The following is a 229,561-nucleotide window of genomic DNA, read 5'->3' on the forward strand; positions in this document are numbered from 1 at the left end:
GCACACCGCCGTGAAGCACCGGACCGAGTTCCCGTCGCGGGTGAGCACGAGCTTGTCGTCGCTCAGCACGACGCCACCGCCGTCGGGGATGTCGTCGACGGCGGCCAGGAAGTGCGAGTCCTCGCCGTCGCCGTCGGGTCCCTTCCCGGAGGAGTCGTCGTCCTGCTCCGGTGCGGGCCCGAGCGCCACGAAGCCGACGTAGCCGAGCGTCCCTGCCGCGAGCGCGACGCCCGCACCCTCGAGCACCGAGCGGCGGTCGACCCCGGGATCGCCCATGTCAGTAGGCCACCTCTCCGGACTGGCTGAAGAACCACAGCGCCGAGCTGAACCACAGGACCACGATGACTGCGGCGAGCAGGCCGCCGAGGAGGGGCACGGTGGCGGACGGCAGCCCGCGCAGCCGCAGGGCCAGCATCTTCGCCGCGAACACGCCGTAGAGCACGCACCCGGCGACGGAGTGCACGAGCACGCGGGTGGACTCGTCCTCGAAGCCGAGCGACCAGACGCAGTGGAAGGCGACCGGCAGGGTGAGCAGGAAGGCGACGGTCCCGGACCATCGGTGCAGGCCCGACACCCAGGCAGGTGCGTCCGTCACCCCGGGCAGCCGGCCCCACATCGCCAGTGCCGACAGCACCTGCACGACGACGAGGGCTGCGGCCGCCGTGGTCAGCCACGCCTTCATCTCGAGCATGCCGGCGAACCCGAGGGTGGTGAGGGTGGCACCGTCTCCGGGGTGGATCTCCGCGTACGCCGCGAGCGCAGCCGCGACGGCGAGGGCGACCACGCCGAGCACGGCCAGCCCCCACTGCGACGGCGCCTGGGGCGCACGTGCCTCGGTGCTCACAGGACGATGGTGGCGCGCCCACGCCCCGTGGGGAACCCCGCGGGTGAGGTGCTGCACGGATGTGCAGGGGCACTGGACGGGTGTCCGTGACGGTTCTAGCGTCGAGGGGCCGGCCTGCCGACGGACGGTTGGCCCGCACGGGAGGCATCATGCTCGCCGACCACGCCGCCATCCCCGTCCTCGCCGTCACCGACCTGGACCGGGCGCGGGAGTTCTACGAGGGGACGCTCGGGTTCACGAGCGGGCCCGACGTGCCCGACGGCGTCATCTACGGCACGTCGAACGGCGGCTTCCTGGTGTACCCGTCCGCCTACGCCGGCACGAACAAAGCGACGGGGATCTCCTTCCAGCTCTCCGCGGAGGCCTTCGACACGGAGATCGCCGCCCTGCGGGCCGCCGGGATCCAGTTCCAGACGTTCGACCTGCCGGGCGACGCCACGTGGACCGACGGCGTCCTGACCGACGGCACCATGAGCGCCGCCTGGTTCACCGACCCCGACGGGAACGTCCTCAACGTCGAGACGGACCCGCGCAGCGGAGTCGGCTGACCGGTCGGCACGGACCCGGACGGTGGCCGACGTGACCACCGCCGGGTCCGCGCGTCAGTCGGTGATCTCGGAGCCGTCGGGTGCGACGACCCACCAGACGTCGTTGACGCCCTGCCCGTTCACGTCACCGGGCGCGGTGTCCTGGGCGAACGTGTAGATCGGCCGGCCGTCGATGGTGATCTGTGTCGAGCCGTCGGTGCCGGTGATCGTACCGACCTCACCGGTCACGCCCTCCACGGTCGGCGTGTCGGACTCCGTCGTGATGGGTGGCCACGCCGTCAGGCAGTCGCCCGAGCAGGTGCTGGTCCCGGAGTCCTTGACGTCGTTGGAGAAGTAGTACGCGGTCATGCCGTCGCCGTCGACGACGATGGTGCCCAACGACGACTCGGCCGTGGCGAGGTCGGTCGACATCTCCTCCGCCGGGGACTCCTCTGCCGGGGACTCCTCGGCGCTGGTCGTCTCGCCTGTGGACTCCGGCGTCTCGTCGTCGGATCCGCCTCCGCAGGCGGTCAGGGTGGCCGCAGCCACGAGCGCGGTGATCGAGTACAAGATGGTCCGTCGCACGATGTCCTCCTCTGATGGGTGCCGGTCCCGCCCCCCGGGACCCGCTACGTGGACTACGAGGCCGTCGACCCTCCGGTTCACCGCCGGTTGAACCTGTCGCTGTGCTGCATCGTTGAGGGAGTAGGACCGAGGGACGACGGACAGGAGGCGGCGTTGGCCGAGGAACCAGACGCGCTCCTGCGGGCTCTCCACCAGGCCTACGCGCGTCCCCTGCAGAGCTACGTCGTGCGCCTCACCGGAGACCGCGCCTTCGCGGAGGACGTGGTGCAGGAGGCGATGGTGCGGGCGTGGAGGCATCCGGAGGTCCTCGCGCGCGAGGAAGGGGCGACGCGGGCCTGGCTCTACACGGTCGTCCGCAACCTCGTGATCGACGACCGGCGCAGCGCACGCCACGCACGCGAGCGGACGACCGACGCGGCACCCGACACACCGCAGCCCGACGCCACACAGGCGGTCCTCGACAGCTGGCTGGTGGCCGACGCGCTCGAGCAGCTCACACCGGAGCACCGGGCCGTGGTGGTCGGCGCCTACTACGGCGGCAGGTCCGTCGCGGAGCTGGCCCGGGAGCACGACATCCCGGAGGGGACCGTGAAGTCCAGGATGCACTACGCCCTGCGCGCGCTGCGGCTCGCGCTCCAGGAGAGGGGAGTCTCGTCATGACCGGCCGCGACACCGACGACCAGCGGACGACGGGCGAGGACCCGTTCCGCGAGTGGGACGCGGCCTACGTCCTCGGGTCCCTCGACCCCGCCGACCGGCGCACGTTCGAGGACCACCTGCGGACCTGCGCCTCCTGCCGCGCAGCCGTCGCCGAGCTGGCGGGGATGCCGGGGCTGCTGCGGATGGTGCCGCCCGACGAGGCGGCCGCACTCGGGGGGGCACCGGTCGCCGAGGTCGTCGAGCTCGCCTCCGTCGCACGAGCCGTGCACCGGGACCGGAGGCGGCGGACCGCCGTCCTGGCGGGCGCCGCTGCGGCCCTGCTCGTGCTCGGCGGGGTCGCCGGGGTCCTCCTCGGTCGACCCACAGGGGTGCCGCAGGCCACGGAACCGTCGTCGTCCGCGCAGGTCACCGCACTGCAGCTGGAGCCCGTCGGCGCAGCGGCGGTCAGCGCGGACCTCACGCTGCAGGAGAAGCGCTGGGGGACGCGGATCGACTGGGAGTGCCGCTATCCGTCCGGCGACGGTCCGTACGCGACGACGGCCCCGACCTACGAGCTCGTGCTCGTGGACGACGACGGCACGAGCACCGTCGTCGCGACGTGGACCGGTGGCAGCGCCGGCGCGCGAGGGCTCGGTGCGTCGTCGAGCATCGTCACCGACACGATCCGGCGCGTGGAGATCCGGGTGCAGGGTTCGAACTCGGCCCTGGCCGCCGCGCAGACCTGACCGGGCCCTCTCAGAGGGGCGCCCGACCGGACACCGCGACCGTGATCGCCGCAGAGCGGCCCAGCAGCTCGCGCGCGGCCACCGGGAGCTGGATCCGCGCGAGCCAGCTCCCCGTGGCGGTGTCGACGTCCTGGAGCTGCTCGTCGGAGGCCGTGTCCGGCACCCAGTCACGGATCGCCGACCCCAGGGCCGAGCTCCACACCGCCCACGACCGCGGCGGGGTGCCGTCCTGCGGGAACTCGATGTCGACCACCAGCACGTCGGACCAGTCCGCGGTCTGCTCGAGGTGGTCCAGGAACGACAGCAGCCCGCCTTGCTTGCGCAACGACAGCAGCCGCAGCTGCAGGACGTGCCGCATGGTCGTGACCTCGCGGGCGCCGCCCTGCACGGTCGGCCGGGTCGCCCGGGTCGACAGGAAGGTGCGCACCAGCGGGACCGGTGTGGCCGCGGCGTCCGCCGTCTTGGGGCGCTCGATCTGGATCGGGCACAGGTGGGCGGTGCTCTGCTCGTGCAGCACGACGGGCAACCCACGGATCGACAGCGCCGCCTCGAGCTGCCAGACGGTGTCGTCGTGCTCGGTCCCGGGCAGGTGGACGTCGGTCAGCTGCGCCTGGACCTCGACGTCCCCGAAGAGGAACCGCTGCAGGTTCTGGTAGCCCTCCTCGGAGTTGACGATGCCGAACCGTCCCGAGTGGGTGCGGTGCACGAGCGCACGGGGCGCGCCCTGCACGTAGGCGTTCTCCAGCTGCACGAGCCCGTCGCTGCGGGCTCCGACGGCGCGGCTGGACAGGCCGAGCGCGACGGAGTAGTCGCTGGAGTTCGTCCCGACCAGGCAGAAGATGCGGTCCGTCGGGAAGCCGTCGTCCGGCATCCGCGTCGCGTCCCAGCCCGTCGGGACCTTCGCCTGGGTCGACACCTCCGGCGTGAGGTACCGGTACATGCGCTCCGGCCCGAACATGTCCGCCCCCGCGACCCCCGTCAGGTCGCGCAGCTTCTCGATCGCGCCGAAGCCCATCGAGAACTCGATCCCGCCGTGCGGGGTCGCGTAGGTGAAGACCCGGTCGACGAAGTCCGTCGCGGCGGCCGGACCGGCGCCCGTCACGTCGGGGATGGTCTTCTGGATCATGGCGCGCACCACGAGCCCGCCCATCGAGTGCGCGACCAGGAAGACGCGCGGCGCGCCCGTCTTGCGACGGACGAGCCTGACCAGGTCGAACAGGCTCTGCGCGGCGCGCTCGATGCTGAACGGGTTCGGGTCCTTGGTGAGGTTCGGCGCGAACTCGTCGTAGAAGCGGTGCACCCAGATCGTCGCCGGGTCGATAGTGCCGTCGTCCCGCTGGTCCAGGTACCCGCGCTGGTTGCCCTGCACCAGGAGCTGGTACCCGTGGTCGATCATGAGGCGCAGCAACGGGCTCTCGAACTGGTGGAACGCCGGGCGGTCGGTGTCGTCCACCCGCACCTGGACGGAGCCCTCGTTGAACCCGTAGAACGGGTCGTCGACCGCGGCGCTGATCCCCGAGGGTCCGCCGGCGAACCCACGCACGTAGATCACCGGGAGCCTGCTGCCGGCCGTGTCACCCATGAGAGCTCCTTCGTCGGTGCGAGGGTCTCGACCTCGCGACGCCTGGAAGGAGACGGCCGGGCGGTGCCCGATACGTCACACCAGGTCACACCTCCGAGGAGACGAACGGCGTGCCCGCGACCTCCAGCGTCTGCGCGGCGGGCGTCCCCGCCGGTGCGATGACCTGCAGGCGGTCGATCGTCTGCAGGAGGGACTCCAGGACCCGGACCCCGGCGCTGCCGAGGTGGACCACGTCGCGCAGGTCGATCGTCACCGGGACGAGCCCGTTCCGGGACAGCCGCAGGATCTCGGCCTGCACCTGCGCAGCCGCCGCGCGGTGGTCGACCGCGCCGCCGACCCGGACGACGCGTGCACCGGCCGGGTCCGTCGTGACGGCGAGCGGCGCCTTCTCCCGCGCCGCCCCGCCGACGACGACGTCCGCCTGGTCGACGGGCGCCGGGCGACGGGCGGGGCACTCGAGCGTCACGGTGGTGCCGTCGGCCGCCGTCTCGACGCCGACCTGCAGCCCCGCCGACGCCATCATGCTGAACCCCCGGCCGCGATCGCCCGGGTCCACGTCGGGCTCGCGCCAGCGCCCGTGGTCGCGGACGACGACTTCGACGATGGCGTCGTCGCGGATGGTCGCCGCGACCTTGACGGGTCCGACGTCGCCGTCGCGGTACGCGTGCTCGATGGCGTTGGCCACGACCTCGCTGACGCCGAGGACGAGCGCAGCGCGGTCGCGCGTGCCCAGGCCGACGCCGCGCCCCCAGACGTCGATCTCACCGCGCACCTCGGCGAGCCGTCCCGGCTCCGCGGGCACCGTCAGGTGCAGGGCTTCCGGGGGCGTGCGGCGGTGCGCCGCGAGGACGGTCACGTCGTCGGTGAAGCCCCCGTCGGTGAGCACCGCGGGGACGTGCTGGCAGATCCGGCTGGCGACCGACTCGATGCCGCGCAACGCCGGCGACGACCCGTGGTAGGCGTCGATGGCCGTCCTCTCCAGCACCGCGATGCCGTCGCGCAGCGGGCGGTGCAGGTTCTCGACCAGGCCGTCCGTGAACAGCACGATCGCGTCACCGTCCCGCAGCCGGGCGGTCGAGACGCGGCCCTCGGTCCGCGATCCGAGCGGCCCGTCACCTGTCGTCGGCAGGATCTGGGCGCCGTCCGGGCCGACGACGAGAGGCGCCGGGTGCCCGCGCGTGGCGTACTCGAGGTCGCCGGAGTGCGGGTCGAGCAGCGCGACGCAGACGGTGGCCGCGAACGCGCCGGAGACCCGCCCGGCGAACGCCTCCACGGCGTCGAGGGCGTCGAGGATGCCGGCCCCCTCGAGGAGTCGCGCCGCGAGCACGGCGCGGAGCTGGCTCATGATCGCGGACGCCTCGACGCCGTGGCCGACGACGTCACCCACGGTGAGGGACACGCGACCGTCGGGCAGGGTCGCCGAGTCGAACCAGTCGCCGCCCGCCGCCTGCTCGAGCCCGGCGACGAGGTAGGACGCCGCGACGTCGACGCGCGGGAGCAGCGGGACGGTCGACGGGAGCAGCGCCCCCTGCAGGCGGAGGACGACCTCGCGGGCACGGGCGAGGCGCTCGTCGGCGGTCGCCGCCCCGGACCTCTCGAGGTTCGCGGCGCGTACGCGTGCGGTGACGTCGATGCCGGCGGCGATCGCACCCGCCAGCGCCCCGGACTCGTCGAGCCACGGCGTTACCTCGAGGTCGAGCCACACGCCGGACGTGGGGTCGGACCAGTCGGGCACCACCGGGACGGTGTCCTCGTGGAAGCGCACACCGGTCCGGACCACCTCGGACAGGGCAGTCACTATGGTCTGGATCCCGGGCTCGCGCAGGTCCTGCAGCCGGACGTCGACCAGGCTGTCCCGCAGGAGGAGGTCGCGGGCCCGGCGGTTCGCTGCGACGACCCGCAGGTCGGAGGCCCGCACGACCACCTGGATCCCCGGGGAGCCGTCGAACGCCTGCAGGACGGCGGACTGGTCGACGATGCCGTCGGTCGCCATCCGGGGCGCCTCCTCAGCTGGTGGGGGAAGCCTGGTCCAGCGGGACGCTGACGACGTCCAGGCCGTGCGCTCCGGCCAGACCCAGGCTGGTGCCGGGGGAGAGCACGATACGCATCTTCACACCTGCAGCCGCACTCCGCCGGTGGGCGGCGCTCAGGGCCGAGACACCGACGGACCCCAGGTGCGTCACCTGCCGCAGGTCGACGACCATCGCACCCACCTCGCGGGCCTTGATCATGAGCTGCGTGACTGCCGCGGTGAGCTCGTGCGCGGTCGCGAGGTCGACGGGACCCTCCACGCGGACCACCGGCACGTCCCCGGACGTGTCGAACGTCGTCTCGAGGCCGGGGGTCGTGCGCGAGGCAGGCGGCTCCGGGACGCCGTCGGTGAGGCTCGCGAAGTAGAAGTCGTCGAGCCGCTGCCGCGTGTCCGAGCCGAGCCCGCCGCCCGACTCGACGGAGGCGACGAGCCGCTCCGCGAGCGTCAGGAGCCGGACGTTGCGCTGCTGGGAACCCCACCGGAGCAGCTCGAACGCGGCATCGCCGTCGATGCCGTAGCCGAGCATGAACGCGCCCTTCGCCTGGTCGATGACCGCGTGCGACCGCAGCGCCTGCGTCAGCTCCTCGTTGACCTGGTGCGCGACGGCGTCCCGCTGTGCCGCGGTGGTGTCGACGAGGAAGCCGGACACGGTCCGGAGCGTGTCGCCGTCCGCGGAGCCGGACCCCGTCAGCGTCACGAACCTCTCCGCGCCGGTGAGGTCGAGCAGCCGGTACTGGCAGCCGAACGGCTCGCCGTCCACCCCGCACTGGCCGAGGGTGTCCAGGACACGGCCGCGGTCGTCGGGATGGATGTGCCGCGACATGATCGCGAGCGTCGGCACCACGTCACCCGGGGACATGCCGTGGATCTGGAACATGCCGTCGGACCACCACCAGCGGCCGGTGGACGCCGTGTACTGGAAGCGACCGACCTGGGCGGGCCTGGGGTGGGGCGTGGGCACGACATCCTCCGCGACGCCCCCAGGCGTGGGGGCGGGAGCTCTCCGTGGGCTCGTGGCTGAACCCGGTTGTGGTGGGGCGCAGGCCCGCGTTGGTGCGACCCGCAGCGTATGTCAGGAACCGCCCGCAGGCCCGTCGAGCATCGTCAGTGCAGGCGTCGGCGCCAGTCGTCGGGGACACGGTCGGCGGGGCCCGGCACCGACTGCTCGAGCGGCCGGTGCTCGGGGGCGGCGAGCGCGGGACCCTGGGCGTAGTCGTCGGCGGTGTAGTCCCAGAACCAGTCCTCGCCGGGCTCGAACGTCCGCATCACGGGGTGCCCGGTCTCACGGAAGTGCGCGGTCGCGTGCTGCGACGGCGAGGTGTCGCAGCACCCCACGTGGCCGCAGGTGGCACAGCGGCGCAGGTGGAACCACCAGCCGTCGGTGGCGTCGCACTCGAGGCACCCGGTCCCGCTCGGGGGCACGGCGGGGTCGATGGGGGTCGAGGTCACGGGGTGGGTCCTTCCGTCGGGGAGTAGGGCAACCGGACGAGGAAGCGCGTGTCGCCGGGGGCGGAGGTGACGGTCAGGTCGCCGTGGTGCTTGCCGACGACGATCCGCCACGAGATGTCGAGCCCGAGCCCTGTCCCGGAGCCCACGGGCTTGGTGGTGAAGAACGGCTCGAAGATGCGGTCGACGACGCCGTCCGGGATGCCGGGCCCCGTGTCGGCGACCTCCACCTCCAGCCAGTCGTCCACGCGGCGCGTCGTCAGCGTGAGCGTGCCGCGTCCCTCCATCGCCTGCGCCGCGTTGTCGATGAGGTTCGTCCACACCTGGTTGAGCTCCGCGCCGAACACGTGGATGGGCGGCAGGGTCCGGTCGTAGTCCTTGACCACGGCGATGCCGTCGCCCAGCTGCCGTTCGAGCATCGTGACCGTGCTGTCTAGGAGCTCGTGGATGTCGACGGTCTGGTCCGGCGCGCGGCCGATCTGCGAGTACTGCTTGGCAGCGCCGACCAGGGCGGAGATCCGTCCCGTCGCGTCCTCGACCTCGTTCATGAGGGACTCGGTCTCGAGGGTGTACGCGAGCCACCGGACGGCGCCCTCCAGCACCTCCGGACCCACGCACGACGCGACCATGTCGAGCCACCGCGTGTCGAGCCCGGCGGCGACGAAGCTCGGGGCGAGCTCCCAGCCGCCCGCGATGTCGTGGTCGTCCATCCACTCGCCGAGGGCGTCCTCGAGGTCGGAGACCTCCAGCGCCGTCGGGACGACGTCGGAGGCGCGGGTGCGTGCCAGGCCGGCGACCGCCTTCTCCTGCAGGTGGATGATCTGCGCGAGCTGCTCGCGGTCGTACGGTCCGGACGCGATGATCGCGAGCTTGTGGCGCATCCCCGCGACGCGCTCACGCAGGGTCGCGGTCGCCCGCGTGGCCGCGGCTGCGGGGTTGTTGAGCTCGTGCGTCAGCCCGGCGGACAGGGACCCGAGCGCCAGGAGACGCTCGCGCTGGCCCGTCGCCGCCTGCGAGCTCTGCTGGCCGAAGAACAGTCCCTCCAGCAGGTGGACGGCCATCGGGAACCAGTCGGTCATGAACGACGCGAAGTCGGTCGCCGCGAGCACGTAGTACCGGGACGGCTCCAGGACGCGCAGCGTCTGGGCGTAGGTCTGCGGCACCCGGTCGCCCAGGTAGGCACCCCACGCACCCGCGTACACACCGATCTGGCCCGTACGGGCGATCTCGACGTCGTCGGCGCCGACGCGTCGGTACATGGCCAGCGAGCCCGCGAGCATGACGTAGAAGTCGGTCGCCGGGTCTCCCTCGCGGTACAGCACCCCGGGCTCGACGTGCTCGACGTGCCCGTGCGAGCACAGCCACAGCAGCTGCTCGTCGCTCAGGTGCTCGAACAGGAACAGGCTGCGCAGCTCGTCGATGTCGCACGCGAGGTGCCTGCGGGTCGTGGTGGCGAGCGGTTCTTCGGTGGTGGTCACAGCTGCTCCAGGTAACGGTGGACGAGCATCACGGCCATGGCGCCCTCGCCCACGGCGGACGCCACACGCTTGGCGGACTCGGCGCGCACGTCGCCGGCCGCGAAGACCCCGGGGACGCTCGTCTCCAGGTGGTACGGAGGTCGGTCGAGCGGCCACGAGTCGGGCACCTTGCCCTCGACCAGGAGGTCGTGGCCGGCACACACGAACCCGTGGTCGTCGCGGGTCACGGTGCCGTCCAGCCACGTGGTCAGGGGTGCGGCCCCGATGAACACGAACAACCAGCCGGTGTCCACGGATTCCTGCTCGCCCGTGACGGTGTCCCGCAGCACGATCCGTTCGAGGTGGTCGTCCCCGACGGCCTCGACCACCTCGCTGCGGGTGCGGACCCGGATGCGGTCGTTCTGCTCGACCTGCTGGATCAGGTAGCGCGACATCGACTGGTCCAGCGACCCGGCGCGCACCACCAGGGTCACGCTCTTCGCGTGCCGGGACAGGTACATCGCGGCCTGCCCCGCCGAGTTGGCGCCGCCGACGACGTAGATGTCCTGGTCCTCGCACGCGGTCGCCTCGGTGAGCGCCGAGCCGTAGTAGACGCCGCGCCCGGTCAGCGCGCCGACCCCGGGCCCGGCCAGCTCGCGGTAGGCGACACCGCTGGCCACGATCACGGTGTGCGCGTCGACCGTGCTGCCGTCGTCGAACCGCACCGACCGCGCTGCGCCGCGCACCTCCAGCGCCACGGCGTCGCGGGTCATGACGATCTCCGCACCGAACTTCAGCGCCTGGCGACGAGCACGCTCGGTGAGCTGCGCGCCGGAGACACCGTCGGGGAAGCCGAGGTAGTTCTCGATGCGCGAGCTCTGCCCGGCCTGCCCGCCCGTGGCGGTCCGCTCGACCAGCGCGGTCCGCAGACCTTCCGACGCGCCGTAGAGCGCCGCACTCAGCCCGGCCGGCCCGCCACCGATGACGACGAGGTCGTAGAAGCGTTCCGACGGGCTCACCGACAGACCGACCTGCTCCGCCAGCTCGCCGTCGGTGGGCGCGACGAGCACGTCGCCCTGCGTGGTCACGACGACCGGCAGGGTGGAGTCGTCGGCGCCCGCGACGTCGAGCAGGACGCGGCCCTCCGGGCTGTCGCTCGCGTACCAGCGGTACGGCACCTGGTTGCGCGCGAGGAACTCCCGCACCTCCGACGACCGCGCCGACCACCGGTGGCCGACCACCTTCGTCTCGTGGACGGTCCTCGGCGGGTGCGCGGTCCAGGCCTCCAGCTGCGCGTCGAGCACCGGGTAGAACTTCTCCTCCGGCGGGTCCCACGGCTTGAGCAGGTAGTGGTCGAGGTCGACGACGTTGACCGCGTCGATCGCGACGTCGGTGTCGGCGTACGCCGTGAGCAGGACACGTCGCGCCTGCGGGTAGATGTCCATCGCCTGCTCGAGGAACTCGATGCCGGTCATGCCCGGCATCCGGTGGTCGGCCAGCAGCACGGCCACCTGGTCGCCGCGCAACCGGAGCTCGCGCAGCGCGTCGAGCGCGAGCGGACCCGAGTCGGCGCGGACCACGCGGTACGCGTCGCCGTAGCGTCGTCGCAGGTCACGGGCCACCGACCGGGAGACCGCGGGGTCGTCGTCGACCGTCAGCAGCACCGGCTTGCGGGTGGAGGCGTCGTCCACGTCGTCCCCCCTCAGTCGCCGACGACCAGGGCGGACCCGCCCGTGATCCGGACGAGCTCGTCGAAGGTGGTCGGGAAGATCGTGTGCGGGGTGCCTCCCGCCGCCCAGACCTGCGGGTAGTCCGCGAGCGCCACGTCGACGACGGTCTCGACCCGCTCCGGGTGCCCCAGCGGTGCGACGCCCCCGATCGCCTGCCCGGTCGCGGCCCGGACCTGCTCGGGCGTCGCCCGTCCGACGTGCTCCCGGCCCAGCTGGCGTGCCAGGGCCACGGTGTCGACGCGGTGGCGCCCGCTGGTCAGGACGAGCAGCGGACGGTCGTCGGCCCAGAAGACCAGGCTGTTCGCGATCGCGCCCACCTCCGTCCCGAGCGCCGCCGCGGCCTCCGCCGCGGTCCGCGCCGAGTCCGGCAGCTCGACCACCTGGCCGAGCACCCCGGCGTCGGTGAGGGCGGCGGCGACGAGGCGGGAGCGCACCGGCAGGTGGGAGAGGTCGGTCACGAGGGATCCTTCGGGGTGCGGCGGCGGGGCTGGAGGCGGATGTTCGGCAGGTCCGGTGCGGGGATGCGGGCGCCGTCGTGACCGGCGACCACCCCGAACCGGTCCGCGCGGGCGTCGGACTCCCAGTCGGCCCGCGCCCGGGCGATGTCGGTGTGCGTGCGGCCCACGAAGTTCCACCACATGACCAGGTCGTGCGCGAACGGCGCCCCGCCGAGCAGCAGGAGGCGCGCACCGTCGAGCGAGCGGACGCGCACGTGGTCGCGCCCGTCGCCGAGGTACAGCAGCCCGCTGGTCGTGTGCGGCGTCCCGGCGACCTCGGCGGTCCCGCCGAGGAGCAGCACCGCGTGCTCGAAGCCGCGCACCAGCGGGATCTCGACGTCGGCGTGCGCGTCCAGCACGACCTCCGCGCCGAGCAGGGGGGTGTGCACGTGCGCCCGCGACCAGGTCCCGTCGAGGTCCCCGATGAACACCGTGGCGCGTGCCCGTGGCGCCTCCCAGACCGGCAGGTCGCTCACCTGCTCGAAGCCGGCGGCACCCTCGGCCACCCCGTCGGGCAGCGCCACCCACAGCTGGACCGCGTGCAGCAGCGGCTGCGTGCCGAGCGAGAACTCCGAGTGCGACACCCCGTGCCCGGCGGTCATGAGGTTGAGCTGGCCGGGACGCACGACCGCCTCGGAGCCGACGCTGTCCCGGTGCAGGATCTCGCCGGCCACGGGCCAGGTCACGGTCTGCAGACCGGTGTGCGGATGGGGCAGCACCCGCATGTCCACGTGCTGCGGCCCGAACTCGTCGAGGAAGCACCACGCGCCGACCATCGGCAGCGCACGCTGGGGGAGCGTCCTGCGCACCCGCATCGCCCGCACCCCACCCAGCGGGACGTCCCGGGCCTCGTGCAGCTCCACGACGGGCCCGAGGGACGGGACGAGGTCGCACAGCTCCGGCACCGGCCGCACCTCGAGGTTCGTCATCGGGCCACTGTAGGAGCCGGACCTCACACCCGGCAGGCCCGGCGCGTCTGCACACTGTGACGGTGATGGAACCCTTCGAGCGCGTGGTCGCCCAGCACGGCGCCACCGTCCTGCGTGTGTGCCGTGCGGTGGTCGGTCCGGTCGACGCCGACGACGCCTGGTCGGAGACGTTCCTCGCGGCTCTGCGCGCCTACCCGGACCTGCCGTCGGACGCGAACGTCGAGGCGTGGCTGGTGACCATCGCGCACCGCAAGGCGATCGACGTCGTGCGCCGGGCAGCCCGGCACGCCGTCCCCGTCGCGGACGTCCCGGACCGGGTGCTCCCGCCGCAGGGCCGAGACCTGGACCTCTGGGCCGCCATCGCCGCGCTGCCCACCAAGCAGCGGCAGGTGGTCGCGTACCACCACCTCGGCGGGCTGCCCTACGACGACGTCGCCGCGCTCGTCGGCGGCACCGCTGCCGCCGCTCGGCGCGCCGCCTCGGACGGTGTCGCCACCCTGCGCCGCACCTACCCCACGATCGACCAGGAGGAGTCATGACCTTCGCACCAGCGATCAACGACGAGGACCTTGCGCACCTGCACCGCGACCTGGTCGCCGGCGCGTCCGCCCAGAACCTGCTCGACGTCGCCTACCGGACCGTGGACAGCCCGGTCGGGTCGCTGCTCCTGGCACGAACGCCGGCGGGTCTGGTCCGGGTGGCGTTCGACGTCCAGGACCACGACGCCGTGCTGACCGCGCTCTCCCAGCAGATCAGCCCACGGGTGCTCGAGGCGCCCGGGCCCCTCGACGACGTCGCCCGGGAGCTCGACGAGTACTTCCGGGGCCGGCGGACCACCTTCGACCTGCCGCTGGACCTGCAGCTCCTGCGGGGCTTCCGCCGCGACGTCGTCCTGCACCTGCCCGACATCGCGTACGGGCACACCGCCAGCTACGCGCAGGTGGCGGACCTCGCGGGCAGCCCGCGGGCGGTCCGGGCGGTCGGCACGGCGTGCGCGCTGAACCCGCTGCCGGTGGTGCTGCCGTGCCACCGGGTGGTGCGTTCGGACGGCACGCCGGGGCAGTACGCGGGCGGCGCGGCGGCGAAGCTCACGCTGCTCGACCTCGAGACGCGCGTCGGGGTGGCGGCGTAACGTCGGGGAGCATGTGCCGGAACATCACCACGCTCCGAGGGCTCGAGCCACCCGCCACCTCGGAGGAGATCGAGGCCGCCGCGCGGCAGTACGTGCGCAAGGTGACGGGGGTCCAGTCGCTCAGCGACGCCACGCGCGAGCCGTTCGAGGACGCCGTGCGGCAGATCGCGGCGATCACCGCCCGGTTGCTGGACGACCTGCCCGCCCGTCGGCAGCCGCCGACGACCGTCCCGCCGTTGCGGAGGGCCGATGTCCAGGCCCGGATCGCGGCGCGTGAGGCGCACGAACGGGCGCACGAGCTCGGTCTGCCGCACGTGCACGAGGACGAGGACGACCTGGAGCACGCCTCGGCCTAGAGCGGCCAGCGCACCAGCCGGGGGATGCCCTCGGGCGCGACCGCGGCGAGCGCGAGGAACCGTGCCTCGGCCCTGTGCAGGCGGATGTGCTCGTCGAGCGACCACGTCGGTCCGTTGGTGAGGTCCATGCCGCACGCGCACGCGATGGAGACGCGGCCGTCGTCGGTCGTCGTGACCTGGCCGACCGTCGTGTGCTCGGTGGCCGCGCGGACCTTCGCGTGGCGCATCTCGGCGCTGACGGCTTCGACGGGCTGGTTCATGCCCCCATGATCGCGCACGTCACCAGGTGGGCTCAGCGCGCTCCGTGGTCGCTCCCCACGTGCTCGTCGTCCGCCAGGTGCTCGAGCTCGAACGACTCGTCCCACTCGGCGCCGCCCAGGCTCGGCATCATCGCCCGCAGGCGGGGCTGCCAGCCCGCGATGCGGTCGGGGAAGCAGCGTTCCAGCAGGTCGAGCATCGTCGCGACGGCCGTCGACGCTCCCGGCGAGGCGCCCAGCAGACCGGCGATGGTGCCGTCCGCCGCGGTCACCAGCTCGGTGCCGAACTCCAGCACGCCGCCCTGGGCCTTGTCCTTCTTGATCACCTGGACGCGCTGCCCGGCGGTGACGAGCTCCCAGTCGCGCGGGTGCGCGGTCGGCATGAAGGCGCGCAGCGTGCGCAGGCGATCCGTGTCCGTTGCGGTGACCTCACCGACCAGGTACTTGACCAGGTCGAGGTTCCGCACGCCGACGGCGAGCATCGGGATCAGGTTGCCGGGGCGGATGGACCGGATGAGGTCCGTCCACGAGCCGTGCTTGAGGAACTTCATGCTCCAGCCCGCGTACGGGCCGAACAGCAGCGCCGTCCCACCGTCGACGACGCGGGTGTCGAGGTGCGGCACGGACATCGGGGGAGCGCCGATGTCGGCCTTCCCGTAGACCTTCGCCTGGTGCTGGGCGACGATCTGCGGGTTGGTCGTCTTGAGGAACTGGCCGCTGATCGGGAACCCGCCGAAGCCCTTGGCCTCGGGGATGCCGGAGCTCTGCAGCAGGGGGAGTGCGCCACCACCGGCGCCGACGAACACGAACCGCGCGCGGACCGAGCGGCTGCGCAGGTGCCCGTTCCAGCGGCGGTCGGCCACACGCAGTGACCAGGTACCGTCCCTCTTCTGGCGCAGCCTCGTGATCTCGCTCTCGAGGTGCAGCCGCGCTCCGCGGTCGACGGCGTCGCCGATCATGGCGCGCGTCAGCCGGCCGAAGTCCACGTCCGTGCCGGCGGCGGCGCGCGTGGCAGCGACCACCTCGTCGGGGTCGCGGTCGTCGACGAGCAGGGGCGCCCACTGCGCGATCTGCGCCGGGTCGGTGCTGAACTCCAGGTCGGAGAACAGGGGGTGCTTGCGCAGCGTCTCGTACCGACGGCGCAGGTAGTCGGCGTTGTCCGCGCCGCGGACGAACGTCATGTGCGGGGTGGTCGACAGGAAGCCGTCGCCACCGGGGAGACGGTCGTGCGTGGCGAGGTGGTGCCAGAGCTCGCGCGACAGCTCGAACTGCTCGTTGATCGTCACGGCCTTGGCGATGTCGATCGAGCCGTCCGCCCGCTCGGGCGTGTAGTTGAGCTCGCAGAGGGCGGCGTGACCCGTGCCTGCGTTGTTCCAGGCGTTCGAGCTCTCCTGCGCCAGCTCGGCGCGGCGCTCGTGGATCTCGACGCTCCAGGTGGGCTCGAGGGTGGTGATCAGCGCGGCAAGCGTCGCGCTCATGATCCCGCCCCCGACGAGGACGACGTCGACAGTCTCTTCGCGTTCTGGCACGAGATCGATCGTATGTTGACGTCGAGATACCTCCAGTCCTGGGATGTGTGACGTTGCTTACGCCGGGGCTCCCAGGACGACGGGAAGGCCCGACCTGCCGCGGGGTCGGTGCGGCAGGTCGGGCCGGTGCGGGGCGGGCGGCGGGTCCGTGTCACACGCCGATCACCCCGCGGCTCAGGAGAGGGAACAGGTCCTGCCGTCGAGCATGAACACCCCCGGCTTCGGGTTCGTCCCGGTGTGGGACCCGTTGAACCCGAGCTCGACGCTGCCCCCGGGCTGGATCGTCCCGTTCCACGGGGCGTTGGTCACGACGACTGACGAGCCCGTCTGGGTATGGGCGCCCGACCAGAGGTTGGTGACCTTCTGACCGGCGGTGAAGCCGAAGCTGAGCGACCAGCCGTTCCTCACCACCGAGGTCCCGTTGGTGATCTTCACCGACGCGGTGAAGCCGGTGTTCCAGTCGTTCGTCGTGTATCGCACCGAGCAGTACCCCGGCTCGCTCGTCGGCGTCGACGTGGGTGTCGGCGTCGTCGTTGCTGTCGGTGTCGGTGTCGGTGTGGGTGTCGGTGTGGGCGTGGGTGACACGGTGGGCGTCGGCGTGGGCGTCGGCGTGGGGGTCGCGGTCGGTGTCGGCGACGACGTCGGGTCCGTGCCCGTCAGGTTGCCGACGATCACGCCTCGTCCGTTGGTGCCGACGTAGACGCGGCCGTAGACGTCGGGGTCCCCGATGACGACCGAACCTGTCCAGCCCCACTGGTGCCTGTCGTCGTTCAACCGGACCCAGCTGGCCCCGACGTCGATCGACCGGAAGATCCCACGGACCCCGTTGATCTTCGACGACGTGTAGATCGCGGGGTACGAGGCACCGGGTGCCGCCTTGCCGAAGCCGATCGCGTCGCCCTCGTCCACCGCGGAGATCTTGGTGAACGTGGCGCCCGAGTCGGTGGAGTGCCACATGCCGTAGGTGGCGTTCGTGGTCCCGCCCGTGAGCCAGATGTCGCCCTCACGGCCGGGCACCGCGGCGAACCGCACGTTCCCGGTCGCGGGCAGGCCCGTCGCCGACGACGCCGTGAACGTGGCGCCACCGTCGGTCGAGGTGGAGAACGTGCCGGCGGAGAACGCGTAGAACTTCGACGCGTTGACCCGGTCCGCCTCGACGCGTGCACCGGTGGCGACACCGGTCGACTTCGTCCAGCTCGAGCCGAGCGTCGACGACGTGTGCACGCCGGCGCCGTCCGCGCTCCAGACGATCCGGCTGCCGTCGGCGCTCATCGCGACGGTGCCGCCGCCGGTCACACCGGACGGCTCCTGGCCCGCCCACCAGGAGCTGCCGCTCGAGGTGGAGACACTGATGTGCGAGCTGCCGGCGTCGCCCGAGCCGACGCGGACCATGGTGGCCGGCGTCTTCTCCGCGAAGTCCGTGCCGTTGACCGAGCCCATGAACGGGGCCGTGGCCGAGTACGCCGACGGCGCCTTGGTGATGTCGGTGTGCACGAAGCCACCGATGTCACCGAGGCCGGAGACCAGCGAGACGGATCCCGGGGGAGCGGCCAGGTCGAGCACCGCGGTCTCCTCGAGTCCCTGCGCCTTGACGCTGATCGCGACCTTCCCGCCGGTGTCCCAGTCGGTGAGGTTGGAGCCGCCGTAGATCGTGGCCCCTGTGCCGTACAGGAACGAGCTGGAGTCGAACGGGTCGATCTCGAAGGACTCCGTCATCCAGCCGAGCTTCGGGCTCGGCTCGGGCGGCGCGGCCTGCTTCCCGAACGTGAGCCACCCGGAGCCGGAGATGTCGAGCGTGTAGCGCAGCGTGCGGTCGGGATAGCCGGTCCAGTCCCAGATCCGGGACCACGTGGCACCGCGGTCGGTGGACCGGAAGACCTGGATGTCCGGCCACCAGGAGATCTGCGAGACCGCCATGATCGTGTCCGGGTCCTTGCGGTCGATCGTCAGGCCGCTGTACCCGAAGTAGTTGTCGGTGCTGGACGACGGGACGGGGCTGATCTGGGTCCAGACGCCCGTCGCCGCGTCGAGCCGCCAGAGGTCACCGTGACCGCCGTCGTACGGGCCGCCTGTGTCGCTCGTGGCGATGTAGAGCTGCTTGCCGACGGCGTCGAACACACCCTTGTGGGCGATGTACCCGGTCGGCTGCCCGGCGATCCGCGACCAGGTGGCACCCGCGTCGGTGGACTTGTAGACGGTGTTCTCCTTGTCGGCCACGCCGACGTAGATCGTCTTGGTGGGAGACCCCTTGGTCCCGCTGGTCGGGTCGAACGTCACCCACACGACGCCCTGGTTGGTGGTGAGGTACCCGTTGGGGTCGGTGGGGTCCTGCGCGTAGTTGCCCACGTTGGTGAAGCTGGAGACCTTCCCCCAGGTGACACCGGAGTCGGTGCTCCGCCACAGGCCGTTGCCGCCCTCGGTGCCGAAGTACAGGACGCGGTTGTCGTTGGGGTCGATCTGCAGGCGCTCGCCCATGCCGCGGCCGGGCATGTTGCCGCCGACCTTGAACGGGAGGTTCGTCGTGGACCAGGTGGTGCCGCGGTCCGACGACCGCAGGATCGCGCCGTTGTTCGGGTCCCAGCTGTTCGTGTACGTGCCGACGGCTGCGTACACCTTGTCGGGGTTCACCGAGTCGGTGGCCAGCGACAGGACGCCGCTGTGGCCCCAGTCGTCCCAGCCGACGTGGTCGAGCAGGGGGATCCAGCGCTGGGTGGACTTGTCGAGCCGGTACGCGCCACCGATGTCGGTGCGGGCGTAGACGAGGCCCTTCTCGGACTGGTTGTAGATGATGCCGGGGACGAACCCGCCGCCGACGATCTCGACGTTCCCCCACGAGTAGGGGGCGTCGGCGGCGTGGGCGGGCTCCTGGCCGGCGAGGGCGACGAGTGCACCGGCGACCAGGGCTCCGGCGGCGGCGAAGGCCGCGAGCCGTGCTGGTGCGCGGGGAACGAGCGAGGGGGCGGACATCCGCGGCACTCCTTCGTGAAGGCGGGTGAGGGCACTCGGCGGCGTTGCCGGATTCCCCGGGGCCGACGCTGAGCGACGACCGCCGCGACCGTATCGAAGCGCTTCGAAGATGCAGGAGGGCGCGAATCGTTTAGCCCATGCCGGGGCGCAGGACGGGACGGCGGCGACCAGGGGATGGTCCGCACGTGCACGGGACGGCGACGCGCGGTAGAACCGGACCATGAGCCGCAACCGCGACCTGACGTCCGACCCGTCCGCCGAGCACCTCGCCGACCCCGAGCGTGCGCAGGCCGAGCTCGACGCCGCCGACGCGCGGTCCGGGGGAAACCCGGACCACGCGCCGCGCTCGCTGCACGCGGTCGAGCTGGAGGCCGACGACGAGGCCATCGCCAGCAGCGACGACTGGGACGACCCCGAGCGTCTCTAGGAGAGGTCGACACCCTCCGCGCGGACGTCGCGCAGCAGCTCCTGACCGTCGGCTCCCTGCAGCACCGGGATCCCGTCGGGCCGTCGTGCCGCCTGCTCCTCGGCACGGACCGAGTCGGTGGTCGGCACGGGCACGCCGTGCGCGAGCACGTGCTCACCGAAGGTCAGCTGCCGGATGAGGATCGCCCGGACGTGGTCGCCGAACCGCTGCGCGGCGCCGGCGTAGATCTGCGGGTCGCGCTGGCCGTCGTCGCCGACCAGCACCCACTGGACGTCGGGCAGCTCCGCGAAGAGCCGGCGCAGCTGCGCCACCTTGTGGGCGGGCCCGCTGCGGAACCAGCCGCTGTTGGTCGGGCCCCAGTCCGTGAGCAGCAGCGGCCCCGCCGGGTACCGGTGCCGGCGCAGGAACCGGGCGATCGTCGGCGCGGCGTTCCAGGCGCCCGTCGACAGGTAGACGACGGGCACGTCGCGGTCGCCCGCGCGCAGCTCCGCGTAGAGCCGCGCCATGCCGGGGACGGCCTCGCGCGCGTTCTCGTGCCGCATGAAGACGTTCCAGGCGGCGACGAACGGGCGGGGCAGACGGGTGACCATGACGGTGTCGTCGATGTCGCTGACGATCCCGTACCGCACGTCCGGTCCGATCACGTGCACGGGCGCGGTCGCGCTGGCGCCGTCGGTCGTCGTGAGACGGACCTCGTGCCAGCCCGGTGCGAGGTCGGACTCGAGGATCGTGTCCACGTACCCGCCGCGGTCGGTGACCACCGTGTGGGTCCGGTCACCGACCTGGACCTGGAGCTCGGCACCGGACACCTGGGCCGTCGCGAAGCTGCGCCACCCACGCAGGGCGGCGGCCGACCGGGCGCCCGCCTGCGCGCTGCCGCCGGCGCCGGGAAGCTCGTCGTCCCGCACCTGGGGTGCGGCGAGCAGCGTGCGTGCGAGCACGCGGACCCAGCCGGTGGCGCCGTAGCCCGCGTACGGCTCGATCCGCACGGTCCAGCCACGCCGCCGCAGCTGGTGGGCCACCGCGCGGTCGAAGCCGTTCTCGAGGTGCGCTGCGAGGTGCGTCCTCGGTACGGAGGACGCGGGGTTGGTCGACGCGGGCGACGGGCCACCGGGTCGTGCCGTACGAAGCACCGGTCCGCCGCCGGACGAGCCGACGACGGGCCGGGCGCTGGGGGTTGCGGTCACGCGTTGTCCTTGGCCGACGCCTTCCGGGCGGCGGTCTTCTCGCTCTGCGCGTTGCCGGTGGTGAGCACGCCGCCGGCCGACTCCAGGTGCGCGCGCACGAACCAGTGGAACAGCTCGAGCTCGTGCAGGTGGCCGACCAGCAGGTCGTTGGTGACGTCATCGATCTCCTCGACGTCCTTCGCAGCCTTGCGGTGGTCCTCGATGACGCCGATGTAGACCACGTCGAGCGCGCCGAGGTGCGCGATCGCGCTGTCCCGCCCGATCGAGTAGTCCTCCCACGTGCGGTTCTTGACGAGCTCGCCCGGCGTCCCGACCGGTGCCACACCGAGGGTGGCGATGCGCTCCGCGATCGCGTCGACCATCAGCCGCACGGCGTCGACCTGCGGGTCGAGCATCTCGTGCACGGCGATGAAATGCGGTCCCACGACGTTCCAGTGGATGTGCTTGAGGGTCAGCGCCAGGTCGTTCAGGGCGTCCAGCCGCTGCTGCAGGACGGCGGCGACGTCGGCACCCTGCTGGAGGGTGAGGGACGGAACGGTGTACTTCGGCAGCGCCATGGGTTCTCCTCGTGAGTGTCGTTCGGGGCTTGCCACCACGCTGCCCCACGAGCGCCCGCGCCGCCATCGGAACGCGTCAGGCGAACGGGTCGCCCCGGTCGGCCAGCCGTGCCGCGACCTCGTCGGGGGTCAGCTGCTGCAGGCCCGGCCCGACCTCGTCCCACCACCGTGGCGCAGCGACGTGCGGGGTGTCGCGACCGCGCAGCGAGTACGGCGTGATGGTCGTCTTGGCGGGGTGGTTCTGCGACCAGTCGATGAGCACCTTCCCGCCGCGCAGGTCCTTCTTCATGATCGCGACCACCTGACCGGGGTGCGCCGCCGCGATCTCGTAGGCGATGTCGCGCGCGTACTGGCGGATCTCCATGACGGTCTGGTTGCCCGGCAGGGGTGCGTAGAGCTGCATGCCCTTGCTGCCGGAGGTGACGGGCACGGTGGTGTCGAGCCCGTCCTCGCGCAGCCGGTCCGCGACGAGGTGCGCCACCGCCGCACACTCCTTCAGCCCGGCCGGCGCACCCGGGTCCAGGTCGACCACCAGCCGGTCGGGCTTGTGGATCTTCCCGCGCGGACCGACGCGCCACTGCGGGGTGTGCAGCTCGAGCGCCCCCTGGTTCGCGGCCCACACGAGCCCGGCGAGGTCGTCGAGGAAGGGCAGCTCCAGCTCGGCACCCTCGTCCTCCGCGCCCGGCGCCGCCCGGAGCCTCTGCCGCCGGACCCAGTCCGGGGCGCCGCGCGGCGTGTTCTTCTCGAAGAACTTCTCGCCCGCGACGCCGTCGGGCCACCGGATCCGGGTCACGGGCCGGTCGCGCAGCTGGGGGAGCAGCGCCGGGGCCACCTGGACGAGGTAGTTCATCACCTCGGCCTTCGTCATCCCCGTCGACGGGAACATGACCTTCTCGAGGTGGCTGACCCTGACCTGGCGACCCTCGACGTCGACCATCTGGCGTTCTGGCGTCACGGCTGCTCCCACGGGTCGGCGTCGGTGTCGGTGCGGACGGCCCGTACGACCGGCTGGCGCAGCCGACCGGTCGGGTTGCGGGCGAGGTACAGGGTGTCGACGACGACGGTCGGCTCGCACCAGCGGGTGCCGCGGGCGTCGACGGCCGGGACCTCGTCGTCGAACGGGGAGTCGCTGCGCGGCACCAGCAGCTTCAGCAGGTCGGTGGCACGTCGGCCGGTGAGCCCGCTGCCCGCCCGGCCGAGGTACCGCAGGGCGCCGTCGGCGTCACGCGCGCCGAACAGGACAGCACCCATCCGGCCCGAGCCGTTCGTCTCCTCGCGCCAGCCGCCGACGAGAGCCGCGCGCGTCCGGCGGTGCGGAGCCTTGACCCAGTCGGGTGAACGTCGACCCGGAACGTACGGGGACGATCGGCGTTTCGCGACGACGCCCTCGAGCCCGAGCTGCTTGGTGATACCCCAGAGCTCCTGCCCGTCGGGGTACACGGGGGAGAGCTCGACCCGGTCGGGGAGGTCGAGCCGGGACAGCGTCTCGCGCCGCTCGTCGTAGGAGCTCCGGATGACGTCCACGCCGTACAGCCGGAGCACGTCGAACACGAGGAACGTCACGGGGTGCCGGGCGGCGAGCGCCTCCGCGCGGCGTGGGTCCCGCACGTGCATGCGTTCCGCGAGGGCGGTGAACGACGGGATCCCGTCGGCCATCAGGACGATCTCCCCGTCGAGCACGGCGCCCTGGACCGCCTCCAGCCCGCGCAGCTCCGGGTACGCCGCGGTGATCTCGCGCTCGTTGCGGCTCCACAGCCGGAGCCGTCCTGAGGTGGTGTCCGCGAGCGCCCGCACCCCGTCCCACTTCACCTCGTAGGCCCACTCCGGCCCGCGCGGGAGCTCCGCCGGACCGGTCGCAGGGGTGGCGAGCATGGGCTCCACGGGTCCATCCTGCCCATAGGACGCCGCGCGGGGCGCGGCTTCATGCCAACACGCCCAGCAGCCACGACGGAGGACACGGCCATGCGAGCGATCTGGAAGGGCGCGGTCGCCTTCGGGCTGGTCAACGTCCCGGTGCGGCTCTACTCGGCGACGGGGGAGCACGAGGTCACGTTGCACCAGGTGCACAAGGAGGACGGCGGCCGCATCCGGTACCGCAAGTTCTGCAGTATCGACGGGGAGCCCGTCGAGATGTCGGACATCGCCAAGGGCTACGAGACGGACGACGGCGAGCTCGTGGTGCTCACCGACGAGGACTTCAAGTCCCTGCCGCTGTCCACCGAGCGCGAGATCGAGGTGCTCGAGTTCGTCCCCGTGGACCAGGTGGACCCGATCCTGCTGCAGAAGACGTACTACCTGGAGCCGGAGAAGACGGCCGCCAAGCCGTACGCGCTGCTGCGGGGTGCGCTCGAGCAGGCGGACCGGGTGGCCGTGGTCAAGGTGGCCCTGCGGCAGCGCGAGTCGATGGCGATCCTGCGCGTTCGGGACAACGTCATCGTCATGCAGACGCTGCTGTGGCCCGACGAGGTCCGTGCGGCGGACTTCCCGGTGCTTGACGAGGACGTGTCCGTGCGTCCGCAGGAGCTCGCGATGGCCGCGTCGCTGGTGGACTCGCTCGCGGCGGACTTCGACCCGTCGCAGTACGAGGACCGGTACGCCGGGGCGCTGGAGCAGCTGATCGAGGCGAAGGTGTCGTCGGGCAGCACCCGCGCGGTCCCGGTGCCGGTCGGCGAGGAGGGTGCGGCCGACGGCGGGGGAGACGTCGTTGACCTGCTGGCGGCCCTGCAGCGCAGCGTCGAGAAGGCGCGCGGTGCGCGGGGTGAGGAGCCCGAGCCCGAGGAGAAGCCGAAGCCCAAGGCGAAGGCGAAGAAGAAGGCCGACGAGGACGAGCCGACCCCGCGCAAGACGCGTCGCAAGGCGTCGTGAGCTCGGCCGCCGACCGGCAGGCCGACGCCGTCGCGGCGCTGCGCCGCGTCGCCTTCCTGCTGGAGCGCGCCCAGGCGAGCCCGTACCGCAGCGAGGCGTTCCGGGGCGCGGCGCGCAGCATCGAGCGGCAGCCGCCCGACCGCCTGGCCGCGCTGGCCGCCTCGGGGTCGCTGGCGGACCTGCCGGCGGTCGGGGCGCGCACGGCCGACGTCGTCGCGCACGTGCTGCGGGGCAAGCCGGTCGAGTACCTCGACGAGCTCGAGCGTGAGCACGCGAGCACGCTCGACCCGGCTGCCGCCGCGCTGCGGGAGCGGCTCCGCGGCGACCTGCACTCGCACACCGAGGCCTCCGACGGGAAGACGCCGATCCAGGAGATGGTCCTCGCCGCCCTCGAGCTGGGGCACGAGTACCTCGCGATCACGGACCACTCGCCCCGGCTCACCGTGGCCAACGGGTTGTCGGCGTCGCGGCTGCGCGCCCAGCTGGAGCAGGTCAGGGCGCTGAACGGCGCCGTCGGGCCGTTCCGGGTGCTCACCGGGATCGAGGTCGACATCCTCGACGACGGAGGGCTCGACCAGGACCCGGACCTGCTCGACCAGCTCGACGTCGTGGTGGCGTCGGTGCACTCGAAGCTCCGGATGGAGTCCGGGCCGATGACCCGCCGGATGATCGCCGCGGTGCGCAACCCCCGGACCGACGTCCTCGGGCACTGCACGGGCCGGCAGATCAAGGGCAAGTCCCGCCCGCAGAGCGAGTTCGACGCGCGTGCGGTGTTCGACGCCTGTGCGGAGCACGGCGTCGCCGTGGAGATCAACTGCCGCCCCGACCGCCTGGACCCGCCGCACGAGCTGCTCTCGATCGCGATCGAGGCCGGGTGCGATTTCTCCATCGACACCGACGCCCACGCACCCGGCCAGCTGGACTGGCTCGGAGCCGGCTGCGCGCGGGCCGCGGAGCACGACCTGGACCCCGCGCGGGTCATCACGACGTGGCCGGTCGAGGACCTCCTGGCGCGAACGCACAGGTGACGCGACACGCCCGATGCACGGATTCCTGCGGGAGTCGGGTTAGTGTCAGCGGATCGTCCCCGTTGCTCGTGGCTACTGCTGCGCGCCCCGGGGAACGGCCCGGAAGTGGGCCTGCATGTCCGAGTGAACACAGAGGAGCACATCCAGTGAGCGTGAACCGCACCGAGCTCGTCCAGGCCGTCGCGGCCAAGACCGGCCTCACCAACACCGACGCGGACAAGGCACTCAAGGCCTTCCAGGAGGTTCTCGTCGAGAACCTCGCCGCCGGCGAGGCCGTCACGATCCCCGGTTTCCTGGCCGTGGCCCGCGCCGAGCGTGGTGCTCGCACCGGCATCAACCCCCAGACGGGCGAGAAGCTGGAGATCCCCGCGGGCTACCGCGTGAAGCTCACCGCCGGCAGCGCCCTCAAGCGCGCCGTCCAGGGCTGACCTCAGCACCTCGACCGGGCCCTCGATCCTCCGGGATCGGGGGCCCGGTCGCGTTATAGTGGGAACCAGTCTCAGGAAGGAGGTCGATGATGGTCGTCGTCCCACGTCAGACACGACAGCGCGCCGAGATCCTCGACCTGCTCGAGGACATCGACGAGTTCCGCAGCGCCCAGCAGCTCCACGAGATGCTGCGGGCCCGGGGGTCCAGCGTCGGTCTGGCCACGGTGTACCGGGCCGTCCAGAGCCTGTCGGAGCACGGGGACGTCGACGTCCTGCGGACCGAGGACGGTGAGTCGGTCTACCGCCGCTGCGAGCAGCGCAGCCACCACCACCACCTGGTGTGCCGCAGCTGCGGCCGCACCGTCGAGATCGAGGCGGGTCAGGCCGAGGCCTGGGCCGCCCAGGTCGGTGCCGCGCACGGGTTCGACGACGTCGACCACACCATCGAGCTGGTGGGCACCTGCGCCACCTGTCGCGCCGCAGCTGCGTCCTGACTCAGGCGGCCGCTCGTCGGGCCAGGAGCCTCGGGACGAGCCCCCACGAGACGATCAGCAGCACCAGCGACGCGATCCCGACGGTCCAGCCCGCCTCGCGCGAGAGGACCACGTCGAAGATCAGCATCGCGCTGCCGGCCATGACGAGGGCCAGCACCACGAGCCCGGCGCGTGCGAACCTGCCCCCGGCGGTGACGAGCTCGGGTTTGAGCCGCCTGCCGAAGAGGATGCGGTGCAGGCTCACCGGCGCGACGAACAGCGCGGTCGCCAGCACGGCGAGGACCACGAGCACCAGGTAGAGGTCCTTCTGGTAGGCGTCGAGGTCCTCGAACCGTTGCTGGAACGGGATCGTCAGGAGGAAGCCGGTCAGGATCTGCGTCCCCGTCTGGGTGACGCGCAGCTCCTGCAGAAGCTCGTTCCAGTTGCGGTCGGCGCGCTCGTTGTGGGTCTCGTCCCGGCCGTCGTCCGGGTTGGCGTCGTGCTTGTGCACGGTGGTCCTCCTCGTGGTCTGCACGGATCATGCCGCACCCGCCCGTCGTGCGCAGGCGGACACGTGTCGTCGTAGAGACTGGTCCCCGTGACCCGACTGCACGATGCCGACCGCCGCGACTTCGCCTCCGACAACTACGCGGGGGTGCACCCCGAGGTGCTCGCCGCGATCGCCGAGGCCAACGGCGGTCACCAGACCGCGTACGGCGAGGACGTGTACACCTCCCGGCTGCACGAGGTGGTGGCCCAGCACTTCGGCGACCAGGCCACGGTCTTCCCGGTGTTCAACGGCACCGGAGCCAACGTCCTGTCGCTCCAGTCGGTGCTGCCACGGTGGGGCGCGGTCGTGTGTGCCGAGACCGCGCACATCCACACCGACGAGAACGGCGCGCCCGAGCGCATGGGCGGCATCAAGCTGCTCACCGTGCCGACGCCGGACGGCAAGCTGACCCCCGAGCTCGTCGCGACGCAGGCCTGGGGGTTCGGCGACGAGCACCGTGCGCAGCCGGGCGTCGTGTCGATCACGCAGTCGACCGAGCTGGGCACGCTGTACACACCGGACGAGGTCCGCGCGCTGGCCGACCAGGCGCACCAGCACGGGCTGCGCCTGCACCTCGACGGCGCCCGGATCTCGAACGCGGCGGCCAGCCTCGGGGTGCCGCTGCGTGAGTTCACCACCGACGTGGGCGTGGACCTCCTGTCGCTCGGCGGCACGAAGAACGGCCTGCTGTACGGGGAGGCCGTCGTCGTGCTCGACCCCACCGCGGACGGAGGGCTGACCTACCTGCGCAAGATGGACATGCAGCTCGCCTCGAAGATGCGCTTCGTCTCCGCACAGCTGGTCGCCCTGTACGAGGGCGATCTGTGGCTGCGGTCCGCGCAGCACGCGAACGCGATGGCCGCACGGCTGCGGGCCGGCATCGAGCACCTGCCGGGTGTCCAGGTGACCCGCCCGACGCAGGCCAACGGCATCTTCGTGATCTTCCCGCCCGGCGTCGCGGACGTCCTGCGCCGCCGGTGGCGCTTCTACGACTGGATCGTCGAGACGGGGGAGGTCCGCCTGATGTGCTCGTTCGACACCACGGACGCCGACATCGACGAGCTCGTCGCCGCGGTCACCGACGCCGTGAGCTGACGCGCGGGGGCCCTGCAGCGGACCCCCGCGCGTCGCGCCTCACTTCACCGTGCAGGACGCGCCGTTCACCGTGAACGCCGTCGGTGCGGTGTTGGTTCCGCTGTGCGTGCCGTTGAACCCGATCTCGGTGCTCGCACCGGGTGCGAGCGTCGAGTTCCAGGCGACGCCCGTCGCGGTGACGGTGGAGCCCGTCTGCGACCACGTCGCGCTCCAGCCCTGCGTCACCTGCTGGCCGTTCGCGTACGTGAACGCCAGCGACCACCCGGCCAGCGGGCTGGTGCCCGTGTTCGTGATCCGGACGGCACCGGTGAACCCGGTGCTCCAGCTGTTCGCCGTGTACGTGACCGCGCACGAGCCCGTGGACACGTCCGGAGCGGTGTACGCCGTCAGCGCCGACGACGCAGCCGACCGGTTGCCGGCGATGTCCTTCGCCACGACCGTGAACACGTACGACGTCCCCGCGGACAGCCCTGTGGCCGTGAAGCTCGGTGTCGTGGTGCTCCCCACCAGCGTGCCGGCGCGGTACACGTCGTAGCCCGCCACCCCTGACCCGCCGGAGTTGTCGGTCGACGCGGTCCACCGCAGCGGGATCGACGTCGTCGACCCGGTCCCGGCCTCGAGCCCGGTCGGGACGCTGGGGGCGACCGTGTCCGTGCCGGTGCCGGCGGCGGTGCGCGCGGTGACGGCCGTCGAGGCTGCCGACACGTTGCCTGCGACATCCTTGGCGCGCACCGAGAACTGGTACGCCGTGTCCGCCACGAGACCGGTCACCGTCAGGCTCGTCGACGTCGTGCTCCCGACGAGCGTGGAGCCCAGGTACACCTGGTAGCCCGCGACTCCCGAGCCTGCGTCCGTGGATGCCGACCAGGTCAGCGGGATGCTCGTCGTCGTCGCCGTGCCCGCAGCCAGGTTCGCCGGGACCGACGGCGCGGTCGTGTCACCGGTCTGCCCACCGACGTCCGACACAGACTTGCCCGTGGTGCTGCCGACCCCACCCAGCGGCACGGCGTGGTCGAGACCGACGAACTTGCCGCCGTCCTGCCACAGCGACGGCTTGAGCAGGGCGTACTTGGGCTCGTCCCAGGTGGTCCAGTCGTAGTTGAGCAGGCCGCCGGTGTCCCCGGAGTTCGGGTTGAGCACCCAGAACGTGTGGCTCAGGCGGCGGTCGACGATGAGGTCGCGGATCGCGACCATCCACTTCTCGTTGCGGCCGCCGTCCATGAAGCCGCCCCACTCGCCGATGAGGAGCGGTGCGGTGTTCTCCTTGTGCAGGTAGAGCCAGTTCGGGTCCCACACGTCGCGCTCGAGCGTCGTCCGGTCCCACTCGCCCTGGAACCACTTCTGCTCGAACACGAGCGGTCCGTAGTCGTGCGGGGAGTAGACGAGCTGGTCCTGGTTCGCCCCCAGGTCGATCGGGAAGTCACGGACGCCGCGCAGGTTCCCGCCCCACCAGGTGCCGTAGTAGTCCGTCAGCCCCGTCGACGTCCATGGGACGCCCGGCTTCGGGTAGACCTCGATGCCCTCGACGAAGATCAGCCAGTTCGGGTTGATCGCCAGGATCTTGCGGGCCGCGGTCTCCGCGAAGTGCTTGAAGTTGTCCTTGTCGGTGGAGCCGTCCCACTTGGCCCGCTCGGTGGAGCCCTGCGTCCCGTGGGGCTCGTTCTTCAGGTCGGCGCCGACCATCGTGTCGTTGTTCTTGTAGCGCTCGGCCACCCACTCCCAGCCGGCGTAGACGTCCTCGGTGGTGACGGAGCCCTTCCACCACACGGGGTACACGTGACCGGCGTTGTCGGCCTCCGCGCTGTGCACGTCGAGGAAGACCTTGATGCCGTACTTCTCACAGAGGGTCAGCCAGTAGTCGAAGATCTGGAGGCTGTTCTTGCCCTCGAGCTCCGGGTTCGCGTAGGTGTTGACGTTCGGCTTGAGGAACGTCCCCGCCTTCCACTCCAGCAGCAGCTGGGTGGAGATCGGCACGCGCACCGTGTTGATGCCGCGGTCGGCCATGCTCTTCGTGATCGTGTTGATGTTCGCGGACCAGAGGCCGTGGAAGACGCGCTCGCTCGCGTTGAACCCGAACCAGTTGGTCCCGGTCAGCCAGACCTCCTTGCCCGACTGGTCGACGATCTTGTTGCCGGAGACGTGCAGCCAGTCGTCGCCCGAGGCGGCGTAGGCGGGCACGGCCCCGAAGGCGAGTGGCGCGGCCAGGGCGGCCGTCGCGGCGACGCTCGTCGCGATCACGCGCAGTCGATGAGTAGGTGACACGGTCTCTCCTCAGGGTCTGAAAGGGACGTCCCGTCATGCCGAGCGGGGGCCCTCCGTCGGAGGACCCCCGCTCGTCATGCCGCTAGATCACGCGGTGGTGCAGGCAGCACCGTTGACCGTGAAGGCCGTGGGCGCGTTGTTCGTGCCCGAGTGCGAGCCGTTGAAGCCGATGTCAACGGACTGACCGGCCCCGAGGGTGCCGTTCCACGCGGCGTTCTTCGCCGTCACGGTCGTGCCGGACTGCGACCAGTCGGCGCTCCAGCCCTGCGTGACGCTCTGGCCGTTGGCGAACGAGAAGCCGAGCGACCAGCCGGACAGGGCGGTGGTCCCCGTGTTGGTGACCTTCACCGATGCCGTGAAGCCGGTGTTCCAGCTGCTCGCCGTGTACTTGACCGAGCACGCACCCGTCGAGGACCCCGACTGGGTGGTGGCCGAGACGGCGCTGGAGGCGGACGACACGTTGCCGGCAGCGTCCTTGGCGCGGACCGTGAACGAGTACGCGGTGGCGGCCGACAGGCCGGTCACGGTGTAGCTCGTCGTGGTGGAGGTGCCCACCAGGGTGGTGCCGCGGTAGACGTCGTAGCCGGTGACGGCCACGTTGTCGGTGGACGCGGTCCAGGACAGCGGGACCGACGTCGCGTGTCCGTGACCGTGCCGGTCTGGGTGGTGGCCGAGACCGAGGTGGACGCGGCGGAGACGTTGCCCGCCAGGTCCTTGGCCCTGACCGAGAACGAGTACGCGGTCGCGGCCGACAGGCCGGTCACGGTGTAGCTCGTCGAGGTCGTCGTGCCCACCAGGGTCGAGCCGCGGTAGACCTCGTAGCCGGCCAGGCCGGAGCCACCGGTGTTGTCCGTCGACGCGGTCCAGGACAGCGGGACSGACGTCKKSGTGGTGGTGCCSGCCGTCAGRCCCGTCGGMRCCGAGGGCGCCGTCGTGTCCGTGACCGTGCCGGTCTGGGTGGTGGCCGAGACCGACGAGGAGGCGGACGACACGTTGCCGGCAGCGTCCTTGGCGCGGACCGTGAACGAGTACGCCGTGGCGGGGGTGAGACCGGTCACGGTGTAGCTCGTCGAGGTGGAGGTGCCCACCAGGGTGGTGCCGCGGTAGACGTCGTAGCCGGTGACGGCCACGTTGTCGGTGGACGCGGTCCAGGACAGCGGGACCGACGTCGGCCGAGGGCGCCGTCGTGTCGGTCGGGTTGGTGCCGCTGCCCTGGATCACCGGGTAGGCGTTGGCGACGAGCGTCTTGAACTGCGACTCGAACCACTGGCCGGCCAGCGGGGCGTCCGGCGTGGCGCCGGTGAGCTGGTTGGACAGCTTGGGCGACACGAAGGTCGGGTCGCACATGCGGTCGAACCGCTTGCCCTGGTCGTTCTCGATCTCCTTCGACGCGCCGTCGGACTCACCCGGGGGCTTGATCCAGACGAAGGCGTCGAGGTGCGAGGCGGTGTAGCCCGAGGGCGACGCCTGCGGGAGCTCACCGATGCCCGCACCGAGCGGGTTGCACCACGCGCCACGGTGGACGCGCTTGTCCACCTTGGACTCGTTGACGTAGGTGTTGTGGTTCGTGCTGGTCGACACGGCGGTCGGACGGGCGGGGCCGCCCCAGCCGTTGCGCGAGGTGTCGATGAGCATGCCGAGTGTCGTCGGGAAGCCGGCCGCGACGAGCAGACGGTGCATGTGCGCCGTGAAGTCGACCTCGTCGAAGTCGAAGTTCCACTCGTAGAACGAGCTGGACCGGATGGGCGTGCCACCGACCGAGATCGAGGAGTCCGGCAGGAACGGCTCGTTGAGCGGCGTCGTGTTGGCGACGTCGCTGACGAAGCCGTCGACCGAGGCGAACCCGGCGGTCGTGGACTTGGCGACGTCGGCGAAGAGCGTCGCGGCGGGACCGGCGTTGCTGTCCCAGCCGAGCCAGCCCGAGTGGCCGATGTCGATGTAGTTGTAGACGTTCGGGATGGCGTGCAGCTTGTCGAGCGCGTACTTCACGCCGGCCTTGTAGTACGGCGCAGCCTGCTGGCAGGCGGCTTCCGAGATGTTCGTCACCAGGTTCGGCAGCGAGTCGGGCTCGATCGTCGCCACGATCCGGATGTCCTGGTACTTGGGGTCGGCCAGGAGCGCGGCGATGACGTCGATGTACTCGGTCTTGTACCGCGCCAGACCGGCGTCGGTGGCGGGGAGCTCACCGTTGGACGCCAGTGCGTAGCAGTCGCGGCCGGGCAGGTCGTAGATGACGAGGTTGAACACGAGCGGGCCGGAGCCCTTCTGGGCCACCGCGTTGTCGAGGTGGAACTTCAGGCCGTTGCCGTCGGCGTTGCCGGCGATGGCGCTGATGCGGTCCATCCAGACGGCCGTCGGCTGCTTGGCCACGGTCCGCATCTTCGCGGCCAGGGTGGCGTCGCCGGCACGTGTGGCAGCGCTCTCAACAGCTGCCGCGTAGGTGGGGTTCACGTACTGCGTGGCCCCCGCGTAGGGATTGTCGACGTGCGCTTCAGCCGCGCTCGCGCTCGTCGTGATGCACAGGGGGGCTGCGAGCAGCGCCATCGCTGCTGCTGCGGTGGTGGCTGCGCGCAGGCGCTGCCTCACCGCTCTCTTGCCGTGTGTGGACACGTAGTCCTCCGGGTGTCGTTCGGCGTGCCCGGTCGGCCGTCCCGTCCGGGCGCATGTCGGCCGGGAAAGTCCACGGCGACTGGACGTAGATCACCATGCGGACTTTCCGGGCGGCACGGGGCAAAACGTTTAGGTTCCGCCCGTTACCAAAATGTGACACGAATGAGAACGTTCTCATCTGGACCGCGGACCCGTGCTCCCACGCACGGCGAGGCCCCCGATCTGAAGCTCCCGGCGCGCCCGGAGGTCGCCGTCGAGCACCGCGAGGACCGCCTCGCCGGTGGCCGTGCCGAGCTCGCGCTGGGCCGAGGGGAGCGTCGTGATCGACGGCGTGGCGAGCCGGCAGAGCGCTGAGTCGGAGCCCGCGATCACGGACAGGTCCCACGGCACCGCGAGGCCGGTCCGGCGCGCGACGTCGAGCGCCGCGACAGCCATCTGGTCCGAGTCGTACACGATCGCGGTCGGCGCACGGCCTCCGGTCAGCAGCCGCCGGGTGGCCACCGCGGCCTCCTCGGCGGTCCCTCCCGTGGCCTCGTGGACGAGGACCCCGCTGGCCGCGTCGAGCACCCCCGTGAGCGCCGTGAAGCGCTCCCGGGTGCGCACGAGCTCCTTCGGGCCGCTCACCAGAGCGACGTGCCGGTGCCCCAGCTCGAGCAGGTACCGACCGACGCGGACGAAGGCCTCGGCGTCGTCGAGCGTCACCGCAGCGAGGTCCACATCGCTCTGACCTGCACTGACGATCACCGCAGGCGCGCGCAGACGGCGGAGGGCGTCGATGCGCGGGTCCTCCGCGAGCACGTCCGTGACGACCATGACGTCGAACCGGCGCTCCGCCCACCACTCGCCGTACAGGGTGACGGCGGCGTCCGGTCCGTCGACGAGCTGGAGCACCAGAGCGAGGTTGCGCGTCGCCAGGACCTCCTGCAGCGAGATGACGAACTCGAGCACGCCGGTGGCCTGCGCGACCGGACCGGCCGCGCCACGGTCGAACACGAGACCGATCGCGCGAGGTCCCGTGCGCATCGACCTGGCCGCTGCGCTGGGGCGCCAGCCGAACTCGTCCGCGACGCGCAGGACGCGTTCGCGGGTTGCTGCGGAGACGCCCGGTCGACCGTTGAGCGCGTAGGACACGACGGCGATCGAGACCCCCGCGGCGCGGGCCACGTCGGTGATCGTCGGACGTCGCGCCGGCGCCGGTGCCGGGGCATGGGAAGGGGCAGGGGAGGACGGCCCGGACGACGGCGTCGAAGGCGACGCGGAAGAGCCGGGTACTCCGGAGTCATATGCAGGTGTGACCACGATCACCTAGTGTGTCGCCCGATGCGGGTGAAATGCATCATCTCGGCTCCGACGACGTGGGCGAGGGATGTGGGGTCATGGGAACAGTGCGACGTGGACCGGTCTCACCAACGGCGAGACGGACGATCGGTGTGCTCTCGCCGGTGGTCGGCGGGTTCTACTTTGGGGCCCTGATCGCTGGGGTGGCACGAGCGGCACGGGCGGCAGGTCATCGCGTGGTCGCGGTGCAGACGTACCCGGCAGGGCTCGACAGGGAGCGGTACCCGGACGAGTCGATCCTCGACGCGCCCGTGGCGCTCGGTGCCGTCGACGGCCTCGTGGTGGTCGGCAAGGCGCTGCGCAGCGACCGGCTCGCCTCCGTGCAGCAGTGGGGCCTGCCCCTCGTGCTCGTGAGCGAGGAGCCGCAGTCCGGCGACGACGCGGTCGTCCTGCCCGACAACCTCGGTGGCGTGCGCGCAGCCGTCGAGCACCTCCTCGGCCACGGGCACACGACGATCGGCTTCGTCGGCTGCCTGACGCAGCGGGACATGCGCGAGCGGTTCGCCGCCTACCGCGCGACGCTCGCGGACCACGGCATCGAGCCCCCGGACACCTGGATCTACGAGTCGTCGGACAACCACGAGCAGGGTGGCGCGGACGCCGCTGCCCGGATGCTCGCCGCCGGTTCCCCGACCACGGCAGTGATCGCCGCGACCGACCGGAACGCGATCGGGTTCCAGCGCGCGCTGCGGGCCGCCGGCCTGGTGCTCCCGCGCGACCAGGCCGTCATCGGGTTCGACCACGCCGACTCCGGTGCGCGCGTGACGCCCCGGCTGTCCACCGTCGACGCGCACTACGACCGCGTCGGAGAGACCGCGGTGTCCCTGCTGCTGTCCCGGATGCGCGGCGAGGACGTCCCCGGCGGCGAGTACCGCGCACCGTCCACCCTCGTCCTGCGCGAGTCCTGCGGGTGCACCGAGTCCGCCCGGTCGGCCCCCGCCGCGGGTGCGGGTGCGGGCAGCCGCAGCGGCTACCAGGTCCTTCGGGCCCTCGCGGGCACGGCCTTCGTGGGTCCGTCAGGCGTCGGTGGAGCTCGTCGCACGGGGGTGGCGCCCCGCGAGACGTGGTGGCACGCCGTCGTGGAGCCGATCGAGACGGCAGCGGAGCGCGGGACCGTCCCTGGGACCGCCACCCTCGCCAGGCTCGCCGACGTCACGTCCGCGATGCAGCCGCACCCCGAGGCGCTGGAACAGCTGGTCATCTGCCTGCGCGGTGTGGAGGCAGACGTGGTGGAAGCGCTCTCGCGTCCCGAGCACGAGACGGCCGTCCGGCGCGCCGTCACCGAGGTGCTCCTCGCCCTCACCAAGGGGTGCACCCGCGCCATGCTGGCCCGCAGCGGTCAGCTGGAGCGCACGATCGTCGACCAGTACGAGGTCGACATGGACCTCCTGCGCGGCGACGGTGCGAGCCCGCGAGCTCTGGGCTGGCTCCCGCGGGGCGTCCGGGGCCACGCCTGCCTCGGCCTGTGGCTCGGGGCGGACCGCGGCCCCGGGGACCGTGAGATGGAGATCGTCGGCGTGCACGACACGTCCGGCACGCTGTCGCGCCTGGTTGGCGTGCGGACGACGGCCAGCCAGTTCCCGCCCGCGGCCCTCACGCGTGCGGGCACCGTCGGGTCCAACGAGCTCACCTTCGTGGTCCCGGTGACCTTCGGGGGCAGCGACTGGGGCCTGCTGGCCATCGACGGCACCGTGGAGACACGGGCGACCAGCGCGCGGGACCGGTTCAACCACTGGGCTGCCCTGCTCGCGGTCGCGCTCGACCAGGAGCGACTGCTGGCCAACCTGCGCGAGCAGCGCCGCGCGCTGGAGCAGGCAGCCGCCCGTGAGCGTTCGTTGGCGGACACGGTGCGGGCCAGCGAGGAGCGGTACGCCCTCGCGTCCATGGCTGCGCACGACGGCACGTGGGACTGGGACGTCTCCGCCGGCACCGTGTACTACTCGCCGCGCTGGAAGCAGACGCTCGGGTACGACGACGACGTCATCGGCGACTCGCCGGGGGAGTGGCTCGAGCGCGTGCACCCCGCCGACCGCGACGAGCTGTCGGCGTCGATCGCCTCCCAGCTGGCCGGTGCCGGCTCGCCGCTCGAGCTCGAGCACCGGGTCCGGACGTCCTCCGGCGACTACCGGTGGATGCTGTGCCGCGCCGTCACCGTGCTGGACGACGCGGGCTGCCCGGCTCGCCTCGTCGGTGCGCTCGTCGACGTGACCGAGCGCAAGGAACAGGAGATCGCACTGCAGCGTGACGCGCTGCGGGACCCGGAGACCGGCCTGGTCAACCGGCTGCTGTTCCTCGACCGCCTCGGGGCCGCTGTGCTCCGGACGCGACGTTCCCCCGGCTACGACTGCGCGCTCGCGCTCGTCCGGGTCGTCGACGGCGGGGCGATCCCCACGCAGGGACGGCTCGACTCGGACGGGGACGCGCGCCTCGACCTGCATCGGGAGCTCGTCCGCCGGCTGCGCCGCCCGCTGCGCGAGGGCGACACCCCGGCGCGGATCGCGGAGGACGACTTCGTGGTGCTGCTGGACGACGTCGGCCCCGGAGGCGTGCCCGCCCGGCTCTCGCTGCTGCTCGACCAGCTGCGCCAGGAGCTCGGCTCCCGGCTCGCCATCGGCGTCCTCGGCAGCATCCGCGGGTTCCGGGACGTGGGTGAGGTGCTCCGCGAGGCGGACATCACGTTGCTGCGCGGGGCGTCGCGACAGGGCCGGTCAGGGTCGGTCCTGAGATAGCGGGACGCACGACGCCCCTGCCCCCCGGGTGACGGGAGGCAGGGGCGTCGTCGTGTCCGGTCAGCTGCGGCCGCGGGCCGGGCCGTGCGTCGGGCGCGAGGCGCCGTGGCCCGGACGCGGGCCCGCGTCGAGACGGATGCGCAGCGGTCGGCCGGCGACCCGCGTACGGGCGAGACGGTCGATCACGTCGGCGGAGAGTCCGGCGGGGATGTCGACGAGCGCGAAGCTGCCGAAGATGTCGATCTTGCCGACGTCCTTGCCGGTCAGGCCGCCCTCACCCGTGAGCGCGCCCACGAGGGCGCCCGGCTGGAGGCCGTCACGGTGCCCGACGGCGACGCGCCACCGCGGCGAGCCCCCGGCGACGTGCGTGTCGGAACGACGGCGCTCGCCACGCTCCGGACGGTCGCCACGGTCGTTGCTGCCGCCGGTGAGGTGCGCGCGCGACAGTGCGTCGTCGAGGTCGTCGCCGTGCTGGACGGCCACAGGTCCCTCGTCGCCGACGGCGAGCGCGGTCACGACCGCGAGCAGCTCGAACGGGTCGACGTCCGGGTTCTGCGCGAGGTGCACCGCGATCGCCTCGCGGTACAGGTCGAGGCGGTCCAGCTCGGCACGTGCCCCCGTGCGGGCCAGCAGGGTCTGCACCCGGTGCGCGGAGACCTCGGCGGGCGACGGGATGTCGACCTGCAGGAGCGACTGCCGTGTCGTGCGCTCGATCTGGCGCAGGCGGGACTGCTCGGACGGCGTGACGAACGACAGTGCCTCACCCTCGCGCCCGGCACGGCCCGTGCGGCCGATCCGGTGCACGTACGTCTCCGGCTCGCGCGGCACGTCGAAGTTGACGACGAGGCCGATGCGGTCGACATCGAGACCGCGTGCAGCCACGTCCGTCGCGACGAGGACGTCGAGCGCTCCCGTGCGCAGACGGTCGACGATCTTCTCGCGCTCCGTCTGCGCGACGTCACCGGAGATGTACGCCGCGGAGATGCCGCGCTCGATCAGCGCGCTGCCGACCTCCTCGGCCGCACCGCGGGTGCGCACGAACACGATCGCCGCGTCGGCGGGCGACACGGCCAGCACGCGGGCCAGCGCACCGGTCTTGTGCCGGTGCGGGACCACGGCGTACGTCTGCCGGACGCTCGTGACCGTGGACGCCTGGCGCGAGACCGTGATCTCGACCGGGCGGTTCAGGTGCTGCTCGGCGACGCGGCGGATCTGCGGCGGCATCGTGGCGGAGAACAGCGCGACCTGGCGCTCGCGAGGAGCCGCGGAGAGCACCTTGTCGACGTCCTCGGCGAAGCCCATGCGCAGCATCTCGTCGGCCTCGTCCAGCACGAGGAAGCGGACGTTGTCCATCTTCAGCGTGCGGCGGTCGAGGTGGTCGAGGACGCGGCCGGGGGTGCCGACGACGACCTGCGCACCGCGGGACAGCGCGCGCTGCTGCGGGAGGAACGGGGATCCGCCGTACACCGCGAGGACGTTCAGGCCGGGCAGGTGCGTCGCGAACGACTGGATGGCGTCGGCGACCTGCATGGCCAGCTCGCGCGTCGGGGTCAGCACGACGGCCTGGACGGCCGGGAGGTCGTAGTCGATCGCGGCGAGGAGCGGCAGACCGAACGCCGCCGTCTTGCCGGTGCCGGTCTGGGCGACGCCGACGATGTCGCGGCCGCTGAGCAGCGCCGGGACGGCCTGGGACTGGATCGCCGACGGGATGGTGAAGCCGAGGTCGGAGATCGCGGCCTCGAGGGCCGGCGGCAGACCGAGGTCGGCGAAGGTGGCGTCGGCGGGGATCTGGGAAGCGTCAGAAGGCACAGCGGACAGGGCAGAGCTCATGAAATGGGGAACCGATCATCGCGGGGCGGAGCCCTGAACCGTGCACCAGGTCGGCGAACAGCGGGTCGCAGCCCCGGACCACCCAGCGGCAACCGCTCACGCGATGCCTAGACCACACGACGCGAGGCGGGCCCCGACCGGCTCAGCGGTGGTGGCGACGCCTCGAAGGGGGACGCGACGAACTCCAGATTCGTGAAGGAGTCTACCGGTCGGACGTCCATCTAGGCAGGGTGCATTCTGTGACGTCGCGCACGACGTCACAGGTTGCGCCGTGGACCCTCGATCGCGGGGCACGCGTCCATCACCACGTCGAGCCCGGCCGCACGGGCTCGCTCGGCCGCAGCCTCGTCGACCACCCCGAGCTGGAGCCACACCGCCCCGGCGCCGATGGCGATGGCCTGGTCGACGACCTCGCCGCACAGCGAGCTGTTGACGAAGACGTCCACCACGTCGACCGGCCCGGCCACGTCCGCCAGGGACCGCACGCCGGCCGCACCGTGCACGGTCGGCGCCTGCGGATGCACGGGAACGATCTCGTGCCCGAGCGACTGGACGTACGCGGCGACGCCGTACGCGGCACGGGAGGTGTTGGTCGACAGGCCGACCACCGCCCACCGTCCGGGGACCGTGAGCAGGCGGGTGATGACCTCGGGATCGTTGCGATGGACCATCTCCGAACTGTGGCACCACCGGCGCGGTGCCGCAGCCACGAGCGCGCCGTCGTCGGACCCGCGTCCGCGGCCGCATAGGATCGACGCCGCCAGGACGAGACGGTGACGGGGGAGGCAGTGGCGAGCAACGACGTCGTCTCCACGCGCGTGCTGACCGTCCCCAACGTCATCAGCCTCGTGCGTCTGCTGCTCGTCCCGGTGTTCGCGCTGCTCATCGTGCGCGGCCACGACGGCTGGGCCGTCGCCGTGCTCGCAGTCTCCGGCGCCAGCGACTGGTTGGACGGTGTCCTCGCGCGCCGGCTCGGTCAGGTCTCCCGGCTCGGCCAGCTGCTCGACCCGGCCGCCGACCGCCTCTTCATCATCGTGACCCTCGTCGCCCTCGCCTGGAGCGGCGTCGTGCCCTGGTGGCTGCTCGGCGTCCTCGTCCTGCGGGACGTGGTCCTCGCGGTGATGCTCGTCGTGCTCGCCCGGGCAGGGTTCGCGCCGCTCCAGGTGCACCTCGCGGGCAAGGCAGGCACGTTCGCGCTGCTCTACGCGTTCCCGCTGCTCCTGCTCGCACAGTGGAGCTCGTGGGTCGGCGTCGTCGCCGGTGTCGTCGGATGGGCCTGCGCCCTGTGGGGCGTGGCGCTGTACTGGTTCTCTGCCGTCGTGTACCTGACCCAGGCGCGGCACCTCCTGCGCGAGTCCACGGACACCGCATGACGCCACGGCACGGCCCCCCGGACACCCCGCGCATCCCGGACGCGTCGATGACGCTCCTCACCGAGGTCTACCGACGGCCGCTCGACCCCGGCTACGCCGACGCCGCAGCCCGTCGCGCCGCAGGCTCGGAACCGCGACGGACACGACGGTCGACCGTCGGCCTCGTGGCGCTGGCGATCGGGCTGGGACTCGGCGCGACAGCGGCCACGCTCGCGCTGCGGCAGCCCACCAGCTCCGCACAGGAGGCGCGGCAGCTGCTGGAGTCCCAGATCGAGCAGCGCAGCGCTGACGCCGACGCGCTCCAGTCCGACATCACTACGATGTCGGACGAGATCGCCACGATGCAGGAGGAGCTCCTGGGCGACGAGGGCCAGTCCGTGCGTGACCAGATCGCCGCCGACGCGGTCGAGGCCGGGGTGTTGCCCGTGACCGGGCGCGGTCTGCGTCTCGTGCTCACCGACGCACCCTCCGACGACCCGGACGACGTGGTCATGTTGCTGCGGGTCCTGGACGTCGACCTGCAGGTCGTCGTGAACGGACTCTGGGCAGCCGGTGCCGAAGCCATCGCCGTGAACGGGCAGCGGCTCACGGCGACGACCGCGATCCGGAGCGCAGGAGACGCCGTGCTGGTCGACCTCGTCGCACTGAGCAGCCCGTACACGATCGAGGCGGTCGGCGACGCGGTCGAGATGCAGACCGAGCTGGCTCGTGCCAGCGCTGGACAGCAGCTGGCGACACTGCGCACGACCTACGGCATCGGTGTCCAGCTGTCGTCGCAGAGCGAGCTCGAGCTGCCTGGCACCGGACTCGTCACCATGTACTCCGCGACGGTGCCCACCTCGACCCCGAGTCCCGAGCCCGGAGCGATCGAGGGTGCGCCCGACGAGGCCGGTGTGGCAGGGTCTGCTGGTCCGACACGGAGGGACGGCACGTGATCGCAGTCATCGGCCTGGTCATCGGGGTCGTCGGAGGTCTGCTCCTGCAGCCCACCGTGCCCCTGGAGCTCCAGCCCTACCTGCCCATCGCCGTCGTCGCGGCCCTCGACGCCCTGTTCGGCGGGCTGCGCGCCATGCTCGACGGGATCTTCGACGACCGGGTCTTCCTCATCTCGTTCCTGTCCAACGTCGTGGTCGCCGCACTGATCGTGTTCCTCGGTGACCAGCTCGGCGTCGGCACCCAGCTGTCGACCGCCGTCGTCGTCGTCCTCGGTATCCGGATCTTCTCCAACGCCGCGTCGATCCGTCGCCACCTGTTCAAGGCGTGACGATGCAGCCACAGGACGGTCGCGACGCGCAGGACGCGACACTGCCCGGGGACGAGCCGAGCTCCGTGCCGCCCGTCGTGCCGGAGGGTCCGGCGGACGCCGAGCCGAACTCCCTGCCGCCGGTCGTGCCGGACGAGCCGGAGGACGCCGAGCCGAACTCGCTGCCGCCGGTGGTGCCGGACGAGCCGGAGGACGCCGAGCCGAACTCACTGCCGCCGGTGGTGCCGGACGAGCCGGAAGAGGCCGAGCCGAACTCCTTGCCGCCGGTCGTGCCGGACGAGACCTTGGACGACGTTCCCGGGTCACCATCGCCGGACGAGCCCGACGAACGTGACCTCCCGACGAGGACGGCCCCGGACGGCCTCGACCACCGACCGCAGGACGTCCGGGTGTTCGTCGCACCGGAGGACGAGCCGGAGGTCGCGGACGCGACCGAGGCCGGCGCCCCGGACGTCGATCCCGTCCCGGTCGAGCCACCGAGCGGGTGGGCCGTCCTCGGCCGAGCGCTGGCACCGCGGGCGACCAGGGCGCAGATCGTGGCGGCCGTCCTGTGCGCGGGCCTCGGGTTCGCCCTGGTGGCGCAGGTGCGTCAGTCGGGCGAGACCGATCTCGCCGGGATGCGACAGGGCGACCTCGTCCGCATCCTCGACGAGACGACGAACCGGGGGGACGCGCTCGCGCGTGAGGCCGCCGACCTGGCACGGGAGCGCGACGACCTGCTCTCCGGGTCGGACCGCCGCCAGGCGGCACTGGACGCCCTGCGCCGCAGTGCCGAGACGCAGGGGATCCTCGCCGGTCGGCTGCCGGCCGAGGGCCCGGGGGTGATCGTCACCCTCACGGAGTCCGACCGGCCCATCAAGCCGTTCACGATGCTCAACATGCTCGAGGAGATGCGCAACGCCGGGGCTGAGGCGATCCAGCTGAACGACCAGCGCATCACGGCGAGCAGCGCGTTCACCGGGACCGGCGGCGCGGTGGTGCTCGACGGAGTCGAGCTGAGCGCCCCGTACCGGTGGATCGCGATCGGCGACCCGGACAACATCGCGCCGGCGCTGCAGATCCCCGGCGGCGCGATGGCGCAGGTGCGCAACAACGGCGGCAAGGGGACCGTGGACCAGCTGGACCACGTCGAGGTCGACGCGGTGCGTTCCGTGCCGGATCCCGTGTACGCGACCCCGGTCCCTCCGCAGGGGGATTAGTCCCGATCTGCGCGGCCACCAGCGCGATCGTGCCCGGCGAGAGCGTGGGACGTGCTGCGCCGACCCGCTCGGTCCGCATAGGGTGTGCCTGACCCCGAGGCACACCGGTGGTCGACGTGAAGAACGGGCCCGGGAGGTGGCATGAGCGGCGAAGACCCGCAGGTCGGGCGTCCAGCCCACGGACCCGACACGACGATGAGCTTCGGAGCGATCGAGCCGGTCGAGATCGAGGCGTCGGCGCCTGTCGGACTGACGCCGGACGAGGTCGCTGCCGTGCACGCGCTCCCGCCGACGTCGGCCCTCCTGGTCATGCAGCGGGGCCCCAGCGCCGGGGCGCGGTTCCTCCTCGACGCGGAGCGGACCGTCGCGGGCCGGTCGACGGCAGCCGACATCTTCCTCGACGACGTGACGGTGTCGCGCAAGCACGCGGAGTTCGTCCGCGAGGGGACGACGTTCGCCGTCCGGGACATCGGCTCGCTGAACGGCACCTACGTCAACCGGTCCCGGATCGACCAGTCCGTGCTGCGCTCCGGCGACGAGGTGCAGATCGGCAAGTACCGCATGACGTTCCACCCCAGCCCGCACCGCGACGCGGCCGGCGCGTGACCGGCCGTTTCCGGACGCTCGGCCTGAGAGGGTTCGCCTCGTGACGAACGCCCGCGCGCAGCGCGTCCAGGCTCCGACTGCGGACGTGACCACCCGCGACGGTGAGCACGAGCCGTGGCCCCGTGGCATCTCGCGTCGCGCCTCGATGCGGATCTCCGACGTGCTCGCGTCGTTGCAGATCGAGTTCCCCGCGGTCACGACCTCCAAGCTGCGCTTCCTCGAGGAGCAGGGGCTCGTCGAGCCGGTGCGGACCGCAGCCGGGTACCGGCAGTACTCGCCCGCCGACATCGAGCGGCTGCGGTTCGTGCTCCGCCAGCAGCGCGACAGGTACATGCCGTTGAAGGTCATCGGCGACCGACTCGCGGCTCTCGACGCCGGCGAGGAGGACGAGCCCGCCCCGCGCGCACGGCTCGCGACGCGTGACGGGGTCCGCGAGGTCGCAGGGACGCGATGGACGATCGACGTGCTCGCGCGCGAGTCCGGGGTCGAGGTGGGCTTCGTCGAGGAGCTCGTCACCGCGGGCGTGCTGCGGGTGCACCGCTCCGGGTCGTTCGACCTGTGGGCGAGGGAGATCGTGGTCGCCGCCGCGGCCCTGGCCGAGCACGGCATCGACGCGCGTCATCTCCGGCAGTTCCGCACGTCGGCGGACCGCCAGGCGGATCTGGTCGAGCAGGTCGTCACGCCGTGGCGTGGCCAGCGCAGCGCGTCGTCGCGTGCGCGCGCGAGCACGTTGGCGGCCGAGGTGGGCGAGCTGTGCACGCAGATGCACACCGCGCTCGTGCGCGCGGCCGTGGCCGACCTGACCCCGTGACGGGCACCTGACTCACTTCGCGAGCCCGTGGGGGGCGCCGGATCGCCGTCCGCGTCGTAGCGTGGGCTGCATGGGAGAGGACGCCGAGCTGGTTCCGGTCGAGATCGTCGGCGTGCGCCAGCATCTCGCCGACGAGGAGATCGTCGTGCTGCTCCTCGACCCGGACTCCGAGCTCCTCGTCCCGATCCTCATCGGGCCGGCCGAGGCGAGTGCCATCGCCTCCGCCCAGGCAGGGATCGTGCCCCCGCGGCCGATGACGCACGACCTCCTGCGTGACGTGCTGATCGCGACGGGCTCCGGCCTGAGCCGCGTCGAGATCACCCGGCTCGAGGACGGCGTGTTCCATGCCGAGCTCGTCCTGCGCACGGGGCCGCGCGTGGACTCGCGCGCCTCGGACGCGATCGCGATGGCGTTGCGGTTCGGGTGTCCCGTCCTGTGCTCCGCCGAGGTCGTGGCCGTGGCGGGTGTGGAGGTGCGGACCACCACGTCGGAACAGGATCTCGAGCGGTTCCGACGGTTCCTGGACGTCGTCACGCCGGAGGACTTCACCACGGGGGTGGAACCGGACGACCAGGGTGGCGGAGAGGCTCGGTGAGCCGGCGCCGACGGTTGCTCGTGGGTACTGAGGACCAAACCTTCGCGTTCAGGTCGAAGGTAAGACTCGCCCGTCGCGACACGCCCGTGGGCGTCATGGCGTCTGCACCCCCACGGGCCTAGTCTGACAAGCAGCCGGGGGAGATGTCCGCCGACCGGCGTGCGACGAGTGGAGGATTCGTGACCAGCAACGAGAGCGCCGAGAGCGTCAGCGGGGCAGTGCCGCAGCGCGCTCAGGGCATGCTGTTCGACGACGACCTCCCTGACCTCGACACCGCGACCGGCTACCGCGGACCCACCGCGTGCCGGGCCGCCGGCATCACCTACCGCCAGCTCGACTACTGGGCGCGTACCGGGCTCGTCGAGCCGTCGATCCGTCCGGCGACCGGTTCGGGCACGCAGCGGCTGTACAGCTTCCGGGACATCCTCGTCCTCAAGGTGGTCAAGCGTCTGCTCGACACCGGCGTCTCCTTGCAGCAGATCCGCACGGCGGTGAGCCACCTGCGCGAGCGCGGGGTCGACGACCTCGCCCAGATCACGCTGATGTCCGACGGCGCGAGCGTCTACGAGTGCACGTCCGCCGACGAGGTGATCGACCTCGTCCAGGGTGGCCAGGGTGTCTTCGGCATCGCGGTCGGTCGGGTCTGGCGGGAGGTCGAGGGCACCCTCGCCGCGCTGCCGACCGAACGGGCGGACGAGGAGGACGAGGTCGTCATCCAGCCGTCGGCGCACGACGAGCTCGCACTGCGTCGTCAGGCGCGCACCGCAGGCTGAGCCACGCACCTCGAGAGCGGCTGCCCGTCCGGGTGGCCGCTCTTCGTGCGTCAGTGCCGGGGTGCGCGCAGGGCCCGGTCGAGCAACGCGTCGAACGTGCGCGCCAGCTCGGCGGCTGCGGCACCGGGCCACGCGTGCACCGGCTGCGCGGCGCCCTGAGCCTGCTGGAGTGCTGCGCGTTCTGGCACCGGGGGAGTGAGGACCAGCGGTCCGTAGAGCGTCTGCAGCTCCTCGAGGCGGAACGCCTGCTCGATCGAGCGGGACCGGACCCGGTTGACGACGATGCCGAGAGGCTGGAGCGCGGGTGCCGGACCGCGACGGAGCTCGTCGATGGTGCGCATCGCCCGCCCGACCGCCATGACCGCGAACAGTCCGGGCTCGGTGACGACGAGCGCGCGGTCGCAGGCTGCCAGTCCGGTCCGTGTGAGCCCACCGAGGGACGGCGGGCAGTCGATGACCACGAGGTCGTACCCGTGGACCCACGAGAGCGCATAGCGCAGTCGGTCGACGTCGGTGCCGTCGAGCCGGTCGTGCACGGCGGACCGTTCCGAGCCGGCGAGGACGTCGAGACCGTCGTCGGCCCAGGAGGACAGCACGGTCGCCGCGGCCATGGTCGACTCGCCGGGCTCGTCGAGGACCGACGCGACGTCGCCTGCCTGCGGCCGTGCCCCGAGCGCCATGGTGCTGTCGCCCTGGGGGTCCAGGTCGATCACCAACGTGCGCAGCCCGCGTTCGAGGGCCGCCGACGCCAGACCGAGGGTGATCGACGTCTTGCCCACGCCACCCTTGAGACTGCACACCCCGAGCACCAGCACGTGCGCAACCGTATCCGGGCGACGCGTCGGGAGCGAAACGCCGCGCGCGTTCGTGCTGGTCAGGCGAGACTGCTCGGATGAGCATCCGCCTGACGCGCTGGGGACATGCCTGCATCCGACTCGACCGCGGGGCCGACCGCCTGGTCATCGACCCGGGGGTCTTCTCCGACCTCCCCGGTGCGCTCGACGGGGTGGAGGCGGTCCTCGTCACGCACGAGCACCCCGACCACGTCGCCACGGAGCCCGTCGTGGAGGCGGTCCAAGGTGGCGTGCACGTGTGGGCTCCGCAGTCGGTGGTCGACGTGCTGGTCGAGGCCGGTGCACCCGAGGATCGCGTCCACCCGGTCCGCGCGGGTGAGACGTTCTCCGCCGGCGGTTTCGACGTGGTGACACTGGGGGAGTGGCACGCCCTGGTCCACCAGGACGTGCCGCGCATCCACAACGTGGGCTACCTCGTCGAGGGCGTGCTCCACCCGGGTGACGCCTACGTCGACGCCGCGGGTGCCTCGGTCGACGTGCTCTGCACACCGCTCGGCGCGCCGTGGCTCAAGCTGGGCGAGGTCGTCGACTACGTCCGCACCATCGGGCCGGGCCGGGTGGTGGTGGTCCACGACGCCCTGCTCAGTGCGATCGGCCAGGGGATGGCGATCGGTCTGCTCGGTCGGCTCGGCGGCGCGGGGGACCCGATCTCGCTCGACCCGGGCGACGGCATCGACCTCTGAGCCCGCTCCGCTGTCGCTGCACCTGCCCCGCCCGTACGGTGGTCGCGACGGAAGGAGACCCCTGTGACGGAGTCCGTGGAGCACGAGGTGCCCGAGCTCGAGTACGACGAGACCGTGCCGCCCCGGCCGGAGGAGGAGATCGCGGACGCTGCGCGCGCCGTCCCTGATCCTGCCGGGCACGGTGGCGCACCCGCAGGCGAGCCGACGGCACGCGACGAGCCCTGAGCGCCCATTCCTCCGACCTGAGGCATCCTGTGACTGTGCTTGTCCAACAGGTGGTGGAGAACGACTGGCGACTTGTCCAGGATGTCCGGTTGCGCGCCCTGCGTGAGGACCCGAACGTGTTCGGAGCGTCGCTGACCAGGGAGGAACGGTTCACCGAGTCCCACTGGCGGATGCGTGTGCGGACGACGACGACCTGGGTCGCCGTGGACGACGACGGCGTGGGCCGCGGGATCGTCACGATGATGCAGGAGCCCGGATCGCCGGTGGACGACCGGCACGTCGTCGCCCTCTGGGTGGCACCGGAGTCGCGTCGGCACGGCGTCGGCTGGTCCTTGCTCGACGCCGTGCGACAGGCGGCCGTCGCACAGGACGCCCGGACCGTGTCGCTCTGGCTGCTCGACGGCAACCATGCCGCGGGCGACCTGTTCGTGCGGGCCGGCTTCACGCGTACCGGCGAGCGGCAGGTGGTCCCGCGGGACCAGACGCAGACCGAGGAACGGTACGTCCTGACCCTGCGGGACGCCGCGCCCGCGTGATGACGCCGTCCGTCCGCTCAGAAGTGGCCGTTGACGTTCGCCGTGCTGGCGCTCCACCCGTTCGAGGCGCTGACCTTGGCGAAGATCTCGTCGCGTCCTTCCGGGTCCTCGTTGAGGGTGCCGTGCCAGACGAGCACCTCCATGGAGAACTCTCCGGTCGGGGTGTTGGTGGTGCGCGAGACCTGCAGGTCGTCGTTGAACACCGGGTCATCGCCGATGAGGCGCATGCCGACCCTGACCCCGGCTCCGTTGTGCACGTGGCCTGAGACGACGACGACGTAGTAGCCCGGGTGGTCCCACGACGGGCTGATGAAGAGCTCGGCGTAGGAGCTCACAGCCGCGGCGGGTCCCGCCGAGGCGATGGTTCCCGAGCCGGCCAGGACGACCGCCGTCGCAGCGACGGCAAGCTTGTGGCGCAGATGCATGATGACCTCCTCGTCGGGTGGCCGCGTCGTCGCGGCCCGTGCGAAGGAGGAGGCCGTCGCGAGCCAGGCAGATACCGGGGGGTGGCCGACGTTATGTCATAACGTGCAGTCGGTGTCGATGGCTCGACGGTCGGGCGTCCGAGGACGTCACGGGCGCGGCACCTGGTCTGCAGGCCCGCAGGCGTCCCGGACGGGTGCTCGTGGGCGCCGTCGAACGGAGCGGACGCGATCGCCGGGCGCCACGGAGCCTGGCATTCGGCACGGCTCGTGGTGGCGACCAGGAACGACCCCTTCCCAGCGTGGAATCATGGCGTTACGCACATAGGCGGCACTATGCGAGAAACATAGAGAACGCTCGCCCGCACCCCCACACGGTGGGACGGTCGACGGACCTCAGGCGACGTCGAGGTACAGCGCCGTGAGACCCGCCAGCAGCGGCCCCAGGATGACGATCCCGGCAGTGAGCTCCTTGAGGAGCGTCGCGTTCAGGCCGAGCTGTTCTTCGATCGTCGTGCGGTTGGCGAGCTCGGCGGCGACCTCCGCGTCGGCCACGGTTGCCAAGGGCGACAGGACCGACAGCAGCGTGTAGCCCTCCGTCTGCAGTGCCTGGCGCGCGAACCCGTACACCACCGCGACGAAGACGGTCCCCGTCAGGCCGAAGATGACGACCGTGGCCACCGGTGCGGGTTCCCGTCCTACGGGCAGGCTCATCTGACCCGCTGCACCGAGTGCGAGGGTCGCCAGAGCCACGAGGCCACCCAGCGGTGGCAGCATGCTCCGCGCGATGTCCCGAAGCGTCAGGTACTCCTGCACGCGGGCGCCGAGGTGGATTCCCGGCGGCACGGAACGGACTGCGCTGCGGACGTCGACGAGCGCCGCAGCGATGGGGCTCGACCCCAGGATGGCGACAATGACGAGGACACCGCCCCGCACGGACCCGGCCGAGGGATCGCGAGCCAGCGTCGCCGTCACCACTGCCGTGAGGAGCAGGACGAGCGCGAAGCTCAGGTGGTGGGTCGTCTGTCGTGGGACGGCGCGGATCGAGTGGATCAGCCGGTCTCGGCGTCGGCCGAGATCGAGGCAGCAGCCCGACGCGACGGTCAGGGCCGTGGCGAGGATGCCCCACGCGACGAACGGGTCGTCCCTCCACGGACGGTCGCGGCCCGTCGACGCCCAGACGACCACCGACACGCCGAGGACCAGTCCGCCCGCGATCGAGATCGCGAGCCGGAGCCAGGCATGCCAGCGCTGACGCGCTCGGTCCCGACGCTCGCCCGTCGCCCCCACACCTCGAGCGTTCCGCAGCGCGTCGGCGGAGTCCAGAGCGCTCGGCGCCCTCGTGATCGCGAGACCGGCGTGAGGCTCCACAGCGCTCCCCCACGGCTCACGTCACGCGGGCGCTCCGGGACACTATGCGCGCAACTGCGGCGCGGCGCCGCCCTCGGCGCGTGGAGCCGACCTACGGTGCGACGCATGGGTGTGCCGCTGAGCGAGGTCGTCGACCAGTTCCTCATCGACCGTGCGACGCTCACGCGCCGTGGCCTCACGGAGAGCTCACGGGAGAACTACCGCCGGGACATCGTCGTGTGGGCCACCGTGATCGCCCGCCAGACCGGACGGCTCGGCGACAAGCCCACAGCCGAGGACCCCGCTCCGCTGACCGTCGTCCTCGTCGACGACCTGACCGAGACGCAGATCAAGAACGCGTACCGCGTCATCCGTCTCCAGGAAGCCGTGAGCACGACGCAGCGCCGGGTCGGCACGCTGCGGCTGCTGTGCCACTGGCTCCAGCTGGAGGGGCATCTCGGCGTCGACCCGACGCTGCGCATCGAGGCGCCCGAGCGCCCGGTCCGTCTGCCTGCCGGCTGGAACGACGACGAGCTCGAGCGGCTCGCCGACGCGGTGTGGGAGGAGCGCAAGGCTCACGCCCGCCGCTGGCCCGCCCTGGAGCGCGCCACGTTCGCGCTGCTGTCCACCACGGGCGTCCGTGCCGCCGAGCTGTGCGCAGTCTCCGAGCAGTCGCTCCGGCGCGACTCCGGCGGCGAGGTCGTCATGTCGGTGATCGGGAAGGGCAACCGGCAGCGGATCGTCCCGGTGCCCCCGGAGGCGATCACGTTCGTCGAGGAGTACCTCCAGGAGCGCACCGCACGGTTCGGCACGCTGCCGGCCGCCTCTCCCCTGCTGCGTCGGGCCGACGGCGTCCCGCTCACGCGTGGCGCCCTCCGCCACCTCGTCGACGGGTGGATCGCCCGCTCCGGGGTGCCCAAGCAGGAGGGCGAGTCGGCGCACGGTTTCCGGCACACCTACGCCAAGGGACTGATCCGCTCCGGGGTGCCCGCGCCCGCGGTGCAGGCGCTCCTCGGCCACGAGGACCTGAAGACCACCGGCATCTACGTGAAGGCCACGGCGGCCGACGTCCGCGACGCCGCCCTCCTCTCCCCCGCCCGACAGGTGCTGCGCGCGCGCACCCGGTAGGAGATTCAGGCGACGGCCTTCTTCACCAGCTCCGCGATGTGCTTCTCGTCGGCTGCCGTGAGCGAGACGAGTGCGAACGCCGTCGGCCACATCGAGCCGTCGTCCAGCTTCGCGTCCTCGTTGAAGCCGAGGGTCGCGTACCGCGTCTTGAACTTCGAGGCCGCCTGGAAGAAGACGATGACCTTGCCTTCCTTGGTGGCGTAGGCGGGTTGCCCGTACCAGGTCTTGGGCAGGAGGTCGGGTGCGGTCTCGGTGACGATGGCGTGGATGCGCTCCGCCATCACGCGGTCGCCGGAGTCCATCTCGGCGATCTTGGCGAGCAGGTCCTTCTCGCCGTTGGCCGCCTTCGAGCCGCGGCGGGTCTCCTTGGCGCGTTCCTTCATCGCGTCGCGCTCTTCCTCGGTGAACGCTCCGGCCTTCTTGCTCTCAGGCATGGTCCGATCCCTTCTCGTGGTTCGTGGTGGTCAGGCGCCGACGTAGGCGGCGAGGTGCTCCCCGGTCAGGGTGGAGCGGGTGGCGACGAGGTCGGCGGGCGTGCCCTCGAAGACGACCAGGCCGCCGTCGTGGCCGGCGCCGGGTCCGAGGTCGATGATCCAGTCGGCGTGCGCCATGACCGCCTGGTGGTGCTCGATCACGATGACCGACTTCCCCGCGTCGACCAGCCGGTCGAGCAGGCCCAGCAGGTTCTCGACGTCGGCGAGGTGCAGGCCCGTCGTCGGCTCGTCGAGCACGTAGACCGTGCCCTTCTCCCCCATGTGCGTCGCCAGCTTGAGTCGCTGCCGCTCCCCGCCGGACAGCGTCGGCAGCGGCTGGCCGAGGCTGATGTACCCGAGCCCGACGTCGACGAGCCGTGCCAGGACGGCGTGGGCCGCAGGGGTCCGGGCCTCCCCCGCACCGAAGAACTGCTCGGCCTCGGTGACGGACATGGCGAGCACCTCGCTGATGTCCCGGCCTCCCAGGCGGTACTCGAGGACCGAGGCTTGGAAGCGCTTTCCCTCGCACACCTCGCAGACGGTGGCGACGCCGCTCATCATGGCGAGGTCCGTGTAGATGACGCCGGCGCCGTTGCACGCGGGGCACGCGCCCTCGGAGTTGGCGCTGAAGAGTGCCGGCTTCACGCCGTTGGCCTTGGCGAACGCCTTGCGGACCGGCTCCAGCAGCCCGGTGTAGGTCGCCGGGTTGCTGCGCCGGGACCCGCGGATCGCGCCCTGGTCGATCGACACGACGCCGTCGCCGGCGGGGATCGAGCCGTGCACGAGCGAGCTCTTGCCGGAGCCCGCGACTCCGGTGATGACGACCAGGACGCCGAGCGGGACGTCGACGCCGACGTCGCGCAGGTTGTTGGCCGCCGCACCGCGGATCTGGAGCGCGCCGGATGGCGAGCGGACCTCGGGCTTCACCGAGGCGCGGTCGTCGAGGTGCTTGCCGGTCAGGGTCCCGCTGGCCCGCAGCTCCTCGACGGTGCCCTCGAAGCAGACGGTGCCGCCCGCCGTCCCGGCGCCGGGGCCGAGGTCGACGACGCGGTCGGCGATCGTGATCATCTCCGGCTTGTGCTCCACGACGAGCACCGTGTTGCCCTTGTCCCGCAGCTGCAGCAGCAGTTGGTTCATCCGCTGGATGTCGTGCGGGTGCAGACCGATCGACGGCTCGTCGAAGACGTAGGTGACGTCGGTCAGCGACGACCCGAGGTGCCGGATCATCTTGGTGCGCTGGGCCTCTCCCCCGGACAGCGTCCCCGACGACCGGTCCAGTGAGAGGTAGCCGAGACCGATGTCCGTGAACGAGTCGAGCAGGAGCTGCAGCCCGGTCAGCAGGGGCGCGACCGACGGCTCGTCGAGCCCTCGGACCCAGTCGGCGACGTCGCTGATCTGCATCGCGCACACGTCGGCGATGCTCTTGCCCTGGATGGTCGACGAGCGGGCTTCCTTGCTCAGCCGGGTGCCGTCGCAGTCGGGGCACGTCGAGAACGTCACCGCGCGCTCGACGAAGGCGCGGATGTGGGGCTGCAACGCCTCGACGTCCTTGGCCAGGTACGACTTCTGGAGGCGCGGGATCAATCCCTCGTAGGTGAGGTTGATGCCGTCGACCTGGATCTTGGTCGGCTCCTTGTAGAGGAGCGCGTCCAGCTCCCGCTTGGTGTACCTCGCGATCGGCTTGTCGGGGTCGAAGAAGCCGCAGCCCCGGAAGATCCGGCCGTACCAGCCGTCCATGCTGTAGCCGGGGATCGTCAGCGCGTTCTCGTTCAGGGACTTGCTGGCGTCGTAGAGCTGTGTCAGGTCGATGTCGTTGACGGACCCGCGGCCCTCGCAGCGCGGGCACATGCCCCCGAGGATGCTGAAGCTGCGCTTCTCCTTGGTCTCGCGACCCCCGCGCTCGATGGTCACCGCGCCGGCGCCGCTGATCGAGGCGACGTTGAACGAGTAGGCCTGGGGTGGTCCGATGTGGGGGGTCCCGAGCCGGCTGAACAGGATGCGGAGCATCGCGTTGGCGTCCGTGGCGGTGCCGACCGTGGAGCGCGGGTTGGCGCCCATCCGCTCCTGATCGACGATGATCGCCGTCGTCAGACCGTCGAGGACGTCGACGTCGGGGCGTGCCAGCGTCGGCATGAAGCCCTGGACGAAGGCGCTGTACGTCTCGTTGATCATCCGCTGCGAGTCGGCGGCGATCGTGTCGAACACGAGCGAGCTCTTGCCCGAGCCCGAGACGCCGGTGAACACCGTCAGGCGGCGCTTCGGGATCTCGACGCTGATGTCCTTGAGGTTGTTCTCGCGTGCCCCGTGCACGCGGATCAGGTCGTGGCTGTCTGCGGGATGCGGCGTCGTGCTCATCGTGGCTCCCTCGGTGTCGTGGGGGTGCCGGGCGGTCTCGAACTCACCAGCGTCGCTCAGCCGAGCTCGTTGATCCGCAGGAGGTTGCCCGACGGGTCCCGGAACGCGCAGTCGCGCACGCCGTACGGCTGGTCCGTCGGCTCCTGGACGACCTCGGCGCCGCCGGCCTCGAGCCGTGCGAACACGCTGTCGAGGTCGTGGGTCGCCAGGGTGATGGCGGCGTAGCTGCCCTTCGCCATCATCTCGACGATCGTGCGGCGCTCGTCGTCCGTGAGGCCGGGCTCGGCTGCGGGCGGGTGCAGGACGATCGCCGGTGCCGACGGGTCGGCGGGGCCGACCGTGATCCAGCGCAGGCCGTTGTAGCCGACGTCGTTGCGGACCTCGAAGCCGAGGATGTCGCGATAGAACGCCAGGGCGGCGTCCGCGTCGTCGTGCGGGAGGAAGGCGTAGTGGAGGGTGAGGTCCATGACGGTCACGCTAGGTGGGGTTCCGGGGTCCGCGCTTCTCGATTCCTGACCGGTCTGGTCACCTGCTTGGCGACGCACGAGGGCATCCCCTCGGTCACGCCCGCGTGCTCGCGGCGGTAGACGCTCGGGGGCACGCCGACCAGCTCGGTGAAGCGTGTGCTGAACGTCCCGAGGGACGAGCAGCCGACCGCGAAGCAGACCTCGGTGACACTCAGGTCCCCGCGGCGGAGCAGGGACATCGCACGTTCGATGCGGCGGGTCATGAGGTAGGCGTACGGGGACTCGCCGTAGGCGCGTCGGAACTCACGACTGAGGTGCCCGGCCGACATGTGCGCGCCCCGCGCGAGCGCCTCGACGTCCAGGGGCTGGGCGTACTCGCGGTCGATCCGGTCCCGCACGCGTCGCAGACGCACGAGGTCGCTCAGGTGCTGGGCCGTGGCCGGCGTGCTGCTCACCCGCACGATCGTGCCACGCGGCAGCACCGTCCGGCATATAGTTGAAGCATCAACCACAAGGAGCCGCTCCATGCCTGACTACGGACACGAGCTCGTGCTCGGCACCTTCCTGACCCCCGCTGCCGAGAACCCCCAGCAGGTCGTCGCGCTCGCGCAGGCGAGCGAGCGCGCCGGGCTCGACCTCGTGACGTTCCAGGACCACCCGTACCAGCCGGCGTTCCTCGACACATGGACCCTGCTCTCCTGGGTCGCCGCATCGACGGAGCGCATCCACGTCGCGGGCAACGTGCTCAACCTCCCGCTGCGCCCCCCTGCGGTCCTCGCACGCGCCGCGGCGAGCCTCGACCTGCTGTCGGGCGGCCGGTTCGCGCTGGGCCTCGGCTCCGGGGCGTTCTGGGACGCGATCGTCGCGATGGGGTCCCCGCGGCTCACCCCCGGACAGGGCGTGGACGCACTGGACGAGGCCATCGACATCGTCCGCGGCATCTGGGACACGAACGAGCGGACCCCGCTGCGTGTCCACGGGACCCACCACCGCGTCGACGGGGCCAAGCGCGGCCCGGCGCCAGCCCACGACATCCCCATCTGGGTCGGCGCGTACAAGCCGCGGATGCTCGGTCTCGTGGGCCGCAAGGCGGACGGCTGGCTGCCGAGCCTCGGCTACCTGAAGGACGGAGACCTGGCCGCGGGCAACGCCCGGATCGACGAGGCGGCAGAGGCGGCCGGCCGCGACCCGCGGGAGATCCGCCGCCTGCTCAACCTCGGTGGCGGGTCCTTCTCCGGCGCCGGCTTCCTCCAGGGGCCGCCCGATCGCTGGGTCGAGGACCTGCTCCCGCTCGTCCTGGACGACGGCATCTCGACGTTCATCCTCGGCAGCGACGACCCTGCGGCGATCGCGCGGTTCGGCGAGGAGGTCGCGCCCGTCCTCCGCGACGCCGTGGCCGCGGCGCGCACGGCAGCCGGGACCCGGACGGGCTCGGTCCGCCCCGCCGCACTCCTGGCCAGGCGGCGGGCCGGGATCGACTACGACGGCCTGCCCGACTCGCTCGTCGCGACCGCCGTGGAACCCGGTGACCGCGAGTACGCCCGCGTCCGCTCGTCGTACGTCTACGCGGGCTCCCCCGGGCTCGTCCTGCGACCCCAGGACGCCGAGGCGGTCCGGGACGCGCTCGCCTTCGCGAGAGCGCAGGAGGTGCCCTTCGCGGTGCGCAGCGGGGGGCACGGGATCAGCGGCCGGTCCACCAACGACGGCGGCATCGTGATCGACGTCGGCGCGCTCGACACCGTCGAGGTGCTCGACCGTGAGCAGCGGCTCGTCCGCCTCGGAGCGGGCGCCCGCTGGGGCGACGTGGCGGCCGCGCTGTCGCCGCACGGCCTCGCCATCAGCTCGGGCGACTACGGCGACGTCGGGGTCGGCGGACTCGTCACCGCCGGCGGGCAGGGCTTCCTCGGACGGTCGTACGGGCTCACTCTCGACCATGTGGTCGCCGCCGAGGTCGTCCTCGCGGACGGGCGCCTGGTGCGGACCGACGCCGACCACGAGCCCGACCTGTTCTGGGCAGTGCGCGGCGCGGGCGCGAACGTCGGCATCCTCACCGCCGTGGAGATCGAGGCGGCCGAGGTCGGCGACGTCGTCCACGCGACGATTATCTTCGACGCGACCGACACCGCCCCGTTCGTGCAGGCCTGGGCGGAGCTCGTGGAGTCCGCGCCGCGCGAGCTCACCAGCTTCCTCAGCCTGGTGCCCGCCCGGGGCCAGGACCCCGCCGTCGGGTACACGATCGTCGTCTGGGCGAACGACGACACGGAGGCCGCCGTCGTCGCCCTGGAACGGTTCCTGGACCTGGCACCGGTGCTCCAGCAGCAGGCCCGGCTGGTGCCCTACGCCGCGACGGTCGCCGCCCACCACGGCGAGCACACCGGTGGCTCCGCGCCCGCCACCCGTGGAGGGCTGGTCGAGCACGTGACCCCCGAGCTCGCCGCACTGCTCGCCGGGCTCCTGGCCGGCGGCGACGCCGACATGGTGCAGCTGAGGGCGGTCGGGGCCGCGGTCAACGACGTCGACCCGGCGGCCACCGCCTACGCCCACCGGTCGCAGAACTTCTCGCTCCTCGCCTCCGCCCGGGGCAGCCGCCGCGCCGGGATCGACGCATGGTGGGAGCGGCTCGGACCGCACCTCGACGGGGTCTACCTCAGCTTCGAGACGAACCAGTCCCCCGACCGGCTCGCCCAGGCGTTCCCTCCCGCCACGCTCGCGCGTCTCGGGCGGCTCAAGGCCGTGTACGACCCCGACCACGTGTTCGACGGCAACTTCGGGGTCGCACCGACGCCCGACGAGCCGCGTGCCACGATGGCGACATGAGCACCGACGACATCGCCGACGTCATCGCGCGCGTCGAGCAGCAGGAGCACGACCTCGTCTTCGCGACCTTCACCCACGACGACGCCTGGCGCCTCGGCTGCCTGCTCGTCGAGATCGCCCAGGAGCGCGACCTGCCGGTCACCGTGGACATCCGCCGCGGGACCCAGCAGCTCTTCCACGCGGCACGCCCGGGGACGACGCCCGACAACGACAGCTGGGTCGAGCGCAAGGTCCGCGTCGTGGAGAGGTTCGGGGCGTCGTCGTACCTCGTCGGCCTGCGTGCGACGGTCAAGGGCACGACGTTCGCGGCGCAGCACGACCTGCCGCTGCAGCAGTTCGCCGCGCACGGCGGGGCGTTCCCCGTGCGCGTCCGCGACGTCGGCATCGTGGGCGTGGTGACGGTCTCGGGTCTCCCCCAGGCCGACGACCACGCGCTCGTCGTCGAGGCGCTCGTCGCGCACCTCGCCTGAGCCGCCCACAGCCCCCTCGGGCGCGGTGACCACCCACCGATCACCGTGGCCGGGCACCGACTCCCTCGGGTGCGCCCGATCCTGGCGGCATGACGGAGCACGGGTGGTTCGACGAGGACTGGGACGACGGCGACGAGGACGGCCTGTGGGAGACGGTCCCGGGGGCGATGCCTGCCCCACCCGGCGCAGAGCTGCGGTCGGGCAGCGACGCCCTCGCCGTCATGCTCGACCTGGTCGGACCCGAGCGCACCGGAGCGCCCGCGTTCTGGTGCGTCCTGCTCGATGCCGCGGACCGCACCCTTCCTGTCGTGCTGCCCGTCGTCGACGTGCCCATGCGCGCCGACCCCGCCATCGCCCGCAGGCTCGTCGGGGTGCTCGAGGCGGTGCTCCGGGCCGGCGCGCCCGGCGGGTCGGTGGTCGTCGGGCTCGTGCGCGGCGCGGGCGGAGACCTCGGCGCGTTCGAGGCGCAGTGGGTGCCCGCCCTGCGGGACGCCGCGGACGACGCAGGGGTGCGCCTCTGGGCGGTCGTCGCGATCGGCGAACGCCGGGCGCGCGTGCTCGAGTGGTGAGGGCCGGTACGGAGGACTGGCGTCAGGCCGAGGGGGCCGCCTCGTCGATCGCGGCGAGCTGCTCCAGGCTCGGCTCCCAGGCGAGCGACGCGACGTTCGCGCGCAGCTGGTCGGGGGTGCGCGCGCCCGCGATGACGGTCGCGACCGCAGGCTGGGCAGCGAGGCCACCGAGCGCCAGGGTCGGGAGGTCGATGCCCCACGCGCCGGCCAGCGACTCCAGGGCCTCGATCCGGTCGAAGTCGGCGCGCGCGAGACGGTCGGGCATCCGGGTGAGCCGGGTCCCGTCGGGTGCCGCCTCGCCACGCCGGTACTTGCCGGTGAGCAGGCCCGACGCGAGCGGTACGAACGGGATGATCCCGACACCGACCTGCTCCGCTGCCGGGACCAGCTCGGCCTCAGCGCTGCGGTCCAGCAGGTTGTACCGGTTCTGCGCGGACACGAACGGCGTCGCACCGGCCGTGCGGGCGCTCCAGTCGGCGTCCACCACCTGCCAGGCCGCGAAGTTCGAGGACCCGATGTACCGGACCTTGCCCTCGACCACGAGCTCGTGCAGGGCCGCGAGCGTCTCCTCGATGGGTGTCACCGGATCCGGTGCGTGCATCTGCAACAGGTCCACGTGATCGGTGCGCAGCCGGAGCAGGGAGCTCTCGACCGCGCGTCGCACGTAGCGACGCGACCCGCGGACTCCCCAGTCGGGACCGTTCAGCCCACGGGTGTCCATGCCGAACTTGGTCGCGATCACGACGTCGTCGCGGTGGCCGGCCAGGGCGGCGCCCAGCAGCTCCTCGCTCTGACCGGGAACGCCTCCGTAGACGTCCGCGGTGTCGAAGAACGTGATGCCCGCGTCGAGCGCTGCCGCGACCAGCGCCGGGACGTCCTGCGGCGGCAGCGTGGCACCGAACGTGTTGCACCCGAGACCGGCCACGGACACGACGAGGCCGCTGTCCCCGAGCTGTCGAAAAGACATCTCGGCGTCAGTGCGAGAGGCTGGTGGGACGGGCGGGGTCGCATTGCTCACCTGGGCAACCCTAAGCCTCTCCCCCGCACACCAGGTGCATTCACGAGACCTTCACGTCCTCCTGGAACACTGGAGGGGCGACCACCGTTGACACCGGTGGAAGTTCTCACTCTCGACGGCCGTACAACGGCACGGAGGTTCCCCAGATGGCAAACCGGTCCCTGCGCGGCATGCGCATCGGGTCCCACAGCATGGAGACGGAAGATGGCGTCGAGTTCGCCCCCCGCCTCCAGGCTCACTACGACTGCCCCAACGGGCACACCATCATCCTGCCGTTCTCGGTCGAGGCCGACGTGCCGGTGGTGTGGGAGTGCCGTTGTGGCGAGGAGGCGTTGCTCCGTGACGCGTCCAAGCCCGAGGTGAAGGCCGGCAAGCCGCCGCGCACCCACTGGGACATGCTGCTCGAGCGCCGGACCGTCGGAGAGCTCCAGGAGCTTCTCGACGAGCGCCTGGACCTGCTCCGGTCGGGCAAGCTGCGCCGCAGCGCCTGACGGGCGATCAGCCCCGAGATCGACGGAACGCTCCCGCCACACGGCGGGAGCGTTCTGCTATCCCCCACCGGGTCACGCTGAACAGAGCCTCGACGACGATGGCGCGGCTCATCTTGCTCTGACCCAGCTCGCGCTCCACGAACGTGATCGGGACCTCGACCACCCGCGCGCCCGTCCGGACGGCACGCCAGGCCATGTCGACCTGGAAGCAGTAGCCCTGGGAGGCGACGTCGTCCAGGCCGAGCTGCCCGAGCAGCCCCGCGCGGTAGGCGCGGAAGCCGCCCGTCGCGTCGCGCAGCGGGATGCCGAGCACGATCCGCGTGTACGTGTTCGCTCCGCGGGAGAGCACGTGGCGACTGACCGGCCAGTTGAGCACGCTCCCACCGGGCACCCAGCGCGAACCCAGCACGAGGTCGGCGTCGGGGAGCGCGGCCAGGAGCCGCGGGAGGTCCTCGGCCCGGTGCGACCCGTCCGCGTCCATCTCGACGACCACGTCGTACCCGCGCTCCAGCGCCCAGCCGAAGCCGGCCACGTACGCCGTGCCCAGGCCGAGCTTGCCGGCACGGTGCAGCACGTGGACGCGCTGCCGTCCCTCGGCCACCTCGGCGTCCGCAATCTTCTCGGCCAGCTCGCCCGTGCCGTCGGGCGACCCGTCGTCGACGACGAGCACGTCCGCGTCGGGGACGTGCGTGCGCAGGCGGTCCAGTGCGCCGGGCAGGTTCTCGCGCTCGTCGTACGTCGGGACGACGACGAGCACACGCCCCAGGGCCTCGGTCATACGGCTGTCTCGATCCGGTCGGCGCGGCGCACCCGGTGCGCCCCGGCTGCACCGGCGAGCACCACGCACACCGCGAGGGCGTCGATGATCCATGCGGGCCACGAGCCCAGCCTCGTTGCGGGCGTCAGCGTGTCGCGCAGGGGAAGGGTAGCCACCATCTGCTCTGCGGTGAAGAGGCCCGTCTGCTGGCTGACCACCCCGTTGGGGTCGATGACGGCGCTGACGCCGACCGTCGAGATCTGCACGGTCGCCCGGCCGTGCTCGATCGCACGGATCCGGGACATCGCCAGCTGCTGGGTCGACTCGTCCGAGACCCCGAACGACGCGTTGTTCGTCTGGACGACGAGCACCTCTCCGCCGGCCCGGACCGCCTCGCGCACGATGCCGTCGTAGGCGACCTCGAAGCAGATGACGTCGCCGATGCCGACGGTGCGCCCGAGCCGCTCCGAGTCGAGCGGGACGTACCCCGGCTCGGTGCCGGGGAGCATGTCCCGGGTGACCAGGTCCACCGCAGAGGAGAACTGCCGGACGAACGAGCGGATGGGGATGTACTCCGCGAACGGTGCCGGGTGCTGCTTGGTGTACGTCGCGGTGACGCCCACCCCCGGTTCCCACAGGATCGCCGTGTTGTAGCGGCCGCCGGTCGGCGGGTACTCCACGGTCCCGACGAGCATGGGTGCGTCGACGGCCTGCGCTGCGCCGTCGATGAGGTCCGCAGCCGTCTGGTCGACCTGCGGGTCGATGTCGGTCCCGTTCTCCGGCCACAGGACGAGGTCGAGCTCGCCGGGCTCCACCTGGTCGAGCAGCGCGTAGGTGCCCTCGACGTGGTTGTCCAGGACGGCCTGGCGCTGCCCGAACGCGTCGAGGCCGGTGCCGGGCACGTTGCCCTGGACGGCACCGATCCGCAGTCCTCCGCTCTGCGCCTGCGTGTCGAGCGGGATGAGGAGGCCGACGACGAGAACGGCCGCGACGGCCGCCGTCGCGACGACGACCTGACGGATCTCCAGCCGTCGGGCGGCCAGGATGATGCGGGCGAGCAGCACGCCGACGGCCACCACGGCACCGCTCAGCAGCGGGGTGCCCGCCAGGGAGGCGAGCGCCGCGAGGGGCGAGTCGGCCTGGGAGAACGCCAGGCGTCCCCACGGGAAGCCCCCGAACGGCCAGGCCGCGGCCAGCTCCTCGGTCGCGACGAACAGGATCGTGAAGACGACGACCTGCAGCCCGACGCTGCGCCAGACCGCGTTACCCCGCCGTGCCCAGCTCCAGGCGGCACCGAACAGGGCGAAGTACGCCGCTTCGAGCGTGCTCAGCGCGAGCCACGGGACCAGCCCGACGGCCTCGTCGGCCCAGGTGATCAGGGGCAGGAAGAAGGCGAGGCCCCACAGGAGTCCCACGAGTGCGTTCCAGCGCGCGCTGTCGCGTCGCAGGGCGAGGTACAGGAGGGCGACGCCGACGAATGCCGTGCCCCACCAGCCGGGCTCCGGGAATGCGAGACGGGTGAGCAGGCCTCCCGCGACGGCCAGGACGAGAGTCCACCAGCGGGCGGGTTCACGGGCGGGCACCCCTGGAGGGTACGTCAGCGGACTGAGGGCCCGACGACGGGGCCGTGCCACGGTCCGACCGACCGGCCCGCGTGTCCTTCGTACCGGTCGGCGTGCAAGCGCACGGACCGTTGTCTACTGAACACGCGGGCCCGGTCGGAGCCCTCCCCCAACCCTTGCGCTCACAGGCCCTCGACGACGTCGTCGTAGGCATGTCGGCAACGGTGGATCTCCTGAGGAACCTACCGAGATCCTCAGGAGTGTCAAGGCCGCGTCGGTGCAGGTGGGAGCCGTACTCGCAGGTCATCCGCGCACCATCGGTCCCGTCTGACCGGTTCGGCTCGGCGTGTCGCCGCGCGTGTCGTCAGATCCGGTCGAAGCGGGCGGATCCGGTCGGTGGCGACCGGGCGAGAATTCACCCGCTCGAGACGCTCGCCCGTCAGAACGTGTCGTGCAGGACCACGCCGCCGCGGACCGTCCGCAGGCAGACCGGCGCGGCCGAGCCGGGTCCGAGGTCGGGCAGCAGCGGGATGCCTGCGCGGGCGTCCGTGCTCCAGGAAGAGAACTGCCCCTCGGCGGCCTGCACGGTGAGGTCTTCCGCGCGCCACACGGCGAGGTGGGCCGGCGCACCGACGCGCAGCTCACCGGCGCCCGTGTGGTCGAGCCCTGCGACGCGCCAGCCGCCGCGGGTGGAGGCCCGGAACGCCGCTCTCGCGGAGATCCGCTGGTCGACGGCACGGTGCTGGACGGCCGCCCGGACGCCTGCCCACGGGTCGACGGGGGTCACCGGCGAGTCGGACCCGAAGGCGAGCGGCACGCCGGCGGCGGCCAGGTCGGCCAGGGGGTTGAGCGCGGCCGCACGCCCGGCGCCGAGCCGGGTCGCGTACATGCCGTCGGGACCGCCCCAGGCGGCGTCGAACGCGGGCTGCATGCTGAGCTTCACCCCCAGCAGGACGAGCGCGGCGAGCGTCGGGGCGTCGACCATCTCGGCGTGCTCGAGCCGGTGACCCATCCGTGCGATCGCGTCGGGACCCTCCACGTCGACAGCCGCACGCAGCCCGAGCAGGAGCTCGTCCATCGCCCGGTCGCCGATGACGTGGAAGCCGCCCTGCACGCCGGCGCGCGTCACCGCCGTGAGGTGGTTGCAGATCTGCTCGGCGGTCAGGTACAGCACGCCCGAGCTGTCCGGCGCGTCCGTGTACGGCGAGCGGACGGCGGCGGTGTGCGAGCCCAGCGAGCCGTCGATGTTGAGGTCGCCGCCGATGCCCGTCAGGCCCGGGATCGCCGCGAGGATCTCGCGTGCGTCGTCGACCGTGACGCACTGCTCCCCCCGGTACGCGACGAGGTGCGGCAGCCCGCCGGTGGCGTCGGCGGTCAGGTACAGCAGCTCGACCAGCCCGGCGCGGGTGTCGATGGACGGTGCGGAGTGCTCGTGCACGGACACCACGCCGCGGGCGGCGGCGTGCTCGAGCGCCCGCCGGTACAGGGCGGTCCGTCGCTCGGGGCTCACCTGGCGGGCCGCGTCACGCGCGGCGTGGTGGGCGTCCCGCTCGACGCGGCCGTCGTAGCTCCAGCCGGGCAGCCGGTCGAGACCTGCGGCGTCGGACAGCGAGCTCGACACCACCGCGGAGTGCACGTCGACGCGCGCGAGGTAGACGGGCGCGCCACCGGCGGCCGCGTCGAGCTCCTCGCGCGTGGGCGGGCGACCCTCGGGCCACCGCAGCTCGTCCCAGCCGAACCCGAGCACCGGTGCGTCGGACGTCCTGTCCCGCGCGGCCCGGTGCACGGCGTCGAGGGCGTCCGCCAGCGAGTGCACGCCGCCCTCGGGCGACAGGTCGATGGACTCCAGCGCGAGGCCGGTCTCGAGGACGTGCACGTGCGCGTCGACGAAGCCGGGTGCGACGAGCGCCCCGTCGAGGTCGATGACCTCGTCGGCGCGCGACACCATGCCGTCGGCGGTGTCGTCCGCCCCGAGCCAGACGACCGTTCCGTCGTCCACCAGGAGCGCCTCGGCGAAGGGGTCGGCGGCGGAGTGCACCACGCCGTGCCGGTACAGGGTCGAGCTCACAGGGGCACACGATAGGGCAGGGCGGCCCGACAAAGCGTGCCGAACCGGACGAGCGCCCGGGTGAAGGGCGTCACGCTAGACCGAGGAGTACGCGACGACCCCACGCCGCAGCGCGTCGACCGCCTGCCGCGCGGTGTCCCGCAGGCGTTGGTGCGGTGCCGCCTGGGAGACCTGGTCGAGCACGTCGATGACCTGTTTGCACCAGCGCACGAAGTCCCCCGCCGAGAGCTCACCGCCCTTGAGGACGGCGTCGAGGCTGCGTCCGGCGGCCCACCGGTGCACCGCCTCGACCAGGCCCGCGTCGAGCGGCTGGATGGTCTCCACCTTGTGCGCGGTCTCGAGGTCGTCCAGCTCCGACCAGGCGCGGACGCACCCGTCGAGCGCGACGCCGAGCCGGCTGTTCGGGCCACCAGGGATACGTGGCTCGCCCTGGTCGTCGCGGCGCGAGCGGTACACGAGCGTCGAGACGACGGCGGCCAACCCGGGAGCGTCGAGCTCGTCGAAGACGCCGCGGCGCAGGCACTCCGCGAGCAGCAGGTCGTTCTCCGCGTACAGCCGGCGCAGCCACCGCCCGTCGTCGGTGACCTGGAGTGCGGTGCGGCCGGCGTCGTCGGTCGTCGTGGCCAGGTAGCCGAGCCGGAGCAGGATGTCGCAGATGCGGTCGAAGACTGCGGCGATCGAGCCCGTCCGTCCGGCGATGCGTGCGACCAGGGCATCGTGCTCCCCCGCCAGGCGCGCCCAGCGCTCCGCCCAGCGGGCGTGCTCCTCGCGGTCCGGACAGCTGTGGCACGGGTGTGCGCGCAGTCTCCGGCGCAGGGCCGCGATCTCGGCGTCGTCCTGTGCCGCCCGCCGGCCACCCTTCGGCCGGTCCTTGCGCGTGGGCCCCGTGCTGGTGCCGACCGAGGACCGCAGGGCGGCGGCGAGGTCGCGACGGGAGGCGGGCACCCGCGCGGTGAAGCCCTTCGGCACGCGCAGGAAGCCCACGGTGCTCACGCCGGTCCCGACGTCCGCGACGGTGAGCTTGCGCACCTGGCGGTCGACGGTGAGGACCGTGGGCTTCGGCCCGTCGAAACCTGCTGCGCCGCCCGGGTCGATGACGACCGCGTGCCCGGACCGTCGTCCGACCGGGATCTCCAGCACGTCACCGACCCGCAGGCCCTCCAGCGTGCGGGCGACCTCGGCTCGGCGGGCGGATGCCTCGGCCTTGGTCAGGTCCTTCTCGCGCGCGGTGATCTGACGCCGCAGGTCCGCGTACTCCGCGAAGTCGCCCAGGTGGCACACCATCGCGCGGGCGTACCCCTCCAGGGCCTCTGCGTGCCCCTGTGCCTGCCGCGCGAGGCCGACCACGCCCCGGTCGGCCTGGAACTGCGCGAAGGACGTCTCCAGCACGTCCCGAGCGCGGTCCCGACCCACCTGCGCGACGAGGTTGACGGCCATGTTGTACGTCGGCCGGAAGCTCGACCGCAGTGGGTACAGCCGCTTGGACGCCAGCCCGGCGAGCTGCACCGGGTCGAGGCCGGGGTGCGCGACGACGACCGCGTGGCCCTCCGTGTCGATCCCTCGCCGTCCCGCCCGTCCGGTCAGCTGCGTGTACTCCCCCGGCGTGACGTCGACGTGGTTCGACCCGTCCCACTTGACCAGCTTCTCCATGACCACGGACCGCGCCGGCATGTTGATGCCGAGCGCGAGCGTCTCGGTGGCGAACACGACCTTGACCAGCCCGCGGGAGAACAGGTCCTCCACCGTCTCCTTGAACAGCGGCAGCATCCCGGCGTGGTGCGCGGCGACACCGCGCTGCAGCGCATCGCTGAACTCCCAGTACCCGAGCACGTCCAGGTCCTCGGGCGGGACGGCGGCGCAGCGTTCCTCCACGATCCGTCGGATCTCGGAGACCTCGGCCGGGGTGGTCAGCCGCACACCGGCGGCGAGGCACTGCTGCACGGCGCCCTGGCACCCGGCCCGCGAGAAGATGAAGACGATCGCCGGGAGCAGGCCGTCGCGGTCCAGCGCGTCCACGACCGCGAACCTCGGCGTCGGACGGCCTCCGCCAGGACGCGCGCCGGGACGCTGTCGTCCGCCTCGGTCGCGCGGACCGCGCCGTGGCTGGCCGACCTCCTCGCGGTTGCTGCGCCGGAGCAGGTGGGTCAGGTCGGGGTTGATCGGTGGGTCGACCCCGGGAGCGGTCGGGTCCACGTGGCCCGCGTACAGGTCCAGCAGCTCGCCGTGCACGAGGACGTGCTGGCCCAACGGGACCGGCCGGTGCTCGCTGACCACGACGGTCGTGTCGCCGCGCACGGTGGCCAGCCAGTCGCCGAACTCCTCCGCGTTGGACACGGTGGCGGACAGCGAGACCAGCTGGACGTCGTCGGTGAGGTGGATGATCACCTCTTCCCAGACCGGGCCCCGGAACCGGTCGGCGAGATAGTGCACCTCGTCCATGACGACGAACCCGAGGCCCTGGAGCGTCGTCGAGCCCGCGTAGAGCATGTTGCGCAGGACCTCGGTCGTCATGACGACCACCGGGGCGTCGCCGTTGATCGTGGTGTCCCCCGTGAGCAGACCCACCTGGTCCGCGCCGTACCGGCGCACCAGGTCGGAGTACTTCTGGTTGGACAGGGCCTTGATCGGCGTGGTGTAGAAGGCCTTGCGGCCCGACGCGAGCGCGAGGTGCACCGCGAACTCCCCGACCACGGTCTTGCCCGCGCCGGTCGGGGCGGCGACCAGCACGCCGCTCCCCCGCTCCAGCGCCTGGCACGCGTCGACCTGGAACTCGTCCAGCGGGAAGCCCAGCAGCTCGCGGAACTGGCCGAGCTCGCTGCGGTCGATCTCGGCCCGGCGCCTGGCCGCGGCGTAGCGCTCGGCCGGTGAGGGTTCAGCGGGCGGCGTGCTCACGCTCGGCGACGAGGACGGCGGGACGGATCTCCGGGAGCGGGATACCACCTGCACACCCTAGGCACACCACTGCGTGCCGCACGCTCGCGGCGCGCTCAGCAGAGGACGGACAGCGCGCCCGGGTCGACGGTGACCCGCAGCGGCAGCGGGCCGATGCGCTCGCCGTCCGCGAACGCCACGGGCGGCACCGGTCCGAGGTCCGTGATCGGCTCGATCAGGACCGAGCGGCTGCGACGCACGTCGACCGAGGGGTGGCCGATGTGCTTGCCCTGGTAGAGGCCCGGGAAGATCTTCACGACCCCCGGCTTGGAGAACGGACCCGCGACGACGACGTCGAGCAGCCCGTCGTCGATCACCGCGTCGGGCGCGATCTTCACGCCGCCGCCGATCCACGGGACGTTGGCGACCGCGACGAGCGTGCCGGCCGACTCCCACACCGAGTCGTCGAGCGTCACGCGGTACCCGTAGGGCCGGAACCGGCCGAGCTCCGCCGCCAGGGCGCGCACGTAGCGACCGGACCCCTTGGGCCAGGTCATCTCGTTCGCGCGCGCGTTGATCGCGGCGTCGAAACCGCAGGACAGGACCCCGAGGTACCACTCGTGCGCCGCGTGCACCGGCGAGCCGACCCGGACGGCGTCCACGCGGCGCGGTCCGTCGAGCAGCCCGTGCTCGATGGCCGCCACCGAGGCCTGCACGTCGCCGCGCGGGAGGGCGAGGGTGCGGGCGATGTCGTTGCCGGTCCCCGCGGCGACGATGCCGAGCGGCAGGCCGGTGCCCGCGACGACGTTCACGCCCAAGTGCACCATCCCGTCGCCGCCGACCACGACGAGCGCGTCGAGGCCCTGGACCGCCGCCGCGCGCGCCCGGTCCGTCGCCTGCGCGAGCGTGGAGGCCGACAGGTCCTCGACCTTGTGATCGCGTGCCCGCAGGAGCTCGTGCGCCTGACGACCCGCTTGCGTGCCGCGACCCTTGCCCGCGGTCGGGTTGACGACCAGGCCGAGGTGGATCACGCGGTGCCTGGCTCGTCGACCATCGTGCCGTCCAGCCGCGGCAGCCCGGCCGCGACCCGTTTCCGGTCGACGCGCCGGTCGTGCAGGACGCAGACGCCGAGGGCCAGGAAGTACAGCGCGCTCATCGGGATGGCGACGGCGAGCATGGTGATCGCGTCCGGGGTCGGGGTCACGATCGCGGCGAACACGAACGACAGCAGGACCGCCCACCGCCAGCCCTTGCGCCAGGTCGCCGCCGTGCCGATCCCCGCGAAGTTGAGCGCGACCATGATGATCGGCAGCAGGAAGGCGATCCCGAACGCGAGCATGATCCGCATGACGAACCCGAGGTACGTCTGGGCGTCGATGATGTTCGTCGCGCCCGACGGGGTGAACTCGGTGAGCAACCGGACCGCGTTGGGCAGCACCCACCACGCCATGAAGGCGCCCGCGAGGAACAGGGGCACAGCGACCGCCACGAAGCCGATCGCGTAACCGCGCTCGCGCCGCGTCAGCCCGGGCGTCACGAACGCCCAGAACTGGTACAGCCACCAGGGGCTGGACAGGATGATGCCGAGGAAGAACGAGACCTTGACCATCATGTCGAACGACGTCGCGATACCGGCGAAGTTCAACGTGATGAGGTCGTCACGCTCGGCGGCGACGAGCTCGATGGGCCGCTGGAGCGCCTCGAACACGGGGGTGTAGAGGAACCAGCCGATGACCGCGCCGACCACGACGCCGATCGCGGCGAGGAACACACGTCGGCGCAGCTCGACCAGATGGGCGCGCAGCGGCATCCGGCCGCCGGGTTCATCCCCGCGGCGAGCATTCACGTGCGGGTCAGACCTTCGGCGGGGCGTTGCCCTCGGACGGCGCCTCGACGGGCCGGACCGGGGTCACGTACTGGGGCTCGACCGTAGGGGGAATGGCAGGCGGGGCGCCGACGGCCGTCACACCGGGCGGGGCCACCGGCGGGGTCGCGGTCGTCGTGGTCGCGGGGGCGTCGTCGTCCCGCAGGTCCTTGACCTCGTGCTTGAAGATCTTCATGGACTGGCCGACGCTCTTGGCCAGGTCCGGCAGGCGCTTCGCGCCGAACAGCAGGACGACCACGAGCAGCACGATGACCACGTGCCAGGCGCTGATGTTTCGCAACACGTCAGGTCCTCCGTCGGAATCTCGATGACCGGGTGATAGTACCTGCGTCACCTGGGGATCGGGTGCAGACCGCTACCGCCAGAACGCCTGCCACCGGAGCCGCGTGGCGACGTGCCGCTCCGCACGCTCCGCCCGGCGGGCTGCGGCGGCCTCGCGGAGCTCGTCGAGCCGAGCCCGCAGGACGTCCCGGTCGGCGAACAGGGTCGGACCGGTCTCGCGCGTCCCGGCGGCCGCCTGGAGCTCGTCCACTCGCTCGGCCAGCTGCGCCGTGACGTCGGCGGCGCGCGACAGCTCGCGGCCGAGCGCGACCGTGGACCGCCACAGGCTGCGGCCGAGCAGGAACGCGCCCCCGAGGGTCGCCAGGACCAGGACGGTCCAGACCGAGAACCAGAGCATCGTCAGATCGTCTCCCCGTACGCACGCAGCGCGGACCGTGCGGCCGCGGCGACCTCCTGCGCGATGCGCGCCGGCCGGATCTCGAGCACGTCGTCGGCCACCTGCAGCACGAGGTGGCGCAGCCAGGCGTGCTGGACCACCCGCACGTCCATCTCGAACGTCCCGTCCTCGAGGTTGCGGACCGCGTCCACCGGCGTGGTCTCCGCGACCCACCGTGCCTGGCTGGTCAGGTGCAGGGTCACCAGCTCGCCTTCGGGGCCCGGCGAGAAGACCTCGGCACCGGCCGGGACCTCGTGGTCCTCGGCGTCGGTGTCGAGCACCTCGGCGGACAGCACACGGTCCACCCGGAAGAGGCGCTCACCGTCGACGAGCAGGCACCAGGCGAGCAGGTACGAGCGCTCGTCGTCGGTGACGAGCCGGAGCGGGTCGACATCGCGCTCCGTCGTCACGTCGGAGGCGTTCACGTACCGCAGGTGCAGCCGGCGACCGTGGCGGAGGGCCGTCGCGACCGCTGCCGCGACGTCCGGGGCGGCGTCGACCGCGAGCTGCACGTCCACCGCGGCCGCGGCGTCGCCGGTCGCCGCCGTGAGCTTGGCGAGCGCGGACCGCAGCACCTGCGCCCGTTCCGGGTCCATCGCGTCGCCGAGCGCCGCGTCCACGGCACGCAGCGCGGCGACGAGGGCCACCGCCTCCCGTGCCCCGAGGCGCAGCGGCCGGGTCATCCCGCGCGACTCGGTGAGCCGCACGACACCCTGCTCGTAGGAGGCGGCGTCGAAGTCGATGAGGTCGTGCGGGTAGTAGCCCGGTGTGCCGGTGACCCACAGGGTGTCGATGTCGTCCATGACCTGGCGGGTGGTCACCCCGAACTGCTCGGCGATCGCCTCCACCGGGACGCCCTCGTGGCGGTCCAGGTAGGTGATCATCCCGAGCATCCGCAGGAGCCGGTCGCTCGCCCGCTCAGCCATCGGAACCGACTCCCTGGTCGAGCGTCGCCGCGGTGCGCAGCAGGTGCAGGACCGACTGCCGCAGCCCTGCCGGCGCGAGGACGACGACCGCGTCGCCGTACCCGACCAGCTCCTCGGCGAGCTCCCACTCGGCGCGGAACGGCACGTGGACGACGTCGCGGTGCTCGAGGAGGGGGTCCGCCGACCAGTCGGGCTCGCCCGGGGGTGCGGGCACCGCACGCGCCCGGGGGGCGCTCGCGCGTTCCGGCAGGATCGCGAGCGTGGCGACGCGCTCCGGCCCGCTCCCCCACGTCTGGAGCGCGTCCGCGAGCTCCTGCGCGGACGGGGCCGTGAACGAGCCGGGCTCGCCGAGCGTCCGGACCGCGCCCTCGATCCGGCTCAGCCGGAACGACCGGCTGGCGTCCCGGTCCCGGTCGCGGCCCACGAGCACCCAGCCGCCGCGGCGCGCGAGCAGCTTCCACGGCTCGACGGTGCGCTCGCGGACCTCGCCCGTCGTGGCCGCGCGGTACGTGAACCGGACCGCCTGCCGCGCCTGGACCGCGTCGACCAGCGGGCCGAACGCGCCACCCCCCGCGCGTACGCGGGGTGCGAGGCCGGCCACCAGGTCGGTCGACTCCGGAGCCTCGCCGACCGCGCGGAGCTTCGTGAGCGCCCGGGTGGTGTCGGCGCGGACCGCCTGGTCCTGCCATACCTGGGCGGCCATCGCGAGGACGCCCAGCTCGGCCGCCGTCAGCTCGAGGGGGGGCAGCGCGTACGAGTCCAGGTCGACCCGGTAGCCGATGTCGTCGCCGTGCCCGGCGTCCGTCACGGTGAGGATCGGGATACCGAGGTCACGCAGGGTGTCCTTGTCCCGCTCGAACATCCGCTCGAAGGCGTCGTCGGAGGGGGCTTCCTGGTACCCGGCGACGCTGGTGCGCACCTGCTCCTTCGTCATGCGCCCGGCGGTGTTGACCAGGGCGATGACGAGGTTGAGCAGGCGCTCTGCGGGGGCGATCTGGGCGGCCATCGAGGACCACCGTAGTGGCCGGTAGCGTGGGCGCGTGATCACGTGGCGTGCGGGTGTCGTGGTGTCGCTCGGGGCCACGTGGCCCGGCGCCGCCGAGGTGACGGTCGAGCTGGAGGCTCCCGTCGGCACCGCGACGGCCGGTGACACGGTCCGCGCGCTGGCGTTCCCGTCCCTCGTGGGGAGCCCGGAGATCGGCGACCGGGTGCTCCTGAACGTCTCCGCCCTCGCGCGCGGCCTCGGCACCGGCGGCTACGCGCTCGTCATCGCGCTGCCCGACCGCACGCCCCCCGACCCGCCCGCCGGGCCGGGACACCTGGTCAAGGCGCGCTACACGCCGCTGCAGGCCATGGTGCTCGGCGTCGACGACCAGGAGTCACCGCACCACGAGACCCTGCGCGACGCCGACGACCTCGCCGGTCTGCCGGTCGTCGTCGCCGACCTGCACTCGGCGCTGCCCGCGATCGTCGCCGGTGCCCGCTTCGCCGCCGACCGCGCGGGACGCCCGATGCCGCGCGTCGCGTACGTGATGACCGACGGCGGCGCCCTGCCCGCGTGGTTCTCGCGCACGGTCGCCGGGCTGCGCTCCGCCGGGTGGATCGAGGCGTGCATCACCACCGGGCAGTCGTTCGGCGGTGACCTGGAGGCGGTCACGGTGCACACCGGGCTGCTCGCGGCGCGGCACGTCGTGGGCGCCGACGTCGTCGTCGTCGCGCAGGGTCCGGGCAACCTGGGCACGGGGACCCGGTGGGGCTTCTCGGGCGTCGCGGCCGGCGAGGCCGTGAACGCGATCGGCGTCCTCGGCGGTCGTCCGGTCGCCTCCCTGCGCGTCTCGGGGGCCGACCAGCGCGAACGCCACCTCGGCGTGTCGCACCACTCGTTGACGGCGTACGGACGGGTCGCGCTCGCCCCCGCCGACGTGGTCGTCCCGCTGCTCGACGGGGACCTCGGGGTCCGGGTCCGCGAGCAGGCCGCACCCCTGGGGCGGCGGCACCGGCTCGTCGAGATCCCGGCGGGTGCCGACCTGCGCAGCGCGCTCGGCGGCTCCCCGGTCCGCCTGTCGACGATGGGACGCGGCCTCGACCAGGACCCGGAGGCGTTCCTCGCGGCCGCCGCGGCCGGGGTGCACGCGGCCGACGCGTAGGGCTCAGTCGTCCCGGGGCGTGGCCGTGTGCAGCGCGACCAGCGTCGCCAGCCGGCGCGCCTCGGCGTCCGCGAAGTCGCCGTCGGCCCGCTGGATCCCCATCACGGCGAGGGTGTCGCCGTCGGACAGGTCGAGCTGGACCCACGGCCGGCCGGACCCGAACCGCACGGACACGATCTCGGCCCACTCGAGCCGCCGGGTGAACAGGAGGTTCCGCACCGTCAGGCCCTCGTCGTCGACCTTCGCCGCGACGGACGCCTGCCGCCAGAGGAACCAGGCGATCAGCCCGCCGACCAGCGCGAACCCGATGCGGTCGCCGGTCGAGAGCACGGACATGGCCAGCATGATCGCGACGGTGGACGCGAGGACGAGGACCGCGAGGGCGATCGTCACCACCCGCGCGAACCGCGGCCGGAACGGAGCCGTGAGCTCGTCCACCGCCGGACCGCTCAGAGCCGGCACGCGTGGATCGACGTCACGAGGATCGCGCGCGCACCGATGTCGTACAGGGAGTCCATGACCCGGTTGGTCTGGTCCCGCCTGACCATCGCCCGCACGGCCGCCCAGTCGCGGTTGTGCAGCGGCGAGACGGTCGGCGACTCCAGGCCCGGGGTGATCGCGACGGCCGCGTCGACGAGCCCGAGCGGCACGTCGTAGTCCATGAGCACGTACTCGCGCGCCGTCAGCACCCCCTGGATGCGGCGCGTGAGCACGTCGAGGCCTGCGGGCTCGTCGCCGTCGGCACGTCGCACGAGCACGGCCTCGGAGCGCAGGATCGGCTCGGCGAAGATCTCCAGCCCGGCCGCCCGCAGCGTGGTCCCGGTCTCGACGACGTCCGCGATCACGTCGGCGACACCCAGCTTGATGGCGGACTCGACGGCACCGTCCAGACGGACGACCCCCGCCGGCTCGATGCCGAGCGAACGCAGGTACGCCCGCACGAGCACGGGGTACGACGTCGCGACGCGGCGGTCGCCGACCTGCTTGACGTCGGTCCACTCGCCCGCGGTCCCGGCGAACCGGAACGTCGAGCGCGCGAAACCGAGCGGCAGGTGCTCGACCGCGGCGGACTCCGAGTCGAGCATCAGGTCGCGGCCGGTGATGCCGACGTCGACCGTCCCCGCGCCCACGTACACGGCGATGTCGCGGGGGCGCAGGAAGAAGAACTCGACGTCGTTGTCCGGGTCGGGCAGGACGAGCTCGCGGGAGTCGCGACGCTGCCGGTACCCGGCCTCCCTGAGCATCTCGACGGCGGGCTCCGACAGGGAGCCCTTGTTCGGGACGGCGATCCTCAGCACGGTCGTTCTCCTCAGAGGTGGGTGTAGACGTCAGCGAGCGTGAGCCCGCGCGCGATCATCAACACCTGCAGGTGGTAGAGGAGCTGCGAGATCTCCTCGGCCGTCCGCTCGTCCGACTCGTGCTCGGCGGCCATCCAGACCTCGGCGGCCTCCTCGACGACCTTCTTGCCGATGCCGTGCACGCCGGTGTCCAGCTCGGCGACCGTGCCGGAGCCGGCGGGGCGGGTCGTGGCCTTCTCCGAGAGCTCGGCGAACAGGGTGTCGAAGGTTTTCACGCGGAGACTCTAGACGCCGGGGGGCGCTGGGCGCGCAGCGTGACCACGGACAGCGCGCAGGGCGACCACGGTCGCGACCGCGGCCTCCGCGGCCTCGGCACCCTTGTCCTCGTGCGACCCCTCGAGCCCGGCGCGGTCGAGCGCCTGCTGCTCGTTGTCGCAGGTGAGCACCCCGAACCCGACGGGCACGCCGGTCCTGATGCCGACGTCGGTGAGCCCGAGCGTCGCACCCTGGCAGACGTACTCGAAGTGGGGGGTCCCGCCGCGGATCACGACGCCGAGGGCGACGACCGCGTCGGCACCGTTCTCGGCGGCCACCTGCGCGGCGACCGGCAGCTCGAACGTGCCGGGGACGCGGACGATCGTGACGTCCTCGACGTGCGCCGCGGCGAGCCCGCGTCGCGCCCCCGCGAGCAGGCCGTCCATCACGACGGTGTGCCAGCTCGCCGCGATGACGACGACCTTCAGGCCGGTGCCGTCGACGGTCAGGGTGGGTGCTCCAGCACCGCTCATGCCAGGTCCTCCAGGTTCTCGAACGCGTGGTCGTCGTGGTCCGCGCCGGGGGTCGCCGGCGTGGCGTGCACGGGCGAGACCGGGATGGGCTCGCGCTCCGTGCCGGGCGGCAGGTGGAGCAGGTGCCCCATCGATGTCGCCTTGGTGCGCAGGTACGCCTCGTTCTGCGGCGTGCGCCCGACCTCGAGGCTGCGGATCTCCGCGACCTCGATGCCGTGCGCACGCAGGCCGGCGACCTTCGCGGGGTTGTTGGTCAGCAGGCTGACCCGCTGCACCCCGAGGTCCGTGAGGATCGCCGCGGCCGCGCCGTACTCGCGCCGGTCCGCGGGCCACCCGAGGTCGAGGTTCGCCTCGACGGTGTCCCGGCCCTGGTCCTGCAGCGCGTACGCCGCCACCTTGGCCAGAAGGCCGATCCCGCGTCCTTCGTGCCCCCGCAGGTAGACGACGGCACCGCCCTGCTCGGCGGCGAGCTCCAGGGCCGCGTCGAGCTGCGGACCGCAGTCGCAGCGGGCAGAGCCGAACGCGTCGCCGGTGAGGCACTCGGAGTGCACACGCACGACGGGCTGCTCGGCGAGCCCCGCGGTCGGCACCAGGGCGACGTGCTCGGCTCCCGTGCGCAGGTCGCGGTACCCGTGGATGCGGAAGTCGCCGTGCTTCGTCGGCAGGTACGCCGTGTGCGTCGCGTGCACGCGCTCCTTCGGCGGCGCAGCGACCGCGACCTCAGCAGTGACGTCATCGCCTTCCGCGATGCGCCAGGCGACGATGTCCTCGATGGTCAGCAGGACGAGTCCCTCGGCCTCGGCCAGCGCCGAGGCGTCGGGCAGCCGCATCATGGACCCGTCGTAGTTGACGAGCTCGGCGATGGCGCCCACGGGCTCGAGCCCGGCGAGCCGGCAGAGGTCCACCGCGGCCTCGGTGTGACCCGTGCGGTGCAGGACACCGCCCGGCACGGCACGCAGGGGCAGCACGTGGCCGGGGCGGATCAGGTCCACGCTGCCCGACGCCGGGTCGGCCAGCACCCGCATCGTCCGCGCGCGGTCCGCCGCCGAGATGCCGGTCGTCACGCCCGTCGCGGCGTCGACCGTCACCGTGTAGGCGGTGCGTCGCGGGTCCTGGCTGCTCGGCACCATCAGCGGCAGGTCGAGCGCGTCGGCCCGCGACGCCGGCATCGGGGCGCACAGGTAGCCCGACGAGTGCCGGATAGTCCAGGCGATCCACTCCGGGGTCGCCGACTGCGCGGCCAGGATGACGTCGGCCTCGTTCTCGCGGTCGGGCGAGTCAGCGACGAGCACCGGACGGCCTTCGCGCAACGCCTCCAGCGCGTCCTCGACGGTCCCGAGCCGTACGCCGGCGGGGGCCGTCATCGCAGCACCCCCGCCGTCGAGAGCAGCCGTTCCGTGTACTTGGCCAGCACGTCGACCTCCAGGTTGACCCGGGCACCGGGTGCGAGCGTGCCGAGGGTCGTCGCCTCGAGCGTCGTGGGGATGAGCGAGACACCGAACGACTCGTCGGTGACGTGGGTGACCGTGAGCGAGATGCCGGAGACCGCGATCGACCCCTTCTCGGCGACGTACCGCGCGAGCTCCGGGGCGAGGCCGATCTCGACGTCGTCCCAGCGCGGCCCGGGTGACCGGCTCAGGATCGTGCCGACGCCGTCGACGTGCCCCTGCACGACGTGCCCGCCGTAGCGGCCACCCACCGGCAGCGCACGCTCGAGGTTGACCGGGCTGGACACGCCGACGTCCTCCAGGGCGCTGCGCCGCAACGTCTCCGGCATGACGTCCGCGAAGAACGTGCCGTCGCCGGGGAGCTCCGTGACCGTCAGACAGACCCCGGAGACACTGATGGAGTCACCCAGGTGGGCGTCGGACACGACGACGGGTCCGCGGACCCGCAGACGCGCGTCCATGCCCTCCCCGCGGTGCTCGATCGCCTCGACGGTGCCGATCTCCTCGACGATTCCGGTGAACATCAGTGCTCCTCCGTGGTGCTGGGTGAGTCGTGCGGATCAACGGTCGCGACGACGAGGACGTCGGGACCGAGCGGGATGACGGATCGGGTGGTGAGGCGGACGGCGTCGCCGATCGTGGTGACGCCCAGGTCCGCCATGGCGGGACGGCCGGAGCCCAGCAGGACCGGGGCGACGTAGGCGTGCACCTCGTCGACCAGCCCGGCGGCGAGGAACGCGGCCGCCAGCGTGGGGCCGCCCTCGACCAGGACGTGCCGGACCTCGCGCGCCGTGAGCTCGGCCAGCACCTGCGCCGGGTCGTGCGTGCGCACGTGGACGAGCTCCCCGCCGGGACCGTGCAGGCGGGCACCGGCCGGGAGGTCACGGTGGCCGACCACGACGCGCAGCGGCTGCTGCCCGTGCAGCTCGCCCGCGGCGTTGCGCGCGGTGAGCGAGGGGTCGTCGACGAGCGCGGTCCCCGTGCCGACGACGATGGCGTCGACCTCGGCGCGCAGGTCGTGCGCGTGGTGCCGGGACACGTCGGAGGTGATCCACCGGCTGGTCCCGTCGGCGGCTGCGACGCGGCCGTCGAGCGAGGTGGCGAGCTTCAGCGTGACGAACGGGCGGCCACGCTCGACGGAGGGCAGCCAGGCGCCCAGCAAGGCGCGGCCCTCGTCGGCCAGCACGCCGGTCTCGACGTCGACCCCGGCCGCGCGCAGCCGGTCCGCACCGCCCGCGGCGACGGGGTTCGGGTCGGGCACGGACACCACGACCCGGGCGACCCCGGCCACCAGCAGCGCCTCGGAGCACGGGCCGGTCCGGCCGGTGTGGTTGCAGGGTTCGAGAGTGACGACGGCCGTGGCTCCCTGCGTGGAGCGTCCGTGGTCCGCTGCGTCGGCCAGTGCCGCCACCTCGGCGTGCGGCGTCCCCGCGCCCCGGTGCCAGCCCTCGCCCAGGACGTCACCGTCCGCGCCCAGCAGGACGCACCCGACACGCGGGTTGGGACCGTTGGCCGGCCCACGCCGGGCGATCTCGAGCGCGCGGCGCATGGCCTCGAGCTCGGAGGGTGCGCGCACGACGGTCTCGGTGCTGGTCATGCTCACCTCCGGACGCGCAGGGCGCTCCGGGGTGAGGGCGGCAGGAAGGGTCCCGCAGCCACGGCGCACAGGCGCCGCCACGTGATCCTCCCATCCGGACTTTCACCGTCGGTCCTGGAGTTCCACCAGGTCAACCGCCCGGTCCTTGCGGACCGTGCGGGTCGCGGACTGTCACCGCCGGCTCGGAATTACACCGACCCCGGAGCACGTGTAAGTGTGTTCGTCTTGCGCCAACGATCATGCCACACCGGGCATTCCCGTCCGTCAGGCGTTCGCGTCCGCCAGCTCGCGCAGGGCGACGATCTCGGCGCCGACGTCAGGTGCCCCGTACACCGCCGATCCGGCGACGAAGACGTTCGCCCCCGCCTGGGCGATCCGCCCGATCGTGTCCCGCGCGACCCCGCCGTCCACCTGGATCCACGTGGACGCGCCGGACTCGGCGATCGCCTGCCGCGCGCGGCGGATCTTGGGCAGCATCCCCTCGATGAACGACTGACCGCCGAACCCGGGTTCGACCGTCATCACGAGGATCATGTCGAACTCCGGCAGGAGGTCGAGGAGCGGCTCGACCGGCGACGCCGGCCGCAGGGCGATCCCCGCGCGGACGCCGCGGGACCGCAGCTCCCGCGCCAGCCGCACCGGCGCCTGGGTCGCCTCGGCGTGGAACGTCACGGACGCCGCGCCGAGCGCCGCGTACTCGGGCGCCCAGCGGTCGGCGTCCTCGATCATCAGGTGCACGTCCAGCGGGACGGGCGACACCTCGGCGATGCGCTTCACCACCGGCAGGCCGAGCGTGAGGTTGGGCACGAAGTGGTTGTCCATCACGTCCACGTGCACGAAGTCGGCAGCGGCGATCGCCTGGAGCTCGCGCTCGAGGTTCATGAAGTCGGCGGACAGGATGCTCGGGTTGATCAGCGCAGGCACCCGGCCAGCCTAGAGGCCGCGGGTCAGCCGGTGCGGCGCAGCAGTGTCAGGTGCATCGCGTCCGTGCCGTGCACGTGCGGCCACAGCTGCACGTCGGTGCGGGTGTCGTCGAGGTCCACGGCGCCGCCGGGCGCGATCGCCCGCACGACCGCCGGTGCGTCGAGCGGGACCACCTCGACGCCGAGCCGCGCGACGGCCCGCACGGCGTCCTTGACGACGAGCTGGGTCTCGACGAGGTGCGGCGAGCACGTCACGTAGGCCACGACCCCTCCGGGCCGGACTGCCTGCAGGGCCGAGACCAGCAGGTCGCGCTGGAGCGCGCTCAGCGAGGCGAGGTCCGCGGGCGTCCGCCGCCACCGGGCCTCCGGCCGACGACGAAGAGCACCGAGCCCGGTGCAGGGCGCGTCGACCATCACGCGGTCGTACGCACCCGGCTCGTCCGTCCCGACCGACCGCCCGTCGCCCGTCCGCACGTCCTCGACGGCGTCCGCGGGCACGGCCCGCAACGCCTGCTCGACGAGCCGCGTCCGGTGCGGCTGCACCTCGTTGGCGACGAGACGCGCGCCGCGCTCCCCCGCGACGGCGGCGAGCAGCGCAGCCTTGCCGCCGGGTCCCGCGCACAGATCGAGCCACCGCTCGTCCGGACCGTCGAGAGGCGCGTGGGTGAGGGCGAGCGTGACGAGCTGGCTGCCCTCGTCCTGCACCCCCGCACGGCCGTCGCGCACGCTGGGCAGTGCGGCCGGGTCTCCTCCGGAGAGGATCACGGACGTCGGCGCGAGGGCGCCCACCGTCCCGACGCCGTCGCCGGCATCCGCGACGACCTCGTCCGTCCCGGCGAGCCCAGGACGCGCGACGATCGTCACGCGCGGAGCGGCGTTGTCTGCGGCGAGAAGCGCTCCGATCTGGTCGGCGGGCCGACCGTTGCCGACGAGCGCCTCGCGCAGTGCCCGCACCACCCACAGGGGGTGGCTCTCCACGACCGCGAGCTGGGCCAGCTCGTCGTCACCGGCGGTGGACCGGATCCGCTGCTCCCACTCCTGCAGCGAGGCCCGCCCCACCGTCCGCAGCACGGCGTTGACGAACTGCGACGGGCCGGTGCCCAGCTGCTCGCGCGCCAGGCCGACGGTCTCGGAGACCGCCGCGTGCGCGGGGACACGCATGCCGAGCAGCTGGTGGACGCCGAGGCGCAGGACGTCGAGCGCGGGTGCGTCGATCGTGCCGACCTCCCGGTTCGCCGCCTGGGCGATGATCGCGTCGTACCGGCCGCGCAGCCGCAGCGTGCCGTAGGCGAGCTCGGTGGCGAACGCCGCGTCCCGGCCGGTGATCCGGCGGTCGCGCAGCAGGGGCGGCAGCACCAGGTTGGCGTACGCGTCCGAGCCGTCCACGGAGCGCAGGACGTCGTACGCGGCGGTCCGGGCGGGGTCGCTCCCCCGGCGGCGCTGCGACGGCGCGGCGGCCGACCGCTGCGTCCGGCCCTGTGACCGCGCGGCGCCGCGCTGGCGGCCGCTCGGGTCGCGCCGGTCGTCGGCCGGGGTCATGCGGCACCTCCGAGCACGGTGCCGGCGTCGAGGCGGGCGCCACGGGCCCAGTCCGCCGCCGCCATCGCGCGCTTGCCCTCGGGCGTGACCTCGGTCAGCCGCACCGCGTGCCCGCCGGTCCCGACGAGCACCTCCTTCTTGCCCGCCAGCACCTGCCCCGGCGCCAGGTCCGTGACGTCGGCGACCGGGACCACGGGTGCCAGGCCGAGCCGGGAGCCGTCGGGCAAGGTCGTCCAGGCTCCCGGTGCCGGGGTGCAGCCGCGGACGAGCCGGTCGACGGCGTGTGCCGGGTGCGACCAGCGCACCCGCGCGTCCTCGACCTCGATCTTCGGCGCCAGGCTCACACCGTCCGGGGACTGCACGACGGGGCTGAGGATCCCGTCCTCCAACGCGTCGAGGGTCTGCACCAGCAGCCCGGCGCCCGCCACCGCGAGGCGCCCGAGCAGGTCACCTGCGGTGTCCCGCGCGCGGACGGTCTCGGTGAGGAAGCCGAACACCGGGCCCGTGTCCAGGCCCGCTTCGAGCCGGAACGTCGAGGCACCCGACACCTCGTCGCCCGCGATGATCGCGTGCTGCACGGGCGCCGCCCCACGCCACGCAGGCAGGACCGAGAAGTGCAGGTTGACCCAGCCGTGGGTCGGGACGTCGAGCAGCGCGGGCGGGATCAGGGCGCCGTAGGCGACGACGGGGGCCGCGTCGACCTCGAGCTCGGCCAGCCGCGCCTGGAAGTCCTCGTCCCGCGGACGCTGGGGAGTCAGGACCTCGAGCCCCGCCTCCAGGGCGCGCGCCTTGATCTCGCTCGGTGCGGACGCCCGACCACGCCCGGAACGGGCGTCGGGGCGGGTGAGCACGGCCACCACCTCGTGGCGGGAGGCGAGGAGCGCCTCGAGCGACGGCACCGCGGCCGCGGGAGTTCCGGCGAAGAGCAGTCGCATGGCGTCGATCCTAGGTGCGCGGAAGCGCGACCCCGCGCGCCGCGAGTGCCGCTCGCAGGTCCTCGGCGGACGTGAACAGGATGGCGTCGAACCCGGCTGCGGCGCCGGCGACGACGTTCACCGCGGAGTCGTCGACGAAGACCGTGCGCTCCGGGCGCAGACCGAACCGGTCCGTCAGCAGCGCGAACAGGAGGGGGTCCGGCTTGGCGATCCGGACCTCGCCCGAGACCAGCACGTCCTCGAGCAGCCCGATCGCAGGCGCCGCAGGCTCGGCCAGGTGGAACGTCTCCGCGGACCAGTTCGTGAGCCCGAGCAACCGGATGCCGAGCGCGCGCAGATCGCGCACCACCTCGTACGTTCCCGGCACCGGCCCGGTGAGCGTGTCGGCGAAGTGCTCGACGTACACGTCGAGAGCCGCCAGGTGCTCGGGTGCGGTCGCGGCCAGCTCCGTCCGGGCGTCGGCCCACGAGCGGCCGGCGTCCTGGAGGTAGTTGAACGCCGCGAAGTCGAACCCGGTGAGGAAGGCCTTGGTGTCCGCCTCCGGGAGCCGACCGACGAACGGGCGGGACGGGTCCCACCGGATGAGGACGTTCCCGAGGTCGAGGACGATCGCGTCGATCATCCGAGCTCCGCCGGGTCCATCTGCACGCGCACCGTGCCACCCTCACGGCGGGCGCTGCGCACCGCCAGTGACGCAGCGAGCGCCTGTGCGAGGGCCGCGCCGCCGGTCCGGGGCACGCGGACCAGGGCACGGACGGCCGGCTCGAGCGCGTCCTGCTCGGCCGCGTCGACGGGGACCGGGCCGAGGACCTCGGCGTCGGCGAGGCCGAGCCGGGACAGCAGGGTGTCGACGGCGTCGCGGGGCCCGGTGACCGAGGCCATCCGCACGGCGGGCGGCAGTGCCAGCTCCGAGCGTTCCGCGAGCTCGCGTGAGGCGTACCCGGCGGGGTCCCAGCGCACCAGCGCCTGCGTCACGCGCTCCTCCGCGTCACCGACGAGCACGACCGTCCCACCCTGCGACGCAGGGCGTACGAGGGCTGCAGCGGTGAGCCACCGGCGCAGCGCGTCCTCCCCCGTCCGCAGGGACGCCCCGGCGGTGCTCACCGCCGCATCCAGCAGCAGCGCCGCGGCGTACCCGCCCGGCGCGACCGGTTCGGCGCCGGGCGTCGCGACGACGACGGCGGGCACGTCGGGGACGGACGCCAGCACGCCCCCGGCAGCGCGGGCGCCCGAGACGCGGATCGGCACGCCCGGGAACGCACGACCCAGCTCCTCGGCGGTCCGCTCCGAGCCGACACGCACGGACCGCAGCGCGCCGGCACCGCACTCGGTGCACCGCCAGTCGGTCGCCAGCCGCCCGCACCACCCGCACGTCGGGACGCCGTCGGCCGTCGTCAGCCCGAGCGGCCCGTGGCAGACCCCGCAGCGCGCCGCAGCCCGGCACCGCCCGCAGGCCACGGCGGGCACGTACCCCGCCCGCGGCACCTGGACGAGGACAGGGCCGTCGGCCAGCCGGTCACGCAGCGTCCGCCAGGCCGGCGCCGGGAGCCGCGCGGCAGCCGCGGGCCCCTCGCGGGCGAGCTCGACCGACGTCAGCGCCAGCACCCGCGCCGTCCGTGCCCGCGTCGTGGGGCGGTCCGCGACGACCTCCCGTGCCCACCCGGACTCCACGAGCGCCTGCGCCTCGACGCTGCGGCCGTGCGCGGCCACGAGCAGCGCGCAGCGCTCGAGCTCCGAGCGCAGCGCCAGCACCTCGCGGACGTGCGGGTACGGGGCTCGCGGTTCGGCGTGCAGGGAGTCGCCGTCGTCCCACACGACCGCGAGGCCGAGATCCGCCACCGGGGCGAACGCCGACGCCCGTGTGCCGACGACGACGGTGGCCCGGCCCCGCAGCGTCGCGAGGAACGACCGGTACCGCCCGGCGGGCCCGTCGTCGGCGGCCAGCCGGACGGCACCCCCGGTCGCCCCGGGTGTCCACCGCGGGACACCGGCGGACTCCAGTGCGGCGAGCACGCGATCGATGTCCCGTGCGTCGGGCACGACGACGAGCGCACCGCGCCCGCCGAGCACGCACGCGGCGACCGCCTGCGCGATCGCGTCGGGCCAGCGCTCGCCCTCGGCGCCCGGCAGGGCGGTCCACACCGCGCGGGGGGCGCCGCCGGAGGTGACGTGCTGGAGGAACGCCGGACCACCGCGGTACGGCGCCCACGCGGTGGCCGACGGCGACGGCGTGGGCCCGTCGTCCGCCGTCGCGGGCGCCTCGGCCTCGACGCGCGCGTGTCTGGCGGGGATCGCAAGCCGCAGCACGTCGTTGAGGGTGCCCGCCCACCGGTCCGCGACGGCCCGGGCCAGCCTGGCGACCTGCGGGGTCAGCACCGGCTCGGTGGAGACGACCTTGCGCACCGGCTGCAGCGAGCCGTCGTGGTCGGCCTGCGCGACCCGCTCCAGGACGTAGCCGTTGACGTCCTGCGCACCGAAGCGCACCTTGACCCGGGTGCCCGGCACGGCCGTCTCCGCGAGGGCGGCCGGCACGAGGTACTCGAAGACCCGGTCGAGGTGCGCAGGGACGAGGTCCACGCACACCCGGGCGACCGGTAGGTGCTCCGCAGGTGTCACCCCGTCCGGTGCGGATCGGGCGCGCCTCTTCGGCTGCGGGAGGCCTTCGAGCACCAGCTGCTCACCGTCCGCGCTCGTCTCCACGTCGGACGACCCGGGCCGACCGACGGGCGTCAGCCCACCGCGGACTGCAGGTCCGCCGCGCGGTCGGTGCGTTCCCAGGTGAACTCCGGCAGCTCGCGGCCGAAGTGCCCGTACGCGGCTGTCTTGCGGTAGATCGGCCGCAGCAGGTCGAGGTCCCGGACGATCGCCGCCGGGCGCAGGTCGAACACGTCGCGGATGGCGGCGGTCAGCCGGGCCAGCGGCACCGTCTCGGTGCCGAACGTCTCGACGTACAGGCCGACGGGGTTGGCCTTGCCGATGGCGTACGCGACCTGCACCTCGCACCGCCGCGCGAGCCCGGCGGCGACGACGTTCTTGGCCACCCAGCGCATCGCGTAGGCGGCCGAGCGGTCGACCTTCGACGGGTCCTTGCCGGAGAACGCTCCGCCACCGTGCCGGGCGATCCCCCCGTAGGTGTCCACGATGATCTTGCGTCCGGTCAGTCCGGCGTCACCCTGCGGGCCGCCGACCACGAACGTCCCGGTCGGGTTGACCAGCAGTCGGTAGTCGCGCGCGTCCAGGTCCAGCTGCTCCAGGACGGGGGCGACGACGAGCTCGGCCACGGCCGGCCGCAGGGTCGTGTCCAGGTGCACGTCCGGGTCGTGCTGCGTGGACAGCACGACGGTGTCGAGACGGACGGCGCGGTCACCGTCGTAGCCGATGGTGACCTGGGTCTTCCCGTCGGGACGCAGCCCCGGCACGATCCCTTCCTTGCGCACCAGCGTGAGCCGCTCGGCGAGGCGGTGCGCGAGCCAGATGGGCAGCGGGAGCAGCGTCGGGGTGTCGTCGGACGCGTAGCCGAACATCAGACCCTGGTCCCCCGCGCCCTGGGCGTCGAGGGGGTCGAGGTCCGCGGAGTCCTCCCGGATCTCGAGTGCCTTGTCCACGCCCGCGGCGATGTCCGGGGACTGCTGGCCGATCGAGACCGAGATGCCGCAGGAGTCGCCGTCGAAGCCGATCGCCGACGAGGTGTACCCGATCCCCCGGACCACCTCGCGCACGATCTGCGGGATCTCGACGTACGCACTGGTGGTGACCTCACCGGCGACGTGCACGAGACCGGTGGTCACCATCGTCTCGACCGCGACCCGCGCCCCGGGGTCCTGCTCGAGCATCGCGTCGAGGATGGCGTCGGAGATCTGGTCACAGATCTTGTCCGGGTGCCCCTCGGTCACGGACTCGGACGTGAACAGGCGCATGTCAGGCTCGGTCATGGCCGACAGCGTAATGGGCTCCAGGCCGTGCACGTGCAGCCTCAGCCGCGCGCGAGCACCGCGTCCCACACCGCGTGGGCCACCTCGGTCTTGGTCCCGGTGGCCGCGCCGACGACCGTGCCGGCGCCGTCCAGGATCGTCACGTCGTTCACGTCGGTGCCGAACCCGCGCCCGCCCCCGACGGCGTTCACGACGAGGAGGTCGGCTCCCTTGCGCTGCGCCTTCACGCGGCCGTGGTCGAGCACGCTGCCGGTGTCGTCGCCAGTCTCCGCCGCGAAGCCGACCACGACCTGGCCCGGACGCAGCCTGTCTGCGCCGAGCTCGGCGAGGATGTCCACGGTCTCGACGAGCTCGAGGACCGTCGGCGCTCCGCCCGGCTGCTTCTTGATCTTGGACTCCGCGCTGGTGACCGGCCGGAAGTCGGCCACGGCTGCGGCCATCACGACGACGTCCGCGTCCTTGGCCGCGGCGCGTACGGCGTCCCGCAGCTCGGCGCCCGTCTCGGCGTGGACCACGTCGACACCGACGGGGACGGGGACGTCGATGTTCGCCGCCACCAGCGTCACCCGGGCGCCGCGGGCGTGCGCGGCCTGCGCGAGCGCCACGCCCTGGCGTCCGGACGACCTGTTGCCGAGGAACCGGACGGGGTCGAGCGGTTCACGGGTGCCCCCCGCAGACACGACGACGTGCTTCCCGTCGAGGTCGTGCGGCCGGTCGCTCACCAGTGCGAGCGCGGCGGACGCGATCTCCTCGGGCTCCGGCAGGCGGCCGGGACCGGTGTCCGACCCCGTCAGCCGGCCCGCGGCCGGGTCCAGCACGTGCACGCCGCGCGCCCGCAGGATCGCCACGTTCGCGACGGTGGCGGGGTGCTCCCACATCTCGGTGTGCATCGCCGGGGCCAGCAGGACGGGGCACCGGGCGACGAGCAGGGTGGCGGTCAGCAGGTCGTCGGCCTGCCCCGTCGCGGCGCGGGCCAGGAGGTCGGCCGTCGCCGGGGCGACGACCACGAGCTCGGCCTGCTTGCCGACGGCGACGTGCGCCACCTGGTCGACGTCCTCGAACACGTCGGTCGTCACCGGCTGTCCGGACAGCGCCTCCCACGTCGCGCGCCCGACGAACTCGAGCGCAGCCCGCGTCGGGACGACCCGGACGGCGTGGCCCTGCTCGCGCAGCAGGCGCAGCAGCAGGACGGCCTTGTAGGCGGCGATGCCGCCCGCGACGCCGAGGACGATGCGCATGGAGGGAGGGTCAGCCCTCGGTGGCCTCGGACGTCAGCAGGCCGGCGTCGATCTCGCGCATCGCGATCGAGAGCGGCTTCTCCTGCGGGCGCGTGTCCACGAGCGGGCCGACGTACTCGAGCAGGCCCTCGTTGAGCTGCGAGTAGTAGGCGTTGATCTGACGCGCGCGCTTGGCCGAGTACAGGACGAGCGCGTACTTGGAGTCGGCACGCTCGAGCAGACGGTCGATGGGCGGGTCGGTGATGCCGGTGGGGGCGGCGACGGTTCCGGACACGGTGATCTCCCGAGGTACAAGGTGGGTTGGGCAGAGACGATCTCTGTGCCCCATCCTACCTGGTCGGGATACCCATCCCGCGGACCAGCTCGTCGGTCGCCCGGTGGACGTCGTCGTTGACGATCACCTGGTCGAACTCGGCCGCCGCGGCCAGCTCGACACGCGCCGTGCTGAGCCGACGCTCCCGCTCCTCCACGTCCTCGGTCCCCCGGCCGACCAGCCGTCGTTCCAGCTCGGCGAACGACGGCGGCGCGAGGAACACGAAGTGCGCGTCCGGCATGGACTCGCGCACCTGGCGCGCGCCCTGCAGGTCGATCTCGAGCAGCGCCGGCTCACCGGCGGCGAGCCGCTGCTCGACCGGCCTGCGGGGCGTCCCGTAGCGGTTGCGCCCGTGGACGACGGCCCACTCGAGCAGGTCGCCGCGCTCGATCATGCGGTCGAACTCGTCACCGGAGACGAACACGTAGTGCACGCCGTCGACCTCACCCGGTCTCGGCGACCGGGTCGTCGCCGAGACGGAGAGCCAGACCTCGGGATAGCGGGAGCGGACGTCGGCAGACACCGTCCCCTTGCCGACGGCGGTCGGGCCGGCGAGAACGGTCAGCCGGGCAGGCGTCGTCGTCATGGGTGGTGCGGGCTCCTCCAGCTGCGCGGTGCCGCCCGGTCGTCACCCGAAGCGGTCGACGAGGGCCTTCACCTGGTGCGGGCCGAGCCCACGCACACGACGGGTCTCGGAGATTCCGATCTCGGAGATGATCGCACGCGCCTTGACCTTGCCGACGCCAGGCAGGGACTCGAGGAGGGCGAGGACCTTGAGCTTGCCGATGGTCTCGTCCGCCTGCCCCTGCGCGATCACCTCGGAGAGCGTGCCCTGTGAGTACTTGAGGCGATTCTTGACCTCAGCGCGGGCCTGGCGGGCGGCGCCGGCCTTCTGGAGCGCTGCCGCTCGTTGTTCGGGAGTCAGCGGAGGGAGTGCCACGCGCGTCACCTTCTCGTCAGTGGGCCGGCGACCCACGTGGAAGTGCGCGGGATCGTGAGAACGAAACTAGCGAGCACCACCCTGATCGGCAATGCGGACGCGCGTCCAGTGCGCCCGGACCTGCGGCGACACCCTGCCGGTGAGCTCAGGAGAGCGCAGCGGCCGCTTCGTCCGAGGCGCGGCGGGCGGCGGTGCGCAGAGCTGCCACGTCAGGTCCCGCGGCCAGCACGCCGCGCGACGAGGACGCCAGGACCTGCCGGCGCGCGGCGCCGAACACCTGGGCGAGCTCGCGCGGTCCCGCGCCCTGGGCGCCCACCCCGGGCGCGAGCAGGGGCCCGTTGACGGCGGCCAGGTCCACGCCCGTGCGTGCGGCCGCGTCGCCGACCGTGGCGCCCACGACGAGACCGACCGAGCCCAGGGGGTCGACGTCGGCGTTCAGCGCGGAGGCGCGTGCGGCCATGAGCGCGGCCACCGTGACGCCGTCCTCGGTGCGCGCGTGCTGGACCTCGTGGCCCTCCTTGTTGGACGTGAGGCACAGCACGAACAACCCTCGCCCCGACGAGAGCGCCAGGTCGACGGCCGGGTCGAGGGAACCGAACCCCAGGTACGGCGACACGGTCAGCGCGTCGCCGGCGAGCGGCGACCCGTCGCGCAGAAACGCGTCGGCGTACGCCCCCATCGTCGTCCCGATGTCGCCTCGCTTGGCGTCCACGATCACGAGCGTGCCGGTGTCCCGGCCCGCAGCGATCAGCTCCTCGAGGACCGCGACCCCCGCGGAGCCGTGGCGCTCGAAGAACGCGGCCTGGGGCTTGACCGCAGCCACGCGCCCAGCGACCGCCTCCAGGACCGTCAGGGCGAACGAGCGCAGCCCGGACGCGTCGTCCGGCAGACCCCAGGCTTCGAGCAGGCTGGTGTGCGGGTCGACGCCGACGCACAGTGGCCCGTAGGCGTCCATGGCGGCGGCCAGGCGGGCCCCGAACGGCGCGGTCATGCGCGGGCCGCCGCGCGGGCCTCACGACGCAGCAGAGCGGCAGCATCGTGCTCCTGCAGGCTGGTCACCCGGAACGGGCCGGCCTGCCGCGCCTCGATCGCCTGCACCGCCGCACCGAGCTGCTGCACGGTCGTGACCATGGCCTTGTCGGCCGCGGTCGTCGCCGCCCGGATCTCGTACCCGTCCGCGCGAGCGCCCTGTCCGGACGGGGTGTTCACGACGATGTCGACCTCGCCGGCGGTGATGAGGTCGACGATCGTCGGCTCCCCCGCCTCGCCGCGGCCCGACGAGTACTTGCGGACCACGCTCGACGCGATGCCGCTGCGGTGCAGGACCGCCGCGGTGCCCTCGGTCGCGAGGATCTCAAAGCCCAGCTCGGCCAGGCGCTTGACCGGGAACACGATGGACCGCTTGTCGCGGTCCGCCACCGAGATGAACGCGCGACCGCCCGTGGGCAGACCGCCGAACGCCGCGTCCTGTGACTTGGCGAACGCCGTCGGGAAGTCGACGTCGAAGCCCATGACCTCACCCGTCGAGCGCATCTCCGGGCCGAGCACGGTGTCGACGACGACCCCTTCCTTGGTGCGGAACCGCTTGAACGGCAGCACCGCCTCCTTGACGGCGATGGGCGAGTCGAGGTCGAGCACGCTGGCGTCGTCGACCGGGAGGATGCCCATCGCGCGCAGGTCCGCGATCGACCGCCCGGCCATGACCAGTGCCGCGGCCTTGGCCAGGGAGACGCCCGTGGCCTTGGAGACGAACGGCACCGTACGGGACGCGCGAGGGTTGGCCTCGAGGACGTAGAGCACGTCGGAGACCAGCGCGAACTGGATGTTCAGCAGCCCGTGGACGCCGACCCCGCGGGCGATCGCCTCGGTGGACAGACGGATCCGCTCCAGCTCGGACGTGGACAGCGTCACGGGCGGCAGGGTGCACGCCGAGTCGCCGGAGTGGATGCCGGCCTCCTCGATGTGCTCCATGACGCCGCCGAGGAACAGCTCGGTGCCGTCGAACAGGGCGTCCACGTCGATCTCGATGGCGTCGTCGAGGAAGCGATCGATGAGGAGAGGCGGCAGCGTGCCGGCGCGCCCTCCGTCGGCGGCGTTGTCGAGCGCACGCTTGACGTACTCGTCCAGCTGCGGCTCGCTGTAGACGATCTCCATGCCGCGGCCACCGAGCACGTACGACGGGCGCACGAGGACCGGGAAGCCGATCCGACGAGCGGTGTCGCGGGCACCCGCCTGGGTGGTGGCGGTGCCGAACGCGGGTGCGGGCAGGCCGGCGGCCTCGAGCACCTTGCCGAACTCCCCCCGGTCCTCCGCGGCGTCGATCGCGGCCGGCGACGTGCCGAGGATCGGCAGACCGGCATCGAACAGGCGCTGCGCGAGCGACAGCGGCGTCTGGCCGCCGAGCGTCACGATGAGCCCCTCGACCGGACCGGCGGCGAGCTCCGCCTGGTACACCTCGAGCACGTCCTCGAACGTGAGCGGCTCGAAGTACAGGCGGTCGGAGGTGTCGTAGTCCGTCGAGACCGTCTCGGGGTTGCAGTTGATCATCACGGTCTCGTACTCGCCCTTGAGCGCCAGGGCGGCGTGCACGCACGAGTAGTCGAACTCGATGCCCTGCCCGATCCGGTTGGGACCGGAGCCGAGGATGAGGATCGCGGGCCGCGTGCGCGGGGCGACCTCGGTCTCCTCGTCGTAGGACGAGTAGTGGTACGGCGTGCTCGCGGCGAACTCGGCGGCGCAGGTGTCCACCGTCTTGAACACCGGGCGCAGGCCCACCGCGTGGCGGCCGCGCCGGACCGCGTCCTCCGACGTGCGGCGCAGGGTCGCGATCTGCGCGTCCGACAGGCCGTGCCGCTTCGCGTGCAGCAGCACCTCGCGCGTCAGCGCGCCGGCCGCGCGGGTCTGCTCCGCGACCTCGTTGATGAGCTGGACCTGGTCGAGGAACCAGGGGTCGATGCCCGTGAGCTCGTAGACCTTCTCCAGCGGCACCCCGGCGCGCAGCACCTGCTGCACGTCAACCAGGCGGTGCTCGGTCGGCCGGGAGATCGTCGCGACGAGCGCGTCGAGCGCCTCACCGGTGAGGGCGTCGCCCGACCAGTGGAAGACCGAGTCCTTCTTGTCGATCGAGCGCATGGCCTTGCCGAGCGCCTCGGTGAAGTTGCGGCCCAGGGCCATCGCCTCGCCGACCGACTTCATGGTGGTGGTCAGGGTGTCGTCGGCCGCCGGGAACTTCTCGAACGCGAACCGCGGGACCTTGACGACGACGTAGTCGAGCGTGGGCTCGAACGACGCGGGCGTCGAGCCGCCCGTGATGTCGTTGGGGATCTCGTCGAGCGTGTAGCCGACGGCCAGCTTGGCGGCGATCTTGGCGATCGGGAAGCCGGTCGCCTTCGACGCCAGCGCGCTCGAGCGGGACACCCGGGGGTTCATCTCGATGACGACGACGCGGCCCGTGGACGGCTCGATGGCGAACTGGATGTTGCAGCCGCCCGTGTCGACGCCGACCTCGCGGATGACCGCGATGCCGATGTCGCGCAGCCGCTGGTACTCGCGGTCGGTCAGCGTCAGCGCCGGTGCGACCGTGACGGAGTCGCCCGTGTGCACGCCGACCGGGTCGACGTTCTCGATCGAGCAGACGACCACGACGTTGTCGTGCTTGTCGCGCATGAGCTCGAGCTCGTACTCCTTCCAGCCGAGGATCGACTCCTCCAGGAGCACCTCGGTGGTCGGCGAGTAGTGCAGGCCCTGGCCCACGATGCGCCGCAGGTCCGGCTCGTCGTACGCGATGCCGGAGCCCAGGCCGCCCATGGTGAACGACGGGCGCACGACCACGGGGTAACCCAGGACCTCGACCGCGGCGAGGGCGTCGTCGAGCGAGTGCACGATGGCGGACGCCGCGCTCTCGGCGCCGCAGACCTCCACGACCTCCTTGAACTGCTCGCGGTCCTCACCCTTCTGGATCGAGGCGATGTTCGCGCCGATGAGCTCGACGTCGTACTTCTCCAGCACGCCCGCCTCGTCCAGGGCGATCGCCGCGTTGAGCGCCGTCTGGCCGCCCAGCGTCGGCAGGATCGCGTCAGGGCGCTCCTTGGCGATGATCGTCGTGAGGATCTCGGTGGTGATCGGCTCGACGTAGGTGGCGTCGGCGAACTCCGGGTCCGTCATGATCGTGGCCGGGTTGGAGTTCACGAGGATGACCCGCAGGCCCTCCTCCTTGAGCACGCGGCACGCCTGCGTCCCGGAGTAGTCGAACTCGCACGCCTGGCCGATGACGATCGGGCCGGACCCGATGACCAGGACGCTCTGGATGTCTGTGCGCCGGGGCATCAGGCGGCACCCTTCTGCTTGTTGGTGGGAGGGGCCATGAGTTCCACGAAGCGGTCGAAGAGGTACGCGGCATCGTGCGGTCCCGCCGCGGCCTCCGGGTGGTACTGCACGGAGAACGCCGGCAGGTCGAGCGCCCGCAGGCCCTCCACGACGTCGTCGTTGAGGTCGACGTGGCTGACCACGACGCGGCCGTAGCGACCGTCGTCGTGGGGCGCGACCGACTCACCGTCGAGCGGCGCGTCGACCGCGAAGCCGTGGTTGTGCGCGGTGATCTCGACCTTGCCGGTCGCGCGGTCCATCACCGGCTGGTTCACGCCGCGGTGGCCGTAGCCCAGCTTGTAGGTGCCGTAGCCGAGCGCCCGGCCGAGCAGCTGGTTGCCGTAGCAGATGCCGAAGAACGGGATCTTGCGGTCCAGCACCTCGCGCAGCAGGTCGATCTCGTGCGTCGCCGCGGACGGGTCGCCCGGACCGTTCGAGAAGAAGACGCCGTCCGGCGCGGTGGCCAGCACGTCGTCGATGGTCGCGCTCGACGGCAGGACGTGGACGCGGACCCCGCGCTCGGCCAGGCGCTGCGGCGTCATGGCCTTGATGCCGAGGTCCACGGCCGCGACCGTGGCAACGTGCTCGCCGATCGGCTCGACCACGTACGCCGCGTCCGTGGACACCTCGCCGGCCAGGTCGGCGCCGACCATCGCGGGCGCCGTCAGGACGTCGTCGAGGAGCTCGTCGTCCGGGCGCCGCTCCCCGTTCTCGTCCAGGAGGGCTGCCCCCGAGAAGATGCCGGCGCGCATCACGCCGCGCTCGCGCAGGTGGCGCGTCAGGGCGCGGGTGTCGATCTCGCTGATCCCGACGACGTCCTGGGCGACCAGGTCGTCGTCGAGCGTGCGGACGGCACGCCAGTTCGAGGCGCGCCGTGCGGGGTCGCGCACCACGTAGCCCGCCACCCAGATCTGCGTCGACTCGTCGTCCTCGTCGTTCACCCCGGTGTTGCCGATGTGCGGGGCGGTCATCACGACGATCTGCCGGTGGTACGACGGGTCCGTGAGCGTCTCCTGGTAGCCGGTCATGCCGGTGTTGAAGACGATCTCGCCCAACGTCGAGCCTTCGGCGCCGTAGGGCCGGCCCCGGAACGTCCTGCCGTCCTCGAGCACGAGTACTGCGTCGGTCATGAGTTCTCCTCCTGCGCGGGCGCCTGGCCCGGGGTCAAGGTCTCGAGTGCGGCGAGGAGCCGCTCGCGGTCGGCGGCGTGCTTCGGGCGCAGCCCGGTGTCCAGACCGCGGGGGTCGGCGGGGTCCGCCCGCCAGGTGAGGACGACGAGGCCGTCTCCCCCGACGACCTTGCCTGCCATGCCGGGCGCGCTGGTCGCGCCGAGCAGGTCGACCGTGGGCACGAAGAGGTCCGTCGCACCCTGGCGCGTGATCTGCACGCCGGCGTCGAAGACGACCACCCGCGCCGGGCTACGGACGCCGAGGTCCTGGGCGGTGACCCGGTCGAGCCAGTCCCCCGCCCTCGTGGTCGACACGTAGGTCGCGTCGACCGGGCCGAACCGCTGCGCACCGGGGTCGGACGGGACGGCCGGCAGTGTCGCGACGAGCTCGGCGGAGCGTCGGGTGCGCGCCCGCCACCCCGCGCGCATACCCCAGAACGCGACGACCACGACGAGCAGCAGGGCGACGATCGAGACCGCCTGACGGGTCACGAGCTGACCACCACGCTCTCGTCGCACGCCGACCCGTCCATGACGGTCGCGCGCCCGCGCAGCCAGGTCGCGATGACGCAGCCGGACAGCTCGCGGCCCCGGAACGGCGAGTTGACGCTCTGCGTCGCCTGCTCCTCGGGCACGACCACCCGGCGGATGCCCGGGTCGACCAGCGTGAGGTTGGCGGGCTCCCCCACCGCGATGGGCCGACCGTGGTCGCTGACGCGGCCGATCCGGGCGGGGGTGGTGGACAGGACCCGCGCGACGTCCGCCCAGGTCATCCGGCCGGTGTCGACCATCGTCTCCTGCACCACCGAGAGCGCCGTCTCCAGCCCGGTCATGCCGAACGCCGCCGCGCCCCACTCGCAGTCCTTGTCCTCGCGCGTGTGCGGCGCGTGGTCCGTGGCGACGATGTCGATCGTGCCGTCGGCGAGACCCTCGCGGACCGCCTCGACGTCCCGCTGCGTGCGCAGGGGCGGGTTGACCTTGAACACCGGGTCGTACCCGCGCGCCAGCTCGTCGGTGAGGACCAGGTGGTGCGGGGTGACCTCGGCGGTGACGTCGATCCCGCGGGACTTCGCCCAGCGGATGATCTCGACGGAGCCCGCGGTGGACAGGTGGCAGACGTGCAGGCGCGAGCCGACGTGCTCGGCCAGCAGCACGTCGCGCGCGATGATCGCCTCCTCCGCCACGGCGGGCCAGCCCGCGAGCCCGAGCTCCGCGGAGACGACGCCCTCGTGCATCTGGGCGCCCTCGGTGAGCCGCGGCTCCTGGGCGTGCTGGGCGATGACGCCGTCGAACGCCTTGACGTACTCCAGCGCGCGCCGCATCACCACCGGGTCGTGGACGCACTTGCCGTCGTCGGAGAACACGCGGACCTGCGCCGCGGACTCGGCCATCGCGCCCAGCTCCGCCAGCCGCTCGCCCTCGAGGCCCACCGTCACGGCGCCGACGGGGCGCACGTCCACCCAGCCGGCGTCGCGGCCGAGCCGCCAGACCTGCTCGACGACGCCCGCGGTGTCCTGCGTCGGGGTCGTGTTGGCCATCGCGTGGACCGCCGTGAAGCCGCCCATAGCGGCGGCGCGCGTGCCCGAACGGACGGTCTCGGCGTCCTCCCGGCCCGGCTCGCGCAGGTGCGTGTGCAGGTCGACGAGCCCCGGCAGCAGGACCAGCCCGCTGCCGTTGATGATCACCGCGTCGGCGCCGGCCTGCGCCTCGGCGTCGGCCCCGATCGCCGCGATCACGCCGTCGGCGAGCAGCACGTCGGTCGTGCCCTCGCCGAGCGGGCTGACGTCCCGCAGCAGGTAGTTTCTCGTCACGCGTCCACCTTCGTCTCGTCGGTCGGTGCGGCTGCTCGAGCAGGGGCGTCGCCGCCCGCGAGCAGCAGGTACAGGACAGCCATGCGGACCGCCACGCCGTTGGCCACCTGCTCGACGATGACCGCGCGCGTCGAGTCCGCGGCGTCCGCGGAGATCTCCAGGCCACGGTTCATCGGCCCGGGGTGCAGCACGATCGCGTGCTCGGGCAGCAGGGCCAGGCGACGCGCGTCCAGCCCGTAGCGGCGGGTGTACTCCAGCGGGCTCGGGAAGAACCCGCCGCCCGCGCTCGACATCCGCTCACGCTGGACGCGCAGCATCATGATGGCGTCGGGCTTCTCGTCCGCCAGGACCTCGTCCAGGTGGTAGGACACGCGGGCCGGCCAGGAGCCCACCCCGACGGGCAGCAGCGTGGGCGGTGCGACGAGCACGACCTCGGCGCCCAGCGTGTGGAGCAGGTGCACGTTGGAGCGGGCGACGCGGCTGTGCAGGACGTCGCCCACGATCGCGACCCTCAGGCCGGACAGGTCGCGACCGGTGACGTCACCCGGACCGGCCAGGTGCCGACGCAGCGTGTAGGCGTCGAGCAGCGCCTGCGTCGGGTGCTGGTGCATCCCGTCCCCGGCGTTGATGACCGCTCCGTGCGTCCAGCCGGAGGTCGCGAGCGTGTGCGGCGCCCCGGACGCGTGGTGCCGGATGACGACGGCGTCCGCGCCCATCGCCTGCAGCGTCAGGGCGGTGTCCTTGAGCGACTCGCCCTTGGACACGCTGGAGCCCTTGGCGGAGAAGTTGATGACGTCCGCCGAGAGGCGCTTCGCGGCGGTCTCGAACGAGATCCGCGTGCGGGTGGAGTCCTCGAAGAACAGGTTGACGACCGTGCGGCCGCGCAGCGTCGGCAGCTTCTTGATCTCGCGCGCCTGCGTCGCGGCCATCGAGCCCGCGGTGTCGAGGATGCGGACGGCGTCGGCGAGGTCCAGGTCGGCGGTGGACAGCAGGTGCTTCATCGGGCGCCCCCCTCGATGAGGACGGCGTCACGACCGTCGGTCTCGTCCAGCAGCACGCGCACCCGTTCGCTCGTGGACGTGGGCAGGTTCTTGCCGACGTAGTCCGCGCGGATCGGGAGCTCCCGGTGACCGCGGTCGACCAGGGCCGCCAGCTGCACCGCGCGCGGGCGACCGAGGTCGCTGATCGCGTCGAGGGCCGCGCGGATCGTCCGGCCGGAGTACAGGACGTCGTCGACGAGGACGACCACCTTGCCGTCCAGTCCGCCGCCGGGGATCTCCGTGGCACCGATGGTCCGGGTGGGGTGGTGCGCGAGGTCGTCGCGGTACATCGTCACGTCGAGGCTGCCGACCAGCAGGGCCGGGTCGAGACCGGGCTCGACCGCGATCAGGCGCTCCGCGAGGCGGCGAGCGAGCGGCAGGCCGCGCGTGGGGATGCCCAGCAGGACGACGTCGGAGCCGCCCTTGTTGCGTTCGAGGATCTCGTGCGCGATGCGCGTGAGGGCCCGGTTGATCTCCGGGGCGCCGAGGACGACGTTCGCGTCGTCGTCGACGCTGGTGCTGGGCGCGGGCGTGCCAGTGCTCATGAAGCAAGCTCCTTCCCCGCCTCACGGGACGGGTCTTAAAGGAATGTCTCGCCTGGCACTCTAGCGCGCCGCGACGCGAGCCTCTCGCACCGTCTCACTCCCGAGCAGGGTCGATCGCCGCCGCGAGCACGGCGACCAGCAACGGGTGCACCACCTCGCCCGGCAGCGCCTCCAACGTGGCCATGACCCCGGCGAGCTCGTCAGGCAGCCCCTCGGTCAGCACGCGTCCCGCCAGCGACGGGTCCGGGGCGGCGGCGGGGCGTCCTCGCACGGCGTCGGCCGCGGCGGCCAGGGCCTCGACCAGCTCCTCGACGACCCGGTGGGTCACGGCCGTGACGGTCAGGTGCGCCGTGCGCGGCAGGACCGAGCCGTCCGGCTGGACCATCGCCGGCTGCGCCTGGAGCAGGAATCCCCGGCGCCGGACCTCGTCGACGAGCGTGAACGGGTCGACCTGCTCCTCGGTGGGCAGGGCGTCGTCCGCGGCGAGCGCGACCAGCGGTCCGGTGGGGGCGCCGACGACCCGCAGCCCACGGACGGCACCGACCGCCTCGACCAGGCGACCGGTCGCCCGACGTGTGGTCGCGACGAGCTCGGCGAACCCGTCCGTGCCCAGCACCTCCAGCACCGCCCACGCCGCGGCCATCGAACCCGCACCCCGAGAGCCGAGCATCGTCGGGTTCACGACGGGGTACCCGGGCCAGGCGGTCGTCGCGAAGTACTGGGCGTGGTGGCGCTCGCGGGCGCGGTAGAGCACGACGGAGGCACCCTTGGGGGCGTAGCCGAACTTGTGCAGGTCCGCCGAGATCGACGTGACCCCGGGGACGGCGAGGTCCCACGGCTCGTCGACGTCGCCCCACCACGGCAGCACCCAGCCGCCGACGCACGCGTCCACGTGGCAGGCGACCCCACGCTCCGCCGCACCCGCCGCCACCTGGGCGACGGGGTCGACGACGCCGAACGGGTAGCTCGGTGCGCTCACGACGACGAGCGCGGTCCGCTCGTCGACGACGGCCAGGACGTCGGCAGCCGACGGTGTGCCGGTCACCGGGTCGACCGGGACGGGGACGACGTCGAGGTCCAGGTAGTGCGCCGCCTTGTGGAACGCCGGGTGCGCGGTGGTGGGCAGGACGAGCGTCGGCCGGGCGTGCGTGCGCCCCGGGTCGGTCGCGCGCCACAGGTCGCGGGCCGACTTCACCGCGAGCATGCACGACTCCGTGCCGCCGGACGTGACGGACCCGACGGTGCCCTCGTCGCCGTGCAGGACGTCGCGGGCGAACGCGACGATCCGCCGCTCGAGCGCCGCGACCGACGTGAACGTCGTCGGGTCGAGCCCGTTCACCGGCAGGAACAGCCGGACCGCCTGCGCGGCCACCTCGTCCAGGTCCGGGCGGCCGGGGTCGTAGACGTAGGACAGCACCCGCCCGCCGTGCGTCGGAGGGTCCGCGGCGCGCAGGGCGACCAGGTCGGCCAGGACGTCGTCGGTCGGGCGTCCGGTGCTCATGGTCAGGTCTCCTTCGACGGGACGACGGACGCGTCGACGACGGCCTCCGACAGCGGGTAGCGGGCCAGGGGCAGCAGGCTCAGGAACGCCAGCACCGCGGGCAGGACGGAGAACGAGACGACGATGCCGGTGAGGGCCGAGGCAGGCTGCGCCACCACCGCGTCGCCGGTCCGGGACACGAAGCCGGTCACGGCGAGCATGGCGAGGACCAGCGTCGGCCCGAGCGCGAGCCCGGCGGTCTCCCCCGCCGTCCAGACGCCGCCGAGGACCCCGGCCCGGTCGACGCCACGGTCCCGTGCGTCGACGGCTGCCACGTCGGGCAGCATCGCCAGCGGGTACAGCTGCATCCCCGCGTAGGCGAGACCGGCCAGGGCGACCGACACGTACACCCAGCCGCCGGGCGCCCACCGCATGGGCAGCAGGGAGAGCGCGGCGACGGCGAACAGCGTCGTCGCCCCGACGAGCGCGGCGCGCTTCCCGATCCGGCGGCTGAGCCGCGTGGCCAGGGGCATCACCAGCAGCGCGGGAGCGACGAGCGCGGCGAACAGGAACGTCACCGCCCCCTCGGAACCGAGGGAGTAGGTGGCGACGTACTGGGCTCCGGCCAGCATCGCCCCCGTCGCCAGTGCCTGCAGCACGAACGTCGAGAGGAGGCGACGGAACGCGGGGAGCTCGCGCAGGCTCGCGAGCCCGAGGCGCAGGGCGTCCCCACGCCGCTCCGGGCGCGGGGCGACCGGTGCGGCCGCCGGGACGGCGATGCCGGCACGGCGAGGTGCACCCCACCAGGCCGCGAGCATGCCGAGCCCGATGACGAGCCCACCCACCAGACCCATCACCGCGTACCCGGCACGACCGCCGCCGGCCGCGTCCCGGACGAGCGGACCACCCGCACCGAACGCGAGGATCGCGACGGCCAGCACCGCGATCCGGGGAGCGAGCAGCCGCGTCCGGGAGTCGTAGTCGGGGGCGATCTCGGCCGGGAGGGCGATGTACGGCACCTGGAAGACGCTGAAGGCGGTCGCGGCCGCGACGAACGCGACGACGACCCAGACGGCCGCGGCAGGTCCGGTCAGCGCGGTCGGCGTCGTGAAGAGCGCGGCGAACAGGAGCGGGATCGAGACGGCACCGGCGAGGAGGAACCGCCGTCGGCTCCCGTGCCGGGCTGCGGAGACGTCGGACCGCGCCCCGATCAGCGGGTCGATCACCACGTCCCAGACCTTCGGAACCGTCACGACCAGGCTCGCGAGCCCGGCGGCCACACCGAGCGTGTCCGTCAGGTAGTAGGCGAGCACGAGGCCGGGCAGCGTCCCGAAGCCCCCCGTCCCGACGGAACCGAGCGCGTAGCCGACGACGGTGCGCCGCGGCAGCACCACGGGGACGGAGGTCGAGGTCACCGCGACATGATGACAGCCCGGTTGTCCCAGTCACCCGGATGCCACGTCATCCCCGGCCGGGGACGTGACGATTCACCTCTCGTGCTCGGAACCGTTCCCGCGTGGGTCACCGTGCTGCAGCTGCTCGCTGCAGGGCTGGTCGCCGGCTTCTGCGCGCTCCAGTGGGTGTGGTGGCGTGGCGAGGTGCGACCCGCCAGCGCCGCGTGGTCGCTCGCCTGGTCGCTGGTCATGTCTCTGATCCTGCTGGCCGGCGGGTTGTACGCCCTGACGACGCCCGGGTCGGTGCGCGACGTCCTCGTCTTCGTCCAGGCGCAGCTCGTCGCGGCGTTCCTCGTCATGGCGATCCCCGCCACGCGCGCGATCGCGGGTGGACCCAAGATCCGCTACTGGCTCTGGGCGGCGATCGCCCTCTTCCTCGCCCGCGCCGGGCTGTGGTGGCTGCCCCTGGAGCAGTACATCCCGGACGCCGACGTCCTCGACGCCGTCCTCCTGCTCGTCCCGACGGCGGTCGTCGTGTCGTACGTGATCGTGGCTGTCGGCCGGACCCGGCTCACCGGTCTCGGCTCCCTCCTCGTCGTCGCCGGCGCGGAGTCGCTCGTGATCTTCACCGCGAGCGTCGTCGTCCGCGACCACACCATCGGCCCGATGCTCGGCGCGCTCTGGGCCATCCCGCTGGCTGTCGGCATCGAGGTGCTGGCTCTCAACCGGCTCCGGGACGCGCAGGACGTCGCGGCCCAGCAGAACAGGATGCGCGACGCGCTCGCCCGCCTGGCCAACTCGGCGTGGTTCGTCAAGGACGCCGACGGGCTGCTGCTCACCGCCCGGGACGAGGCACGCACCATCCTGCGCGACCCGAGCATCGAGGGTTCGCTGCGCCCGATCGCCCGCGACCGCTTCGTCACCGAGCTGTTCTCCTCGGACAAGGTCGAGCACCCGCCGCAGGCCCGGACCTTCCTCATCGACCTCGCGCAGATCGTGTCGGCCGCAGCCGAGCGCTACCAGCTGGGCGAGCGCCTGCACGTCACCGCCTTCGCCGACCCCCTGACCCGCCTGCCGAACCGGCGCGCCGTCGAGGAGCACCTCCTGGCGACGCTCGAGCGCGCGAACGTCGAGCGGACCCGCGTGTCGCTCATCTACTGCGACCTCGACGGGTTCAAGCGCGTCAACGACTCGTTCGGGCACGCGCACGGCGACGCCCTCCTCGTCCGGGTCTCCGACTACCTGCGCAACGCGCTCACGGAGTACGACTCCTACGTCGGACGGGTCGGCGGCGACGAGTTCGTCGTCGTGCTCGCCCGGGCACCCCAGGACGTCGACCTCGTCGTCATCGCCCGGTCCATCCGGGAGGGGTTCATCGACCGCAACGGCGGGAGCCGGCCCGCGCGGCTCACGGTCGGGGTCGCCACGTGGCTGCCGGGCGACATCGTCGACGCCGACGCCCTGGTCCGGCACGCGGACACGGCGATGCTCGAGGCGAAGCGCTCCCGGTCGGGTTTCCGCGTCTTCGACCGCGCCCTGCGGCGCCGCGTCGAGGCCGAGCGTCACCAGCGTGCGGCCCTCGAGGCTGCCGTCGCGGACGGGCACTTCACGGCGTACTTCCAGCCGATCGTCGACGCGGAGACCCTCGAGATCGTCCAGGTCGAGGCGCTCGCGCGCTGGGACCACCACGGTCACCTGATCCTGCCCGCCGACTGGTTGGAGCTCGCCGAGGAGTCGGGGCTCATCGTGCCCATCGGGCTCGAGGTGCTCCGGCAGGCCCGACGTGCCCTCGAGCGCTTCCAGATGCCCGTCTCCGTGAACATCGCGGCCCGGCAGCTGGCCGAGCCGGACGCGCTCGAGCAGATCGAGACCGCCTGGGGCGACGCCTTCTGGGAGCACCTCACGCTGGAGATCACCGAGAGCGCCCTGGTCCAGACGTCGTCCGCGGTCCCGGTGCTCTCCGAGCTGCGGGCACGCGGTGCCCGGATCGCGGTCGACGACTTCGGGACCGGCTACAGCTCGCTGGCCCGGATCGCGCGGCTGCCCGTCGACGAGCTGAAGATCGACCGGTCGTTCGTGCGGGACATGGGCACCGAGCGCGGCCGCGGGGTCGTCCGGGCGATCGTCGCGCTCGCGAGCACGCACGGCCTGGCGGTCGTCGCGGAGGGTGTCGAGACGCCGCACCAGCTCACCGCCCTCGCCGAGATGGGTGTGACCCGCGTCCAGGGCAACTTCCTCGGCCGGGCTGCACCGAACCTGCCGGTCCGTGGTCCGCGTCCCTCCACCGGCGCGACCGCGATCGTGCCCGAGCGGGCCCGGCCGCTGCGGTCGATCGGCGTCCCCACGCCGAACGCCAGCCGCGACGGCTCGCGGCTGGCGACGGTGCGTCGGCGCGGCTGACGGCTCGACTACTGCTCGACGGCGTCCGGTGCGATGGCGGTCGAGATGACCGACACCATGTCGTCCCAGAGCTGGTGCGGCTCGCCGCTGCGGGAGATGACGAGGTGCTCCGAGCCTCCCCAGAACGTCCAGACGACGCCCATCTGCGGGATCGAGGGCATCGGGGCGCCGTCCGCCCCGGCTGCCGAGAAGCCACGGACCACCGCGTCGTCGGTGATCTGCTCGACGGCCGCGCGCAGTGCGGGCGCGCGACCGCTCTCCTCGTAGAGGGCGAGCTGCGACTCCGGGGTGGTCAGGAAGCGGGTGACGAAGTCGGTGGCGTCCGCCGCGCGCAGGCTCCCGCTGTTGACGAACGCGCCCTGCACCCCCACGAACGGCTGCGCGGGGAGCGGGCCGGCCGGCGGCACCGGAAGCACGCTGATCTGCAGTCCCGCGTCGACGAACTCCCCCGTGTTCCACGGACCGGTGATGATGTACGGCGACTGCCCGGCCAGGAACGCCTCCTTGGCGACGTCGGCGGTGACGGTCGGACTCAGCACCCCTCGGTCCCCCAGCGCGGCGAGGTAGTCGGCGTACGCGTGGCCGGCGTCGCCGCCGAGCGCCAGCTGGTCCGAGTAGGAGCCGTCCTCGTTGGTCGCGAACACGGGCGCACCGAACGAGGTCTGCAGCGGGTACAGGTGGTACGGGTCGCTGGCCGCCTCGGTCTGCTGCACCAGGACCGGGTACGCGGAGACACCGCGGCGGACCAGGTCCTCGCCCTGCGCGACCAGGCCGTCGAAGTCGGGCGGGGTGGTGGAGGCGAGGGCGTCGTTGCGCACGAGCGCGACGTTCTCGGTCGACAGCGGGACGCCGTACGTGACGTGGTCGTAGGCCATGGCCTCGACCCCCACGGGCACGAACGCCTCGGGGTCCGGCAGGTCGATCGCCAGGACCGTGCCCGCGGTGACGAGCTGCCCCAGCCAGTCGTGCGCTCCGACGAGCACGTCCGGGCCCGTGCGACGGTCGACGGCCTGGGTGAACTCGTCGCGGATCGTCTCGTTGTCCCGACCGACGACGTGGACGGCGACCCCGGTCTCGGCCGTGTACCGCTCCCCGAGCAGCTCCAGCCCGGCGGTCCGCGACTCGTCCGCCCACACCGTGATCTCCGGGATGGCCTGCAACGGGTCCGGCTGGGCGGCCGTGCAGGCAGCGAGAGGCAGGAGCAGGGCGACGAGGGCGAGGGGACGGATGCGACGGTGCATCGGGCACTCCGGGAGGTCGGTGGGTGGGCCCGTCGTCGGGCCGTCGTCGGCGACGCTAGGGGTCGACCCAGCCAGACCGCAACGCCTTGCAGCAAATTGCAGGGTCGGTTGCAGGCGCGGCACGCCCACGACCTGCATCTTCGCCCGCACGCTTGCAGCCACCGTCACCCGGATGGCGGCTCGAGACGCGAACCGGACCATCCGCCCGGTCCCGGACGCACCGACGCCCGCACACCGTCAGACGGTGCACGGGCGTCGGTGTGACGTCAGGCGAGGAGGGTCGGCTTCAGGTCGACGATGCGTCCGAGCAGCCCGTTGACGAACTGCGGCGACTCGTCCGTCGACAGTGACCGCGCGAGCTCGACCGCCTCGTCGACCGCGACGGCGTCCGGCACGTCGTCGTTGAAGAGGATCTCCCACGTGCCCAGTCGCAGCAGGGCGCGGTCGACCGCGGGCATGCGGTCGATGGTCCAGCCGTGGGCGTGCGTCGCGAGCAGCTCGTCGATGCGGTCCTGCTCGGCGATCACCCCTTCGACAAGGTCGACGGAGTACTGCGGCAGTGACGCCTCGGTACCGGGCTCGGCGATGCGGTCGGCGAGCAGACCCACCGGGTCCACACCACGCTGGTCCGCCTCGAAGAGGACGTCGAGGGCCCGCTTGCGGGCCTTGGAGCGAGCACCCACCTCAGTCGTTCACACGGCCGAGGTAGCTCCCGTCCCGGGTGTCCACCTTGACCTTCGTGTTGGCCTCGAGGAACAGCGGGACCTGGATCTCGTAGCCGGTCTCCAGCGTCGCGGGCTTCGTGCCGGCGGACGAGCGGTCGCCCTGCAGGCCCGGCTCGGTGTACGTGACCTCGAGGACCACCGACGGCGGCAGCTCGACGTAGAGCGGGACGCCCTCGTTCGTCGCGACCATCGCGTTCTGGTTCTCCAGGAGGAAGTGGGCGACGTCGCCGACCGTGACCTCGGAGATGTGGATCTGGTCGTAGTTGTCCGTGTCCATGAACACGAAGTCCGTACCGTCCTTGTACAGGTACTGCATGTCGCGCTTGTCGACGTTCGCCGTCTCGACCTTCAGGCCGGCGTTGAACGTCCGGTCGACGACCTTGCCGGACAGGACGTTCTTCAGCTTGGTGCGGACGAACGCGCCACCCTTGCCGGGCTTGACGTGCTGGAACTCGATGACGGTCCACAGCTGGCCGTCGATCTTCAGCACGGTGCCGTTCTTGAGGTCGTTGGTGGTCGCCACGATCGTCGCTTCCTGTCGAGTGAGTTCTGTGCGGTCCACGCGCGGGCGCGACACCCGAGGGTGTGCGCGGCGTCTAGGGCCGCAGACCGCCGACCATCGTACCGTGCGACAGCCGCGGCACCGTCACGCGCGACCTGCGACGGCCTCCAGCGCCAGGCGGTAGCCGGTGACGCCGAAACCCGCGATCGTGCCCGTCGCGATCGGGCCGATGACCGACACGTGCCGGAACGACTCACGGGCGTACGGGTTGGACAGGTGCACCTCGACCAGCACCAGGCCGGCGTGGGTGACCTGGGCGGCGGCGTCGCGCAGCGCGTACGAGTAGTGCGTGAACGCCGCCGGGTTGAGGGCGACGTGGGCGTGGGTGTCGACGGCCTCGTGCAGCCACCCGACGAGCACCGACTCGTCGTCCGTCTGGCGCACCTCGACGTCGAGGCTCAGCTCGGCGGCCCAGGCACCCACCGACTCGACGAGGTCGGCGTGCGACGCCGAGCCGTACACCTCGGGCTCGCGCACCCCCAGCCGACCCAGGTTGGGACCGTTGAGCACCAGGACGCGCGTCATGTCGGGAAGCCTAGGTGACGGGTGCGCTGGTCAGAGGGAGATCGCGCGCGACGGGGCCGGTGCGCCCTCGCTCAGCTCCGCGTACGCCGCGGCGAGGAGCGTCGGGTCGGGCCCTTCGAGGCGGACAGGCTTGCCGATGTCCTCGAGCACGACGAACCGCAGCAGGTCGCCGCGGGTCTTCTTGTCCCGACGCATGGCCGCCAGGAGCCGGTCCCAGCGGTCCCCGCGGTAGGTCACGGGCAGCCCGAGCGACGTGAGGATCGACCGGTGGCGGTCGACGACCTCGTCGGACAGCCGACCGGCCAGCCGAGCGAGCTCCGCGACGTAGACCATGCCGACCGACACGGCCGCCCCGTGCCGCCACTGGAACCGTTCGACGTGCTCGATCGCGTGGGCGAACGTGTGCCCGTAGTTGAGGATCTCCCGCAGCCCACCCTCCCGCAGGTCCTCCCCCACGACCCGGGCCTTCACGGCGACCGCACGCTCGACGAGCTCGAGCAGCACGGGCGACGACGCGGCCGCGACGGGATCCGTCAGCAGCGCCGTGTTCTCCTCGACGAGCTCCAGGATCCGCGGGTCGGCGATGAAACCGCACTTGACCACCTCGGCGAGGCCCGCGACGAAGTCGTGCTTCGACATCGACTCGAGCGCTGCGAGGTCGCAGAGCACGCCGGCCGGGGGGTGGAAGGCGCCGACGAGGTTCTTGCCCTCGGCCGTGTTGATGCCGGTCTTGCCGCCGACGGCCGCGTCGACCATCGCGAGCAGCGTCGTCGGCACCTGCACGACCCGGATCCCGCGCAGCCACGTGGCGGCGACGAAGCCACCGAGGTCGGTCGTCGCACCGCCGCCGACGGCGACCACGGCGTCGGTCCGCGTGAAGTCCGCCTGGCCCAGGACCTGCCAGAGGAACGCAGCGACCTGCGCCGTCTTCGCCTCCTCGGCGTCCGGGACCTCGGCGATGAACGCCTCGTAGCCGTGGGCGCGCAGGTCCTCGCGGACGGTGTCGGCGGTCGTCGCCAGAGCGGACGGGTGCACGACGAGAACGCGCCGCACGTCCGAGCCGAGCAAATCGGGCAGCGCCGCGAGCAGGTTCCTGCCGATGACGACGTCGTACGGCTGGTCCCCGTGGACGTGGACGGTGCGGGTGGTGGTCATGACGGGGTCCCTTCGCCGCGGCGCAGGACCGCGAGCTCCTGCTCGATCAGCTCGGCCACGTCGGCCGGTCGGTGGCCGTCCGTGAGGACGCGCACGGTGGCCAGGCGCTCGTACACGGGCCGCCGCGCCTCCATCAGGGCCTGCCACTGCGCTCGCGGGTTCCCCAGGAGCAGTGGCCGTGCCTGGTTGAACCCGACGCGCGGCGCGGCGTGCGCCAAGGACACGTCGAGGAACACGATCGTCCCGCCGCCCGCACCGTAGGCCGCGAGGAGCTCCTGGGTGGACCCGTCGAGCACCGCTCCCCCACCCAGGGCGAGCACGCCGTCGTGCTCCTCCAGGGCGACGCGGACCGCGTCCCGCTCCAGCGCCCGGAACGCGGGCTCGCCGTCCTCCACGAAGATCTCGGTGATCGCCTTGCCCGCCGTGGCCTCGACGTCGGAGTCCGTGTCGCGCACAGCGAGCTGCCAGCGCTCCCCCAGCGCGAGCGCCACCGTCGACTTGCCCGACCCGGGCGGGCCGACGAGGACGATGTGCGGACCGGGCACCGCGGTCACGCCAGGAGGTCCGGGATCGACGCCACGTACGCCTCGAGGTTGCGCCGGACCTCACCCACCGAGTCGCCACCGGTCTTGGCCAGCAGGGCGTCCGCCAGCACGAGCGCGACCATCGCCTCCGCGACGACCGCGGCGGGCGGGACGGCGCACACGTCCGAGCGCTGGTGCTGCGCCTTCGTGGCCTCGCCCGTCGCGGTGTCGACGGTGTCGAGGGCCCGCGGCACGGTCGAGATCGGCTTCATGGCCGCGCGCACCCGCAGGATCTCGCCGTTGGTCATCCCGCCCTCGAGGCCACCGGCGCGGTTGGTGCGCCGCACGATCCGGCCGGAGGAGTCGCGCTCGATCTCGTCGTGCGCCTGCGAGCCGCGCCGGGCGGCCGTACGGAAACCGTCGCCCACCTCGACGCCCTTGATGGCCTGGATGCCCATCAGCGCCGCCGCGAGCAGCCCGTCGAGCCGACGGTCGGAGTGGACGTACGAGCCGAGCCCGGAGGGCAGCCCGTACGCGAGCACCTCGACGACGCCGCCCAGCGTGTCCCCGTCCTTGTGGCACTGGTCGATCTCCGCGACCATCGCCGCCGACGTGGTGGCGTCGAAGCAGCGCACCGGATCGGCGTCGAGGGCAGCCGTGTCGTCCGGCGTGGGGACGGCGGCATCCTCGGGCGCGGCGACCGGTCCGATGCTGACCACGTGCGAGACGATCCGGACACCGGCGGCCTGCTCGAGGAACCGCGCAGCGACCGTCCCGAGCGCGACGCGGGTGGCGGTCTCCCGTGCGCTCGCACGCTCGAGGACCGGCCGGGCGTCGTCGAAGGCGTACTTGCGCATCCCCACCAGGTCGGCGTGCCCGGGACGCGGACGGGTCAGCGGCGCGTTGCGCGCCCGCAGGAGCACCTCAGGGTCCTCGACGGGGTCCGACGACATCACGTCGACCCACTTGGGCCACTCGGTGTTGCCGATCTCGATCGCGACGGGACCACCCTGCGTCCGGCCGTGCCGGACGCCGCCGAGCAGCCGGACCTCGTCCTGCTCGAACTTCATGCGCGCACCGCGGCCGTAGCCGAGGCGACGGCGGGCGAGCGCCCCCTGGATGTCGGAGCTCTGCACCTCGACGTCGGCGGGGAGGCCCTCGAGGATGCCGACGAGCGCCTGGCCATGGGACTCACCGGAGGTCAACCAACGCAGCATGGACGGATCCTCCCATGACGAGGTCCACCCCCCGGGCTGACGCCCGGAGGGTGGACCGTGAGTGTCGAGGTGGTCAGCTGCCCGACACCGGGACCAGCGGGTTCTTGCCCGGGACGGCGGCCGGGGGCGCCACCGGAGCGGCAGCCGGGTCCGTCGTCTCTGGAACGGCGAGCGCGTCCGGCAGGACGTACGTGTAGCCCGCGATGACGAGCTCCTGGTCGCCGACCGCGGTGGCAGGCCTTCCGCTGCTGGCGTCACCCTCCTTCTGCGCCGTCCCCGTGAAGCCGGTGACGAGGAAGAGGCGCTGCGTGCCGTTCTGCAGGGAGTTGAGGAACGCGAGGGTGTTGTCGTACGTCCCGATGACCGTCAGCGAGAGCGGGATCGCGGTGAAGCCCGTCGGGCCGCCCGCACCGGGCGCTGGGGCGGGGGGCGCCTCGACGCCGTCGGCTGAGCCCTCGGTACCCTCCGTGCCCTCGGTCGGCGCGGGTTCGGGCGCCGCCGTGACGACGGGAGCCGCGAGCACGACGGTCTGCGGGATCGACGGGGTGACCGTCGTGAGGGCGACACTGTGCGCGACCGCGATCTGGTCCAGCTGTCGCAGGTAGTCGGCGAGCATGGCGTCCGTCGGGATCTGCAGCTGGATCCCGGCGAGCTCGGCCTGGTACTCGGGCAGCTTGGCGAAGTCAGCCTTCAGCTGGTCCACCTTCAGGTCGAGGATCTCGTTCATCTCCCGGGTCTGCTCGGCCTCGGAGCGGACCTCGGCCGCGGCCGACATCGTCGGCGAGACGGCGAAGAACCAGGCCGCCAGCATGATGACGAGGGCGACGAAGACGGTGCCGCCGATCCAGGTGCTTCTCTTGGCGCCGCTCATGTCAGCCCGTCCCTTCGGTGCCGTCGAACCGGTGTGCGTACGTCGCGTCCGTCAGCTGCACCGCGGCCTGGACTGTGTAGAACTTTCCTGTGTCGTCCTCGCTCACGCTGACGGACGACACCCAGGCGTCGCTGAACCCGGGGATCGAGTTGAGCGAGTCGATCCAGGCCGACGTGTCGGGAAGCGTCGCGGTCCGAGCCGTGAAGGCGAGCTGACCGACGCTCGGCGCCTGCAGCGGGTCGGTCGGAGGCGCCGGTGCGACCATGGGGGTGGCCCCGGTGGAGACGATCGACTCGAGGCTCACGCCGGCGGGAAGCACGGCCGTCAGTGCGTCGAAGTAGACCCTCCACTGGACCTCGGTCGACATGCCCAACGAGCGGGCTGTCTGCGCCTGGTTGAGCGCGTCGAGCACCCGCGGGACCTCGGCGTACTTGGCGGCCTCGGTCTCGAGCCGCACCGTCTCGGTCTGAGCCTCCGCCAGCTCCGAGGCAGCGGTCGCCCCGGCGATGAGCGCGAGCCCGAAGGCGCCGAAGCAGAGGCCGATCGTCACCACGAGGCTGATCAGCAGCCAGCGCTTGGTGACCCGCAGGCCGCGCGCGGCGCGGACCTCGGGGGGCAGCAGGTTGACCTGCGGGAGGGTCCCGCTCAGCGCGGATCCCGAGTGGGAGCGCGAGCGTGGGCGTTCCAGGAGCGTGGTCATGCGGCAACTCCGTAGGCCAGTCCGACGGGGAGGGCGATGAAGGACTCGTGCCCGTTCAGCGACTCGCGCTGAGCGGTCTTGGCGGACCGGAGCCCGGCGAGGGGGTCCCCGAGGGTCACGGGCAACCTGCTGGCGCTCGACAGGTACTGTCCGAGCCCGGGAAGGTGCGAACCGCCGCCGGTGAGGACGCAGACGTCGATCCCGGCGCCGGGGTTGTTCCCCGAGTAGTAGACGAACGTGTTGCGCACCGACTCGACCAACGCGCGGACGACCGTGCTGATGGCCTCGGCGGCGTCCGCACGCTCGGGACCGACGGCGAAGCCGATGCCGATCTCGCGCTTGACGACCTCCGCCTCCGCGGCGGCGATGCCGAGGGCGCTGGCCACGGCGTTCGTGACGTTCTGCCCACCGGTGGGCAGCGACCGCACGAGCCGCGGGGACCCTTGGGCCGAGACGACCACGGTCGTGATCGACGCGCCGATGTCCACGAACGCGGCGGTGGACTGGGCGAGCTCGCCACGGGCCAGCGACCGGTGCAGCGCGAACGCGTTGAGGTCCACCATGCGCGGGCGCAGACCGGCGCCCTCGACCGCGATGATGTTCGCGTTCACGGTGTCGCGCTGGGCGGCGACGAGCATCCCGTGCACGGTGCGGCCCTGCGGGCCGTCGTACTCCGCGGTCGGGAAGTAGTCGAGCAGCGCGTCGTCCGTCGACATGGGCAGGAGCTCGCTGACCTGGTAGGGCAACGACTCCTTCAGCTGGCTGAGCGGCATCCACGGGAGGTCGAGCTCGCGGACGATCACCCGCTGGTTCCCCACGCCGATGACGACGTCCTTGGACTCGAACTTCGCCTGCGTCCAGAGCTGGCGCAGGGCGCTGGAGACGGTCTCGGGCTGCACCACCTCGCCGTCGCGGACGGCGCCGAGCGGGAGCGCGACCTGTCCGAAACGCACGAGCGTCGGCGGCGTCTTGCCCAGAGGGCCACCGCTCCCGAACTCGAGCTCCGCAGCCCGGACGCAGGACGAGCCGATGTCCAGCCCGATGACGCGTGTGGTGGCCACGAGGGTCCTTCCTCCGTACGGATGAGTTCTTTCGTCCTATCGGATGCCGCGCCCGTCGACTTGAGCAGGTTCGGCCGATCTCGTGCAGAGGAGCGCGACGATCAGAGCGACCCGAGGTACCACGCCGCCACCGGCTCGCCGACGACGATGCCGACGGCCGCGCCGAGCAGCATCCAGGGACCGAACGGGATCCCGGACTTGCGGCCCGCGCGGCCCGTCAGCAGGAGCCCGACGGAGAAGATTCCGCCGAGGAGGAACGCGGCGAACCAGCCGACGAAGAGCGCGCCCCACCCGAACCAGCCGAGATAGAGCCCGAGGACGCCGGCGAGCTTCACGTCACCGAACCCCATGCCTGCGGGGTAGACGAGTGCGGCGACGAGGTAGACCCCGTACAGAGCGGCCGCGCCGATCATCGCCCGGATCAGGGCGGACCAGTCGGACACCCCGCCGGGGTTCCAGCTCGCCAGTGCCAGCAGCGCGAGCGCCACGGGGTACGCCGGGAGCACGATCGCGTTCGGCAGGCGTTTCGTGTCGATGTCGATGAGCGCGAGCGCCACGGAGATCGCTGCCAGGTAGAGCAACGCCGGCAGGACCCACGACGGGCCGGTGAACCAGGCCGTCAGACCGAACAGCACTGCCGTACCGGCTTCGACGAGCGGGTACCGCGCCGAGATCGGGTTCGCGCAGTCCCGGCACCGCCCACGGAGCAGCAGCCAGGACAGCACGGGCACGTTGTCCCGAGGGCGGATCACGTGGTGGCACCGGGGGCACGCACTGGGTGGGTGCGCGACGGACTCCCCGCGCGGCACGCGCCACACGACGACGTTGAGGAACGAGCCGACGGCGAGGCCGACGACGACGGCGACGGCGACGAGCAGGCCGGTCATGGGTTCTTGATCTCCCGCTTGTAGACGACGTCCACCCGGTACCCGGCACTGCCGACAGGGTCCGTGCTGGGGAGGACGACGCCGGGGATCCCGATGGGGACGTAGTTCATGGTCATCGCGTTCCGGAGCTGGACGGTCCCCCCGTAGAGCTGACCGTAGAAGTCCGTCGAGTTGTTGGTGTCGATGGTGCACGGCGTGTACATGAAGAGCGTGATCGGCGCGATCGCCAGCGATCCTGAGTCGTTCTTGATGTTTCCCGCGCCCCCGGTGCACTCCGCGATGCCGTTCGGGTTCCGGTCCGGCACGATCACCCAGAACTTGTGCTGCGCACCGTCGGCGGACGTGACCTTGAAGTCGCCGGTCGAGTAGAAGCTCTTCGCGAAGATCACCATGTCGGACCGCAGCTTGATGTTGAGGCCCCCTTCGAAGCGGGTCTCCGCGCAGTTGGTCGTGTCGAACACCGTGGGGACGGCTGGTCCGACCAACGGGCCGTTGGCGTCATAGCTCGCGCCGGCGACCTTGCACTGGTCCTTGGTCGTGTTCACGGCGTCGGCCCACGTCGGCGCGCCGTTGGCGGCCGCCTGCCCTCGCACCCACGTGCGGTAGGAGGCCTGCCGGTCGCCGGTGTTCACGAATCCCGTCCAGTCGGCAGGTCGGTACAGGACCTCGGGAAGCTTCACGGGGACATACTGCGGGATGTTCGCCGGAGCGACGGACTGGCGGAGCGCTCCGCCGACGATCGGCGTCCCTCCGGTCCGGGTCCCGGTGAGCAGCACGTCGCCGCCGATCTTCGTCCCGGCGGCCAGGTAGGCGTTGGCCGTGACGTACAGGCTCTGACCGACGGTCTGCAGCCCGCCGGGCGCGGCCTGGTGCACGGTCAGCTGCTTCTTGCTCCAGAGGTTCCCCGTGACGCGGCAGCTGTTCGAGATGTCGACGGTCCCGTTCACCACGATCAGGTTGCCCTTGATCTGCACGTTGGAGTTGCAGTTGACGTTCCCACCGTCCACCCACACGTCGACGTCGGTGTCCGGGAGCGTCGTGGTCACCGTGAAGTTGTTCGTGGTCATGATGCTGTTCGCCGCGAAGATCGCGGCGCCGCTGCCCTGGTTCGTGGACGGGGTCAGCGCCACCTTTGCCTGGACGGACCGCTTCGTCCCGTCCCCGGAGAGGGCGGTGGCGGTGACGACCGCCGACGCAGGGGTCCCGCCGGAGACCGTGCCACCGGCGCCGCAGGTGAGGGCCGTGCCCGACGCGGAGAAGTACGCGATCGTGGCCGTCGCGGTCGTGCGTGACGGCGAGGTGCCACCGACCAGCGGACCCCCGGCCGGCCAGGAGCACGGGGTCCACGTCTCGAGCTCGGCGTAGACCGCGTCGACCGCGCCTTCCGCCGTGTGGATGTCGGTCGTGCGTGCACGGTCCTGTCCGGAGTCCCGTGCCGCGGCGACCGCGTTGGCGACGACGACGGTCACGAGCATGACGCCGATGAGCGCGACCGCGACCGCAGCGACCAGCGCGGCTCCCCGGTCGTCGCCGGAGTCGGCCAGACGTCGGCGAATGGCGTTCCGCATGGTGCTCGTGCTCCTGTGGTCGGGGGGACGTGACGTCACGGTGCCGGGACGGGGCTGCAGGTGTCGGCCGGGTAGCCGAAGATCGTGTTGCGACCGGTCAGGGTCGACGTCACCGTGGCCGGCTTCGAGGACTCCCGCTGTGCGGGGTCCTTGATGCGCAGCGTGACGCGGATCGTCTGCGCGGACGACGAGGACTCGGCGTCGGTCGCCTGCACGAAGAACGGTGGCCAGGTGGACGGGTCGGCCGCGGCGACGGTGGCCGTGGCGGGTCGGACGACGTTGCGGGCGACGGTCCGCCAAGCCGAGACCCCACCGGTGGACTGCCAGGTCGGCTTCCACGACCGGTACTCGAGCACGCCGAACGAGGAGCCGGTCGGGAACCGCACGCGCCACTGCACGCACTGGTAGACGCCGTCGGTCTGGGTGTACACGCGCAGGGCGTAGTACGGCTCCACGCCGGACAGCGCGACACCTTCGTTGGCGGGGTCGGCGATCACGTTGCCGGACCGCACCTGGCGGTCGATCTGCATCAGCCCGATCTGCGTCTCGTCGACCGCTCGGGTGCGCGCAAGGTTGTCCTTCGTCTGCATGCTCAGGGTGAGCAGGACGGAGAACACGATCGCGAGCAGTCCGCCGAAGATGCCCATCGAGACGATCAGCTCGACGAGGGTCCATCCGCTGTCGGACCGGTCGTCTCGTGAGAGCCGGGTGCGGATGGCCCGCTGCAGCTCACGCATTGGGTGCCGCCTTGAATCCCGCGCTGGCGCGACCCGAACCCATGCTCGCGGCAGCGGTGACGGCGGAGGGGACTCCGCCGGACGTCACCACGTACGTGACGGTCAGCGTCACGCTGCCGGTGTCGGACGTGATCGAGCAGCCCTCCGCCGAGCACCCGACGGGATCGGGGTTCGACGCGATCGCCATGGCCGGGGTCACCGTCACGGTGGCCGTCGCGGAGACGGTGACGCCACCGACGGTCGCGGTCACCGCCGGCGTCACCACCGTCGTGCTCGTGAGCCTGTCCAGGGTGAAGCTGGTGTACCCCGACCCGTTCCAGTAGCTCACCGTTCCGGTGCGGGAGGTGACGGCGGTCGTCGTCTTCTGCGACGGCCCCCGTTCGACGCGAGTGGCGTCCGTGTACGACGACACGGAGGCCAGCCCCGAGGGTGCAGCCGCTCCGGTCCAGGAACCGCTCCCGACGCTCGTCGTCCCGACCGTGCGCGCCACCGACGTCGCGAGACAGCCCGGACCGGACAGGGTCACACAGCCCACGGCGGTGCTGCCGGCGGCGGAGGTGAACCTCGCCCCGATCGTCTTCGCGGACCCCCCACCGGCGAGGTTGGCCACCGTGAACGGTGTGCCGCCCGCGGTCAGCACCACGGACGCCGCGCCGCTGCTGGTGAGGTCGGAGCCGGCACACACCTGGCCGGCGGGGATGCCGGACGCGCAGGACACGGTGGTCGTCGCCTTCAGGCTCGCGGTGCTGCTCGCCGGGGCGAGCCGCAGGCTGGTGCTGGTCCCTGCCAGGTCGAGCGGGGTAGCCGACCCGACGCCGGTCACGTCGGGCGGGTTGGCGGGCGCGGCTCCGGCCGACCCGAAGTCGTTCGACGCTGCGTTGGTGAGCCGCCCGCCGCCCGTGGCGATCGCCTCGACGTCGGCGTCGGCGGTGATCGACTGCGCTCCCCCGTGCACGGCCGTCGCCTCCACGGCGGTGGCCTGCTGGGAGGTGACGCCCACGCCGGCGTTGCCCAGGCTCAGGGTGGCGACGGTCGCGTCGGTGCCCGGGATGAGAGGCGTGGTGGGGGTCGTGGCGGGTCCGCTCGGCCCGGCGCCGGCGGCGGTCACCGTCACGGTCGGGCCGGTCGCGCCCGCATCACCGGACAGGAGCGCCTGGCACGCCCCGAGGTAGGGCTGGTTGGACGAGTCCCCGCACCCGCCCGTCGGCGCGAACGCCTGTGACCGCAGGATCACGTGCTTCGGTGTCGCGGACTGGTTCGCCCGCCAGGACGTGATCACCGTCAGGGTGAGGACGTTGGCGGCCGTCTGCGCGGACCGGGTGACGTACACCCGGCTCGTGTACGTGACGCTGGGGATCGACGGGTCAGGCTCGACGGTCTTGTTCGACCCGCCCGCGCCCGACAGCGGCGCACGGTCCGTGGTCTGGTCGGTGCTGATGACCAACGGCTCGTCGATCGACGCGTCGGCCGGCGGCCGCAGCTGGGTCCCGGTCACGTTGGGGTCTCCCCCGGCGGCCGACGCGAACGCCGAGTGCATGCCCTTGGAGAGCGACGCCCACGGGAGCGCGCGGATCTGCTCCATCACCTCGTTGGCGACGGCGGTGCCCTGCGTGCGCTGCCTCGTCTGGGCGTTGGTCACCAGCGCCGACGTCTGCACCGCCATGAGACTGAACAGCACCGCGGAGATCACCATCATGGCGACGAGCAGCTCCACCAGGGTGAAGCCGGACTCGTCCGAGCGCACCCGATCGCACCTGCTACGCCATGCCATCCCGAGGTTCCTCCACCCGCCGTGCCGTGAGAGCGCTACCACACCTGCGCGCATCCCTCCCCCAACGGCACGATCGACGTGCGGCATGAGCCCGATCTGAAGAACTCGGCGGAGTCTCATCAAACTTTCATCCACCGGATCGGACTCCCCGGTACATGCTCGGACGAACCGCAGCGCGACGAGCGAACGGCCGCCGCACCCCGTGGGTACGGCGGCCGCCTCGTCACGACCTGAGCTCAGGCGGCGTGTCGATCTCGCCGAAGTACCGCTGCGACCACTGCGCGTTGACCCACCGGGGGAAGTAGGGCGGCGCGCTGTACTTGAGGCGCGTGTCGTAGACGTACTTCTTCAGGTAGCCGGTGTCCCCGTTGCCCGTTCCGACGATCCCGCGCCAGCGCTGGGCGATGGAGCCGTCGACCCGCAGCAGGCCCTCGCCGTTCCCGTCCGAGGTCTTGTCGTAGCGCTGCACGTAGAACGAGTGCTGGAGGGTCTGGATCGAGCCCATGATCTCGATGCCCTCGAACGAGGCCACACCGGCCGGCGGGGTGATGTTGGCGGGCCAGTCTGGCACCGCGCCCGTCTCCGTCCCGGGCTCGGACCCCCACTTGCAGCTCGAGTGGCTGGGGCACGGACCGCCCTGCGCGTCGACCCGCGTCATCCACGGGTGGAAGACCTCGACCGAGTTGGTGGCGACGAGGCCGACCATGTCGGAGCCGGTGAGACCACCGGCGAGCATGATGTCTCCGGTGAGGATCACGGACTGTGCGGCGGCGAGCGTGACGCGACCCTTGACCGTGCCCTGCACGTAGAGGTTGCCCTCCTGGCAGTACTTCGTCGACTCCTTCATCGTCGTGTCGTACGTGTAGGTCGAGTTCGTGGCCGGTGGCTTGGCCGCCGCGATCGCCTGCGTGTACGTGCCGAGCGGGAGGACCGACGTACCAGGGCCGCCGATCTGGCCCGCGCTGCAGCGGGAGTGTGTGATCCCCGTGTTCTCGGCGGACACCTGGATGACCATGTTGTCCGGGACCGCGACGGTCGCGCCGCCCGCCGAGTTCAGGTTCGTGGTGGACCCGCACGAGGGTGAGGAACCACCGGGGGGCGCGATCGCCGTGGGGTTTCCGCCTCCGTTGACGACCTTGTTCCAGACCTGCATGGTCCCCGCGCCGTCGAAGATGATCCGGGTCGACCCGTAGTAGTGGCAGCCGGGGAAGCCGCTGAAGGCCGCCGACGTGTCGTCCAGGTACAGCGCCTTCGAGTACTCGGGCTGGACGCCGTTGAAGTTCGCGGTGCTGTAGCTGGCACCCGTCTTGCGCAGGCACTTGCGCCAGGTGGACGTCGCCGCCGTGACGGTCCGGCACTCGGGGTTGGCCGAGAGGAAGCCGTCGGTGAACGTGGGGCTGTTGGCGAGCACCGAGTCGTTCGAGAACACCGTGCCCTCGAGCGTGTCCCCGGGGGCGAACTGGATCTCGTTGCAGTCCTTGCCCTCGCGTCCCTCCCACCAGTACAGGGCGGCGTCGTACCCCCCGATCCCACAGGCCGCCTTCTCCGTGGTGCTCAGCGAGGCGATCTTCGTCGGCGTGTAGGACTGCACGTTCGACGGGTCGGCGGACTCGAAGTCGGTGTAGTAGACGTAGTCCGTCGAACCACCCTTACCCACGGCCGCCTCGACGGTGCGGTACTCACCGTTGACCTTGCCCGTGGACCGCACGGAGATCGTGCCCTCGGTCATCGCCCGGGAGGCGTCGACGGAGTAGTGGAAGAAGGCGTCCTTGGGCCCTGTCTCGCCGGGAGCGACAGGAAGCCAGCCCAGAGGTGTGCCGGCACCCCAGCCGCACGCGTTGCCGGGGACGGCCGGGCCGCGCAGCGCGAGGTTCCCGCAGTCGACCGTCGAGAAGTACCCGTCGTCGCGGTTCAGGCGCGAGATGAAGTCGTCGATGCCGGACTGCGCCGCGGACATCGTGCTCGAGTAGTCCTGGTCGTACCGCGCGAACTTCTGGCTCGAGACGGTGTAGGCCAGGGCGGTGAGAGCGAGCATCGCCAGCACCATCATCGATCCGACGACGAGGAGCAGAGCCATGCCCGCGTCGTCGCCCTTCGACGGCCGTCGGGTGCGCAGCAACCTGGTCACTAGTCCTCCTCGTCCTGGCGGAGGACGGCCTGCGCGTTCGGCAGCGTCACCCGCTGGATGTACGTGGTGGGGTCCACGCGCGTCGCGTTCTGCGCCTGGACCGAGACGACGAGCTCGACGGCGAGCACCCGCGACAGCTCGTCCGCGGTCAGCGAGCCGTTGGTCGGAGGCGTGAGCCGTGCCCCTGCGCCGTCGTAGAACGCCAGCATCGGACCGGTGCCGGACTGGACGCCGGTCGCCAGCGTGCGCGTGACGAGCCGCTTGCGACAGTCCGACCCCGCGGCAGCGGCCTCGGCGTCGCAGTAGACGTACCCCGTCGCCGCCGGCAGGTTCGAGTCGGGCACCTGCACCTTCTCGACGAGGGTTCCCGCGGCCGCTCCCGTGGTCGCGAGCGTGTAGGTGACCCGGCTCGGGCCCACGCTGTTCCCGGGGTTGTCGATGTTCGCGTAGAACTGGACGCTGAAGTTCTGGCCGTTGACGAAGGCGTCCTGCGTGCACAGGGTGCAGGTCGTGGTGAGCTGGCTCGGCATGACCGCCGTGCGCAGCTTCTTGGACATGGTCTCCACGACCACGCGCGCGGAGTCGACCTGGTCCTGCCGGGAGATCGACTCGGCGTTCGACCGCGTGAAGCCGATCACCAGGGTCCCGACCGCGGCGATCAGGATCGAGAACACCAGCATCGACACGAGCATCTCGGTGAGGCTCGTGCCCCGCTCGTCGCGGTGTGCCGGGAGCGTTCGGCGCAGGTCGGCGCTCACGGCCCGGTGCTCCCGCCGCTGCTCGTGTTCTTCGACAGCACGGAGGTACCCGGGCCGACGACGTACGTGCCCGCCGTGGTGCACCGGTTCCCCGATCCCGAGTTCTCCTTGTTCCAGAGGTACGCGTAGTAGGTCGTCGTGCCGGACGTCGGCCGCGGGACACCGGAGACGGTGAGCGACTGTGTGCCCGACGACGACTTCCCGGTGGACTGGTACTTCGTCCCGGAGGGGGAGGCGACGGTCTGCGTGCACCCGGTGACGACCACCGGGCTGATCAGCAGGTACCGGTTGGTGGTGCTGATGTTCGTCATCGTGAGGGCCGCGTACAGCGTCGGCGGCGGGGTGGACGCCCAGTTCTTCAGCACCGCCGTGCCGTACGGGGCACCGAAGGCGCTGATCAGGTCCGGGTAGCTGACGCAGGTCCCGTTCCAGGGACCGTTCGTCTGCCAGACGTACCAGCTGCCCGCCGGGATCACGACCGGCGCCGAGCGTGCACCGTCGACGTTGATCGCGATCGCCCCGACGGTGGTCGGGCAGGTGGTCAGCGACGCGAGGCCCGACTTCTGCTTCTCGGCGATCCAGACGGTTCCGGTGGACAGGCCCTGGATGCGGAGCGTCGTGGTCGCCCAGGTGATGTCCTCGTTCTCCCCGCTGCCGAGGCTGACGTTCACGGGACCGGGCGAGCAGGCGAACGTGGTCCCGACGGCGTAGAGGTCGTACGCGGCCGGCATGAGGACGAAGCTCGCCCCGGACCCGGACGCGGGGGCCGACGTACCGGTCGAGCAGGTGGTGGGCACGGTCCCGGTGGGGACGGCCAGGACGTTCGTGGTGCCCGACGGGAGGTTCGCGACCAGGACGGACGCCATCTCGAGCGTGACCTCGAGCGTGACGTGACCACCCGGAGGGAGGTCGACCATGTCGTAGCCGCCGGGCGGCGCAGCGCTGCCGAAGTACGCGCCGTAGCTGGTGGGCCACAGGCCGGTGAACGTGGTGCTCACTCCGCCTGCGACGCGAGGGCTCTCCCCCGTCGCGCCGGAGTACTGCGACGCGACGAGCGTCAAGGGCGACCCGCTCGCCTGTGCGTTCGTCAACGACTGCCCGTCGGACCGCACGATGGTGACCGTGACGCTGCCCGCCTTCGCCACCGTGAAGCTGGCGCCGGCGTAGATCTGGCTCGGCATGATGACGCCGGAGTTCTTGCTCGGGTTCGCGGTCCCGGAGAGGTCGACGTAGGAGCCGTCGGCCACCGTGATCGTGTAGGCGGCACCGGCGGTCGGCGGGCTGATCCGGATCACGGCACAGCCGGACGCGTCGGTGTGGCCCGTGGTGGTCGCCCCACCGGTCGCCGTGACCGGGATGCCGGACAACGGCTTGGCGTCCTGGTCGAGGACCTTCGCGGCGATGAACGAGTCCGTGGTGGCGATGCCCGTCTCTTTGTCCGGGGCCAGCGACGCGGTGCTCACCACCGGCTGCACGCCGCCCATGTTCGGCCAGGTGACGGTGACGGTCACGCCCAGCGTCGGGTACGCGACGAGCGAGCCACCCTCGCAGGCGGACGCTCCGGTACCGGCGATGTTCCACTGGGCGGTGCGCACGACGGTGTACTTGCGACCGTCGATGACCAGCGGCTGGCCCGCCGTGCCGCCGGCCAGCGGGTGCGGGTTGAGCACGTACCCGGCAGCGGCGAGGTTGACGGGTCCCGCGTCGGTCCGGGCGAACTCTTCGCGCACCAGGTCGATCTCGCGGGCGGCCAGGTTGGCGGCGGCGATCCGGCTGCGGTTCGCGACCCCCTGCGACTGCGAGCTCATGATCACGCCGATGACCGCCACGGCCATCGTGCCGAGCACGACCATCGCGACGACCAGCTCGATGAGGGAGAACCCCTGGTCGGCGCCTCGGGCGCCGCGCGGGCTACGTACCACGGTGTACACCTCTGCCTGTCAGCGGGCCCTGGACGGGTGCGGACGACCCGGACGAATCGGTGGTGCGACGAACCGAGGAAGCCCCGGCGGGTAACGAGAGCGGTGCTCGCGTCGCCCACCGGGGCTTTCTACGGGTGGATCAGCAGCCGGCGGTCTTGTTCAGACCGTCAGTGGCGGAGTAGGAGACCGCGTCGTGCGTGCCGCCGGTGTAGGCGATCTCGACGCACCAGCCCTGCGTGGCGGTGTCGTCCGCGCCGGGGGTCAGGGTGACGGTGTCGACACCGTTGCTGACCTTGCCGATGTCCGAGGCGGTGCCGTCGTAGCTGATCGTGTAACGGTCGCTGGCGATCGCCACGTCGCCCGCCGCGAGCGCGGTGGTCGCGTCGACGTAGTACGTCGCGATCTCCTTGCCCAGCGTGGAGACGTCGGAGACGGCGGCCGTGTCCTGGGCCTTCTTGCGCTGGTTCAGGAACACCGGGATCGCGATGGCCGCGAGGATGCCGATGATGATCATGACGACGAGGAGCTCGATAAGGGTGAAGCCCTTGTCCTTCTCCTCCATGGACTTGCGAATACGAGCGATCATGTTGAGCTCCCCATGAAGTCAGTGCGGATGGTCTGTGTCACATTCAGTCCGGCAGCGCCGGTTCGGTCCTACAAGCCATGCATCGTCCTGGACCCGCCGGACCTTGAGCCCGACGCCCGGATGATCGCGGATTCACTCGCTCGGAGCAGTGCCGCACGTGCCGGTCACTCGATGAGCGCGAAGACACCGAAGATGGGCATGTACATGGCGATGACCATGGAGCCGACGATGGCGCCGATGACCACGATCATGAGCGGCTCGATGAGGCTGGTGAGCTGCTCGGTGGTGGACTCGACCTCCTGGTCGTAGAAGTCCGCGACCTTGGCGAGCATGGTGTCGAGCGCGCCCGTGTCCTCACCGACGGCCATCATCTGCACCACCATCGGGGGGAACACCGGGTGCTGCGACAGCGGCCCTGCCAGGGACTCTCCTCGTCGGACCGACTCCTGGACGGCCTTGGCAGCCCGTTCGATGACGAGGTTGCCGCTGGTCTCACCGACGATGTCCAGGGCCTGCAGCAGGGGCACGCCGGCGTGGATCATGGTGCCGAAGTTCCGGGTGAACCGGGACACCGCGATCTTTCGGAACAGCTGCCCGAAGACGGGCACCTTGAGCTTCCAGGGATCGAGGCGCTCGCGGATCGCCCGGTCGTTCTTGTGCTTTCCCCACCAGACCGTGAAAATGACGAGGGCAATGATGAACGGAATGATCACGATCTTCAGGCCCTGCGACATCCACATGAGGATCTGTGTCGGGAGCGGGAGCTTTCCGCCGAGGCTCTCGAACATTCCTGCGAAGACCGGGACGATGAAGAGCAGCATTCCGGTCGTGGCAAGGATCGCGATGACGAAAACGACCACCGGGTAGGTCATCGCGGACTTGATCTTTCCGCGCAGCTTGACCTCGGCCTCGAAGTTGTTCGCGACCGAGACGAGCGTCTGGTCGAGGAACCCGCCGACCTCGCCCGCCTTGACCATGTTGATCATGAGGGGCGGGAACACGTCCGCGTGCTTCGTCAGCGCGGTGGAGAACGCCGTGCCGACCTCGACGTCGTTGCGCACCTGGGCGATCACCTTGGCCAGCGCCTTCGACTCGGTCTGCTCCGCGAGGATCGTCAGCGCGCGCAGCAGCGACAGGCCCGAGTCGATCATCGTGGCGAGCTGCCGCGACATGATCGACAGGTCCTTGAGCGAGATCTTGTTCCCGCCGAAGCCGGGGATGTTGATCTCGGCGTTCAGGCCACCGGTGCTGACCTCGGAGATCGAGACCGCCGCGAGGCCCATCTCCCGCAGCCGGTTGGCGACCGCCGCCTGGTTGGTCGCCTCGACGCGACCCTTGACGATCTTGCCGGCCTTGTCCCGGACGGCGTACTCGAACGTCTTCGCCCCGGCCATCAGAGGGCCTGGCTTCCGAAGGTGGCGCCGCCCATGCTCGCCTGGTCACCCAGACCGGCGGCACCCTGCGACCCGCCCGAGAACCGGCCGGTCAGACGGTTGAAGTCCTCCACGTGATGGCACTTCTCCAGTCCGGTCTCGTAGGTGATCTTGCCGGTCTTGACCAGCTCGGAGAGGTGCTGGTCCATGGTGTGCATGCCCTGCTTGGCGCCGGCCTGCATCGCGGAGTAGATCTGGTGCGTCTTGCCCTCACGGATGAGGTTGCGGATGGCGGGGGTGGCCACGAGCACCTCGGTGGCCACCGCCCGGCCGGGCGAGTCCGACCGCTTGGCGAGGGTCTGGCAGACGACGCCCTGGATGGCGCCGGCCAGCTGCGTGCGGACCTGCGACTGCTGGTGCGACGGGAACACGTCGATGACGCGGTCGATCGTCTGGGCGGCGTCCTGCGTGTGCAGCGTGGCGAAGACCAGGTGACCGGTCTCGGCAGCGGTGAGGGCCACGGAGATCGTCTCGAGGTCACGCATCTCGCCGACCAGGATGATGTCGGGGTCCTGCCGCAGCACGTGCTTGAGCGCGTTGGCGAAGGAGTGCGTGTCCTGGCCGACCTCGCGCTGGTTCACCACGCACTTCTTGTGCCGGTGGAGGAACTCGATGGGGTCCTCGACGGTCATGATGTGGTCCTCGCGCGTCCGGTTGGCGAGGTCGACGATCGAGGCGAGCGTCGTCGACTTGCCGGAGCCGGTCGGGCCCGTGACGAGCACCAGCCCGCGCGGCAGGCCGGCGAACGTGCCGACGACCGCGGGGATCCCGAGCGCCTCGAGCGGCTTGATCTCGTACGGGATCACCCGGAACGCGGCGCCGATGGACTCGCGCTGCTGGTAGATGTTCACGCGGAACCGTGCCAGGCCGCGGACGGAGTAGGACAGGTCGAGCTCGAGGTTGGCCTCGAACTTCTCGCGCTGTTTTTGCGTCAGGAACGCGTACAGCGTGCGGCGCAGCCCCTCGGGCACCACCTGCCCGAAGCCGTCGAGCGCCTTCAGCGAGCCGTTGATGCGCACCATCGGGGTCGTGCCCGTGGTGAGGTGCACGTCGGAGGCGCCGAGCCGCACCATCTCGGTGAGGATCTCGTCGATCGGGAGGTCGCCCTCCTGCTGCTCCTGGCCCATCCCGCGACGCTGCGCCCGGTCACGGGCCGGCGCGGCCGGCCGCGCGGCGGGCGCGGCCGGTGCCTGCGGTGCCTGCGGGGGCGCCACGGCCGCGGGAGCGGGAGCCGGCATGAACACCTTGGTGGCGCCCATCGGCGTCGTTCCCGGCCCCTGGGGTGCGAACGAGGTCGGCTGCGCGGGCGCCGCGTACGTCGGCGGGCCGGACGGACCGGGCTGGTACGCAGCGGAGGGAGCCGCCGGTGCCTGTGCCTGGTACGGCGGCGGGCTCGGCGGAGCTTGCGGCGCACTGCTCTGCGACGGGATCGGCGAGAACATCGCCGGCGCTCCCGCCTGCGGCCCGACGGGTCGGTAGGGCGGCAACGGCCGCGAGGGCTCCCCCGTGGGTGCCTGATAGTTCTCGCTCACGTCATTCCCTCCACGTGGTCGCCTGGTTCGACCGACACGGACGTGGCGGCACCGGGCCTTCGTTCTGGACGTTCATCGGCGGTGCGGATGCCCGACTTGAGGCATCGGCGGGTGGCAGTACCTACGTGACGACGACGCGCAGGATCTCCTCGACGGAGGTCTGACCGAGCGCGACCTTGTGCCAGCCGTCGTCGCGGAGCGGGATCATGCCCTGCTTCACGGCGGTGGCGGCGATGTCGGCGGACGACGAGTGGGCGACGGCGTGACGCTCGATCTCCTCGGTGACCCGCATGACCTCGTGGAGCGCGATCCGGCCCCGGTACCCGGTCTTCGAGCAGGTCACGCAGCCGACGCGGCGCATGAGCTCCGGCAGCGGCTCACCGTCGACCCAGGGGAACCGGGCCGCGAGGAGCTCCTGCGGGGTGGGGGTGTACGCCTCCTTGCACTTGCCACAGAGCTTGCGTGCGAGGCGCTGGGCGACGACGGCGTCCAGCGCCGACCCGACGAGGAACGGCTCGATGCCCATCTCCGTCAGACGCGTGATGGCCGACGGGGCGTCGTTCGTGTGCAGCGTCGAGAGCACGAGGTGACCGGTCAGGGCCGCCTCGACGGCGATCTGTGCGGTCTCGTGGTCGCGGATCTCACCCAGGAGGACGACGTCGGGGTCGGACCGCAGGATCGACCGCAGCGCCCCCGCGAACGTCAGGCCCGCCTTGGGGTTGACCTGCACCTGGTTGATGCCGGCGAGCCGGTACTCGACCGGGTCCTCGACCGTGATCACGTTGATCTCCGGCTTCGACACCGCGTTCAGCGTGGCGTAGAGCGTCGTCGACTTGCCCGAACCCGTCGGGCCGGTCACCAGGATCATCCCGTAGGGCTTGGTGTACGACTCGCGGTACACCTCGTAGTTGGAGTCGAGGAACGACAGGTCCCGCAGGTCGAGGCTCGCGGTGGAGTTGTCGAGGATGCGCATGACGATCTTCTCGCCCCACACGGTCGGCAGCGTGGCCACCCGGAGGTCGATCTTGCGTCCGTTGTGCACCACGGACATGCGGCCGTCCTGGGGCTTGCGGCGCTCCGCGATGTCGATGTCGCTCATGATCTTCACGCGGCTGATGACACCGCCGGTGATCTGCTTGGGTGCTCGCTGGGTCTCGTGCAGCACGCCGTCGATCCGGTAGCGGACGCGCAGGTCCTTCTCGGACGGCTCGATATGGATGTCCGACGCACGGTCGGTGATCGCCTGCGTCACCAGCAGGTTGACGAACCGCACGATGGGGGCGTCGTCGTTGCCGATCTCCGCCATCTTCGACAGGTCGGCCTCGCTCTCGTCGACCTGGTCCTCGAACGCCTGCGAGAGGTCTTCCATCTCGTCGTCGGCGCGGCAGAACCGGTCGATGGCCCGCAGCAGGTTGTCGTGCGTGGCGATGACGGGGATCACGGACATGCCCGACACCGACCGCACGTCGTCGACGGCCATCACGTTGCCGGGGTCGGAGGTCGCGAGCACGATCGAGCCGCCCTCGAGCGCGACCGGCAGCACGGAGTACCGGCGACACAGGGCTCCCGGCACCATGCTGACTGCGGTGCGGTCGACCGGGTAGTCGTCGAGGTCGACGAAGTCCATGCCCACCTGGTTGGCCAGGGCCTTGACCAGCTGGGACTCCGTGAGCACCCCGAGCTCGACCAGAGTGCGTCCCAACGTCGTTCCCCGGGCCAGCGTCTCGTCGAGCGCCGCGAGCAGCTGCGCCTCCGTGACGAGGCCGTCGTCGAGCAGGATCTCCCCGAGCTGCTTCACGCGCGTCCCTCCGGTAGAACCGGCGGCCGGTCCTGACCGCACGGATGTCTGTCGTAGACATCGGCATGGAGGTCGAGGTGCCTGAGCAACTCAGGCGGTCAGTTTGTCCTCGAGCGCGGCCGCCATCGCGGCGAGCGGTGCGGGGCGCCCGGTCATCAGCCGGACCTGCTCGGCCGCCTGGTGCAGCAGCATCTGCTCGCCGGCCACGACCGCTCCCCCGGCGGCAGCCCAGGCGACCGAGAGGGCCGTGGGGCGCGGGTCGTACGCGACGTCGAGCAGCACGCCCTCGACGTGCTCGAGCAGAGCCGCGAGCGGGTCCGCGGCGTACGGCGGGAGGGTCGAGACCACCACGTCCGCGCGACCGATCTCGGTGGGTGCCGCGTCGAGCGTGCGGTACACGGGGGTCACGCCCATCCGGTGGGCGGCGCGCATGAGGCCACCCGCACGTGCGACGGCCCGGACGTACACGACGGGCGAGGTGCAGCCCAGCTGGGCCAGCGCCGCGAGCGTGGACGACGCCGTCGCGCCCGCGCCGAGCACCGCAGCGCTCGTGACCGGGCGGTCGAGCCCGAGCGCCGCCACGATGCCGTGCACGTCGGTGTTCGCGCCCACGAGCGTGCGCCCCTGGAACAGCACCGTGTTCACCGCGCCGACGACCTCGGCCAGCGGCTCGACGTGGTCCAGCAGCGGGATGACGGTCTGCTTGAGCGGCATGGTCAGGCTCAGGCCCGCCCAGGACTCGTCCCGACCGCCGACGAAGGCAGCGAGCCCGTCCTCGGTGACGTCGACGGCGTCGTAGCGCCAGGTCGTGAGACCGAGCGCCGCGTAGGCGGCACGGTGCAGCGCCGGCGACAGCGAGTGCGCCACCGGGTGCCCGAGCACCGCCGCCCGTCGCTGGGCGGCGTCCGTCACTTGCTGTTCGCCTCCTGCCAGGCGCGCAGCTGCGCGACGTTCGCCAGGTGGTCGTCGTACGTGGTGGCGAAGAGCGTCTCGCCCGTGTCGAGGTTGATCGCGACCCAGAAGAGCCAGTCCCCCTCGGCCGGTGCCAGCACGGCGTCGATCGAGGCGGAACCCGGTGACGCGATCGGGGTCGGGGGCAGGCCGAGGTGCCGGTACGTGTTGTACGGGTTGCTCGCGTCCTGCATGTCGGCCGTGGTCAGCCCGGTCCCCGGCTTGCCGAGGCCGTAGGCCACCGCCGAGTCGACGTCGAGCTTCATCTCCCGGGCCAACCGGTTCTCGATCGCGCGGGCGACCTTGGGACGGTCCTCGGGCAGCCGTGCCTCGCGCTCGACCATCGACGCCTTGTTCAGCACGGTCGCCCACTGGTCCTGCGGGACGCCCTTCTGCGTGAGGACGGCCACGGTCTGGGCGGTCATCTGCGCCAGCACGCTGGCGGGCGTCGCGTTGGGCTCGATGTCGTACGTGGCCGGGTACAGCCAGCCCTCCGGGTTGTTGTTCGCCTCCGCGGGCAGACCGATCGCGGCCGGGTCGGCGAGCGCCGCGTTGACCTCCTCGACCGGGATGGCCAGCTTCTCGCTGATCTTCGTCGCGATCTGGCTCGCAGTCAGGCCCTCGGGGATGCCGAGGCTGAAGGACACGCGGCTCGACGGGTTCAGCAGGGCGACGACGGCATCGGCGGCGGGCTGCTCGAGCAGCAGGGTGTACGTGCCAGGCTGGATCGAGGCGGCCTGCGGGTTGGCGGCGAACGCCTCGTTGAACGCCTTCGTGGTCGCGACGACACCGGCCTCGACCAACGTCGCCGCCATGTCCGCACCGGTGTCACCGGGCTTGATGACGACCTCGGCGGCGCCGTGCCCGACGCCGGTGTAGTCCTCGACACCGGCCGCCTGTCCGTCACCGCCCTGGAACAGGCCGCCCATGAGCTCGACGACGACGTAGGCAGCCCCGGCGACCATGAGGGTCGCGACGACGAGCACCCAGATCGAGCGGCGCCGACGACGCTTGCGCTCGCGCTGCTCCTTGGCCCGGCCGCGCGAGCGGGAGGGCTTGCGCTCGGCGGTGGCGACCCGGGTGTCGCCACCGAACAGGTCGCTCACCTCGTCACTCCGTTCCACAGGGGCCCACCATTCGGTCTGGCTGTTGGTCACGTGCGCGTCACTCCACCGTCGTCCGTGCGTCGCCCGCAGCCCCCCCGCGCGCCACTGGAGCATGCTGTGCTGGGTCGATCGTGACCCACTCACCGGGACGTCGTCCCGACGCACGCTCCGCGTCCAGCGCGGACTGCAAGATCACCACCGCGGCTGCCTGGTCGACGACCTGCCGGTGGCGGCGCCCGGATCGGCCGGACGCCTGCAGCGCGTGATGGGCGGACACCGTGCTCATCCGCTCGTCGACCAGCCGCACTGTCACGGGTGCGATGGCCTGCGCCAGTTGGACAGCGTACGCGCGCGCGGCGTCCGATGCGGAACCTTCGGCCCCCGACATGTGGACCGGGAGCCCGACGTACACAACACCCACACCGCGCTCCTGCACCTCGCGCACCACCTGTGAGATGTCTGTGGGAAGCCGGCCCTTCGTGCTGGTGGCACGTGCCAGCGTGGCGACCGGGGTCGCGATGAGCCCGTCGGGATCGCTGCTCGCGAGGCCGACGCGCACGGTCCCGACGTCCACCGCGAGCCGTGGCCCGCGGACGACCACCCCGGGATCGGGTGTCGCGCCCACGTCAGCCGCCCACCGCCGTCGCGACCGCCGCGAGCGACTCCGCCAGCCTGTCGGGGTCGGTCCCGCCACCCTGTGCGAGGTCGTCCTTGCCGCCGCCGCCGCCGCCGAGGATGCCCGACGCCGTGCGCACGAGCGCACCTGCTCGGACGCCCTGCTCTCGCGCCGCGGCGTTGGTCGCCACGACCACGACCGGGCGTCCCTTGCTGACGCCACCGATCGCGACGACCGCCGGTGACGCCTCGCCGAGCCGCGCACGGACGTCGAGCACGAGCGTGCGCAGCTCGTCGCCGCCGACCTCGCCCGCGTCGTGCGTCACGACCCGGGTCTGGCCCACGGTCGCCGCGCCCGCCGCGAGCGTGCCCGCCTGTGCCAGGAGCGTCGCCTGCCGCAGCGACGCGAGCTCCTTCTCCGACTCCTTGAGCTTGGTGATCAAGGAGGACACCCGCTCGGACAGCTCCTCGGGTCGAGCCCCGAGCAGGCCCGAGAGCTGCCCGACGAGCGCGCGCTCCTTCGCCTGGTACCCGTACGCCCCTGCACCGACGAGCGCGTCGACACGCCGCACGCCGGAACCGATCGCCGACTCGGACAGCAGGGTGACGAGCCCGAGCTCGCCGGACCGCTTGACGTGGGTGCCCGCGCACAGCTCCAGCGACCAGCCGTCGCCGATGTCGACGACGCGGACCTCGTTGCCGTACTTCTCGCCGAACAGGGCCATCGCGCCCTTGCCACGGGCCTCGTCGATCCGCATGACGGAGTCGGTGACCTCGAGGTCGTCCTGGAGCCGCTCGTTGACGCGCGCCTCGATCTCCGCGACCACCTGTGAGGGCGTTGCGGAGGGCGACCGGAAGTCGAACCGCAGCCGGCTTGGGGCGTTGAGCGAGCCCGCCTGCGTGGCGGTCTCCCCCACCGACTCGTGCAGCGCCTTGTGCACCAGGTGCGTCGCCGTGTGGGCGCGCGCGATCGCCCGACGGCGGTCGACGTCGATCGTCGCGGTGCCGGACTCCCCGAACGTGACCGTCCCGTCGACCAGCCGACCGTGGTGGACGGACAGACCCTTGACCGGCGCCTGCACGTCGTCGACCTCGATGCGCGCGCCGCCGTCGAGCACGATCACGCCGGTGTCGGCCTGCTGGCCGCCCGCCTCGGCGTAGAAGGGCGTCACGTCGAGGACGACCTCGATGTCCGCCGGCGCGGTGGCCGCCGGGGCGGGGACTCCGTCGACGAGCAGCCCCACGACGCGCGAGCGTGCGGTGGCGTCGGTGTAGCCGATGAACTGGACGGGCTTCGAGCTCTCGCTGCTCAGCGTGCTGTGCAGGTCCTGGTACGCGGCCGTGTCCGCGCGGCCCGCCCGCTTCGCCAGCGCGTCCGCGCGCGCCCGGTCCCGCTGCTCCTTCATGAGCGTCCGGAACGCGGTCTCGTCGACCGACACGCCCTGCTCGGCCGCCATCTCCAGCGTGAGGTCGATCGGGAAGCCGTAGGTGTCGTGCAGCTGGAACGCGTGCGACCCCGACAGCACCTGGAGCGCCTGCTTCTTGACGGTCTGCACGGCCGTGTCGAGGATCGTCGTGCCGGCCGCCAGCGTGCGGCGGAACGACTCCTCCTCGGCGTACGCGACCTGGCTGATCCGGTCGAAGTTCTGCGCGAGCTCGGGGTAGGACGGGCTCATCGCGTCGCGGCTCATCGGCAGGAGCGTCGGGAGGGACACGTCCTCGACGCCCAGGAGCCGCATCGAGCGGATCGACCGGCGCAGCAGCCGGCGCAGGACGTAGCCGCGGCCCTCGTTCGACGGGGTGACACCGTCTCCCATGAGCATGAGCGCGCTGCGGACGTGGTCGGCGACGACGCGCATGCGCACGTCGTCGTCCTGCACCGCGCCGTACTGCCTGCCGGACAGCTCCTGCGCACCCTGGATGACCGGGAACACCTCGTCGATCTCGTACAGGTTGTCGACACCCTGCAGCAGGTACGCGACGCGCTCGAGCCCCATGCCGGTGTCGATGTTCTTCTGCTTGAGGTCCCCGAGGATCGGGAAGTTCTCCTTGCCGCCCCCGTCCCCCCGCTCGTACTGCATGAAGACCAGGTTCCAGATCTCGAGGTAGCGGTCCTCGTCGACGACCGGCCCGCCCTCCGCGCCGTACTCGGGGCCGCGGTCGACGTAGATCTCCGAGCACGGACCCGACGGACCCCGCGCACCGGTGGACCAGAAGTTGTCCTTCCACCCGCGGCGCTGGATCCGCTCGTCCGGCAGGCCGGCGATCTCCTTCCAGAGGTCGGCCGCCTCGTCGTCGTCGTGGAAGACCGTCACCCAGATGGTGTCGGGGTCGAAGCCGAACCCGCCGGTCTCCCGCGACCCCGTGACCAGCTCCCAGGCATAGGTGATCGCGCCGTGCTTGAAGTAGTCGCCGAACGAGAAGTTGCCGTTCATCTGGAAGAACGTGCCGTGCCGGGTGGTCTTGCCGACCTCCTCGATGTCGAGGGTGCGCACGCACTTCTGCACGCTGGTGGCACGCGGCCACGGCGCGGTCTGCTCGCCGAGCATGTACGGGATGAAGGGCACCATGCCGGCGATGACGAACAGGGTGGACGGGTCCGGCGAGATCAGCGAGGCCGAGGGCACGACGGCATGTCCCTTGCCCTCGAAGTAGTCGAGCCAGCGCTGGCGGATCTCGGCGGTACGCATCGTGTCCTCGTCGTCCATCGGTGGTGATCGGGTGGTGCTGGTCGGGGTCGTGCCTAGAAGAAGGTGTAGCCGTCGTCGTCGTCGGGGTCCTCGGTGGGGCCCTTCCAGTCGTCGCGGCCACGCGAGGACCACGTGCGACGCAGGTCGGCCACCCGCTGGGGACGCTCGGCCCGCAGTTCCTCGACGTCGACGTCGCCCACGAGGTCGTGCCGGAGTTCCTGCTCGCGCTGCGCCATCGCCGTGGCGAAGGTCGACCGGAACGACGCCACGGCGTGCGTCACCCGCTGGGCCCCGTCGATCGCGTCCGTCGTCCCGGCGGGCAGGTAGGTCTCCACGACCGAGCGCCCCTTGCGGACCACGACGACCGTCAGGACCACGCCGACGGCGAGCCAGGTGAGCCGACGCCCCATCATCGGCTCCGGCGCGCGCTCGCCGCGAGACCCGACAGCGCGGAGCGCACGCCGTAGGAGAACGCGGCCATCTTGATCATGGGGCCACCGACGGTGGCGGCGAACAGCGACGTGAGCGCCGAGACGTTCTCCGAGACCTGGGCAGCAGCCGTGGTGACGGTGTCGATGTTCTCCAGCTGGGTGTTCGACGACGCGACGAGCGTCGCGGTCTCGTCGAGCACCGGGACCGTGTGGTCGGTGATCTCCTTGACCGAGGTCCGCGTCTCGTCCAGCACGCGTCCGAGCTTGATCAGCGGCACCGCGAGAAAGCCCACGAGCAGCACGAACGCGATCGCGGCGATCAGTCCCGCGACGTCACCCACCGACATGTCCAGCCTCCTGGTTCCGGGGCCCTGGACCCCGCCGAAACCCTACCCGCCCCGCACGCACGAACGCCCCGCGGCGCAGGTGCGCGGCGGGGCGTCCGGGTGGCGTTCAGATCAGCGGGCGTAGTACTCGACGACCAGCTGGACCTCGCACGTCACGGGGATCTCCGCGCGCTTCGGGGCTCGCACCAGGACGGCGCTGAGCTTCTCGAGCTGCACGTCGAGGTAGCCCGGGACCGTCGGGAGCACGTCGCGGTGCGCACCGGCGGCGGCGACCTGGAACGGCACCGTGGCCTGGCTCTTCGGCTTGACCTGGAGCGTCTGGCCCGGCTTCACGCGGAAGGAGGGGCGGTCCACGATCTTGCCGTCGACGAGCAGGTGACGGTGCACGACGACCTGGCGCGCCTGCAGGATGGTGCGGGCGAAGCCCGAGCGCAGGACGAGGGCGTCCAGGCGGGTCTCGAGGTTCTCGACGAGCGCCTCACCGGTCAGGCCCGGGGCCTTGCGGGCGTCCTCGTACGCACGAGCCATCTGCTTCTCGCGCAGCGCGTACTGAGCGCGCAGACGCTGCTTCTCCCGCAGACGGACCGCGTAGTCCGACTCGGTGCGGCGACGCGCACGGCCGTGCTCGCCGGGGGGGTACGGCCGCTTCTCGAAGTGCTTGACGGCCTTGGGCGTCAGCGCGAGGCCGAGGGCGCGGGAAAGGCGCACCTGGCGACGCGAGCGGGTCACGCTGCTCACAGAGTTACTTCCTGTCGTTGTAGACGTCACACCCGGAAGCGGAGATGTTCCGCCGGGCGTGGGGCCGACCGTGGATGCGTCGCGTCTGTTCTCGACGCTGGCTAAGGCCCCAGGTGGCCGTCCGAACCGGGGCGTGAGACCACACCCGTCCAGCGGACGACTCCGACACCCTACCGTGCCGCGCGGGGTTTCCCCGAATCAGGCTTGGTCGTCGAGGATCGCGCGGATCCGGTCCAGGCGTTCGGTGACCTGCCGCTCGTAGCCCCGGTCGCTCGGCTCGTAGTAGCGGGTGCCCTGCAGCTCGTCGGGCAGGTACTGCTGGGCAGCGACGGCGTGCGGCTGGTCGTGCGCGTACACGTACCTGGTGCCGTGGCCGAGCTGCTTCGCGCCCGGGTAGTGCGCGTCGCGCAGGTGTGCAGGGACGGAGCCGATCCGGCCGGCGCGCACGTCGGCCAGCGCGCGGTCGATGCCGAGGTACGCGGCGTTCGACTTCGGCGCGGTCGCCAGGTGCACGACGGCCTCCGCGAGGATGATCCGGGCCTCGGGCATGCCGATCAGGGCCACCGCCTGCGCCGCGGCCACCGCGGTCTGCAGGGCGCTCGGGTCCGCCATCCCGACGTCCTCGGCCGCGGCGATCACGATCCGCCGTGCGATGAACCGCGGGTCCTCCCCCGCGGCGATCATCCGCGCGAGGTAGTGCAGGGACGCGTCGACGTCGGACCCGCGCATCGACTTGATGAACGCGCTGATGACGTCGTAGTGCTGGTCCCCGTCGCGGTCGTAGCGCACGGCCGCGACGTCGATCGCCCGCTCCATCGTCGCGAGGTCCACCGGGACAGGCGGGACCGCGCCGTCCTCCGAGAGCGCGGAGCCGGCGGCCGCCTCCAGGATGGTCAGTGCCTTGCGCGCGTCCCCGCCCGCGAGGCGCAGCAGGTGCTCCTCGGCCTCCTCGGTCAGGACGATCGAGCCGTCCAGCCCGCGTTCGTCCTCGACAGCGCGACGCACCAGGCGGCGGACGTCGTCGGTGTCGAGCGGCTGGAGCGTGAGCAGCAACGACCGCGACAGCAGCGGGGAGTTCACGGAGAACGACGGGTTCTCGGTGGTGGCGGCGACGAGCGTGACCCAGCGGTTCTCGACGCTGGGCAGCAGGGCGTCCTGCTGCGCCTTGGTGAACCGGTGCACCTCGTCGATGAACAGGACGGTCTCCGTGCCGTCCGTGGCCAGCCGGCGGCGCGCGTCCTCGATCACCGCCCGCACGTCCTTGACGCCCGCGGTGACGGCCGACAGCTCGACGAACCGGCGCCCCGACGTGGCCGCGATCAGGTACGCGAGCGTGGTCTTGCCCGTACCCGGCGGACCCCAGAGAACGACGGAGGTGGGCGCGGCCCGGCGTGCCGCCTCGTTGGCAGGCTCGACCAGACGGCGCAACGGTGAGCCGCCGACGAGCAGGTGCTCCTGGCCGGCGACCTCCCCCAGGTCCCGCGGCCGCATGCGGACGGCGAGGGGTGCGCCCGCGCCGACGGCGGGCAGCCCGGAGGCCGTCGACGTCACGGCATCGAACAGGTCCATGCGGGCAGGGTACGCACGCGCACCCACGTCAGACCCGGTCCGACATCGATTGCGACACCGCCCTGTCCTCGCCTGCCGTCCTCGTCCGGGTGAGAACGTGTGCGAGACGCCCGTTCCACCTGCGACGATGTGCCGCGTGTTCGCCCGAGTAGGTCGCGCAGTCGCCCACCATCCCCGCCTCACCGTCGTGGCGTGGCTGGTCTTCGCCGTGCTCGGGTACGGGTTGGCCGTCCTCGGCGTGCACGGGGAGAACCTGTTCGAGCGGCTGAGCACCGGGGCGCCAGGCGTTCCCGGGTCCGAGAGCTCGGAAGCCTTCGCCATCCTCGACGAGGCCGACGACAGCGGGCCGTCGCTGACCCTCGTGCTCGACGGCGTCGACCCGGCCGACCCCGACGTGGCGACCGCGCTCGCTCCCGCGCGGGAGGACCTGGTCGCGATCGACGGCGTGGTCTCGGTGATCGATCCCCTCGCGCTGCCGGACGGTGCCGCGAACCCCGCAGCCGCGCCCCTGGTCGCCCAGGACGGTGACGGCTTCCTCGTCGTCGTCGAGCTCGCACCGGACCTGCCGGCGCAGGAGCAGGAGGCGGCCCTCGACGAGGTCGAGACGCGTCTGCTCGACATCCCGTCGGACCTCGAGGCCGTCGCGCCCGACGCGACAGGGATCGTCGGCGGGACCACGCTCATCGTCGAGGCGATCACGGACCAGGTGGAGACGGACCTGCGGACCGGCGAGACCATCGCGCTGCCGATCGCGCTGCTCATCATGATCCTGGTCTTCGGCGGCTTCCTCGCCGCCGGGATGCCCATGGTCGGCGCGGTCGCGTCGATCGCCGGCGGCCTCGCGGCACTCCTCGGCTTCTCCTACGTGCTCGACCTCGACTCGTCGGTCGTCAACATCGTCACCGTGCTCGGCCTCGGTCTCTCGATCGACTGGGGCCTGCTGATGGTGTCGCGGTTCCGCGAGGAGCTGCACCACCTGGTCGACGACGACGGAGGTGCCCGGAGCCGACGGCGACGCGGTGACGGGGCCGTGCTCACCGCGATCGAACGCACCATGGCGACCGCGGGCCGCACCGTGACGTTCTCGGCCCTCATCGTGGCCATCTCGATCGCCGGGTTGCTCGTCTTCGAGCCACCGATCCTGCGCGCGTTCGGTGCAGCGGGGGTCGCCGTGATCGTCGTGGCGGCCGCGACCGCGCTGACCCTCGTCCCGGCGCTGCTCGTCCTCGCGGGGCGGCGCATGATCCGGCCGAGCATCCTCGCCCGCATCCCCGGGCTGCGCGGCCTCCTCGCCCGTACCGCCGACGTGCAGACAGAGGAGGGCGTGTTCTCGCGCCTCGCCGGGTGGGTACAGCGGCGGCCGTGGCGGGTGCTGCTCGGGTCGCTGGCCGTGCTCGGGATCCTGGCGCTCCCGCTGGCTCACCTCGAGCTCCGGAACTCGACGACGGAGCTGCTTCCCGCGGGGAGCGCCCAACGAGAGTTCGTCGACACGCTCGCACGCGACTACCCGGCCGCCTCGACCCCCGCGATCACGGTCGTCGCGCAGACCTCGCTCGACGAGGCGACAGCGTGGGCCGAGAGCCTGGAGGACCTCGACGGCGTCGCGTCCGTCGACCCGCCGACCCCGGTCGACTCCTACGTCGTGGTCGGTGTCCGGCCCGCCACCGACGACCCCGGCGATGCGGTCGCCCGTGACGTGGTGCACCAGATCCGCGCCCTCGACGCACCCTTCCCCACGTGGGTGACCGGCCAGGCTGCCTCCCAGATCGACTTCACCGCTGCCGTCATGGAGCGGGCACCCTGGGCGGTCGGGATCGTCGCCGTCGCGTGCCTCGTGCTCCTGTTCCTGATGACCGGGTCGGTCGTCGTGCCGGTCAAGGCACTGGTCACCAACGTGATCTCGCTGGCGGCGTCGCTCGGTGTCCTCGTCTGGGTGTTCCAGGACGGGCACCTGTCCGGCGTGCTGGACTTCACGCCCACCGGCGGCATCGAGACGTACGTCATCGCGCTGGTGATCGCCTTCGGGTTCGGGCTCGCGATGGACTACGAGGTGTTCCTGCTGTCCCGGATCAAGGAGCTCGTCGACGAGGGCGTCCCCAACGACCGCGCGGTGCGGCTCGGCCTGCAGCGGTCCGGGCGCATCATCACGTCGGCCGCGCTCATCGTCATCGTGGTGTTCGCGGGCTTCGTGGCCGGCGAGCTGCTCGTGATCAAGGAGGTCGGCTTCTCCCTCGCCGTCGCCGTGCTCATCGACGCGACCCTGGTGCGGATGCTCCTCGTGCCGGCGACCATGACGATCCTCGGACGCGCCAACTGGTGGGCCCCGCCGTTCCTGCGGCGCGCGCACCGGCGCGTCTCGATCAGGCACTGAGGAGGCACGGTGACGCGATCGTGGGCTGTCGACCGGGTGCCCTACGTGCGTGCCCGGTGGGTCGCACGAGGTGCCAGCGTCGGGTTCACGGTCCTCGCCGTGATCCTGGCCCGCGCCGTCGCCGTCCTCGTCGGCACCGGCGGGATGGCCCCGCTCGCCATGCTGCCGTTCCTCGCGCTCTGCACCGTGGCCGTGCTGGGGTGGATCGTGCTGGGGCGGCTCTGGCGACGCGTCGGCGACCTGCGTCCCGTCGTCCTGCCGGTGGACGCCGGGGCGGGTGCGCTCCAGGGTGCGCCGGAACGTGATGCCGCCGACGGACACCACCGGTCCCTGAGCGGCGAGCTCGAACCGCCGACCCGGTGGTGACCCGCCCCACGGTCAGGCAGGCGGGCGCTGCGTCCCGGCCGGGGAGAACGACGTGAACTCGGCGTCGGTGCGGAACCCGAGCCGTCGGTAGATCCGCCGGGCGACGTCGTTCTGGGCGTACATGCCCAGCGACACCCACGACGCGCCCGAACGCAGCCCGGCGCGAACCGCCGCCGCGGTGAGGGCCGTCCCGGCCCCCGTCCCCCGCAGCGCCGGCCGGACGCCGAGCCCGTGCACGTGCCAGGACCGAGCGTCACCCGGTCCGCCACGCTCGGCCACGCCGACCACCCCGCCGAGCACACCGTCGACGTGCACGCCCCACCAGCCCAGCTCGTCCGGACCCGTCGGGTCGGCGGACGTGTCGGGGTTGGCCTCGGCAAGGCAGGCGCGGATGGCGTCCGCGTCCCGGTCGCGGTCGAGCGCGCGGACCTCGCCCTCCCCCGCAACCGCCAGCGGCAGCGTGTCCGTCGAGAGCCAGTCCCACGTGGAGAACGGCACGAGACCGAGACCGTCGAGTGTCGCCGCCCCCGGTCGTGACCCCCGCGGCACGCTCATCCAGCGGGCGGGACCGAGGTCGGCGTCGGCGACGATCCGGTCCACCTGCGCCGGAGCACCACGGCCGAGCACGGTCGGTCGGTCGGGTCCACCGATCAGCAGGACGAGCGCGTCGTCGTCGCCGAGCACGTCGACCGCGTCCCAGCGGTGCCGCTCACCCAGCAGCATCCGGTCCTGCCGCCACCGGGGCGGCAGGACCTCGAGCACGTCCGCCATCAGGCCTCGGCTGCGGCCTTCGGCTTGGCGTCCACGCCGGCCTCGCGCCGCTGCTCCGGCGTGATCGGCGCCGGCGCGGCGGTCAACGGGTCGAACCCGCCGCCCGACTTCGGGAACGCGATGACGTCGCGGATCGACTCCGAACCCGTCAGCAGGGCCAGGATCCGGTCCCAGCCGAACGCGATCCCGCCGTGCGGGGGCGCGCCGAACTGGAACGCGTTGAGCAGGAAGCCGAACTTCTCCTGCGCCTCGTCGGGACCGATGCCCATGACGTCGAACACGCGCTCCTGGACGTCCCGACGGTGGATACGGATGGAGCCGCCGCCGATCTCGTTGCCGTTGCAGACGATGTCGTACGCGTAGGCCAGGGCGGCGCCCGGGTCCTGCTCGAACGTGTCGATCCACTCCGGGGTCGGGGACGTGAACGCGTGGTGCACCGCGGTCCAGGCGCCTCCGCCGACCGCCACGTCGTCGTCCTCGCCCGTGGGCTTGAACAGCGGGGCGTCGACCACCCAGACGAACTTCCACTCGTTCTCGTCGATGAGACCGCCCCGTCGACCGATCTCGAGGCGGGCGGCACCGAGCAGCGCCCGCGCGTCGTTGACCGACCCGGCCGCGAAGAACACCGCGTCGCCAGGGCTTGCGCCGACGGCTGCGACCAGGCCGGCGCGCTCCGACTCCGAGAGGTTCTTGGCCACCGGTCCGCCCAGCTCACCGTCCTCCCCGACCGTGACGTACGCGAGACCCTTGGCGCCGCGCTGCTTGGCCCACTCCTGCCAGGCATCGAAGCCGCGCCGCGGCGTCGAGCCCCCACCAGGCTGCACGACGGCGCCGACGTAGGGCGCCTGGAAGACGCGGAACGGCGTGTCCGAGAAGTACGACGTCAGCTCGACCAGCTCGAGCCCGAACCGCAGGTCGGGCTTGTCGTTGCCGTAGCGCGCCATCGACTCCGCGAACGTGATGCGCGGGATCGGCGTCGGCACGGTCACCCCGATGAGGTCCCAGAGCGCGACGAGGATCTGCTCACCGAGCGCGATGACGTCGTCCTGCTCGACGAAGCTCATCTCGACGTCGAGCTGCGTGAACTCCGGCTGACGGTCCGCCCGGAAGTCCTCGTCGCGGTAGCAGCGGGCGATCTGGTAGTACCGCTCGAGCCCGCCGACCATGAGCAGCTGCTTGAACAGCTGCGGCGACTGCGGCAGCGCGTACCAGGACCCGGGCGACAGACGCGCAGGCACCAGGAAGTCGCGCGCGCCCTCGGGTGTCGAGCGCGTCAGCGTCGGGGTCTCGACCTCGACGAAGTCCTGCGCGTCGAGCACCCGCCGCGCAGCCTGGTTCGCCTTGGCGCGCAGCCGCATCGCCCGCGCGGGCGCCGGCCGACGCAGGTCCAGGTAGCGGTACTTGAGGCGAGCCTCCTCCCCCACCGTCTCGTCGAGGGAGGACGAGACCTGGAACGGCAGCGGCTCGGACTCGTTGAGCACGACGACCTGCGCGGCGACGAGCTCGACCTCACCGGTGGCCAGGTTCGGGTTCTCGTTGCCCGCGGGCCGACGACCCACCTCACCGGTGACCTGGAGCACGTACTCCGCGCGCAAGCCGTGCGCGACGGCCTCGTCGCGGACGACGACCTGGGCGATGCCCGACGCGTCCCGCAGGTCCACGAACGCGACCCCACCGTGATCGCGACGCCGGTCCACCCAGCCCGTGAGGGTGACGGTGGTGCCGATGTGCTCGGCTCGCAGCGAGCCGGCCGTGTGGGTGCGGAGCACGGAAGGTCCTTCGGGGTCGGGAGTGGGAGCGCCCCGGAGGACGCCCGCACGATCTTAGTGCCCGGGTCGCGTGCGCCCCGCCGACATTTCGATGATCGTCCGGACACGGGTCACGGTCGGTGCCGCGGGGACCGAGGAGAACCCGAAGCGCACCGGGGGTACGACGGGTGCGAGGGCGCCGAGGTCGGCCGACCCCCACAGCGCCCGGACTGCCGTGATCGCGTGCTGGTCGCCGGCGACGTACCACTCCCGCCTGCCTTGACCGGCGGTGCCGCGGGTGCGGACGCCGTCGAGGAGCACGCGGGCGAACGGGTCTGCGGCGGTGGCGAGCAGTGGCGCGACGGCGTCGTGGCGCGGCATCGCACCGAGCACGCGTCCCAGTCGGGTGCGCGCGCCGATGGACACATCCGCCGTCAGCGGCCCTGCGCGCAGGCGCCAGCGCCGCCGCGCCTCGTCAGCCTGCAGCCCACCGGCACCACGTGCACCGCGTCGAACGCGTACGTGCCGGCCACGAGGTCCGCCACGTCGTCGCGAGGAGCCAGCAGCACGCGCAGCCCGTCGGCACGCTCGACCATCACGTCGGTGAAGGGACCGAGCGCCGAGGTGCGCCACCGGCCCACGACGATCCGGGTGCCCTCCGTGGTGCCGAACCCGGCGATGTGCCCGTCGAAGGTCAGGCGGTGGGATGTCGTCGTCACGCCGTCATCGTCTCCCGAGCGTGCGTGCGGCGCCTCAGAACAGGACCGGTTGCGCCGCCGCGACCGTCGGCTCGAGCACGGTGAGCCCCGCCGACGCGATGCTCCCGGTCGGGTACGTCCCCTCCCCGGGCGTCTCGTACCTCCCGGCCCGGTGACCCGCCCGGTCGGCGAACCCGTGCCGCACGAGCAGCGGGCGCACCCGTTCGTCGAGCCAGCGCACGTACTCCCGCGGTGCGTAGGCACCCCGTCCGTACAGCTCCTCGTACCGGCGCACGAGCGTGGGCGCGTGCTCGCGCAGCCAGCCGAGGAAGAGCGGCTTCACCGGTCCACGCAGGTGCAGCGGAAGGACCGTCACACCGGTCGCCCCGGCGTCGGCCAGGTCGCGCAGCAGGGAGTCGAGGTGCCCACGGTCATCGGTCAGCCACGGCAGGACCGGTGCGACCATCACCCCGCACGGCAGCCCGGCCTCCCGCACCGCGCGGATGAGGTCGAGCCGAGCCCTGGGCGTCGGCGTGCCCGGCTCGACGGCCTGCTGCAGCGACTCGTCCCGGATCGCCAGCGAGACGCCGATCCCGACCGGGACGGTGCGTGCGACCTCCGCCAGCAGCGGCAGGTCACGACGCAGCAGCGTGCCCTTGGTCAGGATCGACAGCGGCGTGCCGCTGTTCGCGAGCGCCTCGATGATCCCGGGCATGAACCGGTACCGGCCCTCGACGCGTTGGTACGGGTCGGTGTTGGTGCCGAGCGCGACGTGCTCGCGCGCCCACGACGGCCGCGCGAGCTCCGCCCGCAGCACGTCGACGACGTTGGTCTTCACGACGATCTGGGTCTCGAAGTCCCGCGCCGCGTCCAGGTCCAGGTACTCGTGCGTCGGCCGGGCGAAGCAGTAACCACATGCATGGAGGCAGCCCCTCGTCGGGTTCACCGTCCATCGGAACGGCATCCGTGATGCTGCCGGCACCTTGTTCAGCGCGCTCTTGCAGGAGACCTCGTGGAAGGTGACGCCCGCGAACTCAGGCGTCCGCACGCTCCGCTGCAGACCGGCGAGCGTCAGGCCGGGCAGCGCCGTTGCGTCGTCCGTCCCGATCCGCTGCGCGTCCCATCGCATGCTCTCATGCGAACATGTGTTCGAACGCGTGTCAAGCAGGCACCACGCGCGGCCAGAGGTCCGCCTCCGGTGGGGTCCACACCGACGCGTCCGCGTCGACCTGCTCGCCCGAGCGGATGTCCTTGACCTGGTCGGCCGCCTGCCCGTCCCCGCCCACGAACCAGACGAACGGGATCCGCCGCCGGTCGGCGTGCCGGATCTGCTTGCCGAACTTCGCCGCCGACGGTGCGACCTCGACCGGGATCCCCCGGGCCCGCAGTGCGGCGGCGACGGCGTCGGAGCGACCCCGGTCGTCCTCGTTGCTGACCGCGACGAGCACGGCGCTGGGCACCGAGCGCGTGGTGGTGACGAGACCTCGGCTGATCAGGCGGGACACCAGGCGCGAGACGCCGATGGACAGGCCGACCCCGGGGTACGTGTTCGCGCCGTCCGAGGCGAGGGTGTCGTAGCGCCCGCCGGAGCAGATCGACCCGAGCTGCTCGTGGCCGACGATGACGGTCTCGTAGACCGACCCGGTGTAGTAGTCGAGCCCGCGCGCGATCTTCAGGTCGGCGACCACGACGCCCGGCGCCCGGACGGACGCGGCACGGATGAGCGCCCCCAGCTCATCCAGACCCTCGTCGAGAAGGTCGTTCGACTCACCGGCGAGAGCGCGCACCCGGTCGATGACGGACTCGTCGGACCCGCTGATCGCGGCGAGCGCCAGGCACGCGCGGGCCTGGTCCTCGGACGCGCCGGCCTCGGCGACGAGCAGCCCGGCGACCGCGTCGGCGCCGATCTTGTCGAGCTTGTCGATGTTGCGCAGGACGGCCTCGACATCGGTCAGCCCGAGCCCGCGGTAGAAGCCCTCGGCGACCTTGCGGTTGTTGACCAGCACCCGCACGGGCGGCACGCCGATCTCGCGCAGCGCGCCGAGCGCCTCGGCCATGACCAGGGGGAGCTCGACCTCGTAGTGGTACGGGAGCGTCCCGGCGCCGACGACGTCGATGTCGGCCTGCACGAACTCCCGGAAACGCCCGTCCTGGGGCCGCTCTCCGCGCCAGGCCTTCTGGATCTGGTACCGACGGAACGGGAACGCGAGGTGCCCGGCGTTCTCCAGCACGTAGCGCGCGAACGGGACCGTCAGGTCGAAGTGCAGACCGAGCGTGTCGGCGCGGTCCGGCTCGCTACCCGGCTCCTCGTGGAGCCGGCGCATCACGTAGACCTCCTTGGAGGTCTCGCCCTTGCGCAGCAGCTGGTCCAGCGGCTCCACCGCCCTCGTCTCGATCCCCACGAACCCGTGGAGCTCGAACGTGCGGCGCAGGACGTCGAGCACGTGCTGCTCGATGATGCGGCCCTCGGGCAGCCACTCGGGAAATCCGGACAGGGGTGTCGGTCGTGCCATGGGGCCCGATCCTTCCAGACCGGCCGGGGTCTCAGAGACGCGCGAGGTACGGGTTGTGGACGAGCTCGGTCGCGATGTCGCTGGTCGGCCCGTGCCCGGGGACCACGACCGTCTCGGGCGGCAGGGCCGCGACGACCTCCCGGAGGGTCCGCTGCATCGTCGCGTCGTCCCCGCCCGGCAGGTCCGTGCGCCCGATCGAGCCGGCGAACAGCACGTCCCCCGTGAAGGCCAGGGGGCCGAGCAGGTAGAGGGTCGATCCCTCCGTGTGGCCAGGTGCGTGCCGGGCCACCACCCGCAGGCTGCCGAGCTCGAGCACGCAGTCCGCGGAGCGGGCGTCGGAGACCGCCCCGAACGGCTCGACCCGACGAGGTGCGGCATAGCTGCCGGGGTCGATGCCGGTGGCGGAGATGGCCTGCGCCAACGGTCCGGACGGGTCGTGCGCCGGCCCTGCGGAGCCGAGCAGACCCAGCGTGCCGAACGGGTCCGCGAGCCGGTAGACGTCCGCGGCGTGCAGGACGACGGGCACGTCGAGCGCCTCGGACAGCCGGGCGGCGTCCCACGTGTGGTCGACGTGACCGTGCGTGGCCAGCACCGCGGCCGGCCGCAGCCGTCGTTCCTCGACGAGTGCGAGGACGTCGTCCGTGACCCCCGCCCCGGCGTCGATGACGACGCACGACCCCTCGTCGTCGACGAGGACGGAGCACCGGGCCCCGAAGACCGCGGACACGACCGTGATGACCTGCATGGGACGCACGGTAGCCGCCCGGCGTGTCCGGACTGTGATGTCGCACGGCGGTGCTGCTGGTGGCCCGTCGCCAAGCCTTGCCTAGACTGTCCCGGGTCCCCTACATGCAGTGCGGCTGGCGGACGACCTGTCGCACCGCACGACGACGCGAGGAGCGTGTGCGTGTCCACCAAGAGCGAGCGTGAGTACGAGCGCCGCCGGTACGAGAAGTGGCAGGAGCGCCAGACCAAGGCGCAGGCCCGCCGCCATCGCCAGCGCGTGATCGCGGGCAGCATCGTCGCTGCCCTCGTGCTCACCACCGGTGTCGTCGCCGCACTCGCCCTGACCAACGACGAGCCCGCCGCGAACCCGACACCGTCCGCCACCCCGCCCGCGAACTCCACCGAGGTCCCGGACCCGTCGCTCGCGCAGGACCGCACCTGGACCGGCAGCATCGCCCTGTCGCAGGGTGAGCTCGGCATCGAGCTCGACGGCGCCGCCGCGCCGCAGGCCGTCGCCAACTTCGTCACGCTCGCCGGCGAGGGCTACTTCGACACGACGAAGTGCCACCGACTGACCGAGGAGGGCATCTTCGTCCTCCAGTGCGGCGACCCGACGGCACTGGGCGTCGCGGACACGAACACGGGCGGCACCGGCGGACCGGGTTACACCTGGGGCCCGATCGAGAACGCGCCGGCGGACAACGTCTATCCGGCGGGCACGATCGCCATGGCACGGACCGGCGACGACGGCAGCTCAATGGGCAGCCAGTTCTTCCTGGTCTACGAGGACTCACCTATTCCCGCAGACTCTGCGGGTGGCTACACCGTGTTCGGCCACATCACGTCCGGCATGGACGTGTTGCAGGCCATCGCCGACGCGGGCACCGTCGAAGGGACCCAGGTCCCGGTGTCCGACGTCATCATCGAGGGAGTGAACATCCAGTGACGCAGACCCCGACGTCCGGACCCGTGCCCGACGACTCCGTGCCGGCAGCAGACGCCGAGCAGCCCGAGGCACCTGTGGTGCCCGACGAGGTCGACGCCGCGGCTGCGGAGACGGTCACGGAGGACGCCCCCGAGGACGACGCACCCGCCGGTGACGCCGACGTCCCCGCGGAGGTCGCCGAGGCCTCGGCCGACGACGTTGTCGCCGACGAGCCGGCCGTGAGCGACGTCGCCGTCGACGCGTCGGCCGTGACGGAGGTTGCCGACGAGGTCGCGACCGACGAGGTCACAGTCGACGATGCCCCGACGGACACCGTCACCGAGACAGAGCCTTCGGCCGAGTCCGTCCCTGCACCGGAGCCGGAGCCCGCGGCCGACGCCGACGCTGAGCCGGAGCCCGCGGCCGACGCCGTCGCTGAGCCGGAGCCGTCGGTCGACGTGCCCGCCGAGCCGGAGACCGCGGCGGCTGACGAGGGCGCGACCCCCGAGCCGGAGTCCTCCCCCGTGCCGACGCCGCCGTCGGCTCGACCGGTCCCGCGCCCGCGTCCGGTCCCGCACCCGCCGGCCCACCCCGCGCCGACGACGATCGCCGCAGCAGCCCCTGCTGCGCCGGTCGCACCCCCGCAGGACGCCGTCGAGGCCGCCCACGCCGCGACGTTCGGCAGCGTCGACGAGGAGGGCAACGTCTCGGTCCGCGAGGCCGCAGGCGAGCGCGTCGTCGGTCAGTACCCCGGCGCGACCACCGAGGAGGCGCTCGGGCTGTACGTGCGCCGCTTCCTGGACCTGCAGGCGAAGGTCACGCTGTTCGAGGCGCGCCTCGCCGCGACGGACCTGTCCGTCAAGGAGATCGACCAGACGCTGGCCCGCCTGACGGACGAGGTCGCCGAGCCGGCCGCGGTCGGGGACCTCGACGCGTTGCGTGCCCGGCTCGACGCTCTGCGTGCGACCGCAGCGGAGCGCCGCGCGGTCGCGGAGGCCGAGCGCGCCGCGGCCCGGGAGGCTGCGGTCCTCGCGCGGACGGAGATCGTCGAGCAGGCCGAGAAGATCGCCTCGACCGACCCGTCGCGGATCCAGTGGCGGCCCGCCGGCGAGCAGCTGCGTCTCCTGCTCGACCAGTGGAAGGAGGCGCAGCGCTCCGGCCCGCGCCTCGACCGGCCGACGGAGGAGTCGCTCTGGAAGCGGTTCAGCCACGCGCGCACCACGTTCGACCGCGAGCGTCGTCACTTCTTCGCCGAGCTGGAGTCGCGCAACGCGTCGGCCAAGCAGGTCAAGGAGAACCTGGTGACCGAGGCCGAGCGGCTGCAGTCCAGCACCGACTGGGGCGCCACGGCGGGAGTCTTCCGCGACCTGATGGCGCAGTGGAAGGCCGCCGGGCGTGCGAGCCGTGCGGACGACGACGCCCTGTGGGCCCGCTTCCGAGCGGCGCAGGACGCGTTCTTCGCGGCGCGTGACGCCCAGTCGGCCGCTACCGACGAGGAGTTCCGCGCCAACCTCGAGGTCAAGGAGGCCCTGCTCGTCGAGGCGGAGGCGCTCCTGCCCGTGACCGACCTGGCTGCGGCCAAGTCTGCGCTGCACCGGATCCAGGACCGCTGGGAGGCGGCCGGCAAGGTGCCGCGCGCTGACGTCCAGCGCGTCGAGGGCAGGCTGCGGGCCGTCGAGACGGCGGTCCGGGACACCGACCAGGCTCAGTGGAAGCGCACCAACCCCGAGACCCGGGCGCGCGCCGAGGGTGCTGCGGCGCAGCTCCAGCAGGCGATCGCCGGGCTCGAGGCCGACCTCGACCGCGCCAAGGCCGCCGGTGACGCCCGCAAGATCGCCGACGCCCAGGCGGCGCTCGACGCCCGTCGTGCGTGGCTCGAGCAGGTCCAGCGGGCCGCACAGGACGCGCGCGGCTGACGACCGGCTCGACAGGCCCGAGGCCCCCGTCCCCTGCGGGCGGGGGCCTCGTCCCCTGCGGGCGGGGGCCTCGTCCGTCCACAGATGCAGCCCGGCGCCCCTGCGGGGCCGCAGCGGCCGCCATGCTGCTCCCGTGAGCACCCGTCTCGACGAGTTCCGTGCGGCCGCCCCGCCCCTGCCCCGCACCGTCACCCGGGAGGACCTCGGCGCCGCCGCCTGGTTCGGCCTGCTGCGGGACGGCGTCGTCCGCGTCGTGTGGGGTGACGTCGCCGTCCCGGCGGACCTCTCGGACACGCCGGAGGTGCGAGCGCTCGCACTGGCACCTCTGGTCCCCGCGCGGGGCGTGATCGGTCGCGGCTCCGCTGCCTGGGTCCACACCGGCCGCTACCCCCCGGGGCGCGTGGAGGTGCTGGTCCGCACCGGCGCGCGCCGCACCGACCCGCACCCCGCGCGCGTCGCGGCAGAAGCGACCCTCCCGCACGCGGACGTGGTGCGCGTCGGTGCCCACCGGGCCACGTCGGTCCAGCGCACGGGGATCGACATCGCCCGGATGCTCCCGGCGCCCCAGGCCGTCGCGACGCTGCGGGCCTTGCAGGACGTCGGGTTCGAGCCCGGACGTGCTCTGGACCGTCTCGCGGGATTCCGCGGGCACCGTGGGGTGCGCCAGGCGTACGCGACCTTGCTGGACCTGTGACGGTCAGGCGCGGATCGCCGGCTCCTCGGCCGCCTTGGCACCGGTGATGCGGTAGACGTCGAACACACCCTCGACCTTGCGCACCGCGGCGAGCACGGACGCCAGGTGCGACGGCTCGGCCATCTCGAACACGAACCGCGACAGCGCGACCCTGTCCCGGGACGTCGAGACCGACGCCGAGAGGATGTTCACGTGCGAGTCCGACAGCACGCGCGTCACGTCGGAGAGCAGGCGGCTGCGGTCGAGCGCCTCGACCTGGATCTGCACGAGGAACAGCGACGTGCTGTTGTGGCTCCAGGCGACGTCCACCATGCGCTCGGGCTCCGAGCGCAGGCTCGAGACGTTGATGCAGTCGCTGCGGTGCACGCTCACGCCCGCACCGCGCGTCACGAACCCCACGATGTCGTCGCCCGGGACCGGCGTGCAGCACTTCGCCAGCTTCACCCAGATGTCGTCCACGCCCTTGACCACGACGCCCGGGTCACCGGTGCGGACTCGCCGCTGCGTCTGACCCGGTCGGGCGACCTCGGCGAGGTCCTCCTCGGCTGCCGGCTCCCCACCCATCGACTGCACGAGACGCTGCACGACCGTGCCGGCCGACACCTGCCCCTCGCCGATCGCCGCGTACAGCGCGGAGACGTCGGCGTACCGCATCTCGTTGGCCAGGGCCACGAGCGACTCGTGGGACAGGAGCCGCTGGATCGGCAGGTTCTGCTTGCGCATCGCCTTGGCGATCGCGTCCTTGCCGTGCTCGATCGCTTCCTCGCGGCGCTCCTTGGAGAACCACTGGCGGATCTTGTTGCGCGCGCGGGGGCTCTTGACGAAGCCGAGCCAGTCGCGTGACGGCCCGGCCGTCTCGGACTTCGACGTGAACACGTCGACCACGTCGCCGTTCTCCAGCGACGAGTCCAGCGGGACGAGGCGCCCGTTCACGCGGGCACCCATCGTGCGGTGGCCCACCTCGGTGTGCACGGCGTACGCGAAGTCGACCGGCGTCGAGCCGGACGGCAGCCCGATCACGTCGCCCTTCGGTGTGAAGACGTAGACCTCGGAGCCGGCGATCTCGAACCGCAGCGAGTCGAGGAACTCGCTCGGGTCGGCGGTCTCCTTCTGCCAGTCGACCAGCTGCCGCAGCCACTGCATGTCGTTACCGGCGGAGTCCTTGTCCGTCGTGCCCGCGTTCTTCGCGCTCTCCTTGTACTTCCAGTGCGCCGCGACGCCGTACTCGGCCCGCCGGTGCATGTCGTGCGTGCGGATCTGGATCTCGACGGGCTTGCCGCCGGGGCCGATCACCGTCGTGTGCAACGACTGGTACAGGTTGAACTTCGGCATCGCGATGTAGTCCTTGAACCGCCCCGGGACAGGGTTCCACCGCGCGTGCAGCGAACCGAGCGCCGCATAGCAGTCCCGCACCGAGTCGACCAGGACGCGGACACCGACGAGGTCGTAGATGTCCGCGAAGTCGCGGCCGCGCACGATCATCTTCTGGTAGATCGAGTAGTAGTGCTTCGGCCGCCCCGTCACGGTCGCCCGGATCTTGGCCTTGCCCAGATCGGCGCCGACCTGCTCGCGGACCGTCGCCAGGTACTCCTCGCGGGCGGGCGCCCGCTCGGCGACCAGGTGCACGATCTCGTCGTAGACCTTGGGGTAGAGGGTCGCGAACGACAGGTCCTCGAGCTCCCACTTGATCGTGTTCATGCCGAGCCGGTGCGCCAGCGGCGCGTAGATCTCGAGGGTCTCGCGCGCCTTCTTCTCCGCCGAGGCGGCCGCGACGAACTTCCAGGTCCGGGCGTTGTGCAGGCGGTCCGCGAGCTTGATGACGAGCACCCGGATGTCCCGGGACATCGCGACGACCATCTTGCGGACCGTCTCGGCCTGCGCGGCGTCACCGTAGGTGACCTTGTCCAGCTTGGTGACGCCGTCGACGAGCATCGCGATCTCGGGGCCGAACTCCCGACGCAGCTGGTCGAGCGAGTAGTCGGTGTCCTCGACGGTGTCGTGCAGCAGCGCCGCGGCGAGCGTCGACGGCGTCATGCCGAGCTCGGCCAGGATCGTCGCGACGGCCACCGGGTGCGTGATGTACGGGTCGCCGCTCTTGCGCAGCTGTCCGCGGTGCGCCTTCTCCGCCACCACGTACGCCTGCTCCACCACCGCGAGGTCGGCCTTCGGGTGGTTGGTGCGCGCGGCCTGCAGGACCGGCTCGATCGCCGGGAACGCGGCGCCGCTGCGGGCGCCGAAGCGGCCCAGGCGCGAGCGCATGCGACTCGACGGGGAGTCGTTCTGCGCCGGGGGAAGACCGGTCTCGGGCGTGCGGACGTCTTCGCTCATCACACCCCCTCCCACGGTCGAGGCGACAGTCTACGACCGAGTACGCGCTGACACGGCCACAGGCCCGACGAGACGCCTGGTCAGGGCACGGCGAGCAGAACGTCGATCGCGTGGCCGGGCAGCAGGTCACGCCCACCGAGCGCCTCGAGCTCGACCAGGAACGAGAGTCCGACGACCTCCGCTCCGCACCGCTCGAGAAGTGCCACCGTCGCGGCAGCGGTGCCGCCGGTCGCCAGCACGTCGTCGATCACGAGAACCCGGGCGCCCGCGGGGATCGTCGCGGGATGGATCTCGATGGTCGCCGTGCCGTACTCCAGCTCGTACGACTGCGCGGCCGTGGGACCGGGCAGCTTGCCCGCCTTGCGGACCGGCAGCACACCGGCGCCCAACGTCACGGCCACGGGCGCGGCGAGCAGGAACCCGCGCGCCTCCATGCCCGCCACGAGGTCGACCGGGCCGTCGACGCGTCCGGCGATCTCGGCGATCACGTCCGCGAAGGCGGAGGCGTCGGCCAGCAGCGGCATGATGTCGCGGAAGAGGATCCCCGGCTGCGGGTAGTCGGGCACCAGACGGACGAGCTCGTCGATGCGGCGGAGCAGCTCCGTACGCGCGGCGGGGGCGCCCGTGGGCACCCCCGCCGCGCTGTCCGGAACCGTCATCGCTTGCGCTTCGGCTGCGCGGCGACGCCCTGGTGCGCGCCGGGCTTGAGGGCACCGACAGCCACGCGCACGTCCTCGCCCGGGACCGAGACGTCCTCGCCGCTCGCTGCACGCGCGGCGCGGGCGTCGAGGACCTTCTTCGTGTGCTCGCGGATCGCGGGCTCCCGCTCGCGCAGCGCCACCTCGAAGGGCGTCGCCAGGAAGACCGACGAGAACGTGCCGATGAGCATGCCGACGAACAGCGCAAGCGCGATGTCCCGGAGCGTGCCTGCTCCGAGGAGGAACGCCCCCACGAACAGGATCGCGCTGACGGGCAGCAGCGCGACGACGGACGTGTTGATCGAGCGGACCAGCGTCTGGTTGACGGCGAGGTTGGCCTTCTCGCCGTAGGTGTACCGCGACTGCTGGAGCGTGTCCGCGGTGTTCTCGCGCACCTTGTCGAAGACCACGACGGTGTCGTAGATCGAGTAGCCGAGGATCGTGAGGAAGCCGATCACCGTCGCCGGGGTGACCTCCCAGCCGATGGCCGCGTAGACGCCGACGGTGATGATCAGGTCGTGGAAGAGCGCGATCAGCGCCGCAGCCGCCATCCGCCAGTTCCTGAAGTAGATCGTCATGACGATCGTCACGAAGAGCAGGAACACCAGGATCCCGGTGATGGCCTTCTGCGAGATGTCCGCACCCCACGACGGGCCGATGAACGAGCTGGTGACGTTCTCCACCGGCACGTCGTACGCCTCGGCGAGCGCGTCCTTCACCTCGGTGACCTGGTCGTTGGTGAGCGTGGAGGTCTGGATGCGTAGCGAGTCGGAGCCGACCGTCGTGACCTTCGGCTGCTCGTCGGGCGCAATGTCGGTGACCGTGTCGATCGCGAGCTGCTGGCCCGTGTCGGAGACCCCGGACACGACGAACTCGGAACCACCCCGGAACTCGATACCGGGATTGAGCCCCGGCTTGATCAGGAAGATCGCGGAGAGCACCACGAGGACCGTCGAGATCGTGAACCAGATCTTCCGGCGACCGACGATGTCGTACGACCGACGGCCGGTGTAGAGGTCGTTGCCCCACTGGGCGAATCCGGAGGCCATCAGTGCTCGTTCCCCTCGGTGCGCCCGGACTCGGGCTCGGACTCCTGGGCGGGTGCGTCGACCGGCGTGTCCGTGGTCGATGCGGCCTTCTGCTCGGCGGCCCGGGCTGCGGCCCGGCGCTCGGCGATCGTCAGACCAGCGGTCCCACCGCCGACCGCGACCGGGATGCGGGGCGTCGGTTCGGCGTCGACCGCTTCGTCCTCGACGGCTGCGTCCTTGACAGCGCGGCCATCGGAGGTCTCGGAGCCGTGCACGACCCGGCCCCGGCCCACGTAGCGGCTGCCCTCGGGTGCACCGAGACGCCGCGGGTCCAGGCCCGAGAGCCGGTGGCCCTGGCCGAAGAACTTCGTTCGCGCGATCAGCTGCATGATCGGGTGCGTGAACATGAAGACCACGAGCACGTCGATCAGGGTGGTCAGACCGAGGGTGAACGCGAAGCCACGGACGCTGCCGACGGCGAGCACGTAGAGCACGACGGCAGCCAGGAAGTTCACCGCGTCGGACGCCAGGATCGTCCGGCGCGCCCGCTCCCAGCCACGGTCGACGGCCGCGACCAGCGTGCGACCCTCCCGCAGCTCGTCGCGGATGCGCTCGAAGTACACGATGAACGAGTCGGCGGTGATACCGATGGCGACGATCAGGCCGGCGACACCGGGCAGGGAGAGCCGGTAGCCCTGCGTCCACGACAGCAACGTGATGATGCTGTACGTCAGGACACCCGCGACAACCAGCGACGCCACCGTCACCAGACCCAGCGCGCGGTACTGCAGAAGCGAGTAGACGACGACCAGGCCGAGCCCGATGAGGCCGGCGAGCAGACCCATCTGCAGCTGCTCGGAACCCAGGGTCGCCGAGATCTGCTCCTCGCTCTCCACCTCGAACGTCAGCGGGAGCGAGCCGAAGTTCAGCTGGTTGGCCAGGCTCGCCGCCGAGTCACGCGTGAACGTGCCCGAGATCTCCGCCTTGCCGTCCGCGATGATCACGCCGGTGTCGAGGCTCGGGGCCGAGATCACGAGCCCGTCGAGCACCATCGCGAACTGGTTCAGCGGCGGTGTCGTGGCCAGACCCTGCAGACGTGTGGTCACCTCCGTGAACTGGGTGGTGCCCTGGCCGTCGAAGGCGATGTTGACGACCCACAGGTTTCCCGTACCGCCGCTGGGCAGCTGGTTCAGGCCCGAGGTGGCGCTGGAGATCCGCGCACCCTCGATCTCGACCGGACCAAGGATGTACTTCGCGCTGCCGTCCTGGCTGCACGTGACGAAGGCCTTGTCCGGGTCCCCGTTGACGCCGCCGGTGAGGTTGGTGGGATCGGTGCAGTCCAGGGCGTCGTACTTCGCCTGGACTGCTGGGGTGATGTAGTACGCGGCATCGCTCGGGTTGTCGGGCGCTGCCTTGGTCGGCTCGTCCGACGGCTCCTCCGCGGCTGCGCTGGGCGTCGGGGTCGGAGCCGGTGCCGCCGGGTCCGCCGCGGCGGCCGACTCGGTCGGCTCCGGCGTCGGCGTGGTGTCCGTCGGTGTCGGGGTCCCCTCCACCAGGACCGGCCGGAACGCCATCTGCGCAGAGGTCTTGACCAGATCGAGGGTTTCCTCGCTCGGGTTGCCGGGGAGGCCGACGACGATCTTTCCGCCGCTCTGGCTCGTGATCTCCGCCTCCGCGACACCGGAGGAGTCGACGCGCTGACGGATCACGTCGATCGCCTGCTGGACCTGCTCCGAGGAGATCTCCTCACCGCCCTCCGCGACCGGCGTCAGTATGATCTGCGTGCCGCCCTCGAGGTCGAGAGCGAGGTTCGGCGACCAGGTTGCGGTGGACCACTTGGTCCCCGCCGCGATGGTGCCGAGCAGCGCGAAGATGATGAAGCCGAGCACGGCGAGCGTGCGCAGGGGCCTCTGACGGCGTGTAGGAGGAGCCAACGGAGTTCTTCTCTCGTGCGCGCACCGACCGCGCAGGCGGCCGGTGGGGTCGAGGTCCGGGCGTCGTCACCCGGACCGAACGGTCTACTTGGTGTCCGGCTCCCCGTCCTTGCGGGCGGGCGGGAGCGAGGACAGGTCGTCCGGGACGTCGATCACGTCGTCGTTCGCGCGGCTGATGCGGTCGGCATCGGTCACCACGTCGTCCTGGTCGTCGAGCTCGTCGTCGGCGTCGTCCTCGACGTCGTCGATCTCCTCGACCGGCGGCTCGATCTTCTTGGCGATCGCGGCGCGGATCCAGCGCGTGTGCGCGCCGGGGCTCGACTCGAGCGTGATGACGTCGTCCTCGACGGCCACGACGGTGCCCAGCAGACCCGACGCCGTCATGACCTCGTCGCCTGCGACGAGGTTGTTCCGGAACTCCTGCGCCACGCGCTGCTGCTTGCGGGTACGGCTCGACATGAGCCAGAGAGCGCCCAGGGCGATGGCCAGGATGAGGAAGAGTTCCACGGCGGTACGGCTCCGATCGGGTGGTGTGTCCGCCGCAGTCTAGGCGCAGCGGCTCGCCGCTCCAACGCACGGACCCCGGTTGTGGTTCCGTGATGTGGGCGGCTCAGCCGAACAGTGTGCCCGATCCGTGCGGAACCTCGAGCCCGAGGTGCGCCCAGGCCGCCGGCAGCGCGATGCGCCCGCGCGGCGTCCGGCCGACGAGACCCTCTCGCACGAGGAACGGCTCGGCGACCGTCTCGACGGTCTCGGGCTCCTCGCCGACGGCCACCGCCAGCGTTGTCAGGCCCACCGGTCCCCCGCCGAACCGGGTGCACAGCGCCGTGAGCACGGCCCGGTCGAGGCGGTCGAGGCCGAGCTCGTCGACCTCGTAGACGTCGAGCGCGGACCGCGCGGCGACGAGGCTCAGGGTGCCGTCGCCACGCACCTCCGCCCAGTCCCGCACGCGTCTGAGCAGGCGGTTCGCGATACGCGGGGTGCCCCGGGACCGGGACGCGAGCTCCGCGGCGGCCGCATGGTCCAGCGGGACACCGAGCAGCCCGGCCGACCGGACGAGGACCCGCTCGAGCTCGTCGGCCGAGTAGAAGTCGAGGTGCGCGGTGAAACCGAACCGGTCCCGCAAGGGTGCCGGGAGCAGGCCGGCGCGGGTGGTCGCGCCGACGACCGTGAACGGAGGAAGCGTCAGCGGGATCGCACTGGCACCCGCTCCCTTGCCGACGATCACGTCGACCCGGAAGTCCTCCATCGCCATGTAGAGGAGCTCCTCCGCAGGGCGCGCCAGGCGGTGGATCTCGTCGAGGAAGAGGACCTCGCCCTCCTCGAGGGACGACAGCACCGCCGCAAGGTCGCCCGCATGCTGGATGGCCGGGCCGCTGGTGACCCGCAGCGGGGCACCCATCTCGGCCGCGATGATCATCGCGAGCGTGGTCTTGCCCAGCCCGGGCGGTCCGGAGAGCAGTACGTGATCCGGTGCCTTGCCCCGGCCGCGCGCGGCGTCGAGCACCAGGGAGAGCTGGTCGCGCACGACGCGCTGGCCGACGAACTCCTCGAGCCGGCGCGGTCGCAGTGCGGCCTCCGCCGCCCGCTCCAGGTCGTCGGCCCCCGACTGGACGAGCGACTCCGCCGCGAAGCGCTCGGTCACCAGCTCTTCGCGCTCGTCAGCCATGCCCACCGCCCAGGGTCCGCAGGGCGGCGCGCAGCACGCCGGCGACCTCGTCGGCGGCCACCGGTCCCTCGGTGCCCTCCAGCACCGTCGACACGGCGTCGCCCGCGGCCCGTGCGTTCCAGCCGAGGCCGACGAGCGCCTCGACCACCTGGTCACGCCGGTCCCCGCCGAAGACGGCCGCGGCAGGGGCGCTCACGCTGGCGGGTGCACCGATGCGGTCCTTGAGCTCCAGCACGATGCGCTGCGCACCCTTGAGCCCGATGCCGGGGACGCGCTGGAGCGCCTTGAAGTCCTCGTCGAGCACCGCGCGACGCAGACCGTCCGGCGTGTGCACCGCGAGCATCGCCAGCGCCAGCCGCGGACCGACGCCGCTGACCGTCTGCACCGTCTCGAAGATCTCGCGCTCGTCGGCGTCCGCGAACCCGAACAGGGTCAGCGCGTCCTCCCGGACCACGAGCGACGTGGCCAGCTGCGCGGAGGACCCGACCCGCAACCCCGCCAGGGTGGCCGGCGTGGCGTGCACGAGCAGCCCCACTCCCCCGACCTCCACGACGGCGGCGTCGAGCCGCACCACCTGCACCGTGCCGTGGACCGACGCGATCACCGGCCACCTCCATCAGTCGAGACCATGTTTGCTGCCGCACACTCTGGCACACCCAGACGAACAGGTGTACGAAGACACGCGGTCAGCCGCGGCGCCGGGTCGCCTGCTCGGCGGTGGCCCACGCACGCTGCGCAGCCGTGAGCGAACCGGGTGCACGCTGAGGGGCACCGAGCGCTCCCGCCGGCCGCCAGAGGTGGCAGACGGCGAGGGCCAGCGCGTCCGCGGCGTCGGCCGGCCGCGGGAGCTCGTCGAGCCGCAGCAGCCGCTGCACCATCGTCTGGACCTGCGCCTTGTCGGCGCGGCCGTTCCCCGTGACCGCCGCCTTGACCTCGCTCGGGGTGTGCAGGGCGACGGGGATCCGGCGCCGTGCCGCGGCGACCATGGCGATGCCGGCGACCTGTGCGGTGCCCATCACGGTGCGCAGGTTCTGCTGTGCGAAGACCCGCTCGACCGCCACGGCGTCAGGTGCGTGCTCCTCGAGCCACTCCTCGATCTGCCGCTCGATCGCCAGCAGCCGCTGGTCGACGTCCCAGAGCGCGTCGGACGTGGCGACCCCCACCGCAACCATGGAGAGCCGGCGTGACGGAAGGCCGTCGACGACGCCGAGACCGCACCTGGTCAGGCCGGGGTCGACTCCGAGGACGCGCACGGCCACATGGTCGCAGCCGCCCCGGCTCGAACCCGGGAGGCCGCGCCGGGCGCTCAGTCCTCCTCGAGCTCCGCCATGACCTCGTCGGACGCGTCGAAGTTCGCGTACACGTTCTGCACGTCGTCGGAGTCCTCGAGCGCGTCGATCAGGCGCAGGATCTTGCGGGCACCCTCGGCGTCGACCTCGATCTGCGTGGCGGGCCAGAACACGACGTCCGCCGAGTCGTACTCGATGCCGGCGTCCTGCAGGGCCGTGCGGACGGGGACGAGGTCGGTGGCCTCGGAGAGGATCTCGAAGGCCTCGCCGAGGTCGTTGACCTCTTCGCCGCCCGCGTCCAGGACCGCTTCCATCACGGCGTCCTCGTCGGTGCCCTCCTTGGGCACGATGACGACGCCCTTGCGCGAGAACAGGTACGACACGGAGCCGGGGTCGGCCATCTGGCCACCGTTGCGGGTGAACGCGACCCGCACGTCGGACGCGGCACGGTTCCGGTTGTCGGTCAGGCACTCGACCAGGACCGCGATGCCACCTGCGCCGTAGCCCTCGTACATGATCGTCGAGTAGTCGGCGCCCCCGGCCTCCTGGCCGGACCCGCGCTTGACGGCGCGGTTGATGTTGTCGATCGGGACCGAGTTCTTCTTGGCCTTCTGCACCGCGTCGAAGAGGGTGGGGTTGCCCGCGAGATCACCGCCACCCGTGCGGGCCGCGACCTCGATGTTCTTGATCAGCTTGGCGAAGAGCTTGCTCCGCTTGGCGTCGACCACGGCCTTCTTGTGCTTGGTGGTGGCCCACTTGGAGTGACCCGACATCGCTTCAGCTACCCCTTCGTCTCCCGCGTCCTTCCCGTGGCCGACTGCACGGTCACAGGGTGTCGCGGACGATCTCTACGAACAGTTGGTGCACCCGGGTGTCCCCGGTGACCTCCGGGTGGAACGAGGTCACGAGCAACGGGCCCTGGCGGACGGCCACGATCCTACCGGCGGCGGGACCCGACTCCACCCGGGCCAGCACCGTCGCGGCCGGGCCGACCTCCTCGACCCAGGGCGCCCGGATGAAGACGCCGTGCACCGGCCCGTCGATGCCGGCGATGTCGAGGTCGGTCTCGAAGGACTCGACCTGCCGCCCGAACGCGTTGCGGCGCACGGTCACGTCCACCCCACCGAGGGTCTGCTGACCCTCGATGCCACCGAGCACCCGGTCCGCCAGCAGGATCATCCCCGCGCAGGAGCCGTAGGCCGGCATACCGGCACGCAGCCGCTCCTGGACCGGCTGGGACAGCTCGAAGGCGCGCAGGAGCTTGTCGATCGTCGTCGACTCCCCGCCGGGGATCACCAGGGCGTCGACCGTGTCGAGCTCCCGCTCCCTGCGGACGGGCACGGCGTGCGCCCCGACGGACTCCAGGGCGTGCACGTGCTCGCGCACGTCTCCTTGCAGGGCGAGGACTCCGACGGTCACGGTCACGACGGGCGAGTCTAGGCGCCGCACGCCGGAACCAGCCGCTCCTGGTGCGCGAGGGGCTGGCGATGCGCCTCAGCAGGTTGGCGCGCACCATGCGTCCTCGGAGCGGCTGGGTCGGACACGCCTGCGTCGTAGGCTCGCGGACCGTGACCTTCGACGAGCTCGACGCCCGAGCGGCGCACCTCGACGCCCAGCACGCGGCGACCGACCTGCGCGAGCGGTTCCTCCTCCCGCCGGGCGTCGTGTACCTCGACGGGAACTCGCTCGGCGCGCTCCCCCGCGGCGTGCCCGCCGCGGTCCGGGACGCCGTCGAGCAGCAGTGGGGCCACGACCTGATCGCGTCCTGGAACACGCACGGGTGGTGGGACGCGCCGGTGCGCGTCGGTGACGCGATCGGTCGGCTCGTCGGTGCGGCACCCGGTCAGGTGGTCGTCGGGGACTCGACGAGCGTGCGCCTGCACCAGTCCCTGCACGCGGCGGCGGCCCTGCGCCCGGGCCGGTCCGTCGTGCTGACCGAGCCGGGGTCGTTCCCCACCGACCAGTACGTGATCGCAGGTGTCGCCGCGCAGGTCGGGTGGCGCGTCGAGCACGCGACCCCTGCCGAGCTCCCCGCCCGCCTCTCACCCGACGTCGCGGTCGTCGTCCTGTCCCACGTCGACTACCGGACCGCTGAGCTGCTGGACCTGCCCGGCATCACCGCGGCCGCCCACGCCGCCGGCGCACTGGTCCTCTGGGACCTGTGCCACTCGGCGGGTGCCGTGCCGGTCGGCCTCGACGAGCACGGCGTCGACCTCGCGATCGGCTGCGGGTACAAGTACCTCAACGGCGGGCCCGGCGCCCCCGCGTTCGGGTACGTCGCGGCGCGGCACCAGGACGCGTTCGTCAACGTCGTGCCCGGCTGGCACGGGCATGCCCAGCCGTTCGCCATGGTCGACGAGTACGTCGGCGCCCCCGGCATCTCACGAGCGCGCATCGGGACGCCGCCGATCCTGTCGCTGCTCGCCCTCGAGGCGGCGCTGCGGGCGTTCGACGGGGTCGACATCGTCGACGTCCGCGCACGATCGCTGAGCCTGACCCGCTTCCTCCGGGACGCGATCACCGACGTCCTGCCTGCGGCCGAGCTCGCCTCGCCGGAGGCCGACGACCGCCGCGGCTCGCAGGTAGCGGTGCGGCACCCGGACGCCTACGGGATCGTGCAGGCGCTCGCCGCGCGTGGGGTGGTCGGAGACTTCCGCACGCCCGACGTGGTCCGTCTCGGCGTCGCCGCGCCCTACCTGACCCATGCGGACCTCGTCACGGCGGTGCGGGCGCTGCACGACGTGCTGGCGGGCGACGAGCACCGGGACCCGGCCTGGGCGACGCGGAACCCCGTCACCTGACCTACTCCCGCGCGAGCCCGAGGTGCCGTGTCTCGCCGTCCCACGCCGGGAGCAGTCCGCGGACCAGGTCGACGAGCCGGTCGGGGAACACCTCGATGTCGACGCGGTCGAGGTCGTCCAGCGACCACCAGCGCAGCTCGTCGATGACGTCGTGCTCCAGCTCGGTCCAGCCGGCACGGTCGACCACGTCGAACGACGACGCCGGCACCCGCGCGAGGTAGAGGATCTCGTCCTGCCGGCAGTGCTCGGCGAAGAAGTCGAAGATCGCGGACCGGGTGAACACGGGGCCCACGAGGTCGGCGGCGACGAGCACGATGCCCGTCTCCTCGCGCACCTCGCGCAGCGCCGCGGCCGACGCCTCCTCACCGTCGTCGATGCCGCCCCCGACCGTGAACCACCAGCTGCGGTCCGGCTGGTCCACGTCGTGCCCCCGGATCAGCAGCACGCGGTCGTCCTCGTCGAGCAGGATCACCCGGGCGGCCTCGCGGAACAGCAGACCGTCGTCGCCCCGCCGCCACTCCGGACCGAGCCCGTGCACCGGGCCACCGCCGTGCGCGCTCGACCGGGGAGACACGGCGGAGGCCGCGGACGAGTCGTCCGCGGCCTCCGACATGACGTGGTCCTGCGTCACCAGCCGCGCTCGGCGAGGCGGTGGGGCTCCGGGACGTCCTCGACGTTGATGCCGACCATCGCCTCGCCCAGACCGCGGGAGACCTTCGCGATGACGTCGGGGTCGTCGAAGAAGGTGGTGGCCTTGACGATCGCGGCGGCACGCTCGGCCGGGTTGCCCGACTTGAAGATGCCGGAGCCGACGAACACGCCCTCGGCGCCGAGCTGCATCATCATCGCGGCGTCCGACGGCGTCGCGATGCCGCCCGCGGTGAAGAGCACGACCGGGAGCTTGCCCGCGAGGGCGACCTCCTTGACCAGGTCGTACGGTGCCTGCAGCTCCTTGGCGGCGACGAACAGCTCGTCCTCCGGGAGCGACGTGAGGCGGCGGATCTGGTCGCGCAGCGTGCGCATGTGCGTGGTCGCGTTGGACACGTCACCCGTGCCGGCCTCGCCCTTGGAGCGGATCATCGCCGCGCCCTCGGTGATGCGGCGCAGCGCCTCGCCCAGGTTGGTCGCGCCGCAGACGAACGGGACCGTGAAGGCCCACTTGTCGATGTGGTGCTCGTAGTCGGCCGGGGTCAGCACCTCGGACTCGTCGACGTAGTCGACACCGAGCGACTGGAGCACCTGCGCCTCGACGAAGTGGCCGATGCGCGCCTTCGCCATGACGGGGATGGAGACGGCCTCGATGATGCCGTCGATCAGGTCGGGGTCGCTCATGCGCGCCACGCCGCCCTGAGCGCGGATGTCGGCCGGGACCCGCTCGAGGGCCATCACGGCGACCGCTCCGGCGTCCTCGGCGATCTTCGCCTGCTCGGCGTTGACGACGTCCATGATGACGCCGCCCTTGAGCATCTCGGCCATCCCCCGCTTCACGCGGGCGGTGCCGATGACGCCGGCGTGCGTCGCGGTGGTGGGCTGGCTGTTCTCGCTGGTCACGTCGAGCCTCGCAGATCCTCGTGCGGTGTGGGGACGGTCGCCGGAGCGGCCGGATCGGTCAATCGTAGTCCGTCGCGCCGGGGGTCCCGGGCCCCGTCTCAGGTGGGCGGAGCGCTCTCCACCGGGCCGCGGCGGGCGCCGGGTCGACCAAGGTTCTCCGGCCACGCGTCGTCCAGCTCCAGGCTGCGCGGCTCGGGGGCGTGACCCGCGAGGCGCAGCAGGCGCACCAGGGGGCCGCGTCGGGCGCGCGACGTCTGGGCGACGGCCTCGTTGTGGAACCGACGGGCCAGCTGCACGCGGTACCAGGACGACGCGAGCAGGTCCACGAGCTCGTCACCCGCGGGGTCCGCACGCAGTGCCGCGACCTCGTCGGGGTCGTCCAGCGCCTCGCGCAGCGTCGCGGAGAGCTCGCTCTCGATCCCGCCGCGGTCCACCGCCAGCAGCTCCGCCCCGCCGACCGGGAGGTCGTCGGGGCTGACGAGCGCCAGCAGGTCGACGGGCAGCTCGCTCGCCCCGGTGGACAGCGCTGCCCACGCCGCCTCGCCGACGAGCACCGAGCTCACGGGGTCGAGCAGCCCGGAGGTCGCCAGCTCCGCGGCCACCGTGGCGCGGCGCACCAGCTGGGCATCCAGGACCGCGCGGGAGGTACCGACCTTGCGGTGCAACCGGTCGAGCCGCGACGCCGCCACCCACACCCACCACAGGGCGAGCGCGAGCACGATCGTGACGTAGACGGTGATCTCCGACCACCTCATCGGGACTCACCCCGACCCCGACGCAGCTCGAGCAGCCGAGCGCCGCGGACCGACGACGGGTCCTCGCCGACCGGTGAGTCCCGGCCGGCGACGACCATCTCGTACACGGCGAGCACCTGGTCGGTCACCGTCGCCCAGTCGTACTGGCGCACCACCTCGAGCGCGTGCGCGGACACCGACTCCCGCAGGTCCGCGTCACCCAGGACGCGCAGGAGCGTCGCGGCCAGGTCCGCACTGTCCCCGGTCCGGAACAGCACGCCTGCCGCGCCGTCGTCGAGCACGCGGGAGAACGCGCCGAGGTCGCTCGCGACGACGGTCGCGCCGGCGCTCATCGCCTCGACGAGCACGATGCCGAAGCTCTCGCCACCGGTCTGCGGACCGCAGTACACGTCGACCGACGCCAGCAGGTTGGCCTTGTCCTCGTCGGAGATCCCGCCGAGGAACTCCACGGCCGCCGCCGCTTCGTCGCCCAGCAGCTCACGGACCTCGTCCGGCCCGGTCTCGCCTCTGCCCGCGACCAGGAACCGCGCACCGGGGATCTCGGCCAGCACCTGCGGCACGGCGCCCAGCAGGACCGGCAGCCCTTTGCGCTCCTCGTCCAGCCGGCCGAGGAACGCGATGGTCGGGCGCTCGGGCGTCCCCGTCCAGCGGGGGTCCGACGTCGCGGCGGTGAACTGGTCGACGTAGACCCCGTTGGGGATGACGACCGCGTCGCCACCCATGTGTTCGACGAGGGTGCGGCGGGCGTCCTCCGAGACGGCGATCCGTGCGGAGATCTTCTCCAGCGACTGCCGCACCAGCGGGTAGGCCATCTGGAGCGGGCGGGACCGGATGAGGGCAGTGTGGAACGTCGCCACGATGGGCCCGTCGGCGATCCACAGCGCCAGCATGCCGAGACTCGGGGTGACCGGCTCGTGCAGGTGCAGGACGTCGAACTCCCCCGACGCGAGCCACTTGCGCACGCGCGCAGCCGTCACCGGGCCGAACGTCATGCGGGCGACCGCGCCGTTGTAGCGCACGGGGATCGCGCGCCCTGCCGCGGTCATGTACTCGGGGATCGGGGTGTCGTCGTCCGCCGGCGCCAGGACCGAGACGGTGTGTCCCCGCGCGATCAGGGCCTCCGCGAGGTCACGGACGTGGAACTGGACGCCGCCGGGCACGTCGTAGGAGTACGGGCAGACGACGCCGACCCGCAGGGTGCGCTCGGCGCGGCGCGGGCTCATCCGACGCTCCCCTGGGCCGCGAGCGTCGCGGCGTAGCGCTCGGGGTCGAGATCCTCGACGAACACCTTCTGCAGCATGTGCCAGTCCTGCGGGCGCTGCCGGACGCCTGCGGCGAACTCGTCGACCCAGGCCTGGGTCATCGCGCGCACCCGGTCGGCGCGCGGCACGTCCGCCGGCATCTCGATCGCCTTGTTGAACTGGATGACGATGCCCCACGGCGAGCCCGCCGCCCGACGTCGGGCGCCCCGCAGCCGCTCGTAGTAGATGACGGTGGTCACCAGCGGCGCACCGGTCGTGATCGCCAGCGCAGCCGGACCGGCCGCGACCCGCGCGCGGTGCCCGAACAGGTCCACCTCGAGGCCCTTGGACGTCAGGTCGCGGTCGGCGAGCAGCGGCAGGATCGCCGCACCGTGGCGGGCCGCCCGCACCAGCCCACGGAAGACGTCACCACCGCCGGTGAGCGCGAAGATCGTGATCCCGATGCTCTCCCGGAACGCGACGAACTCCTGGAACAGCGCCTCCGGCTCGAGGCGTTCCGCGACCGTCGTGACCGGGGCGATCTCCCGGGTGCACCACGCACCGGCGAGGTCCCAGTTCCCCGTGTGCCCGAGTGCGAGGACGATGGCCTGGTCGTTCTCCGTGTACTTCCGGACGTTCTCGACACCGACCACGCGCACGCGCGCGTCGACACGGTCCTGCGACATGCTCGCCAGCGCGAACGCCTCGCCGAAGTACCGCATGTACGACCGCATGCCCAGGCGACCCAGCCGGCGCAGGCCACGGGCGTCGAGCTCGGGACGGACGCGCGCGAGGTTCCTCTCCAGCTGCTTCACCCCAGCGCCGCGACGCAGCCACGCGACGTCCGCGGCGGCGTCGCACAGCGCCCGCAGCACGGGTCCGGGCAGCTTGCCGGCGACCTTCCACGCGGTCGCGTAGGCGCGGGCGACGTCCACCTTCACCCCGTCACCTGCGCCGCCTGGCGGTACACCTTGTTCATCCGCTGCACGATCGTCACGGCCGACGCCAGGGCGAGCAGGCCGAGCACGACGGTGAGGACGACGGTCGGCGCGCCGACGCCCACCGCGAACGTGGCGACGAGCACGAGCGCGAGACGGTCCGCGCGCTCGGCGATGCCGCCCGACGCGGTCATGCCCAACCCTTCGGCGCGAGCACGCGCGTACGGCACGATCGAGCCGAGGACGAGGCAGGCGAGTGCGAGGCAGGCGGAGAGCCGGTCGTCGCCACCCGCGGTGAACCAGAGCACGAGGCCGGCGAAGATGGCGCCGTCACCGAACCGGTCCAGCGTCGAGTCGAGGAACGCCCCCCACGGCCCGGAACGTCCGGCCTGCCGGGCCATCACGCCGTCGAGCGAGTCGGTGAGCACGAACACGGCGATGACGAGCGTGCCGAGCAGCAGGTGCCCGGTGGGGAACGCCCAGAGCGCCGTGACGACCACCACGAGCGTCCCGCCGATGGTCACCGCGTCCGGGGAGACGCCCAGGCGAAGCAACGCCTTGGCGACGGGGGTGAAGAAGCGCGTCATCGCACCGCGCAGTCCGTTCAGCACGTGCCGATCATCCCTTCGGTGCGGTCGGCCAGGCAGCCGCGAGCCGCGCCCGCGTGTCGCTCAACAGCTCGGGCAGCGCGCGGCTGCGGGCCACGATCGGCAGGAAGTTCGAGTCGCCGCCCCACCGGGGCACCACGTGCTGGTGCAGGTGCGCGGCGATCCCCGCACCGGCGACCTCGCCCTGGTTCATCCCCAGGTTGAACCCCTGCGGCGCGGAGACCTCGCGGACCACCCGCATCGCCGCCCGCGTCAACGACGCCACCTCGGCGACCTCCGGCTCCGTCAGCTCCGTGTAGTCGGCGACGTGCCGGTACGGGCACACGAGCAGGTGCCCCGAGTTGTACGGATACAGGTTCAGCACCACGTAGGCCACGGCACCGCGCGCGACGACGAGACCGTCCTCGTCGCTCAGCGTCGGGATACGGCAGAACGGGCAGCCGTCGCCGGCGGCACCGTCGACAGGCTTGTCCTGCCCGCCCAGGTACGCCATCCGGTGCGGGGTCCAGAGCCGTTCGAACCCGTCCGGCACGCCCGCGAAGTCGTCGGCGGACTCGGTCGCCATCAGACCTGCACGCGGTCGCGCACCGCCGAGACGATCCGCTCGACCGCCTCCGCCACCGGGACGCCGTTCTCCTGGCGCCCGTCGCGGTACCGGAACGAGACGGCTCCCGCGTCCGCGTCCTCGCCGCCGGCGATGAGCACGAACGGGATCTTCTGCGTGCTCGCGTTACGGATCTTCTTGCCGAACCGGTCGTCGGAACGGTCCACCTCGGCCCGGATCCCCTGCGCCCGCAGCTGCTGGACGACCTCGTCGAGGTACGGCTCGAACGGCTCGGCCACGGGCACGGCCAGCACCTGGACCGGCGCGAGCCAGGCCGGGAACGCGCCGCCGTAGTGCTCGGTCAGCACGGCGAAGAACCGCTCCACCGAGCCGAACAGCGCACGGTGGATCATCACGGGCCGCTGGCGGCTGCCGTCGGAGGCGGTGTACTCGAGCTCGAACCGCTCGGGCAGGTTGAAGTCGAGCTGGATGGTGGACATCTGCCAGGTGCGCCCGAGCGCGTCTTTGACCTGCACCGAGATCTTCGGTCCGTAGAACGCCGCACCGCCCGGGTCGGGCACCAGGTCGAGCCCGGAGGCCTCCGCGACCGCGCGCAGGGTCTCCGTGGCCTCGTCCCAGACCTCGTCGGAACCCACGAACTTCTCCGGGTTCTTGGTCGAGAGCTCCAGGTAGTAGTCGTCGAGGCCGTAGTCCTTGAGCAGGTCCAGGACGAACTTCAGCGTCGTGGTGAGCTCGTCCGCCATCTGCTCGCGGGTGCAGTAGATGTGGGCGTCGTCCTGGGTGAAGCCGCGTGCGCGGGTCATCCCGTGCACGACGCCGGACTTCTCGCACCGGTAGACGGTGCCGAACTCGAACAGCCGCAGCGGCAGCTCGCGGTAGGAGCGGCCGCGCGCCGCGAAGATCAGGTTGTGCATCGGGCAGTTCATGGGCTTGAGGTAGTACTGCTGGCCCGCCTTGCGGACGTGCCCCTCGTCGTCGCGCTCCTCGTCGAGGGTCATCGGGGGGTACATGCCGTCGGCGTACCAGTCGAGGTGCCCCGAGATCTCGTACAGCTTGCTCTTGGTGATGTGCGGGGTGTTGACGAACTCGTACCCGCCCTGGATGTGCCGCAGCCGGCTGTAGTGCTCCATCTCCATGCGGACGACGCCGCCCTTCGGGTGGAACACCGCCAGGCCGGACCCGATCTCGTCCGGGAAGGAGAACAGGTCCAGCTCGGTGCCGAGCCGGCGGTGGTCGCGACGCTCCGCCTCGGCGATGCGCTCGAGGTACGCGCGCAGCTCGTCCTTGGTGGGCCAGGCGGTGCCGTAGACCCGCTGCAGCTGCGGGTTCTTCTCAGACCCACGCCAGTAGGCCGCGGCGGAGCGGGTCAGCTGGAAGCCGTTGCCCAGCACGCGGGTGCTCGGGACGTGCGGACCGCGGCAGAGGTCCTGCCAGACGACCTGCTCGCTCTCCCGCCCCGCACCACGCACGTTCTGGTAGATGCTCAGTCCGCCCAGGCCGACCTCGACCGACGCCCCGTCGGCGGCCTGCGGGTCGCCCTTGAGGCCGATGAGCTCCAGCTTGTAGGGCTCGTCGCGCAGCTCGGCGCGGGCCTGCTCCTCGGTCACGTCCCAGCGACGGAAGGTCTGGCCCTCCTTCACGATCCGGCCCATGACCTTCTCGATCGCCTTGAGGTCGTCCGGGGTGAACGGGGTGTCGACGTCGAAGTCGTAGTAGAAGCCGTCGGTGATGGGCGGGCCGATGCCGAGGCGCGCCTTCGGGTTGACCTCCTGCACGGCCTGGGCCAGCACGTGCGCAGCGGAGTGCCGCAGCACCGCCAGGCCGTCGGGCTCGTCGATGGTCACCGCCTCGACGACGGTGCCGTCGGCCAGCGGCAGGTGCAGGTCGCGCAGCTCGCCGTCCACGCGGGCCACGACGACGTCGCGCCGGGAGGAGTACAGGTCGGTACCCGTCGTCCCGGGCTCCACCGTGGTCGCGATCCCGTCGACGGTGAGGGTGATGAGCTCGGGCACCGGTCCAGCCTCCTTCGTGGCCGCTCGCCCTGGCGGCGAGCCACTCGATGCTACCGGCGGGCCTGCCACCTACCGGACCTCATAAGAACGGCAGGAGGGGCCGGCCCGTGGGGCCGACCCCTCCTGATCCAGTGGGCGATACCGGACTCGAACCGATGACCTCCTCGGTGTGAACGAGGCGCTCTACCAACTGAGCCAATCGCCCGTCATGCGCGGACTCGCCCATCCACGACACGCCTGGTGCCGTGAATGACGACCACCCGCGGGTGACATCGAAGAGGATGCTACCCGGGTCGGGTCGAGAATCCGAACCGGGCTCACCGGGGTTCCCTGCAGGTCATCGCGCCGAAGTCAAGGGACCTGTGGTCGCCAGGACGGGTGCAGTCGCGTGTCGCCGGAACATCGGGGCGCGTCCCTCCGGGTGAACTCGGGCCCACTACCGGTCCAATCGGGCACCTGGCCTGCCATGATGGGACCTCCAGCCCTTGCGAACAGGAGGACCCGATGCCGAGCTCGACTTACGACGTCGTCGAGGTCGTCGCCATGCAGCTCATCGGGTCCGACGCCAGCGTCATCCCGGTGAGCGCCGAGTTCTCCTTCAGAACTTCCGATCCGTACACGGTGCGCGCGGTCTTCACGGGCCCGCACACCATGTCCACCTGGCTCATCGGCCGCGAGCTCCTCTCCTTGGGGATGCATGCGACGGCTGATGCTCCCGCCGGGACCGGTGACGTGCAGGTGTGGCGCGACGAAGACCCCGACTACACGCTCGTGTCGCTCAGCGGAGTCGAGGGCAGCGCGCTGCTGGCCGCTCCCACCGAGCCGATCGAGCGTTTCCTCGCCGGGACCGAGGCCCTCGTGCCTCTGGGCACGGAGAGCGACCGGATGGAAGGCGAGATCACGGCGCTCATCGCCGCTCTCCTGACCGCCTGACACCTTTCTTGCTGCGACCGGTTCCGCCTCGGCGGGGCCGGTCGTCGTCGTTGGGCGTCACGGGTCGAGATCGTCGGAGAGCCGCTCCTGGAAGAGCCTCTGCGCCTCGAGCGAGACCGGTCCCGCGTCGATGTCGACGCCGTCGAGGCTGACGACCGGCGACACGTTGCGGATGGAGCCGCTCATCATCAGGTGCGCCGACCCGTCGGCCACGTCGTCGAGCACCTCGTACCGGAGCTCACCGGCTGCCGCCACGCGGACAGGGAGGCCCGCAGCCGCGGACCACTCCAGGAGCAGCTCGCGCGTGATGCCGGCCAGGCAGCCGCTCGACAGCGGCGGGGTCACCAGCTCGCCGTCACGCTCGACGAAGACGTTCGACGCGGTGCCCTCGCACAGCTCCCCGACCGTGTTGGCCAGCACGGCCTCGTCGGCACCGCGCCGGTACGCCTCCGCGACCGCGACGACGTTCTCGGCGTAGGACGTCGTCTTCAGGCCGGCCACCGACGACCGCTCGTTGCGCACCCACGGCACGCGGACCACGCGGGAGACCTCCGACCGCGCGCCGGGTCCGGCGAGCACGAGGACGCTCTGGCGCTGCTCCTCGGCGGCGAACCGGTTCGAGCCGAGCGGCCCGGGACCACCCGTCAGCGTGATACGCAGGCGGCCGACCTCGGGCCCCGCGTCCGCGAGCACCGCAGCGACACCCTCCCGGATCGCCCCCTCGTCGGGAGCGGCAAGGCCCAGACCCTCGGCAGAACGCTTCAGTCGACGCAGGTGGCGGCTCAGCGCGAACGCCGTGCCGTCGTACACCGCACAGGTCTCGAAGACGCCGTCGCCGACGGTGAGGCCGTGGTCGACACCCGACAGGAGGAGGTCCTCAGGACCGTGCAGACGACCGTTCGACCAGATCACGACACCCATCGGGTCAGTCTGTCACCGTCCCGCCGCCCCCACCGGACGCCAGGCCGACCAGCCGCGCGGCCTTGAGCTCGGTCTCCGCCCACTCCCCCTCGGGGTCGCTCCCCCACGTGATCCCCGCACCGGTTCCGAACCGCAGGACGTCGTCGGCCCACCAGAAGGTCCGGATGCCCACGGCGAGCTCCGCCCGCACCTCCCCGTCGGCACCCACCTCGATCCACCCGACGGCCCCGCAGTACGGACCACGCGGGGAGGTCTCCAGCGCCGCGATGATGTCGAGCGCCGACGACTTCGGAGCACCCGAGACGGAGCCGGGTGGGTAGGTCGCGTCCAGCAGTCGCGTCCACAGGTCAGGGGCCGTGGCGACGTCGTCGGTCAGCACCCCCTGCACCGTGCTCACCAGGTGGACGAGCCCGGGGTGACGTTCCTCACCCAGGAGCGTGGTGACCTCGACCGTGCCGGGCACGCAGACCCGCTGCAGGTCGTTGCGGACCAGGTCGGTGATCATGACGTTCTCCGCGCGGTCCTTGTCCGTCATCGCCTCCGGCGTGGCGGCCGTCCCCTTGATCGGCCCGCTGGTGACGACACCGCCCTCGACGCGCAGGAAGAGCTCCGGCGAGGCCGTGACCACCCACACCTCCCCCGGCACCTGCACGCCACCGGCGTACGGCGCCGGGTTGCCCGCCCCCAGCAACGCGCCGAGCGCCCGCGCATCGGGTTCGCCGGGCAGCGGAGCGCTCAGCACCCGGCAGAGATTGGCCTGGTAGACGTCCCCTTCCTGGATGTGGTCCCGCACCCGGCCGACCGCGGCGACGTACTCGGCACGGTCGAGCGAGGACGTCCACGACGTCGCCGACGGACCGCCCCACCCGCCGCTGCTCACCGGCCCCGCAGGGGCGACCTGAGCGAACCGCCACGCCCGCACGGCGCCCTCGAAGTCGCCCACGACCGCCCACCAGCCCGGCTCCGCGAGCCGTTCCGGCTGTGCCCGGACGTCCACGACCTCGACGACGCCGGTCGCCTCCACACCGGCGAACCACGCGACGCCACGCGGACTGACGGTCTGCTCGGGCACGCCCACACGCTACCGAGCAGCACGCCCTGGCCTGCGACGTCCCCGTCGATCCGCGCGATCACCCGGGTGCCCGGAGCCAGTTGGACTCTCGCGGAGATCGTCAGTTAGAGTTCGGGACGCACACGGAACACCGGTGAAAGCCGGGGGGACGTGCTGTGCGGACGTGGCTCAGTGGTAGAGCATCACCTTGCCAAGGTGAGGGTCGCGGGTTCGAATCCCGTCGTCCGCTCGGAGGCAGACACTCCTGATCGGCTGACCGCAGCCGCTGAGGACTGCGGTCTCACGGTGGAGTGGCCGAGTGGCGAGGCAGCGGCCTGCAAAGCCGTATACGTGGGTTCGAATCCCATCTCCACCTCGTATCACCACAGCAGTACCCCTGGTTCGCCATGGGCGATTGGCGCAGCGGTAGCGCGCTTCCCTGACACGGAAGAGGTCACTGGTTCGATCCCAGTATCGCCCACCAGCATTGCCGCAGGTCAGGCCCCACTTCGGTGGGGCCTTCCTCGTTTTCGTGCCAGGAGCGTGCCAGGTCCATCTCGTCGGACTGAGGGCGCCGGAACGGCCAGGTCGACCAGCTGGCGAGGACGCGGCATGGCGGTCATTCCGACGTGTCGCGAGCCTGGTACACGTCCGGGACTCCGTCATGGTCGTCGTCGGCCAGCTCAGCAGCCCGGATCCGTCGGTACGTGCGGTTGCGACTCAGGAGGATGACGCTCGCCAGGACCGCCGCAGTCAGCGAGCCGACGAGGATCGCGACCTTGACGTGGTCGTCCGCCTCGCTGCCGGCACCGAACGCCAGGTCTCCGATGAGCAAGGACACCGTGAAGCCGATCCCCGCGAGGATCGCCAGCCCGAGGACGTCGACCCAGGTGAGGTCGGCGTCCAGGTCGGCTCGGGTGAACCGGGCCACCAACCAGGTCGCTGTGAGGATGCCGATCGGCTTGCCCAGGACCAGTCCCAGGACGATGCCGATCGCGATCGGGTCCCTGACAGCGTCCCGCGCCCCCTCGAGACCGCCCAAGGTCACCCCGGCGGCCATGAGCGCGAAGACCGGCACGGCGACCCCGGAGGACAGCGGCCGGAACCGGTGCTCGAAGTGTTCGGCCAGCCCGGGGCCGGCCGCCGGTCCCCCGGCCCGGTCGCTGCGCACCACCGGCACGACGAACGCCAGCAGCACCCCCGCGACGGTGGCGTGCACGCCCGAGGCGTGCACCAGCGTCCAGGTGGCGACGGCGAGCGGAAGGAGCAGCCACCACGACCGGACCCGTCGCTGCACCAGCACCGCGAAGAGCGCGAGCGGGACGAGCGCACCCAGCAACGGCGTGACCGCGAGCTCGTCGGTGTAGAAGACGGCGATGATGACGATCGCGAGCAGGTCGTCGACCACCGCAAGTGTCAGCAGGAACGTGCGGAGCGCCGTGGGCAGATGCCTCCCGATGACGGCGAGCACCGCGAGAGCGAAGGCGATGTCCGTCGCGGTCGGGATCGCCCAGCCCTCGAGTGCGCCGTCAGCAGCGCGAGCGTTCACCGCCGCGTAGATCGCGGCGGGGACGATCACACCACCGACGGCGGCGGCGATCGGCACAGAGCCGCGACGGGGATCGCGGAGATCGCCCGCGACGAACTCCCGCTTCAGCTCGAGACCCGCGACGAAGAAGAAGATCGCCAACAGTCCGTCCGATGCCCAGGCTTCGACCGAGAGATCAAGGTGCAGGGCCGAAGGGCCGAACGTGAACTCCTGCACCGCTTCGTACGCGTCGACCCATGGAGAGTTCGCCCAGACCAGCGCGACGACGGCCGCGACCAGCAGGAGGGCTCCCCCGACGGTCTCCTTGCGCAGGATCTCGGCGATCCGTTGCGCCTCGGGCCACGTCCCTCGGGACAGCAGCCGGGCGGTCTGATCAGGTCTCGGCACGGGGTCGACCTTCGTCTGGAGTCGGTGAGGACGTTGCCGACCAGGCTTCCCGGCTCACCTCGGCAAGCGTACCGGCGATCTCCGCCGAGGCCCCGGCGTCCTCAGTGGCCCGCGCCGAGGTGGCCGCCCAGTCGTTCGTGCCGTTCCGCGCTGTCGGGGTTGAGCCCGACGATGGTGACCTTCTTGCCCTTCGCCGCGTACTTGGTCGTGATGGCGTCCAGGGTGGCGACCGTGGAGGCGTCCCAGACGTGCGCGTTGGTCAGGTCGATGACGACGTCCTGCGGATCGCCCGCGTAGTCGAACTGGTAGACGAGATCGTTGGACGACGCGAAGAACAGCTCACCTTCCACGGCGTAGACGCGCTGGTCGTGGGTGTCGACGACGTCCTGCCGCGTGACGGTGGTGAAGTGCGCGACCCGCCGGGCGAACAGGGCCATCGCGACGACCACGCCGACGAAGACCCCGTACGCGAGGTTGTGGGTGGCCACGGTGACGACGACGGTGGCGACCATGACGGTGGTCTCGGACCTGGGCATGCGACGCAGGGTGCTCGGACGGACGGAGTGCCAGTCGAAGGTGCCGACCGAGACCATGATCATCACGGCCACCAGGGCGGCCATCGGGATGATCGCGACGACGTCGCCGAGCCCGACCACGAGCACGAGCAGGAAAACTCCTGCCAGGAACGTCGAGATCCGGGTGCGCGCTCCGGAGACCTTCACGTTGATCATCGTCTGGCCGATCATGGCGCAGCCGCCCATCCCGCCGAAGAACCCGGTGATGATGTTCGCCGCGCCCTGACCCCACGCCTCGCGGGTCTTGTTCGAGTGCGTGTCGGTCACGTCGTCGACGAGCTTGGCGGTCAGCAGCGACTCGAGGATGCCGACCAGGGCCACTGCGAGGGCGAACGGCGCGATGATGCGCAGCGTCTCCACCGTCAGCGGGACGTTCGGCAGCACGAGCTGCGGAAGGCTGTCGGGCAGCGCGCCCTCGTCGCCGACGGTCGGCACGGTGATGGCGGCGAGCACCGTCGCGGCGGTCAGGAGCACGATCGCGACCAGCGGCGCCGGGACGACAGTCGTCCACCGGGGCAGGACGACCATGAGGGCGATGCCCACGGCGACGAGCGGGTAGACCGCCCAGGGCACCCCGACGAGGTGTGGCACCTGCGACAGGAAGATCAGGATGGCCAGGGCGTTGACGAACCCGACCATCACCGACCGTGGGATGAACCGCATGATCTTGGCGATGCCCAGCACCCCCAGGACGACCTGCAGGAACCCGGCCACGATGACGGCAGCGATCAGGTAGTCCACGCCGTGCTCGCGGGCCAGGGGCGCGACGACGAGGGCCACGGCACCCGTCGCGGCGGAGATCATCGCGGGACGTCCGCCGAGGAACGCGATCGAGACCGCCATCGTGAACGAGGCGAACAGCCCGATCCGCGGGTCCACCCCGGCGATGATCGAGAACGCGATCGCCTCCGGGATCAGCGCCAGTGCGACGACCAGGCCGGCCAGCACCTCGGTGCGCAGCCGCCTGCCTGAGCGCAACGCGCTCCGGACGGAGTTCGTCTCGTCGGCCTCCGGCACTGCTGGTGAGGCTCGTCTCTCGGTCGACATCGCGATCCGTTCGGGTTCAGGGACGCGCACGCCCCGCGCCGCAGACGGGCGTCTGCGGCCAGATGGTCAGGAGCGCGCACCACTGCGCACGAAGAATGTGGGAGCCTCGCCGTCTGTCGAGGACGGCAGGACGCACGAACTCTACCCTGACGTGAGGGTAGGGTGCGGGCTCCACAGGATCAGGAGCCGGGAGGACGACGTGAGCACGGCTGCGACCGGCGGGACCCTGCAGATCGGGGCGGTCGCCGAGCTCACCGGTCTGTCACTGCGCACCTTGCGGCACTACGACGAGGTCGGACTGCTGCGGCCGACCGGGCGCAGTGTGGGTGGCTTCCGCCTCTACACCGCCCCTGATGTCGAGCGCCTGCTCCTGATCCGTCGCATGAAGCCCCTGCGTTTCACCCTCGAGGAGATGGCGGACCTGCTCGAGGTCGTCGACGCGCTGGCGGGCGCCCCCGCCGAGGCGGTAGCCGGGCTGCATGCCCGCCTCGACGACTACGTCACCGCGGCCGAGGCGCGGCGCACCGAGCTGGCCCGCAAGCTCGAGATGGCCGATGAGTTCATCTCGACGCTCCGCGACAAGCTGTAGCCGCCGACCGACATCACCGTCGCCCTCTGGGTCTTCGATCCGCTCGATCCCCGAGGGATCCCGACGCGGTGCGACCAGCCGCGGATGGCCTAGCTCGTCGACTTCTCGCGGTCGAGAAGCTCGGTCACCAGCCCGTCGATGTGGTCGCGCAACGGGCGGATCCCGTCGACGTCCCATGCTGCGGGGTCGGGCAGGGGCCAGACCTCGACGCGCGGGTGGATGGGCAGGTCGAGCCCGGGCTTGAGCGCCACGATGACGTCGGCCCGGGACGCGAGCTCCTCGGTCAGGAGCTGCGGCACCTCGCTGCTGCGGTCGATGCCGATCTCGGCCAACGACGCGAGGACCTTCTCGCTCACTGCGGCGTCGGGCTCGGTGCCGGCGGAGATGACGGTGACGCCGGAGCCGGCACGGGCTGCTGCGAGGCCGGCGGCGAGCTGCGACCGACCGGCGTTGTGGACGCAGACGAACAGGATCGTGGTCATACGGGTGCTCCCGTGGGGGTGGATCGGTGGTGGCGGACCCAGTCCTGGGTGGCCATCTGGACGGCGTCCCACGGTGAGCCGAGCGGCGGGGTGTAGGACAGGTCGAGCTCGCTGACGGCCTCGACGGTCATCTCGTGGAAGATCGCGGTGGCGAGGGTGTCGACGCGTTTGGCGGTCTGGGTGGTGAGGCCGCCGACGAGCTGGGCGCCGAGCAGGCGCCCGGTGCCGGTGTCGCCGGTGATGCGGAGGGAGATCGGTTCCGCGCCCGGGTAGTAGCGCTTGTGGTCGTCGGGGCTCGAGTGCGTCGTGGCGGTCGGGTAGCCGGCGTCGGTGGCGTCGCGGTCGCGCAGACCGGTACGCGCGGCGACCAGGTCGAAGACCTTGACGACCTGGGTGCCGACGCTGCCGGCATAGCGGGCGGACCCACCGATGGCGTTCTCTCCGGCGACCCGGCCCTGCTTGTGCGCCGTGGTCCCGAGCGGGAGGTAGCTGCGGCCGAGGAGGCGGTGGTGGGTGATCACGCAGTCCCCCGCCGCCCATACGCCGTCGAGGCTGGTGCGCATGTCCGAGCCCACGTCGACCGCGTCCGCCGGCCCTGTGGCGGCGCCGGCCGAGACGAGCAGGTCGGTGTCCGGTCGCACTCCCACGACGACCAGGACCAGGTCGACGTCCCAGGCGATCGGCTCCTCGCCTGGCCCGCGACCTTCGACGTGGAGCCCGGCGTCGTCCTTGGCGATCCGGGTCACGGTCGTGCCGGTGTGGACGTCGACTCCATGACGGTTCAGCTCGGCGTGCACGAGAGCGCCCAGCTCGGGGTCGACGGTGGGCAGCACCTCGGGGAGCCGCTCGACCTGGGTGACGTGGATCCCGCGCGCGGCCAACCCTTCGGCCATCTCCAGCCCGACGTATCCGGCCCCCACGATCAGGGCGCGGCGCGGGTTGCTGCGTTCGAGGGTGGCTTCGAGGGCGAAGGTGTCGCCCATGGTGTGCAGCAGATGGACACCATCGAGTGGGCCGACGGTGTCGAGCCCGACGATCGGTGGCCGCACCGGCACCGCTCCCGTACCGACGACGAGGGCGTCGTAACCGATCCACGACTCGCCGCTGCTGTCGCGGACACGCAGGCGTCGGCCGGGTGTGTCGATCACGGTGGCCAGGGTGTCCAGGCGCAGCTGCATGCCCGTGGCTTCGAGGTCCTGGCGGGTGCGGTGGGCCAGGTGGCGCCAGTGCGTGACCTCGCCGGAGATGTAGTACGGGATGCCGCAGATGGAGAAGTTGGGGTAGGCGTCCGCAACCACGACGGTGACCTCGGTCGTCTCGTCGAGCTCGCGGGCGCGCAGGGCGGCGCTGATGCCGGCGTCACTGCCGCCGACCACGACCAGATGCACGGGTGTGCCTTCCTCGGTCAGTGTGCGGGGACGGGATCGAGCTGCTCGGCGGCCTCCACGAGGGCAGCGTCGCGGCCGGTCGGCAGCGGGTAGAACGCCAGGACGGCACCGAGCCCGAGGGCGGCACCGATCACCTGCGCGAGCAGGAACGGCGGGACGGACGCGGGCGCGATGCCGGCGAAGGTGTCGGAGAACATCCGGCCGATGGTGACCGCCGGGTTGGCGAACGAGGTCGAGGACGTGAACCAGTAGGCCGCCCCGATCCAGGCCGCAACCGCGACCCCGACGATCGCGGCGCGGCCGCTGCGCACGAGCGCGAAAATCACCAGCACGAGCCCGGCTGTCGCGACGACCTCGCCGACCAGCAGTCCGGCGCCGGTGCGCTCGGTGCTGGAGATCGCTGGTGCGACGTCGAACATCACGTTCGCGAGCAACGCCCCAGCGATGCCGCCCGCGCACTGGGCCACCACATAGCCGGCGACCTCGAGCGGTGAGCGCTGCGCCGAGCTCCCCCGCGACAGCACCCACTCCGCACCCGTGACCAGGGGGTTGAAGTGCGCCCCGGAGACGGAGCCGAACACCACGATCAGCACCGCCAGGCCGAAGACGGTCGCCAACGAGTTCGCCAGGAGCTGGATCCCGACATCGGTGGTCAGGGCCTGGGCCATGATCCCGGAACCGACGACGACAGCCACGAGCAGGGCGGTGCCGACGAGCTCCGCGGCCAGGCGGTGCGGTAGGGGCAGGGGAACGGGTTCGGGTGGTCGGGTCACGGCGGCATCTTGACCCGGTACCGATCACTCAGTCAATATTGACTCAATGAACACTGAGTGGCAGGCGGAGATCGAGCGGCGCGCGGCGCTGCACGCGGTGCTGTCCGACCCCGGTCGGCTCGCCGTCGTCGAGCTGCTCTCGCTGGGTGACCACTCCCCCTCGGAGCTCTCCGCCGAGCTCGAGATGGCCTCGAACCTGGTGGCGCACCACGTCGGCGTGCTGGTCGAGCACGGCCTGGTCTCCCGCCGGCGTTCCGAGGGCGACCGGCGCCGGACGTACCTGCACCTGACTCCGGACGCCGCGATGGTGCCGTCGGGCTGGACCATGCCCCGCCCGCGTCGCGTGCTGTTCGTCTGCACCGCGAACTCCGCCCGCTCCCATCTAGCCGCCGCGCTGTGGCACCGCACGAGCCGGATCACCGCAGCGTCGGCCGGCACGCACCCTGCGGCAGCGGTAGCGCCCGGCGCGCTGGCCGCGGCGGCGCGGCACGACCTGCCCCTACCCGACGTCAAACCCCGCCTGTTCAGCGACGTGCGCCGGGACGGCGACCTGGTGGTGACGGTGTGCGACAACGCGCACGAGGAGATGGGCGACGCAGCAGACCTGCACTGGTCGGTACCGGACCCGGTCCCGGCCGCCGACGACGCGGCGTTCGACGCCGCCTTCGAGGAGATCGCCCGCCGGGTCGACGACCTCGCCCCCCGCATCGCCCACGCGTGACGACGTCGACGGAGACAGTGCAGGCACCGCGGCAGGCTTGCGAACATGCGCTCGATCCTGGCGTTCTGTCCGGACTGGGTCCACGTGAGAGCGGTCACCAGACCGGCAGTGTCCCGTGCGAGCCACCTAGCATCGATCCCATGAGCGCCCACGGACTCGACCAGGCCCAGCGCAAGATGAGCGACGGCGCGGTGCACCCCATCGCCGTCGACGTCTTCACCCGCTTCTACGGACTCCTGGAGTCCGGAGCGACCGGCGTCATCCCGGAGACCGACGTCGACCCGCTGACCGACGTGCCTCACGCCGCCGATCTCGACGTCGACGAGGAGGTCGCCCGCGACGCACTGGCGGTCACCGCCGTCATCAAGCTCAACGGTGGCCTCGGCACCTCGATGGGGATGGACCGCGCGAAGTCCCTCCTGCGCGTCCGCGGGGACGAGACGTTCCTGGACGTGATCGCCGGTCAGGTGCTCGCGGCCCGCGCGGAGACCGGCGCGCGGCTGCCGCTCGTCCTCATGAACAGCTTCCGCACCCGCGACGACACCCTCCGCGCACTCGCCGCCTACCCCGACCTGCCCGTCGACGGCCTGCCGCTCGACTTCGTCCAGAACCGCGAGCCCAAGCTGCGCGTCGAGGACCTCACCCCGGTCGAGTGGCCGACGGACCCCGACCTCGAGTGGTGCCCGCCGGGCCACGGCGATCTCTACACCGCGCTACAGGCGTCCGGCGTGCTGCAAACCCTTCTCGATGCCGGCTTCAGGTACGCGACGGTGTCGAACTCGGACAACCTCGGGGCGGCGCCCGACGCGCGCATCGCCGGCTGGTTCGCGACGTCAGGTGCCCCGTTCGCTGCGGAGGTCGCGCGCCGCACGTCCGCCGACCGCAAGGGCGGCCACCTCGTGGTCCGTCGGGACGACGGTCGGCTGGTCCTGCGCGAGTCCGCCCAGACGCTCCCGGAGGACGCCGACGCAGCCGGCGACATCGAGACCCACCGGTACTTCAACACGAACAACCTCTGGCTCGACCTCGAGGCGCTCGCGGCGGAGCTCGACCGCACGGGCGGGGTCCTCGACCTGCCGCTCATCCGCAACGAGAAGACCGTGGACCCGAGTGACAAGACGTCGCCGAAGGTCGTCCAGATCGAGTCGGCCATGGGCGCAGCGATCGAGGTGTTCGACGGTGCCGTGGTGCTCGAGGTGGACCGCTCAAGATTCCTGCCGGTGAAGACGACGAACGACCTGCTCGTGCTCCGGTCGGACGTCTACGACCTCGGCGACGACTTCCGTCTGACGGCCCGCGTCGACGCGCCCTTCGTCGACCTCGACCCGGGGGCCTTCGCGCTCATCGGCTCCTTCGACGCCCGCGTCCCGCACACCCCGTCCCTCGTCGACGCGACCTCGCTACGGGTCCGTGGTGACTGGACGTTCGGCCGGGACGTCGTCGTCGTGGGTGCCGCAGCGCTGAGCGACCTCGGCGAGCCTGCGGTGGTCCCGGATGGCGCACGGGTCGGGCCTGCCGGCATCGAGTGATCCTGCCGGGTCCCTGCCGCCCTGGTCGGGCGCGGACGGGGATGGGATCGGTCCGCAGGTCAGTCGCCGAACAGGGCCTCGACGTCGGGGAGGCGCTCGAACCGCGTGAACGTCCCTCGCTCCGCGATCTCCCTGGCGGCCGACAGCATGCCGTCCCACGCGGTACGCGCGAGCGTGCCCCCCACGCTGATCCGGCGGACCCCGAGCTGCGCTGCCTGAGCAACGGTGGTGAACGGAGAGTTGATCAGGAGGTTCACGGGCTTCGGTGACACCGCGGCCACGATGGCGGACACGTGCTCGAGGTTGTCGATCCGCGGAGCGTAGAGACAGTCGGCGCCGACGTCCGCGTACGCACGGAGCCTCCTGATCGTCTCGTCGATGTCGGGACGGCCGCAGACGAATCCCTCGGAGCGGCCCGTCAGGACGACCCCCGTACCGCTCTCGTCGATGGCCTGTCGTGCCGCGGCCACTCGCTCCACGGCCAGCTGGAAGTCGAGCAGAGGGTTGGCCTCGTCCCCCGACGAGTCCTCGATCGAGAGTCCGGCGATCCCCGTCCCCGCAGCCAGCCTGACGTTCGCGGCGACGCCGGCGGGATCCACCGCGTAGCCGTCCGTGAAGTCGGCGTTGACGGGCACCGACACCGCCTCGGTGATCTGACGGAGATGCTCGAGCGTCTGGTCGAGGGTGACCACGGCGTCGGGGAGGCCGAGCGACCAGGCCAGGCCGGCACTCGTCGTCGCCAACGCCGTGAACCCCAGTTCCTCCAGGAGCCGTGCGCTCCCGACGTCCCACGGGTTCGGCATCACGAAGCACCCGGCACGATGCAACCGATGGAACTCGGCGACCCGATCCTCGACCATGTCCGCACCACACCCCTCGACGAGCCTGGGCTCCGCACTCTATTCCGATCCAGTCGCCCGGGGGACGGTCGGCTGGGTGCCAGGCAAGGGGGACCAACGGCCCTGGTGGACTCCCGCAGGAGCGCCCACAGTGCTGACAAGCCGGAGACCCCGGCGTCGTCCGGACCCTGAATGGTGGAGACCCCACATGAATCCAGAGCTCTTCCTCATCGAGTACCACACCAGGGAGCGCGAGCTCGCCGTCGAAGCCGAGCACCGACTGGCGTGCACCGCCCGTCCGCAGAGCGCACACCCTGTACCGCACCTGTGGCGCCTGCGTCGGCTGCTGGCCGCAGCGACGCACTGACCGCTCGACCGTCCGCAGCCCGGGACGTTCGACCCTGGACCGGCGGACCGGGGTGCGATGGGCTGGCGTCTGGATCCCCCCGCAGTGCGGTCAGGAGGCCGGAGCCCATGATCTCGACGACGGATCGCCCCTCAGGGCTGGTGACGTCACGTGGCGCCTCGGTGGCGACGCGGTACGACCAGCGGCTGTGCGCCCACCTCGACGTGCGGACCGAGTACGGGCTGCGCGCCGCCCGGGCCGGCGCCGGACTCGTCCGTGAGGCGATCGTCGCCGCGAGGGCGCAAGGGCTCCGGACGGCCGAGCTGACGCTCGACGTCGCCTCACCCGTCACCGGAGCGGTGCTGGAGCTGCTGCGGGACCTCGTCCACGACGACGTCGCCGACCTCCGGGTACGACGGGCCGGGGGCACGGTCCTCGTCGAGGTCGAGCTCGCCGCGCACCCGCCGGTCCACGACGGCGACGCACCGCCCGCGAGGGGCGGTGGACGGCACCTCACCGAGCTGTCGCGTCGGCTCGGCGCCGCGTAGGCCGCCACCGGCGCGTTCACCGGTCGTCGTGCACCACGAGGACGGGGCACGTCGCCTCACGCACCACGGCCGCGCTCACCGAACCGAGCAGCATGCCGCGGAAGGTGCCGAGCCCGCGGGACCCCACGACCAGGAGCGCTGCCCCGCGGGCCAGGCACGTCAGCGCGTCGACCGGGTCGTCGTCGACCAGCGCGAGCTCGACGACCACCCCCTCGTTCTCGGCACGCAGCGACTCGGCGACCCGGCGAGCAGCCGTGTGTGTCGCATCGTCCTCGTCGTCCGTGGCGAGCGGTGGCACGCTGCCGCGACCGAACGGGTCAGGGATCGTCGGCCGCGCGTGCACGACGGTCAGGGCCCTCCCCCGCATCCAGGCCTCGTGCGCGGCGACGTGGGCGGCAGCCAGGGACGACGAGGACCCGTCGACGCCGACCACGACCGGCGCGGCGGCCTGGGTGGGCTGGTCGGGATCGGCCCGGACGACCGCGACGGGGCAGCGGGCGTGCGCCGCCAGGTGCACCCCGGTGGATCCCGTCCGCGCGCGTCCTGTGGGCGTGCTCGCGCCGACGACGAGCAGCTGGGCCTCCTGGCTCAGCACGCGCAGGCACGCCACGACCTGTCCGTGCAGCACGCGGACCTTCACGGGGACGCCGGGATGGCGCATCTCGACCCGCGCCTGCTGGTCGACGAGGTACTGCTCGACCTCGGCCTGGGCATCGCTGCCCATCGCGACCGGGTACCAGCTCCAGGCGGTGACCTGCCAGGAGTCGTCGATCGCCCGGACGAGCAGGACCTCCGCACGACGTCGTACCGCCTCGCTGACGCCCCACTCGAGCGTGTGCGAGCTGTGGGGTGAGCCGTCGAGCGCGACGACCACCGGTCCGTCGGAACGCATGAGGTGCCTCCTTGCTCCTCGCGCACGGCCGCGACCGGCCTCCGTCGGCCGTCGGGTCGTGCTGGTTCCAGCGTTCGCCTCTCCGGGCGCGCTGTCCCGGGACCTCCGACCCCTCCTCGGCCGGGGACGCCTCACCCGACCGGCACCCGGGTCGAGCTCCGACCTCACCCGGCGGCGGTCGTCACCGTCGGGTGAAGCGGTCGGTCCAGGCACGCGGCGAGCCTGGCGATCCCCTCGTCGAGCGCGTCCGACGCGGGGCGCCCTGCGCCGGGGAACACGGTCACCGTGACGTCCTCGTCGCGCACCGACCAGGTCCCGACGACGACGCCGCCCGCCACCACGAGGTTCGCCCCGCGGCTGACCTCGGTCCGCCGCTCCGGTGGCACGATCTGGGGGTCCGCGGTCCCCGGACCCAGCACCCACTGGTCGTAGGCGGGCAACAGCCGGACGGCGCTCGTCGGCTCGGTCCCGGTGAGCTCGTCGACGTCCTCGCGGAGCACGAGGGCCGGTGCGCCGTCCACCACGACGGGGGCGAGTCGCTCCCCGAGCTCCTGGACCCACCGCTGGATGCGCCTGCGGCCCGCGCTCAACCCTGCTCCGAACCAGTAGTCCAGGTGCGCCGGGGTGGTCGGACCGTACGCCTGCACGTACTCCACGATCACGCGCGGACCGGCGTCGGCGAGGTCCGGGAGGCCGGCCCACCGCGGGTTGCGGGTGAGGAGCTGGAAGGTCGGCAGTCCGTCGCGGGATGGTCCGAACGCGAGGTCGCCCTGCCACGCGAGAGCCTTGAGCAGGGTCCACGGCTCGTTCGCGAAGATCGGTCGGAGGTGCTCGTACCGTGGACGGGTCGCGAGCGCTGCGCCGAGCTCGTCGGGGGTCAGCGGGCGGTCGTCGAGGGCGTCCCGGACAGCCGCACGGAAGTCCGGCCAGTCCTCGGGAGCCAGGCGGTAGTACTCCCGCCAGCTCGGCAGCTCCCACTGCCGGCCGGCCGCACGGAGCACGAGGTAGGCGCCGCCCTCCTCGGGGGTCAGGAGGTGGACCGCGCCGCGGAACGCGAACGTCCGCAGGAGCCGACCGTCGAGCACGGCCTCACGCACCTCCCCCGGCCGCGAGCTGTGCTGCCGGGTCCGGACCGCGAGCTCGACGTCCGACTGCGCCGGGATCGCGGTCAGCCGGCGCACCACGTCCTCGGCGGACGTGGCGCCGACGGGCTCCAGCAGCTGCCGGCGCATCCGCCACGCGAGCGCCTGGGTTCGGGTCACCTGCACAGGACCGGTCATCTGCACTCCCTCGTGTGCCGTGATCATCCGGCTCGACGTCTGCCGACCGCAGGAGCGGTGGCATGACGACGGAGCCTGGCGCGAGGCTCGACCCATGATCGCAGGGCGGGCTTCACCGGTGACGTCCGCGACTGGACGGGCCGTCCCGGTGCGGCGTGCCAGACCGACGAGGCCGGTCGTCGCCGCACCCACGACGCCCTGGAGGGTGCCGCCTACGACGCTGACGAACCTCGCTGCAAGGATGGGTGCCGTGCCCGCACCGCGTCACGACTCTGCCGAGGAGCACGCCGTATGACGACCGCAGCGCCAGACCACCCCGCACGCACGACGGTCCTGACCGCGCCGTGGTCCCTGCCCGGGGAGGAGGTGCTGCAGGCCGTCGCGAGCTCGTCCGACGGGCTGACGGGGCGAGAGGCGCAGGACCGGCTCGCACGCGACGGGCGCAACGAGCTGCCCGAACCGCCTCAGCCGTCCGTGCTCCGGCGCCTGCTGAGCCAGTACGCCGACGTGCTCATCTACATCCTGGTCGCGGCGGCGGTCCTCAAGGCGCTCACCGGAGACTGGGTCGACTTCGCCGTGATCGTCGTGGTGATCGTCGCGACGGGTCTGATCGGGTTCATCCAGGAGGGCCGGGCGGCGTCGGCGCTGGCGGGGCTGCGGAAGATGCAGTCGCTGCGTGCGCAGGTCCGACGCGACGGCACCTGGGGGGTCGTCGACTCGGTCACCCTCGTCGTCGGTGACGTCGTGCGGGTGCGCAGCGGCGACCGCGTGCCGGCCGACGTGCGCCTCCTCGGCCCCGCCCAGCTGCAGGTCGACGAGTCCGCGCTGACCGGGGAGTCCCTCGCGGCGAGCAAGTCCGACGGCCTGAACGACCCGGACGCGGGGGTGGGTGACCGGACCTCGATGCTGTTCTCCGGGACGCTCGTGACGTCCGGCACCGGTGAGGGCGTGGTCGTGGCGACGGGGGCCGGCACCGAGATCGGCCGCATCTCGGCGCTCGTGTCCGAGCAGGACGCGATGGACACGCCCCTGGCCCGGCAGCTCTCGCACCTGGGCCGGCAGCTGTCGGTGCTGATCGGCGTGCTCGCGGTCGTGATGCTGCTGGTCGGCCGGTTCGTGCACGGCCTGGACGTCGACGAGCTGATCTCGGCGGCCATCGGGTTCGCCGTCGCCGCCGTTCCCGAAGGACTCCCCGCGCTGGTCACGATCACGCTGGCGCTCGGCGTGCAGCAGATGGCCCGGCACCACGCGATCACGCGCAAGATGGCGGCGGTCGAGACGCTCGGCTCCACGACGACGATCTGCTCGGACAAGACGGGGACGCTCACCCAGAACGAGATGACCGCCCGCAGCGTCGTCACCGCGGCGGGTACCTACGCCGTCGAGGGCACCGGCTACGCCCCCGCCGGACGGGTCGCGACCCCGGACGGGACGACGGCGGACCTGGCCGCGCACCCCGACCTCGCCGCGCTCGTGCTGGCGGTCGGCCTGTGCAACGACGCCCACGTCGAACCGACCGACGACGGCTGGCGCGTCGTCGGTGCGCCGACCGAGGGCGCCCTGGACGTCCTCGCCGCGAAGGCGGGCCTGGACCGCACCGGTGCCGCCCGGGTCGGGGCGGTGCCGTTCGAGTCCGCGCACAAGTTCGCCGCGACGCTGGACGACGTCCCGTCCGGCACGACGCGGCTGGTCCACGCTGTCGGTGCCCCGGACCGGCTGCTCGACCGGTGCGACACCGAACGTGACGCGGACGGCGGTGTCCGGCCGCTCGACCGCGGCGCCTGGGACCGTCGGATCGACGAGCTCTCCGCCGGCGGGCTGCGCGTGCTCGCTGCGGCGTTCCGCCCCGCCGACGGGGTCGACGCCATCACGCTCGACGACCTCGACGACGGGCTGACGTTCCTCGGGGTCGTCGGCATCGTCGACCCGCCGCGGCCCGAGGCGACCGCGGCGATCGCCGAGGCGCATGCGGCGGGGATCCGGGTGAAGATGATCACCGGCGACCACCGCGGCACCGCCACGGCGATCGCCCGCGAGCTCGGCATCGCCCCCGACCACGGCACGGTCCGGGCGCTGACCGGTGCCGAGCTGCAGGCGATGGACGACGACGAGCTGCGCGCGGTGGTGCGAGACGTCGACGTCTACGCGCGGACCTCCCCCGAGCACAAGCTCCGGATCGTCCGCGCCCTGCAGTCCCACGGTGAGGTCGTCGCGATGACCGGAGACGGCGTGAACGACGCCCCGTCGATCACGCGGGCGGACGTGGGCGTCGCGATGGGCATCAAGGGCACCGAGGCCACCAAGGAGGCCGCCGACATCGTCCTGGCCGACGACAACTTCGCGACGATCGAGCGGGCGGTCGAGGAGGGCCGGCGGATCTACGACAACATCCGCAAGGCCGTCGTGTTCCTGCTGCCCACCAACGGTGCGCAGTCGCTCGTGATCCTGGTCGCGGTGCTGGCCGGGCTCGCTCTCCCGCTGTCGCCCGTGCAGATCCTCTGGATCAACCTCGCGACCGCGATCACGCTCTCGCTGACCCTCGCGGGCGAGCCCGCGGAGCCCGGCATCATGCGCCGCACCCCCCGGTCCCCGACCGAGCAGGTGCTGTCGTCGCGCGCGGTCGCGGTGATCCTGATCGCCTCCGTCGTCATCGGTGCAGCGACCCTCGTGGTCTTCGTCCTGGAGCGTGACCGCACGGGTGACTACGCGGTCGCGCAGACGTCCGCGGTCATGATGCTCGCGCTCGGACAGCTCGCGTTCCTGCTGAACTGCCGCCTGCTCAACGGGTCGGCCTTCACCGTGCGGGTGCTCACCGGCAACCGCAGCCTCTGGGTCTCGGCCGGCGCCCTGCTCGTCCTGCAGCTCGTGTTCACCTACGCGCCGTTCATGAACGCGTGGTTCGACTCCACCCCCATCGGTCTGCACAGCTGGGTCCTGACGGCCGGGATCGCGGTGGTGGTGTTCGTGGTCATCGAAGCCGCGAAGGCGGTCCTGCGCCGGACGGGCGACCGCGGCGCCGCGTAGCGCTCAGCTCGGGGGGTCGCGGTCGTCGAGCAGCAGCCGCCGGACCGCCGCCCGGGACACGAGCAGTGCGACCACGAGGAGGGTCACGGGCAGGAAGCCGCCCAGGCTCACGGCGTCGCCGAACACGAGGTCGACCAGCGCCAGGACGACGAGCTTGCTGCCCGCCGCCACCACCCAGAGCGCCGCGCCGGCGGCGACCTTCCCGCGTCGCGAGGTCGCCGTGTGGAACAGGGCGAGGACCCTGCCCTTGAGCCTCAGGACGAGCTCCAGGGCGACCTTGAGCAGGATGGCGGTCAGCAGCGACAGCGTGAAGCTCTCGCTGAGGACGGCCGGGACGTACTCGATGACGAGGTTGAGGACGACGACGTAGACGAAGACGTCCACGACGTCGGCCGGCCGGGACCGGAGCCAGGTGCGGACCGGTCGCGCGTCCGTCGAGGCGACGGGGTCGCGTTCTGTCGTCACGGCACCATCGTGACGTACGCAGCGGTGCCAGGATGTCCGGATGAGGATCCGTCGGCAGGTCGTGGTGTTCGACGCCGCCGACGTCGAGCAGGAGAGCGGGTTCTGGGCGGCGCTGCTCGGGGGCACCGTGTCGGTGGAGGAGGACTGGCACTCGGTCCTCGTCGACGGCGAGCCGCGCATCGACGTGCAGCTCGCGCCGGACCACGTCCGGCCCGAGTGGCCCGACGGTCAGCCGCAGCAGGTGCACCTCGACCTGTACGTGGACGACATCCACACCGCGCACGAGCACGCCCTGGCCGTCGGGGCGGTCCTGCTCCAAGCGGCGACGGACCTCACGACGCCCGACGGGTTCCAGGTCTACGCCGACCCGGCGGGGCACCCGTTCTGCCTGTGCTGGGGGCCGTGACCTAGTCGTCGGCCAGCACGACGGCAGGTCGCGGACGGGTGTCGACGGTGAGCCGGAAGATGTCCGGCCGGTGGTAGTGCCCGGTGGCGTCGAACAGCCGACGCGCGGCGCGGACCTGCGCGAGGTCGATGTCGGCGGTGAGGATGGTCTCCTCGTGCCGGGCCGGGCCCGCGAGCAGCTCCCCGTTGGGTCCGACGATCACGCTGTTGCCGGGTTCCACCCAGCCGCCGTCCCCCTCCTTGACGGTCCACACCTCGTCGCGACGCGGGAAGTCGGCGGGGATCTGGTCGATGTGGGTGCACGGGTTGACGCCGATGACGTAGCAGCGCCCCTCGCGCGCGATGTGCCGCAGGGTCGCGACCCACCCGTCGCCGGTGGCCAGGGTGGGAGCGGTCCAGATGTCGACCCCCTGCGCGTAGAGGTAGAAACGCGCCAACGGCATGTAGTTCTCCCAGCACGTCAGCCCGCTGAGCCGGCCGAACGGCGTCTCCACGACGGGCAGCGTCGACCCGTCGCCCATCCCCCAGACCGTCCGCTCCGAGCCGGTCGGCATGAGCTTGCGGTGCTTCGCGAGCAGCCGACCGTCGGGACCGAGGTAGAGAGTCGTGTTGTAGACCGTGGAGCCGTGCGGCTCGCGCTCCTCGACGTTGACCACCACGTACACGCCGGCCTCCGCGGCGGCGGCGCCCAACGCCTCGGTCACCGGGCCGGGCACGACGACCGCCTGGTCGAGGAGCAGGGCGAACCACTCCTCGTCGCCGTCCCAGATGGGCCGCGAGTCCATCCAGACGGGCGTGCCCGGGATGAACACCTCCGGGAAGACCACGAGGTGGGCGCCGTCGGCGGCGGCCTTCTCGATCAGGCCCACCGCCTTGTCGACGCACCCCTGCCGGTCCATGAGCACGGGTGCGGCCTGGATCGCGGCCACGCGGGTGAGGGTCATGGTCAGGGCTCCCTGCCTACACGTTGATGGTGGCGAGGACCGGCCGGTGGTCCGACCCGGGCTCGCCGCGGCGGTCGTTCGGGTCCTCGGTGATCGACGGGACCGGTCCGGCTCCGTCGGTCGTGACGGCTCCGTCGGCGACGAGACCGACGAGCGCGTGACTCACGAGGATGTGGTCGATCAGCTCCTTGCGGCCGCGGAACTCCCGTGAGAACCGCTGCTCCTCGGGGATGCGGGCGGCCAGGTTCCAGAGCCTCTGACGGTCGCCCGCGTCCGGTCGCGAGAACCCACCCGTGCCGATCTCCGAGCCGGTCGGGCCGAGCAGGATCTGCGTCGTCGCCGCCTCCGGCACGTCGTTGAGGTCACCGAGCACGACGACCGCCGCGCTGCCGGCGACCGCGTCGAGCCTGCGGGACGCCGCTGCGCGGACGGTGACCGACTCGGACGACCGCCGGTTCAGGGCGTAGGCGCCGAACCGCGCGCGCTCACCCTCGTCATCGGTCGAGAAGCGACCCCCGGGGAAGGTCAGGAGCTTGGACTTCAGGTGGCACGCGATCAGGTCGATGCGTCGTCCACCGACGTTCACCCGTACCTGCAGCGCTGCCCGCCCCATCGTCGAGCTGGACACGGCGGTGTCGTCGACCTGGATGGGGCGCAGACCCGCCGGGAACGCGACCCACTGGCGCACCGCGGTCAGCGGCAACCGGGACAGGAAGCCGACCCGGATCCCCCGCCGGTCGGGCGCCGCCGTCGCCTGGTGCCAGGTCCCACCCACCCGCTCGGCGAGGTCGGTCAGGGCAACGACGTCACCGACCTCCTGCACCGCCAGGACGTCGGGCGCCATCGCGGCGACGACGTCGGCGAGCGACGTGAGCTTCGCCTGGTACGCGGCGCCGGTCTCCGGTCCGGCGTCGTCCCCAGGGCGGAAGAGGTTCTCCAGGTTCCACGTGCAGATCCGCACCATGGCGACCACCCCATCGAGTCACCTCGTGTCTACTCCCCTGGAGGGACGGGCGACAAGGTTCGCCGTGGCGATCGCCGCCGACGAGGTCGAGCCGGCACGACGGCAGTGGGGAGGAGCCGTTGGCCCGGGACCGCAGCGAGCATGGAGGAGCTCGGCATCCTCAGCGCAGCGATCCTCATCCAGGGGTCGGCCGGGCCGTGACGAGGTGGTGACGAGGGCGTGACGTGCGCGCACCTACCGTGCAGCACCAGACTCGCTCGGCCAGGTGACCATGACCGGAAGCACGTTCGACCGCGAGGCGGCAGAGGAACGGACCTCCGGCTCGCCGACACTCCCGGCCCCGTTGACGTCGTCCGGGCACGCTCTCGACGCGGAGACGCTGCGCGACCTCGAACCGCGTTTCCGCCACGACTTCAGCAAGGTGCGCGTGCACACCGAGCGAGACGACGCGCAGGGAGCCGCAGCCCTCGGGGCGGCCGCCTACACGGTCGGGACCGACATCGTGTTCGGGTCCGGCCGCTACCAGCCCCAGAGCTCGGCGGGGCGCCGGCTGCTGGCTCACGAGCTCGCCCATGTCGTGCAGCAGGACGGCCAGGTCGCAGGCCCGCTGTCGGGCGTGCGACTGGCTGGCGCCGGCGACGCCGGCGAGCGAGCCGCGGAGGCGATCGCGGCCGCCGTAGACGTAGGTCCCCCTGCGGGCACCCGCCGGCACGATCACCCGCTCTTGCGACCCCTGTCCAGAACGGGACCGGCGATCCAGCGCGCGATCGCACCCGAGGACGTCTCGAGCGAGATGGTCGGGAGGACGTTCGAGCTCACCGCCGCCGTCACGCAGCGGGGCGTCACGCTCGCGGCCGGCACCGTCGTGACCATCACGTCGTGGCTCAACTCTGCGGAGACCGTCGGTGCGACGAGCGCCGGTACCCCGGGCGGCTTCGTCATCGCGAAGACCGGGCTACGCCCTGCCCGGACCGCCGTGGCAGGGATCGACCCGTACAGCAGCGGGGTGGCGGGCCAGGCGAGCTCGGTCACCAAGGGCGAGGCGGCCCTCAACGCGTGGGTCGCCAAGAAGGCGCAGTACAAGACGCCGAAGGCCCTGGCCAGCTTTGACAAGGAGCGCCTGCGGCTGGAGGGCCTGCTGGCCACGCGACGGAAGCTCCTCAACCGCAAGCTCATCCAGGAGACGATGTTCAACCGCTTCGACAGCATCATCAAGAGTGAGGTCGACGCGGCCAACACGGCGAACGGCCTCACGGGGAAGGCGGCGCTGGATCCGAACCTGCTCAAGAGCATGCTCTTCCAGGAGAGTCAGCTCGGCACCTCTGGTCGCCACCTCGAGGTGCCCGCCTCGCACCCGGTCAAGACCCGCTTCAACCTCGGCCAGGTGATCGACTCGTCGGGTCTTGCGTTGCTGACCATGCTCGAGGCCGAGCGCCGCGACGTCGTGACCGCGTTCTCGCTCGGTGACCTGCGCAAGGACCTCGTCGCCGCCCAACGCGAGCTTGCGACGTTGGAGAAGAAGGCGACCCGGACGGGCGCCGAGGACGCGCGACTGATCGACCTCCGAGGGCAGTCCGCGCAGAGCTGGGAGACGTTCATCTGGGCGTACACGGCGACCGGTGCTGGCGTCGGGTTCGCCGACGCGGTGAGCTCGCTGTTCGCCGAGACGGTGCCTGCGCGGAACGAGAGCTACACCTTCTGGATCCACATGGCCGTCTCCTGGCTCTTCACCAAGCACCGTGCGGGAGTGAGCTGGCCGGAGGCCATCAGGAAGTACAACGGCGGTGGCGCACGAGCCAAGCACTACCGTGATGCCGTCGTGGGCCGTGCCACGGATGCACGTGCGGCAGCCGGGAGAGGCGGCACGTTCGAGCCTCGCGGCATGTGAGCCGTCGACGTCGCTGCCAGGGCTGCGGGGGGCAGGGAGCAGTCGAGGACAGTCCCGGGCTCGTCGGCACCGAGCGGCTCGAGCGTCGCCAGCTGCGTGTCGAGCAGGGACACCGGCATGAAGTGGCCCGCACGGTCGCGCATCCGGGCGGCCAGCTGCTCGCGCGTCCCGACGAGGTGCACGAACCGCAGGCCCGGCACGGTGTCCCGGAGCAGGTCGCGGTAGGCGCGGCGCAGCGCCGAGCACGCGACGACCGCACCGTCGGGGAACGCGGCGAGCTCCCGGCCGACGGAACGCAGCCAGGGCCGCCGGTCGGCGTCGTCGAGCGGGGTGCCGTCGGCCATCTTCGCGAGGTTCTCCGGCGGGTGGAGGCTGTCGGCGTCGAGGAACGGGACGCCGAGCCGGTCGGCGAGCAGCGCGCCGACGGTCGACTTGCCGCAGCCGGACACCCCCATGACGACGACGTGGGTCACCAGTCGTGCACCGTGCCGTCGGCCAGCCGGTTGTACGGCAGGTACGCGACCTCGTAGGGGTACCTTCCGGCCTCGTCCACGTCGAGCTCGACGCCGAGGCCGGGCAGGTCGCCGGGGTGCAGGTAGCCGTCGGCGAAGGTGAACGACTGCTGGAACACGGCGTTCGTCCTGGCGCCGTGCTGCATGTACTCCTGGATGCCGAAGTTGTGGATGGCCAGACCGACGTGCATCTGGGCGGCCAGCCCGACCGGCGAGATGTCCGTCGGGCCGTGGAACCCGGACTTCACCTGGTACTGGGCCGCATAGTCCATGACCTTGCGCAGCGGGCTGATCCCCCCGAAGTGGGTGGACGCGGCTCGCACGTAGTCGATGAGCTGCTCCTTGATGAGTGCCTGGAAGTCCCACACGGTGTTGAAGATCTCCCCGATGGCCAGCGGGGTCGTCGTGTGCTGGCGGACGAGGCGCAGGGCCTCCTGGTTCTCCGCGGGGGTGCAGTCCTCGAGCCAGAACAGGTCGTACGGCTCCAGGGACTTGCCCAGCTTGGCAGCCTGGATCGGTGTCATCCGGTGGTGCCCGTCGTGCAGCAGCGGCAGATCCGGTCCGAACTCGTGGCGCACGGCCTCGAACACGGTCGGCAGGTGACGCAGGTAGGCGCGCGTGTCCCAGTCCTCCTCAGCCGGGTAGGCCCCGCGCTGGGCCGGCTCGTGGTCGTAGCGCTCCTCCCCCGTGGACTGGGCGGCGATGCCGTAGATGGACTTCAGCCCGGGGACGCCCGTCTGCACGCGGATCGAGCGGTAGCCCTGCTCCTGGTGCTCGCGGATGGAGTCGAAGAGCGCGGGCAGCGACGTCCCGGACGCGTGGCCGTAGGCCATGAGACCGTCCCGGCTGGCTCCGCCGAGCAGCTGGTAGACCGGCATCTGCGCGGCCTTGCCCTTGATGTCCCACAGGGCCATGTCCACGGCGGCGATGGCAGCCATGGTCACCGGACCCCGGCGCCAGTACCCGCTGCGGTAGAGGAACTGCCACGTGTCCTCGATGCGGTCCGCGTCGCGACCGATCAGCAGGGGCACCACGTGGTCCCGCAGATAGCTGACGACGGCGAGCTCGCGGCCGTTCAGGGTGGCGTCGCCGAGCCCGGTGAGACCCTCGTCGGTCGTGATCTTGAGGGTGACGAAGTTGCGGTTCGGGCTGGTGACGATGACGTCGGCGGTGACGATCTTCATGGTCGGGCTCCTGCCGGGGTGGGTGAGGTGGGACGGCGGACGGCGAGCCGCTCGGACACGTGCCGGGCGTAGACGTCCTTGCGGGCGAGGCGGGGGGCGATCGCGTCGAGGGCGAGCACGGCGCGGGCCGAGCTGCCCTGACCCGGCAGGCGTGCCACCAGGTCGGCGGCGCCGGGGTCGCTGACCGTCGCGTCGAGGTGGTCGATCCAGGCGGCCACGACGCCGGCGCCGGCCCGGCCCACGGGCAGCCCGGCGACGGCTCGGGCCTGGGCGACGGCCAGGACGCGGACGGGCAGCTTGGCGGACCCGTCCCGGGCGATCTGGGCGAGGCGGTGCTCGATCCGGGCGTTGGCGAACCGCTCGCGCAGGGCGGCGGTCGCGTCGTCGGCGGGCAGGGTCAGCACGTCGGCGGCCTCGGACCACAGCTGCTCGAGCTCGGCGCGGCACGACGGGTCGGCGAACGCCTCGGCGACCGTGGTCAGACCACGTGCCAGGCCGGCATAGGCGAGCAGGGAGTGCCCGGCGTTGAGCAGCCAGAGCTTGCGGCGCTCGTACGGCTCCAGGTCCTCGACGAATCGCGCACCGGCCGCCTCCCACCGCGGGCGGGCGGCCGGGAAGTCGCCTTGAAGCACCCACTCGCTGAACGGCTCGGTGATCACCGGGGACCGGTCCTCGCGGTCGGTCAGCTTCCGGACGACCGCGCGGTCGGCCTCGGTGGTGGCGGGCGTGATCCGGTCGACCATGGTGGAGACGAAGGACACGTGCTCCTCGATCCACGCGGCGAGCGACGGGTCCACCGCCGACGCGAGGTCCAGGGTGACCCTCGAGGCCACGCGGCCGTTGTGGGGCAGGTTGTCGCAGCTGACGACGGCGACCGGGCCGGTGCCCGCCGCGCGGCGTGCGCGCAGGCCGTCGACGAGGCGGCCGGGTGCCGTGACGGCGGCTCCCCCGGCGCGCAGGCTCACGACGTCACGGGCGACGTCGGGGTCGCGCCGGTCGAGCGAACCGCTGGGCGTGCGTCGGTAGCCCGCCTCCGTGACGGTCAGCGTGACGACACCGACCTCGGGCCGCCGCAGGTACTCGCGCCACGCTTCCGCGTCGGCGCCGTCGTGGACCGCCACCAGGGCGTCGATCGTGGTGGGCGCGTCACCCTCGGGCGAGCGGACCAGCAGCGTGTACCGGCCGTCCTGCCGTGCGAGCGTCTGCGCGGCGGCAGCCGACCGGCCGGTGAACGCGGCGACACCCCACCGTTCGGCGGTGCCGGACTCGTTGGCGGCCTGGGTGTACCAGAGCAGGTGCGCCCGGGCGAAAGCGCCGAGCCCGAGGTGGACGATGCGCACCGGTGCGGGCGCCTCGGTGCGCTCCCAGCTCGTTCCGTCGTGCACGGTCGCACCTCCTGGTCGTCGGACCCTCGTCGGTCCTCGACCATTCAGCGCTCCCCGGTCGTGCGAAGGCAACCGGTTGCCACGACTTGTCCTGCGGGCGTGCTCAGGATCGTCGACGTCGCACGCGTCGCGCGGTCGACTCCCGGACCACCAGCTCCGCGGGCAGGAGCGCCGGCCGGACCTGCGGAGGGGTGCGGGACGTCATCCCCGCGAGCAGCGTCTGCACGGCGTACCGGCCGAGCGCCGCCAGCGGCGCCGCGACCGTCGTCAGGGACGGCGAGCAGAGCTCGGCGCCGAAGATGTTGTCGAAGCCGACGACGCTCACGTCCCGCGGCACCCGCACTCCCGCCGCCGCCAGCCCCCGCATCAGTCCGATCGCGACGAGGTCGTTGTAGGCGACGACCGCGGTCACCGCCGACTCGCCGACCGCCGTAGCTGCCTCCGCCCCGCCCGCGAGCGTCGGCGCCGCCGGACCGAACCTCTGCACCCGGACGTCGAGCGCGTCGGCGGCCTCCCGCATCGCCCGCCACCGCATGCCGTCGGCCCAGGAGGCCTCCGGCCCGGCCACGTACCCGATGCTCCGGTGCTCCAGGGCCACCAGGTGCTCCATCGCGCGCCGGGTCCCGCGGGCGTTGTCGGTGATGACGCTCGGGATGCCGGTCAGGACCCGGTTGAGCACGACGGTCGGGCGCTGCTGCGCCATCACCCGGATCGCCGAGTCGGACATCCGCGAGGTGCCCAGCACCACGCCCTCGACCAGAGGCAGCGCGCGTTCGAGCGCCTTGCGCTCCACCACCGCCGACTCGTACACGTCCGCCACGAGCAACGTGTAGTCGGCCTCGTTCGCCGCCAGCTCGGCCCCACGGATGATCTCGAAGTAGAACGGGTTCGTCACGTCCGAGACGACGAGCGCCAGCAGCGACGTCTTGCCGGTGGGCAGGGCGCGCGCCAACGGGTTCGCGCGGTAGCCCAGCTCCTCCGCGACCTTCCTGATCCGTGCGGCCGTCTCCGCGTTGACCCGTCCGGGCCGGGAGAACGCGCGGGAGACGGTCGACGGGGCGACGCCGCAGGCTTTCGCCACGTCGTAGATCGTCGGCACCCGGTGCTCGTCCACCTCTCGACGGTAGGGACCGCGACAAGTCATGGCAACCGCTTGTCGTCCCGTGATCCCGGGTCCTCAATGGTTCTACCGGCCGCAGCGCAGATGCTTCGCCGGCGATGAGAGGAGAGCACCGATGCTTCGTCCCCAGGACACCGCGAGCCGCGAGCGCAAGACCCTGAACGGCTTGTGGGACTTCCGCCTCGACGCGACGGGCGCCGGTCGGCGTGAGGGCTGGCACCGTGCCCCGCTGACCGCCGCGCAGGCCATGCCGGTCCCCGCGAGCTACAACGACGTGCTCGTGGGGACCACCGGCCGGGACCACGTCGGTGACGCCTGGTACCAGACCACGGTGCGGGTGCCCCGCGGGTGGGCCGGTCAGCGCGTGGCGCTGCGGTTCGACTCCGCGACGCACGCCGCGGTCGTCTGGGTGGGCGACACGGAGGTGGCCCGGCACGAGGGTGGGTACACGCCGTTCGAGGCCGATGTCACCGAGCTCGTCTCCCCCGGCGACGAGGTGCGCGTGACGGTCGTCGTGAACAACGAGCTGACCTTCCAGACCATCCCGCCGGGCATCGTGCACGACACCCCGCAGGGGCGCCGGCAGCAGTACTTCCACGACTTCTTCAACTTCGCCGGCCTGCACCGGTCGGTCTGGCTGTACGCGACGCCGACGACCTACGTCGACGACGTCGTGGTGGTCACGGACCTGCAGGGCACCACGGGCGTGGTCGCGTACGACGTCACGGTGGCGGGCGAGGCACAGCACGCGGTCCGTGTGACGCTCCGCGACGCCGAGGGGCATGCGGTGGCCACCGCTGACGGCGCCAGCGGCGAGCTCACCGTGCCGGACGTGCACCGGTGGGAGCCCGGCGCGGGCTACCTCTACGACGCGCAGGTCGAGCTCCTCGACGCGTCGGGCGCGCCGGTCGACAGCTACCACCAGAGCGTCGGTGTCCGGACCGTCGAGGTGCGCGGGACGCAGTTCCTCATCAATGGGGAGCCGTTCTACTTCCAGGGCTTCGGCAAGCACGAGGACACCCCCGTGCGTGGCAAGGGCCACGACGACGCGTTCCTGGTGCACGACTTCGAGCTCCTCGACTGGATCGGGGCGAACTCGTTCCGTACGTCGCACTACCCGTACGCCGAGGAGGTCTACGACTACGCGGACCGCACGGGCATCGTGGTGATCGACGAGGTCGCGGCGGTCGGCCAGAACATGGGTCTGGCGGGCGGGATCTTCGGTGGGCAGAGCTACACGACGTTCTCGCCGGAGACCGTCAACGACGTGAGCCAGGAGGCGCACAAGCAGGCGATCCGCGAGCTGGTCGCCCGGGACAAGAACCACCCGAGCGTCGTCCTGTGGTCGATCGCCAACGAGCCCGAGTCCGACACGGACGCGGCGCGCGCCTACTTCGAGCCGCTGTTCGCGCTCACCCGCGAGCTGGACCGCAGCCGCCCGGTCGGCTTCGTCAACGTGATGCTCGCCCCGCACGGGAGGTGCCAGGTCTCGGAGCTGGGCGACGTGATCATGCTCAACCGCTACTACGGCTGGTACGTCCACACGGGCGACCTGGTCGGGGCGGAGGCGGCGTGGCTCGACGAGCTCCAGCAGTGGGCGACGGACGGCAAGCCGATCATCATCACCGAGTACGGCGCCGACACCGTGGCCGGCGTGCACTCCCTGACCCCGCAGCCGTGGTCCGAGGAGTACCAGGTGGAGTACCTGGAGATGAACCACCGCGTGTTCGACGCGGTCGACGCCGTCGTCGGTGAGCAGGTCTGGAACTTCGCGGACTTCGCGACGTCGTCGACCAGCGTGTTCCGCGTGGACGGCAACAAGAAGGGCGTCTTCACCCGGGACCGCCGCCCGAAGGCCGCCGCGCACGTGCTGCGCCGCCGCTGGTCCGCCAAGCCATGACCACCCCCAGCACCGCCGCGTCCGCGCGGCCCGACGCAGGAGTCGACATGACCAGCACCGTCGCTGTCTCCGACCCGATCACCACCCCGGTCACCACGCCCAAGCTCCGGTTCCGCTCCTACCTCGGCTACGCCGCGGGCGACGCCGGCAACAACCTGGCGTTCTCCATGACGTCGATGTTCCTGCTGCTCTACTACACCGACGTCGTCGGCATCTCGGCCGCGGCCGCGGGGACGCTGTTCCTCGTCGTGCGGGTCTGGGACGCGTTCGCGGACATCTGGGCCGGCCGGCAGGTCGACAAGACGATGACCCGGTGGGGCAAGTTCCGGCCGTTCTTCCTGTTCGGCTCGCTGCCCCTGCTGCTGCTCTCCGTGGCGACCTTCACGGTCCCCGGCGGGCTGGGGGGCACGGGCAAGCTGATCTACGCCTACGCCACGTACGCGCTGCTCGGCCTGGCGTACAGCCTGGTGAACATCCCGTACGGCTCGCTCGCGTCGGCGATGACGCAGGAGCCGGTGGAGCGCGCCCGCCTGGCGAGCTTCCGGTCGATGGGCACCGCGGCGACGATCATCGCGCTCGCGTTCATCGTCGCGCCGCAGATCAAGAACTCGGACAACCTGCAGCAGTCGCTGACGCTCACGACCCTGCTGTTCGTCGTCATCGGGTTCGGGCTCTACATGCTGCTGTTCTCGACGTCGAAGGAGCGCGTGGTCCGCGACGTCGCGCACGTGACCCTCAAGCAGAGCATGGCCACGCTCAAGGGCAACCGCCCCCTGCTGATGCTGTGCCTGAGCGCGCTGTCGTTCCTGGTCGGCATGTTCACGCTGCAGACCGTGCAGGCGTACTACGCCCGCGACGTGCTCGGCGACGCGAACTACTTCATCATCCTCACGGTCGTGAGCACCGGCGTGATGTTCGTCGTCGCGGGCTTCATCCCCCGGATCGTGCGGGCGGTCGGCAAGAAGCCGGCCTACGTGGCCAGCAGCGTCCTGGCGATCATCGCCGCCCTCGGCATCGCGCTGACGCCGTCGACGCTGCCCGGCCTGGCGATCTTCTTCTTCGGCCTCTACGGCGTCGGTCTGGCTGCCGTGAACACCCTGATGTGGGCGCTGGAGGCGGACACCGTCGAGTACGGCGAGTGGCGGACCGGCGTGCGGACGGAAGGCACCACCTATGCGGTCTTCTCGTTCACCCGCAAGGTCGGGCAGGCCGTCGGTGGCGCGGCCGCCGCGTACGGGCTCGGCTTCGTCGGGTACGTGGCGCAGCAAGAGGTGCAGAGCCAGGCGACCCAGGACGGGATCCGCTACATCGCCGGGTTCGTCCCCGCGGTCTTCATCCTCGTCGGCGTCCTCATCATGGTCTTCTACCCGCTGACCGAGACGCGGTTCCGGACCATGGTCGCCGAGGTCGCCGCCCGTCGCGCCGCGCGGGAGGACTGAGGCGTGCCGACGCTCACCACCCGGGCCCTGCGCCTGCACCCCGACCGGCTCCTGCCGACCGCACCCGAGGTCCGCTCGATCGCCCGCCGCCTCTACGACGAGGTCCGGGACCTGCCGATCCTGTCCCCGCACGGGCACGTGGAGGCGCAGCTGCTCCTCGACGACCAACCCTTCCCCGACCCGACGACCCTGCTGATCACGCCCGACCACTACGTCACGCGGCTGCTCCACGCGTCGGGGGTGTCCCTGGACCGGCTCGGCGTCGGCCAGGGACCACTCTCCGCCGACGCCGCCCGCGCGGCCTGGCGCCTGCTGTGCGAGCACTGGGACGTCTACCGCGGGACGCCCGTGAAGTACTGGCTGGAGAGCGCCCTGGTCGACGTGTTCGACCTCGACCTGCGCCCCGGACCCGACACGGCCGACGAGCTGTACGACGGGATCGCCGACCAGCTCGCCCAGCCCACCTTCCGGCCCCGGGCGCTCTTCGACCGGTTCCGGATCGAGGTCCTCGCCACCACGGACGACCCGGCGGACGACCTGGCCGCGCACGCGGCTTTGCGCGCCGACCCGACGTTCTCGGGCCGGGTGGTCCCGACGTTCCGCCCGGACCGGTACCTCGAGGTGGGGCGGCCCGACTGGGCGCGTGACGCCCTGCACCTGGGTGCGGTCGCCGGCGTCGACACCGGGTGCTACGCCGGTTGGGTCGTCGCGATGGAGGACCGCCGCACCCACTTCCGTCGGCACGGTGGGGTGTCCACCGACCACAGCCACGAGGACGTCGGCACCGAGCCGCTCGACGCGGCCCATGCCGAGCGGATCTACCACCAGGCCCTGGCCGGGACCGTCGGCCCCGACGAGGCGACGGCCCTGCGGCGGCACATGCTGCTGGAGATGGCCCGCATGGCGACCGAGGACGGTCTCACCATGACGCTGCACCCCGGGGTGCGCCGCGGTCACCACCGTCCGACGGCCGCGCGGTTCGGCCCGGACACCGGGCACGACCTGCCGCTGCCCGGCGCGTTCACGGACGCCCTGCGCCCGCTGCTCGACCGGTACGGCACCCACCCGAACCTCACGCTCGTCCTGTTCACGCTCGACGAGTCCGTGCTCTCCCGCGAGCTCGCGCCGCTCGCCGGCTTCTACCCGTCGGTGTACGTCGGAGCGCCCTGGTGGTTCCTCGACGCCCCCGACGCGATCCGGCGGTGGCGGTCCGCCGTCTCCGAGACCGCGGGCCTGTCCCGGACCAGCGGGTTCATCGACGACACGCGGGCGATCTGCTCGATCCCGGCCCGCCACGACATGGCCCGTCGGCTCGACGCCGGGTACCTGGCCGGCCTCGTGGCCGACCACCGGCTCGAGGAGGACGAGGCTGCGGAGGCCGTGGTCGACCTGGTCCGTGGACGGCCGACGCAGGTGTTCGGGCTCTAGCCGACGGGCGGGAGGACTGTCCGCTGCTGCGCACACGCGCCGGTGGCTCGCGCGGCGACGCGGGTCGCGATGCCGGGTGCGGTCAGAAGCGGTACGCCGTCTGGCCGTGCCCGCCCCCGAACGCCAGCACCTTGGCCGGCACCACCCGGTAGACCCACGCGCCCTCGGAGCCGCCCCCGGACTCGGAGCGCTCGACGAAGCGGTCGCCGTGCACGTCGAACGCCCAGTCGTCCCCGTACTTGGCGAGCCAGGCGTCGGCCAGCGTCTGCAGCGCGTCGGGCTCCGTGACCCGCACGGCCGATCCCTCGACGACCAGCTCGACTCCGCTGTCCCACCCGCCTGCCCCCGTGCTGCCCGTCGTCACGGCGACGTGCGGGTCCGCGTCGAGGTTGCGCGTCTTCTGCTCGTGCGGGCCGGTGCAGAAGGCGAAGGAGCCGTCGTGCCAGACGCCGACCAGCGGGACCGCGTGCGGACGGCCGTCCGCCCGCACGGAGACGATCCAGTAGAGCTGCGCTGCGGCCAGGCGACGCTCGATCTCCCCCCACGGTGGCGCGGTGGCCGTGGCGTCGCCGTACCTGGGGTCGATCACCCCGGTCGGTCCTGTCTCACTCATCCGTTCCTCCTCGCTCGACCCGGAGCCACACCACGCCGTGCGCCGGGACCGTGAGCCCGGCGCGCAGGTCGACGACGTCACCGTCGAGCAGGTCGTGGGCCGCCGGGGGCAGTCCCGAGAGCGTCGTGGCATCGACGTGCTGCGGGTCGTCGGCCATGTTCGCGACGACCAGGACCAGGGTGCTCGGGCCGGGGCGCTGGTACGCCACCAGGTGCGGGTTGTGCGTGTCGAACGTGATGAGCGCGTTCCCCGCGAGCTCCGGCGTGCGGCGGCGGACCTCGACCAGGTGCCGCAGTCGTGCGTAGACCCGGCCGGAGTCGGTCGACGGATCGTCCCGCTGCGCGTAGGCACCCGCCGGGTAGCGCGGGCGGTTCACCCAGCGGGTGTCCTCGCCGTGCCCCGGCTCGTCCAGGGCGGCGTAGTCGTTGAGCTGGCCGACCTCGTCACCGAGGAACAGCAGCGGGATCCCCCCGGTGGACAGGACGATCGCGTGCGCCAGGACGATCCGGTCCACCGCACCGGCGTCGCCCGCCTCCAGCCCCGCCAGCGACGCCGTCGTGCCCGCGATCCGGCAGTCGCCGGTGCGCGGGTTGTCCTGGAACGGCACCCCGCGCGAGAAGGACCCGGGGAACCGGTCGACGAAGAACCGGTTGAGGAACCGGCGGTGCGCGGCGGCGTCGATGCCGAGCTCGGCGGCGTCCTCGTCGGCGAAGGTCCACCCGATGTCGTCGTGGCTGCGCACGTAGCTCACCCACGACGTCCCGGGAGGGAGCGCGTGCCGCCGCTCCAGGGCCTGCTGGAGCAGGCGGCCGTCCCGGGTCGCCAGCGAGCTCCAGATCAGCGCCATCTGCAGCGGGTCGTAGGACAGCTGGCACTCGTCGACGCCGATGTACTCGATGACCTCGTCCGGGTGGACGATCGCCTCGGACTTGAACAGGACGGCCGGTGCGGCGATCCGGCAGACCGCGTTGAACGCCTGCAGCAGCAGGTGCGCCTGGGGCAAGGACTCGCACGACGTGCCGAGCTGCTTCCAGATGAACGCCACGGCGTCCATCCGCAGGATGTCCACGCCCTGGTTGGCGAGGAACAGCATCTCGGCGGCCATCGCGCGGAACACCGCGGGGTTGGCGTAGTTGAGGTCCCACTGGAACGAGTGGAACGTCGCCCAGACCCACCGCTCGCCCTGCCCGTCCGGCGTCGGGACCGGGACGAAGGACCCCGGATGGTCGTCGGGGAAGATCTCCCGCACCGTGCGCTCGTACGCGTCGGGCATCGTGCGGTCGGGGAGGAACCAGTAGAAGGCCTCGTGCTCGGGGTCCCCCGCGCGCGCCGCGCGGGCCCAGGCGTGCTCGTCCGACGTGTGGTTGAAGATGAAGTCGACCACGAGGGCGATCCCGCGCGTGCGCAGCTCCGTGGCCAGGTCCGCGAGCTCCGCCATCGTGCCGAGCGACGGGTCGACCGCGCGGTAGCTCGACACCGCGTACCCTCCGTCCGAGTTCTCCGCCGGCGCCTCGAACAGCGGCATCAGGTGCAGGTACGTCAGGCCGAGCTCCTCGAGGTACGGGATCGCCCGACGGACCCCGGCCAGGTCCCCGGCGTACCGGTCCACGTACAGGACGCCACCGAGCATCTGCTGCGACGTGAACCACGTCGGGTCCGCCTCGCGGGCGGCGTCGAGGGCGTGCAGCTCCGCGGGGCGCTCCTGCCAGCTCGTGGCCAGCTGCCCGGCGAGCAGCGCGAGCTCACGGGACGTGCGCTCCCCCGGCCCGTACACCTCGTCGAGGAGGCGTTCGAGCCGCCCGAGGTGCCGGCCGAAGCGCGCCATCAACGTCGACCACTGCGTGTCGGTCGTCGCCGGGGCGCGCGCGGCGGCGACCGCGTCCCGCACGGCGCGTCCTCGCGGTGTGCTCTCCAGGCGCGCTCCATGTCCGCCGGTCACCCTCGCAGACTCACCCGCCCGGCCACGCGCGTCAACCCGAGAGTCGGGTGCGCGTCTGAGGCCCGGTGCTGCGGACTAAGGTGTGGCGGAGCGGGATTGGGGAGGCGAGAACCGTGCCACGGTTGACGAGTGCCGATGTGGCGCGGGAGAGCGGAGTCTCTCGCACGACCGTCAGCTATGTGCTGAACGGCAAGACCGGCGTCACCATCCCCGAGTCGACGCGGCAGCGGGTCCGCGACGCCGCAGCCCGCCTCGGCTACACGCCGTCCGCCGCCGCTCGCGCGCTGCGCTCCGGCCGCAGCGACCTGGTCCTGTGCGTCCTTCCCGACTGGACGATCGGCCCGGTCATCGACACCCTGCTCGACCACCTGGCCACGCGCCTGGCCGACCGTGGCCTGTCGGTGCTGGTCCACCAGTCGCGGGGCCCCCGACCCCTGTCGGACCTGTGGCGCGCGGTCACCCCGCGCGTCGTCCTCGGTCTGGCCCCGTTCGCCGAGGACGACGAACGTGCCATGCGCCAGGCGGGCATCCAGGTGGTGGGCAGCGCGCTGGACGCGGACGCGCAGCCCGGCACGTTCTCGGTCCCGCAGACCAGGATCGGTCAGCTCCAGGTCGAGCACCTCGCCGAGCGCGGTCACCGCGTCGTGGCCTACGCGTCGCCGAGCGACGACCGGCTGGCGGCGTTCGCCGACCGGCGCCTCGCCGGCGCCGTGCTGGGGTGCGAGCAGCTCGGCCTTCCCGCACCGCAGGTCCAGGCCGTCGACCTCGACGTCGCGTCCGCCGTGGCCGCGGTCCGGAGCTGGCGCTCCGGTGCCGAGCCCGTGACCGCCGTCGCCGCCTACAACGACGAGGTCGCGCTCGCGGTCCTGGCCGGGCTGCGCGCCGAAGGGCTCCGGACGCCGCAGGACGTCGCCGTCATCGGGGTCGACGACATCCCTGCCGCCCGCCTCGCCGCCCCTGCGCTCACGACGGTCTGGCAGGCCATCGACGCGCAGGCGCGCTACCTCGCGGACGCCGTGCTCGCCGCGCTGGACGACACGGTCGAGCCGCCGGCGCAGCCGGACGACGTCTTCCACATCGTCGCCCGAGACTCGACCTGACAGGCCGCGGCCCGGCAGCGTGGAGATGCTGCCGGGCCGCGGTGCTGCCCGCTAGCTGAACGTGAACCAGTTGATGTTCATGAAGTCGGCCGGCTGCCCCGAGTCGAACGTCAGGTAGACCGTGTGGGTGCCGGTCGTGGCCTGGATGTTCGCCGGGACCGTCCGCCAGCTCTGCCAGCCACCGGTGTTGCTGATGGCGAAGCTGCCGATGGACGGACCGGTGAGGCTGTCGAGCCGCACGTTGACCAGCCCGCTGATCCCTCCCGCCGCCCCGGACGCGACCCGGGCGCTGAAGGTCCCCTTCGGGATGCTGCCGAAGTTGACGTTGTCGAACCGCACGTGGTCACCGTTGGCGATCCACGCGACGTTCTGACCGCCGCCGGTGTCCGACGTCGTCTCCTTGGCGACGCCCGCCATGCCGGAGTAGGCCTCGGCCTGGATCCGTGAGGTGGCGTCGGTGCCGGTCGACCCGGAGGTCGTGGTGACGGACACGGCACTGCTCGCGGCCGACCGGTTGCCGGCCGCGTCGTACGCCCGGACGGTGAACGAGTAGGCGGTGGAGGCCGACAGGCCGGTCGCCGTGTAGGTCCGGTTCGCGGTCGAGCCGATGACGGTGCCACCCCGCAGGACCTCGTAGCCGGTGACGCCCACGTTGTCCGTGGACGCCGACCAGGCCAGGATGGTCGCCGACGACGTCGTCCCCGAGGCCGTCAGCCCCGACGGGGTCGACGGCGCCGTCGTGTCACCGCTGGCCGCCGACGTGGTGACGGACCGTGCCGTGCTGCTCGACGAGCGGTTTCCCGCCGCGTCCAGCGCCCGGACCGTGAACGAGTAGGTGGTCGAGGCCGACAGGCCGGAGGCGGTGTAGGTGGTGCCCGACGCGGTGCCGACGACCGACCCGTTGCGGAGCACCTCGTAACCGGTCACCCCGACGTTGTCGGTCGAGGCCGTCCACGACAGGGTCGTCGACGACGAGGTGGTCCCCGAGGCGGTGAGGTTCGCCGGCGTCGTGGGTGCCGTCGTGTCGGACGGCACCGTGGTGTTGGAGCTGGCCACCGAGCGCGCCGGGACGGCCAGCGTGACGCCGTTGGAGAAGGTCACCGTGATCGCCGACCCGCTCATGTTCGCCGCCTGGTAGGTACGCACGCCGTTCTTGACGAAGACCGCGTGCAGCGGGGTGTTCGCCGTGACGGACCGGTCGACCGTGCCGAGACCCGACAGGTTCTTCAGCCAGTAGAACGTGTGCGCCCGCGACTCCCCCTCCTCGACCGCGTACGACCCGGCCTGTGCCCGGAACTGCGACAGCGCCGTCGGGGCGTCGGCCAGCGCCTGGAACTCCCAGATGATGTCCTGCCAGACCGTCGCCGGACCGCCGTTGTTGCGTTCGAGCTCGGTGATGTTGCGACTGATGTACGACGGGTTGTAGCCCAGGTACAGGTGCCCTGCGGTGCTCGGGAGCAGGTTGATGCCCTGGATCATCTCCGGCTCGGCGCTGAACCACGTCGAGTACGAGCCGCCGTCGCCCCAGACCATGCCGACCGTCGAGTGCCCGAACGCGGCCGGGAACGCCTCGTCGTCGGTGTCGAACCAGTAGTTCTCGATCGCGGACGCCTGCGTCGTGTAGAGGTAGATGCCCAGGTCACGCACCGTCTTGTTCCCCGTGACCTGACCCCACTGGATGAGACCGCTGGCGAAGTTCATGCCCTCCGACGACGACTCCTGGTTGTTGCCCGCCGCGAACGCGCCGTGCCCGGCCGCCCAGTCGTGACCCGCGTAGATGTCGAAGTCACGCAGGAACGGGAACCGGGTGTCGCTGCGGTCCCAGTTCGCCGCGTCCTTGATGACGGTGTTGACCATGGAGCCGTAGGCGGAGTCCGCCGCCCACGAGGGGTCGAACTGCGCGACCGTGGCAGCCCCCACGACGTAGTAGCCGTAGTGGAAGTGGTGGTCGTTGAGGTCGGTGTCGGAGCCGTAGGACGCGGGGTAGCCGATCAGGGTCCCCCATGACGGGTTGTACCAGAACGACCGGGTGGTCTCCCCGGGTGACGCCGTCATCCAGTCCGTCAGCCGGGTCTTCATCGCACCGACCAGGCTGTCGCGAGCGGAGGTGTTGCCGGTGAGGTTGGCCATGTGGGCGACCTGCGAGGCACGACCGAACGCCTTGCCGGTCCAGTACGTGTCCTCGCCGAAGCCCGCGAACGGGTCGGTGGACGCGACCTGCGAGATGTAGCCGTTCAGCTGGGTCGCGTCCGCGGAGCCCGCGGCGAACCCGGTGTTCGCCAGCTGCGGCAGGACCCCGTTGAACGTCGAGACGGTCTGGAACTGCGAGCTCCCGACCACCACGCGCATCGGACCGCGCGGCGAGGTGTAGGAGTAGCCGCTCAGCGTCGCGCCGGTGAGGTTGTCACGCTGGTGCGGGTAGAGGGCGTAGACCGTCCCCGTGCCGGACCCCTGGCGTGCCGTCGTGGTGAACGCGTAGGTGGCGGTCATCTTGGCGGTGGACTCGTTGTACGACCACGAGACCTTGGTGCCGGTCACGTGGTTGTGCGCGTACGGCGCGTAGGCGCTCAGGGCGGCGGCGCGGTCGGCCGCGCTGCTGCTCGGCGTCGTGGGCAGCACCGCGACGGAGAAGAAGGAGCCGCCGTTCAGTGACGAGCTGATGGTGCTCCCCGACACCGACCAGGTGGACCCGGACGGCGCGAAGGCGGCGTAGTCGTGACCGTTGATCGTGTAGCCGATCGCGGCGTTGCTGTTGCTCCACACGGTCGGCGTGGCGGCACCCGTGAGCGTCGCGTTGCCCCCGGTCTTCGTCGCGTAGACGAAGGGCAGGCCGTGCCCGAACGTCGTGCGCAGGCTGCTGCTGCCGTTGGTCCACAGCTCGCTGACGGTCCAGTCGGAGTAGCCGTCGACCTTGCCGTCGGCGTCGAGCCCGGCGATCCCGAGGCGGAAGTCCTCGGCGTAGTTGTAGTGGTACTCCCCCACGCCCGTGGCGGTCCCGGAGATGCTCGCCGTCGTCGGGTAGCTCACGCCGAGGCCGTTCGTGTACGCGTGGAACGCGAGCGGGTGCGCCATCAGGTTCTCGGAGACCGACGCGCAGTTGAACTTGCGCCACAGCAGCGAGGTCCACCAGTCGTTCGTCGGGATCGCACCGGCCGGGAAGTTCGACGTCACGTGCGCCCGCGGGTTGGTGATGGGGGTGTTGTTGCACTCGGTGGGCACGGCGCCCCCGGTGGGGGTGCCCTCCGCGTAGCTGCCCGCTCCGACCGTCACCGCCTCCGCACGGGGCACGGGCAGCGCGATCGCCTGCACCAGGTACGCCAGCAGGGCGGCGACCGCGATCATCGCGACGAGCCGGCGGTGGTCCAGGGGGCGACTCGACGTGATCGGTCGTGGGTGTGCAGACATCCAGGTGTCTCCGTTCCGGTACGGCACGCCGCGTCGTCCGAGGGGTCGACGACGACGGGCCCGAGGGCGCGATGGTGCGGCCGTCGGTCGACGGCCGGTCGGTCGTGCGGGCCGTCCGGTCCGGCGCAGCGTTGCGTCAGGCCTGGTCAGCCCTGGGCTGACGGCGTCAGCCCGGTGCGGTACGTGCGGGTGGGGAGGCCCGCAGTGAGCCGGCCGTGACACGGGGACCGTGCGCTGGCCTGGGGGTGGATGTCGAGACCACCCGGGTCGCGCACCCTCGACGGTGAGGGAGATCTGTCCAGGTGACTCGTGTCACTCCTCCGCTCACCTTGTGCCCGGACCGGGTGAAAGTCAAGCGGTGGATCACCCCAGACAGCGCCGGTACGACTGCCGGAGCACGACGACGCCCGCCCCGGGGATCCGGAGCGGGCGTCGTCGTGGGGAGCCGAGGTGCGGTCAGCCGGCCGCCGCGATGAACGCGAGCATCGCGGACCGCGAGCTCCCGTCGTCGACCGCGACATCAGGCAGGCTCGTCGCCTCCTGCCACGCCGCTGCCGCGTCGTCCGCGCCGGCCAGCGCCGAGTACATCAACAGGTAGCCGCCGAACTGCACGCCGTACCCGCCGGGAGTCGCCTCCTCGACGGACGCCCGGATCTGGGCCGGGTCGACCCCCGAGGCCAGGGAGACCTGGACCGGGCCCATCGGGATGAGCTGGATGCCGAGGATCGCGCTCGGCTCCGGGCTGAACCACGTGGCGTAGTCCCGCTTCCCACCCCAGTTCAGGGACACCATCGTGTGGTCGAAGCCCTCGAACTGCTCGAGGTCCGGCGCCGTCCAGTAGGTGCGCGCCGTGAGGGCCTCGGTGGACGCGAGCCAGGTGGCCTGCGTCGCGAGGTCCGGCTGGTCCGACGCCTGGGCCCACAGGCCCAGCCCGTTCCAGGCGGTGACCGCCTCCGACGACGACTCCTGGTTGTTCCCGTCCGCGAACGGGGACGTGCCCGACGCCCACGAGTGGCCGGCGTACGGGTCGTACGCCCGCAGCTGCGGCAGCTCGTCGGACGGCAGTGCCGCGGCGATGTCCTGCGCGAGCAGGTCCATCACCGGGGCGAGCTCGCTCGCCAGGGCCGGGTCGTCCTGCGCGAGCAGGCCCGCCGCGGCGAGGATGTAGCCGTCGTGGAAGTGATGGTCGTTGAGCTCGTCCGACCCGAAGGACGGCGTCAGCCCGATCACCGACCGCGCGGCCTCGTCGTAGACGAAGCACCGGGCGTCGCGCGCGGCGCACCCGTCGGGCTCGGCCCACTCCTTGAGGGCATCGACGGTCGTGGCCTTCAGGTCGGCCACCACGTCCTGCGCCCCCAGCTGCTCACCCAGCACGACGAGCGACGCCGCACGGTTGAGCGCCTTGCCGCCGAAGTAGGTGTCCGAGGGGAATGCCGGCGTGGCCGCGACGTCCGCCGTCAGCGCGTCGACGATCGTGGTGCGCTGCTCGTCGGAGATGCCGTCCAGGTCGAGCTGCCGGCTGGCCGGCAGTGCCGGTGCGAACGACGTCAGCTGCGACCCGGCGCACAGCTCCAGGTCCCCGTAGACGCTCGAGTACGCGCCCAGCCCGCAGTCCTCGCGCTCCGGCTGGTCGCCGGTGCGGTGGTGCGGCATGAGCACGTACGCGGCCGGCGCGCCGCCGGCCGTGCGGTAGGTGAGGGTCGTGCGGGCGACCCGGTCGTCGACGCCGTAGGTCACGTCGACACCGGTGACCGGGTCCGCCGCGGCGGTGCGCAGGGTCGTCGCCGCTGCGTCCGTCGCGTCGGGCGGCAGCGCGTACCACGTGGCCGTGGCCCCCGCGCCGAGCGTCGTCGAGGCACCCTCCGTCGTCCCGCCGACGAGCCCCCACTGCGAGGTGCCCGCGTCTGCGGTCGAGCCGCCGTCGGCACCCGGCTCGAACGCACCGCCGGTGACGGTCGAGGTGAGAGTGACGTCCTGCTCCGCCGTGAAGCTGACGAAGGGCGAGCCCGCCGCCACCACCGTCCGGCCGAGCACGGCACCGGCGTCGTCGAGCAGCTCGACGGTCACGCTCACGGGGTCGGCTGCGCTGACCTGCGCGGAGACCGCGCCTGCGTCGACGGTCACCGCCGGCACGTGCGGCGCGATGATGACCTTGGAGTCGACCGTGGGCGACGGAAGCCCGAGCGTGAAGCCCGAGTCCGTGAGCCCGAACGACAGCGGCTCCGCGAACACCGGTTGCGGCTGGTCGCCGAACACGAGCCCGCTGTACCAGCGGTTGCTGGGCGGCACCACGCCGGGCGCGAGGCGCACCGGGTCGATCTTGGCGACGGACTCCCCCGGGACCGCCGCGACCAGTGCCGCCGCGTCGACCTCCGGCACGGTGGCGTCGGGCGGGCCGCTCACGTCGGCGATCGGAGCCGACCCGGGGCCCGCGGCCTCGGCCGGCCCTGGTTCGTCGTCCGCCCAGGGGGCGACGACCACGAGCACCGTCGCCAGGGCGACGACGACCACGCCCGCCACGGCGATCACCCACCACCGGCGCCGGTTCGTGGGCGGGGGTCGCACCTCGGTCAGGGGTCCTGTGGTTCGAGTCGTCATCGGAAGAGTCCTCCCAGATAGGTCTTCACCGAGGCCGCGGTCCGCGTCACCACCCCGTCGTTGTCCAGCTCCAGCTCGGCGGTCACGGGAGTGCCCGCCGACACCAGGCCGTTCTGCGCACCGTCGACGAGCGCGCTGCCCGCCAGGGTCAGGACCGCCTGGGCGCTGCCCGCGACAGTCTCGACCTTCACCTCCGACACGTGGAGGGTGATGGTGCGCTGGTTCGGCAGCACGACCGTCGCCGTGGCGTCGTCCGCCACCCGCGCGTACTCCTTCGGGGTGAGCGTGTACTCCGCCTGCACGTACAGGGTGTCTGCTCGCTGCACCGTCGCCAGCTGCGTGGCCGACTGGACGAACGTGCCGCGCTCGGAGGCGATCTCCGTCACGACGCCGTCACCGGTCGCCAGGACGACGAGCCGACCCTCGGCGTCGATCTGGGTCGCCTCCGTCGAGGTGCGGGCAAAGCCGTTCTTCACGTCGTACTGCAGGGTCGCCGAGTCGATGACGAAGAGCTGCTGGCCGGTCGTCACCGGGTCCCCCACGTCGACCAGCTGGTCGACGACGAGCCCCGAGTAGGGAGTGCCGACGCCGTACGACTTGGCGAGGATCTGCGCGGAGTCGCTGACGGCGAACCCCCGTGTCTCGTTGAGCTGGTAGGTGGCCAGAGCGGCCAGGACGAGCACGACGAGCATGCCCGCGAGGAGTCGGATGCGGCTGGTCCAGGTCATGTGGCACCTCCGGGAAGTGCGGTGGCGGGGACGGTCGCAGGGGTACGGCGCGGGGCACGCTGCGCCTTGAGGGCGAGTCGGGCGCGGTGGCCCTCCTTCCATGCAGTGAGGACGAAGCCGCCGAGGATGAGGGTGTTCGTGGCGTTCCACGCCAGCGCGAGGCTCGGGTAGCCGTTGCCCAGGTCCTTCCAGACGCCGACCACGGTGGTGATGAGCAGGAACTGGAAGAACAGGACCTGCGGCAGCATGAACGCGAACGGCGACCGGTAGGCGCCCTTCTGGCCGGTCACGTGCCACTTCTGGTCCTTCTTGAAGATGGCGTTGATCAGGGCCCGGGTGTAGATCGGGAACGACACCGCGGCGAGCAGGAGCACCTGCCAGCGGAACGAGCCGAGCGTGTAGAACGCCAGCACGATCTGGAGCACGTAGAAGCCCGAGTAGTACAGGAGCCACGTGAGCGGTGTGATCGTGAGGTTCATCGGGGTGAGGTTGAAGTAGATCTGCAGCGGTGGCACCAGGATCAGCAGCAGCGGCGCGATCCCCGTGAGGTAGTGCGTCGCGGTCACCTGGTACTGCAGCCTCTGGTCCATCGTGAGGTTGCGCTTCCGGGAGAACGGGTTGTGCGTGAGCATGATCTCGAAGCCACCGGTCGCCCAGCGCAGCTGCTGCTTGGTGTACGCCTCGACGGTCTCGGGGGTGTCCCCGACGGCGAGCTCGGTCGGGATGTAGACCGTGCGCCAGCCCTTCTCGTGCAGCATCAGCGACGTCCACACGTCCTCCGACTTGGAGTCGGAGTAGATGCCGCCGACGGAGTCCGCTGCGGAGCGCCGGTAGATGACGTTGGTCCCCACGGAGAACGCGGCGTTGAACCGGTTGCGGCCGGGCTGGATGAACTTGTAGAACACCGACTGCATGTAGCCGGCGCCCTTGGAGATGACGGTGTCGAGGTTGCCGTACACCTGCGGCGTCTGGACGAACGCGACGTCGTCGGAGGCGAAGAACGGCACGGTCTCGTGCAGGAACTGCGGGAGCGGCACGAAGTCGGCGTCGAAGATGACGAAGAAGTCACCCTTGGCGATCGACAGGGCGTGGTTGATGTTGCCGGCCTTGGCGCCGTTGCTGGACAGCCGCCGGACGTAGCGGGCGCCGAGCACCGCCGCGAGGTCGCGGACCTCGTCGGAGCGGCCGTCGTCGAGCACCCAGGTGTCGTGCCTGCCGTGCATCGCCACGGCCGCGGTGACCGTGCGCCGGATCGACTCGAGGTCCTCGCCGTACGTCGTGATGAAGACGTCGACGGTGATTGGCCACTCGTCCAGGTACATCCGCCACGACCGGGGGTCGTTCTCGGTGCCGTCCCGGATGATCTCGCCGAGGTCGAAGAGCCGGTCCTGGGCGTGGTGGAAGGAGAAGCCACGGGGGTCGGAGCCGCTGGACAGGACGGTCCACATCGACAGCAGCGCGTGCGCCACGAGGACGGACTCCGCGACGATCACGAGGGTGTACGGCAGCCAGTCCCCCCGGTTGGCCGGGTTGAGCAGGAACACCGCGTAGATGATGACGCCGGCGCAGGCCAGCAGCACCAGCAGCATGAGGGAAGGGCTCTGGGCGGATCCGTTCTCGGTCGCCCTGGTCGGCTTGATCTTGATCTGCTCGGTCTGTCGAGGTTGCATCACGAGCTTGTCGAACGTCGTTGCCATCCTTCGCGCCCTTCGGTCGTCCAGTCGGACGGCCGGGTGGTTCAGAGGCCCACCTGACCGATGTGACAGCGACGTTGGCGCCAGATGCACGAAGGCGACGACCGTGGGATTCCGAGGATCCGGATCCACCGGCGCCGCCGCCTTGGTGATTGCCCACGACGCTACGGAGTGCTCCGGAAACTGTCCACAGGTAGGGCGGTGCACAAGGTCACAACGGCGGAATGTGTCCATGATGCGAGACCGCCACGCTCAGAACGACCATCCGCACGGCGGGTGACACGGGTGCGCGACCAAGGCGTGGACAGATCTTCGCGCCTGCAGGCCACCGCGGGAGGTCCCGTCGGGGCCGCGCGACGAGCTGCTCGAGCAGCCCCCGGACACTCACGACGAACACCCCCGTCGCCCGGTCACGTCCGCTCGACGGGTTCGTGTCGTCGGGTCGGGATACGGTGCCCGGTGCACCGCAACCCGGTGCAGAACCGACGCACGGGAGGTCTGCGACATGCGCACTACCCACCTGCAGCGCGGCAGGGTCAGGGCGGGGGTGGCGGTCACAGCCACTGCCCTCGTCGTGGCGCTCGCCTCGCCTGCGACAGCCGGCGACGGCCACGGGCACGCCCACAGCGCCGACTACCAGCTCACCGTCATGGGCACCACGGACCTGCACGGCAACGCCGTGAACTGGGACTACTTCAAGAACGCCGAGTACGACGACAGCGCCCACAACGACGTGGGCCTGGCCAAGGTGTCGACGCTCGTCAACCAGGTGCGCGCGGACCGGGGTGACCGCAACACGCTGCTCATCGACGCGGGCGACACCATCCAGGGCACCTCGCTGGCGTACTACTACGCCAAGATCCAGCCCATCTCGAAGCGCGTCGAGCACCCGATGGCGGCGGCGATGAACGCGATCGGCTACGACGCCGCGGCGCTCGGCAACCACGAGTTCAACTACGGCATCCCCTACCTGCGCACGTTCGAGAAGCAGCTCGACTTCCCGCTGCTGGCGGCGAACGCGACCAACGACAGGAACGGGCGCCCGGCGTTCGCGCCGTACATGATCACGACCGTCCGGACCCCGAACGGCAAGGCGGTGAAGGTCGGCATCCTCGGCCTGACCAACCCGGGCATCGCCATCTGGGACAAGGCGAACGTCGAGGGGCAGATGAGCTTCGGCGGCCTCGTCGAGCAGGCCGCGAAGTACGTGCCCGAGATGAGACGCAAGGGTGCCGACGTGGTCGTCGTCTCCGCGCACTCGGGTGCCGACACGTCGTCGTCGTACGGGGACGCACTGCCCTTCCCGGAGAACGCCGCGACCCTCGTCGCGGAGCAGGTGCCGGGCATCGACGCGATCCTGGTGGGTCACGCCCACCAGGAGATCGCCGAGCGCGTCGTCACCAACACGGCGACCGGCAAGCCCGTCGTCCTGTCCGAGCCCCTGAAGTGGGGTCAGCGGCTGTCCGTGTTCGACATCGACCTGACATACCGCCGGGGCCACTGGACCGTGCAGTCCGTGGACGCGTCGGTGCTCAACGCGAGCACCGTCCCGGAGGACCCGAAGATCATCCGCCTGCTCGCCGACGAGCAGCAGACGGTCGTCGACTACGTCAACGGCGTGATCGGCACGTCGACCGAGGCCATGTCCGCGGCGACCGCCCGGTACGAGGACACCGCGGTGCTCGACTTCATCAACTACGTGCAGGCGGGGGCCGTCCAGGCGGAGCTCACCGGCGCCGATGCGGACCTGCCCGTGCTGTCGATCGCGGCCCCCTTCAACAAGGACGCCGCGATCCCGCAGGGCGACGTCTCCGTCCGGGACATCGCCGGCCTGTACATCTACGACAACACGCTCCTGGGCATCAAGCTCACGGGCGCGCAGGTCAAGGCCTACCTGGAGAAGTCGGCGGAGTACTTCAAGGCCGCCCCCGCTCCCGGCACGTACGCGGCCGCCGACCTCACCAACGCGGTGACGCCGACGGCCCCGAACGGCACGCCGGACTACAACTACGACGTCATGGGTGGGCTCGACCAGCCGCTGACCTACGACATCGACCTGGCACAGCCCGTCGGCAGCCGCGTGGTCGGGCTCGCCTACGGCGGTGTCCCCGTGACGGACGGGCAGGAGTTCGTGGTCGCGATCAACAACTACCGGCAGTCCGGCGGGGGCAACTTCCCGGGCGTCACGGCGGCCCCGGTCGTCTACAACCGGCAGGTCGAGATCCGGCAGCTGCTCATCGACTGGGTGAGCGCCAACCAGGTGGTGGACCCGGCGGTGTTCTCGTCGACCAACCCCGACTGGCAGCTGACGTCCGGCGGCACGCCGCTGACCGTCACGCCGTAACGCTGCGCGCGGGCGTCGCACCTCGCGGGGTGCGGCGCCCGCGTCACGCCAGGCCGGCCAAGATCACGAGCTCGAGCGCGGGCCGTGGGTCCGTCTGGTCGCCGCGAGCGATGCTGTGCAGGATCAGCCCCTCGGCGCACGCCATGACGGCGGCGGCGCCGGTGGCGGGGTCGGAGGACCCGAGGCGCGCGAGGACCGGCACGACCTGCGCCTCCATCGCGCGGCGGCCGGACGACAGGGTGTCCCGGAGCGCAGCGTCGTGGCTGGCCTCCATGAACAGGACGAGCCGTGCGGTGGTGAGCGTCCGCTGGGCGGTCGTCGTGTGGTGGACGAGGGCGGCGACGGCGTCCACCAGCTCGTCCGCCGACGCGGGCGCGAACGCGGTGCCGACCTGAGGCATCTCGCGCTGGAGGATCCGCTGGGCCACCCCCGCGAGCAGGGCGTCCCGGGTGCGGAAGTAGTTGGAGGTGGAGCCTCGGGCGATGCCGGCGCGGTCATCCACGCGGCCGTGCGTGAGCGAGCGCAGGCCCTCGGTCCCGAGCAGGTCGATCGCGGAGTCGAGCGCACGGTCGCGCAACGTCGTCACGTGGGCACTATAGACATAGTGACTCACTACTACGACCGTAGTAGCCTGCGTGGATGGCCACCCTCCCGGCTCTCGACGGGGTCACGCACCGGTTCGTGGAGCTCCCCGGTCTGCGCATGCACGTCGCGGAGGCAGGGAGCGGCCCACCGGTGCTGCTGCTGCACGGCTTCCCGCAGCACTGGTGGGAGTGGCGCAAGGTCGTCCCGGACCTCGCCCAGGATCATCACCTGATCTGTCCGGACCTGCGCGGTGCCGGGTGGACCGCCGCCCCCGCGGGCGGGTACACCCGGGAGCAGCTGCTCGCCGACGTCCTCGCCCTCCTGGACGCTCTCGACGTCGAGCGAGTCGACCTCGTCTCGCACGACTTCGGGTCCATCCTCGGGTTTGCCCTGTGCCTCGAGCACCCCGACCGCGTGGGCAGCCACCTCACGTTCGGTGCCGGGCACCCGTTCGTCCGCTTCCACCCGCGGATGCTCGGAGTCCTGTGGCGGCTCTGGTTCCAGGAGGTCATCGCCACCCCAGGTCTCGGCCCCTGGGCGCTGCGGTCGGGGCGTCTCCCGCGGCACCTCCTGCGCTCCCCGACCGTGCCGGACGCGTGGTCGGACGAGGACGTCGAGCTCTTCGTCGCGCCGCTGCGGGACCGCGCCCGTGCCCGGGCCGGGTCCGCGCTCTACCGCAACGTCATCCTGGGCGAGGTCGGCCGGATCTCCCGGGGCGTGTACCGCGGTGCCCACCTGAGCACCTCCACCGTCGTGCTCTACGGAGCCGACGACGAGGCAGGGCTGCCGCTCGAGCTGCTCGGCGGGTACGAGGGCTGCGCGGACGACCTCCGGCAGGAGCTCGTCGCGGGCGCCGGGCACTTCGTCGCCGACGAGCGACCGGACGCGATCGTCGACCACGCCCGGGCGCTGTTCGCCTCACCCGGCTGACGACCCCCGGGCCACCGCCGCCCGACCCGCTTCGAGCCGGGCGATCGGGACGCGGAACGGTGAGCACGACACGTAGTCCAGACCGACGTCGTGGAAGAAGTGGATCGACTCCGGGTCTCCCCCGTGCTCGCCGCACACCCCCAGGTGCAGCCCGGGCTTCGTCGACCGCCCGCCCTCGACACCTGCCCGGACCAGCGCGCCGACCCCGTCGGCGTCGAGCGTCTCGAACGGGGAGATGGTGAGCACCCCGTTCTGCAGGTAGTCCGCGAAGAACGCCCGCTCGACGTCGTCGCGCGAGAAGCCCCACGTGGTCTGCGTCAGGTCGTTGGTGCCGAACGAGAAGAAGTCGGCCTCCTCCGCGATGCGGTGCGCCGTCAGCGCGGCACGGGGCAGCTCGATCATGCAGCCGATGGGGACGTCGAGCGGGACGCCGGACGACGCGCTGACCTCCGCCAGCACACGTTCCGCCTCCTCGCGCACCAGCTGCAGCTCCCGCACGGACCCGACGAGCGGCACCATGATCTCCGGCCGCGGGTCCCGCCCCGCCTGGCGCAGCTGCACGGTCGCCTCGGCGATGGCCCGGACCTGGAGCGCGAACAGTCCCGGCAGCGTCAGGCCCAGCCGGACGCCGCGCAGCCCGAGCATCGGGTTCTGCTCGTGCATCCGCTCCACGGCCGCCAGGAGGGCGACGTCCGTCGGGTCCGGCTCGGCCGCGACGGCGACCTTGACCGCGAGCTCGGTGAGGTCGGGCAGGAACTCGTGCAGCGGCGGGTCGATCAGGCGGATGGTCGTCGGCAGCCCGTCCATGGCCTCCAGCAGGCCGGCGAAGTCGTCGCGCTGGAGCGGCAGGAGCGCGTCGAGCGCGGCCTGCCGGGCGTCGTCGGTGTCGGCCAGCACGAGGCGTTCGATGTACTGGCGACGCTCGCCGAGGAACTGGTGCTCGGTGCGGCACAGGCCCACCCCCTCGGCACCGCGGGCCCGGGCGCGCCGGGCGTCGTCGGCGGAGTCGGCATTGGTGCGCACGTGCATCCGGCGCACGTGGTCGGCGTGCCGGAGCACGCGGTCCACGGCCGTGACCAGCGCGCGGGCCTCGGGGTCGGCCGCGGCCGCGAGCCCGGCGTCCAGCCCGTCGGAGACGTAGACCATCACCGGGGAGTCCACGACGGGGACCTCGCCGCGGAACACCTCGCCGGTGGAGCCGTCGATGGCGATGGTGTCCCCCGCGCGCAGCACCTCGCCGCGCACCCGGACCTCGCCGCGGGCAGCGTCGACGTCGAGCTCCTCCGCACCGACGACGGCGCACGTCCCCATCCCGCGGGCGACGACGGCGGCGTGCGACGTCTTCCCGCCGCGGGCGGTCAGCACACCGTCGGCGACGATCATGCCCTGCAGGTCGTCGGGGTTGGTCTCGCGGCGGACCAGGATCACGTGCGCGCCGGCCGCGGTGCGCTCCAGGGCCTGGGTGTTGTCGAGCACGATCTCGCCGACGGCGGCGCCGGGGGACGCCGGCATCGCGCGGGTCAGCAGCTGTCGCGCAGCACCGGCGTCGAACTGCGGGAACAGCAGCTGGCTGAGCTTGTCGCCCGTGCAGCGCGTGATCGCCTCGTCCATCGTGATGAGACTCTCGTCGACCAGCTCGGTCGCGATCCGGAACGCGGCCGCCGCCGTCCGCTTGCCCACGCGCGTCTGCAGCAGCCAGAGCTTGCCGCGCTCGATGGTGAACTCGATGTCGCACAGGTCGCGGTAGTGCGTCTCGAGCCGACGCATCGCGTGGCGCAGCGCGTCGTACGAGACCGGGTCCAGCACCTCCAGCTCCGCCAGCGGCAGGGTGTTGCGGATGCCCGCGACGACGTCCTCGCCCTGCGCGTTCGGGAGGTAGTCGCCGTAGACGCCGGTCTCCCCCGTCGACGGGTCCCGCGTGAAGCAGACACCGGTTCCCGAGGTCTCGCCGAGGTTCCCGAACACCATGCTCACGACGTTGACCGCCGTCCCCAGGTCGTGCGGGATGCGCTCGCGCCGCCGGTACAGACGCGCCCGGTCGGTGTTCCAGGAGTCGAGGACGGCCTCGATCGCCATGTCGAGCTGCTCGCGCGGGTGCTGGGGGAACTCGCGGCCGGTCTGCTCGACGACGACGTCCTTGAACGTCTGCACGAGCACGCGCAGGTCCTGCGCGGACAGGTCGACGTCCGTGACGGCGCCGACAGCGGCCTTGCGCTCGTCGAGCGCCGTCGCGAAGAGGTCGCCGTCGATCCCGAGGACGGTCTTGCCGAACATCTGGATGAGCCGCCGGTAGGAGTCCCACGCGAACCGCTCGTCGCCCGAGAACTCGGTCAGCCCCTTCACCGACGCGTCGTTGAGCCCGATGTTCAGGACCGTCTCCATCATTCCGGGCATGGAGAACTTCGCCCCGGACCGGACGGAGACGAGCAGCGGCTCGTGGAAGTCGCCCAGCCGGCGCCCGATCGTGTCCTCGATCTCCCGGACGGCGAGCGTCACCTCGACACGCAGCTCGGGCGGGACGTGCCCGTCGCGCATGTACGCCCGGCAGGCCGCGGTGGTGATCGTGAAGCCCGGCGGCACCGGCAGGTCGAGGTTGGTCATCTCGGCCAGGTTGGCGCCCTTGCCACCCAGGAGGTCCTTCTGGTCCTTGTCACCGTCGCGGAACCGCGAGACATACGACGTCATGAAGGGCTCCTGTTCGCAGGGCTGGCCGGGAGGAATTCCCGACTCCTTCAAGCGTCCACGGTACTCGCGGAGATCCTCAAGGGCGCCGCGAGCGCAAGAATCTGCATTGTTGGCCTACGGTCAACGTCATGGCGACGAACTCCCCCCGTCCGGTCATCGACCTGCCGAGCGACCCGCGCGAACCGGCCGCCGCGGGGAGCCAGATGCTCCTGCTCGGCCGGCGGATACGGCACGCCCGCACCGAGCGAGGTCTCACGCTCGACGAGCTCGGGCAGCTCGTCGGCTCGACCGCCAGCCAGCTGTCGCTGGTCGAGAACGGTCGGCGCGAGCCGCGGCTGAGCCTCTTGCAGTCCCTGGCCTCGGCACTGGGAACCACGACGACGGACCTGCTGGACGCCGCGCCGCCGTCCCGGCGTGCCGCCCTCGAGATCGACCTCGACCGCGCGCAGGGCACGGCGACGTACGCGGCGTTGGGCCTGCCGACGGTGCGGCCGGCGAAGAACCTGTCGACGGAGGCGCTGGAGGCGTTGGTCGGGCTGCACCGCGAGCTGGCGCGGCGGGACGACGCCGCCATCGCGACGCCCGAGGAGGCCCGCCGTGCGACGACGGCGTTGCGCCTGTGGATGCGGGAGCGCAACAACCACCTGCCCGAGATCGAGACCGCCGCCGAGGACCTCGTGCGACGGGCGGGGTACACGACGGGCGCCCTGACCCACAGCGCGGTCGCGTCGATGGCCGCCGACCTCGGCTTCACGCTGATCCACGTCGACGACCTCCCGCACTCCACGCGCACGGTGACCGACCTGGCGAACGGCCGCATCTACCTGCCCCCGGCGTCCATCCCGGGTGGCCACGGCCTGCGCTCCCTGGCGCTCCAGGCGATCGCGCACCGCGTCCTCGCCCACTCGACGCCGCGCAGCTACGCGGACTTCTTGCGCCAGCGCGTCGAGATCACCTACTTCGCCGCCGCCTGCCTCATGCCCGGCACGGCCGCGGTCGCGCACCTCAGCGCCGCGAAGCGCCGCAAGGAGCTGGCCGTCGAGGACTTCCGCGACTCGTTCGGCGTCACGCACGAGGCTGCCGCCCAGCGGCTCACCAACCTGCTGACCGAGCATCTCGACATCCGCCTGCACTTCCTGCGCGTGGGTGACGACGGCACCCTGTTCAAGGGCTACAGCAACGATGCCGTGAAGTTCCCCACCGACGGCACCGGCGCCATCGAGGGCCAGGTCGTGTGCCGCGAGTGGGCGGCCCGCTCGGCGTTCACTCGTCGCGACCGCGCCGGCGAGTACTACCAGTACACCGACACGCCCGAGGGCACGTTCTGGTGCACCACGCAGACGGGCTCGACGTCGGCAGGCGGGTTCTCGATCACGGTCGGCGTCCCGTTCGGTGCGGCGAAGTGGTTCCGCGGTCGGGACACGACGAGGCGTCGCGAGTCCCGGTGCCCCGACCCGACCTGCTGCCGGCTCCCCGACCCCGGGCTGGCCGCGCAGTGGGCCCCGCACGCCTGGCCGAGCGCGGCGGTGCACGCGCACGTGCTCTCGCCGCTGCCCACGGGGGCATTTCCCGGCGTCGAAGATGCCGAGGTCTACGCGTTTCTCGACCGCCACGCACCCCGGTGATGGTGCACAGTGGCGCCATGCCACAGATCCGGGTGTTCCTGCTCGACGACCACGAGGTCGTCCGTCAGGGTCTTCTGCGCCTCCTCGAGTCGACCGCCGACATCACCGTCGTCGGCGAGGCGGCGACCGCGCAGGAGGCCCTCGTCCGCATCCCTCGCTCCGAGGCCGACGTCGCGCTCCTCGACGTGCGCCTGCCGGACGGCAGCGGCATCGAGGTGTGCCGCGAGCTCGCCTCGACGGCGCCGGGCGTCCGCTGCCTCATGCTCACGTCCTTCGAGGACGACGAGGCGCTCCTCGCGGCGATCACCGCGGGCGCGGCGGGGTACGTGCTCAAGGAGATCCGGGGCTCGCAGCTGCTCGACTCGATCCGTCTCGTGGCGAGCGGGAGGTCGCTGCTCGACCCCGCGACCACCGAGCGTGTGCTCGCCCGGCTGCGCGAGTCGCACCAGCGCGACCCGCGTCTGGACCTGCTGACCACCCAGGAGAGCGTCGTGCTCGACCTCATCGGGGAAGGGCTCAGCAACCGGGAGATCGCCGACCGGATGTTCCTCGCGGAGAAGACCGTGAAGAACTACATCTCGAGCCTGTTGGCCAAGATCGAGGTGCGCGGACGGACGCAGGCAGCCCTGTTCATCACCGAGCAGAACCGCCTGCACCCCGAGTAGACCCGCTCAGCGCGTCGCGCTCCCGACCGGACCCGACAGCAGGCTGACCAGGCTCACGCCCCAGGACCGCGCGCGGTCGAGCTCCCCGTCGCGCAGCGGACCGCGGATCCCCAGCACCCAGAAGCTCTCCGCCTCGGCCGAGACGTGGAAGCCGTCGCGGCGCAGCACCCGCCACGCACCGACCGCGGCGGAGCCGGGGACGTGCGGGGTGTGGATACGGGTGTCGAAGGTCGCCGCGTGCACCGGACGCTCGGGGTGCTCGAGCTCCCGGAGCCACTCCCGCACCCCGATGCCCGGGACGGGCGAGTCCACGCCGGCCTGCCGCTGCGCGTCCTCGCGCGTCCGCGGCCTGCTCATGCCGAACGCCTGCGTCGGCGCGCCGACGACCAGCAGCTCCAGCTCGGGCGGCAACCGGCGCGGGGCGGACCCGACATCGCGCAGCGCCGCGTCCGGCAGACGTTGCCGCATGCCCTCCCAGACGGCCCGCGCCACCCGCTCCGTGTTCCCGAACGACGACTCGTACACCACCAGTGCGCGCATCGTCCTCACCTCCTCGTGTCTCGGTCTCGCGTCACCTCCAGGGTTCGCCCGGCGTTCGTCGCCACCCAGGGTCGAAAGGCCTGGATCGCCCGACGATCTGCCTATGCTCCGACCATGCGGCCCGACGCCATCGAATCCGGCTCCGAACGTGACGACCGCCTCGAGGCGATGATGGACGCGGTCGTCTCGATGACCGCCGACCTCGACATGGCCACCGTCCTGGAGCGGTTCGTCGCGGCCGGGTGCAGCCTCACCGGTGCCCGGTACGGCGCCCTGGGCGTGCTCGGGGAGCACGGGGGGCTGCAGGAGTTCGTGTACCAGGGCATCGACGAGCAGACGGCGCTGCTGATCGGTCACCTGCCCGAGGGTCGCGGTGTTCTCGGTCACCTCTCGACCGCCCCGGACGTGCTGCGCCTGCACGACCTCGCCGACCACCCGTCGTCGGTCGGGTTCCCGGCGCACCACCCGCCGATGCAGACGTTCCTCGGGGTGCCGGTGCGCGCCCGCGGCGCGGTGTTCGGCAACCTGTACCTCACCGACAAGCTGGGCCCGGAGGGCACCCCGATCGACTTCACCGCTCGCGACGAGCAGGTCGCGGTCGCGCTCGCCGCCGCGGCCGGTGTGGCGGTGGGTCACGCCCGCGCCTACCACCAGGCGCGGGAGCACGAGCTGTGGCTGGAGACGGCGGCCGCCACCTCGTCGTGGCTCACGGGCGACCTGCCCCGCGACGTGGCCCTGGACGCCGTGCTGGCACGGGTCCAGGAGAGCGCCCGGGCGACGGGCTCGGCCCTCTACGGGGAGACGGACGAGCTGCCGACGGCCCTCGCCGAGGAGCTCGCCGGCGTCTGGCCGGCGCTGCGCGAGCAGGCGGACGGGACCTGGGCGCTGGCACTCCCCCTGCGCAGCGGTGACCGGTGGATCGGCGCCGTCGAGGTGTCCTGGCCCGCGGGTGACGCGCCCCGGCTGGACCTGCCCAGCATCGCCGGGTTCGGCGAGCAGCTCGCGCTCGCGCTCGACGTCGCGGACGCCCAGGCGGACCGTGCGAGGCTGGCAGTCCTCGAGGACCGGGAGCGGATCGCCCGGGACCTGCACGACATGGTGATCCAGCGACTGTTCGCCATCGGGTTGGACGTCCAGGGTGCCGCCGCGCAGGACGCCGTCCGGCCGGAGGTCGCCCGCAGGCTCGAGGCCGCCGTCGACGACCTCGACGAGACGATCAAGGACGTGCGCACCACGATCTTCCGCCTCGGTGCACGGTCCGACGGCACGGGCACGGGTCTGCGTCACCGGATCGACGCCGAGGTGGTCGGCGCCCGCCAGGTCCTCGGGTTCCTGCCGCGCCTGCGCACGGACGGGGTGACCGCGACGGTGCCCGACGACGTCGTCGAGGACGCCGTCGCCGTGGTCAGGGAGGCACTGGCGAACGTCGCCCGGCACGCCCGGGCGCACGACGTGGTGGTCCGGGTGCAGGTGGGTCCGAACCTCGTGGTCGAGGTCCAGGACGACGGCGTCGGGATCCCGGCCGACGTCGCTCGCCGCAGCGGGCTGGCCAACCTCGAGAACCGTGCCGCGCGCTGGGGCGGCTCCGTGGCCGTACGCGCACTGCCCGAGGGTGGGACGCACCTGCGCTGGTCCGTGCCGCTGTCCTGACGCGAGGACCTTCGACCCTGTGGCGGCCCCGGTGGGCCGAGCAGTCTGGAGCCGTCAGCACGGTTCAGCACAGATCCTTCACGGGATCGCCACGAAGGGGAGTCGATCGTCATGGCCACCATCCACCCCGAGGTCAGCACCTCGACGCACCCGGCCACCCTGGTCGAGGACGACCTGGTCACGTCGTCGACGGGCCGTCGCTGGCTCGCCGTCACGAGGCTGGCCACCGGATTCATCTTCCTGTGGGCCTTCCTCGACAAGACCTTCGGCCTGCACTACAGCACCGGCGCTGCGGTGGCCGAGGGTTCACCGAGCCTGTCGTGGCTCGACGGGGGCACCCCGAGCCAGGGCTTCATGACGTTCGGCTCGGTCGGCCCGTTCAAGGACGTCTTCGCCTCCATGGCGAGTCCCGTCACCGACTGGCTCTTCATGCTCTGCCTGCTGGGAGTCGGCACCGCCGTCATGCTCGGCATCGGCCTGCGGGTCTCTGCCGTCGCCGGGTCGCTGCTCATGCTGTCGATGTGGGTGGCCGAGTGGCCGCTCCTGCAGGGCTCGACCAACCCGGTAATGGACTACCACGTGATCTACGCGCTGGTCCTGGTCGTCTGCGCGACGCTCCTCGCCGGAGACACCTGGGGCCTCGGTCGCCGGTGGGCGAAGCTCCCGCTCGTGCAGCGGTTCGGCTGGCTGCGCTGACCCGACAGGGTCCTGTCCGGAGCGGCACCTCGGTCCTGAGGTGCCGCTCTCGTGTCGTCGGGCGACACGCTCGCCAACGCGGTGCCGCTCTGCCACGATCTGTCGCATGGTGGACAACGGCGCCGGGTGGACCGAGAGCACCGTCGAGGTCGAGGGCCACGACGTCTTCTACCGGGAGAGCAGCGACGTCCCGGGCGCGCTGCCGATCGTCCATGTGCACGGCTTCGGGATCTCGGGCGCGTACCTCATGCCGACTGCCCGCATGCTCGCGTCGCGCGCCGTCAACCTGGTCCCCGACCTGCCGGGCTACGGCAAGAGCGAGAGCTGGGGCTACACCCTCGGCATCCCGGCGCTCGCGGTCGCCCTCCTGCACATCCTGGACGAGCTCGGACTGGACAAGGTCGTCCTGGTCGGCAACTCCATGGGCTGCCCCATCAGCCTCGAGGTGGCCCACGCCGCACCCGACCGCGTCGACCGGATCGTGCTGGTGTCGCCCGCGGGTGGCATCCACAACCAGGGGCTGGGCCGTGCGGTCCGGCAGCTGGCGATGGACAGTGCGCGGGAGAACCGCAGGATGGCCAGGGTGGCCGTGCCCGACTACCTGCGGTTCGGTCCGGTCAACACGTTCCACCTCTTCAGCGAGATGACGCGCTTCCCGTCCCTGGAGCGACTCCTCAAGACCCCCGTACCGACGCTGGCGGTCATCGGGAGCAAGGACCCGCTGATGGCACCGCCCGCGCGGGTCCGGGAGGTGAGCCGCCTGGCTGCGGCCCACACCACCGTCGCCCTGATCGAGGGTGCCGCGCACGCGATCAACTTCAGCCACCCCGGTGAGCTCTCGCACGTGATCTCGTCCTGGCTCGACGGGCGCGAGATCGTCGACGACCCCGGCTCCCCCGGCTACACCCGGGTGCTGCAGCTCCCGCGCAGCTGAGCCGTCAGGCGCCCACGGTCCGCCGCAGCAGCAGCTCGTGCAGGCGGGGGTCGGCCAGCGGCCGGAAGTGTCCCGGGGTGTCGAGCACCACCTCCGTCGCCCCGTCGAGCGCGCTCCCCGCCGGGATGTGCGGGTCCCACCAGCTGTACACCGACGTGATCCGGTGGTTGACGGTGCGCTCGGCGTCCAGCGCGACGATCGTGGCGTCGCTCGGGATGAACGCCCGCACGGCCGGCGTCACGAACCAGCGCGCGTACGACGACCCCGCGAACGGGGTGTTCACCGCGATCATCGACGCGATGCGGCCGCTGGGGTCCTCCCGCAGCATCGCGAGCTTGCCGATGAGCCCGCCCTTGCTGTGCGCGACCACCACGACGTCGCACAGGTCGTGCGCCGCGAGGTACCGGCCGAGCACGCTCGCCCCGCGCAGCACGGGCCGGCGGTTGCTGCCCAGGTCCGGCAGCACGTGGACCCGCACGCCGTGGTCGTGCAGGAGCGTCGCCAGCGGCAGCAGGAAGTGCCACGACTCGTACACCCCCGGAACCAGGACGACCGGCGGCCCGACCGGGTTCGCGGGACTTCGCAGGGAGTCGGGATCCGTCCGCGACGTGATGCCCGCCGCCTGCCACCCGAGCACCGACGCGTAGTCGCGCGCCCGCCACCAGGTCTGGCGCAGCAGACCACCGGACGTCCTCGTCGCATCCTGCATGCGGACATGGTGCCGCACGACGGGTCCGGTATGGCCCTATCTTGGGCATGTGCCCCGACTCCGTCGCCTCGCGAGCTGCGCCGCATGAACATCGTCGTGGGCGCACTGATCACGCTCGGTGTCACGGCGTTCACGGTGTCCGCGATGCTGCTGGTGCGGCGCCGGGCCCCGGCCGGCAGCTACTTCAGCGACGGGGACCGCGCGTCCGGCGTGTTCGGCGTGCTGGCCACGGGCTTCTCGGTCCTGCTCGGCTTCATCATCTTCCTGGCGTTCCAGTCCTACGACCAGGCGCGCTCCGGGGCCGAGACCGAGGCCGTGACGGTCGCGCAGCAGGTGCAGACCGCCCAGTTCCTGCCCGCCGACGTGCGCGAGGAGCTCACCGGCGAGCTCGTCTGCTACGCCCGGGCCGTGGTGGGCGTCGAGTGGCCGCGGATGCAGGACGGGACCTTGGGTGACGCGTTCAACCCGTGGGGCCCGGCGCTGTTCGAGACGATCGACACCGTCGAACCGCAGACCGCTGTCGAGCAGTCCGCGTACGACCGGTGGATGGACCAGACGTCCAACCGCGAGCAGGCCCGCATCGACCGCGTGCACGGCGCGGAGGGTCTCATCCCCCTGCCGCTGTGGCTGGTCCTGTTCGTCATCTCCGCCGTGATCTTCGTCTATGTCCTGTTCTTCGCGGACTCGGCGGAGGGCGCGGTCACGCAGGGCCTGCTGATGGGCAGCGTCACCGTCGTCATCACGCTCCTCCTGCTCCTGCTGGGCTTCTTCGACCACCCGCACGGGGACCAGGTGGGCAAGCTCGAACCGGCGGCGATGGAGCGCACGGTGCGCATCGTCGACGCGCAGCTGGCCGAGGTCGGCATCGACCTCACTCCACCGTGCGACGCCACGGGCCGCGCCGACTGACCTACCGGCGGACGCCCCGCACCGGCGCGGCGGCCAGCGGGTCGTCGGGCCACGCGTGCTTGGGGTACCGGCCGCGCAGCTCCGCCCGGACCGCCGGGTAGCCCGTGCTCCAGAACGACCCGAGGTCGGCGGTCACGGCCGCCGGGCGACCCGCGGGTGAGAGCAGGTGCAGCAGCACCGGCACGCGACCGTCGGCCAGCCGCGGTGTGGCGCGCCACCCGAAGACCTCCTGCAGCCGGACCGGGAGCACGGGCTGGTCGCCGGTGTAGTCCACCCGCAGGCTCGACCCGCTGGGCACCGTGAGGCGTTCGGGGGCGAGCGTGTCGAGCCGGGACGCGTCGGGCCACGGCAGGAGCCGGCGCAGTGCCTGCACCACGTCGACGCGGCTCAGGTCCCGGGCGCCGCGGACGCGCGCCAGGTCCGGTCCGAGCCAGTACTGGAGGGCGGCCAGGAGGGCGTCGTCGGACACGTCCGGCCAGGGTGCACCGAGCGCGCCGTGCAGGAACGCCATCCGCTGGCGCAGCCCCGAGGCCGCGTCCGTCCAGCGCAGCAGGGCCAGCCCCTCCCGGGTCAGCCCGTCGCGCATCGCCGCCACGACGAGCTCGGGAGGTGGGTCGGCGAGCCGCACGGACGTCAGCTCGATCGCGCCGAGCCGCCGGACGTGGCGCGCGACGACCGCACCGTCGGCCCAGGCGACGACGTCGTCCTCGCGCAGCAGCGCGGGCGCGGCGTCCGTGGCCACCTCGAGGTCGAGCGGTGCGGCCGAGCGGATCGTGGCGTCCCGGCGGCCGGCTCCACGATCCGCGTCGGCGACGGCCAGCCACGGCAGCCCTGCCAGCCCGGAGCCGGGTGGCAGCACCGCACCCGTGCCGGACGTCATCAGGTACGTCGACCCGCCGGGTCGCAGCCGGGCGATGCGGTCCGGGTGGGCGAGGGCGACGACGAGCCCGACGGCGAGGTCGTCGCTGAGCCCGTCCACTGCACCACCGTCCGGGACCGACGCCCGCAGCCGGCCCACCTGCGCCCGCCACGGTCCGGACTGCGGTCCTCCGCGCCGCAGGGCACGCAGCGCCGCGACCAGGTCACCGCCGGGGGCACGCGCGTCCTCGGACAGCAGGGCGACCACCTCGGCCGCGCGTCGTGCCCCCACGAGCGCGGCACCGTCGAGGAGCCCTCGGGCGAGCCGGGGGTCGGCGGGGACCGCCGACACCGCCCGGCCGCGCGCCGTCGGGTGACCGTCGCCGTCGACGGCCCCGAGCGCGACGAGCGTCGCCTGCGCCACCGCCATCGCCGCGGCGGGCGGCCGGTCGAGCAGGGCGAGCCCGAGACCGTCGGGGCTCCCCCAGCACGCCAGCTCGAGCGCGAACGTCGTGAGGTCCGCCGTGAGGATCTCCGGTTCGGGGTGCGCGACCAGGCGCGCGTGGTCGTGCGCGGACCAGCACCGGTACACCGCGCCCGGTCCTTCGCGCCCGGCGCGGCCCGCGCGCTGCTCCGCCGACGCGCGGCTCACCCCGACGGTCACCAGCCCCGCCAGGCCCCGGCGGTGGTCGGTGCGGGGCTCGCGCGACAGTCCCGCGTCGACCACGAGCCGGACCCCCGGCACCGTGAGCGACGACTCCGCGACTGCCGTCGACACGACGACCCGGCGTCGCGTGCCGGCCGTCAGCGCGAGGTCCTGCACGTGCGCGGGCAGCCGACCGTGCAGCGGACGGACGTCGACGTCGAGCCCGCCGAGCCGGCGCGCCACCCCGTCGACCTCGCCGGCGCCCGGAACGAAGACCAGGACGTCGCCGGAACGCTCGGCCAGGGCACGGCGGACCGTCGCCGCCACGTGGTCGAGGAACGCCGGCGTGACCCCGCGGTCGTCGGTCCGGGCGGTGCGCGCGGGGGCCGGGCACCAGAGGGTGTCGACGGGGAACAGCGCACCCGCGACCGCGACCACCGGCGCCGGCTCGGAGCCGCCCAGGAGGGCCGCGGTGCGCTCGGCCTCGACCGTCGCGGACATCGCGACGACGGCGAGGTCGTCGCGCAGGTGCGTCCGGACGTCGACGAGCAGCGCGAGCGCGAGGTCGTCGACGAGGTGGCGTTCGTGGACCTCGTCGAGGATCACCGCGCCGACCCCGGGCAGCTCCGGGTCGCGCTGCAGGCGGCGCAGCAGCACCCCGGTGGTGACCACCTCCACCCTCGTCGCAGCGCTTGCGAGACTCTCTCCCCGGACGGAGAACCCGACGGTGCGACCGACGGGCTCGCCGAGCAGGTGCGCCAGCCGGCGCGCAGCGGCGCGTGCCGCGATCCGCCGCGGCTGGGTGACCACGACGCGCCCGGGGACCGCCGCGGCGACGGCGGGTGGGACCAGGGTCGTCTTGCCGGTCCCCGGTGGCGCCTGCACCACGACGACGCCCCGCGCCCGGAGCGCGGCGACGACGCCGGGGAGCCCGTCGCGCACGGGCAGGTCGGGCGGGTCGGCGAGCAGCCGCGCGATCGGGTCGTCGTCCACGCACGCAGTCTGCGGGGTCAGGCCGACGATCGCTCCCTCGCCGACTCGACGGGCAGCAGCACGGCACCGACCAGGAAGCACACCGCACCGACGAACGTGCCGAGGTTGACCAGCTCGAGATTGGCCGACTGGTCCGTGGACGGCACGTAGCGGGCTGCGACCGCCGAGACACCGAACGCGATCGACCCGAGCATGTTGAGCGCCGCGATGCTCCAGCCGATCGAGCGGTCCGGGCGCGGGAGGACCCCGCGGTTGACCTCGGCGTAGGCGAACCAGCTGGCCACGAGGAAGCAGATCGACCCGTACACGTCGGGCGCCCAGACCAGGTGCCGGGCCTGCTCGGCCGTGAGGTCCGCCTGCGTCGCCGAGAAGGTGCTGATGTTGAAGAACACGGTGCCCACCAGCTGGACCAGCACGGCCCAGAAGTCGATCCGGTGCGGCTTCCAGCCCACGAGCGAGGCGAGCGGGCGGGGCCGCGCCGACTCGGTGAGCACCCCGCCGGGCGCGCGCAGCGTCTCGTGGAACTGCAGGTAGGCGGCCGACGTGAAGAAGATCGAGCCGACGAAGAACGTGCCGGCGACCACGGCCGGGTCGAGGGCGTCGAAGTACAACGGGACCGAGCCGAGGGCGAAGCACAGCGACCCGATCGCGAACAGGCTCCCGATCCACCAGCTCATCGCGCTGGCCCGACCACCCTCGGCCCGGACACCCGCGAGCCGCAGACCGAGACCCTTGCGGTGCCGCCGCGAGCTCCACTCGACCTCGGTCCCGTCCGGGCGCACGAGCACGGCGTGCGTGACGAACCCCAGCGGGCCGCGGGTGTGCTGCACCCGCCAGCCCGCCGGGAGGTCCGGGACGGTCGCCGTCACTTCTGGAGGCCGGTGCGCGCCTTGCTCTTGGCAGCCGCGTGCGCCGGAGAGGTCCACAGGTCCGGCTTGCTCGTCGGTCGCTGCACCGGCTGCTCCGCGACGAGCGCGTCCCATCCGGCCATCAGGTCACGCAGCAGCTGCTCGATCATCATCCGGCTCAGGTCGAGGCGGACGACGACGCGCAGCAGGTGCACCGCGTCCGCGTCGGGCGGCAGGCTGTACGCCGGCACGATCCAGCCGTCCTCACGCAGCCGCGCCGACAGGTGGTAGACGTCGAAGCCCGGATCTCCCTTGATCGAGAACGTCACCACGGGTTCGGCGAGCCCAGGGTTGAGGATCTCGAACCGGCCGCTCGCCTCCAGGCTCTCGTTGAGGAACCGGGCGTTGGCGAGCATCGTCTCGACGATCGACGTGTACCCGCTGCGCCCGAGCCGCAGGAAGTTGTACATCTGCGCCTGGATCATGGCCGACCCGCGCGAGAAGTTGAACGTGTAGGTGGGCTGCGCACCGCCGAGGTAGTTGACGCTGAAGACGAGGTCCTCGGGCAGCCTCGAGGCGTCCCGGAAGATCAGCCAGCCGACCCCCGGGTAGACCAGGCCGTACTTGTGGCCGGACACGTTGATCGATGCGACCTGCTCGAGCCGGAAGTCCCAGCGCAGGTCGGGCTCGGCGAACGGGGCGATGAACGCCCCGCTCGCGCCGTCGACGTGCAGGGGGATGTCCCAGCCCTTCTCCGCCTTGATCCGCACGAGGAGGTCGTTGATCTCCTCGATCGGGTCCGCCTCGCCGATGTGGGTCGTCCCCAGGACCGCACCGACGGCGATGGTGTTCTCGTCGACGTGCGCCTCGACGTCGTCCGCGCTGAGCACGAACCGGTCCGCCTTCATCGGGATCTTGCGCATCTCGACGTCGAAGTAGTTGGCGAACTTGTCCCAGACCACGTGGGTCTCCGCACCGAAGACCACGTTGGGCCGGTCCGTCGCCAGGCCCGCGGCCCGCCGCCGGTCCCGCCACGCGCGCTTGTGGGCGAGCAGGCCGAGCATGATCGCCTCGGACGACCCGATGGTGGCCACCCCGACGACGACGGTGGGGTCGGGGGCGTTGAAGAGGTCGCCGAGCATGTGCACGCAGGCTTCCTCGATCAGGGACGCCGCCGGGTACTCCTCGTGGTCGATGTGGTTCTTGCGCAGGGAGTCGTGGATGAGCTTCTCGGCCTGAGGTTCCATCCAGGTGGTGACGAAGGACGCGAGGTTGAGCGTCTCGCGCCCGTCGAGCATGAGGCCGGTGTGGAGGAGCTCGTAGGCCTCGTCGGGCTCCAGCCCGTGCGGCGGGAACGTCCCGCGGTCGATGTGCTCGCGGAAGCTGGGCCGGCCGTGGATCGGGCCGAACGGGTCGGACGTCTCGCTCACCTGTGCTCCTCCAGTTCATCCGTCCGGAGCCGGCTGACTGCCTCCCCCGGCACGCACCTGCGCGTCGAACGTAGCGCGGTCCGTCCCGATATGTCCCCAGGTAGGGTCCGACTCGTGGCCTGGTACGACGAGACCTTCGTGCAGACCGGGCGCTCACCCGCGCTGTGGGCGCTGGTCGGCTTCCTCGTCACGTTCGCCGTGGTGCGGACCGTCACGCGCCGGATCCATGCCCGGCAGGCGGCACGCGCCGAGGGATCAGGTCCGGTGAAGGACGTCTACATCGGCGGCGTGCACGTCCATCACCAGGTGTGGGGCATCCTGCTCGTGCTCGTCTCCGGGCTCCTGACGTTCCGGTTCCGGCCCGAGTCGCCGTGGATCGACGTCCTCGCGCTGCTCTTCGGCGCGGGCGCCGCGCTCACGCTCGACGAGTTCGCG

The 229,561-nt window shown here is 72.1% G+C and carries 211 protein-coding genes, 4 tRNA genes, 1 pseudogene and 1 riboswitch (2 of these 217 cut by a window edge); of the genes and pseudogenes, 63 read left to right on the top strand and 153 right to left on the bottom strand.

Going from position 1 to position 229,561, the window contains the following annotated elements:
• Both ASF78_RS01345 and ASF78_RS01350 read right to left on the bottom strand, forming a co-directional pair.
• Positions 1-276, bottom strand: the 5' portion of a protein-coding gene (locus ASF78_RS01345) for a Rieske (2Fe-2S) protein (RefSeq protein ID WP_056583977.1). Its footprint begins 171 nt before the window's first position; the window shows 276 of its 447 coding nt (coding positions 1-276); it begins with the start codon at positions 274-276; its stop codon lies beyond the left edge, outside the window.
• A 1-nt stretch (position 277) separates the two neighbouring features.
• Complete coding sequence (locus tag ASF78_RS01350) at positions 278-844, bottom strand: DUF6529 family protein (protein ID WP_056583980.1); 567 nt, start codon at positions 842-844, stop codon at positions 278-280.
• A gap of 149 nt (positions 845-993) precedes the next feature.
• Between ASF78_RS01350 and ASF78_RS01355 the strand changes: the two genes are divergently transcribed.
• Entirely contained in the window at positions 994-1,392 is a 399-nt protein-coding gene (locus ASF78_RS01355) for a VOC family protein (RefSeq protein WP_056583984.1), read from the top strand.
• A 54-nt stretch (positions 1,393-1,446) separates the two neighbouring features.
• Here ASF78_RS01355 and ASF78_RS01360 read toward each other — a convergent pair whose 3' ends face one another.
• A complete protein-coding gene (locus ASF78_RS01360) occupies positions 1,447-1,956 on the bottom strand; it encodes a hypothetical protein (RefSeq protein WP_056583988.1) in 510 nt (169 codons plus the stop codon).
• Positions 1,957-2,109: 153 nt separating this feature from the next.
• Between ASF78_RS01360 and ASF78_RS01365 the strand changes: the two genes are divergently transcribed.
• Together ASF78_RS01365 and ASF78_RS01370 are read left to right on the top strand one after the other, a co-directional pair.
• Entirely contained in the window at positions 2,110-2,616 is a 507-nt protein-coding gene (locus ASF78_RS01365) for a sigma-70 family RNA polymerase sigma factor (protein ID WP_156373996.1), read from the top strand.
• Positions 2,613-3,341 (top strand): anti-sigma factor, encoded by a 729-nt coding sequence (locus tag ASF78_RS01370; RefSeq protein WP_056583992.1) that lies wholly within the window; start codon positions 2,613-2,615, stop codon positions 3,339-3,341. Before ASF78_RS01365 ends, ASF78_RS01370 begins: the two co-directional genes overlap by 4 nt.
• A gap of 10 nt (positions 3,342-3,351) precedes the next feature.
• Here ASF78_RS01370 and ASF78_RS01375 read toward each other — a convergent pair whose 3' ends face one another.
• From ASF78_RS01375 to ASF78_RS01410, 8 genes are all read right to left on the bottom strand, one after another.
• Entirely contained in the window at positions 3,352-4,923 is a 1,572-nt protein-coding gene (locus ASF78_RS01375; protein WP_056583999.1) for an alpha/beta hydrolase, read from the bottom strand.
• An 85-nt stretch (positions 4,924-5,008) separates the two neighbouring features.
• On the bottom strand, positions 5,009-6,916 hold the full coding sequence (locus tag ASF78_RS01380; protein WP_056584002.1) for a SpoIIE family protein phosphatase: 1,908 nt from the start codon (positions 6,914-6,916) through the stop codon (positions 5,009-5,011).
• A 13-nt stretch (positions 6,917-6,929) separates the two neighbouring features.
• Positions 6,930-7,916, bottom strand: coding sequence for an ANTAR domain-containing protein (locus tag ASF78_RS01385; RefSeq protein ID WP_056584005.1), 987 nt, complete (start codon positions 7,914-7,916; stop codon positions 6,930-6,932).
• A gap of 143 nt (positions 7,917-8,059) precedes the next feature.
• Positions 8,060-8,404, bottom strand: a complete 345-nt coding sequence (locus ASF78_RS01390) for a UBP-type zinc finger domain-containing protein (RefSeq protein ID WP_056584008.1) — start codon at positions 8,402-8,404, stop codon at positions 8,060-8,062.
• Positions 8,401-9,879, bottom strand: coding sequence for an ATP-binding protein (locus ASF78_RS01395; RefSeq protein ID WP_056584012.1), 1,479 nt, complete (start codon positions 9,877-9,879; stop codon positions 8,401-8,403). The genes ASF78_RS01390 and ASF78_RS01395 overlap by 4 nt, the downstream gene beginning before the upstream one ends.
• Positions 9,876-11,549 carry an FAD-dependent oxidoreductase gene (locus ASF78_RS01400; protein WP_056584016.1) on the bottom strand — a complete coding sequence of 558 codons (1,674 nt, stop codon included), beginning with the start codon at positions 11,547-11,549 and terminating at the stop codon, positions 9,876-9,878. The genes ASF78_RS01395 and ASF78_RS01400 overlap by 4 nt, the downstream gene beginning before the upstream one ends.
• 11 nt (positions 11,550-11,560) lie before the next feature.
• Entirely contained in the window at positions 11,561-12,046 is a 486-nt protein-coding gene (locus ASF78_RS01405; protein ID WP_056584019.1) for a YbaK/EbsC family protein, read from the bottom strand.
• Positions 12,043-13,014, bottom strand: coding sequence for a pirin family protein (locus ASF78_RS01410; protein WP_056584022.1), 972 nt, complete (start codon positions 13,012-13,014; stop codon positions 12,043-12,045). The genes ASF78_RS01405 and ASF78_RS01410 overlap by 4 nt, the downstream gene beginning before the upstream one ends.
• Positions 13,015-13,076: 62 nt before the next feature.
• Here ASF78_RS01410 and ASF78_RS01415 point away from each other — a divergent pair, with 62 nt between their 5' ends.
• From ASF78_RS01415 to ASF78_RS01425, 3 genes are read left to right on the top strand one after another with little or no spacing between them, the layout of a single operon-like run.
• Positions 13,077-13,553, top strand: a complete 477-nt coding sequence (locus ASF78_RS01415; RefSeq protein WP_200940507.1) for an RNA polymerase sigma factor — start codon at positions 13,077-13,079, stop codon at positions 13,551-13,553.
• Positions 13,550-14,146, top strand: a complete 597-nt coding sequence (locus ASF78_RS01420) for a methylated-DNA--[protein]-cysteine S-methyltransferase (RefSeq protein ID WP_056584024.1) — start codon at positions 13,550-13,552, stop codon at positions 14,144-14,146. The genes ASF78_RS01415 and ASF78_RS01420 overlap by 4 nt, the downstream gene beginning before the upstream one ends.
• Before the next feature lie 11 nt (positions 14,147-14,157).
• A complete protein-coding gene (locus tag ASF78_RS01425; RefSeq protein ID WP_056584027.1) occupies positions 14,158-14,502 on the top strand; it encodes a DUF2277 domain-containing protein in 345 nt (114 codons plus the stop codon).
• Here the strand turns inward: ASF78_RS01425 and ASF78_RS01430 are convergent.
• From ASF78_RS01430 to ASF78_RS01440, 3 genes are all read right to left on the bottom strand, one after another.
• Positions 14,499-14,762 (bottom strand): hypothetical protein, encoded by a 264-nt coding sequence (locus ASF78_RS01430; RefSeq protein ID WP_056584031.1) that lies wholly within the window; start codon positions 14,760-14,762, stop codon positions 14,499-14,501. The two genes, ASF78_RS01425 and ASF78_RS01430, sit on opposite strands and share 4 nt — an antisense overlap.
• A gap of 32 nt (positions 14,763-14,794) precedes the next feature.
• Complete coding sequence (gene mqo, locus ASF78_RS01435; RefSeq protein ID WP_255354788.1) at positions 14,795-16,288, bottom strand: malate dehydrogenase (quinone); 1,494 nt, start codon at positions 16,286-16,288, stop codon at positions 14,795-14,797.
• Between the two features lie 174 nt (positions 16,289-16,462).
• Positions 16,463-19,255 (bottom strand): cellulose-binding domain-containing protein, encoded by a 2,793-nt coding sequence (locus ASF78_RS01440; RefSeq protein WP_056584036.1) that lies wholly within the window; start codon positions 19,253-19,255, stop codon positions 16,463-16,465.
• 220 nt (positions 19,256-19,475) lie between these two features.
• Between ASF78_RS01440 and ASF78_RS01445 the strand changes: the two genes are divergently transcribed.
• A complete protein-coding gene (locus ASF78_RS01445) occupies positions 19,476-19,682 on the top strand; it encodes a hypothetical protein (protein ID WP_056584039.1) in 207 nt (68 codons plus the stop codon).
• On the opposite strand, the gene ASF78_RS01450 is transcribed toward ASF78_RS01445, so the two are convergent.
• The 4 genes from ASF78_RS01450 to ASF78_RS01465 form a co-directional block, all read right to left on the bottom strand.
• The gene (locus ASF78_RS01450; protein WP_235518337.1) at positions 19,679-20,869 is read right to left on the bottom strand and encodes an App1 family protein; all 1,191 of its coding nucleotides are present in this window, start codon (positions 20,867-20,869) and stop codon (positions 19,679-19,681) included. The two genes, ASF78_RS01445 and ASF78_RS01450, sit on opposite strands and share 4 nt — an antisense overlap.
• Positions 20,866-21,426 carry a Dps family protein gene (locus tag ASF78_RS01455; protein ID WP_056027551.1) on the bottom strand — a complete coding sequence of 187 codons (561 nt, stop codon included), beginning with the start codon at positions 21,424-21,426 and terminating at the stop codon, positions 20,866-20,868. The genes ASF78_RS01450 and ASF78_RS01455 overlap by 4 nt, the downstream gene beginning before the upstream one ends.
• Positions 21,427-21,502: 76 nt before the next feature.
• Complete coding sequence (ligD, locus tag ASF78_RS01460; protein ID WP_056584042.1) at positions 21,503-22,381, bottom strand: non-homologous end-joining DNA ligase; 879 nt, start codon at positions 22,379-22,381, stop codon at positions 21,503-21,505.
• Positions 22,378-23,298 (bottom strand): DNA ligase, encoded by a 921-nt coding sequence (locus ASF78_RS01465; RefSeq protein WP_369816315.1) that lies wholly within the window; start codon positions 23,296-23,298, stop codon positions 22,378-22,380. The genes ligD and ASF78_RS01465 overlap by 4 nt, the downstream gene beginning before the upstream one ends.
• A 90-nt stretch (positions 23,299-23,388) precedes the next feature.
• Here ASF78_RS01465 and ASF78_RS01470 point away from each other — a divergent pair, with 90 nt between their 5' ends.
• The 4 genes from ASF78_RS01470 (at position 23,389) to ASF78_RS01485 (ending at position 26,241) form a co-directional block, all read left to right on the top strand.
• On the top strand, positions 23,389-24,291 hold the full coding sequence (locus ASF78_RS01470; protein ID WP_056584047.1) for a Ku protein: 903 nt from the start codon (positions 23,389-23,391) through the stop codon (positions 24,289-24,291).
• Entirely contained in the window at positions 24,288-25,319 is a 1,032-nt protein-coding gene (locus ASF78_RS01475) for a PHP domain-containing protein (RefSeq protein ID WP_056584050.1), read from the top strand. Before ASF78_RS01470 ends, ASF78_RS01475 begins: the two co-directional genes overlap by 4 nt.
• 146 nt (positions 25,320-25,465) lie before the next feature.
• On the top strand, positions 25,466-25,747 hold the full coding sequence (locus tag ASF78_RS01480) for an HU family DNA-binding protein (protein WP_055914607.1): 282 nt from the start codon (positions 25,466-25,468) through the stop codon (positions 25,745-25,747).
• An 89-nt stretch (positions 25,748-25,836) separates the two neighbouring features.
• Positions 25,837-26,241 carry a Fur family transcriptional regulator gene (locus ASF78_RS01485; RefSeq protein WP_056587903.1) on the top strand — a complete coding sequence of 135 codons (405 nt, stop codon included), beginning with the start codon at positions 25,837-25,839 and terminating at the stop codon, positions 26,239-26,241.
• A gap of 1 nt (position 26,242) precedes the next feature.
• On the opposite strand, the gene ASF78_RS01490 is transcribed toward ASF78_RS01485, so the two are convergent.
• Positions 26,243-26,731, bottom strand: a complete 489-nt coding sequence (locus tag ASF78_RS01490; protein WP_056584052.1) for a DUF6328 family protein — start codon at positions 26,729-26,731, stop codon at positions 26,243-26,245.
• 87 nt (positions 26,732-26,818) lie between these two features.
• Here ASF78_RS01490 and ASF78_RS01495 point away from each other — a divergent pair, with 87 nt between their 5' ends.
• The gene (locus ASF78_RS01495) at positions 26,819-27,865 is read left to right on the top strand and encodes a low specificity L-threonine aldolase (protein WP_056584056.1); all 1,047 of its coding nucleotides are present in this window, start codon (positions 26,819-26,821) and stop codon (positions 27,863-27,865) included.
• Between the two features lie 39 nt (positions 27,866-27,904).
• Here the strand turns inward: ASF78_RS01495 and ASF78_RS01500 are convergent, their stop codons facing one another.
• The 3 genes and pseudogenes from ASF78_RS01500 to ASF78_RS01510 all read right to left on the bottom strand — a co-directional run bounded on the left by ASF78_RS01500 (position 27,905) and on the right by ASF78_RS01510 (position 33,901).
• Entirely contained in the window at positions 27,905-30,103 is a 2,199-nt protein-coding gene (locus ASF78_RS01500; RefSeq protein WP_235518338.1) for a cellulase family glycosylhydrolase, read from the bottom strand.
• Between the two features lie 111 nt (positions 30,104-30,214).
• Positions 30,215-32,737: pseudogene (locus ASF78_RS23355) on the bottom strand (glycoside hydrolase family 6 protein).
• 174 nt (positions 32,738-32,911) lie between these two features.
• Complete coding sequence (locus tag ASF78_RS01510) at positions 32,912-33,901, bottom strand: LacI family DNA-binding transcriptional regulator (protein ID WP_235518339.1); 990 nt, start codon at positions 33,899-33,901, stop codon at positions 32,912-32,914.
• Positions 33,902-34,113: 212 nt separating this feature from the next.
• On the opposite strand from ASF78_RS01510, the gene ASF78_RS01515 reads away from it, so the two are divergent.
• The gene (locus tag ASF78_RS01515; RefSeq protein ID WP_056584061.1) at positions 34,114-36,804 is read left to right on the top strand and encodes a substrate-binding domain-containing protein; all 2,691 of its coding nucleotides are present in this window, start codon (positions 34,114-34,116) and stop codon (positions 36,802-36,804) included.
• Positions 36,805-36,864: 60 nt separating this feature from the next.
• Here the strand turns inward: ASF78_RS01515 and ASF78_RS01520 are convergent, their stop codons facing one another.
• On the bottom strand, positions 36,865-38,634 hold the full coding sequence (locus tag ASF78_RS01520) for a DEAD/DEAH box helicase (RefSeq protein ID WP_056584064.1): 1,770 nt from the start codon (positions 38,632-38,634) through the stop codon (positions 36,865-36,867).
• Positions 38,635-38,891: 257 nt separating this feature from the next.
• Positions 38,892-39,305, bottom strand: a complete 414-nt coding sequence (locus tag ASF78_RS01525) for a CoA-binding protein (RefSeq protein ID WP_056584067.1) — start codon at positions 39,303-39,305, stop codon at positions 38,892-38,894.
• Between the two features lie 102 nt (positions 39,306-39,407).
• On the opposite strand from ASF78_RS01525, the gene ASF78_RS01530 reads away from it, so the two are divergent.
• From ASF78_RS01530 to ASF78_RS01565, 8 genes are all read left to right on the top strand, one after another.
• A complete protein-coding gene (locus ASF78_RS01530) occupies positions 39,408-40,007 on the top strand; it encodes a CDP-alcohol phosphatidyltransferase family protein (protein ID WP_235518340.1) in 600 nt (199 codons plus the stop codon).
• The gene (locus ASF78_RS01535) at positions 40,004-40,942 is read left to right on the top strand and encodes a DUF881 domain-containing protein (protein WP_056584072.1); all 939 of its coding nucleotides are present in this window, start codon (positions 40,004-40,006) and stop codon (positions 40,940-40,942) included. The genes ASF78_RS01530 and ASF78_RS01535 overlap by 4 nt, the downstream gene beginning before the upstream one ends.
• Positions 40,939-41,271: a small basic family protein gene (locus ASF78_RS01540; RefSeq protein ID WP_056027523.1), complete on the top strand. Its 333-nt coding sequence runs from the start codon at positions 40,939-40,941 to the stop codon at positions 41,269-41,271. Before ASF78_RS01535 ends, ASF78_RS01540 begins: the two co-directional genes overlap by 4 nt.
• A 2-nt stretch (positions 41,272-41,273) precedes the next feature.
• Entirely contained in the window at positions 41,274-42,470 is a 1,197-nt protein-coding gene (locus tag ASF78_RS01545) for a DUF881 domain-containing protein (protein WP_156373997.1), read from the top strand.
• 141 nt (positions 42,471-42,611) lie between these two features.
• Complete coding sequence (locus tag ASF78_RS01550) at positions 42,612-43,076, top strand: FHA domain-containing protein (protein WP_056584078.1); 465 nt, start codon at positions 42,612-42,614, stop codon at positions 43,074-43,076.
• 40 nt (positions 43,077-43,116) lie between these two features.
• Positions 43,117-43,887: a MerR family transcriptional regulator gene (locus ASF78_RS01555; protein ID WP_235518341.1), complete on the top strand. Its 771-nt coding sequence runs from the start codon at positions 43,117-43,119 to the stop codon at positions 43,885-43,887.
• 70 nt (positions 43,888-43,957) lie between these two features.
• The gene (locus ASF78_RS01560) at positions 43,958-44,482 is read left to right on the top strand and encodes a bifunctional nuclease family protein (protein ID WP_056584083.1); all 525 of its coding nucleotides are present in this window, start codon (positions 43,958-43,960) and stop codon (positions 44,480-44,482) included.
• Positions 44,483-44,661: 179 nt separating this feature from the next.
• Positions 44,662-45,255, top strand: coding sequence for a MerR family transcriptional regulator (locus ASF78_RS01565; protein ID WP_056584087.1), 594 nt, complete (start codon positions 44,662-44,664; stop codon positions 45,253-45,255).
• A gap of 50 nt (positions 45,256-45,305) precedes the next feature.
• On the opposite strand, the gene ASF78_RS01570 is transcribed toward ASF78_RS01565, so the two are convergent.
• Positions 45,306-46,070: a ParA family protein gene (locus tag ASF78_RS01570; protein ID WP_056584091.1), complete on the bottom strand. Its 765-nt coding sequence runs from the start codon at positions 46,068-46,070 to the stop codon at positions 45,306-45,308.
• Positions 46,071-46,147: 77 nt separating this feature from the next.
• Here ASF78_RS01570 and ASF78_RS01575 point away from each other — a divergent pair, with 77 nt between their 5' ends.
• The 3 genes from ASF78_RS01575 (at position 46,148) to ASF78_RS01580 (ending at position 47,553) form a co-directional block, all read left to right on the top strand.
• On the top strand, positions 46,148-46,792 hold the full coding sequence (locus tag ASF78_RS01575; protein WP_056584093.1) for an MBL fold metallo-hydrolase: 645 nt from the start codon (positions 46,148-46,150) through the stop codon (positions 46,790-46,792).
• Between the two features lie 63 nt (positions 46,793-46,855).
• Entirely contained in the window at positions 46,856-47,017 is a 162-nt protein-coding gene (locus ASF78_RS22670; protein WP_200940508.1) for a hypothetical protein, read from the top strand.
• A gap of 89 nt (positions 47,018-47,106) precedes the next feature.
• The gene (locus ASF78_RS01580; RefSeq protein ID WP_235518342.1) at positions 47,107-47,553 is read left to right on the top strand and encodes a GNAT family N-acetyltransferase; all 447 of its coding nucleotides are present in this window, start codon (positions 47,107-47,109) and stop codon (positions 47,551-47,553) included.
• 17 nt (positions 47,554-47,570) lie between these two features.
• Here the strand turns inward: ASF78_RS01580 and ASF78_RS01585 are convergent, their stop codons facing one another.
• Both ASF78_RS01585 and ASF78_RS01590 read right to left on the bottom strand, forming a co-directional pair.
• A complete protein-coding gene (locus tag ASF78_RS01585; RefSeq protein WP_056584100.1) occupies positions 47,571-47,978 on the bottom strand; it encodes a hypothetical protein in 408 nt (135 codons plus the stop codon).
• A gap of 393 nt (positions 47,979-48,371) precedes the next feature.
• A complete protein-coding gene (locus ASF78_RS01590; protein ID WP_056584102.1) occupies positions 48,372-49,346 on the bottom strand; it encodes a hypothetical protein in 975 nt (324 codons plus the stop codon).
• A 105-nt stretch (positions 49,347-49,451) separates the two neighbouring features.
• On the opposite strand from ASF78_RS01590, the gene ASF78_RS01595 reads away from it, so the two are divergent.
• Positions 49,452-50,453: a tyrosine-type recombinase/integrase gene (locus ASF78_RS01595; RefSeq protein ID WP_056584104.1), complete on the top strand. Its 1,002-nt coding sequence runs from the start codon at positions 49,452-49,454 to the stop codon at positions 50,451-50,453.
• Between the two features lie 5 nt (positions 50,454-50,458).
• On the opposite strand, the gene ASF78_RS01600 is transcribed toward ASF78_RS01595, so the two are convergent.
• From ASF78_RS01600 to ASF78_RS01615, 4 genes are read right to left on the bottom strand one after another with little or no spacing between them, the layout of a single operon-like run.
• Positions 50,459-50,887, bottom strand: a complete 429-nt coding sequence (locus ASF78_RS01600) for an iron chaperone (RefSeq protein WP_056584107.1) — start codon at positions 50,885-50,887, stop codon at positions 50,459-50,461.
• Positions 50,888-50,917: 30 nt separating this feature from the next.
• Positions 50,918-53,281, bottom strand: coding sequence for an excinuclease ABC subunit UvrA (locus ASF78_RS01605; RefSeq protein WP_056584110.1), 2,364 nt, complete (start codon positions 53,279-53,281; stop codon positions 50,918-50,920).
• Between the two features lie 56 nt (positions 53,282-53,337).
• The gene (locus tag ASF78_RS01610) at positions 53,338-53,748 is read right to left on the bottom strand and encodes a VOC family protein (protein WP_056587910.1); all 411 of its coding nucleotides are present in this window, start codon (positions 53,746-53,748) and stop codon (positions 53,338-53,340) included.
• Between the two features lie 5 nt (positions 53,749-53,753).
• Positions 53,754-54,203 carry a helix-turn-helix transcriptional regulator gene (locus tag ASF78_RS01615; protein ID WP_056587913.1) on the bottom strand — a complete coding sequence of 150 codons (450 nt, stop codon included), beginning with the start codon at positions 54,201-54,203 and terminating at the stop codon, positions 53,754-53,756.
• 70 nt (positions 54,204-54,273) lie between these two features.
• Here ASF78_RS01615 and ASF78_RS01620 point away from each other — a divergent pair, with 70 nt between their 5' ends.
• The 3 genes from ASF78_RS01620 to ASF78_RS01630 all read left to right on the top strand — a co-directional run bounded on the left by ASF78_RS01620 (position 54,274) and on the right by ASF78_RS01630 (position 57,604).
• Entirely contained in the window at positions 54,274-56,565 is a 2,292-nt protein-coding gene (locus ASF78_RS01620) for an LLM class flavin-dependent oxidoreductase (RefSeq protein WP_056584113.1), read from the top strand.
• Positions 56,562-57,035, top strand: coding sequence for a heme-degrading domain-containing protein (locus ASF78_RS01625; protein ID WP_056584115.1), 474 nt, complete (start codon positions 56,562-56,564; stop codon positions 57,033-57,035). The genes ASF78_RS01620 and ASF78_RS01625 overlap by 4 nt, the downstream gene beginning before the upstream one ends.
• Before the next feature lie 89 nt (positions 57,036-57,124).
• Positions 57,125-57,604 (top strand): hypothetical protein, encoded by a 480-nt coding sequence (locus ASF78_RS01630; RefSeq protein WP_056584117.1) that lies wholly within the window; start codon positions 57,125-57,127, stop codon positions 57,602-57,604.
• A 22-nt stretch (positions 57,605-57,626) separates the two neighbouring features.
• On the opposite strand, the gene ASF78_RS01635 is transcribed toward ASF78_RS01630, so the two are convergent.
• Complete coding sequence (locus tag ASF78_RS01635; protein WP_056584119.1) at positions 57,627-58,571, bottom strand: aldo/keto reductase; 945 nt, start codon at positions 58,569-58,571, stop codon at positions 57,627-57,629.
• Between the two features lie 197 nt (positions 58,572-58,768).
• On the opposite strand from ASF78_RS01635, the gene ASF78_RS01640 reads away from it, so the two are divergent.
• Complete coding sequence (locus ASF78_RS01640) at positions 58,769-59,113, top strand: RNA polymerase-binding protein RbpA (RefSeq protein ID WP_055914529.1); 345 nt, start codon at positions 58,769-58,771, stop codon at positions 59,111-59,113.
• A 7-nt stretch (positions 59,114-59,120) separates the two neighbouring features.
• Here ASF78_RS01640 and ASF78_RS01645 read toward each other — a convergent pair whose 3' ends face one another.
• The 10 genes from ASF78_RS01645 to ASF78_RS01690 form a co-directional block, all read right to left on the bottom strand.
• Positions 59,121-59,891, bottom strand: coding sequence for a polyprenol monophosphomannose synthase (locus ASF78_RS01645; protein WP_056584122.1), 771 nt, complete (start codon positions 59,889-59,891; stop codon positions 59,121-59,123).
• Positions 59,888-61,453: an apolipoprotein N-acyltransferase gene (lnt, locus tag ASF78_RS01650; protein ID WP_056584125.1), complete on the bottom strand. Its 1,566-nt coding sequence runs from the start codon at positions 61,451-61,453 to the stop codon at positions 59,888-59,890. Before lnt ends, ASF78_RS01645 begins: the two co-directional genes overlap by 4 nt.
• A gap of 418 nt (positions 61,454-61,871) precedes the next feature.
• Positions 61,872-63,500, bottom strand: coding sequence for an amidohydrolase (locus tag ASF78_RS01655; RefSeq protein WP_056584128.1), 1,629 nt, complete (start codon positions 63,498-63,500; stop codon positions 61,872-61,874).
• Between the two features lie 75 nt (positions 63,501-63,575).
• Positions 63,576-66,392 carry an RNA helicase gene (locus tag ASF78_RS01660; RefSeq protein WP_235518343.1) on the bottom strand — a complete coding sequence of 939 codons (2,817 nt, stop codon included), beginning with the start codon at positions 66,390-66,392 and terminating at the stop codon, positions 63,576-63,578.
• A 95-nt stretch (positions 66,393-66,487) separates the two neighbouring features.
• A complete protein-coding gene (locus tag ASF78_RS01665; RefSeq protein ID WP_056584130.1) occupies positions 66,488-67,402 on the bottom strand; it encodes a diacylglycerol kinase family protein in 915 nt (304 codons plus the stop codon).
• On the bottom strand, positions 67,399-68,181 hold the full coding sequence (tatC, locus tag ASF78_RS01670; RefSeq protein ID WP_056584133.1) for a twin-arginine translocase subunit TatC: 783 nt from the start codon (positions 68,179-68,181) through the stop codon (positions 67,399-67,401). Before tatC ends, ASF78_RS01665 begins: the two co-directional genes overlap by 4 nt.
• Before the next feature lie 43 nt (positions 68,182-68,224).
• On the bottom strand, positions 68,225-68,539 hold the full coding sequence (gene tatA, locus ASF78_RS01675) for a Sec-independent protein translocase subunit TatA (RefSeq protein ID WP_082494744.1): 315 nt from the start codon (positions 68,537-68,539) through the stop codon (positions 68,225-68,227).
• A gap of 72 nt (positions 68,540-68,611) precedes the next feature.
• The gene (locus tag ASF78_RS01680) at positions 68,612-68,935 is read right to left on the bottom strand and encodes a hypothetical protein (protein ID WP_056584136.1); all 324 of its coding nucleotides are present in this window, start codon (positions 68,933-68,935) and stop codon (positions 68,612-68,614) included.
• Between the two features lie 2 nt (positions 68,936-68,937).
• A complete protein-coding gene (locus ASF78_RS01685) occupies positions 68,938-69,900 on the bottom strand; it encodes a YafY family protein (protein WP_056584139.1) in 963 nt (320 codons plus the stop codon).
• Positions 69,893-70,906: a YafY family protein gene (locus ASF78_RS01690; RefSeq protein WP_056584142.1), complete on the bottom strand. Its 1,014-nt coding sequence runs from the start codon at positions 70,904-70,906 to the stop codon at positions 69,893-69,895. The genes ASF78_RS01685 and ASF78_RS01690 overlap by 8 nt, the downstream gene beginning before the upstream one ends.
• A 34-nt stretch (positions 70,907-70,940) precedes the next feature.
• On the opposite strand from ASF78_RS01690, the gene ASF78_RS01695 reads away from it, so the two are divergent.
• Complete coding sequence (locus ASF78_RS01695; RefSeq protein WP_056584144.1) at positions 70,941-72,047, top strand: DUF3866 family protein; 1,107 nt, start codon at positions 70,941-70,943, stop codon at positions 72,045-72,047.
• Between the two features lie 3 nt (positions 72,048-72,050).
• Here ASF78_RS01695 and ASF78_RS01700 read toward each other — a convergent pair whose 3' ends face one another.
• From ASF78_RS01700 to ASF78_RS01825, 26 genes are all read right to left on the bottom strand, one after another.
• Positions 72,051-72,509: a PH domain-containing protein gene (locus ASF78_RS01700; protein ID WP_235518344.1), complete on the bottom strand. Its 459-nt coding sequence runs from the start codon at positions 72,507-72,509 to the stop codon at positions 72,051-72,053.
• Positions 72,497-73,345, bottom strand: a complete 849-nt coding sequence (hisG, locus tag ASF78_RS01705; RefSeq protein WP_056584147.1) for an ATP phosphoribosyltransferase — start codon at positions 73,343-73,345, stop codon at positions 72,497-72,499. Before hisG ends, ASF78_RS01700 begins: the two co-directional genes overlap by 13 nt.
• An 11-nt stretch (positions 73,346-73,356) precedes the next feature.
• Positions 73,357-73,620: a phosphoribosyl-ATP diphosphatase gene (locus tag ASF78_RS01710; protein ID WP_056584150.1), complete on the bottom strand. Its 264-nt coding sequence runs from the start codon at positions 73,618-73,620 to the stop codon at positions 73,357-73,359.
• A gap of 9 nt (positions 73,621-73,629) precedes the next feature.
• Positions 73,630-74,133, bottom strand: a complete 504-nt coding sequence (gene ribH, locus ASF78_RS01715; RefSeq protein WP_056584153.1) for a 6,7-dimethyl-8-ribityllumazine synthase — start codon at positions 74,131-74,133, stop codon at positions 73,630-73,632.
• Entirely contained in the window at positions 74,130-75,497 is a 1,368-nt protein-coding gene (locus tag ASF78_RS01720) for a bifunctional 3,4-dihydroxy-2-butanone-4-phosphate synthase/GTP cyclohydrolase II (protein WP_056584156.1), read from the bottom strand. The genes ribH and ASF78_RS01720 overlap by 4 nt, the downstream gene beginning before the upstream one ends.
• On the bottom strand, positions 75,494-76,105 hold the full coding sequence (locus tag ASF78_RS01725; protein WP_056584159.1) for a riboflavin synthase: 612 nt from the start codon (positions 76,103-76,105) through the stop codon (positions 75,494-75,496). The genes ASF78_RS01720 and ASF78_RS01725 overlap by 4 nt, the downstream gene beginning before the upstream one ends.
• Positions 76,105-77,178, bottom strand: a complete 1,074-nt coding sequence (gene ribD / locus ASF78_RS01730) for a bifunctional diaminohydroxyphosphoribosylaminopyrimidine deaminase/5-amino-6-(5-phosphoribosylamino)uracil reductase RibD (protein WP_056584162.1) — start codon at positions 77,176-77,178, stop codon at positions 76,105-76,107. The genes ASF78_RS01725 and ribD overlap by 1 nt, the downstream gene beginning before the upstream one ends.
• A gap of 78 nt (positions 77,179-77,256) precedes the next feature.
• Positions 77,257-77,389: riboswitch (FMN riboswitch) on the bottom strand.
• A gap of 53 nt (positions 77,390-77,442) precedes the next feature.
• Positions 77,443-78,102 (bottom strand): ribulose-phosphate 3-epimerase, encoded by a 660-nt coding sequence (gene rpe / locus ASF78_RS01735; RefSeq protein ID WP_056584165.1) that lies wholly within the window; start codon positions 78,100-78,102, stop codon positions 77,443-77,445.
• Between the two features lie 23 nt (positions 78,103-78,125).
• Complete coding sequence (locus tag ASF78_RS01740) at positions 78,126-79,640, bottom strand: RsmB/NOP family class I SAM-dependent RNA methyltransferase (RefSeq protein WP_056584168.1); 1,515 nt, start codon at positions 79,638-79,640, stop codon at positions 78,126-78,128.
• A complete protein-coding gene (fmt, locus tag ASF78_RS01745) occupies positions 79,637-80,575 on the bottom strand; it encodes a methionyl-tRNA formyltransferase (protein ID WP_056584170.1) in 939 nt (312 codons plus the stop codon). The genes ASF78_RS01740 and fmt overlap by 4 nt, the downstream gene beginning before the upstream one ends.
• Positions 80,576-80,585: 10 nt before the next feature.
• On the bottom strand, positions 80,586-81,197 hold the full coding sequence (locus tag ASF78_RS01750; RefSeq protein WP_056584173.1) for an HAD-IA family hydrolase: 612 nt from the start codon (positions 81,195-81,197) through the stop codon (positions 80,586-80,588).
• Positions 81,194-83,275 (bottom strand): primosomal protein N', encoded by a 2,082-nt coding sequence (locus tag ASF78_RS01755; RefSeq protein ID WP_082494745.1) that lies wholly within the window; start codon positions 83,273-83,275, stop codon positions 81,194-81,196. Before ASF78_RS01755 ends, ASF78_RS01750 begins: the two co-directional genes overlap by 4 nt.
• A 29-nt stretch (positions 83,276-83,304) precedes the next feature.
• Positions 83,305-84,507 carry a methionine adenosyltransferase gene (metK, locus tag ASF78_RS01760; protein WP_056587925.1) on the bottom strand — a complete coding sequence of 401 codons (1,203 nt, stop codon included), beginning with the start codon at positions 84,505-84,507 and terminating at the stop codon, positions 83,305-83,307.
• A 41-nt stretch (positions 84,508-84,548) separates the two neighbouring features.
• Positions 84,549-85,745 (bottom strand): bifunctional phosphopantothenoylcysteine decarboxylase/phosphopantothenate--cysteine ligase CoaBC, encoded by a 1,197-nt coding sequence (gene coaBC, locus ASF78_RS01765; protein WP_056584177.1) that lies wholly within the window; start codon positions 85,743-85,745, stop codon positions 84,549-84,551.
• Between the two features lie 10 nt (positions 85,746-85,755).
• A complete protein-coding gene (gene rpoZ / locus ASF78_RS01770) occupies positions 85,756-86,019 on the bottom strand; it encodes a DNA-directed RNA polymerase subunit omega (RefSeq protein WP_028046344.1) in 264 nt (87 codons plus the stop codon).
• A 55-nt stretch (positions 86,020-86,074) separates the two neighbouring features.
• Positions 86,075-86,644 carry a guanylate kinase gene (gene gmk, locus ASF78_RS01775; protein WP_056584180.1) on the bottom strand — a complete coding sequence of 190 codons (570 nt, stop codon included), beginning with the start codon at positions 86,642-86,644 and terminating at the stop codon, positions 86,075-86,077.
• A gap of 42 nt (positions 86,645-86,686) precedes the next feature.
• On the bottom strand, positions 86,687-86,998 hold the full coding sequence (gene mihF, locus ASF78_RS01780) for an integration host factor, actinobacterial type (protein ID WP_056587928.1): 312 nt from the start codon (positions 86,996-86,998) through the stop codon (positions 86,687-86,689).
• Positions 86,999-87,143: 145 nt separating this feature from the next.
• Entirely contained in the window at positions 87,144-87,989 is an 846-nt protein-coding gene (gene pyrF / locus ASF78_RS01785) for an orotidine-5'-phosphate decarboxylase (RefSeq protein WP_056584183.1), read from the bottom strand.
• Positions 87,986-91,324, bottom strand: coding sequence for a carbamoyl-phosphate synthase large subunit (carB, locus tag ASF78_RS01790; protein WP_056584188.1), 3,339 nt, complete (start codon positions 91,322-91,324; stop codon positions 87,986-87,988). Before carB ends, pyrF begins: the two co-directional genes overlap by 4 nt.
• Positions 91,324-92,493 carry a glutamine-hydrolyzing carbamoyl-phosphate synthase small subunit gene (gene carA / locus ASF78_RS01795; RefSeq protein ID WP_056584193.1) on the bottom strand — a complete coding sequence of 390 codons (1,170 nt, stop codon included), beginning with the start codon at positions 92,491-92,493 and terminating at the stop codon, positions 91,324-91,326. The genes carB and carA overlap by 1 nt, the downstream gene beginning before the upstream one ends.
• A complete protein-coding gene (locus ASF78_RS01800) occupies positions 92,490-93,023 on the bottom strand; it encodes a hypothetical protein (RefSeq protein ID WP_056584196.1) in 534 nt (177 codons plus the stop codon). The genes carA and ASF78_RS01800 overlap by 4 nt, the downstream gene beginning before the upstream one ends.
• Entirely contained in the window at positions 93,020-94,342 is a 1,323-nt protein-coding gene (locus ASF78_RS01805) for a dihydroorotase (RefSeq protein WP_056584198.1), read from the bottom strand. Before ASF78_RS01805 ends, ASF78_RS01800 begins: the two co-directional genes overlap by 4 nt.
• Entirely contained in the window at positions 94,339-95,343 is a 1,005-nt protein-coding gene (locus ASF78_RS01810; protein WP_056584200.1) for an aspartate carbamoyltransferase catalytic subunit, read from the bottom strand. The genes ASF78_RS01805 and ASF78_RS01810 overlap by 4 nt, the downstream gene beginning before the upstream one ends.
• Positions 95,340-95,927: a bifunctional pyr operon transcriptional regulator/uracil phosphoribosyltransferase PyrR gene (gene pyrR, locus ASF78_RS01815; RefSeq protein ID WP_056584204.1), complete on the bottom strand. Its 588-nt coding sequence runs from the start codon at positions 95,925-95,927 to the stop codon at positions 95,340-95,342. The genes ASF78_RS01810 and pyrR overlap by 4 nt, the downstream gene beginning before the upstream one ends.
• Positions 95,928-96,021: 94 nt before the next feature.
• Positions 96,022-97,428, bottom strand: coding sequence for an aminotransferase class V-fold PLP-dependent enzyme (locus tag ASF78_RS01820; protein WP_056584207.1), 1,407 nt, complete (start codon positions 97,426-97,428; stop codon positions 96,022-96,024).
• 2 nt (positions 97,429-97,430) lie between these two features.
• Positions 97,431-98,822 (bottom strand): MFS transporter, encoded by a 1,392-nt coding sequence (locus ASF78_RS01825; protein WP_235518346.1) that lies wholly within the window; start codon positions 98,820-98,822, stop codon positions 97,431-97,433.
• Positions 98,823-98,903: 81 nt separating this feature from the next.
• On the opposite strand from ASF78_RS01825, the gene ASF78_RS01830 reads away from it, so the two are divergent.
• Positions 98,904-101,201 (top strand): bifunctional diguanylate cyclase/phosphodiesterase, encoded by a 2,298-nt coding sequence (locus ASF78_RS01830; RefSeq protein ID WP_056584210.1) that lies wholly within the window; start codon positions 98,904-98,906, stop codon positions 101,199-101,201.
• 8 nt (positions 101,202-101,209) lie between these two features.
• Here the strand turns inward: ASF78_RS01830 and ASF78_RS01835 are convergent, their stop codons facing one another.
• From ASF78_RS01835 to ASF78_RS01930, 20 genes are all read right to left on the bottom strand, one after another.
• Positions 101,210-102,442: a maltose ABC transporter substrate-binding protein gene (locus ASF78_RS01835; protein ID WP_056584213.1), complete on the bottom strand. Its 1,233-nt coding sequence runs from the start codon at positions 102,440-102,442 to the stop codon at positions 101,210-101,212.
• Positions 102,443-102,708: 266 nt separating this feature from the next.
• Positions 102,709-103,125 carry a transcription antitermination factor NusB gene (nusB, locus tag ASF78_RS01840; protein WP_056584216.1) on the bottom strand — a complete coding sequence of 139 codons (417 nt, stop codon included), beginning with the start codon at positions 103,123-103,125 and terminating at the stop codon, positions 102,709-102,711.
• 1 nt (position 103,126) lies between these two features.
• A complete protein-coding gene (efp, locus tag ASF78_RS01845; protein ID WP_056584219.1) occupies positions 103,127-103,690 on the bottom strand; it encodes an elongation factor P in 564 nt (187 codons plus the stop codon).
• A 123-nt stretch (positions 103,691-103,813) separates the two neighbouring features.
• On the bottom strand, positions 103,814-104,254 hold the full coding sequence (locus ASF78_RS01850) for a type II 3-dehydroquinate dehydratase (RefSeq protein ID WP_056584222.1): 441 nt from the start codon (positions 104,252-104,254) through the stop codon (positions 103,814-103,816).
• A 30-nt stretch (positions 104,255-104,284) separates the two neighbouring features.
• Entirely contained in the window at positions 104,285-105,409 is a 1,125-nt protein-coding gene (aroB, locus tag ASF78_RS01855; protein ID WP_056584226.1) for a 3-dehydroquinate synthase, read from the bottom strand.
• Positions 105,406-105,963, bottom strand: coding sequence for a shikimate kinase (locus ASF78_RS01860; protein WP_082494747.1), 558 nt, complete (start codon positions 105,961-105,963; stop codon positions 105,406-105,408). The genes aroB and ASF78_RS01860 overlap by 4 nt, the downstream gene beginning before the upstream one ends.
• Positions 105,960-107,150: a chorismate synthase gene (gene aroC / locus ASF78_RS01865; protein ID WP_056584229.1), complete on the bottom strand. Its 1,191-nt coding sequence runs from the start codon at positions 107,148-107,150 to the stop codon at positions 105,960-105,962. The genes ASF78_RS01860 and aroC overlap by 4 nt, the downstream gene beginning before the upstream one ends.
• A 73-nt stretch (positions 107,151-107,223) precedes the next feature.
• Entirely contained in the window at positions 107,224-108,021 is a 798-nt protein-coding gene (locus ASF78_RS01870) for a hypothetical protein (protein ID WP_056584232.1), read from the bottom strand.
• 1 nt (position 108,022) lies between these two features.
• Positions 108,023-108,721 carry a PilN domain-containing protein gene (locus ASF78_RS01875; RefSeq protein ID WP_056584235.1) on the bottom strand — a complete coding sequence of 233 codons (699 nt, stop codon included), beginning with the start codon at positions 108,719-108,721 and terminating at the stop codon, positions 108,023-108,025.
• The gene (gene pilM / locus ASF78_RS01880) at positions 108,718-109,782 is read right to left on the bottom strand and encodes a type IV pilus assembly protein PilM (RefSeq protein ID WP_056584240.1); all 1,065 of its coding nucleotides are present in this window, start codon (positions 109,780-109,782) and stop codon (positions 108,718-108,720) included. The genes ASF78_RS01875 and pilM overlap by 4 nt, the downstream gene beginning before the upstream one ends.
• A gap of 101 nt (positions 109,783-109,883) precedes the next feature.
• On the bottom strand, positions 109,884-110,669 hold the full coding sequence (locus ASF78_RS01885; protein WP_056584243.1) for an A24 family peptidase: 786 nt from the start codon (positions 110,667-110,669) through the stop codon (positions 109,884-109,886).
• A complete protein-coding gene (locus ASF78_RS01890) occupies positions 110,666-112,237 on the bottom strand; it encodes a hypothetical protein (protein ID WP_056584246.1) in 1,572 nt (523 codons plus the stop codon). The genes ASF78_RS01885 and ASF78_RS01890 overlap by 4 nt, the downstream gene beginning before the upstream one ends.
• Before the next feature lie 35 nt (positions 112,238-112,272).
• On the bottom strand, positions 112,273-112,974 hold the full coding sequence (locus tag ASF78_RS01895; RefSeq protein WP_056584249.1) for a type II secretion system protein J: 702 nt from the start codon (positions 112,972-112,974) through the stop codon (positions 112,273-112,275).
• A complete protein-coding gene (locus ASF78_RS01900; RefSeq protein ID WP_056584252.1) occupies positions 112,967-114,718 on the bottom strand; it encodes a prepilin-type N-terminal cleavage/methylation domain-containing protein in 1,752 nt (583 codons plus the stop codon). Before ASF78_RS01900 ends, ASF78_RS01895 begins: the two co-directional genes overlap by 8 nt.
• A 250-nt stretch (positions 114,719-114,968) precedes the next feature.
• Complete coding sequence (locus tag ASF78_RS01905) at positions 114,969-116,873, bottom strand: hypothetical protein (protein WP_056584256.1); 1,905 nt, start codon at positions 116,871-116,873, stop codon at positions 114,969-114,971.
• On the bottom strand, positions 116,873-117,631 hold the full coding sequence (locus ASF78_RS01910; RefSeq protein WP_235518348.1) for a PilW family protein: 759 nt from the start codon (positions 117,629-117,631) through the stop codon (positions 116,873-116,875). The genes ASF78_RS01905 and ASF78_RS01910 overlap by 1 nt, the downstream gene beginning before the upstream one ends.
• Complete coding sequence (locus ASF78_RS01915; protein WP_162243335.1) at positions 117,628-119,553, bottom strand: type II secretion system protein; 1,926 nt, start codon at positions 119,551-119,553, stop codon at positions 117,628-117,630. Before ASF78_RS01915 ends, ASF78_RS01910 begins: the two co-directional genes overlap by 4 nt.
• Positions 119,554-119,692: 139 nt before the next feature.
• Positions 119,693-120,139: a type IV pilin protein gene (locus ASF78_RS21800; protein WP_082494749.1), complete on the bottom strand. Its 447-nt coding sequence runs from the start codon at positions 120,137-120,139 to the stop codon at positions 119,693-119,695.
• Between the two features lie 164 nt (positions 120,140-120,303).
• Positions 120,304-121,533 (bottom strand): type II secretion system F family protein, encoded by a 1,230-nt coding sequence (locus ASF78_RS01925; protein WP_056584262.1) that lies wholly within the window; start codon positions 121,531-121,533, stop codon positions 120,304-120,306.
• Entirely contained in the window at positions 121,533-122,810 is a 1,278-nt protein-coding gene (locus ASF78_RS01930) for a type IV pilus twitching motility protein PilT (RefSeq protein WP_235518350.1), read from the bottom strand. Before ASF78_RS01930 ends, ASF78_RS01925 begins: the two co-directional genes overlap by 1 nt.
• Here ASF78_RS01930 and ASF78_RS22910 point away from each other — a divergent pair.
• The gene (locus ASF78_RS22910) at positions 122,809-123,051 is read left to right on the top strand and encodes a hypothetical protein (RefSeq protein ID WP_235518351.1); all 243 of its coding nucleotides are present in this window, start codon (positions 122,809-122,811) and stop codon (positions 123,049-123,051) included. The genes ASF78_RS01930 and ASF78_RS22910 overlap by 2 nt on opposite strands.
• 174 nt (positions 123,052-123,225) lie before the next feature.
• Here the strand turns inward: ASF78_RS22910 and ASF78_RS01940 are convergent, their stop codons facing one another.
• The 9 genes from ASF78_RS01940 to ASF78_RS01980 all read right to left on the bottom strand — a co-directional run bounded on the left by ASF78_RS01940 (position 123,226) and on the right by ASF78_RS01980 (position 133,349).
• Positions 123,226-124,902 carry a GspE/PulE family protein gene (locus ASF78_RS01940; RefSeq protein WP_056584268.1) on the bottom strand — a complete coding sequence of 559 codons (1,677 nt, stop codon included), beginning with the start codon at positions 124,900-124,902 and terminating at the stop codon, positions 123,226-123,228.
• 90 nt (positions 124,903-124,992) lie between these two features.
• The gene (locus tag ASF78_RS01945) at positions 124,993-125,814 is read right to left on the bottom strand and encodes a shikimate dehydrogenase (RefSeq protein ID WP_056584271.1); all 822 of its coding nucleotides are present in this window, start codon (positions 125,812-125,814) and stop codon (positions 124,993-124,995) included.
• Complete coding sequence (mltG, locus tag ASF78_RS01950; RefSeq protein ID WP_056584274.1) at positions 125,811-126,959, bottom strand: endolytic transglycosylase MltG; 1,149 nt, start codon at positions 126,957-126,959, stop codon at positions 125,811-125,813. The genes ASF78_RS01945 and mltG overlap by 4 nt, the downstream gene beginning before the upstream one ends.
• A 58-nt stretch (positions 126,960-127,017) precedes the next feature.
• Positions 127,018-127,584 (bottom strand): Holliday junction resolvase RuvX, encoded by a 567-nt coding sequence (ruvX, locus tag ASF78_RS01955; RefSeq protein ID WP_056587942.1) that lies wholly within the window; start codon positions 127,582-127,584, stop codon positions 127,018-127,020.
• A gap of 1 nt (position 127,585) precedes the next feature.
• Complete coding sequence (gene alaS, locus ASF78_RS01960; RefSeq protein ID WP_056587945.1) at positions 127,586-130,264, bottom strand: alanine--tRNA ligase; 2,679 nt, start codon at positions 130,262-130,264, stop codon at positions 127,586-127,588.
• Between the two features lie 53 nt (positions 130,265-130,317).
• Entirely contained in the window at positions 130,318-130,674 is a 357-nt protein-coding gene (locus tag ASF78_RS01965; RefSeq protein WP_056584277.1) for a hypothetical protein, read from the bottom strand.
• Positions 130,674-131,042, bottom strand: a complete 369-nt coding sequence (locus tag ASF78_RS01970; RefSeq protein ID WP_056584281.1) for a DUF948 domain-containing protein — start codon at positions 131,040-131,042, stop codon at positions 130,674-130,676. The genes ASF78_RS01965 and ASF78_RS01970 overlap by 1 nt, the downstream gene beginning before the upstream one ends.
• A 111-nt stretch (positions 131,043-131,153) precedes the next feature.
• The gene (gene rpsD, locus ASF78_RS01975; protein ID WP_056584285.1) at positions 131,154-131,780 is read right to left on the bottom strand and encodes a 30S ribosomal protein S4; all 627 of its coding nucleotides are present in this window, start codon (positions 131,778-131,780) and stop codon (positions 131,154-131,156) included.
• A gap of 198 nt (positions 131,781-131,978) precedes the next feature.
• On the bottom strand, positions 131,979-133,349 hold the full coding sequence (locus ASF78_RS01980; RefSeq protein ID WP_056584288.1) for a replication-associated recombination protein A: 1,371 nt from the start codon (positions 133,347-133,349) through the stop codon (positions 131,979-131,981).
• Between the two features lie 127 nt (positions 133,350-133,476).
• Between ASF78_RS01980 and ASF78_RS01985 the strand changes: the two genes are divergently transcribed.
• Together ASF78_RS01985 and ASF78_RS01990 are read left to right on the top strand one after the other, a co-directional pair.
• The gene (locus ASF78_RS01985; protein WP_056584291.1) at positions 133,477-135,720 is read left to right on the top strand and encodes an MMPL family transporter; all 2,244 of its coding nucleotides are present in this window, start codon (positions 133,477-133,479) and stop codon (positions 135,718-135,720) included.
• 9 nt (positions 135,721-135,729) lie between these two features.
• Positions 135,730-136,086, top strand: a complete 357-nt coding sequence (locus tag ASF78_RS01990) for a hypothetical protein (protein ID WP_156373998.1) — start codon at positions 135,730-135,732, stop codon at positions 136,084-136,086.
• A 12-nt stretch (positions 136,087-136,098) separates the two neighbouring features.
• Here the strand turns inward: ASF78_RS01990 and ASF78_RS01995 are convergent, their stop codons facing one another.
• The 7 genes from ASF78_RS01995 to ASF78_RS02020 are packed head-to-tail and all read right to left on the bottom strand — an operon-like array spanning position 136,099 to position 142,561.
• A complete protein-coding gene (locus ASF78_RS01995) occupies positions 136,099-136,857 on the bottom strand; it encodes a GNAT family N-acetyltransferase (RefSeq protein WP_056584297.1) in 759 nt (252 codons plus the stop codon).
• Positions 136,857-138,626: an aspartate--tRNA ligase gene (gene aspS / locus ASF78_RS02000; protein WP_056584301.1), complete on the bottom strand. Its 1,770-nt coding sequence runs from the start codon at positions 138,624-138,626 to the stop codon at positions 136,857-136,859. Before aspS ends, ASF78_RS01995 begins: the two co-directional genes overlap by 1 nt.
• Before the next feature lie 54 nt (positions 138,627-138,680).
• Entirely contained in the window at positions 138,681-138,986 is a 306-nt protein-coding gene (locus ASF78_RS23360; RefSeq protein ID WP_369816294.1) for a hypothetical protein, read from the bottom strand.
• A gap of 53 nt (positions 138,987-139,039) precedes the next feature.
• Complete coding sequence (locus ASF78_RS23365; protein WP_369816295.1) at positions 139,040-139,324, bottom strand: hypothetical protein; 285 nt, start codon at positions 139,322-139,324, stop codon at positions 139,040-139,042.
• Between the two features lie 34 nt (positions 139,325-139,358).
• Positions 139,359-140,432 carry an Rv2578c family radical SAM protein gene (locus tag ASF78_RS02010; protein ID WP_056584305.1) on the bottom strand — a complete coding sequence of 358 codons (1,074 nt, stop codon included), beginning with the start codon at positions 140,430-140,432 and terminating at the stop codon, positions 139,359-139,361.
• 31 nt (positions 140,433-140,463) lie between these two features.
• Entirely contained in the window at positions 140,464-141,816 is a 1,353-nt protein-coding gene (hisS, locus tag ASF78_RS02015; protein WP_056584307.1) for a histidine--tRNA ligase, read from the bottom strand.
• A gap of 31 nt (positions 141,817-141,847) precedes the next feature.
• A complete protein-coding gene (locus ASF78_RS02020; protein ID WP_056584310.1) occupies positions 141,848-142,561 on the bottom strand; it encodes an MBL fold metallo-hydrolase in 714 nt (237 codons plus the stop codon).
• A gap of 162 nt (positions 142,562-142,723) precedes the next feature.
• Here ASF78_RS02020 and ASF78_RS02025 point away from each other — a divergent pair, with 162 nt between their 5' ends.
• The 3 genes from ASF78_RS02025 to ASF78_RS02035 all read left to right on the top strand — a co-directional run bounded on the left by ASF78_RS02025 (position 142,724) and on the right by ASF78_RS02035 (position 146,077).
• Positions 142,724-143,488, top strand: a complete 765-nt coding sequence (locus ASF78_RS02025; RefSeq protein WP_056584312.1) for a peptidylprolyl isomerase — start codon at positions 142,724-142,726, stop codon at positions 143,486-143,488.
• A complete protein-coding gene (locus ASF78_RS02030) occupies positions 143,485-145,383 on the top strand; it encodes a DUF349 domain-containing protein (protein ID WP_056584315.1) in 1,899 nt (632 codons plus the stop codon). Before ASF78_RS02025 ends, ASF78_RS02030 begins: the two co-directional genes overlap by 4 nt.
• Positions 145,384-145,516: 133 nt before the next feature.
• The gene (locus tag ASF78_RS02035) at positions 145,517-146,077 is read left to right on the top strand and encodes a hypothetical protein (protein WP_056584318.1); all 561 of its coding nucleotides are present in this window, start codon (positions 145,517-145,519) and stop codon (positions 146,075-146,077) included.
• Between the two features lie 3 nt (positions 146,078-146,080).
• Here the strand turns inward: ASF78_RS02035 and ASF78_RS02040 are convergent, their stop codons facing one another.
• The 10 genes from ASF78_RS02040 to pdxT form a co-directional block, all read right to left on the bottom strand.
• Complete coding sequence (locus ASF78_RS02040; protein WP_056584321.1) at positions 146,081-148,405, bottom strand: bifunctional (p)ppGpp synthetase/guanosine-3',5'-bis(diphosphate) 3'-pyrophosphohydrolase; 2,325 nt, start codon at positions 148,403-148,405, stop codon at positions 146,081-146,083.
• A gap of 80 nt (positions 148,406-148,485) precedes the next feature.
• A complete protein-coding gene (locus tag ASF78_RS02045; RefSeq protein WP_056584324.1) occupies positions 148,486-149,064 on the bottom strand; it encodes an adenine phosphoribosyltransferase in 579 nt (192 codons plus the stop codon).
• Positions 149,061-150,152: a protein translocase subunit SecF gene (gene secF / locus ASF78_RS02050; RefSeq protein ID WP_056584326.1), complete on the bottom strand. Its 1,092-nt coding sequence runs from the start codon at positions 150,150-150,152 to the stop codon at positions 149,061-149,063. Before secF ends, ASF78_RS02045 begins: the two co-directional genes overlap by 4 nt.
• Entirely contained in the window at positions 150,152-152,065 is a 1,914-nt protein-coding gene (secD, locus tag ASF78_RS02055) for a protein translocase subunit SecD (RefSeq protein WP_056584330.1), read from the bottom strand. Before secD ends, secF begins: the two co-directional genes overlap by 1 nt.
• 84 nt (positions 152,066-152,149) lie before the next feature.
• On the bottom strand, positions 152,150-152,572 hold the full coding sequence (gene yajC, locus ASF78_RS02060; protein WP_082494752.1) for a preprotein translocase subunit YajC: 423 nt from the start codon (positions 152,570-152,572) through the stop codon (positions 152,150-152,152).
• Positions 152,573-152,675: 103 nt separating this feature from the next.
• The gene (ruvB, locus tag ASF78_RS02065) at positions 152,676-153,734 is read right to left on the bottom strand and encodes a Holliday junction branch migration DNA helicase RuvB (RefSeq protein WP_056587950.1); all 1,059 of its coding nucleotides are present in this window, start codon (positions 153,732-153,734) and stop codon (positions 152,676-152,678) included.
• Positions 153,727-154,338 carry a Holliday junction branch migration protein RuvA gene (gene ruvA / locus ASF78_RS02070; protein WP_056584333.1) on the bottom strand — a complete coding sequence of 204 codons (612 nt, stop codon included), beginning with the start codon at positions 154,336-154,338 and terminating at the stop codon, positions 153,727-153,729. Before ruvA ends, ruvB begins: the two co-directional genes overlap by 8 nt.
• Before the next feature lie 82 nt (positions 154,339-154,420).
• Positions 154,421-154,987 (bottom strand): crossover junction endodeoxyribonuclease RuvC, encoded by a 567-nt coding sequence (ruvC, locus tag ASF78_RS02075; RefSeq protein WP_056587953.1) that lies wholly within the window; start codon positions 154,985-154,987, stop codon positions 154,421-154,423.
• Between the two features lie 53 nt (positions 154,988-155,040).
• Entirely contained in the window at positions 155,041-155,796 is a 756-nt protein-coding gene (locus tag ASF78_RS02080; RefSeq protein ID WP_056584336.1) for a YebC/PmpR family DNA-binding transcriptional regulator, read from the bottom strand.
• Positions 155,797-155,848: 52 nt separating this feature from the next.
• Positions 155,849-156,448, bottom strand: coding sequence for a pyridoxal 5'-phosphate synthase glutaminase subunit PdxT (pdxT, locus tag ASF78_RS02085; RefSeq protein WP_056584339.1), 600 nt, complete (start codon positions 156,446-156,448; stop codon positions 155,849-155,851).
• 143 nt (positions 156,449-156,591) lie between these two features.
• Here pdxT and kynU point away from each other — a divergent pair, with 143 nt between their 5' ends.
• Positions 156,592-157,824 (top strand): kynureninase, encoded by a 1,233-nt coding sequence (kynU, locus tag ASF78_RS02090; RefSeq protein ID WP_056584341.1) that lies wholly within the window; start codon positions 156,592-156,594, stop codon positions 157,822-157,824.
• A gap of 1 nt (position 157,825) precedes the next feature.
• On the opposite strand, the gene ASF78_RS02095 is transcribed toward kynU, so the two are convergent.
• The 9 genes from ASF78_RS02095 to ASF78_RS02135 form a co-directional block, all read right to left on the bottom strand.
• The gene (locus ASF78_RS02095) at positions 157,826-158,437 is read right to left on the bottom strand and encodes an NUDIX hydrolase (RefSeq protein ID WP_082494921.1); all 612 of its coding nucleotides are present in this window, start codon (positions 158,435-158,437) and stop codon (positions 157,826-157,828) included.
• A 14-nt stretch (positions 158,438-158,451) separates the two neighbouring features.
• Positions 158,452-159,375, bottom strand: a complete 924-nt coding sequence (pdxS, locus tag ASF78_RS02100; protein WP_056584343.1) for a pyridoxal 5'-phosphate synthase lyase subunit PdxS — start codon at positions 159,373-159,375, stop codon at positions 158,452-158,454.
• 98 nt (positions 159,376-159,473) lie between these two features.
• Entirely contained in the window at positions 159,474-160,130 is a 657-nt protein-coding gene (locus ASF78_RS02105; RefSeq protein WP_056584347.1) for a hypothetical protein, read from the bottom strand.
• The gene (locus ASF78_RS02110) at positions 160,127-161,353 is read right to left on the bottom strand and encodes a glycosyltransferase family 4 protein (RefSeq protein ID WP_056584350.1); all 1,227 of its coding nucleotides are present in this window, start codon (positions 161,351-161,353) and stop codon (positions 160,127-160,129) included. Before ASF78_RS02110 ends, ASF78_RS02105 begins: the two co-directional genes overlap by 4 nt.
• A complete protein-coding gene (locus ASF78_RS02115) occupies positions 161,350-162,312 on the bottom strand; it encodes a phosphatidylinositol mannoside acyltransferase (protein WP_056584352.1) in 963 nt (320 codons plus the stop codon). The genes ASF78_RS02110 and ASF78_RS02115 overlap by 4 nt, the downstream gene beginning before the upstream one ends.
• Positions 162,309-162,920, bottom strand: coding sequence for a phosphatidylinositol phosphate synthase (gene pgsA / locus ASF78_RS02120; RefSeq protein ID WP_056584354.1), 612 nt, complete (start codon positions 162,918-162,920; stop codon positions 162,309-162,311). Before pgsA ends, ASF78_RS02115 begins: the two co-directional genes overlap by 4 nt.
• Positions 162,921-162,927: 7 nt before the next feature.
• Positions 162,928-163,482: an HIT domain-containing protein gene (locus tag ASF78_RS02125; RefSeq protein ID WP_056584357.1), complete on the bottom strand. Its 555-nt coding sequence runs from the start codon at positions 163,480-163,482 to the stop codon at positions 162,928-162,930.
• On the bottom strand, positions 163,482-165,494 hold the full coding sequence (gene thrS, locus ASF78_RS02130) for a threonine--tRNA ligase (RefSeq protein WP_056584361.1): 2,013 nt from the start codon (positions 165,492-165,494) through the stop codon (positions 163,482-163,484). Before thrS ends, ASF78_RS02125 begins: the two co-directional genes overlap by 1 nt.
• Positions 165,495-165,626: 132 nt before the next feature.
• Positions 165,627-165,699 (bottom strand) — tRNA-Val (locus tag ASF78_RS02135).
• Positions 165,700-165,998: 299 nt separating this feature from the next.
• Between ASF78_RS02135 and ASF78_RS02140 the strand changes: the two genes are divergently transcribed.
• Positions 165,999-166,427, top strand: coding sequence for an SsgA family sporulation/cell division regulator (locus ASF78_RS02140; protein WP_056095121.1), 429 nt, complete (start codon positions 165,999-166,001; stop codon positions 166,425-166,427).
• A gap of 57 nt (positions 166,428-166,484) precedes the next feature.
• Here ASF78_RS02140 and ASF78_RS02145 read toward each other — a convergent pair whose 3' ends face one another.
• The gene (locus ASF78_RS02145) at positions 166,485-167,348 is read right to left on the bottom strand and encodes an aminotransferase class IV (RefSeq protein WP_056584364.1); all 864 of its coding nucleotides are present in this window, start codon (positions 167,346-167,348) and stop codon (positions 166,485-166,487) included.
• 4 nt (positions 167,349-167,352) lie between these two features.
• Positions 167,353-168,420, bottom strand: a complete 1,068-nt coding sequence (locus tag ASF78_RS02150) for a chorismate-binding protein (RefSeq protein WP_056587959.1) — start codon at positions 168,418-168,420, stop codon at positions 167,353-167,355.
• Between the two features lie 157 nt (positions 168,421-168,577).
• On the opposite strand from ASF78_RS02150, the gene ASF78_RS02155 reads away from it, so the two are divergent.
• The 3 genes from ASF78_RS02155 (at position 168,578) to ASF78_RS02165 (ending at position 168,883) form a co-directional block, all read left to right on the top strand.
• Positions 168,578-168,649 (top strand) — tRNA-Gly (locus ASF78_RS02155).
• Between the two features lie 55 nt (positions 168,650-168,704).
• A tRNA-Cys gene (locus ASF78_RS02160) sits at positions 168,705-168,775 on the top strand.
• A gap of 33 nt (positions 168,776-168,808) precedes the next feature.
• Positions 168,809-168,883, top strand: a tRNA-Val gene (locus ASF78_RS02165).
• 135 nt (positions 168,884-169,018) lie between these two features.
• Here ASF78_RS02165 and nhaA read toward each other — a convergent pair.
• Together nhaA and ASF78_RS02175 are read right to left on the bottom strand one after the other, a co-directional pair.
• Positions 169,019-170,335: a Na+/H+ antiporter NhaA gene (gene nhaA / locus ASF78_RS02170; RefSeq protein WP_056584367.1), complete on the bottom strand. Its 1,317-nt coding sequence runs from the start codon at positions 170,333-170,335 to the stop codon at positions 169,019-169,021.
• Positions 170,336-170,436: 101 nt separating this feature from the next.
• The gene (locus ASF78_RS02175) at positions 170,437-171,957 is read right to left on the bottom strand and encodes a SulP family inorganic anion transporter (protein ID WP_056584370.1); all 1,521 of its coding nucleotides are present in this window, start codon (positions 171,955-171,957) and stop codon (positions 170,437-170,439) included.
• Between the two features lie 199 nt (positions 171,958-172,156).
• On the opposite strand from ASF78_RS02175, the gene ASF78_RS02180 reads away from it, so the two are divergent.
• Positions 172,157-172,546 carry a MerR family transcriptional regulator gene (locus tag ASF78_RS02180; RefSeq protein WP_056584373.1) on the top strand — a complete coding sequence of 130 codons (390 nt, stop codon included), beginning with the start codon at positions 172,157-172,159 and terminating at the stop codon, positions 172,544-172,546.
• 89 nt (positions 172,547-172,635) lie between these two features.
• Here ASF78_RS02180 and ASF78_RS02185 read toward each other — a convergent pair whose 3' ends face one another.
• From ASF78_RS02185 to ASF78_RS02195, 3 genes are read right to left on the bottom strand one after another with little or no spacing between them, the layout of a single operon-like run.
• Positions 172,636-173,028 carry a low molecular weight phosphatase family protein gene (locus ASF78_RS02185; RefSeq protein ID WP_056584377.1) on the bottom strand — a complete coding sequence of 131 codons (393 nt, stop codon included), beginning with the start codon at positions 173,026-173,028 and terminating at the stop codon, positions 172,636-172,638.
• A complete protein-coding gene (locus tag ASF78_RS02190) occupies positions 173,025-174,416 on the bottom strand; it encodes an FAD-dependent oxidoreductase (RefSeq protein ID WP_056584380.1) in 1,392 nt (463 codons plus the stop codon). Before ASF78_RS02190 ends, ASF78_RS02185 begins: the two co-directional genes overlap by 4 nt.
• Before the next feature lie 17 nt (positions 174,417-174,433).
• Positions 174,434-175,189 carry an aquaporin gene (locus ASF78_RS02195; protein ID WP_056584383.1) on the bottom strand — a complete coding sequence of 252 codons (756 nt, stop codon included), beginning with the start codon at positions 175,187-175,189 and terminating at the stop codon, positions 174,434-174,436.
• Positions 175,190-175,235: 46 nt separating this feature from the next.
• Here ASF78_RS02195 and ASF78_RS02200 point away from each other — a divergent pair, with 46 nt between their 5' ends.
• Together ASF78_RS02200 and ASF78_RS02205 are read left to right on the top strand one after the other, a co-directional pair.
• Positions 175,236-175,910 carry an ArsR family transcriptional regulator gene (locus tag ASF78_RS02200; protein ID WP_056584387.1) on the top strand — a complete coding sequence of 225 codons (675 nt, stop codon included), beginning with the start codon at positions 175,236-175,238 and terminating at the stop codon, positions 175,908-175,910.
• Positions 175,911-176,050: 140 nt separating this feature from the next.
• Positions 176,051-177,439 (top strand): UTP--glucose-1-phosphate uridylyltransferase, encoded by a 1,389-nt coding sequence (locus tag ASF78_RS02205; protein ID WP_056584389.1) that lies wholly within the window; start codon positions 176,051-176,053, stop codon positions 177,437-177,439.
• Between the two features lie 59 nt (positions 177,440-177,498).
• On the opposite strand, the gene ASF78_RS02210 is transcribed toward ASF78_RS02205, so the two are convergent.
• Entirely contained in the window at positions 177,499-178,299 is an 801-nt protein-coding gene (locus ASF78_RS02210; protein WP_056584392.1) for an oxaloacetate decarboxylase, read from the bottom strand.
• 187 nt (positions 178,300-178,486) lie between these two features.
• On the opposite strand from ASF78_RS02210, the gene ASF78_RS22225 reads away from it, so the two are divergent.
• Positions 178,487-178,645, top strand: coding sequence for a hypothetical protein (locus ASF78_RS22225; protein WP_156374000.1), 159 nt, complete (start codon positions 178,487-178,489; stop codon positions 178,643-178,645).
• 107 nt (positions 178,646-178,752) lie between these two features.
• Complete coding sequence (locus ASF78_RS02215) at positions 178,753-179,172, top strand: hypothetical protein (RefSeq protein WP_156374001.1); 420 nt, start codon at positions 178,753-178,755, stop codon at positions 179,170-179,172.
• A gap of 16 nt (positions 179,173-179,188) precedes the next feature.
• Here the strand turns inward: ASF78_RS02215 and ASF78_RS02220 are convergent, their stop codons facing one another.
• Together ASF78_RS02220 and ASF78_RS02225 are read right to left on the bottom strand one after the other, a co-directional pair.
• Entirely contained in the window at positions 179,189-180,064 is an 876-nt protein-coding gene (locus tag ASF78_RS02220; protein ID WP_056584398.1) for a universal stress protein, read from the bottom strand.
• A gap of 164 nt (positions 180,065-180,228) precedes the next feature.
• Positions 180,229-181,344, bottom strand: a complete 1,116-nt coding sequence (locus ASF78_RS02225) for a DNA glycosylase AlkZ-like family protein (RefSeq protein ID WP_056587960.1) — start codon at positions 181,342-181,344, stop codon at positions 180,229-180,231.
• A gap of 291 nt (positions 181,345-181,635) precedes the next feature.
• On the opposite strand from ASF78_RS02225, the gene ASF78_RS02230 reads away from it, so the two are divergent.
• Positions 181,636-184,368: an HAD-IC family P-type ATPase gene (locus ASF78_RS02230; protein ID WP_056584400.1), complete on the top strand. Its 2,733-nt coding sequence runs from the start codon at positions 181,636-181,638 to the stop codon at positions 184,366-184,368.
• A 3-nt stretch (positions 184,369-184,371) separates the two neighbouring features.
• On the opposite strand, the gene ASF78_RS02235 is transcribed toward ASF78_RS02230, so the two are convergent.
• Complete coding sequence (locus tag ASF78_RS02235) at positions 184,372-184,833, bottom strand: hypothetical protein (RefSeq protein WP_056584402.1); 462 nt, start codon at positions 184,831-184,833, stop codon at positions 184,372-184,374.
• A 40-nt stretch (positions 184,834-184,873) separates the two neighbouring features.
• Here ASF78_RS02235 and ASF78_RS02240 point away from each other — a divergent pair, with 40 nt between their 5' ends.
• Entirely contained in the window at positions 184,874-185,239 is a 366-nt protein-coding gene (locus tag ASF78_RS02240; RefSeq protein WP_056584405.1) for a VOC family protein, read from the top strand.
• A 1-nt stretch (position 185,240) separates the two neighbouring features.
• Here ASF78_RS02240 and ASF78_RS02245 read toward each other — a convergent pair whose 3' ends face one another.
• Positions 185,241-186,182, bottom strand: coding sequence for a carbon-nitrogen hydrolase family protein (locus ASF78_RS02245; RefSeq protein ID WP_056584407.1), 942 nt, complete (start codon positions 186,180-186,182; stop codon positions 185,241-185,243).
• Positions 186,183-186,198: 16 nt separating this feature from the next.
• Positions 186,199-187,146 carry an endonuclease/exonuclease/phosphatase family protein gene (locus ASF78_RS02250; protein ID WP_056587963.1) on the bottom strand — a complete coding sequence of 316 codons (948 nt, stop codon included), beginning with the start codon at positions 187,144-187,146 and terminating at the stop codon, positions 186,199-186,201.
• A gap of 271 nt (positions 187,147-187,417) precedes the next feature.
• Here ASF78_RS02250 and ASF78_RS02255 point away from each other — a divergent pair, with 271 nt between their 5' ends.
• A complete protein-coding gene (locus tag ASF78_RS02255; RefSeq protein WP_056584409.1) occupies positions 187,418-189,034 on the top strand; it encodes a DUF4157 domain-containing protein in 1,617 nt (538 codons plus the stop codon).
• Here ASF78_RS02255 and ASF78_RS21805 read toward each other — a convergent pair.
• From ASF78_RS21805 to ASF78_RS02275, 4 genes are all read right to left on the bottom strand, one after another.
• The gene (locus ASF78_RS21805) at positions 188,950-189,507 is read right to left on the bottom strand and encodes a gluconokinase (protein ID WP_235518352.1); all 558 of its coding nucleotides are present in this window, start codon (positions 189,505-189,507) and stop codon (positions 188,950-188,952) included. The two genes, ASF78_RS02255 and ASF78_RS21805, sit on opposite strands and share 85 nt — an antisense overlap.
• Positions 189,504-190,730, bottom strand: a complete 1,227-nt coding sequence (gene manD / locus ASF78_RS02265; protein WP_056584413.1) for a D-mannonate dehydratase ManD — start codon at positions 190,728-190,730, stop codon at positions 189,504-189,506. The genes ASF78_RS21805 and manD overlap by 4 nt, the downstream gene beginning before the upstream one ends.
• Positions 190,727-192,115 carry a mannitol dehydrogenase family protein gene (locus tag ASF78_RS02270; protein WP_056584415.1) on the bottom strand — a complete coding sequence of 463 codons (1,389 nt, stop codon included), beginning with the start codon at positions 192,113-192,115 and terminating at the stop codon, positions 190,727-190,729. The genes manD and ASF78_RS02270 overlap by 4 nt, the downstream gene beginning before the upstream one ends.
• 103 nt (positions 192,116-192,218) lie before the next feature.
• Entirely contained in the window at positions 192,219-193,229 is a 1,011-nt protein-coding gene (locus ASF78_RS02275; protein WP_235518353.1) for a LacI family DNA-binding transcriptional regulator, read from the bottom strand.
• 121 nt (positions 193,230-193,350) lie between these two features.
• On the opposite strand from ASF78_RS02275, the gene uidA reads away from it, so the two are divergent.
• Genes uidA through uxaC form a run of 3 tightly spaced genes read left to right on the top strand, consistent with a single transcriptional unit; the run spans position 193,351 to position 198,002 of the window.
• The gene (gene uidA, locus ASF78_RS02280; protein ID WP_056584420.1) at positions 193,351-195,135 is read left to right on the top strand and encodes a beta-glucuronidase; all 1,785 of its coding nucleotides are present in this window, start codon (positions 193,351-193,353) and stop codon (positions 195,133-195,135) included.
• Positions 195,136-195,182: 47 nt separating this feature from the next.
• Positions 195,183-196,574 (top strand): glucuronide transporter, encoded by a 1,392-nt coding sequence (gene uidB, locus ASF78_RS02285; RefSeq protein ID WP_056587966.1) that lies wholly within the window; start codon positions 195,183-195,185, stop codon positions 196,572-196,574.
• A gap of 3 nt (positions 196,575-196,577) precedes the next feature.
• The gene (gene uxaC, locus ASF78_RS02290) at positions 196,578-198,002 is read left to right on the top strand and encodes a glucuronate isomerase (RefSeq protein ID WP_056584423.1); all 1,425 of its coding nucleotides are present in this window, start codon (positions 196,578-196,580) and stop codon (positions 198,000-198,002) included.
• Positions 198,003-198,084: 82 nt separating this feature from the next.
• Here uxaC and ASF78_RS02295 read toward each other — a convergent pair whose 3' ends face one another.
• Positions 198,085-198,615, bottom strand: a complete 531-nt coding sequence (locus ASF78_RS02295; protein ID WP_056584426.1) for a pyridoxamine 5'-phosphate oxidase family protein — start codon at positions 198,613-198,615, stop codon at positions 198,085-198,087.
• Entirely contained in the window at positions 198,608-200,503 is a 1,896-nt protein-coding gene (locus ASF78_RS02300; protein ID WP_235518354.1) for an amylosucrase, read from the bottom strand. The genes ASF78_RS02295 and ASF78_RS02300 overlap by 8 nt, the downstream gene beginning before the upstream one ends.
• Positions 200,504-200,691: 188 nt before the next feature.
• Between ASF78_RS02300 and ASF78_RS02305 the strand changes: the two genes are divergently transcribed.
• Positions 200,692-201,654, top strand: a complete 963-nt coding sequence (locus ASF78_RS02305) for a LacI family DNA-binding transcriptional regulator (protein ID WP_255354790.1) — start codon at positions 200,692-200,694, stop codon at positions 201,652-201,654.
• A gap of 51 nt (positions 201,655-201,705) precedes the next feature.
• On the opposite strand, the gene ASF78_RS02310 is transcribed toward ASF78_RS02305, so the two are convergent.
• The 4 genes from ASF78_RS02310 to ASF78_RS02325 all read right to left on the bottom strand — a co-directional run bounded on the left by ASF78_RS02310 (position 201,706) and on the right by ASF78_RS02325 (position 210,082).
• Positions 201,706-205,059 carry a glycosyl hydrolase gene (locus ASF78_RS02310; protein ID WP_056587968.1) on the bottom strand — a complete coding sequence of 1,118 codons (3,354 nt, stop codon included), beginning with the start codon at positions 205,057-205,059 and terminating at the stop codon, positions 201,706-201,708.
• Between the two features lie 456 nt (positions 205,060-205,515).
• Positions 205,516-207,657, bottom strand: a complete 2,142-nt coding sequence (locus ASF78_RS02315) for a glycosyl hydrolase (protein ID WP_056584436.1) — start codon at positions 207,655-207,657, stop codon at positions 205,516-205,518.
• Positions 207,654-208,385 (bottom strand): HlyD family efflux transporter periplasmic adaptor subunit, encoded by a 732-nt coding sequence (locus ASF78_RS02320; protein ID WP_056584438.1) that lies wholly within the window; start codon positions 208,383-208,385, stop codon positions 207,654-207,656. Before ASF78_RS02320 ends, ASF78_RS02315 begins: the two co-directional genes overlap by 4 nt.
• Complete coding sequence (locus tag ASF78_RS02325) at positions 208,382-210,082, bottom strand: glycosyltransferase (RefSeq protein ID WP_056584441.1); 1,701 nt, start codon at positions 210,080-210,082, stop codon at positions 208,382-208,384. Before ASF78_RS02325 ends, ASF78_RS02320 begins: the two co-directional genes overlap by 4 nt.
• A gap of 502 nt (positions 210,083-210,584) precedes the next feature.
• Here ASF78_RS02325 and ASF78_RS02330 point away from each other — a divergent pair.
• Complete coding sequence (locus ASF78_RS02330) at positions 210,585-212,423, top strand: bifunctional UDP-sugar hydrolase/5'-nucleotidase (protein WP_056584446.1); 1,839 nt, start codon at positions 210,585-210,587, stop codon at positions 212,421-212,423.
• 43 nt (positions 212,424-212,466) lie between these two features.
• Here ASF78_RS02330 and ASF78_RS02335 read toward each other — a convergent pair whose 3' ends face one another.
• Positions 212,467-213,009 (bottom strand): TetR/AcrR family transcriptional regulator, encoded by a 543-nt coding sequence (locus ASF78_RS02335; RefSeq protein WP_056584449.1) that lies wholly within the window; start codon positions 213,007-213,009, stop codon positions 212,467-212,469.
• A gap of 53 nt (positions 213,010-213,062) precedes the next feature.
• Between ASF78_RS02335 and ASF78_RS02340 the strand changes: the two genes are divergently transcribed.
• Positions 213,063-213,938, top strand: coding sequence for an alpha/beta fold hydrolase (locus ASF78_RS02340; protein ID WP_056584452.1), 876 nt, complete (start codon positions 213,063-213,065; stop codon positions 213,936-213,938).
• Here ASF78_RS02340 and ppdK read toward each other — a convergent pair.
• The gene (gene ppdK / locus ASF78_RS02345; protein WP_056584454.1) at positions 213,927-216,623 is read right to left on the bottom strand and encodes a pyruvate, phosphate dikinase; all 2,697 of its coding nucleotides are present in this window, start codon (positions 216,621-216,623) and stop codon (positions 213,927-213,929) included. The genes ASF78_RS02340 and ppdK overlap by 12 nt on opposite strands.
• A 128-nt stretch (positions 216,624-216,751) precedes the next feature.
• On the opposite strand from ppdK, the gene ASF78_RS02350 reads away from it, so the two are divergent.
• On the top strand, positions 216,752-218,248 hold the full coding sequence (locus tag ASF78_RS02350; protein WP_082494754.1) for a helix-turn-helix domain-containing protein: 1,497 nt from the start codon (positions 216,752-216,754) through the stop codon (positions 218,246-218,248).
• Between the two features lie 17 nt (positions 218,249-218,265).
• Entirely contained in the window at positions 218,266-218,913 is a 648-nt protein-coding gene (locus ASF78_RS02355; RefSeq protein WP_056587972.1) for a response regulator transcription factor, read from the top strand.
• A 6-nt stretch (positions 218,914-218,919) separates the two neighbouring features.
• Here the strand turns inward: ASF78_RS02355 and ASF78_RS02360 are convergent, their stop codons facing one another.
• The gene (locus ASF78_RS02360; RefSeq protein WP_056584457.1) at positions 218,920-219,453 is read right to left on the bottom strand and encodes a hypothetical protein; all 534 of its coding nucleotides are present in this window, start codon (positions 219,451-219,453) and stop codon (positions 218,920-218,922) included.
• A 114-nt stretch (positions 219,454-219,567) separates the two neighbouring features.
• On the opposite strand from ASF78_RS02360, the gene ASF78_RS02365 reads away from it, so the two are divergent.
• From ASF78_RS02365 to ASF78_RS02375, 3 genes are all read left to right on the top strand, one after another.
• On the top strand, positions 219,568-221,103 hold the full coding sequence (locus ASF78_RS02365; RefSeq protein ID WP_056584460.1) for a GAF domain-containing sensor histidine kinase: 1,536 nt from the start codon (positions 219,568-219,570) through the stop codon (positions 221,101-221,103).
• 111 nt (positions 221,104-221,214) lie between these two features.
• Complete coding sequence (locus ASF78_RS02370) at positions 221,215-221,799, top strand: hypothetical protein (RefSeq protein WP_056584463.1); 585 nt, start codon at positions 221,215-221,217, stop codon at positions 221,797-221,799.
• A gap of 106 nt (positions 221,800-221,905) precedes the next feature.
• Entirely contained in the window at positions 221,906-222,733 is an 828-nt protein-coding gene (locus ASF78_RS02375; RefSeq protein ID WP_056584466.1) for an alpha/beta fold hydrolase, read from the top strand.
• Between the two features lie 4 nt (positions 222,734-222,737).
• Here ASF78_RS02375 and ASF78_RS02380 read toward each other — a convergent pair whose 3' ends face one another.
• Positions 222,738-223,442, bottom strand: coding sequence for a triacylglycerol lipase (locus ASF78_RS02380; protein ID WP_056584467.1), 705 nt, complete (start codon positions 223,440-223,442; stop codon positions 222,738-222,740).
• Between the two features lie 84 nt (positions 223,443-223,526).
• On the opposite strand from ASF78_RS02380, the gene ASF78_RS02385 reads away from it, so the two are divergent.
• Entirely contained in the window at positions 223,527-224,351 is an 825-nt protein-coding gene (locus tag ASF78_RS02385) for a DUF4239 domain-containing protein (protein WP_056584470.1), read from the top strand.
• A gap of 1 nt (position 224,352) precedes the next feature.
• Here ASF78_RS02385 and hrpB read toward each other — a convergent pair whose 3' ends face one another.
• Genes hrpB through ASF78_RS02400 form a run of 3 tightly spaced genes read right to left on the bottom strand, consistent with a single transcriptional unit; the run spans position 224,353 to position 229,126 of the window.
• Positions 224,353-226,848, bottom strand: a complete 2,496-nt coding sequence (gene hrpB, locus ASF78_RS02390) for an ATP-dependent helicase HrpB (protein WP_200940509.1) — start codon at positions 226,846-226,848, stop codon at positions 224,353-224,355.
• Between the two features lie 17 nt (positions 226,849-226,865).
• The gene (locus tag ASF78_RS02395; RefSeq protein ID WP_082494756.1) at positions 226,866-227,717 is read right to left on the bottom strand and encodes a YrhK family protein; all 852 of its coding nucleotides are present in this window, start codon (positions 227,715-227,717) and stop codon (positions 226,866-226,868) included.
• The gene (locus tag ASF78_RS02400; protein ID WP_056584472.1) at positions 227,714-229,126 is read right to left on the bottom strand and encodes a glutamate decarboxylase; all 1,413 of its coding nucleotides are present in this window, start codon (positions 229,124-229,126) and stop codon (positions 227,714-227,716) included. Before ASF78_RS02400 ends, ASF78_RS02395 begins: the two co-directional genes overlap by 4 nt.
• Before the next feature lie 114 nt (positions 229,127-229,240).
• Between ASF78_RS02400 and ASF78_RS02405 the strand changes: the two genes are divergently transcribed.
• Positions 229,241-229,561 carry the start of a hypothetical protein gene (locus tag ASF78_RS02405; protein WP_056584475.1) on the top strand. It continues 441 nt past the right edge of the window, so the window shows 321 of its 762 coding nt (coding positions 1-321); its start codon is at positions 229,241-229,243; its stop codon lies beyond the right edge, outside the window.

The organism is Cellulomonas sp. Leaf334 (assembly GCF_001424195.1).
In the GTDB taxonomy this organism is placed as follows: Bacteria; Actinomycetota; Actinomycetes; order Actinomycetales; family Cellulomonadaceae; genus Cellulomonas.

Excerpts from the sequence above, each read along its gene's own strand:
- ASF78_RS01355 (WP_056583984.1), top strand. The coding sequence starts at position 994 with ATGCTCGCCGACCACGCCGCCATCCCCGTCCTCGCCGTCACCGACCTG.
- ASF78_RS01370 (WP_056583992.1), top strand. The coding sequence starts at position 2,613 with ATGACCGGCCGCGACACCGACGACCAGCGGACGACGGGCGAGGACCCG.
- ASF78_RS01375 (WP_056583999.1), bottom strand. The coding sequence starts at position 4,923 with ATGGGTGACACGGCCGGCAGCAGGCTCCCGGTGATCTACGTGCGTGGG.
- ASF78_RS01380 (WP_056584002.1), bottom strand. The coding sequence starts at position 6,916 with ATGGCGACCGACGGCATCGTCGACCAGTCCGCCGTCCTGCAGGCGTTC.
- ASF78_RS01410 (WP_056584022.1), bottom strand. The coding sequence starts at position 13,014 with ATGACGAACCTCGAGGTGCGGCCGGTGCCGGAGCTGTGCGACCTCGTC.
- ASF78_RS01420 (WP_056584024.1), top strand. The coding sequence starts at position 13,550 with ATGACCTTCGCACCAGCGATCAACGACGAGGACCTTGCGCACCTGCAC.
- ASF78_RS01425 (WP_056584027.1), top strand. The coding sequence starts at position 14,158 with ATGTGCCGGAACATCACCACGCTCCGAGGGCTCGAGCCACCCGCCACC.
- ASF78_RS01430 (WP_056584031.1), bottom strand. The coding sequence starts at position 14,762 with ATGAACCAGCCCGTCGAAGCCGTCAGCGCCGAGATGCGCCACGCGAAG.
- ASF78_RS01440 (WP_056584036.1), bottom strand. The coding sequence starts at position 19,255 with ATGTCCGCCCCCTCGCTCGTTCCCCGCGCACCAGCACGGCTCGCGGCC.
- ASF78_RS01445 (WP_056584039.1), top strand. The coding sequence starts at position 19,476 with ATGAGCCGCAACCGCGACCTGACGTCCGACCCGTCCGCCGAGCACCTC.
- ASF78_RS01455 (WP_056027551.1), bottom strand. The coding sequence starts at position 21,426 with ATGGCGCTGCCGAAGTACACCGTTCCGTCCCTCACCCTCCAGCAGGGT.
- ASF78_RS01465 (WP_369816315.1), bottom strand. The coding sequence starts at position 23,298 with ATGCTCGCCACCCCTGCGACCGGTCCGGCGGAGCTCCCGCGCGGGCCG.
- ASF78_RS01470 (WP_056584047.1), top strand. The coding sequence starts at position 23,389 with ATGCGAGCGATCTGGAAGGGCGCGGTCGCCTTCGGGCTGGTCAACGTC.
- ASF78_RS01485 (WP_056587903.1), top strand. The coding sequence starts at position 25,837 with ATGGTCGTCGTCCCACGTCAGACACGACAGCGCGCCGAGATCCTCGAC.
- ASF78_RS01515 (WP_056584061.1), top strand. The coding sequence starts at position 34,114 with ATGGGAACAGTGCGACGTGGACCGGTCTCACCAACGGCGAGACGGACG.
- ASF78_RS01520 (WP_056584064.1), bottom strand. The coding sequence starts at position 38,634 with ATGAGCTCTGCCCTGTCCGCTGTGCCTTCTGACGCTTCCCAGATCCCC.
- ASF78_RS01525 (WP_056584067.1), bottom strand. The coding sequence starts at position 39,305 with ATGGTCCATCGCAACGATCCCGAGGTCATCACCCGCCTGCTCACGGTC.
- ASF78_RS01535 (WP_056584072.1), top strand. The coding sequence starts at position 40,004 with ATGACGCCACGGCACGGCCCCCCGGACACCCCGCGCATCCCGGACGCG.
- ASF78_RS01545 (WP_156373997.1), top strand. The coding sequence starts at position 41,274 with ATGCAGCCACAGGACGGTCGCGACGCGCAGGACGCGACACTGCCCGGG.
- ASF78_RS01550 (WP_056584078.1), top strand. The coding sequence starts at position 42,612 with ATGAGCGGCGAAGACCCGCAGGTCGGGCGTCCAGCCCACGGACCCGAC.
- ASF78_RS01560 (WP_056584083.1), top strand. The coding sequence starts at position 43,958 with ATGGGAGAGGACGCCGAGCTGGTTCCGGTCGAGATCGTCGGCGTGCGC.
- ASF78_RS01575 (WP_056584093.1), top strand. The coding sequence starts at position 46,148 with ATGAGCATCCGCCTGACGCGCTGGGGACATGCCTGCATCCGACTCGAC.
- ASF78_RS01585 (WP_056584100.1), bottom strand. The coding sequence starts at position 47,978 with ATGCATCTGCGCCACAAGCTTGCCGTCGCTGCGACGGCGGTCGTCCTG.
- ASF78_RS01595 (WP_056584104.1), top strand. The coding sequence starts at position 49,452 with ATGGGTGTGCCGCTGAGCGAGGTCGTCGACCAGTTCCTCATCGACCGT.
- ASF78_RS01600 (WP_056584107.1), bottom strand. The coding sequence starts at position 50,887 with ATGCCTGAGAGCAAGAAGGCCGGAGCGTTCACCGAGGAAGAGCGCGAC.
- ASF78_RS01605 (WP_056584110.1), bottom strand. The coding sequence starts at position 53,281 with ATGAGCACGACGCCGCATCCCGCAGACAGCCACGACCTGATCCGCGTG.
- ASF78_RS01610 (WP_056587910.1), bottom strand. The coding sequence starts at position 53,748 with ATGGACCTCACCCTCCACTACGCCTTCCTCCCGCACGACGACGCGGAC.
- ASF78_RS01620 (WP_056584113.1), top strand. The coding sequence starts at position 54,274 with ATGCCTGACTACGGACACGAGCTCGTGCTCGGCACCTTCCTGACCCCC.
- ASF78_RS01625 (WP_056584115.1), top strand. The coding sequence starts at position 56,562 with ATGAGCACCGACGACATCGCCGACGTCATCGCGCGCGTCGAGCAGCAG.
- ASF78_RS01630 (WP_056584117.1), top strand. The coding sequence starts at position 57,125 with ATGACGGAGCACGGGTGGTTCGACGAGGACTGGGACGACGGCGACGAG.
- ASF78_RS01635 (WP_056584119.1), bottom strand. The coding sequence starts at position 58,571 with ATGTCTTTTCGACAGCTCGGGGACAGCGGCCTCGTCGTGTCCGTGGCC.
- ASF78_RS01640 (WP_055914529.1), top strand. The coding sequence starts at position 58,769 with ATGGCAAACCGGTCCCTGCGCGGCATGCGCATCGGGTCCCACAGCATG.
- ASF78_RS01645 (WP_056584122.1), bottom strand. The coding sequence starts at position 59,891 with ATGACCGAGGCCCTGGGGCGTGTGCTCGTCGTCGTCCCGACGTACGAC.
- tatC (WP_056584133.1), bottom strand. The coding sequence starts at position 68,181 with ATGCCGCTGCGCGCCCATCTGGTCGAGCTGCGCCGACGTGTGTTCCTC.
- ASF78_RS01680 (WP_056584136.1), bottom strand. The coding sequence starts at position 68,935 with ATGCTCTGGTTCTCGGTCTGGACCGTCCTGGTCCTGGCGACCCTCGGG.
- ASF78_RS01685 (WP_056584139.1), bottom strand. The coding sequence starts at position 69,900 with ATGGCTGAGCGGGCGAGCGACCGGCTCCTGCGGATGCTCGGGATGATC.
- ASF78_RS01690 (WP_056584142.1), bottom strand. The coding sequence starts at position 70,906 with ATGGCCGCCCAGATCGCCCCCGCAGAGCGCCTGCTCAACCTCGTCATC.
- ribH (WP_056584153.1), bottom strand. The coding sequence starts at position 74,133 with ATGAGCGGTGCTGGAGCACCCACCCTGACCGTCGACGGCACCGGCCTG.
- ASF78_RS01720 (WP_056584156.1), bottom strand. The coding sequence starts at position 75,497 with ATGACGGCCCCCGCCGGCGTACGGCTCGGGACCGTCGAGGACGCGCTG.
- ASF78_RS01725 (WP_056584159.1), bottom strand. The coding sequence starts at position 76,105 with ATGTTCACCGGAATCGTCGAGGAGATCGGCACCGTCGAGGCGATCGAG.
- ribD (WP_056584162.1), bottom strand. The coding sequence starts at position 77,178 with ATGACCAGCACCGAGACCGTCGTGCGCGCACCCTCCGAGCTCGAGGCC.
- ASF78_RS01740 (WP_056584168.1), bottom strand. The coding sequence starts at position 79,640 with ATGACCCCGGCCGACGACCGGCGCGACCCGAGCGGCCGCCAGCGCGGC.
- fmt (WP_056584170.1), bottom strand. The coding sequence starts at position 80,575 with ATGCGACTGCTCTTCGCCGGAACTCCCGCGGCCGCGGTGCCGTCGCTC.
- ASF78_RS01750 (WP_056584173.1), bottom strand. The coding sequence starts at position 81,197 with ATGATCGACGCGATCGTCCTCGACCTCGGGAACGTCCTCATCCGGTGG.
- metK (WP_056587925.1), bottom strand. The coding sequence starts at position 84,507 with ATGACCGAGCCTGACATGCGCCTGTTCACGTCCGAGTCCGTGACCGAG.
- coaBC (WP_056584177.1), bottom strand. The coding sequence starts at position 85,745 with ATGCGCATCGTCCTCGGCGTCGCGGGCGGCATCGCCGCCTACAAGGCC.
- gmk (WP_056584180.1), bottom strand. The coding sequence starts at position 86,644 with ATGACGACGACGCCTGCCCGGCTGACCGTTCTCGCCGGCCCGACCGCC.
- pyrF (WP_056584183.1), bottom strand. The coding sequence starts at position 87,989 with ATGACCGCGCCGTTCGGGGCCCGCCTGGCCGCCGCCATGGACGCCTAC.
- carB (WP_056584188.1), bottom strand. The coding sequence starts at position 91,324 with ATGCCCCGGCGCACAGACATCCAGAGCGTCCTGGTCATCGGGTCCGGC.
- carA (WP_056584193.1), bottom strand. The coding sequence starts at position 92,493 with ATGACCGACGCAGTACTCGTGCTCGAGGACGGCAGGACGTTCCGGGGC.
- ASF78_RS01810 (WP_056584200.1), bottom strand. The coding sequence starts at position 95,343 with ATGAAGCACCTGCTGTCCACCGCCGACCTGGACCTCGCCGACGCCGTC.
- pyrR (WP_056584204.1), bottom strand. The coding sequence starts at position 95,927 with ATGAGCACTGGCACGCCCGCGCCCAGCACCAGCGTCGACGACGACGCG.
- ASF78_RS01820 (WP_056584207.1), bottom strand. The coding sequence starts at position 97,428 with ATGAGCACCGGACGCCCGACCGACGACGTCCTGGCCGACCTGGTCGCC.
- ASF78_RS01835 (WP_056584213.1), bottom strand. The coding sequence starts at position 102,442 with ATGCACCGTCGCATCCGTCCCCTCGCCCTCGTCGCCCTGCTCCTGCCT.
- ASF78_RS01850 (WP_056584222.1), bottom strand. The coding sequence starts at position 104,254 with ATGACGCGCGTCCTGGTGCTCAACGGTCCCAACCTGGGTCGGCTGGGG.
- aroB (WP_056584226.1), bottom strand. The coding sequence starts at position 105,409 with ATGACCACCACCCGCACCGTCCACGTCCACGGGGACCAGCCGTACGAC.
- aroC (WP_056584229.1), bottom strand. The coding sequence starts at position 107,150 with ATGCTGCGTTGGTTGACCTCCGGTGAGTCCCATGGCCAGGCGCTCGTC.
- ASF78_RS01870 (WP_056584232.1), bottom strand. The coding sequence starts at position 108,021 with ATGAGCGGCGCCAAGAGAAGCACCTGGATCGGCGGCACCGTCTTCGTC.
- ASF78_RS01875 (WP_056584235.1), bottom strand. The coding sequence starts at position 108,721 with ATGACCACGCTCCTGGAACGCCCACGCTCGCGCTCCCACTCGGGATCC.
- ASF78_RS01885 (WP_056584243.1), bottom strand. The coding sequence starts at position 110,669 with ATGACCGGCCTGCTCGTCGCCGTCGCCGTCGTCGTCGGCCTCGCCGTC.
- ASF78_RS01890 (WP_056584246.1), bottom strand. The coding sequence starts at position 112,237 with ATGCGGAACGCCATTCGCCGACGTCTGGCCGACTCCGGCGACGACCGG.
- ASF78_RS01895 (WP_056584249.1), bottom strand. The coding sequence starts at position 112,974 with ATGCGTGAGCTGCAGCGGGCCATCCGCACCCGGCTCTCACGAGACGAC.
- ASF78_RS21800 (WP_082494749.1), bottom strand. The coding sequence starts at position 120,139 with ATGATCGCTCGTATTCGCAAGTCCATGGAGGAGAAGGACAAGGGCTTC.
- ASF78_RS01925 (WP_056584262.1), bottom strand. The coding sequence starts at position 121,533 with ATGGCCGGGGCGAAGACGTTCGAGTACGCCGTCCGGGACAAGGCCGGC.
- ASF78_RS22910 (WP_235518351.1), top strand. The coding sequence starts at position 122,809 with ATGAACACCTTGGTGGCGCCCATCGGCGTCGTTCCCGGCCCCTGGGGT.
- ASF78_RS01930 (WP_235518350.1), bottom strand. The coding sequence starts at position 122,810 with ATGCCGGCTCCCGCTCCCGCGGCCGTGGCGCCCCCGCAGGCACCGCAG.
- alaS (WP_056587945.1), bottom strand. The coding sequence starts at position 130,264 with ATGCGTACCGCCGAGATCCGCCAGCGCTGGCTCGACTACTTCGAGGGC.
- ASF78_RS01965 (WP_056584277.1), bottom strand. The coding sequence starts at position 130,674 with ATGGGGCGTCGGCTCACCTGGCTCGCCGTCGGCGTGGTCCTGACGGTC.
- ASF78_RS01970 (WP_056584281.1), bottom strand. The coding sequence starts at position 131,042 with ATGTCGGTGGGTGACGTCGCGGGACTGATCGCCGCGATCGCGTTCGTG.
- ASF78_RS01980 (WP_056584288.1), bottom strand. The coding sequence starts at position 133,349 with ATGGACCTGTTCGATGCCGTGACGTCGACGGCCTCCGGGCTGCCCGCC.
- ASF78_RS01985 (WP_056584291.1), top strand. The coding sequence starts at position 133,477 with ATGTGCCGCGTGTTCGCCCGAGTAGGTCGCGCAGTCGCCCACCATCCC.
- ASF78_RS01995 (WP_056584297.1), bottom strand. The coding sequence starts at position 136,857 with ATGGCGGACGTGCTCGAGGTCCTGCCGCCCCGGTGGCGGCAGGACCGG.
- ASF78_RS23360 (WP_369816294.1), bottom strand. The coding sequence starts at position 138,986 with ATGCCGCGCCACGACGCCGTCGCGCCACTGCTCGCCACCGCCGCAGAC.
- ASF78_RS02010 (WP_056584305.1), bottom strand. The coding sequence starts at position 140,432 with ATGCGATGGGACGCGCAGCGGATCGGGACGGACGACGCAACGGCGCTG.
- hisS (WP_056584307.1), bottom strand. The coding sequence starts at position 141,816 with ATGGCACGACCGACACCCCTGTCCGGATTTCCCGAGTGGCTGCCCGAG.
- ASF78_RS02020 (WP_056584310.1), bottom strand. The coding sequence starts at position 142,561 with ATGCAGGTCATCACGGTCGTGTCCGCGGTCTTCGGGGCCCGGTGCTCC.
- ASF78_RS02040 (WP_056584321.1), bottom strand. The coding sequence starts at position 148,405 with ATGAGCGAAGACGTCCGCACGCCCGAGACCGGTCTTCCCCCGGCGCAG.
- ASF78_RS02045 (WP_056584324.1), bottom strand. The coding sequence starts at position 149,064 with ATGACGGTTCCGGACAGCGCGGCGGGGGTGCCCACGGGCGCCCCCGCC.
- secF (WP_056584326.1), bottom strand. The coding sequence starts at position 150,152 with ATGGCCTCCGGATTCGCCCAGTGGGGCAACGACCTCTACACCGGCCGT.
- ruvB (WP_056587950.1), bottom strand. The coding sequence starts at position 153,734 with ATGGCTGACGAGCGCGAAGAGCTGGTGACCGAGCGCTTCGCGGCGGAG.
- ASF78_RS02080 (WP_056584336.1), bottom strand. The coding sequence starts at position 155,796 with ATGTCGGGTCACTCCAAGTGGGCCACCACCAAGCACAAGAAGGCCGTG.
- ASF78_RS02095 (WP_082494921.1), bottom strand. The coding sequence starts at position 158,437 with ATGTCGGAGGCCGCGGACGACTCGTCCGCGGCCTCCGCCGTGTCTCCC.
- ASF78_RS02105 (WP_056584347.1), bottom strand. The coding sequence starts at position 160,130 with ATGAGGTGGTCGGAGATCACCGTCTACGTCACGATCGTGCTCGCGCTC.
- ASF78_RS02110 (WP_056584350.1), bottom strand. The coding sequence starts at position 161,353 with ATGAGCCCGCGCCGCGCCGAGCGCACCCTGCGGGTCGGCGTCGTCTGC.
- ASF78_RS02125 (WP_056584357.1), bottom strand. The coding sequence starts at position 163,482 with ATGGCGACCGAGTCCGCCGACGACTTCGCGGGCGTGCCGGACGGGTTC.
- ASF78_RS02140 (WP_056095121.1), top strand. The coding sequence starts at position 165,999 with ATGCCGAGCTCGACTTACGACGTCGTCGAGGTCGTCGCCATGCAGCTC.
- ASF78_RS02145 (WP_056584364.1), bottom strand. The coding sequence starts at position 167,348 with ATGGGTGTCGTGATCTGGTCGAACGGTCGTCTGCACGGTCCTGAGGAC.
- ASF78_RS02175 (WP_056584370.1), bottom strand. The coding sequence starts at position 171,957 with ATGTCGACCGAGAGACGAGCCTCACCAGCAGTGCCGGAGGCCGACGAG.
- ASF78_RS02185 (WP_056584377.1), bottom strand. The coding sequence starts at position 173,028 with ATGACCACGATCCTGTTCGTCTGCGTCCACAACGCCGGTCGGTCGCAG.
- ASF78_RS02200 (WP_056584387.1), top strand. The coding sequence starts at position 175,236 with ATGAACACTGAGTGGCAGGCGGAGATCGAGCGGCGCGCGGCGCTGCAC.
- ASF78_RS02205 (WP_056584389.1), top strand. The coding sequence starts at position 176,051 with ATGAGCGCCCACGGACTCGACCAGGCCCAGCGCAAGATGAGCGACGGC.
- ASF78_RS02210 (WP_056584392.1), bottom strand. The coding sequence starts at position 178,299 with ATGGTCGAGGATCGGGTCGCCGAGTTCCATCGGTTGCATCGTGCCGGG.
- ASF78_RS22225 (WP_156374000.1), top strand. The coding sequence starts at position 178,487 with ATGAATCCAGAGCTCTTCCTCATCGAGTACCACACCAGGGAGCGCGAG.
- ASF78_RS02215 (WP_156374001.1), top strand. The coding sequence starts at position 178,753 with ATGATCTCGACGACGGATCGCCCCTCAGGGCTGGTGACGTCACGTGGC.
- ASF78_RS02220 (WP_056584398.1), bottom strand. The coding sequence starts at position 180,064 with ATGCGTTCCGACGGACCGGTGGTCGTCGCGCTCGACGGCTCACCCCAC.
- ASF78_RS02225 (WP_056587960.1), bottom strand. The coding sequence starts at position 181,344 with ATGACCGGTCCTGTGCAGGTGACCCGAACCCAGGCGCTCGCGTGGCGG.
- ASF78_RS02230 (WP_056584400.1), top strand. The coding sequence starts at position 181,636 with ATGACGACCGCAGCGCCAGACCACCCCGCACGCACGACGGTCCTGACC.
- ASF78_RS02240 (WP_056584405.1), top strand. The coding sequence starts at position 184,874 with ATGAGGATCCGTCGGCAGGTCGTGGTGTTCGACGCCGCCGACGTCGAG.
- ASF78_RS02245 (WP_056584407.1), bottom strand. The coding sequence starts at position 186,182 with ATGACCCTCACCCGCGTGGCCGCGATCCAGGCCGCACCCGTGCTCATG.
- ASF78_RS02250 (WP_056587963.1), bottom strand. The coding sequence starts at position 187,146 with ATGGTGCGGATCTGCACGTGGAACCTGGAGAACCTCTTCCGCCCTGGG.
- ASF78_RS02255 (WP_056584409.1), top strand. The coding sequence starts at position 187,418 with ATGACCGGAAGCACGTTCGACCGCGAGGCGGCAGAGGAACGGACCTCC.
- manD (WP_056584413.1), bottom strand. The coding sequence starts at position 190,730 with ATGAAGATCGTCACCGCCGACGTCATCGTCACCAGCCCGAACCGCAAC.
- uidA (WP_056584420.1), top strand. The coding sequence starts at position 193,351 with ATGCTTCGTCCCCAGGACACCGCGAGCCGCGAGCGCAAGACCCTGAAC.
- uidB (WP_056587966.1), top strand. The coding sequence starts at position 195,183 with ATGACCAGCACCGTCGCTGTCTCCGACCCGATCACCACCCCGGTCACC.
- ASF78_RS02295 (WP_056584426.1), bottom strand. The coding sequence starts at position 198,615 with ATGAGTGAGACAGGACCGACCGGGGTGATCGACCCCAGGTACGGCGAC.
- ASF78_RS02310 (WP_056587968.1), bottom strand. The coding sequence starts at position 205,059 with ATGTCTGCACACCCACGACCGATCACGTCGAGTCGCCCCCTGGACCAC.
- ASF78_RS02315 (WP_056584436.1), bottom strand. The coding sequence starts at position 207,657 with ATGACGACTCGAACCACAGGACCCCTGACCGAGGTGCGACCCCCGCCC.
- ASF78_RS02320 (WP_056584438.1), bottom strand. The coding sequence starts at position 208,385 with ATGACCTGGACCAGCCGCATCCGACTCCTCGCGGGCATGCTCGTCGTG.
- ASF78_RS02325 (WP_056584441.1), bottom strand. The coding sequence starts at position 210,082 with ATGGCAACGACGTTCGACAAGCTCGTGATGCAACCTCGACAGACCGAG.
- ASF78_RS02330 (WP_056584446.1), top strand. The coding sequence starts at position 210,585 with ATGCGCACTACCCACCTGCAGCGCGGCAGGGTCAGGGCGGGGGTGGCG.
- ASF78_RS02340 (WP_056584452.1), top strand. The coding sequence starts at position 213,063 with ATGGCCACCCTCCCGGCTCTCGACGGGGTCACGCACCGGTTCGTGGAG.
- ppdK (WP_056584454.1), bottom strand. The coding sequence starts at position 216,623 with ATGACGTCGTATGTCTCGCGGTTCCGCGACGGTGACAAGGACCAGAAG.
- ASF78_RS02350 (WP_082494754.1), top strand. The coding sequence starts at position 216,752 with ATGGCGACGAACTCCCCCCGTCCGGTCATCGACCTGCCGAGCGACCCG.
- ASF78_RS02355 (WP_056587972.1), top strand. The coding sequence starts at position 218,266 with ATGCCACAGATCCGGGTGTTCCTGCTCGACGACCACGAGGTCGTCCGT.
- ASF78_RS02360 (WP_056584457.1), bottom strand. The coding sequence starts at position 219,453 with ATGCGCGCACTGGTGGTGTACGAGTCGTCGTTCGGGAACACGGAGCGG.
- ASF78_RS02365 (WP_056584460.1), top strand. The coding sequence starts at position 219,568 with ATGCGGCCCGACGCCATCGAATCCGGCTCCGAACGTGACGACCGCCTC.
- ASF78_RS02370 (WP_056584463.1), top strand. The coding sequence starts at position 221,215 with ATGGCCACCATCCACCCCGAGGTCAGCACCTCGACGCACCCGGCCACC.
- ASF78_RS02375 (WP_056584466.1), top strand. The coding sequence starts at position 221,906 with ATGGTGGACAACGGCGCCGGGTGGACCGAGAGCACCGTCGAGGTCGAG.
- ASF78_RS02380 (WP_056584467.1), bottom strand. The coding sequence starts at position 223,442 with ATGCAGGATGCGACGAGGACGTCCGGTGGTCTGCTGCGCCAGACCTGG.
- ASF78_RS02385 (WP_056584470.1), top strand. The coding sequence starts at position 223,527 with ATGAACATCGTCGTGGGCGCACTGATCACGCTCGGTGTCACGGCGTTC.